The 175,003-nt window shown below is 67.8% G+C and carries 161 protein-coding genes, 2 tRNA genes and 1 pseudogene (1 of these 164 only partly in view); 84 read left to right on the forward strand and 80 right to left on the reverse strand.

Annotation, left to right across the window (positions count from 1 at the left end; translation table 11 throughout):
* The 5 genes from IT779_RS06370 to IT779_RS06390 form a co-directional block, all read right to left on the reverse strand.
* Positions 1-570: the 5' portion of a serine/threonine-protein kinase gene (locus tag IT779_RS06370; protein WP_196148213.1), read on the reverse strand. The gene continues 1,218 nt to the left of window position 1, outside the view; 570 of the gene's 1,788 nt are visible here — the first part of the coding sequence; it begins with the start codon at positions 568-570; its stop codon lies beyond the left edge, outside the window.
* A gap of 60 nt (positions 571-630) precedes the next feature.
* The gene (gene dapC, locus IT779_RS06375) at positions 631-1,740 is read right to left on the reverse strand and encodes a succinyldiaminopimelate transaminase (RefSeq protein WP_332838685.1); all 1,110 of its coding nucleotides are present in this window, start codon (positions 1,738-1,740) and stop codon (positions 631-633) included.
* 4 nt (positions 1,741-1,744) lie between these two features.
* Positions 1,745-2,065: a ferredoxin gene (gene fdxA, locus IT779_RS06380; RefSeq protein WP_196148215.1), complete on the reverse strand. Its 321-nt coding sequence runs from the start codon at positions 2,063-2,065 to the stop codon at positions 1,745-1,747.
* A gap of 239 nt (positions 2,066-2,304) precedes the next feature.
* Complete coding sequence (locus IT779_RS06385) at positions 2,305-2,922, reverse strand: Uma2 family endonuclease (protein WP_196148216.1); 618 nt, start codon at positions 2,920-2,922, stop codon at positions 2,305-2,307.
* A 35-nt stretch (positions 2,923-2,957) separates the two neighbouring features.
* The gene (locus IT779_RS06390) at positions 2,958-5,558 is read right to left on the reverse strand and encodes a bifunctional FO biosynthesis protein CofGH (RefSeq protein ID WP_196148217.1); all 2,601 of its coding nucleotides are present in this window, start codon (positions 5,556-5,558) and stop codon (positions 2,958-2,960) included.
* Positions 5,559-5,799: 241 nt separating this feature from the next.
* On the opposite strand from IT779_RS06390, the gene IT779_RS06395 reads away from it, so the two are divergent.
* The 3 genes from IT779_RS06395 to IT779_RS06410 all read left to right on the forward strand — a co-directional run bounded on the left by IT779_RS06395 (position 5,800) and on the right by IT779_RS06410 (position 9,900).
* The gene (locus IT779_RS06395) at positions 5,800-6,291 is read left to right on the forward strand and encodes a PH domain-containing protein (RefSeq protein WP_196148218.1); all 492 of its coding nucleotides are present in this window, start codon (positions 5,800-5,802) and stop codon (positions 6,289-6,291) included.
* Positions 6,292-6,338: 47 nt separating this feature from the next.
* Positions 6,339-7,997, forward strand: a complete 1,659-nt coding sequence (locus IT779_RS37505; protein WP_232541531.1) for a PH domain-containing protein — start codon at positions 6,339-6,341, stop codon at positions 7,995-7,997.
* A gap of 70 nt (positions 7,998-8,067) precedes the next feature.
* Positions 8,068-9,900, forward strand: coding sequence for an APC family permease (locus tag IT779_RS06410; protein ID WP_332838686.1), 1,833 nt, complete (start codon positions 8,068-8,070; stop codon positions 9,898-9,900).
* Positions 9,901-9,918: 18 nt separating this feature from the next.
* Here the strand turns inward: IT779_RS06410 and IT779_RS06415 are convergent, their stop codons facing one another.
* The 7 genes from IT779_RS06415 to typA all read right to left on the reverse strand — a co-directional run bounded on the left by IT779_RS06415 (position 9,919) and on the right by typA (position 16,688).
* Complete coding sequence (locus tag IT779_RS06415) at positions 9,919-10,401, reverse strand: hypothetical protein (protein WP_196148220.1); 483 nt, start codon at positions 10,399-10,401, stop codon at positions 9,919-9,921.
* A complete protein-coding gene (locus IT779_RS06420; RefSeq protein ID WP_196148221.1) occupies positions 10,398-10,556 on the reverse strand; it encodes a hypothetical protein in 159 nt (52 codons plus the stop codon). The genes IT779_RS06415 and IT779_RS06420 overlap by 4 nt, the downstream gene beginning before the upstream one ends.
* 136 nt (positions 10,557-10,692) lie before the next feature.
* On the reverse strand, positions 10,693-11,103 hold the full coding sequence (locus tag IT779_RS06425) for a type II toxin-antitoxin system VapC family toxin (RefSeq protein ID WP_196148222.1): 411 nt from the start codon (positions 11,101-11,103) through the stop codon (positions 10,693-10,695).
* Positions 11,090-11,308 carry a hypothetical protein gene (locus tag IT779_RS06430; protein WP_196148223.1) on the reverse strand — a complete coding sequence of 73 codons (219 nt, stop codon included), beginning with the start codon at positions 11,306-11,308 and terminating at the stop codon, positions 11,090-11,092. Before IT779_RS06430 ends, IT779_RS06425 begins: the two co-directional genes overlap by 14 nt.
* Positions 11,309-11,572: 264 nt before the next feature.
* Positions 11,573-12,445, reverse strand: a complete 873-nt coding sequence (mshB, locus tag IT779_RS06435; protein WP_196148224.1) for an N-acetyl-1-D-myo-inositol-2-amino-2-deoxy-alpha-D-glucopyranoside deacetylase — start codon at positions 12,443-12,445, stop codon at positions 11,573-11,575.
* Positions 12,446-12,894: 449 nt separating this feature from the next.
* Positions 12,895-14,676 (reverse strand): ABC transporter family substrate-binding protein, encoded by a 1,782-nt coding sequence (locus IT779_RS06440; RefSeq protein ID WP_456299685.1) that lies wholly within the window; start codon positions 14,674-14,676, stop codon positions 12,895-12,897.
* A gap of 113 nt (positions 14,677-14,789) precedes the next feature.
* Positions 14,790-16,688 (reverse strand): translational GTPase TypA, encoded by a 1,899-nt coding sequence (typA, locus tag IT779_RS06445; RefSeq protein ID WP_196148226.1) that lies wholly within the window; start codon positions 16,686-16,688, stop codon positions 14,790-14,792.
* 183 nt (positions 16,689-16,871) lie between these two features.
* On the opposite strand from typA, the gene IT779_RS06450 reads away from it, so the two are divergent.
* Positions 16,872-17,189 carry a 4a-hydroxytetrahydrobiopterin dehydratase gene (locus IT779_RS06450; protein ID WP_196148227.1) on the forward strand — a complete coding sequence of 106 codons (318 nt, stop codon included), beginning with the start codon at positions 16,872-16,874 and terminating at the stop codon, positions 17,187-17,189.
* Here IT779_RS06450 and IT779_RS06455 read toward each other — a convergent pair.
* Positions 17,107-18,366, reverse strand: a complete 1,260-nt coding sequence (locus tag IT779_RS06455) for a mannosyltransferase (protein WP_196148228.1) — start codon at positions 18,364-18,366, stop codon at positions 17,107-17,109. The two genes, IT779_RS06450 and IT779_RS06455, sit on opposite strands and share 83 nt — an antisense overlap.
* A 359-nt stretch (positions 18,367-18,725) precedes the next feature.
* Here IT779_RS06455 and IT779_RS06460 point away from each other — a divergent pair, with 359 nt between their 5' ends.
* Together IT779_RS06460 and IT779_RS06465 are read left to right on the forward strand one after the other, a co-directional pair.
* Entirely contained in the window at positions 18,726-19,505 is a 780-nt protein-coding gene (locus IT779_RS06460) for an Rv1157c family protein (RefSeq protein WP_196148229.1), read from the forward strand.
* A gap of 97 nt (positions 19,506-19,602) precedes the next feature.
* On the forward strand, positions 19,603-19,971 hold the full coding sequence (locus tag IT779_RS06465; protein ID WP_196148230.1) for a hypothetical protein: 369 nt from the start codon (positions 19,603-19,605) through the stop codon (positions 19,969-19,971).
* Between the two features lie 5 nt (positions 19,972-19,976).
* On the opposite strand, the gene IT779_RS06470 is transcribed toward IT779_RS06465, so the two are convergent.
* The 3 genes from IT779_RS06470 to IT779_RS06480 all read right to left on the reverse strand — a co-directional run bounded on the left by IT779_RS06470 (position 19,977) and on the right by IT779_RS06480 (position 24,229).
* Complete coding sequence (locus tag IT779_RS06470; protein WP_196148231.1) at positions 19,977-20,684, reverse strand: DUF1906 domain-containing protein; 708 nt, start codon at positions 20,682-20,684, stop codon at positions 19,977-19,979.
* 325 nt (positions 20,685-21,009) lie between these two features.
* Positions 21,010-22,176, reverse strand: coding sequence for a hypothetical protein (locus tag IT779_RS06475; RefSeq protein ID WP_196148232.1), 1,167 nt, complete (start codon positions 22,174-22,176; stop codon positions 21,010-21,012).
* Positions 22,177-22,762: 586 nt separating this feature from the next.
* Positions 22,763-24,229, reverse strand: coding sequence for an MFS transporter (locus IT779_RS06480; RefSeq protein WP_196148233.1), 1,467 nt, complete (start codon positions 24,227-24,229; stop codon positions 22,763-22,765).
* A 75-nt stretch (positions 24,230-24,304) separates the two neighbouring features.
* On the opposite strand from IT779_RS06480, the gene IT779_RS06485 reads away from it, so the two are divergent.
* The 5 genes from IT779_RS06485 (at position 24,305) to IT779_RS06505 (ending at position 28,880) form a co-directional block, all read left to right on the forward strand.
* Positions 24,305-24,796 carry a MarR family winged helix-turn-helix transcriptional regulator gene (locus IT779_RS06485; protein ID WP_196148234.1) on the forward strand — a complete coding sequence of 164 codons (492 nt, stop codon included), beginning with the start codon at positions 24,305-24,307 and terminating at the stop codon, positions 24,794-24,796.
* 79 nt (positions 24,797-24,875) lie between these two features.
* Entirely contained in the window at positions 24,876-25,211 is a 336-nt protein-coding gene (locus IT779_RS06490) for a hypothetical protein (RefSeq protein ID WP_196148235.1), read from the forward strand.
* Between the two features lie 121 nt (positions 25,212-25,332).
* The gene (locus IT779_RS06495; RefSeq protein WP_196148236.1) at positions 25,333-26,058 is read left to right on the forward strand and encodes a hypothetical protein; all 726 of its coding nucleotides are present in this window, start codon (positions 25,333-25,335) and stop codon (positions 26,056-26,058) included.
* A gap of 521 nt (positions 26,059-26,579) precedes the next feature.
* A complete protein-coding gene (locus IT779_RS06500; protein WP_196148237.1) occupies positions 26,580-27,020 on the forward strand; it encodes a hypothetical protein in 441 nt (146 codons plus the stop codon).
* Between the two features lie 99 nt (positions 27,021-27,119).
* Positions 27,120-28,880, forward strand: coding sequence for a serine/threonine-protein kinase (locus IT779_RS06505; RefSeq protein WP_198428212.1), 1,761 nt, complete (start codon positions 27,120-27,122; stop codon positions 28,878-28,880).
* Positions 28,881-28,900: 20 nt separating this feature from the next.
* On the opposite strand, the gene IT779_RS06510 is transcribed toward IT779_RS06505, so the two are convergent.
* The gene (locus IT779_RS06510; protein ID WP_196148238.1) at positions 28,901-29,341 is read right to left on the reverse strand and encodes a hypothetical protein; all 441 of its coding nucleotides are present in this window, start codon (positions 29,339-29,341) and stop codon (positions 28,901-28,903) included.
* 355 nt (positions 29,342-29,696) lie between these two features.
* Here IT779_RS06510 and IT779_RS06515 point away from each other — a divergent pair, with 355 nt between their 5' ends.
* The 4 genes from IT779_RS06515 to IT779_RS06530 all read left to right on the forward strand — a co-directional run bounded on the left by IT779_RS06515 (position 29,697) and on the right by IT779_RS06530 (position 35,360).
* The gene (locus IT779_RS06515; RefSeq protein ID WP_196148239.1) at positions 29,697-31,070 is read left to right on the forward strand and encodes a metallophosphoesterase family protein; all 1,374 of its coding nucleotides are present in this window, start codon (positions 29,697-29,699) and stop codon (positions 31,068-31,070) included.
* A gap of 47 nt (positions 31,071-31,117) precedes the next feature.
* Complete coding sequence (locus IT779_RS06520) at positions 31,118-31,762, forward strand: class I SAM-dependent methyltransferase (protein ID WP_196148240.1); 645 nt, start codon at positions 31,118-31,120, stop codon at positions 31,760-31,762.
* A gap of 202 nt (positions 31,763-31,964) precedes the next feature.
* Complete coding sequence (locus IT779_RS06525; RefSeq protein ID WP_196148241.1) at positions 31,965-33,575, forward strand: DUF4331 domain-containing protein; 1,611 nt, start codon at positions 31,965-31,967, stop codon at positions 33,573-33,575.
* Positions 33,576-34,043: 468 nt separating this feature from the next.
* Complete coding sequence (locus IT779_RS06530; RefSeq protein WP_196148242.1) at positions 34,044-35,360, forward strand: tetratricopeptide repeat protein; 1,317 nt, start codon at positions 34,044-34,046, stop codon at positions 35,358-35,360.
* Between the two features lie 200 nt (positions 35,361-35,560).
* Here IT779_RS06530 and IT779_RS39025 read toward each other — a convergent pair whose 3' ends face one another.
* A complete protein-coding gene (locus IT779_RS39025; RefSeq protein ID WP_196148243.1) occupies positions 35,561-35,731 on the reverse strand; it encodes a Cys-every-fifth RiPP peptide CefA in 171 nt (56 codons plus the stop codon).
* 51 nt (positions 35,732-35,782) lie between these two features.
* Between IT779_RS39025 and IT779_RS37510 the strand changes: the two genes are divergently transcribed.
* Entirely contained in the window at positions 35,783-37,381 is a 1,599-nt protein-coding gene (locus IT779_RS37510) for an HD domain-containing phosphohydrolase (RefSeq protein ID WP_196148244.1), read from the forward strand.
* Positions 37,382-37,503: 122 nt separating this feature from the next.
* On the opposite strand, the gene IT779_RS06545 is transcribed toward IT779_RS37510, so the two are convergent.
* The 9 genes and pseudogenes from IT779_RS06545 to IT779_RS06585 all read right to left on the reverse strand — a co-directional run bounded on the left by IT779_RS06545 (position 37,504) and on the right by IT779_RS06585 (position 47,527).
* Positions 37,504-38,097 carry a hypothetical protein gene (locus IT779_RS06545; protein ID WP_196148245.1) on the reverse strand — a complete coding sequence of 198 codons (594 nt, stop codon included), beginning with the start codon at positions 38,095-38,097 and terminating at the stop codon, positions 37,504-37,506.
* 23 nt (positions 38,098-38,120) lie between these two features.
* Positions 38,121-38,498, reverse strand: coding sequence for a very short patch repair endonuclease (locus IT779_RS06550; protein ID WP_196148548.1), 378 nt, complete (start codon positions 38,496-38,498; stop codon positions 38,121-38,123).
* Between the two features lie 359 nt (positions 38,499-38,857).
* Entirely contained in the window at positions 38,858-40,198 is a 1,341-nt protein-coding gene (locus IT779_RS06555) for a DNA cytosine methyltransferase (RefSeq protein ID WP_196148246.1), read from the reverse strand.
* 69 nt (positions 40,199-40,267) lie between these two features.
* Complete coding sequence (locus IT779_RS06560; protein WP_196148247.1) at positions 40,268-43,153, reverse strand: Z1 domain-containing protein; 2,886 nt, start codon at positions 43,151-43,153, stop codon at positions 40,268-40,270.
* Positions 43,154-43,155: 2 nt separating this feature from the next.
* A complete protein-coding gene (locus tag IT779_RS06565; RefSeq protein WP_196148248.1) occupies positions 43,156-44,151 on the reverse strand; it encodes a PD-(D/E)XK motif protein in 996 nt (331 codons plus the stop codon).
* Positions 44,148-45,653 (reverse strand): ATP-binding protein, encoded by a 1,506-nt coding sequence (locus tag IT779_RS06570; protein ID WP_196148249.1) that lies wholly within the window; start codon positions 45,651-45,653, stop codon positions 44,148-44,150. Before IT779_RS06570 ends, IT779_RS06565 begins: the two co-directional genes overlap by 4 nt.
* 274 nt (positions 45,654-45,927) lie before the next feature.
* A pseudogene (locus IT779_RS06575) lies at positions 45,928-46,199 on the reverse strand (IS1380 family transposase); the annotation flags it as partial.
* 307 nt (positions 46,200-46,506) lie between these two features.
* A complete protein-coding gene (locus tag IT779_RS06580; protein ID WP_232541475.1) occupies positions 46,507-46,773 on the reverse strand; it encodes a DUF2191 domain-containing protein in 267 nt (88 codons plus the stop codon).
* A 109-nt stretch (positions 46,774-46,882) separates the two neighbouring features.
* Entirely contained in the window at positions 46,883-47,527 is a 645-nt protein-coding gene (locus IT779_RS06585; RefSeq protein WP_196148250.1) for a dihydrofolate reductase family protein, read from the reverse strand.
* An 88-nt stretch (positions 47,528-47,615) separates the two neighbouring features.
* Here IT779_RS06585 and IT779_RS06590 point away from each other — a divergent pair, with 88 nt between their 5' ends.
* The 3 genes from IT779_RS06590 to IT779_RS06600 all read left to right on the forward strand — a co-directional run bounded on the left by IT779_RS06590 (position 47,616) and on the right by IT779_RS06600 (position 50,376).
* Positions 47,616-48,167, forward strand: a complete 552-nt coding sequence (locus tag IT779_RS06590; protein WP_196148251.1) for a winged helix-turn-helix transcriptional regulator — start codon at positions 47,616-47,618, stop codon at positions 48,165-48,167.
* A gap of 101 nt (positions 48,168-48,268) precedes the next feature.
* The gene (locus IT779_RS06595) at positions 48,269-49,606 is read left to right on the forward strand and encodes an AAA family ATPase (RefSeq protein ID WP_196148252.1); all 1,338 of its coding nucleotides are present in this window, start codon (positions 48,269-48,271) and stop codon (positions 49,604-49,606) included.
* A 2-nt stretch (positions 49,607-49,608) separates the two neighbouring features.
* Positions 49,609-50,376, forward strand: coding sequence for an RloB family protein (locus tag IT779_RS06600; protein ID WP_196148253.1), 768 nt, complete (start codon positions 49,609-49,611; stop codon positions 50,374-50,376).
* Here IT779_RS06600 and IT779_RS06605 read toward each other — a convergent pair.
* The 4 genes from IT779_RS06605 to vapB form a co-directional block, all read right to left on the reverse strand.
* Positions 50,316-50,729: a PIN domain-containing protein gene (locus tag IT779_RS06605; RefSeq protein ID WP_196148254.1), complete on the reverse strand. Its 414-nt coding sequence runs from the start codon at positions 50,727-50,729 to the stop codon at positions 50,316-50,318. The genes IT779_RS06600 and IT779_RS06605 overlap by 61 nt on opposite strands.
* Positions 50,726-50,944 (reverse strand): type II toxin-antitoxin system VapB family antitoxin, encoded by a 219-nt coding sequence (locus IT779_RS06610; protein ID WP_196148255.1) that lies wholly within the window; start codon positions 50,942-50,944, stop codon positions 50,726-50,728. Before IT779_RS06610 ends, IT779_RS06605 begins: the two co-directional genes overlap by 4 nt.
* 394 nt (positions 50,945-51,338) lie before the next feature.
* The gene (locus IT779_RS06615) at positions 51,339-51,758 is read right to left on the reverse strand and encodes a PIN domain nuclease (protein ID WP_196148256.1); all 420 of its coding nucleotides are present in this window, start codon (positions 51,756-51,758) and stop codon (positions 51,339-51,341) included.
* Positions 51,749-51,973 carry a type II toxin-antitoxin system VapB family antitoxin gene (gene vapB, locus IT779_RS06620; RefSeq protein WP_196148550.1) on the reverse strand — a complete coding sequence of 75 codons (225 nt, stop codon included), beginning with the start codon at positions 51,971-51,973 and terminating at the stop codon, positions 51,749-51,751. The genes IT779_RS06615 and vapB overlap by 10 nt, the downstream gene beginning before the upstream one ends.
* Before the next feature lie 153 nt (positions 51,974-52,126).
* Between vapB and IT779_RS39030 the strand changes: the two genes are divergently transcribed.
* Positions 52,127-52,348 carry a transposase gene (locus tag IT779_RS39030; protein WP_408637736.1) on the forward strand — a complete coding sequence of 74 codons (222 nt, stop codon included), beginning with the start codon at positions 52,127-52,129 and terminating at the stop codon, positions 52,346-52,348.
* A gap of 138 nt (positions 52,349-52,486) precedes the next feature.
* On the opposite strand, the gene ychF is transcribed toward IT779_RS39030, so the two are convergent.
* The 3 genes from ychF to IT779_RS06640 all read right to left on the reverse strand — a co-directional run bounded on the left by ychF (position 52,487) and on the right by IT779_RS06640 (position 59,515).
* Positions 52,487-53,566, reverse strand: coding sequence for a redox-regulated ATPase YchF (gene ychF, locus IT779_RS06630; RefSeq protein ID WP_196148258.1), 1,080 nt, complete (start codon positions 53,564-53,566; stop codon positions 52,487-52,489).
* A gap of 39 nt (positions 53,567-53,605) precedes the next feature.
* Positions 53,606-54,529, reverse strand: a complete 924-nt coding sequence (locus IT779_RS06635) for a quinone oxidoreductase family protein (protein WP_196148259.1) — start codon at positions 54,527-54,529, stop codon at positions 53,606-53,608.
* Positions 54,530-54,634: 105 nt separating this feature from the next.
* Positions 54,635-59,515, reverse strand: coding sequence for a CHAT domain-containing protein (locus IT779_RS06640; RefSeq protein ID WP_196148260.1), 4,881 nt, complete (start codon positions 59,513-59,515; stop codon positions 54,635-54,637).
* Positions 59,516-59,662: 147 nt separating this feature from the next.
* Between IT779_RS06640 and IT779_RS06645 the strand changes: the two genes are divergently transcribed.
* The 13 genes from IT779_RS06645 to IT779_RS06705 all read left to right on the forward strand — a co-directional run bounded on the left by IT779_RS06645 (position 59,663) and on the right by IT779_RS06705 (position 72,681).
* On the forward strand, positions 59,663-59,854 hold the full coding sequence (locus tag IT779_RS06645) for a hypothetical protein (protein ID WP_196148261.1): 192 nt from the start codon (positions 59,663-59,665) through the stop codon (positions 59,852-59,854).
* Positions 59,851-60,630 (forward strand): hypothetical protein, encoded by a 780-nt coding sequence (locus tag IT779_RS06650; protein WP_196148262.1) that lies wholly within the window; start codon positions 59,851-59,853, stop codon positions 60,628-60,630. Before IT779_RS06645 ends, IT779_RS06650 begins: the two co-directional genes overlap by 4 nt.
* A gap of 323 nt (positions 60,631-60,953) precedes the next feature.
* On the forward strand, positions 60,954-61,796 hold the full coding sequence (locus IT779_RS06655) for a hypothetical protein (RefSeq protein WP_196148263.1): 843 nt from the start codon (positions 60,954-60,956) through the stop codon (positions 61,794-61,796).
* 34 nt (positions 61,797-61,830) lie between these two features.
* A complete protein-coding gene (locus IT779_RS06660; protein ID WP_196148264.1) occupies positions 61,831-62,592 on the forward strand; it encodes a vWA domain-containing protein in 762 nt (253 codons plus the stop codon).
* A 17-nt stretch (positions 62,593-62,609) separates the two neighbouring features.
* Entirely contained in the window at positions 62,610-63,470 is an 861-nt protein-coding gene (locus IT779_RS06665; RefSeq protein ID WP_196148265.1) for a PP2C family serine/threonine-protein phosphatase, read from the forward strand.
* Positions 63,470-64,843, forward strand: coding sequence for a protein kinase domain-containing protein (locus IT779_RS06670; protein WP_196148266.1), 1,374 nt, complete (start codon positions 63,470-63,472; stop codon positions 64,841-64,843). Before IT779_RS06665 ends, IT779_RS06670 begins: the two co-directional genes overlap by 1 nt.
* Entirely contained in the window at positions 64,840-65,475 is a 636-nt protein-coding gene (locus IT779_RS06675; protein ID WP_196148267.1) for a 4Fe-4S single cluster domain-containing protein, read from the forward strand. Before IT779_RS06670 ends, IT779_RS06675 begins: the two co-directional genes overlap by 4 nt.
* Complete coding sequence (locus IT779_RS06680; RefSeq protein WP_196148268.1) at positions 65,472-66,719, forward strand: hypothetical protein; 1,248 nt, start codon at positions 65,472-65,474, stop codon at positions 66,717-66,719. Before IT779_RS06675 ends, IT779_RS06680 begins: the two co-directional genes overlap by 4 nt.
* The gene (locus IT779_RS38705; protein ID WP_196148269.1) at positions 66,716-68,779 is read left to right on the forward strand and encodes an AAA family ATPase; all 2,064 of its coding nucleotides are present in this window, start codon (positions 66,716-66,718) and stop codon (positions 68,777-68,779) included. The genes IT779_RS06680 and IT779_RS38705 overlap by 4 nt, the downstream gene beginning before the upstream one ends.
* A gap of 36 nt (positions 68,780-68,815) precedes the next feature.
* Positions 68,816-69,652, forward strand: coding sequence for a helix-turn-helix domain-containing protein (locus IT779_RS06690; protein ID WP_196148270.1), 837 nt, complete (start codon positions 68,816-68,818; stop codon positions 69,650-69,652).
* 11 nt (positions 69,653-69,663) lie between these two features.
* Positions 69,664-70,074 (forward strand): VOC family protein, encoded by a 411-nt coding sequence (locus IT779_RS06695; RefSeq protein WP_196148271.1) that lies wholly within the window; start codon positions 69,664-69,666, stop codon positions 70,072-70,074.
* Positions 70,075-70,204: 130 nt separating this feature from the next.
* Positions 70,205-72,469: a carbon starvation CstA family protein gene (locus IT779_RS06700; RefSeq protein WP_196148272.1), complete on the forward strand. Its 2,265-nt coding sequence runs from the start codon at positions 70,205-70,207 to the stop codon at positions 72,467-72,469.
* Positions 72,470-72,474: 5 nt separating this feature from the next.
* Positions 72,475-72,681, forward strand: coding sequence for a YbdD/YjiX family protein (locus tag IT779_RS06705; RefSeq protein WP_332838710.1), 207 nt, complete (start codon positions 72,475-72,477; stop codon positions 72,679-72,681).
* A 3-nt stretch (positions 72,682-72,684) separates the two neighbouring features.
* On the opposite strand, the gene IT779_RS06710 is transcribed toward IT779_RS06705, so the two are convergent.
* The gene (locus tag IT779_RS06710; RefSeq protein ID WP_196148273.1) at positions 72,685-72,900 is read right to left on the reverse strand and encodes a hypothetical protein; all 216 of its coding nucleotides are present in this window, start codon (positions 72,898-72,900) and stop codon (positions 72,685-72,687) included.
* A 178-nt stretch (positions 72,901-73,078) separates the two neighbouring features.
* On the opposite strand from IT779_RS06710, the gene IT779_RS06715 reads away from it, so the two are divergent.
* Both IT779_RS06715 and IT779_RS06720 read left to right on the forward strand, forming a co-directional pair.
* On the forward strand, positions 73,079-74,632 hold the full coding sequence (locus IT779_RS06715) for a DNA-3-methyladenine glycosylase 2 family protein (protein WP_196148274.1): 1,554 nt from the start codon (positions 73,079-73,081) through the stop codon (positions 74,630-74,632).
* Entirely contained in the window at positions 74,629-75,180 is a 552-nt protein-coding gene (locus tag IT779_RS06720) for a methylated-DNA--[protein]-cysteine S-methyltransferase (protein ID WP_196148275.1), read from the forward strand. The genes IT779_RS06715 and IT779_RS06720 overlap by 4 nt, the downstream gene beginning before the upstream one ends.
* Before the next feature lie 212 nt (positions 75,181-75,392).
* On the opposite strand, the gene IT779_RS06725 is transcribed toward IT779_RS06720, so the two are convergent.
* Genes IT779_RS06725 through IT779_RS06740 form a run of 4 tightly spaced genes read right to left on the reverse strand, consistent with a single transcriptional unit; the run spans position 75,393 to position 80,766 of the window.
* Positions 75,393-75,815, reverse strand: a complete 423-nt coding sequence (locus IT779_RS06725) for a PIN domain-containing protein (protein WP_196148276.1) — start codon at positions 75,813-75,815, stop codon at positions 75,393-75,395.
* Positions 75,806-76,012: a DUF2191 domain-containing protein gene (locus tag IT779_RS06730; protein WP_196148277.1), complete on the reverse strand. Its 207-nt coding sequence runs from the start codon at positions 76,010-76,012 to the stop codon at positions 75,806-75,808. Before IT779_RS06730 ends, IT779_RS06725 begins: the two co-directional genes overlap by 10 nt.
* Positions 76,013-76,064: 52 nt before the next feature.
* On the reverse strand, positions 76,065-79,538 hold the full coding sequence (locus IT779_RS06735) for an AAA family ATPase (RefSeq protein ID WP_196148278.1): 3,474 nt from the start codon (positions 79,536-79,538) through the stop codon (positions 76,065-76,067).
* A 46-nt stretch (positions 79,539-79,584) separates the two neighbouring features.
* Positions 79,585-80,766, reverse strand: coding sequence for an exonuclease SbcCD subunit D (locus tag IT779_RS06740; RefSeq protein WP_196148279.1), 1,182 nt, complete (start codon positions 80,764-80,766; stop codon positions 79,585-79,587).
* Between the two features lie 315 nt (positions 80,767-81,081).
* Between IT779_RS06740 and IT779_RS06745 the strand changes: the two genes are divergently transcribed.
* Both IT779_RS06745 and IT779_RS06750 read left to right on the forward strand, forming a co-directional pair.
* Positions 81,082-82,233 carry a DNA recombination protein RmuC gene (locus IT779_RS06745; protein ID WP_196148280.1) on the forward strand — a complete coding sequence of 384 codons (1,152 nt, stop codon included), beginning with the start codon at positions 81,082-81,084 and terminating at the stop codon, positions 82,231-82,233.
* A 146-nt stretch (positions 82,234-82,379) separates the two neighbouring features.
* Positions 82,380-83,459, forward strand: coding sequence for a DUF6542 domain-containing protein (locus IT779_RS06750; protein WP_196148281.1), 1,080 nt, complete (start codon positions 82,380-82,382; stop codon positions 83,457-83,459).
* On the opposite strand, the gene IT779_RS06755 is transcribed toward IT779_RS06750, so the two are convergent.
* Positions 83,456-84,463 (reverse strand): 4-hydroxy-3-methylbut-2-enyl diphosphate reductase, encoded by a 1,008-nt coding sequence (locus IT779_RS06755; RefSeq protein WP_196148282.1) that lies wholly within the window; start codon positions 84,461-84,463, stop codon positions 83,456-83,458. The genes IT779_RS06750 and IT779_RS06755 overlap by 4 nt on opposite strands.
* 111 nt (positions 84,464-84,574) lie before the next feature.
* Between IT779_RS06755 and IT779_RS06760 the strand changes: the two genes are divergently transcribed.
* From IT779_RS06760 to IT779_RS06775, 4 genes are all read left to right on the forward strand, one after another.
* On the forward strand, positions 84,575-85,207 hold the full coding sequence (locus IT779_RS06760) for a lipid droplet-associated protein (protein ID WP_196148283.1): 633 nt from the start codon (positions 84,575-84,577) through the stop codon (positions 85,205-85,207).
* Positions 85,208-85,290: 83 nt separating this feature from the next.
* On the forward strand, positions 85,291-86,598 hold the full coding sequence (gene xseA / locus IT779_RS06765) for an exodeoxyribonuclease VII large subunit (protein ID WP_196148284.1): 1,308 nt from the start codon (positions 85,291-85,293) through the stop codon (positions 86,596-86,598).
* 35 nt (positions 86,599-86,633) lie between these two features.
* Positions 86,634-86,882 carry an exodeoxyribonuclease VII small subunit gene (locus tag IT779_RS06770; protein WP_196148552.1) on the forward strand — a complete coding sequence of 83 codons (249 nt, stop codon included), beginning with the start codon at positions 86,634-86,636 and terminating at the stop codon, positions 86,880-86,882.
* 10 nt (positions 86,883-86,892) lie between these two features.
* Positions 86,893-87,243: a VOC family protein gene (locus IT779_RS06775; protein WP_196148285.1), complete on the forward strand. Its 351-nt coding sequence runs from the start codon at positions 86,893-86,895 to the stop codon at positions 87,241-87,243.
* 121 nt (positions 87,244-87,364) lie between these two features.
* Here IT779_RS06775 and IT779_RS06780 read toward each other — a convergent pair whose 3' ends face one another.
* A complete protein-coding gene (locus IT779_RS06780; RefSeq protein WP_196148286.1) occupies positions 87,365-87,931 on the reverse strand; it encodes a DUF4245 domain-containing protein in 567 nt (188 codons plus the stop codon).
* Positions 87,932-88,062: 131 nt separating this feature from the next.
* On the opposite strand from IT779_RS06780, the gene glpX reads away from it, so the two are divergent.
* Positions 88,063-89,106, forward strand: a complete 1,044-nt coding sequence (gene glpX, locus IT779_RS06785; protein WP_196148287.1) for a class II fructose-bisphosphatase — start codon at positions 88,063-88,065, stop codon at positions 89,104-89,106.
* Positions 89,107-89,454: 348 nt separating this feature from the next.
* Positions 89,455-90,858 carry a class II fumarate hydratase gene (locus IT779_RS06790; RefSeq protein WP_196148288.1) on the forward strand — a complete coding sequence of 468 codons (1,404 nt, stop codon included), beginning with the start codon at positions 89,455-89,457 and terminating at the stop codon, positions 90,856-90,858.
* A gap of 42 nt (positions 90,859-90,900) precedes the next feature.
* Here the strand turns inward: IT779_RS06790 and IT779_RS06795 are convergent, their stop codons facing one another.
* Both IT779_RS06795 and IT779_RS06800 read right to left on the reverse strand, forming a co-directional pair.
* Positions 90,901-91,758, reverse strand: coding sequence for an acyl-ACP desaturase (locus IT779_RS06795; RefSeq protein ID WP_196148289.1), 858 nt, complete (start codon positions 91,756-91,758; stop codon positions 90,901-90,903).
* Between the two features lie 215 nt (positions 91,759-91,973).
* Complete coding sequence (locus IT779_RS06800; RefSeq protein WP_196148290.1) at positions 91,974-93,341, reverse strand: PhoH family protein; 1,368 nt, start codon at positions 93,339-93,341, stop codon at positions 91,974-91,976.
* A gap of 302 nt (positions 93,342-93,643) precedes the next feature.
* Between IT779_RS06800 and IT779_RS06805 the strand changes: the two genes are divergently transcribed.
* Positions 93,644-93,916: a hypothetical protein gene (locus IT779_RS06805; protein ID WP_196148291.1), complete on the forward strand. Its 273-nt coding sequence runs from the start codon at positions 93,644-93,646 to the stop codon at positions 93,914-93,916.
* Here the strand turns inward: IT779_RS06805 and IT779_RS06810 are convergent, their stop codons facing one another.
* Both IT779_RS06810 and IT779_RS06815 read right to left on the reverse strand, forming a co-directional pair.
* On the reverse strand, positions 93,917-94,354 hold the full coding sequence (locus IT779_RS06810; protein ID WP_196148292.1) for a limonene-1,2-epoxide hydrolase family protein: 438 nt from the start codon (positions 94,352-94,354) through the stop codon (positions 93,917-93,919). It abuts the gene before it with no gap.
* Positions 94,351-95,094: a TetR/AcrR family transcriptional regulator gene (locus IT779_RS06815; RefSeq protein WP_196148293.1), complete on the reverse strand. Its 744-nt coding sequence runs from the start codon at positions 95,092-95,094 to the stop codon at positions 94,351-94,353. Before IT779_RS06815 ends, IT779_RS06810 begins: the two co-directional genes overlap by 4 nt.
* A 103-nt stretch (positions 95,095-95,197) precedes the next feature.
* Here IT779_RS06815 and IT779_RS06820 point away from each other — a divergent pair, with 103 nt between their 5' ends.
* The 3 genes from IT779_RS06820 (at position 95,198) to IT779_RS06830 (ending at position 98,675) form a co-directional block, all read left to right on the forward strand.
* Positions 95,198-96,412, forward strand: coding sequence for an FAD-dependent monooxygenase (locus IT779_RS06820; RefSeq protein ID WP_196148294.1), 1,215 nt, complete (start codon positions 95,198-95,200; stop codon positions 96,410-96,412).
* A gap of 230 nt (positions 96,413-96,642) precedes the next feature.
* Positions 96,643-97,941: a hypothetical protein gene (locus IT779_RS06825; RefSeq protein ID WP_196148295.1), complete on the forward strand. Its 1,299-nt coding sequence runs from the start codon at positions 96,643-96,645 to the stop codon at positions 97,939-97,941.
* Positions 97,941-98,675 (forward strand): ESX secretion-associated protein EspG, encoded by a 735-nt coding sequence (locus IT779_RS06830; protein WP_196148296.1) that lies wholly within the window; start codon positions 97,941-97,943, stop codon positions 98,673-98,675. Before IT779_RS06825 ends, IT779_RS06830 begins: the two co-directional genes overlap by 1 nt.
* Positions 98,676-98,761: 86 nt before the next feature.
* On the opposite strand, the gene glyA is transcribed toward IT779_RS06830, so the two are convergent.
* Entirely contained in the window at positions 98,762-100,057 is a 1,296-nt protein-coding gene (glyA, locus tag IT779_RS06835) for a serine hydroxymethyltransferase (RefSeq protein ID WP_196148297.1), read from the reverse strand.
* 67 nt (positions 100,058-100,124) lie between these two features.
* Entirely contained in the window at positions 100,125-100,721 is a 597-nt protein-coding gene (locus tag IT779_RS06840) for a TetR/AcrR family transcriptional regulator (protein WP_196148298.1), read from the reverse strand.
* Between the two features lie 118 nt (positions 100,722-100,839).
* Here IT779_RS06840 and IT779_RS06845 point away from each other — a divergent pair, with 118 nt between their 5' ends.
* Entirely contained in the window at positions 100,840-101,289 is a 450-nt protein-coding gene (locus IT779_RS06845) for a PaaI family thioesterase (protein WP_196148299.1), read from the forward strand.
* Positions 101,290-101,298: 9 nt separating this feature from the next.
* Positions 101,299-101,748, forward strand: coding sequence for a nitroreductase family deazaflavin-dependent oxidoreductase (locus IT779_RS06850; RefSeq protein WP_196148300.1), 450 nt, complete (start codon positions 101,299-101,301; stop codon positions 101,746-101,748).
* A gap of 554 nt (positions 101,749-102,302) precedes the next feature.
* On the opposite strand, the gene IT779_RS06855 is transcribed toward IT779_RS06850, so the two are convergent.
* The gene (locus tag IT779_RS06855; RefSeq protein ID WP_196148301.1) at positions 102,303-103,499 is read right to left on the reverse strand and encodes a DUF885 domain-containing protein; all 1,197 of its coding nucleotides are present in this window, start codon (positions 103,497-103,499) and stop codon (positions 102,303-102,305) included.
* 181 nt (positions 103,500-103,680) lie between these two features.
* Here IT779_RS06855 and coaA point away from each other — a divergent pair, with 181 nt between their 5' ends.
* On the forward strand, positions 103,681-104,613 hold the full coding sequence (gene coaA, locus IT779_RS06860; RefSeq protein WP_196148302.1) for a type I pantothenate kinase: 933 nt from the start codon (positions 103,681-103,683) through the stop codon (positions 104,611-104,613).
* Positions 104,614-104,651: 38 nt separating this feature from the next.
* Here coaA and IT779_RS06865 read toward each other — a convergent pair whose 3' ends face one another.
* A complete protein-coding gene (locus IT779_RS06865; protein ID WP_196148303.1) occupies positions 104,652-105,440 on the reverse strand; it encodes an isoprenyl transferase in 789 nt (262 codons plus the stop codon).
* Between the two features lie 113 nt (positions 105,441-105,553).
* Between IT779_RS06865 and trhA the strand changes: the two genes are divergently transcribed.
* Positions 105,554-106,261, forward strand: a complete 708-nt coding sequence (gene trhA / locus IT779_RS06870; RefSeq protein ID WP_332838689.1) for a PAQR family membrane homeostasis protein TrhA — start codon at positions 105,554-105,556, stop codon at positions 106,259-106,261.
* Between the two features lie 189 nt (positions 106,262-106,450).
* Positions 106,451-108,052, forward strand: a complete 1,602-nt coding sequence (locus IT779_RS06875) for an adenylate/guanylate cyclase domain-containing protein (RefSeq protein WP_332838690.1) — start codon at positions 106,451-106,453, stop codon at positions 108,050-108,052.
* Positions 108,053-108,066: 14 nt separating this feature from the next.
* Here IT779_RS06875 and IT779_RS06880 read toward each other — a convergent pair whose 3' ends face one another.
* Positions 108,067-110,106 carry a thioredoxin domain-containing protein gene (locus IT779_RS06880; protein WP_332838691.1) on the reverse strand — a complete coding sequence of 680 codons (2,040 nt, stop codon included), beginning with the start codon at positions 110,104-110,106 and terminating at the stop codon, positions 108,067-108,069.
* A 263-nt stretch (positions 110,107-110,369) separates the two neighbouring features.
* Between IT779_RS06880 and IT779_RS06885 the strand changes: the two genes are divergently transcribed.
* Complete coding sequence (locus IT779_RS06885) at positions 110,370-111,623, forward strand: SMI1/KNR4 family protein (RefSeq protein WP_196148305.1); 1,254 nt, start codon at positions 110,370-110,372, stop codon at positions 111,621-111,623.
* Positions 111,624-111,708: 85 nt separating this feature from the next.
* Here IT779_RS06885 and IT779_RS06890 read toward each other — a convergent pair whose 3' ends face one another.
* Positions 111,709-112,659: an ankyrin repeat domain-containing protein gene (locus tag IT779_RS06890; protein WP_196148306.1), complete on the reverse strand. Its 951-nt coding sequence runs from the start codon at positions 112,657-112,659 to the stop codon at positions 111,709-111,711.
* A gap of 243 nt (positions 112,660-112,902) precedes the next feature.
* Here IT779_RS06890 and IT779_RS06895 point away from each other — a divergent pair, with 243 nt between their 5' ends.
* The 3 genes from IT779_RS06895 (at position 112,903) to IT779_RS06905 (ending at position 114,824) form a co-directional block, all read left to right on the forward strand.
* The gene (locus IT779_RS06895; RefSeq protein WP_196148307.1) at positions 112,903-113,352 is read left to right on the forward strand and encodes a MerR family transcriptional regulator; all 450 of its coding nucleotides are present in this window, start codon (positions 112,903-112,905) and stop codon (positions 113,350-113,352) included.
* Positions 113,349-114,290, forward strand: coding sequence for an SDR family NAD(P)-dependent oxidoreductase (locus IT779_RS06900; RefSeq protein WP_196148308.1), 942 nt, complete (start codon positions 113,349-113,351; stop codon positions 114,288-114,290). Before IT779_RS06895 ends, IT779_RS06900 begins: the two co-directional genes overlap by 4 nt.
* Positions 114,291-114,413: 123 nt before the next feature.
* A complete protein-coding gene (locus tag IT779_RS06905; protein ID WP_196148309.1) occupies positions 114,414-114,824 on the forward strand; it encodes a DUF6924 domain-containing protein in 411 nt (136 codons plus the stop codon).
* Between the two features lie 177 nt (positions 114,825-115,001).
* On the opposite strand, the gene IT779_RS06910 is transcribed toward IT779_RS06905, so the two are convergent.
* Both IT779_RS06910 and IT779_RS06915 read right to left on the reverse strand, forming a co-directional pair.
* Positions 115,002-115,379 carry a DNA-binding protein gene (locus IT779_RS06910; RefSeq protein ID WP_196148555.1) on the reverse strand — a complete coding sequence of 126 codons (378 nt, stop codon included), beginning with the start codon at positions 115,377-115,379 and terminating at the stop codon, positions 115,002-115,004.
* Between the two features lie 14 nt (positions 115,380-115,393).
* Positions 115,394-115,705, reverse strand: coding sequence for a hypothetical protein (locus IT779_RS06915; protein ID WP_196148310.1), 312 nt, complete (start codon positions 115,703-115,705; stop codon positions 115,394-115,396).
* A gap of 132 nt (positions 115,706-115,837) precedes the next feature.
* Between IT779_RS06915 and IT779_RS06920 the strand changes: the two genes are divergently transcribed.
* Together IT779_RS06920 and IT779_RS06925 are read left to right on the forward strand one after the other, a co-directional pair.
* Positions 115,838-116,089, forward strand: coding sequence for a CopG family transcriptional regulator (locus IT779_RS06920; protein ID WP_196148311.1), 252 nt, complete (start codon positions 115,838-115,840; stop codon positions 116,087-116,089).
* Positions 116,086-116,496, forward strand: coding sequence for a PIN domain-containing protein (locus IT779_RS06925; protein ID WP_196148312.1), 411 nt, complete (start codon positions 116,086-116,088; stop codon positions 116,494-116,496). Before IT779_RS06920 ends, IT779_RS06925 begins: the two co-directional genes overlap by 4 nt.
* 28 nt (positions 116,497-116,524) lie before the next feature.
* On the opposite strand, the gene serS is transcribed toward IT779_RS06925, so the two are convergent.
* Complete coding sequence (gene serS / locus IT779_RS06930; RefSeq protein ID WP_196148313.1) at positions 116,525-117,817, reverse strand: serine--tRNA ligase; 1,293 nt, start codon at positions 117,815-117,817, stop codon at positions 116,525-116,527.
* Positions 117,818-118,175: 358 nt separating this feature from the next.
* On the opposite strand from serS, the gene IT779_RS06935 reads away from it, so the two are divergent.
* Together IT779_RS06935 and IT779_RS06940 are read left to right on the forward strand one after the other, a co-directional pair.
* Positions 118,176-118,829: a nitroreductase family protein gene (locus IT779_RS06935; RefSeq protein ID WP_196148314.1), complete on the forward strand. Its 654-nt coding sequence runs from the start codon at positions 118,176-118,178 to the stop codon at positions 118,827-118,829.
* Positions 118,830-119,020: 191 nt separating this feature from the next.
* Positions 119,021-120,817: an ABC transporter ATP-binding protein gene (locus IT779_RS06940; RefSeq protein WP_196148315.1), complete on the forward strand. Its 1,797-nt coding sequence runs from the start codon at positions 119,021-119,023 to the stop codon at positions 120,815-120,817.
* Positions 120,818-120,941: 124 nt separating this feature from the next.
* On the opposite strand, the gene IT779_RS06945 is transcribed toward IT779_RS06940, so the two are convergent.
* The 4 genes from IT779_RS06945 to IT779_RS06960 all read right to left on the reverse strand — a co-directional run bounded on the left by IT779_RS06945 (position 120,942) and on the right by IT779_RS06960 (position 124,246).
* Entirely contained in the window at positions 120,942-121,439 is a 498-nt protein-coding gene (locus IT779_RS06945; RefSeq protein ID WP_196148316.1) for a hypothetical protein, read from the reverse strand.
* The gene (locus IT779_RS06950) at positions 121,436-122,155 is read right to left on the reverse strand and encodes a hypothetical protein (RefSeq protein ID WP_196148317.1); all 720 of its coding nucleotides are present in this window, start codon (positions 122,153-122,155) and stop codon (positions 121,436-121,438) included. The genes IT779_RS06945 and IT779_RS06950 overlap by 4 nt, the downstream gene beginning before the upstream one ends.
* A gap of 66 nt (positions 122,156-122,221) precedes the next feature.
* The gene (locus IT779_RS06955; protein ID WP_196148318.1) at positions 122,222-122,875 is read right to left on the reverse strand and encodes a hypothetical protein; all 654 of its coding nucleotides are present in this window, start codon (positions 122,873-122,875) and stop codon (positions 122,222-122,224) included.
* A gap of 804 nt (positions 122,876-123,679) precedes the next feature.
* On the reverse strand, positions 123,680-124,246 hold the full coding sequence (locus IT779_RS06960) for a TIGR03086 family metal-binding protein (protein WP_196148319.1): 567 nt from the start codon (positions 124,244-124,246) through the stop codon (positions 123,680-123,682).
* Positions 124,247-124,551: 305 nt separating this feature from the next.
* Between IT779_RS06960 and IT779_RS06965 the strand changes: the two genes are divergently transcribed.
* Both IT779_RS06965 and IT779_RS06970 read left to right on the forward strand, forming a co-directional pair.
* Positions 124,552-124,620, forward strand: a tRNA-OTHER gene (locus tag IT779_RS06965).
* Between the two features lie 479 nt (positions 124,621-125,099).
* On the forward strand, positions 125,100-126,710 hold the full coding sequence (locus IT779_RS06970; protein ID WP_196148320.1) for a TROVE domain-containing protein: 1,611 nt from the start codon (positions 125,100-125,102) through the stop codon (positions 126,708-126,710).
* Positions 126,711-126,725: 15 nt separating this feature from the next.
* On the opposite strand, the gene IT779_RS06975 is transcribed toward IT779_RS06970, so the two are convergent.
* Together IT779_RS06975 and mca are read right to left on the reverse strand one after the other, a co-directional pair.
* Positions 126,726-127,013: a hypothetical protein gene (locus tag IT779_RS06975; protein WP_196148321.1), complete on the reverse strand. Its 288-nt coding sequence runs from the start codon at positions 127,011-127,013 to the stop codon at positions 126,726-126,728.
* Positions 127,010-127,894: a mycothiol conjugate amidase Mca gene (gene mca / locus IT779_RS06980; RefSeq protein ID WP_332838692.1), complete on the reverse strand. Its 885-nt coding sequence runs from the start codon at positions 127,892-127,894 to the stop codon at positions 127,010-127,012. The genes IT779_RS06975 and mca overlap by 4 nt, the downstream gene beginning before the upstream one ends.
* 122 nt (positions 127,895-128,016) lie before the next feature.
* On the opposite strand from mca, the gene IT779_RS06985 reads away from it, so the two are divergent.
* Entirely contained in the window at positions 128,017-128,490 is a 474-nt protein-coding gene (locus tag IT779_RS06985) for a DUF4307 domain-containing protein (RefSeq protein WP_196148322.1), read from the forward strand.
* Positions 128,491-128,826: 336 nt separating this feature from the next.
* Positions 128,827-129,321, forward strand: a complete 495-nt coding sequence (gene greA / locus IT779_RS06990; protein ID WP_196148323.1) for a transcription elongation factor GreA — start codon at positions 128,827-128,829, stop codon at positions 129,319-129,321.
* A gap of 60 nt (positions 129,322-129,381) precedes the next feature.
* On the opposite strand, the gene IT779_RS06995 is transcribed toward greA, so the two are convergent.
* Entirely contained in the window at positions 129,382-130,527 is a 1,146-nt protein-coding gene (locus IT779_RS06995; RefSeq protein WP_196148324.1) for a cystathionine gamma-synthase, read from the reverse strand.
* A 115-nt stretch (positions 130,528-130,642) separates the two neighbouring features.
* Between IT779_RS06995 and IT779_RS07000 the strand changes: the two genes are divergently transcribed.
* On the forward strand, positions 130,643-131,806 hold the full coding sequence (locus IT779_RS07000) for an acyl-CoA dehydrogenase family protein (protein WP_196148325.1): 1,164 nt from the start codon (positions 130,643-130,645) through the stop codon (positions 131,804-131,806).
* 321 nt (positions 131,807-132,127) lie between these two features.
* On the opposite strand, the gene IT779_RS07005 is transcribed toward IT779_RS07000, so the two are convergent.
* Positions 132,128-133,519, reverse strand: a complete 1,392-nt coding sequence (locus IT779_RS07005) for a cystathionine beta-synthase (RefSeq protein ID WP_196148326.1) — start codon at positions 133,517-133,519, stop codon at positions 132,128-132,130.
* A 95-nt stretch (positions 133,520-133,614) separates the two neighbouring features.
* Between IT779_RS07005 and IT779_RS07010 the strand changes: the two genes are divergently transcribed.
* The 3 genes from IT779_RS07010 to IT779_RS07020 are packed head-to-tail and all read left to right on the forward strand — an operon-like array spanning position 133,615 to position 136,331.
* Complete coding sequence (locus IT779_RS07010; RefSeq protein ID WP_196148327.1) at positions 133,615-134,076, forward strand: hypothetical protein; 462 nt, start codon at positions 133,615-133,617, stop codon at positions 134,074-134,076.
* 53 nt (positions 134,077-134,129) lie between these two features.
* Positions 134,130-135,083 (forward strand): SGNH/GDSL hydrolase family protein, encoded by a 954-nt coding sequence (locus IT779_RS07015; RefSeq protein ID WP_196148557.1) that lies wholly within the window; start codon positions 134,130-134,132, stop codon positions 135,081-135,083.
* A 24-nt stretch (positions 135,084-135,107) separates the two neighbouring features.
* Entirely contained in the window at positions 135,108-136,331 is a 1,224-nt protein-coding gene (locus tag IT779_RS07020; protein WP_196148328.1) for an acetyl-CoA C-acetyltransferase, read from the forward strand.
* 60 nt (positions 136,332-136,391) lie between these two features.
* Here the strand turns inward: IT779_RS07020 and IT779_RS07025 are convergent, their stop codons facing one another.
* Entirely contained in the window at positions 136,392-137,240 is an 849-nt protein-coding gene (locus IT779_RS07025; RefSeq protein WP_196148329.1) for a Bax inhibitor-1/YccA family protein, read from the reverse strand.
* Positions 137,241-137,405: 165 nt separating this feature from the next.
* Positions 137,406-138,557 carry a class I SAM-dependent methyltransferase gene (locus IT779_RS07030; RefSeq protein WP_196148330.1) on the reverse strand — a complete coding sequence of 384 codons (1,152 nt, stop codon included), beginning with the start codon at positions 138,555-138,557 and terminating at the stop codon, positions 137,406-137,408.
* Between the two features lie 677 nt (positions 138,558-139,234).
* Here IT779_RS07030 and IT779_RS07035 point away from each other — a divergent pair.
* Both IT779_RS07035 and IT779_RS07040 read left to right on the forward strand, forming a co-directional pair.
* Positions 139,235-139,828, forward strand: a complete 594-nt coding sequence (locus IT779_RS07035) for an AMIN-like domain-containing (lipo)protein (RefSeq protein ID WP_196148331.1) — start codon at positions 139,235-139,237, stop codon at positions 139,826-139,828.
* 160 nt (positions 139,829-139,988) lie between these two features.
* A complete protein-coding gene (locus IT779_RS07040; protein ID WP_196148332.1) occupies positions 139,989-140,522 on the forward strand; it encodes a hypothetical protein in 534 nt (177 codons plus the stop codon).
* Between the two features lie 66 nt (positions 140,523-140,588).
* Here IT779_RS07040 and IT779_RS07045 read toward each other — a convergent pair whose 3' ends face one another.
* Positions 140,589-141,869, reverse strand: coding sequence for a metallophosphoesterase family protein (locus IT779_RS07045; protein WP_196148333.1), 1,281 nt, complete (start codon positions 141,867-141,869; stop codon positions 140,589-140,591).
* Positions 141,870-142,031: 162 nt separating this feature from the next.
* On the opposite strand from IT779_RS07045, the gene IT779_RS07050 reads away from it, so the two are divergent.
* A complete protein-coding gene (locus tag IT779_RS07050) occupies positions 142,032-143,738 on the forward strand; it encodes an FAD-dependent oxidoreductase (RefSeq protein WP_196148334.1) in 1,707 nt (568 codons plus the stop codon).
* A 205-nt stretch (positions 143,739-143,943) separates the two neighbouring features.
* Positions 143,944-145,341 (forward strand): AIM24 family protein, encoded by a 1,398-nt coding sequence (locus IT779_RS07055; RefSeq protein ID WP_196148335.1) that lies wholly within the window; start codon positions 143,944-143,946, stop codon positions 145,339-145,341.
* 171 nt (positions 145,342-145,512) lie between these two features.
* On the opposite strand, the gene IT779_RS07060 is transcribed toward IT779_RS07055, so the two are convergent.
* On the reverse strand, positions 145,513-145,896 hold the full coding sequence (locus IT779_RS07060; protein WP_196148336.1) for a VOC family protein: 384 nt from the start codon (positions 145,894-145,896) through the stop codon (positions 145,513-145,515).
* Positions 145,897-145,950: 54 nt separating this feature from the next.
* On the opposite strand from IT779_RS07060, the gene IT779_RS07065 reads away from it, so the two are divergent.
* Positions 145,951-146,703 carry a helix-turn-helix domain-containing protein gene (locus tag IT779_RS07065; protein WP_196148337.1) on the forward strand — a complete coding sequence of 251 codons (753 nt, stop codon included), beginning with the start codon at positions 145,951-145,953 and terminating at the stop codon, positions 146,701-146,703.
* Positions 146,704-146,707: 4 nt separating this feature from the next.
* Here IT779_RS07065 and IT779_RS07070 read toward each other — a convergent pair whose 3' ends face one another.
* Together IT779_RS07070 and IT779_RS07075 are read right to left on the reverse strand one after the other, a co-directional pair.
* Positions 146,708-147,742, reverse strand: coding sequence for a DUF6745 domain-containing protein (locus IT779_RS07070; protein ID WP_332838693.1), 1,035 nt, complete (start codon positions 147,740-147,742; stop codon positions 146,708-146,710).
* A 21-nt stretch (positions 147,743-147,763) separates the two neighbouring features.
* Positions 147,764-148,090 (reverse strand): hypothetical protein, encoded by a 327-nt coding sequence (locus tag IT779_RS07075; protein WP_196148338.1) that lies wholly within the window; start codon positions 148,088-148,090, stop codon positions 147,764-147,766.
* Between the two features lie 153 nt (positions 148,091-148,243).
* Between IT779_RS07075 and IT779_RS07080 the strand changes: the two genes are divergently transcribed.
* Genes IT779_RS07080 through IT779_RS07100 form a run of 5 tightly spaced genes read left to right on the forward strand, consistent with a single transcriptional unit; the run spans position 148,244 to position 153,521 of the window.
* Positions 148,244-149,215 (forward strand): STM4015 family protein, encoded by a 972-nt coding sequence (locus IT779_RS07080; protein WP_196148339.1) that lies wholly within the window; start codon positions 148,244-148,246, stop codon positions 149,213-149,215.
* A gap of 3 nt (positions 149,216-149,218) precedes the next feature.
* Complete coding sequence (locus tag IT779_RS07085; RefSeq protein ID WP_332838694.1) at positions 149,219-150,367, forward strand: STM4014 family protein; 1,149 nt, start codon at positions 149,219-149,221, stop codon at positions 150,365-150,367.
* A 32-nt stretch (positions 150,368-150,399) separates the two neighbouring features.
* Positions 150,400-151,206 (forward strand): STM4013/SEN3800 family hydrolase, encoded by an 807-nt coding sequence (locus tag IT779_RS07090; RefSeq protein WP_196148340.1) that lies wholly within the window; start codon positions 150,400-150,402, stop codon positions 151,204-151,206.
* Positions 151,203-152,543, forward strand: coding sequence for an STM4012 family radical SAM protein (locus IT779_RS07095; RefSeq protein ID WP_196148341.1), 1,341 nt, complete (start codon positions 151,203-151,205; stop codon positions 152,541-152,543). Before IT779_RS07090 ends, IT779_RS07095 begins: the two co-directional genes overlap by 4 nt.
* Positions 152,544-152,549: 6 nt before the next feature.
* Positions 152,550-153,521, forward strand: a complete 972-nt coding sequence (locus IT779_RS07100; protein ID WP_196148342.1) for an STM4011 family radical SAM protein — start codon at positions 152,550-152,552, stop codon at positions 153,519-153,521.
* On the opposite strand, the gene IT779_RS07105 is transcribed toward IT779_RS07100, so the two are convergent.
* From IT779_RS07105 to IT779_RS07120, 4 genes are all read right to left on the reverse strand, one after another.
* Entirely contained in the window at positions 153,433-153,762 is a 330-nt protein-coding gene (locus IT779_RS07105) for a nucleoside triphosphate pyrophosphohydrolase (protein WP_198428215.1), read from the reverse strand. The two genes, IT779_RS07100 and IT779_RS07105, sit on opposite strands and share 89 nt — an antisense overlap.
* Positions 153,763-154,183: 421 nt before the next feature.
* Positions 154,184-154,260 (reverse strand) — tRNA-Leu (locus IT779_RS07110).
* Between the two features lie 384 nt (positions 154,261-154,644).
* Positions 154,645-156,156 carry an amino acid permease gene (locus IT779_RS07115; RefSeq protein ID WP_196148343.1) on the reverse strand — a complete coding sequence of 504 codons (1,512 nt, stop codon included), beginning with the start codon at positions 156,154-156,156 and terminating at the stop codon, positions 154,645-154,647.
* Positions 156,157-156,692: 536 nt separating this feature from the next.
* Positions 156,693-157,640 (reverse strand): esterase/lipase family protein, encoded by a 948-nt coding sequence (locus IT779_RS07120; protein ID WP_232541476.1) that lies wholly within the window; start codon positions 157,638-157,640, stop codon positions 156,693-156,695.
* 104 nt (positions 157,641-157,744) lie between these two features.
* Between IT779_RS07120 and IT779_RS07125 the strand changes: the two genes are divergently transcribed.
* A complete protein-coding gene (locus IT779_RS07125; RefSeq protein ID WP_196148344.1) occupies positions 157,745-158,290 on the forward strand; it encodes a TetR/AcrR family transcriptional regulator in 546 nt (181 codons plus the stop codon).
* A gap of 33 nt (positions 158,291-158,323) precedes the next feature.
* Here the strand turns inward: IT779_RS07125 and IT779_RS07130 are convergent, their stop codons facing one another.
* The 8 genes from IT779_RS07130 to IT779_RS07170 form a co-directional block, all read right to left on the reverse strand.
* Positions 158,324-159,289 carry a Ppx/GppA phosphatase family protein gene (locus IT779_RS07130; protein ID WP_196148345.1) on the reverse strand — a complete coding sequence of 322 codons (966 nt, stop codon included), beginning with the start codon at positions 159,287-159,289 and terminating at the stop codon, positions 158,324-158,326.
* Positions 159,286-159,807, reverse strand: coding sequence for a DUF501 domain-containing protein (locus IT779_RS07135; protein ID WP_196148346.1), 522 nt, complete (start codon positions 159,805-159,807; stop codon positions 159,286-159,288). The genes IT779_RS07130 and IT779_RS07135 overlap by 4 nt, the downstream gene beginning before the upstream one ends.
* The gene (locus IT779_RS07140; protein ID WP_196148347.1) at positions 159,804-160,442 is read right to left on the reverse strand and encodes an FtsB family cell division protein; all 639 of its coding nucleotides are present in this window, start codon (positions 160,440-160,442) and stop codon (positions 159,804-159,806) included. The genes IT779_RS07135 and IT779_RS07140 overlap by 4 nt, the downstream gene beginning before the upstream one ends.
* A gap of 85 nt (positions 160,443-160,527) precedes the next feature.
* Positions 160,528-161,814, reverse strand: coding sequence for a phosphopyruvate hydratase (gene eno / locus IT779_RS07145; protein ID WP_196148348.1), 1,287 nt, complete (start codon positions 161,812-161,814; stop codon positions 160,528-160,530).
* Between the two features lie 135 nt (positions 161,815-161,949).
* Complete coding sequence (locus IT779_RS07150) at positions 161,950-162,666, reverse strand: lytic transglycosylase domain-containing protein (RefSeq protein ID WP_196148349.1); 717 nt, start codon at positions 162,664-162,666, stop codon at positions 161,950-161,952.
* A gap of 228 nt (positions 162,667-162,894) precedes the next feature.
* The gene (locus tag IT779_RS37525; protein ID WP_332838695.1) at positions 162,895-165,564 is read right to left on the reverse strand and encodes an ATP-binding cassette domain-containing protein; all 2,670 of its coding nucleotides are present in this window, start codon (positions 165,562-165,564) and stop codon (positions 162,895-162,897) included.
* Between the two features lie 26 nt (positions 165,565-165,590).
* Complete coding sequence (locus tag IT779_RS07165) at positions 165,591-166,550, reverse strand: ABC transporter permease (protein WP_196148350.1); 960 nt, start codon at positions 166,548-166,550, stop codon at positions 165,591-165,593.
* On the reverse strand, positions 166,550-168,064 hold the full coding sequence (locus tag IT779_RS07170; RefSeq protein WP_196148351.1) for an ABC transporter substrate-binding protein: 1,515 nt from the start codon (positions 168,062-168,064) through the stop codon (positions 166,550-166,552). The genes IT779_RS07165 and IT779_RS07170 overlap by 1 nt, the downstream gene beginning before the upstream one ends.
* Before the next feature lie 387 nt (positions 168,065-168,451).
* Between IT779_RS07170 and IT779_RS07175 the strand changes: the two genes are divergently transcribed.
* The 5 genes from IT779_RS07175 to IT779_RS07195 all read left to right on the forward strand — a co-directional run bounded on the left by IT779_RS07175 (position 168,452) and on the right by IT779_RS07195 (position 174,932).
* Positions 168,452-169,594, forward strand: coding sequence for a TauD/TfdA family dioxygenase (locus tag IT779_RS07175; protein ID WP_198428216.1), 1,143 nt, complete (start codon positions 168,452-168,454; stop codon positions 169,592-169,594).
* Complete coding sequence (locus IT779_RS07180) at positions 169,566-170,576, forward strand: ornithine cyclodeaminase family protein (protein ID WP_196148352.1); 1,011 nt, start codon at positions 169,566-169,568, stop codon at positions 170,574-170,576. Before IT779_RS07175 ends, IT779_RS07180 begins: the two co-directional genes overlap by 29 nt.
* A gap of 269 nt (positions 170,577-170,845) precedes the next feature.
* On the forward strand, positions 170,846-172,165 hold the full coding sequence (locus IT779_RS07185) for a type III PLP-dependent enzyme domain-containing protein (RefSeq protein ID WP_408637737.1): 1,320 nt from the start codon (positions 170,846-170,848) through the stop codon (positions 172,163-172,165).
* A gap of 77 nt (positions 172,166-172,242) precedes the next feature.
* Positions 172,243-173,277: a PLP-dependent cysteine synthase family protein gene (locus IT779_RS07190; RefSeq protein WP_196148353.1), complete on the forward strand. Its 1,035-nt coding sequence runs from the start codon at positions 172,243-172,245 to the stop codon at positions 173,275-173,277.
* Between the two features lie 251 nt (positions 173,278-173,528).
* The gene (locus IT779_RS07195; protein ID WP_196148354.1) at positions 173,529-174,932 is read left to right on the forward strand and encodes an MATE family efflux transporter; all 1,404 of its coding nucleotides are present in this window, start codon (positions 173,529-173,531) and stop codon (positions 174,930-174,932) included.
* Positions 174,933-175,003 lie beyond the last annotated feature (71 nt).

Genomic DNA, 175,003 nt, shown 5'->3' on the forward strand with positions numbered 1-175,003 from the left:
GCCCGAAAGTTGTTCCGGGGACGCGTAGGCCAGGGTCGCGAGGAACTCGCCGGTTCTGGTCAACTGGTGCCGGTCGTCGCGCAGGCGCGCGATGCCGAAGTCGCCCAACAGGACTCGGTCGCCCTCGCGGCCCGCGGTGATGAGGATGTTGGCAGGCTTCACATCCCGGTGCAGCACCCCGCGTTCGTGCGCGTGATCGAGGGCGTCGGCGGTCTGGGTGACTATGCCGAGCGCACGCGCCGGATCGAGCGTGACACCGGCGAACGAGGACGCGTCGATGCCATCGACGTACTGCATGGAGATCCACAGCTGACCGTGCTCGGCGCCGCAGTCGAGCACCGAGACGATATGCGGATGGTCAAGGCGCGCCGCGACATCGGCCTCGCGTTCGAACCTGCGCCGCACCTCCTCGTCGGCGTACAGGTCCTTCGCGAGCAGCTTCAACGCGACCCGGCGCGGCAACCGAGGATGCGCGGCGAGATACACCGTGCCCATGCCGCCGCTGCCGAGTACGCCCTCGATCCGGTAGCCCGCGAACACCTCGCCGACCACGAGCCCCGCCCCTCGCATCAGAAAACCCTTCCCGCCGAACACTCGTCGCACAGTCTGCCATTCACGGCCTGCGACGGGTCAGGGTGTGGTGAGCCGTTCGGCCGCGGCGGCGATCCGCTCGTCGGTGGCGGTCAACGCGATCCGCACGTGTTCGGTACCGGTCGGGCCGTAGAAATCGCCGGGCGCCACCAGGATTCCGCGTTCGGCGAACCAGTCGAGGGTGACGCGGCAGTTCTCGCCGCGCGTCGACCACAGGTACAGGCCCGCCTCGGAGTGGTCGATGCGGAAACCCGCCGCGATCAGCGCGCCGCGCAGGATCTCCCGGCGCGCCCGATACCGTTCGCGCTGCCGCGCCTCGTGGGCGTCGTCGCCGAGCGCGGCCGTCATCGCCGACTGCACCGGGAACGGCACGATCATGCCCGAATGTTTGCGCACCTCGAGCAGTTCGGCGACCAGTTCGGGATCGCCCGCGACGAAGCCGGCGCGGTAACTGGCCAGATTGGAGGTCTTCGACAGCGAATGCACGGCGAGCAAGCCGGTATGGTCGCCGTCACACACCTCGGGGTCGAGCAGCGACAGCGCGCGGCCCTCCCAGCTCAAGCCGAGATAGCACTCGTCGGAGGCGACGATCGCGCCGCGTTCGCGGGCGAAGGCCACCACCTTGCGAAGGTGTTCGACGCCGAGCACCTTGCCCGTCGGATTGGACGGCGAGTTCACGTAGATCAGCGCGGGATCGCGCGGGCCGAGCCGGGTGAGCCCGTCGGCGCGCAGCAATTCCGTACCCGCGAGCAGCGCGCCCACCTCGTAGGTCGGGTAGGCGACCTCGGGAATGACCACGAGGTCGGCGGCGCCGAGACCGAGCAGCCTCGGCAGGCCCGCGATCAACTCCTTGGTGCCGATCACGGGCAGCACCGCGGCCGGATCGACGCCGGTGATGCCGTAGCGGCGCTTCAACGCGTCGACGGCGGCGGTGCGCAGTTCGACGGTGCCGTGCGTGGTCGGATAGCCGGGCACTTCCGCGACCGCGCTCAACGCCGTGCGAATCAGCGGATCCACCGGGTCGACGGGTGTGCCGACGGACAGGTCGACGATCCCACCCGGATGCGCCGCGGCCGCGGCTTTGGCTCCCGCGATGGTGTCCCACGGGAAATCGGGTAGCAGGCTGCTGACCCGCGCGCGTGCTGTCACGCGCTCACTCACCCATCGGGGGGAGTTCTTTGATGAACGGTGGGTCGTAATCCACCTTGCCGACCTTGGTGGCGCCGCCGGGCGAGCCGAGTTCGTCGAAGAAGTCGACATTGGCGTTCACGTAACCGCCCCACTGATCCGGGGTGTCGTCTTCGTAGAAGATGGCCTCCACCGGGCACACGGGCTCACATGCACCACAGTCAACGCACTCGTCGGGATGGATGTAGAGCATGCGGCCACCCTCGTAGATGCAGTCCACGGGGCATTCCTCGATGCATGCCTTGTCCTTCACGTCAACGCACGGTTCAGCGATGATGTACGGCACTGCCGCTCTCCTAGTCTGTCCTCACCTGCGGGAATGGTCCGCCTGCGAAACCCTATCCCGGCACCCCGCGCCACTACCGGTCAGCCTGCCCTAACTTTCCCAGCTCCGCCCCCGGTAGATCCAGCGCCGGACCGGTCCGCCGACTTCGCCGCGACCACCCCCGATCCTAGTGCCGCCCCACGCGATCCGCCCTCCCCGGTGCTCGCGCACCCCCACCGCACTGCCCTCGCACCCACGACTCAAACCGGCGGCGCGATCTCCAGCTCCGACCACAGCAGTTCGAGCGGGAACGGATCGGTGACCGTCACCGCCACCGATCCCATGTCGCGATGGGTGGTGCCGACGTGGGTGTACGGCCCCCGCCGGTCCGAGAGCGCGTACCGCTCGATGGTGAGCGCGCCGACCTTGTCGAAACTCACCAGCCAATAGTGCGGGATGCCCGCGTCCGCGTAATCGCTCATCTTGTGCACCCGGTCCCTGCGCTCGGACCACGTGGACAGCACCTCGACGACGATCACGCAGTGCTCGGCCGTCAACTGCTCGGTGTCGGGCAGACACCGGTGCAGTACCGCGTCGGGTTTGCGTGCGGTCGGCGGCACCTCCCAGAGCAACACGTCGACCTCGGTGTTGGTCTCGTAGCAGGACCCGCCGCCGCTGCCGCGCATTTCGGCCACCGCGACCCGCTCCAACGCCAACGACAGCCTGGTGCCGACCTTCTGATGGTCGCGACCGCGCTGCTCCCTCGGCACAACGAACCCGTCGACGATCTCGAGATCGCGCCGGATATCCGGCTCGATCTCGAGGAAGGTCGCCCAATCGATCGGCGTTGGTTGCGGCGCCTGCCAGCTGACGGTCACGACCAGATCGTAGCCGCGGGCGGGCAGGCGGTCGGTCAGCCCGCGGCGAGGGGGATGGGGTGGTTGGTGCGGTCGACTCGGCCGTAGACGGTGGTGCGTTCGCGGACCGGGCGGCCGATGCCTTCGGCGATGTCGTGGAGGTCGGCTACGGTCTTGGCGGAGCCGTGCTGGGAGCCCGCCATGCGGGAGATGGTCTCCTCCATCAGGGTGCCGCCGAGGTCGTTGGCGCCGCCCTGGAGCATGGTTCGGGTGCCCGCGGTGCCGAGTTTGACCCAGCTGGTCTGGATGTTGCCGATGCGGCCGTGCAGCATGATGCGGGACAGGGCGTGGGCGGCGCGGTTGTCGCGGATGGTCGGGCCGGGGCGCGCCGCGCCCGCCAGGTAGAGCGGGGCGCTCTGGTGCACGAAGGGCAGCAGCACGAATTCGGTGAAACCGCCTGTCCGGTCCTGGATTCCGCGGATCACCCGCAGGTGGCCGACCCAGTGTTTCGGACTGTCCACATGCCCGTACATCATGGTCGAACTCGACCGCAGGCCCACCTGGTGCGCGGTGGTGATGACCTCGATCCACGCCGATGCGGGCAACTTGCCCTTGGTGAGCACCCAGCGCACCTCGTCGTCGAGGATCTCGGCGGCGGTGCCGGGAATGGTGTCGAGACCGGCCTCCTTCAACGCGACCAGCCAGTCGCGGACGCTCTGCCCGCCGCGCGAGGCGCCGTTCACGATCTCCATCGGGCTGAACGCGTGCACGTGCATCGACGGCACCCGCCGCTTCACCGCGCGCACCAGGTCGGCGTAACCGGTGACCGGCAGATCCGGGTCGATGCCGCCCTGCATACAGACCTCGGTCGCCCCGTCGACGTGCGCCTCCCACGCCCGGTCCGCGACCTCCTCGGTGCTGAGGGTGAACGCGTCGGCGTCGCCCTTGCGCTGGGCGAACGCGCAGAACCGGCAGCCGGTGTAGCAGATGTTGGTGAAGTTGATATTGCGGTTCACCACGTAGGTGACCTCGTCGCCGGACACCTCGCGCCGCAACCGGTCGGCCAGCGCGACCACGGCCTCCAGATCGGTGCCGTCGGCGGTGGCCAACGCCAGGTACTCCGCGTCGGACAGCCCGGCCGGATCCTTCTCCGCCGAGCGCAGCGCGGCGAGCACGTCGGCGTCCAGCCGTTCGGGTGCCGCGCTGACCAGGTCGCGGGCCTGCTCGCGAATGGTGTCCCAGTCGCCGAACGCGCCGACCACTTCCTGCCCGAGACCCGAATCGCTGCGGCTCTCGGTATTGCGTCCGGTGATGTCGATGTCGGTGTTCAGGTCGACGCGTCCCGCCGACTCCCACGACTCGTCGGGCTCCTGCCAGGGCAGGCCGACCGGGATCGCGTCGGGATCCGCCAGCCCGGTCGCCGGATCGGTGAGCGCCGCGACGTGCGCGCCGATCCTCGGGTCGATCCACGGACTGCCTGCGCGCACATACTTCGGATGCGCCGAGGTCCGCTCGACCAGTTCGTAGCCCGCGGCTTCGGTGATCGTGCGCAAGGTGTCCAGATTCGGCCACGGCCGTTCGGGATTCACGTGATCGGGGGTCACCGGCGAGACACCGCCCCAGTCGTCGATACCGGCGTCGATCAGCGCGCGGCACTCCTGTTCGGACACCAGATTCGGCGGCGCCTGCACCGGCACGTCGGGGCCGAGCAGCAGCCTTGTCACCGCGATGGTCGCGCGGAATTCCTCGAGTCCGGCGTCGGGGACATCGCGCATGGCGGTGTCGTCCTTGGCCCGGAAATTCTGGATGATGACTTCCTGGATGTGTCCGAACGCCTTGTGCTGCTTGCGAATCGCCATGATGGAATCGGCGCGCTCGGCGACGGTCTCACCGATGCCGACCAGGATTCCGGTGGTGTAGGGCACCGAGAGCCGACCGGCGTCGGTGATGGCGCGCAGCCGCACCGCCGGATCCTTGTCGGGGCTGCCGAAATGGCATTCGCCCTTCTCGGTGAACAGCCGCGACGACGTGGTCTCGAGCATCATGCCCATCGACTGCGCGACCGGCTTGAGCCGCGAGATCTCCTCCCAGCTCATGACGCCCGGATTCAGGTGCGGGAGCAGGCCCGTCTCCTCGAGCACGAGGATCGAGACCGCGCGCAGGTAGTCGAGGGTGGAGTCGTAGCCGCGCTCGTCGAGCCAGCGCGCCGCCTCCGGCCAGCGGTCCTCGGGCCGGTCACCCAGCGTGAACAGCGCTTCCTTGCAGCCGAGGGCCGCGCCCGCGCGCGCGATCTCGAGCACCTCGTCGGGTTCGAGGAACATGCCCTTGCCCTCGGCGCGCAGCTTGCCAGGCACGGTGACGAACGTGCAGTAGTGACATTTGTCCCGGCACAGCCTGGTCAACGGGATGAAGACATTGCGGGAATAGCTGATGGTCCTCGGGCGGCCCGCGGACTCGAGTCCGGCGTCGCGCACCCTGGCGGCGCTGCGGCACAGGTCGAGCAGGTCCGCGCCGCGCGCGTGCAGCAGCACGGCGGCCTCGTCGGCGTTCAACGTGACACCGTCGCGCGCGCGACGCAAGGCACGGCGCATGGCCGACGGCGTTGGCGGTGCCGGAGGAACAGTCGGTGTCGCTAGCTCGGTCACGCTCTCGATCATGCGCTACCCATCCTCTGCTGTCTCCCTCCAGTACACCCGCACGGCCGCACGAGCGATCCGGCGGCGGCCACGACGACGCGCACCGTAGGACGGCCGCGCGCGAAGGCGCGGCCTCTGCGCACAACTTCGCGGCGGCACGGGGTTATTCCGCCGCCGCGAGACTTCCCTACCGACGGTGTCGCGCGAGCGTGTGCTCCGTCACAATCGTGGGCGCGGTCCGGTTCGTGCCACGATGACAGGCATGTCGCAACCGCGCACCATCCTGGCCGATCCGGCGTGGCGGCCGAGCCCGAGGGCGAAACTTCTCTGGGCCATGCGGGCGGGTCTGTTCTGGATGATCCCGATCGCGGTCGCGCTGGTCCTCACGATCGTCACCTCGGGCCGGTGGCAGCCGATCACCCTCGCGGTGCTCGTGGCCCTCGGCCTGTTCAACACCGTCGCGGTGCCGTTGTGGCGTTACGCCGTGCACCGCTGGGAGGTCACCGACGACGCGGTGTACACGCGGGTCGGGTGGCTGTCGCAGGCGGGGCGGGTGGCGCCGCTGTCGCGCGTACAGACCGTCGACACCGAACGCGGGCCGCTGGAACGCTGGCTGCGACTCGCGACCGTCACCGTCACCACGGCGTCATCGGCGGGCGCGGTGCGCATCGAAGGACTCGACCTCGCGGTCGCCGAACAGACCGTGACCCGGCTGACCGAGATCGCCGCACTGCACCGCGGGGACGCGACGTGAGCGCCACCGCGCCCGCCGAGGACCTGTGGCAGCGGCTGGACCGGCGAATGTTGTTGGTGCATCCGGTGACCGAGGTGATCAAGTTCATCCCGGTGCTGGTCGGCATGCTCATCCTCGGCAACAGTTTCGGCAACCACGTGTGGGGCCTGCTCCCGCTGGCGCTGATCGTCGCTTTCGCGCTCACCCGCTGGTTCACCACCACCTACCGGATCGGGCCGACCCACGTCGAATTGCGGACCGGCCTGCTCCAACGCCGGAAACTGTCGGTGCCGCGATCCCGAATCCGTTCCGTCGACGTCGAATCCGATCTGCTGCACCGGGTGCTCGGGCTCGCGGTGGTTGTGATCGGCACCGGTCAGCAGGCCGACTCCGGGGAGAAGTTCAAACTCGACTCACTCGATCTGCTGCTGGTCCCCGAACTGCGCGCCGAACTGCTCGCTCATCTGTCGGAAACACCGAAAGCCGTTGACACACCGAAGTTCACCGCCCCGGCCGCAACGCCGCCGGAACGCGAGATCGGGCACTGGCGGGCGAGCTGGGTCCGGTACGCGCCGCTGTCGCTGACCGGTTTCGCGGTGATCGCGCCCATCGCGGGCCTGGCCCTGCAATACGGACTCGGCGAGGTGGTCTTCAACTCCGACGCCGCGCACACCCTCGAGGAAGGCACCGCGGCCCTCATCGCGGTAACCGCCGTCGGGCTGCTCGCCACCATCGTCGCACTGGTCAGCCTCGCCGCATGCACCCGCTACCTCGCCACCTACTACGGCCTGCGCGTCCTGGACAACGGCCGCACCCTGCACCTGCGCTACGGCCTGTTCACCACCCGCCAACTCACCCTCGACCTCGCCCGCTTCCGCGGCGCGACCGTCAACGAACCGCTGCTGCTGCGCTTGGCGGGCGCCGCCGAACTCGAAGCCGTGATGGTCGGCGAGAACGCCCGCCAGAAACTGTTGCCCCAGGCGCCCCGAGCCGCCGTGGAACGCACCCTCACCGAACTACTCGCCTCCCGCGCGGCGATGCCGTTCGCCGACAGCCCGATTCGCGATGCGGGCACCGCGTCGTGGTCGGCCGCGCAGGTCGGCGCACCGAGCACCGCGCCCGACGACCCCTCGCTCCTCCCGCCGTCGACCGATGCCACCGACGACGACACCGCCGGTGAGCGCGGACCGAGCACCGCGTCCGCGGCCCCGGAAGCGGCGGTCGCCGAGAAGTCGCCGATCAGCGTGCAGGGTGCGGTCACGCTGATTCCGCACGGCCCGGCCGCGCGCCGCCGCCGCTATACGCGCGCGCTCACCATGCCGGGGATCGCCGCCTGCGTCCTGCTCGCGCTCCTCGCGTTCGACGTGCCGATCTCGCCGTGGTGGTTGCTCGTATCCGCTGTCGCCGCCCTGCTCGCGCTACCGCTCGCCGAGGATCGGTACCGGGGACTCGGGCACGCCGTCATCCCAGGTACGGCCACCACACCGGCGTGGCTCATCACCCGCTCGGGCTCGCTGGACCGGGACCGCGACTGCCTCGAGGGTCGCGGGATCATCGGCTGGACGGTGAGTCAGTCGTTCTGGCAACGCCGCGCGGGGATCGCGAGCGTGGTCGCCGCCACCGCCGCGGGCAAGAAGCGGTACCTGGTGACAGACCTGCCCCTCGCGGACGCCTACGCCCTCATAGAGGCCGTCACTCCCGGCCTGACCGGCACGCACGAGGCCTGAACTCGGCTCGTTTCGCGAGGACCGGTGTGGCGGACGGGCCTGCCGGGTGTCGCGACGTTGAATGGTCGGCGTGGGCGATACCCCGGAGCCGTCGAAGGTGCTGCCGATCGTCGATCGCCGGGTCCGGCGACTGACGCGCGGGGACAAATTCAGATTGACCGCCGTGGGCGGGCTCGCCGCGCTGTCACTGGACGCGCTGTCGAGCGTGGCCTACGGACCGGAGGCGATCGTGCTGGTCCTGGTCACGGCCGGGGCTTCGGCGATTTCGCTGACGCTGCCGATCGCGGCCGCGATCACCGCGCTGCTGCTGGTACTGGTGCTGTCCTACCGGCAGGTGATCGCCGTGCACCCGGACGGCGGCGGCGCGTACGCGGTGGCGAAACGGCAGCTCGGGCGCGGTGCGGCGCTGCTCGCGGCGGCCAGTCTCGTCGTCGACTACGTCCTGACGGTCGCGGTCAGCCTCTCGGCGGGCGCGGCGAGCCTGGCCAGCGCCTTCCCCGCGCTCGCGGGCGACCTGCTGCCGCTGACCCTCGTCGGACTCGCGGTGCTGACGGCGGTCAACCTGATCGGGGTCGCGGAATCGGCGAAAGTGCTGATGGGGCCTGCGGCGCTGTTCGTCGGGCTCGTCGTCGCCGTCATCGTCGTCGGCCTGACCCGCCCGCGTCCGGTCGCCGTGATCGGCGGCGAGCACACACCGTTCGACCCGGTCGTCGCCATCGGAATCATCCTTGTGCTCAAGGCGTTCGCCGCCGGATGTTCGGCGCTGACCGGTGTGGAGGCCATCGCCAACGCGGTGCCCGCCTTCCGCGAACCGCGCGCTCGACGCGCACAGCACACCGAAGTCGCGCTCGGCCTGCTGCTCGGCGCCCTGCTGCTCGGACTGTCCTGGCTCATCCGCGCGCACGGGGTGCTGCCGCGCGCCGACGTCACCATCCTCGCCCAGCTCAGCGCCGCCGCCTTCGGCACCGGCTGGCTGTTCTACCTCACCAATCTGGCGGTCACCGCAGTGCTCGTGCTGGCCGCGAACACCAGTTTCGGCGGGCTCCCCGTACTGCTGTCACTGCTGGCGAAGGATCGCCGCGTGCCGTCGCTGTTCGCGCTGCGCTCCGAACGACCGGTGTTCCGCTACGGCGTGACCGCGCTCGCCGTGGTCGCCGCGTTGGTGCTCATCGCGGTCGACGCCGAAACCCACCGGCTGCTGCCCGTCTACGCGGTCGGGGTGTTCATCGGATTCACGCTCTGCCAGACGGGGCTGGTCCGGCACTGGTGGCGCGATCGCGGCCCGCGCTGGGTGGCCCGCGCCGCGCTCAACGGTTTCGGCGCGGCGCTCACCGCCGTCGCGGCGCTGGTCCTGCTGATCGAGAAGTTCACCGAAGGCGCGTGGCTGCTCGTCATCATCGTGCCCGCGCTGATCCTGATGTTCGCGCACGTCGAGGACTACTACGGCCGGATCGCCTCGGAACTGCGCCTTGGTCACACGCCGCCGCGGCCCGAGGCGACGCCGGTCGGCCGCGAGCTGGTCGTGGTCCCCGTGGTCGCCATGAGCGAGGTCACCTACCGCGCGCTCACGGCCGCGCTGCGCATGCACGGGGATATCGTCGCGGTCGCCGCCGCCATCGACCCCGCCTCGATCAAACGCCTCAGCGCCCGCTGGAAGGACTGGGACCCTGGCATCCCGCTGGTCGTGCTCCCCTGCCCGCACCGCAGCCTGATCGCCACCCTCGTCGGCTACGTCCGCAAACAGACCGCCGAAGGTTACGCGGTGACCGTCCTGCTCGCCCACGTCGAACCCCGCCGCTGGTGGCACCGACCACTGCACAACCCGCGCGGCCCGGTCCTCACCGCCGCCCTGCGCGCGAGAACCGAAGCGGTCGTCGCCACCCTCGCGATCCGCGTGGACTGAGCGATCGTCCGGGAATCCTCAGGATGCGGACAGGGTGCGGGTGTAGGTGTAGAGCAAGGGTGGGGCGAGGCCGAAGATCAGGAGCAGCAGGGTCGGCCAGTCGCTCAGCAGCATGATGTCGCCGCCGGGGCCGCTGACCGAGCAGGCAAGGAAGCCGAGGGTCCAGGCCAGGACAGGCAGCAAGGCGATGCCGGGGCGGTCGGTGAAGATGCGCATGCCCGCGACCAGCAGGACGTTAACGACACCGGCCACCAGTACGGTCACCGGGAACGGCACGGCGCCGTCGGACGGGCTCGCGGCCAGCGGCGCGGCCAGCACCTCGGCGGGTGCGGGCGCCACAGTGCCACGCCCGAGGTAGACGGGCAGATACAGGACCTCGAAGGCCAGGGTGAACAGTCCGCTCAACACGAGCAGGCCCATCACCGCGACACCGGCGACACCACCGGGGCGTTCCGGCACGACATCGGAGTTCGCGGCGCGTTTGCCGACGGTGGCCGTCACGGCACGGGCGGATAGCCGAGGAGCGTGAGCAGGTGACTCTGCAAGTCGACGAAGGCGTACAGCGTCGACATGTACAGCTCGTGCTGAGCAGGCCAACTCGGTTTCAAACTGTCCACGAACGCCACGATCGCATCCTGGAGATGCCAGTTGTACATACCCGGAGTCTATTCGGGACCCGCCCACCACGGTTCCGGTCGGCACACACCGCGCGACCGAGAGCAGACGTCCTCGAAGCACCGCCACCCCACACAGGCGAACTTCAAGTCGAGCGAAGGTTTGTCGGGCGAAGGATCAAGGCAGCAGCGTGAACGCATTCACGTGCTTGGGCACGATCGCGTGGAAGTGCCGTCGGTCGAGTGTGACGACCTCGTGAGCGTCGAGCCGCTCGGCCACCGCAACCACCGATGAATCAGCAAGCCCGAGTGGGAATCCCCGGTATTGGCGCATGAGTTCGACGATCCGACTCAGATCCGTGTCCCTGATATCCACCTGCACCAGGTCGCCCTCCAGTATCGACTCCACCAGAATGGCTTCGGCTTCGGGGCCGACATACTTGGCGACCAAGTAGCAAGCTTCGGTTACCACGTACGGCGTGACGAGCAATTGATCATCACGTTGCTCGAAGAGTGTCGCGCAACGAACATGATCGGGATCGTTGGCGTTCAAATAGGCAACCAACGGCCCCGTATCAACTATCAGCATCGCCCTCGCCGATTTCGGCCCGCATCAGCTCACGCGCGCGTGCACCCAAATCAGTGGCTGGGCCATCTAACGGCCGGAGCACGCGAAAACGCCCACCACCACCCCGGATGAGGCGAAGCGCGTGCTCGCGCAACTCGTCAGCCTGCTCCGGACGCAGGCGGTCGACGAGCTTGTGGAGCTCGCTGTAGTCGTACGCCGCGGTCATAGCGGAGAGTCTACGGCAGCCGGGAAACGAAGGCGTCAACCAATCGAACCCCGACCTTCTCGCACAGCAGGTGCGAATCGCGCCCGGAACGGGACCGCCTGAACGCTCGCCTTCGAAAAGGGACCGCTACAGAATGCGAACAACTCCATTCACCCCGCAAGCGATCCAGCGAACCCACACCAACTGAAGACCCGACATATTGTCGCCACCGACACCACACACCGGCGAACGGACACCGTCGTCCGATAGCGGCGAGACGAGTCGCTACAGGCCCGCCAGAAGATCGTGTTCGCGCCCATCCGAACCGGAAGGTCCGCGCCGACCGCGCACGAGCACGTAGTGTTCCTCGGGCAGCACCGGTTGCACCACATTGTTCGAGAGCGCGAACTCCCGTCCGGACGGCGCCACGGTGACCTGGGTGGCGTGGGCGCGCAGTGCCGCGCGTTTGGCGGACAGCACGTCGGAGACTTCGATCGTCGTGGTCACCGAATGACTCGGGACGCTCGCGAGTTCGTTCGCCGCGGGTAGTCGCCAGCCTTTCGGTAGCGCGCCGGGCAGCCCGTCGACGGTGCGCCGCGCGAGCGCCTCGGTGTGCAGGCGCAGCATGTCGGCGTCGGTGACGGTCCAGTAGAGCTTGGGCGTATCCCAGCCCTGTTCGGCCGCTTCGGCCACCGCCGCGGTCGTGACCTCGTGCGCGCGAATGTGATCGGGATGTCCGTAACCGCCCTTCGGGTCGTACCCGATGACCACGTCGGGCCGTTTCTCGAGCAGGATCGCGGTGAGCGCAGCGACCGCTTCCGCTCCGGAGTGGATGAAGGCGCGCGGGTGCCGCGCGGCCGGAGTACCGGCCATCCCCGAGTCCCGCCAGCGCCCGGCGCCACCGAGGAACAGCGGCAGGTCCGCGTCCAGCGCCGCCAGCGCCCCGGTGAGCTCGAGCACGCGATAGCCGCCGAGTTGGTCGGCCCGATCCGAGGTCAGCCCAGCCCATTCGGCGCCGATGACCTCGCCCTCCTCACCGAGCGTGCAGGTGACCACGGTCACCTGAATGCCGCGTCGTCGGTACAGCGCGATCGTGCCACCCGTGGTGATCGACTCGTCGTCAGGATGAGCGTGGACCAGCAGAATCCCCCCGGTCACCGGATCACCGCCACCCGAACCACTCCGACCAGCGACCGCCCCGAACTCAGCGCGCACAGCTCCACGCCCGGCACCCTACCGCACCCTCACGCACTGGCGATCCACCCCGAAACACAGCCAGCGGAGCGGCTGCCACAAAGCCGCGTCACCCCGCCGAGAGCACGGGGCCAGTGAAGCCGACGCCACGAACCACGACACCCCGCTAGGGACGCCCGTTGGCACGAAGACCGCAACGCCCCAAGCCACGAACACCGCTGCGGAAACCCGCCGCCACAAAGCCGCGACACCCGAGAACACGACGCCAGGGAAGCCGCTGCCACAAAGCCGCGCCCCCACCACGAACACCGTTGGGGACGCCCGCCGCCACAAACGCCGCAACGCCCCAAGCCACGAACACCGCTAGGGACGCCCGCCGCCACAAAGCCGCATGACCTCGGCTACGAACACCGCTAAGGAAGCCGCTGCCACATAGCCGCGTCACCGAAGATGCTGACCTGGATCGCACCGCTCAAGGACGCTCCGTCCACCCTCGGGCCTGCGGCGGCGACCACGTTGTCCTGCACGATCGGCAGCACCGTGGACAACCCCCACAGCACCGGTTCGGCGTCGGCGAGCACCCGGCCCACATCGAGCCCGCGGATCGCTGCCTCGATCGACGGCTGCAATCCGGGATCGCACACCCCCGACAGGTTGCTCGGCGCGCGGCGCGCGATCTCGACCGCGCTGGACGAACCTTCCTCACCGTTACCCGATGCCACCGGCGGGCAACCGAAACGCGAGGCGAGTACGGTCGCCGGGTCCGCGCCCGCGACCTCCCATCCGACGACGGCGTCCACGCCACCACCGACCAACTCGGTGCCGTAGAGCTCGTCACGTGCGAGATTGCGCACACTCGCGTCGATGCCCGCGCTGCGCAACTGGTCGACCGCGGTATTGGCCACCGCGAGCGCCGTCGCGTCGCCGGTCACCGCGCCGATCCTGATCACCAGCGCCTTCCCGTTCTTCGCGATCAGGCGCGGCTGCTGGGCGGGCGAGGTCGGCGAGGCGACCGGCGGCTGCTCGGCCGCGCGCCGATAACCGGCCTCGGCGAGCAGCGCGAACGCCTCGTCGGCGGACGGACGCGGCGGCTGTGTCGGGGCGTAACCGGGATCGGAGGGGGTGAGGATCTGCGCGCGCACCGGTTCCACCCAGCCGCCTGTCTGCGCGCCGACCGTGGCGAGCAGCGCGGGATCGAGCAGCGCGAGCACGCCTTTGCGAATCCGCACGTCGGCTAGATCACCACCGCGCCCGTTGAGCACGAATTGCAGTTCCCGCGCCTGCGGCATGATCGCGGTGCGCACCGACGGAATCGCGGCGAGTTGCGCCTGGGTGGCGATACCGCCGTGCGTCAAGGCCATCTGCGCGTCGCCGGTGCGCAGCGAATCCGCGAGTTGGGCGGGAGTTCCACCGCGCCGCAACAGGATCTGGTCGGGCGCGGCCGGCGTGCCCCAGTACCGGTCGTTGCGCTCCAATTGGATCTCGTCGCGGCCGCGATCCACGTTCTTGATCGCGAACTGTCCGCCCGACACGCGGATCTGCGACCCCCAGCCCTCCTGGAATCCGCTGGGCGAATCCTTGATGAGGTGCGATGGCAGCAGATTCGCGAACAGCGACCGCCACGCCGGATACGGCGCGTTCATGACCACCCGCACGAGTTTGCCGCCGTCGGCGGAGTTCACGTCGGTGATCATCCGGTAGCCCGCGGCGTCGACCGTGCCGGGCTGGGTGATCATCTGCTGCCACAGGAATCGGAAGTCCTCGGCGGCGATCGGCGCGCCGTCGGACCAGTTCGCCTGGTTGCGCAGCGTGTAGGTGATGGTGAACGGCTCCTGCGAGGTCACCTCGGCCGACACGACCAGCGCGGTGTCGTGCACCCAGTCGGTGGCGCCGGGCACCGCCGGATTCGGCACCGGCCGGAACGGGCTCGGCAGCACCATCGAACTGACCGCCGCCGTGGCGGGCGACTGGTCGGCGCGCAGATGCGGATTGAATCCGATGCCGATGTCGTCGATCCCGACCACGACCGTGTGCTTACCCGGTTTGGCCTGGGTGGTCTTCGGACTGTCGGTGCTCTCGATGGGCGGCGGCGGGTTGGCGGCACAGCCTGCGAGGACCGCGGCCACCACCGCGACCGCGGCCAATATCGCCGGTCGTACGCGCCTCGTCGCGCGTCGTCTTGCCCCCGAGCTCACGCTGCGCACTCTATACGGGCCCGGCCGACGCGGGCCATGCGGAAGCAGGTCACGAATCGTCGCCCGAACCCGACGGCCGCGTGCCCCGCCGCCGCCGGCTGCACTGCCTCGCACTACAACGCGGCCCGGTCCCGAGCCTTCCGCCGGGACAGTTCCCGGCCGCGCTCGGTGGCGCCGAGAATCACCTTGCGAACTCTGACCACCTCGGGTGTGACCTCGACGCATTCGTCGGCGGCGCAGAACTCCATCGCGCCCTCCAGGTCGAGTTGCAGCGGCTTGGCGAGTGTCTCCATGACGTCGGCGGTCGAGCTGCGCATATTGGTCAGCTTCTTCTCCCGTGTGACGTTGATGTCGAGATCCTCGGCGCGCGGGTTGAGCCCGACCACGTGGCCTTCGTAGGTGTCGGCGCCGGGCTCGACGAAGAACTGGCCGCGATCGGAGAGCTGGATCATGGCGAACGGCGTCACCGAACCGGCACGGTCGGACACCAGCGACCCGGTGTGCCTGGCCCGGATCTCTCCCGCCCACGGCGCGTAACCGTGCGCGACGGCGTTGGCGATGCCGGTGCCCCTGGTCTCGGTGAGGAAGTCGGTGCGGAACCCGATGAGCCCGCGCGACGGCACGATGAACTCCATCCGCACCCAGCCGGCGGCGTGGTTGTTCATCTGCACCATCTTGCCCTTGCGGGCCGCGAGCAACTGGGTGATGGCACCGAGGTATTCCTCGGGGCAGTCGATGGTCAGTTCCTCGAACGGCTCGTGCACCTTGCCGTCGACCTGCTTGGTCACCACCTGCGGCTTGCCGACGGTGAGTTCGAAGCCTTCGCGGCGCATCTGCTCGACCAGGATGGCCAGCGCGAGTTCGCCTCGGCCCTGCACCTCCCAAGCGTCGGGACGGCCGATGTCGACCACCCGCAGCGAGACGTTGCCGACCAGTTCCTGGTCGAGGCGTGATTTCACCATGCGCGCGGTGAGTTTGTGGCCCTGCACCCGACCGACCAGCGGCGAGGTGTTGGTGCCGATGGTGACCGAGATCGCGGGCTCGTCGACGGTGATGCGGGGCAGCGCGACCGGGTTCTCGATGTCGGCGAGGGTGTCGCCGATCATGATGTCGGCGATGCCCGCGATGGCGACGATGTCACCGGCGACGGCGACCTCGCCCGGCTGGCGTTCCACGCCGACGGTCTGCAGCAGTTCGGTGATCTTGACCTGTTTGACGCCGTCGGCGTGCATCCAGGCGACGTTCTGGCCCTTGCGCAGTTCGCCGTTGTGCACACGAACCAGCGCGAGGCGGCCGAGGAAGGCCGAGGCGTCGAGGTTGGTGACGTGGGCTTGCAGCGGCGCGGTCGGATCGCCCTTCGGCGCGGGGATGCACTCCATGAGCACGTCGAACAGCGCGTCGAGGTTGGGCGCGTCGGGGGCGTTGCCGTTCTCGGGGCGCTCCTTGGACGCCTTGCCCTCGCGGCCCGAGGCGTAGAGCACCGGCAGGTCGAGGGCGAGTTCGGCGGCTTCGGCGGCGGCGTCGTCCAGGTCGGAGGCGAGGTCGAGGAGCAGGTCGTGGCTCTCTTCGACGACTTCCTCGATGCGGGCGTCGGGTCGGTCGGTCTTGTTGACGACCAGGATCACCGGCAGCGACGCGGCGAGCGCCTTGCGCAGCACGAACCTGGTCTGCGGCAGTGGCCCCTCGGAGGCGTCGACGAGCAGCACGACGCCGTCGACCATGGACAGGCCGCGTTCGACCTCACCGCCGAAATCGGCGTGACCGGGGGTGTCGATGACATTGATCACAGTCACCGAACCATCCCCGTGGTGGCGATGAACCGCGGTGTTCTTGGCGAGAATGGTGATGCCCTTCTCGCGCTCGAGATCGCCGGAATCCATCACCCGATCGACCAGCTCGGCGCGCTCGGCGAAAGCGCCCGATTGGCGGAGCATGGCGTCGACCAATGTCGTCTTACCGTGGTCTACGTGGGCCACGATGGCGACATTGCGAAAATCGCGTGCAGACGACACGCCTCAATCCTCCTGCTGTTGGGTATAGGTGCCGGCCGACCCCTGCAAACAGGTGGAGAAGCGAGACTCACCGGGCATCGCGGCCAGCTGCCCACCCTACCGGTACACGGCGAACGGCATCGCCCCGGCGGTGACTAGCGGGAAATGACGTGCAATTCTTCCGGCACGGGGTAGAACCGGGATATGAGCACTCCGCTGCTGACCGAATCCGAGATCGTCGACGCACTCGCCACGCTCCCGGCCTGGACCAGGTCCGGCGCGGCGCTGACCAGATCGATCGAGGCCGACTCGTTCCTCACCGGAATCGAGCTGGTCCGCGCGGTGGCCGAGGTCGCCGAGGCCACCGACCATCATCCCGATATCGATATCCGCTGGCGGAAGATCCTTTTCACACTGTCCACGCATTCCGCGGGCGGGCTCACCGAACTGGATCTGGCGCTGGCTCGGGAGATCGATCGGCTGGCTCCGAAGTACGCCGGAGCCGACGTCCCGAACGAATGACCCACCCGTAGAACAGCAGGACGCCCGCCACGTCGACCGCCCCGAGCCAAGCCAGCGGGCCGGGGCGGGAGATCTCCCAGATGGTCGGCTGGAAGAACGAAAGCAGCCACGGCACGCCTACCAGCGTGGTCACCAGCCAGTAGCCCGCGAACGCGCGCGCGAAGGGGGCGGTGCGCAACGGCCCGTAGCGCAGCCACAGCACCGTCGGCAGCAGCCAGACCCAGTGGTGTGACCAGGAGATGGGCGAGACCATCAGCCCGAACAACTGCACGACGACCAGGGTGCCGATCCGGTCGTCGGGTCCGAGCGCGCGCCACGCCAGCACCGCGAGCACCGCGACGACCAGCACCGCCGCGATCCACACCGGCCCCGATTCGACGTCGTGCCCGGCGATGCGGCTGAGCGCGCCGCGCAGTGACTGATTCCACACCGATCCGACCGGGCCGATCCGGTCGGCGTCGCCGAGCAGGGTGCCGAAGTACCGCGTTGCCTCGTGATGGTTGACCAGGTAGCTGACCCCGACGGTCGCCCCGAACACCACCGCCGACCACGCCACCGTCGCCCAGCGCCGCCGCGCCGCGAAGTACAGCCCGGTGATCGCGGGCGTCAGTTTGATGCCCGCGATGATGCCGACGAGTCCACCCGACAGCCACCACCGGGAACTGCGCACGGCGATCATGGCCCCGAGCACCAGGAACACATTGACCTGGCCGTAGTCCAGCGTGGTTCGCACCGGCTCGGTCCACAGCCCGACCACGGTCCACGCGACCGTGGCGACACGCATGCTCGGCTCGCGCAGCCGATCCGCGCCGACCAGCAGCTCCAGCGTTATCCACACCACCGCATACAGCGCGGCGACCGTGGCGAGCAGCCAGGCGATGGCGACCACGTTGAACGGCAGGAAGTGCAGCGGATAGAAGACGACCGCGGCGAAGGGCGGATAGGTGAACGGCAGCGGGAAGTCGGGGGTCTTCTCCGAATAGGTGTAGTCGTAGAGCCGGTCGGTCAGCAGATCCGCCGACCCGCCGACGTAGACGCGCAGGTCCACGAGATTGATGCCGTTGTCCGACAGCAGCATCCACAGCAGTCGGGCCAGGACGGACAGAGCCAGCGCCAGCACTGCCACCCGTAGGAAGACGGTCGGACGGGTGGATGTCCGAGCGCTGTCTCGGTTCAAATCCCTGACTTTCGAGTCGGTGCGGGTCGTCTTCGCGACCCGCCGAAATGTGTTCGGTGTGTTTCGGCAGCGCGAGCGCCAGGCTGGGACTACATTAACCGCAGCCGTGATCGGCGCCGGATCGACAGGTGCCGCGGACAGTCGTGTACACCGTCTGTTTCATCACTGATAACATTCGCATCACCTTCACCACAGGTAACACGGCAGCACGCTAGTTTCTGATCACACAGAAGGTTCACCGCGCACATGCCGGGACACAACGGCTGTACAACTCCGTGGCGTTGTCCCTAGAGTGACCCCCGAAACGATGGTATTTTGCATCGCTCCAGATGTACCCGAAGGTAAGGACGGCTAGACCAGTGCTTCGCACCCGAGGAACGCGGATCGCGTTATCCGCTCTCGCCCTGGCGGCGAGTGCTTCGCTTGCCGCGCCGACAGCGGTCGCCGCGCCCGCGCCGGCCCCCGCCGCGGCCCCCAGCAGCGTCCCCATGGTTCCCGAGGGTGTTCCGGTGGACGCGCTCGCCGCGCTCACCCCGGCCATCGTCGGTTCGATCGCGGGACCGGCCGATATCGCGAACGGCCCGCAGTCGGCCATCCTGGCCCAGGCCCGCGCGCTGCTGGCCACCCTGAACCTGCCGCCGCAGATCAAGTCGACGCTGGAACGGATCATCACCTTCCTCGACGGCAGCGGCGGCGGCGGTCCCGAGCTACCGCAGGACGGCCCGGCCATCGCGCAGTTCCTGTACCCGACCATCGGCAAGGGCTGCATCGGCGACGGCGCCGACTCCGTCGGCACCGCGCTCGCGGTCCCCGGCCCGGCCCAGCTGCCCCCGCCCGGACCCGCCGCCGGTCAGACCGGATTCGTCTTCACCGCCCTCGGCACCAAGGCGCCCACCGCGGTGCAGAACCCGCCGATCACCGTGCAGTGGCTGAATCTGGACACCCGCCAGAGCGGCGTCGTCCCGCTCACCGACGAGGCCAAGATCAACCCCGACGGCCCGGCCACCCTCTCGGCCATCGTGCCCACCGGATTCGGTCGCATCGTCGCCGTGGTCGGCGGATCGCTCACCACGCAGGCCGCCGATTCCGCGCCGCGCACCTGCTCCTTCCTTCCGACTCTCGGCTTCTTCACCGTCTGAGTCGCACGCATCGGGCTCCCTCGCACACGTCGCGAGGGAGCCCGACACGTTTCCGGCAGCACCGGCATGTGTCGTCGCGCTGTGGTAGACCGAAGTCATGGCGACTGTCGAGGCACCCGCACGACCCGTCCCCACTCGCGACCACGTGATCCGCAGCAGACGATCACGCCGGTCGATCCTGTCCTTCCGATCCGAGGGCTCGATCCTGTCGATCGGATCGGCGTATTCGGTGCTGTCCATCGGCAGCGTCGGATCGGTGCTGTCGATCGGATCGGTCGGCTCGTTCGGGTCGGCGTTCTCGTCGGGATCCTTCGCGAGCCTCGGCTCGGCCTTCTCGGGACTCTCGCGCTGGTCGCTGTTCTCCTGGCAGGGCGATCACGACGCGCCCGATTCCCGGCCCGACCTGCGAGTGGTGCCCGACGAACCCGATCTGCGCGCCGACCCGTCCTGCCACTGCCAAACCTGAGCCGCCTACCACTGGCCGTATTGCGGGCGCAGCACGGCATTGAGGTCGACGCCGACGCCGTCCACCGCGCGTTCGTCGATCTCGAACTGGTGCAGATGCGCCGCCGGGTGGACGTAGCCCTTGGGGGTGCCCCAGTTGTGCTGCCAGTACCAGGAACCGACTCCGGCCACCCGCGCCAGGTCGATGGTCGACGAATTCGCGTAGACGCCGACCTTGCCCTTGCCGAGCACCGACTCCCAGCCCGCGAGGTAGGGGGCGATCATGGTGGCGAATTCGACCGGGCCGGGATTGTCGTCGATCGAGGCGTAGATCGGCGCCTCGTCGGGTCCGCCCGCGGCGCGGTGCAGCTCGAGACCGCGCTGCGCGTGGCGCTTGCCCGCCTCGAGTCCACCGCGCCAGTCCGCGGTGGCGCCCTTGCCGTACTGGTAGTTGGAGACGATGGCAAGGCCCGCCGCGCGCAGGTCGTCCACCTCGCTCGCGAGCAGCGGTTTGCCCGCCATCCATTCGGCGCCGGGGCGGCGGTCGGACACGTACCGGATGACGCCGATGTGGCCCGCTTCCCGGATGGCGCGGGCGGAGGGGACGCCGCCCGCGTAGTCGAGCAGGGTGCCGAGTCCGCCTGCCGCGGATGCCTCGGACGCGGTCACGGCGGTGGCGACGGCGGCAGCGGCGGTCAGGGCGAACAGTTCACGACGGGACAGATCCGAACGCATCGCAGACTCCTTCGCGAGTCCCGAGACGGCATCGTTCCGGACGACGAAGGTCTCCGAAATCTCGACGGGTTTCCCGAGAAGGGAAACCATCCGCAAGCGTGGGAGCGGACAGCGTACCCGGCGCGCCTTCCCCAGTCGCGCCGGGAGCCTCGAACGTATTCATATTTCACCACAATCACATGCGAACCGCTAGACCCATTGTGCTCTCTTACATCTTTTGCCTCAGCAGTAACTAGCGCTCTCTTACATCTCTTGCCTCAGCGGTAACCCTCAGGGTTGAACCTCCAGCAGCAGCCCCTCAGCGGTAAACCTCCAGCAGCAACCCTCAGCCCAAAGCATCGAGACGTGCCGCCACATCGATGACCCGCTCCGCCCCGCTCTCCAACTGGTCACGCACCACCCCGGCCACCCGCCCGACGATCTGCTTCTTGATCTTGGCCAGCACCCCGAGCGTCGCCGCCCGCATCCCGTGCGCCTTGAATTCGAGGCGGATATCACGCGCGTCCGGCGGCGGCACATCGATGACCACCAGCAGCGGATCGGCCGCGCGCGCGGTCAGCGACAGCGGTATCTCCACGTCGGCGCGATAGCGATTCGCCTTCAACACGTCGACGGTGATGTCGAGGCCGACCGGCACCGTCACGTCGAACGACACCGGCCCGTCCTTCGCCGCCTCCGAATCCGCCGCCTCGGGACGCGCGCGCACCCTCGGCACCCGGATCGCACCGCGCACCGTCACCGTGGCGCGCCTGCCCGGTCCGGTGCGCAGCGGGCCGATCTCGATCGGGCGGCCCGTCATCCGCTCCAGCACCCCGCCGACCCGCTCGGCCGTCACGACCCGGTCGAAGAACCGGCGCCCGAACTCGCCGTAGTCGATCCAGTCGAAATCGTCGCGGCCGCGATGCGCGGAGTCGACGCCGTCGAGGATGGCCTCGATGTCGAAGATCCGGCCGCGCCGAGCCTGCGGTTCGGCGAGCAGCGCGTTGACCCGGTTGGCGACCTCGCGCTGCACGACGCCCGCGATCGGGTCGAGCAGGAACTCCCACTCGGCTTCCAGAGCGCGGGCCCGCAGCGCGATGCGCACGTCGCTCGCCTGGACCGGGGGTATGTCGATGACGATGAGCAGCGGATCGGCGGTGCGAGCGTGCAGGGTGAGGCCGATGTCGACCACCGTGGACAGGCGCATTTTGCGACCGCCGAGCAGGAGTTTCACGGTCAGCGAGATCGGCACGGTGAGTTGGAAGATCACGTGCGGGTCGTGCCGGACGATGGAGGGTCGGCCCATCTTGCCCTCGGCTACGAAGCCCGCGAGTCCGGCGGGGCCGACGGAGAACGGGCCGATCCGCACCCCGCGACCGGCGATGCCCGCGACCGCGGACTCGATCCTTCGTTCGGTCACCGCGTGCGTGACGAAGCGTTCGCCGAATTCGGCGTAGTCGATCCAGACCGGATCACCGCTCGTCTCGTCGATCGCCTGTGTCGTCGGCTCCATCGGATTTTTCCGGACCCCTCACCTGCGGACAGGACATCGAACACGCTACGCCAGTTCCGAGCACCCCAGACGACCACCGGTTCGCGGCCGTCTCGCGTCCCAGCGGTCGAGACAAAGCGACGAAGGAGCAAGTATCGACCGCTGGACTCCCAGGGCCGCGAACCCGCGGCGCCGCAGGCAACGCCGAAAGGTAGAGCCCTGTCCTGCTGATGAGGGGGTAGCAGGACAGGGCCCCGGTGACAGCGCTGCCGGGCGCTGTCTACTCCATGGTAAGTCTTCGAGCCGAACTAACCGAACCGGTACGGTCCGACCATTTAGGCTGAGCGGCAATAACACTCGAATCGCCCACGCACACCCCCTCGACCCGGTCGGCGCACTTCGTCTCGGCGCGGTGAACCGGAGGTTACAGACGATCGCCGACACCTCGTTCACGATCGAATTCGGCCCCCGAACGCACCGGACGGCACGGCCACGGCCCGCCTTCGCTGACCGGTCGGCACCTGTCCGCGCGGCAGGTCGTGGCGTTCCGTGCCCCGAATCGCCCCGGTTCCACGCTCACAGGCGGCGGAGCGACCCCCGGCCCCGACTAGCCGTCGGTGCCGGGCACGGCCGCCGAGGCGGGCACGGCCTTGTTACTCATCGGAATGCAGGCCGCGAGCACCATCGCCGCCACCGCCGCGGCCATCGCGATGAAGAAGGTGGTGTGGAAGCCCTCGCGCGACGGCAGTTCGTGACCGGCGTAGGACATGGTCATGTGGGCGAGCACGACGCTCATCACGGCCGAGGAGGTCGAGGTGCCGATCGAGCGCATGAGCGAGTTCAGGCCGTTGGCGGCCGCGGTCTCGGTGATCGGCACCGCGCCCATGATGAGGGCGGGCATCGCCGCGTAAGCCAGTCCGACGCCCGCCGCGACCACGATCGCGGCGATCATGATCTCCCACACGCTCTCCATGAGTATCACTCCGCTCAGGTAGCCCACCGCGATCACCGTCGAGCCGAGGATCAGGGTGACCTTCGGTCCGCGGGCCGCGGACAGCCGGGCCGAGACCGGGGAGAGCAGCATCATGACCAGGCCGGTCGGCGCGAGGATCAGGCCCGCGTTGACCATGGAGAGCCCGAATCCGTAGCCGGTGCCCTCCGGGGCCATGAGCAGCTGCGGGAAGCTCAGCGACATGCCGAACAGCGCGAATCCGACCGCGATCGAGGCCAGGTTGGTGAACAGCACGCGCGGGCGCGCCGAGACCCTGAGGTCGACCAGGGGCGCCTTCTGCCGCAGTTCGAACCAGCCCCACGCGAGGAAGACCACCGCGGAGACCGCGAACAGGGTCAGGATGGTCGGGCTGCCCCAGCCCCAGTCGGCGCCCTTGGTGATGGAGATCAGCAGGGCGAGCAGAGCTATGGACAATCCGATCGCGCCGCCGACGTCGAACCGTGACGGCGTGCGCACCGGCGATTCCGGCACGAAGACGAACACCAGGATCGCGCACAGCACACCGATGCCCGCCGCGGTCCAGAACAGGACGTGCCAGTCCGCGTTCTGCGCGATGAGCGCGGCGGCGGGCAGTCCGATCGCGCCGCCGACGCCGAGGGTCGCGCTCATGATGGCCATGGCCGAGCCGACCCGCTCCGGTGCGAGTTCGTCGCGCATGATGCTGATTCCGAGCGGGATCGCGCCGACGGCGGCGCCCTGCAGCGAGCGTCCGATGATCGCGGGCAGCAGGGCGGAGAACATGGCGCAGATGACCGATCCGAGGATCATCGAGAGCAGGTTCGCGAACAGCACCCGCCGCTTGCCGAACATGTCGCCGAGGCGTCCGCTGATGGGCGTGGCGACGGCGCCCGCGAGCAGCGCGGCGGTGATCACCCAGGACGCGTTGGAGGCCGAGGTGCTCAGCAGCGAGGGCAGCAGCGGAATGATCGGGATGACCAGCGTCTGCATGAGCGACACCACGATGCCGACCATGCCGAGTGTCGCGATGAGGATCGCGGGTGCGGGAGGCCGTTTCGCGCCGGCATTCGGAACGGTCGCGGCCGCATCGGCAGTCAGGGACATGTATGTGTACGCTACACATCTTGTGTATGGTGCACAATTTGCTCAGAACATGTGGCGAACGACATAGTGGGTGCCATGTCGGATCAGCCCACCGTCGACGCACCCGCGCTACGACGGCTCGTCTTCGAACTGACCCTGCTGTCCCGGCACTATCCGGCGTCGATGTTGCGGCGCCCCGGATTCCAGCTCGACCGCTCCGCCTACGTCATCCTGACGCGCCTGGAGATGGACTCGCCGCTGAGCCTGCGCGAACTCTCCGACGCCTTCCAACTCGACATCTCCACCATCAACCGCCAGATCGGCGCGATGCTCAAACTGGAACTCGTGGAACGGGTCCCCGACCCGGACGGCGGCATCGCCCGCAAGATCCGCGCCAGCGCCAAGGGATTGACACTGCTCGCCGAAGACCGCGCGCGCAGCCAGGAAGGCATCGGCGCGGTGGTTTCGCACTGGTCCGATGACGATATCGCCCGATTCGGGGCCATGATCGCGCGATTCAACGAGTCCATCGAACAGCTCGAGGACAACCGGTGGCCGCGCCCACCACACTGCGACGAGCAGAGCTAGTCCGCCACCTTTCGGCAATCGGCCGGATTCGCGGGAAATCGCCACGTGCCGACCGGCATCGGGACTAGGCTGCGCACCCGTGGGACACCAGCATCGAAGCACCTCGCGCACGACCTGGCTCTCCTGGGACAACTACCTGATCGGCGTCGCCGGACTCGGTGTCGCGGCCGCACTCGGCACCGTCGCCGCGACCGTCGCGCTGTCCGGGCACCATACGGCGGCCATCGCCGTCGCGGCTCTCGCGCTCGGCTTCGCGCTCCCCGCGCTCGTCCAGTTGGTCGGCGAGCTCTTGGGCATCCTGCTACTGCTCGGCACACTGGTCGTATTCGTCGTCGCCGCACCCGCTTTACTGTGCAGCGCGAGGTTGCGCGCGCGGGCGGTTCGGCACTGGTCGAACCTGTGGGGCCTGCCGTAGCGGTCGGGTTCGGTTGCCACACCCTCGATTCGATCTCCACCGTCGGATTCGCGACATTCACCGGGTTTGAGAACCGCGATCGGAGGCACACCGGGACAAAGGCTCGTCGAAGGAGAATCCCGTGTCGCCCGGAATCTTGGCAGTCGTGATCGTCGTAATACTCGTGGCACTCGGCGCGGCGGTGGTCCTGCTGCGGCCCGTCGTGCGCAGCAGGCGACTACGCGCCAGATTCGGACCCGAATACGACCGGATCGTGGCCGAAGTCGACAACCGCCGCGCCGCCGAACGCGAACTCACCGAACGCGAACGCAGGCACGCCGCACTGGAATTGCGCGAACTGAGCCCCGAACGCCGGGACTACTTCACCCGCGCCTGGGCCACGGTGCAGGAACGTTTCGTCGATCAGCCCGCCGACTCCGTGGGCGCCGCCGACGCCCTGCTCACCGCCCTCATGTCCGAACGCGGTTACCCCACAGAGGGTTTCGACCAACAGGTGGCCGATCTGTCCGTCGAACACGGCGCAACCCTCGGACGCTACCGCACGGCCCACGACATCGCGGTCGCCCACGGCGAAGGCAAGACCACCACCGAGGACCTGCGCACCGCGATCGTGTACTACCGCGCCCTGTTCCTCGAACTCGTCGACGGCACAGCCAAGCCCGCCACCGGCACGGACCGCGACGCCATCGCGCACGAACAGGTGTCGACCTCCGATATCGACCGCGCCGGTGTCGACGCGCACCCGCCGAAAAGTGATCCCGCGAAAGCCACCGCGGGGCAGCAGGAATCCACGAAGAATGACGCGGCACACGAGGGCGCCGCGCGGAAGAAGGACGCCGTAGCATGAGCGCCGACCGAGATACCGCAGCCGTCACAGACATACGTAATTCGACCGCGGGACAAGAGAACAAGGAATCGACAGCGGTCAACCACAGATCCGCGCACTCGGATCGAGTATTCGCCGCGGGGGCGGGCACGGTATCCGCACCCGGCGCGACGAATTCGACGGTATCCGCCGGACAGCCCGTCGGATCGACCACCGCGCGCGCACCCGGGGATGAAACAGCGGCACGCGACGACGAATCCTCGGGCGCCCACACCGCATGGGACGCTGCCACGCGAGCGGAGGGAGGCACGCGGACCGACCACGCCGAGACGCACAGTGGTGGCGGGGAATCAGTGGGCGGTTCCGATGCGGGGCGTACCTCGGGAACAGACCGGAAAGCCGACCTCGCGAGCGAGCCCGCGGACGTGGCAAGGCCGGATCAGGGCAGTGCACAGCGGACGGATCAGAGCGCGGCACGCACACCGCAGGCGAGCGTCACGAGCAAGCCGAATACGGGCACGGCACATGGGCCGGAGAAGGGCGTGACGCACGAATCGGAGCCGAGCGCGCCATCGGACGCGATCCACCGGACGGAGGCAGATGCGGTGCGCACCCCGGTCGCGGGCGCGTCTGCCGCGAAAGACCTACCGGCGACCGGTGCAGCGCATACCGAGCTGATTCCGGCGCTGCGGCAGCCGGTCGAGGAGGTCACCACACTGCCGCTGTTCGACGAACCGACCCTCGACCTGCTGCGCACGCGGTGGCGGGAACTGCAGGGTTCGTTCGTGGACAGTCCGCGTGACGCGGTGACCCGTGCCGACGACCTGGTCGCGGAGTTGATCCATCAACTCACCGCCGCCTACGCCGAACGCAAGGACGCGCTGGTGGAGGGGTGGCCCGAGGGTTCCGACACGGAGGCGTTGCGGCACGCGCTGCGCAGCTACCGGGCCTTCTTCAACCAGTTGCTCTCCCCCACCGGCTGAGCGCAGGACCCGCGCGCCCACGCCGCATCGGTGGCGTGGGGCGCGCTGCGTGGGGACCGCGCTCTCGCGCCGGTGCGTCGAGGCACATAGGCTGGCGCGGTGAATTCCGAGCGGACGGTGGTCGACGGGCGTTTCGAGTTGCTCGAGCCGCTCGGCAGCGGCGGCATGGGCACGGTGTGGCGGGCTTATGACCTGGCCCTGCATCGCGAGGTCGCGTTGAAGGAGGTCAGGCCCGCCGATCCGGAGAGTTCCGGCGGCGCGCCGGGCGTGCAGCGCGAGCGGGTGCTGCGGGAGGCGCGCGCCCTGGCCAGGATCGGCCATCCGAACGTGGTGGCCGTCCATCACATCGTGGATTCCCCGCCGCCCGCGCATCCGTGGATCGTCATGGAGTTGGTGCGCGGCGGTTCGCTGTCGGGTCGCCTGGCGGAGGGGCCGATCCCGCCCGCGGAGGCCGCGCGCATCGGTCGCGGCATTCTGGCCGGGCTGCGCGCCGCACATCAGGTCGGGGTGTTGCACCGCGACATCAAGCCTGCGAACGTGCTGTTGCGTGAGGACGGTTCGCCGGTCGTCACCGATTTCGGCATCGCCGCGCTCAACGACGCGACCGGGCTCACCGGCACCGGCAATCTGGTCGGTTCGCTGGATTACGTGGCGCCGGAGCGGCTGTCCGGGCAGGAGGGCAATCCGGCTTCGGATCTGTGGTCGCTCGGGTTGCTGCTGTTCGTGGCGGTCGAGGGTTATCACCCGATGCGCCGCGATACGACCGTGGCGACCTTGGCCGCCGTGCTCCAAGGCACCGTCCCGAATCCGCAGCGTGCGGGCGCGCTGACGCACGTGCTCCAGTCGATCCTGGTCGCCGATCCGAATCACCGGCCGTCGATGGATCAGGTCGACCAACTGCTGTCGCAGGTCGATACCGGCGCGTCGGCGCCCTATACGCCCGCCCAGTCCATTCCGTACGTGCAGCAAGGGTTCTCCAACACGCCCTCCGCGCCGTACGGCAACACCCCGGTCACGCCGTACGCCAGTTCCCCGGCGACACCGTACGGCGGCACCCCGGCCACCCCGTACGCCGCCGCGCCGTACCCGGCCGCCCCGTACACGCCGTCCGGGGGCGGGCAGTCCGGGCCGTATTCCACCGGCCCTCGTATGCAGGCGGCGCACGCGGGTCCCGACCACCACACCCGGCGCGCACCGAACAACGGCCTGTCGACCGGCGCGAAACTGGGTCTGGCCGCGGCCGCGATCGTGACGATCGCCGCCGTCACCGCCGCCGTGCTGGCACTTCGCCCGTCCTCCTCGGACGACGGTCCGAGCACAGGCGGCAATCCCGGCACGGTACTGGCCTCGGGCACGGTCCCCGCGACGGGCATCCGTATCGTCGACACCCCCACCGACACCGCGTCCGGCACCGACCTGCTGACCCCCGCCGCCATGCGCGCCGCCGTCACTGCCCTCGAAAAGGTCTCCGGTGGAACGGAATTCACCGAGGCGACGTTCTACCAGAATTTCGTCAACGCCGAAGCGCCGGTGCGCAACCAGCCGAGCGTCTACGACGAGTACACCTATCGCAACGGAACGGCGACGCGCAAGGGCGCGGGCGGCGAACTGGAGCAGGGCACCGCGACCATCCGGTTGAACTCGATCAACTGGGACCTGATCCCCGGCCTGTTCGCCACCGCCGACCAGAAACTCGGCATCGCGAAGCCGACGATGCGCTACGTGATCGTCAACCCCGCGTGGACCTTCAACGACGAACGCCCGACCCTGCTGATCTACCTCACCGACGACTACGGCGGCGCCTACCTCGCCGCCAACCTCGACGGGTCGATCGTCACCATGTACCCGCGCGGACGCTAGGCCAGAACTTCCGCATTCGATCAGCCGCCTCGGCCCTCGCGGATACCGTCGAGCGACGGTGCGGGCGCATCCGGCGTCACGGCGGTCTCGTGTAGTGCCCGCAGCCGGTACCCGAGTTCGGTGTGCACCACCGTCGCGGTCGCCAGCCGAGGTATCCGCACCTCGCCGAGTCGGTTCTCGGCGACGAACCGCACCACCGTGAGGTTGCCCACACGCGCCAGTTCCTCGATGTCGGTGATCTCGACCTCGACGCCGGGCACCTGGTTGCGCACCGCCCACACACCCGCGAGCAAGGTGTCGCGATCAACGACCCGACCGGCCGTAGTCACCGCCGTGAACTCGGGCTGGAAGAGGTCGGAGAACCGGTCGAACACCTTCGGCGGCGCATCGGACCCCATCCAGTCGGCGAGGTCGAAGTGCATGCCGATGATCATCTCGGCCAGATCGGAACGTGCGGGCATAGCGACAATTCTCGCCGCCCGCCGCGATAACCCGCGCGCGCGACCCGAACAACGCGCCGGATCGATCACGACCCTCGAGCGCCCTTCGCGGGACAATCTCCGACGGCCCGGCACGCGCCGGTTCTCGCCTGCACCGCGAGTCGCTGTCACGCAATTCACGCCCGCACCTCGACATACCTCGCTCTGGGCTGTCCCGACCGCACGCCCGCTTCGCGGCAAACGGCGGGCAACCGACCCCGGAACAGGTCCGGTGCGCCGACACCGAACGCTCCCGCAGCGGCAGTCCATGCGTCACCAGCGGGATTCGGAACGTTCAACCGACGGCCCTACCGTCGGCCGAGGGAGGAGGAAGACCATGCTCAACCCCCGGCTTCGCACACTGTGGCTCGCGAATGTGGTGGTCGGCACGGCGGCGGTCGCCGTGCGCGCCCAGCGACCGGTCGCCGCTGTCGCGACCGCGCGGCATCCGGTGCTGGCCGCCGATCTGGAAGTGGTCACCGTCACCGACACCACCGTGATCCTGACCTGGACCACCCGCACCCGCGACGACACCGGACGGCTGCGCCCTGTGGCCGCCGACACCGAAGTGCGCCTCGCGCCCTCCGATGGTCGCGGCCCGGCGCGCCCGCACTACGTCGACACCGCGCCGACCGCCTACCACTACGCCGAGATCACCGGACTCGAACCGGGACGCTCGTACTCCTTCGAGGCGTATTCGGCCGGACGCCGCGCGGTCCCGTCCCGCACGCACGTCACCCGGCGCGCGGGCACCCCCGAGGCGACCGGCGTATTCACCACGCTCACACCGCCGCCAGGACGCCTGCTGCGCACCGTCGCACTCGCCAACGACCTGCACTACGGCGAACGCGGCAGCGGCCCACTGGTTCCCGAACTCGTCACCCGCCATCGCGAAGACACCGGCGAATACCCGGAGTTCATGTTCGGCGCGATCCTGGAAGACCTGCGCCTGCCCGACCGCGCGGCCGACAACCTCGTCGTCGCGGGGGATCTCACCGACTCCGGCACCGCCGAGCAGTCACGCTCGGTGCGCGAACACCTCGACGCGTGGGGCGAACTCGGCCGCGACTACTTCGTCTGCCGAGGCAATCACGATGTCGCGCAAGGAACTTCCGAAGACGCGTGGGGCGCGCACTTCCATCCCTGGCGACAGCTCGTCGTCGACGAGGTCGGCGGGCTGCGGCTCGTCGGACTCGACACCACCGCCCCGCGCGGCTCCGGCGGCGCCATCGGCGGAACGCAACTCGACGAACTCGGCGAGATCCTGCGCGCCGATCCGGACCGCCCCACCCTGGTCTACGGACATCACCCCGTCACCCGACAGGCCGCGGTGAGCAATCCCGGCGGCCCAGGATTCGTACTCGCCCGCGCCGACGCCGAAGCGCTGCACAACCTCTACCGGCACGCACCCGGCGTCTTCCTGCACCACAGCGGCCACACCCACCGCACCCGCCGCACCAGGCCGGACTCCGGCATCGACGTCGAATTCCTCGAAATCGCCGCCGCCAAGGAGTATCCCGGCGGCTACATGATGCTGCGCGTCTACGAGGGCGGCTACATGGTGAACTTCTACAAGACCCGCGCCGAACCCGCCCGCCGCTGGAGCACCCGCACCCGCCGCCAATACCTCGGACTGCACCCCGACCACGCCCTCGGCAGCTGCGCGGACCGCAACCACGTCGTACTGAGAGATTTCCGAGGTCTGCGCTGAGAGGACCCTCGCCGTCACGGTGTATCGGTGGCAGGATCGAGGTGACCATGTCGACACCATCAACGCCCGACCCGTTCCGGGGACGCCGACCGACCAGCCACGAGCGGCTGGCTGGTGTCCCGTGGGACGACTCCTACCGTGACGGCCCCGCCCCGTGGGAGATCGACGGACCGCAACCCGCGGTCGTGCGCGCCGCCGCCGCGGGCGAGTTCACCGGGTCGGTCCTCGACGCGGGCTGCGGATCCGGCGACAACGCGCTGCGTCTGGCGGAGCTCGGGCTGTCGGTCGTCGGCGTCGATGTCGCCGAGACGGCGTTGGCGGCGGCCAGGGACAAAGCCGATGCGCTGGGGCTCACGGTCGAATTCGCGGCGGTCGACGCACTCCACCTCGAACAACTCGGCCGCACCTTCGACACCGTCCTGGACTGTGGGCTGTTCCACACCTTCGACGGCGCGGAACGCCGTGACTACGTGACGAGCCTGGCCGCGGTCACCGCGCGCGGCGGCATCGCGCACATCCTGTGCTTCGGCGACGAAGGCGACGACCTCGGACCGCATCCGGTAAGCCGCGCCGACCTGATCGCGGCCTTCGACACCGGCTGGACCGTCCGCCGGATCGCGCTCGAGCGCGTCATGACCCGATTCCACCCGGACGGCGCGTCCGCCTGGTTCGCGACGATGGTCCGTGCCTGAATTCTTGCCGGAATCGCCCGGATAGGTCGATCGACCGATGTGCGTACCGCGCGCGACGACCACCATGGAGCGCACGGTCTCCATAACGCACACCCGAAGGTTCGACGACGCGGCCGACGCGCCGACAGCCTTGCCTGCCAACACTTCTCGAAGACCGGTACGCCGCAGACGCGCGAATCAGCGCTCTTCCCGAAGGATATCCATGTCAGCACAGCACCGACGCGGCACAAGAGCCCGCGTCGTCCTCCTCGTCGGCGCGCTCACCCTCGGCGCGATCGGCGGTCTCACGCCGCAATTCGCCGAAGCGTCCAGTCACCGCGAAGCCCCGCTCATCGCCGCGGACCCCGCGGTCGACAACACCGACGTGTACGCGTTCGTGAGTCCGGACAAGCCCGACACGGTGACGATCGTCGCCAACTGGTTCGGACTCCAGGAGCCCGACGGCGGCCCGAACTTCTACCCGTGGGCCACCGACGCCAACTACGACATCAACATCGACAACGACGGCAACGGGAAACCCGACATCAGCTACCGGGTCACCTTCAGCAACGAAGACCGTCGCGCGGGCGGCACCTTCCTCTACGACAACGGTCCGGTCACCTCGCTCGACGACGAGAATCTGCTGTTCCGGCAGAAATACACGGTGTCGGTGAGCCAGGGCGTGAACGACTGGCGCCCCATCGCGCACGGGCAGGCCGCGCCGTCCTACACCGGCGCCGCGTCCATGCCCGACTACGCCGCGCTGCGCCAACAAGCCACGACCGCGCTGCCCAACGGTGGATCGGCCTACGTCGGCGCGGCCGAGGACCCGTTCTTCCTCGACCTGCGCGTATTCGACCTGCTCTACGGCGGCAACCTGTCCGAGGTCGGCACCGACACGCTCGCGGGCTACAACGTCAACACCGTCGTCCTGCAGATCCCGCAGCGTGACCTTGCCCTGCGCAACGACCCGGGCCGCAACCCGGTGATCGGCGTGTGGAGCGACACCGAACGCCGTTCGTTGCAGCTCACGCCGGGCGCAGCCACCCCGATGGGCGACTTCGTGCAGGTATCGCGACTGGGCAATCCGCTCGTGAACGAAGTGGTGGTGCCGGTCGCGCTCAAGGACGCGTTCAACGGGCTCGCGCCGAGCAAGGACGCCACCATCCCGGAAGTGGTGCGGCGCGTCACCGAACCCGAACTCCCGCAACTCATCCAGTCCATCTACAAGGTGCCCGCACCGGCCACCCCGCGCAACGACCTGGTGGAGATCTTCCTCACCGGAATCGCCGAGAAGGCGCCGACTCTGGACGGCAGCGCGCCACCCATCAAGGCGAACCTCAACTCGCAGATCCTCAACGCCGACGCCCAACCCACCGCCTTCCAACCGTCGGAGATGTTGCGCCTCAACATGTCCGTGCCGGTAACGGCGAAACCGAACCGCCTCGGCGTCCTCGCGGGCGACCTGCAAGGGTTCCCGAACGGCCGCCGCCTCGGTGACGACGTGGTCGATATCGCCCTCCAGGCGATGGTCGGCGCGGCCCAGACCGGCAAACTGGTCGACGCACTCGCGGCCGGTGACAAGGTCGACGCCAACGACGCCTCCTTCTCGACCGCCTTCCCCTACGTCGCGCTGCCCTCGCGGGGCGCCGGGGCGGCAGGAGCGTCGAACGCGCCGACGAACACCGCCATCGCCGCACCGCTCACCGACCACGACGACTCCCCCGCGGCGCTGCTGGTCGCGGTCGGTGTCGGAGTGGGCATGCTGGTGGCGCTGCTCGTCGGCGGCGGATGGTTGCTGATCCGCCGCCGGTCGCAGTCGCGCGACGCCTGATCCGCACGCGGGCGGCAGGTTGTCGATCCCCGATCGCATCCCGACCTGCCGCCCGCACGGCGAATCCCCCGGAGCCCGCACGGCGAATCCCCCGGAGCCCGCACGGCGAATCCCCCGGAGCCCGCACGGCGAATCCCCCGGAGCCCGCACGGCGAATCCCCCGGAGCCCGCACGGCGAATCCCCCGGAGCCCGCGGCGGTCCGCGCGGGCTCCGGGGTCGGATAACTACCAGGTGAGCGCGTCGACCTTCCGAATCCGGATCGCCGTCAGCCTTATACGGCAGTGCTCCGAGCACCGGTCTCACAGTCGCGGGCCATCACCGCACCTTCGGTGAGCACCTACAGCCGGTCTCCCGTATCGAATGGCGAGCGCGAAGCGTCCACGCGTCCAGCGACCCGGGGCCGTCACCACGCCTCGATCCGATTCACCCGGACTACCACACATTTCGCACTATATCGAGGACTTCCGATGTCCCCCAATCGTTTCCGCATACTCCGCACAAAACCAGCGCTCGTCGCGACCCTCGCATGCCTCATCGCCGCCGTCGTCACCGTGACCGTGGCACTGCCGGGGGATCCGCCCGCCACACCGCAGGCGAGCACGTCATCGGCTGAACCCCTCGCCGCCGAAATCGACCGCTCCAGAGCACGATTGGACCGCGTCCCGAACGACCCCGCCGGATGGGCCGCGCTCGGCGCCGCCTACGTCGAACTCGCCCGCATCACCGGCGATCCGGAGAACTACGGCCACGCACAGCGCGCGCTCGACCGATCACTCGAACTGCGTCCCGATGGCAATGCCGAGGCGCTGCTCGGACACGGCCTGCTGTCGAACGCGTTGCACGACTTCACCGCCGCGCGCCGCTATGCCGAACAGGCACTTGCGCTGCGCCCGAACAGCGCCGACGTCTACGGCGTACTGGTCGACGCCCGCACCCAACTCGGCGACATCGAAGGCGCGACCGCCGCCGTGCAACGCATGCTCGACCTGCGCCCTAGCGTCGCCTCCTTCACCCGCGCCGCCTACGACCTGGAACTGCACGGCCGCGTCGCCGACGCCCGCGCCGCACTGGACATGGCATTGGGGGCAGCGACCACCGCCGACCAGATCGCGTTCTGCCGATACCACCTCGGCGAACTCGCCTTCGACGCAGGGGATCTCGACGGAGCCGAAACTCACTACAGTGCAGGCCTTCTCGCGGCACCCCAACATGCGGCACTGCACCAAGGTATGGCGAAGGTAGTCGCGGCCCGAGGCGATTTCGACGGCGCGAGCTCACGCTTCGCCGAGTTGACCCAACGCACACCACTGCCCGAGTACCTCATCGAATGGGGTGAACTACTCGAGGCCGCGGGCCGCCCCGAGGAGGCCGCCGCGAAGTACCGTGAGGTGTCGGCCCGTTTCGCCGAACTCGAAGCTCGAGGCGCCATAGAGTCCGTGGACGCCGCCCGACTCGCCGCCGAACACGGCGACCCCGCCGAGGCTGTCCGTCTGGCCCGCCTGGAATTCGACCGCAGGCAAAGCGTATTCACCGCCGACGCACTGGCCTGGTCCCTGCACAAGGCAGGTCGCGACACCGAAGCGATCGTATTCGCCGACCGCGCCGCCACCCTCGGCTGGCGCAACGCCACCCACGCCTACCATCGCGGCATGATCCTCACCGCCCTCGGTCGCCCCGACCAGGCCGCGGCGGCCCTGTCCGATGCCCTGACGATCAACCCTCATTTCTCCCCCCTGCACGCCCCCCGAGCCCGCCGCACCCTGGACACACTCACCACCCGATAGCCACCACCGCAAAGCACAACCCCGACACTCACCACCCAGCAGATCACCACCCAACGCGACCATCACGACCACAAAGACATCCCCGACCGGCGCACTGCCTGCACAGCCCACCGCGAGCGTGATCACCACCAGCGCTTCCGGACAACCCGACACCGCCAGCGCAACGCCCGTGCGCACGACTACGACCACCTCAGCACAACTCACCACAGGCACGCCTCGAGCCGGCACGAATCCCGCCGGCACGAATCCCGCCGGCACGAATCCCGCCGGCACGAATCCCGCCGGCACGAATCCCGCCGGCACGAATCCCGCCGGCACGAATCCCGCCGGCACGAATCCCGCCGGCACGAATCCCGCTGATCGCCGACCACGGTGGCGATCAGCGGGATTCACGTGACATCACACCCATATACGGTAGGAGGGTGACCGGCACCGCACCGCGTATCGACGCCGGCGACGAGCCTCGGAGATCGGCTCGGCCGGGTGGCGTCCCACCGGCCGCGATCCGAGTCACCGAGGTTCTCGCCGCCCTGTCGCTGACCACCGACCTGGCGACCGGGGCCCCCTTCGAGAAGGGCCTCTCGACCTGCCTCGTCGCGACCGCGCTAGCTCAAAGCGCCGGTCTCGACGAAGCCGACCGGCGCGTGGTGTTCAACGCCGCACTGCTCGGCGCGGTCGGATGCACGAGCCGCGCCTCGGAGAACGCGGCAGCCTTCGCCGACGACATCGCTTTCCAGCAGATCTACCACGTGATCGATCCGGGCGACCCGTCCGTGCTCGCGGCGCAGTTGCGTCAGTTCGGCGCGTGGACACCCGAGCACCGCGACACACTGCGCGACCGTTTCGCGAGCACCACCCCCCAACAGGCGTCGGCCGCGGTCCGTTCGGTCTGCGAGGTGAGCCGCGCGCTCGGCCCGCGCCTCGGCCTGCCCGACGCCGCCGTGCTCGCACTCACCGAGGTCAAGGAACGCTGGGACGGCCTCGGCGCCCCCGATCACCTTCGCGGCGAGGATATTTCACTGCCCGGTCGAATCGTGCACGTCGCCGAACAAGCCGTGCTGGCCGCCGCGGGCCTCGGACGCCGTGCGGCACTGACCGAATTGCGCCGCCGCGCAGGAGGTCACCTCGATCCCGCACTGGTCGACCTGTTCGCCGACTCCGACGTCTGGGATTCCCTCGACGTCCCCGACGTCCTCGCGGCGGCCATGGACGCCGAACCCGGCGTCCCCCTCTACGTGCGCCCCGCCGAACGACTCGACCTGTGTCACGCCCTCGCGACCGTCGTAGACCTGAAAGGCCGCTGGCTGCTGGGTCATTCAGGTCACACGGCCGACCTCGCGCACGGCGCGGCAACCCTCTCCGGCGCGGACCCCACCGAAATCGACACCCTGCGCGCCGCCGCCCTCCTGCACGACATCGGCCGCGCCGCAGTGTCTTCAGCGATCTGGGACCGCCCGGGCCCCCTCAGCGCGGGCGACTGGGAACGTGTCCGCCTGCACACCTACTGGACCGACCGCGTCCTCCAACGCTGCCCCGGCCTGGCCGACCTCCGCGACATCGCCGCGGGCCACCACGAACGCCTCGACGGCACCGGCTACCACCGCGGCGTCCGCGGCCACGACCTCTCCCGCCCCGCCCGAATCCTCGCCGCCGCAGACGTTTTCGCCGCACTCACCGAATCCCGCCCGCACCGCCCCGCCTTCACCCCCGACGCTGCCGCCGCCACCCTCATGTCCGCCGCAACCACCGGCCACCTCGACACCACCGCCTGCGCCGCCGTCATCGAAGCCGCGGGCCTGCGCAAACCCCGCACCGAATACCCCTGCGGCCTCACCGAACGCGAAGTGGAAGTCCTCCGCCTGGCCGCCCGAGGCCTCTCCAACCGCCTGATAGCCGCCCAACTAACCCTCTCCGAACGCACCATAGGCCACCACCTCACCCACATCTACGACAAAACCGGCCGCCGCACCCGAGCCGGCGCCGCCGTCTTCGCCATGGAACACGGACTCATGTCCGAATGAACCAGCCTCATAACAGTCGCAGCAAACGCTGTGTTACACAACTTGTCCGATGTTCGAGGTGACCTTATCCCGGGTCGATAGAGCCATGAGGGGCGTCGACGCAGCCCCAGTGCTGAGCACGGTCATTCCATCAACTGACGGCGGACGTAGGCGAGGTCGATGCCGCAGTGTTGGGCGATCCGTTCGTGCCGCGCCTTGAGTTTGTCGTCGACCGGTTGGGATCCGGTGACGAACACGACGATCAGCGGTCGACTTCCGCCGGTGACCGCCTGATTAACGGAGGCCCACAGCAGGTCTCGAAACGTTCGAGGACGTCCCCAGCAGATGTACCGTCGCGTCGCACTCGATTCCACCCGGCAATGCATCGGCTTCTCACCGAGACTGCCGGGCACCGTGGTCCAAGAGTCACCGAGAACCTCGCGGATGAACTCACTGGGTGGTGATAGTCGCCGAGTGGCATACCCCGCGAATGGACCGACATTCTCCAATGCGCGGGCGTATTCCTTCAGCGGGCCATCCTTGATCCACACGCGCATTCCTTCGGCGGTGTAGTAGTCGGCCAGCTCGCCACCGATCAGAGGATCTTCCACCCACTGCGTGTAGTACTTGGTCTTGTCGCGTGACGGCAATTCTTCCCAGTCGAGCATGCCGACCTGACGATACAGTTCTCGAAGGACGGCGTCGCGAACCTCAGATGGAACGCTGATCTCGGGCACGGCACCTCTCTCTCATCAGTCCGTCAGGAAGTAGATTTGTCGAGCGCATCGATCACGCGTCCGGCGGAGACTTCGGCATCTTCGTGCTCCCAGCAACGGATGACAGTCCATCCCGCTTCTGCCAGTGCACGATTGGTGTCTTCATCACGGATTCGATTGGAGGAGATCTTCGTTGCCCAGAATTCCGAGTTCTTTGTCGATGGGCGATAGTGCTCGGGGCAGCCGTGCCAATAGCATCCGTCGACGAATACAGCCACACGAGCGCGCGGAAAGACGATGTCCGCGGTGCGCCGGAGCCCCGAGATCGGCTGCATGGAGACGCGATACCGAAGACCGTGTTCGAAAAGAAGCGCACGGAGTTGGAGCTCTGGGGTGGTGTCGCGGCTTCGATTCGCTCGCATCACCGCTTGCGCTGAAGGCGACGAGGCCCACGATTCCGCAGCAGGCACCTCATCTCGCACGCGCCCTGCCGCACGCGCCAGCTCCCACCCCTCGATCAAGTTCTCGAACCGAGACGACGAGTTACTTACTGTTCCTAAGGATCTGGAAACGGTACGTCCATCGGACCGCCATCTGAGATAGGCACGAACGCTGTGGCCCGCAGCGACCGGCTTCAACACGACGGACCCCTTCGCCGTGCGACCATTGTCGAGCGGTACAGCACGCCGATGAGCGCCACCGGCACTGCGATTCTGCTCGCTGTCCACCGCCGTTCTGGAACGACCAGGTCGCGGCTTCCAGGCCCGAGCGGGCAGCACTGTCACGCGCGCTTCTCGACATCCTCCAGGACCTCGAAGACGGCCCTGGCGAAGACCTCCCCCAACAACGGCGGAACCGCGTTGCCCAACTGCCGCATCTTCTCACCACGCGGACCACTCAGGATCCAGTTGTCAGGGAAGGTCATCACGCGAGCCGCCTCGCGAACTGTCATGTACCGATGGCGATAGCGTCGACGAGCACCTCTGGACCCGGGTGCCAGATCATCTGTCAGCAGGACTGATTCGCCTCCGGGAACCCCATGCACGCCGGCCTTCACCGTTTTCGCGGGGCGGTCGAGGACGTTGGGGGTGTGGCCGTTGTATATGCGCGCGTCCGGCCACCCGACGTGATCTGTCGGCATGTCCGAATATTGCACGCGGTCGAGCCGGTTCCAGCGAATCTTGGGCAGTCGTGGCAACGGCCCCTCGTGCGGGGAGATCGCGTCGCGAAGCGTACGCCACGGCAAAAGTTTCAGTTCATCGAAATCGAGTGATGACTGCGCGGGAAGTTCCGCGATGACCCGCTCCTGAACGTGTTCCGGCACTCCTGGATGATTTTCCCAATACTGACCATTCGCTATGGATTGATACAATGCGGCTTCCGAGTGAGTCTTCTTCACCTTTTCGAGAAGAATCGACTCATCAATCTTGAGGTCGCTGCGAAATGCCAGGATTATGACACGATTTCTGATCTGCGGGACTCCGTAGTCGGCGGCGTTGACTTCGAATTTGTACACTTGATAACGCTCGGTTGCATCTCCCGAGGAAATCTTCTGCCGCCCTTGCAGGGTAGCATTGTGCTCCGTCCAGGGAACGGAATCTTCTCGCTCCACAAACGGGAACTCAAGTTCGCGGAGGATGTACTCGAAATACGGCCTGAACGATGGCCGAAGGAGGCCACGGACATTCTCGCAGATAACAGCTTTCGGCTGAATCTCCCGAATCGCGCGAAACATCTCCGGGAACATATTTCGCTTGTCCTCGTCACCTTTGGCTATACCGCCCAGGCTGAACGGCTGGCACGGAGGCCCGCCGGCCAGGAGATCAACCTTGTTGTGCAGGTAATGCATATCGAGAGCGGTGACGTCACCGCGAACCAGTAGACCATTGCCGCGCTCGGGTACCCGTTCATCCTCGCCTCTCGGCTCAGCACCGTTGGCTTCCAGTGTGTCGCACGCGTGTTTGACGAACTCGTTGAGGAGGAGGGGACGAAACCCCGCACGATGGACAGCCAAGGCCAGACCTCCTCCGCCGGCGAACAATTCGACCGAGGTCTTCGGTGTCGATGCTGGCGGGCTCGGCACAGGTGTGATCCTTACATGTCGGCGGTGGATGTTGATCATCCCGGGACACACTCGGTTCGGTCAAGCGAACGCGGTGGGTCGATGGCGTGTATGTCGACCCGCGCCGTCCTAGTCCGTGTCGACGATCGCGTACTTCGGCATCGCGTGATTCTTGACTCGGTACACCAAGGGGTTGCGATCCTTGGGTGCGGCCGCGCGCGGCAGTCGGAGACTCAACGCCATGACCACGCCCTGGGGGTAGCCGTCGTCCGCTATCTCTTCCGCTGTTGTCGTCTTGTCGATAACAGGGTAGAGAAGCGCAAATCCGGTATTTTCGGTCGATGCCACCTGTTGATCGCATGCCGTGCGGTGCGAGCTGTCCGCGTTGCCTCGGATATGCCCACTCGGATCGACCACTCGGCCATGAATAGAGAATTTTCCGACCCCGCGAATATCGACCTTTGTACGGTTCTTCTGTTGCGGCATCACGATCTTCCATTCACGTACTACCTCATTCGGGAGTGTGGCGATCCACGCCAGATCCGCTGTGAAGTGCTTCGGTTCCTTCCAGGTCAGCTTCTTCAATACCTCCACCATCTGTTCGTGGGTGACCAGGCCGGTCAGTGCATCGAATGGCCGACCAGTCGTCGGAAACTGGACGCTCTTGTCGGCCGCAAGGAGGAGTGGGATACAGGCATCGATATTGGCGTCCAAGAGCGCCTGATTGTTTATCGCGGGGTAACCGGAGCTGGGCTCTTTGGACAGCGTTCTGCGCTCGACGAGCTCAGCGTTTCGCATCTTGTTCGGCGCCGTAGGCCGAAGTCCGTGCCGTGACACCAAGGGCTGGACATCCTCCGGCGTCACGGTCGGACGGCCATCCACCATCGCCGCGTATTGCCGCAGCTCCGCGCGGAAGTCCTCTTCGTCCCAGCACGCGGCTTCGAGGGCGTTTCGCACCGTTGCGGTGATGAACAGTCGCACGAGGTCTCGGTACCCCGGCCGGAAACCGAACCAGCGACCCATCTGCATGAGAGCCTCGGCGTGCCCGGCGTTGCGGGAGTAGTAGGTGACGGTCAATCCTTCGACGGTGAAGCCGCGGGCCAGTTTGTTACCGCCGACCAGGATCCGCCATACCGGCCGCTTGTCGAAGTCGAGTTCCTCCTGCTCGATATCCTTTTCGCTGTTGACAATCAGCACAGGGGCACCGTTCGGTGCGATCCGACGTGCGGCCCGGCTGATGTGCGGGGCGAGCTCATCGAAAGAGTCCGGCATCGGATCGCCGAACTTCAACGCGTCGGTGACGGGGGCGAAGTCCTCGGTGTACAAGGTGCGCAGTCTGCTGAGTGCGCTACCGGTGAGATATCCACCGGTACGCCACTTGTCGCGGATCGCGTCCGCGCGGCTCCGGTGTCCGGCCTTACGCATCGTCTCGTGGACCAGCATGGTGTGGTGCCGGAACGACCGGCTGTACTTCTCGGGGTCGAGCTCCTGTCGGAACAGCTTGATGGCTCCCGTCAGGACGAACGAGTCGAGCGCGTTCTGGAGTTGGCGTTCATCCTCAGCATCCTTGTCGGCGTTCCGTTCATCCGGGATCCTCAGATGGGCTTTCTCCGCCGAATTGGCAAAGGTCTTCTCGTTGTCCGGAATGGATGAGTCCATGTCATGGAAGTCCGAGGCTCCCATGTACCCTGAGGGCCGCTCCAGTGCGATCAGATAGTCCTTCGGAAAGATGTCTTCCGCATCACGCGGATCGACGAAGACATTGGCGAACGGCGTCGCCGTGTAGCCCACGTACTGCGCTCGCGGAAGCATGCTGAGCAGGTTGGATATGTGCCTGTTGATCGCGGTGCGCTTCTTGTTCTCCGCTGTCCAGGTCTTCGGATCGGTCGTATTGATGGAGGCCTGGTCCGACTCGTCATCGATGATCAGTGTTGGGATGTCGGAGAGCCGATCCCCGGTCGTCTTGAGGTCCTTGACCATGTTGTTCAGGACGGCGCTGTTCTTCTTGACGATGATCAGCCGAGCATCACTGGTATGCAGGTTCTCCGGATGCCATAGCGGCTTGGTTCGATCGCGCCGCTCGAATTCGAGTGCGGGCAGGCCTTGTTGGAGCTTTCGGTAATCGAAGTCCCGGGTGGTCATCCGGTGAATATCGGGACGACCCACCTCTGAGGGCCGGACACCGTGACTGACGAACCTCCCTTTCGCCCAATCCTCATCATCGAGATAGTCGACGCGTTGGCGGGCGGTCTCATCGGACTCATCTGCCCCCCGCAGCACGTTCTCCCGGCCGACCAACTCCATGTCCAGCCTGCGTTGCGTCTGTTCACGCAGCATGTTGGTCGTTCCGGTCATGACGATGATCAACCGGTACCCGGCATCGACAGCCTTGGCGATGACCCCGGTGAAGTTCGCTGTCTTGCCGCTCTGCACGTAACCCACGACCAAACCTTTGGTCTGGCCCGGCTTCGGTCGTGCGGGATCGATGAGGCGCTCAACGACATGGTTCGTCGCACGGTCGAGATCATGAATCGAGCCTTCACGCCAGCCGCGGCCCTCCCGAAGGTAGTTCTCGTAGTGCGTCCAATAGAACGCTCGATCACGCCGGATCTCGTCGCTATACCACGGATCCCATGGGGAGGCGATGACTGTCGGACCGCTCTGATGGCTGATCGGGAAGTGCTGAGCGAACTCCTTGGCCGTGAGTTCGGAAAGACCCAGTGCGGCCATGATCGTCGCGCGACGTTCCTCCGAATTGGCTGGTGTCTGGTTGGTCCAGGGGTTGCCGTTTTCCGGCGCGTTATCCCACCTCGCGATATTGAGGTGCAGCGCCCTACGCAGCGGGTCATTCGTCGCGGCCGCCGCTACGTACTCCCGCATCCGATCTTCGGACGCGTCGAGGGACGGATCGAGGTCCTCGGCCTCGACCAATGCCCGACGGACCAGAGCCCTGGGCGCGTTGTTCGCCATGCCACGAATTGCGGTGCTGTATGCCTCGGCAAGTGCGTTGGTCATAGTCATCCTTCGAATTCGGCGGCCCGGGAAACGATGTCGGGGACCGGCTGAGTGGTTTCGAGTCCGTCCAGGTTGATCCGGTACTTCACATCGGGGATCCGCCCCATCGGCACCCAGTCCGTCCGGATGGCGTCCGGCGTCAGACGTGGGAAGTCGCCCGTCACGGCGTGCGGGACGCTCGGGGTCCGCCTGGTCCAAACGGTCGAGAGCCGGTCCCTGGCAGATTCATACCAGCCGGATCCGACAAGTTCGGTCTCGAACCTGTCGCGAAGCGCATCGTCGGACATCTGACTCCGCACGAGGTCCACGAGCTCGGGAAGCGTCCTACCCGCTCCAGCCCCTGCTGGAGTGATCTGGTGCGAGACAACCCACAGGGGTCGGACGCCAGTCGGCACCAATTGGGTGAGCGACTCGATCCAGTGCGTACGCCGCTCACTCGAGGTCGTCTTGACCTCGATATCGAGCTCGGGCAACCCGAAGTCGTGCTCTTGGGCATCCCCGCCACGCCACGCCTGCAGCGCGTCTCGCGCGCCGAGAGTACCGAAGAGCCCACCGAGCACCAGTAGCTCGCCGAACAGTCCGACTTCACGTTCCCTGGAAAGTGTCGCTGAGGACAGGAGCAGCGACGAAAGTTTCGCCAACGTCGCACGCAATGCGACCGCCGGTTTCATTCCATCGAGCTGAACGCGATCGATCATCGCGCACAAGACCGGATACGCGTCTCGGAACAGCGCTCCGTTGGTCACGACGACTTCCAGATACCAGTGACCATCGAAAGTGGTAACCCGCGTCGTGACGTTGCTTAGACCCGTTTCCGGTGCCGCGCTGACAGAGGGGATCTCGATACGGAGACCGAGTTCAGGCGTGACCGGATTGATGAAGACGCTGGCTGCTGGAGCGCCGGGGACCGGCAGAGTCATCGGCACCCGATTGTCGACGTACTGGTCGAAACCCTCTGCGGACAGGTGGCGTCCGTCGACTGAACTACTCTCGGTCACTGTCGCTCCGCTTGCGCCGCCGTGGTGAGGATGGACTGCCACATCTCTATGTTGTCCTTGTCCTTCTTGCCGAGGTACTCGCCCTCGAAGACGTTCGCGACCAAGAGGTACAGCAGGGACTTGACTAGTGGGACATCGTTGAGGCCGCCGTGTTTACCGCCGAGCAGCATCTTGCGGTAACGCTTGTTCAACCAAAGGGTCTGTGCGTCCCGGTCGATTCGGAAGAACGCGTCATCGATGAAGTTATCCCAGCGTATCGCGATGGGATCCACACTACGGACCGCCGGAATCTCGTTCTGGATGGTGGCGCGCACGCGGGGCGGCAGTCCTTGCCCGGGATGGATCATTGCGGTCCGCCTCGACACCCGCGCCTGCGACCTCCGAAAAAGCCTTTCCGCGACCTCGAAATATCCGCTCAGCTTGGTCCCGTCGTGCGCGCGGGCGGTCGCAGCCAAGCGTGCGAACTCGTGGCCGGTTTGCACCCGAGACTTCTCCGGGTTCATCTGGAACAAGCCGCCCATGTCACCGTCGATATCGACTTCGACGCGAGCCAACTTCAGCCGCCGATCCGCAGCGTGGACTCCGTACCATCCCCCCGACTGCAGCAGACGATCGCGGCGGTAGAAGTAGAGGCCCTGATGGTCACCCGAGCGATCGAGGAGGCGAAATTGGGGAAGGTTGGAAGGTTTGGGCCAGAGGTGGCAACGGAATTCGACTCGATGCCCATCCATCTCGGCGATCAATGTTTTCGGATAGTCGTCCAATCCCGACTGCGGATAACCGAAGGGATCCAGTGCGTCGACCGGGACCTTCGCGCCTGGGAGAGCATTCTCGACGTCCAACACCTCGATATCGATCCGGAGGCGGCCGTCAGCGAGGAACCTGTGGAAGGTCAACCCCAGGTGTTGGCAGGTCAGGGTTATCGTGTGGTCCAGATACGCCTCGATCTGCATAGTGTCGGTAGTCGCGGGGAACGCAGAGACATCGTCCCAGCGGATCAGCGTGCCGCTGCTCGCTGAGTCGAACGGCCAGTTCCTGTCGAACTCTGCGGCGACGAACGACGACGTAACCACATCGCAACGAAAGTCACTGCGGGACACGACACCCGGCCGCCACCGTCGCCCGACCGGCTGCTGACCAGCAAGGCGTGACATCACGATCAAGCTCCTCGCCTGGCTGAAGGAGGCAGCCTTCAGTCCAAGACCGAAATGACCGAGATCGCTGCCGCCGTACTCGCGCCTGCCCCCGATCGTCATCGCCGTATCGATGGTCTCCTCCGCCATCCCACATCCGTTGTCGAGGACATACAGGGCGACGAGCCCCCGTTGAGTGCGGATGAAGCGGATCACGACCCGATTTGCCTGTGCGTCGACAGCATTATCGACGAGATCCGCGAGTGCGGTCTCCAACGAGTGGTTGCGACCGATGGAATCCAGCACCCGCGGATCGGGAGGCAGCATGACGCTGCGCTCCGTAGGCACTTCCTGAGTCCATTCGACCACTTGCATTCCCCTCGCTCGACCGAAGTTCGCACAGCCACCAGTGCATGTCGGGGCCCACCCTCACGTTCGCACCCACCGAAGCAGCTCTGCGGAAACATTTCGCTACGAAGTTTAGCCTCCGTCCACTGACGAAGGTCGTGGGTGATCCGCGCCCGTGGCGCGTGGATCACCGGATTTCAGGACGTGAGGTAGCCGCTGGTCTGCCCAACATTCCCATTTCGATGCCGGTTCGAGGCCGGGCCGAGGCGGTCAGGCGGTGTCGGGTATTGCGGTGTCAGATAGCGCTGTGCCACAAAAGGATCCATGCACAAGTGCGGGGCCAGCGGCGAGGCAGGTAAGGTTTGGCGAGCGGCGGGTACGTTCACAATCTTGCGGCGAACGGCGGCGACGCGGGCTCAGCGGTGATTGGTGCCAGCAAGAGCACGGCGCAGCGCGGAGTAGGCCGTGGGCGATAGCGGCGCACAGGGCCAAGCGAAGTTCGCGCCGAAACGTCCTGAGGGAAAGGTGGGCGAGGGGTCCGTCGATCAGGTCAGCGAACACGAGCTCCGTTGCGCTGATCCTCAAAGTTCTTGCGCCACCTGCGAGAATACTAGCTACCCGGCCTTGCGGGAACATCAGAAAGCCTTGTCACGAAGTCGTGTGCATTCGCCCTAGCAATACCTCACATCCGCCCGGGGAACCCCACTCGAGAACCCGCCACCTCCAATCTGGTTCCGATGCACAAGATCCAGACTCGGAGATCACCGACAACGCGGGACCGGCTGTCCGAGCCCCGAGAAACCTTCTCCACTGAGCAGACGCTTGTCACTGATGGTCCGTTCGGCACCCGATCGACAAGAGAAGTTGTCGCTTATCAGGACTGGGATTCGCTGGAAATCACCGGTGCACCGAGCCCGTACTCGAGGTCGGTCAGCCGTGCGATGCCGTCGATCAGCGCGCCCTTCTTTCTCGAGGCGATGAGCCTGCGCAATGCCGGGTCGAGAACCGCTCGGTTCGATCGCTCCGCCGTGTCCGGGCCGGCACGTCCGAGCTGCGGCAGGTCTGGGTCGATGATAGCGATTTCCTCGGAACAGACGTTGAAGCGAATTCGACGGCATTCCGCACAAGGCAACCTCGGCATCCGCTACGTGGGGTTATCTCAGAGCCAGCGTCTCAATCCTAGATGTGCGCGGTGTGCCGGCCTGTATCAGCACCACACCAAAAGCCATCGGCATTGAATCACCACGCTCTCACTCGTCGCGGTTCCTGTTCCACAGCTGATGTGTCAGACCGCTGGATGTACTGACGGACTCGACGCTGAATCGATCTTCCAGGCCGGTGAGGTGATCCCAGATCCGAACACCGGTACCGAGCACGATCGGAACTATCGATATGTGCAGGAAATCGATGAGATCGGCCTGGAGGAATTCGCTCACGGTGGACGGCCCGCCGCCGATCCGGACGTCCAGTCCGCCTGCCGCGTCTTGTGCCAAGCGAAGCGCCTCCTGCGGCGAGGCGTCCACGAAGTGGAAACTGGTGCCGTTGTCGAATTCGAGCGCTTCACGCGGATAGTGAGTCAGGATGAAGACCGGAGTGTGGAAGGGCGGCGCGTCTCCCCACCATCCTTTCCAGCCGTCGTCCTGCCATTCGCCCGTCTGCGGACCGAATTTTCGGCGACCCATGATCTCGGCCCCGACACCCTGACCCCACATGCTGAACAGGGCGCGGTCGACGGTCACCGGTTCGTCGATTCCGTGAATGCCGTGGATGACTCGTCCGTCGAACTTTCCGAACAACGCCCCCGCTCCGCCGATCGGCGCTTCGAACGTCACATGATCGCCTGCGGCGTACCCGTCCGAAGAAACGAACAGGTTATGGACTCGCGTACGGGACACAATGACTCCAATACCAGTGGTTGCAAATTAAAATCACTCGCATCGTAGCGTAGAGTGATCTCTATCTGCAATCACTTTGGAGGGTCGGATGGCGAGAGAACAGCCCCGATCAGGATGTGCGATCAATGCGGCGGTCGAAGTGCTGGGCGACGCCTGGAGCCTCATCGTGCTTCGCGACATCGTTTTCGGCGGTCGTCGGCACTTCCGTGAGCTCCTGACGCGCAGCGAAGAAGGCATCGCGTCGAACATCCTCGCCAACCGCCTCCGAAATCTGGTCGAGCAAGGACTGCTTTCCCGTGACCATGTGATGCGGGGACAGCGGGCGGCATATTCGCTCACCGAGGCCGGGATTCAGACCGTTCCGGTGATGGTGGCGCTAGGGACCTGGGGCATGCGTCATCGACCCACGTCACACGCGCTGAGTGTGCGCGCTCGGATCCTGGCCGAGGCCCCCGAACTCGTCGACGACTTCATCGATGAACTCCGCGAGGTTCACCTCGGCATTCCGCGAAGCCACCCCGAACGCCCACTTGCGTCCGAACGACTGCGGCACGCCTTCGAGTCCGCCACGGAAGGAGCGGGGACATGGTGCGGTGGCGGCGCCGCGCCCGAATCAGCAAGCTCGAACACCGATGTCTGAACGTTCTACCACAGATAGATAGGTCGAAATATTGGCTCGTTAAAGCCCAAAATACTCGAAAAACGTAAGAATCAATGCGTTCCGACTGCTAGAATCGCCAGATGAGCCTGCTCAGCTTCACGGTTCGCAACCACAAGAGCATCAGGAATGAGGTCACGGTCGATCTCGCACGCCCGTCGTTGCGGACTCTTCAGCCACGGGACGGCGACTGGGGTGCTGCGACATACCCGATTGCGGGGATCTTCGGCGGTAACGCGACCGGGAAGTCCGCTGTGCTGGATGGGCTCCGGTACACGTTCTCAGCGATCAGTCTTTCCGCCACGGCTTGGCAGGCATCGAAGTCGATGCGCCGGGCGCCGTTCCGGCTCGACGGGACGGCTCGGACCTCATCGAGCACCTACGAGCTCGATTTCGTCCACGATGGACGTCGTCATCTGTACGGCTTCGAGGTGGACCATGACGGGATCAAACGCGAGTGGCTGCGCGACGTACCCAACTCGCGATGGCGCACGCTGATGGATCGCGACCGGGAAGCCGACACGTTGACATTCCACCAGAGCCTGCACACGAAGATCGAGGTGACAGGGCGCGAGCTGGTGCTCAGCCGGGCATTGTTGCTGCACGACTCACCCCTGTACCCCATGGCTGATGATCTGGTCTCAGGCTTCGACTGCGTGCTGGTGAAGGACTCCCATCGCGAGGCGCGCCTGTCGAAGATCGCGGACTCGCTGGCAGAGGGGACCATCACCTTTGCCGACCTCGAGGCGCTGCTCCAGGTCGCCGACATCGGCGTCGTGAAGGTCAGCATCGAGGAGACCAAAATCCCCGATCACATACGCCGCGTATTCAGCAGAATCTGGCTCGAGCTGCGCGAAGAGGACGACACGCCCGGCGACGCTGCCGTCGACAACAACGACGAAGAGCTCAGCGAACTGGACGACGACCAACTCGCTCAGGTGGTGCGGCATCTGACCTTCACCCACCGCGGCACTGACGACGAATGCCCAGAGTTCTCCATCCAAGACGAAAGCGACGGGACGATCGCCTGGCTCGCCATCGCGGTGCCTGCGCTGGAGGCGCTGCGAAAGGGCGGGCTGCTCCTCGTCGACGAGATCGACGCGAGCCTGCATCCCCATCTCCTCGAGGTCTTGTTGGGGGCGTTCGCGGATCCCCTGGTCAACAATCGGCAGGCGCAGCTCGTCTTCACGAGCCACGAGTCCTACGTCCTCTCACCGCTGAGTGAGGTGAAGTTGGAGCCCGAGCAGGTCTGGCTTACGGACAAGACCTATGAGGGCGTCACCGAGCTGACCTGTCTGGCCGACTTCCCCAAGCATCCCGACGCGAATGTGGCGCGGCGATACCTCACCGGCCGGTACGGCGGGACCCCGCGGCTCTCGCCGAGCACACTGACAGCGCTCGTCGGCTCACAGGCACGCTGAGGATGAAGGCACGCAAGGAGGGCGGGCGTACCGGCAGGCCCAAGAGACAACCCGCCCGGCGCATCCTCGTGGTTACCGAGGGAACACGGACGGAACCCCAATATGTCGAAGGCTTGAATCGCTACCTGCGCAGCAGAGGTACGACCGCTGTCGTGAAATCAGTCCCCGTCGGCAAGGACCCGATTAAGGTGGTCCTGAAGGGCATCGAGATTCGCGACAAGGCGGCGAGCGATAGTAAGGACTACGACGTCTGTGTCTGCCTGGTCGATGTCGACCAGCACGAGGGGCTGCCAGCTGCCTGCCGGCTTGCCGCGCGCGAATCGATCCTTCTGCTCGTCTCGAATCTCAAGTTCGAGGCTTGGCTGCGATGGCACGCCGAGGACAAGCACTCTGCGCTGAGCACCTCGCAGCTCGACGACCTCACTGCCAAGCTCGGACTGATCACGAAGAAGATGCTCGCACCGACTTTTCCGTTCCATGCCGTACACGGGGCATGTGAGATCGCTCGCCGAGTGGACCCCGATTTGGAGGCCGGGAGAAGTGGATCTCATGCTCGGGCGATGAGACCGGTGAGACGGGACTACTGCACGTTGAGGCGGAACTCGACCACGGGTCGAACCCTGCCGGACCCTCTTGGCGCACCGACTACCTGGTTCGTCGTCAAGTTGTCCGACTACGGCACACCTCCGCGTTGTGGCACGACACAACGTCACGACGAAGGCGCGATGTACTCACACCGCAGGTCTGACACCTTTGCGATGTGCTCGTAATCGCGGTCTGCGGCGAGCACCGTCGCGTCGTTCACGATGGCGTAGCCCGCGATGAGGATATCGAGGGATCCGGCCGCACAGACGAGCCCCGCGTTCCACAGCGCCGCCTGAATATCGAGCACTAGCGATTCGTCAGGTGCATGCTCGAGCGGGAACCCGAGGGAGATCTGCTCTCGGTAGTGCGTGTGCTCCTCGGGCGTCCGGGCACTGTGGCAGAACTCGAGCACCTGCGGCGTACAGGTAACGAACAGATCGGACGGCGCCCGCTCGATACGACGCAGCCGCGCGGTGATACCCGGATCTCCAGTGGCCAGCCTCGCCCAGACCGAGTTGTCGACAAGGTAGTCGGTCACGCGGACCGGGACTCGTCCGGAGAGTCCACCGGCGCGCCGAGCTCGTTCTCGAGGTCGGTCAGGCCCGCGATCCCGTCGATCATCGCACCCTTCTGCTTCGAGGCGATGAGTCGGCGCAACGCGAGATCGAGGACGGCGCGGTTCGACCGCTCGCCCGTGAGCGCCCTGGCACGCTCGATCAACCGCGGATCCAGGTCGACACTGGTGACTGCCATGATGGCCCCCTCTCGCAGGTTATATGACTGATTATATACCGCGCGGCTTAGTGGAGACTATCCCAGCCATACCGAGAGTCCCCCTCAAGCATGGGAACCAGATCAAGGTCGGCGACGATGCGCCCGTTTCGATGACCCTCGATATAGGCCTCAACGCGTCCTCGAACTGTTCGATAGCGGCGATCAGTGCGTCCTGCGTCAAGTCCTCGAGCGCCACGTCGGCACAGTAAGCGACCACACCGATAGCACGGATGTCGGCACAGCCTTCGCCCTATCAGCCACCCGCGCAAGGACCTGTCTGCAATGGACAGCTCTGCGACTACCCTGAACCACAGTCGGTTTCAGACTTCCGACGAAGAAGGTGGCGCCAAGTGAATGCGGTTCTGACAAGTGATTATCTCAGAGCCAGCGTCTCCACCGGCTGACCAGTGATCTCAGCGATGAGATCGAAATCTTTGTCGATGGCGAGCACCGTAAGCCCGGCCTTCTCCGCGGTGGCCGCGATAAGGAGGTCCGGAATGGAAGGTGCACGATGTTGCCCCCGGTCCGCCAGTAACATCTGCACCTCGAATGCGCGGTCCTCCATCGCAGGCGTCAGGTGCTCGATGGGCATGAGCGACAAAGGCGGCAGGTCGAATGCCTCACGTCCAGCGCTACCCGAGCGCGCGGAGAAGCCGAGTTCGAGCCGCGTCACCGCCGACAGTCGTACCAACCCGCGGGTGATTCGCGCGTTCCAATGCTCAATGCGCGCGGCTTGACCGGCCTGCATCCGGACGTATGCCGACTTGTCGACCAGCCAGTGGGTCACCGCCACGCGTCATCCATCACCGATGGGTCCGCCAAGTCCACGAACGCCGCGGCCGAACGGCCCCAATCGTCAGCCGTAAGCGTCACATCGGAGCTCACGCCCGCCTCGCGTTCGAGCTTCCGACGCAGGAATTCATTGCGCGACAATCCGAGCGCGTCTGCCTCGGCGTCGATCCTTTCGACCGCCGCGTCACTCAGTCCACGAATTAGTACGTTTGTCATGAACACCACCTCCGGCCGGATGATATCATGTTATCACACTCCAACTAGGAGGTCTCTCGCCCAACCTGCGCCTGCGTTCGAGCGAAGTTCGGTCCCGTCGATGTCGTCGAGGAATCCAGCACGCTGCTTCCACGGCTGAACCGAGAATTCACACTGTCGGCGGCTAACGTCAACGATCACCTGATGATGCCCGAGTCACTTGACGGCGTCCGACCCTTGCCCGGGCGACCGGAGCGACCTCGCCATCAGATCACCACCCTGATCGCAGACAACGGCTACGACTACCCGCGCGTGTACGACGATCTACGCCAACGGGGATCACCGGCGATATCCCGCGCCGCGCGGCACCTGAGACAAGGTCCCACCAGACGCTAAATCGTGAATAGGCCTTGGCTCTGCTCCACCAACACCGCCTCGCTATCCGCCAGGAATGCCGCACCGACATCCATCAAGAATCCCTACTAGCCGAAGTCGTTCACTTCCCCTACAGCCCGATCTAATTCTTCGCAACACCTATACGTTGAAGCGGAATTCGACTACGTCGCCGTCGGACATTATGTAGTCCTTGCCTTCCATGCGGACCTTGCCCGCGGCTTTGGCGGCCGCCATGGAACCGGCTTCCACGAGGTCGGTGTAGGCGACGATTTCGGCTTTGATGAAACCGCGTTCGAAGTCGGTGTGGATCACGCCTGCGGCTTTGGGGGCGGTGTCGCCCTGGTGGATGGTCCAGGCTCGGGCTTCTTTGGGGCCCGCGGTGAGGTAGGTCTGGAGGCCGAGGGTGTGGAAGCCCGCGCGGGCGAGGGCGTGCAGGCCCGGTTCGGTCTGGCCGATGGATTCGAGGAGTTCGAGGGCGGATTCGTCGTCGAGTTCGAGGAGTTCGGCTTCTACCTTGGCGTCGAGGAAGACGGCGTCGGCGGGGGCTACGGCGGCGCGGAGTTCGGCGACTTTCGCTTCGTCGGTGAGGATCGATTCGTCGGCGTTGAAGACGTAGAGGAAAGGCTTGGTGGTCAGCAGGGAGAGTTCTTTGAGGAGTTCGGTGTCCACCTTGGCGCCTGCCGAGAACAGGGTTTTGCCCGAGTCGAGGATTTCCTGCGCGGTTTTGGCGGCGTCGGCGATCGGTTTACGGTCCTTCTTGATCTTGGCTTCTTTCTCGAAGCGCGGGACCGCTTTCTCCAGGGTTTGCAGGTCGGCGAGGATCAGTTCGGTTTCGATGACCTCGATGTCGGCGGTCGGGTCGACCTTGCCGTCGACGTGCACCACGTCGTCGTCGGCGAAGACGCGAACGACCTGGCAGATGGCGTCGGCTTCGCGGATGTTGGCGAGGAATTTGTTGCCGAGTCCCGCGCCTTCGGAGGCGCCTTTCACGATGCCCGCGATGTCGACGAAGGACACGACGGCGGGCACGATGCGTTCGGAACCGAAGATCTCGGCGAGCTTGCCGAGGCGGGGGTCGGGCAGTGGGACCACCCCGACGTTCGGCTCGATCGTCGCGAACGGGTAGTTCGCGGCCAGCACGTCGTTCTTGGTCAGCGCGTTGAACAGCGTCGACTTTCCGACGTTGGGCAGGCCGACAATTCCGAGGGTGAGACTCACGAGGTAGAGAGTCTACGCGGCGGGAACGGCCGGGTGGCGTCAGGGGATCAGGACCACTTTGCCCCGGTTGGCGCGGGCTTCGATGACCTCATGGGCGCGGGCGGCGTCCTCCAGCGCGAACTGTTCGTGCACGGCGGCACGCAGCTGGCCCGCGGCGAAGTACTGCCACAGGTCCTGGCGCCAGTGGTCGTAGACGTCGGGGGTTTCGTGGGCGATGCGCGCGATCTGGAATCCGGTCACCGTTTTCGCGCCGAGCAGCAGGTCGTGGGCCGCGACGAGTCCGCCGCCGGAGCCGAACGCGACCAGGCGGCCACCGGGGGCGACGGCGGCGAGGGCCGGACCGAGGAGGTCGCCGCCGACGGCTTCGAGCGCGTAGTCGACCGGTTCGCCCCACGAAGCGTCGCCGTAGGTGATCACCTCGTCTACGCCGAGTTCGAACAGGAAGTCGGCCTTGGCGAGGTCGGAGACAGCGGCGACGACGCGTTTCGCGCCGCGCACGCGCGCCAACTGGACCGCGAGATGACCGACACCGCTGGCCGCGGCGGTGACGAGGACCGATTCGCCGGATTTCGGGTTCGCGGCGTCGAGGGCTCCGAGCGCGACCAGTCCGCCGCGCACCAACGCCACGGCGTCGACGGCGGACGCGCCGTCGGGGATGGTCGAGGCCATCGACGCCTTCAATAAGGCGTATTCGCCGTAGGCGTGCCCGAAGCACAGGCCGACGACCCGATAGCCGGGCATCCAGTCGGCCACCGCGTCGCCCACCGAGATCACCTCACCGGCGACCTCACCGCCCAGCGGACTCGGTTCGGCCGCCTCACGCGTCTTGCGCACCACCGGCAGCGTCACTCCGATCGCGTGCACGCGAATGAGCAGTTCGCCGGGGCCCGGTGTCGGGATCTCGGCCGACATCACCTCGAGCACCTCGGGCCCACCGTTGCGCTCGTAACCGACCCGACGCATCACTACCTCCATTGCTAGCCAGGAGGCGTAACGGTAACCGGAGGGCGGGGTGATCTCACCTATCCGTGTGCCCGGTTGTGCGCGATCTCACCGACCGCGTCCCGATCAAATCGGGCGGTTCCCACGCTCCCACCACGGAGTCACGGTCTCGCTCATGATCCGTTCGCAAGTGGCGTCATCGACAGTACGGCGCAGGATTTCGAGGAACTCGTCGTCGGGCAGCATGGCGCGCACACCGCTCAGTACGCCCATATCGTCTTCCTCATCACCCTGGACTCCCTCGGCCTGGATCGCCACGATTTCGGGATACCGTTCCTGACGTAGCAACAGCCTGGCCAGGATGCCCCGCACGAAGCGTCGTTCGTGAAGGTGTTGCGGCAACGAGCCGGTATTCAGTATCAGCGCCCGGCGCAGCCAGCGTTCGGCGGCTTCGTCCTCGCGCTCCGGTCGCTCGACCGCGTCGCCTCCGAGTTTCCGGTAGCAGACCGCCTTCTCGAAGGGCACCTCGCATTCCTCCGTCGCGCGCACCAACCCTTCGCTCCACGAACGGGATTCATCATCCTCGGCGAAGCGGGCGCACATCTCGGCGAGCCCGTCGACCAAGCGGAGCGTCATGGTGTAGTTGTCGCGTCGGGAGTTGACGACGAACGCACGCACCCCGGCGTCGACGGCAAGGTCGGGTTGTCCGGCCTCGGCGGCCAGATCCGCCAGGCCACCCGCGGTTTCGACGGCATCCCCCCAGTGCTCGGCGGCGACAGCCTCCTCGTGCGCGTGCACGAAGTGGTCCCACGCCTCCGACAGGTCACCTTCGGCATACAGTACCCGGCCCGCCAAGATGTCGATCCGCCACGCCGCGCTCACCTTTCGCGGACGACGGCTGCGCAGGTCGTCGAACAGGGCGCGCGCGTCGGCGATCCGATCCTCGTCGAGGGCCCGCACGATCTCGTAGGTCACCGCATCGACCACGGAGTCACCCTGACCGATCACCCTGGCCAGATTCTGCATGTGTTGTGCGCGTTCCGTGGTCTCCGAACTGGTCAGCTCGAATTCCTCGGACATCGTCAGGGTCGCTTCGGCCACCATGGCGGCCATTCCGTGCGACTGGAGACTCTCGAACATCCCGCGTGCCTCGTCCAACTGCGCCTTGACCCGCGCGAGATCGTCCGGCGTCTCGGCCGCGTCGCCCATTTCGAGCGCGGTGAGGAAGAGCAGCATCGCGCGAGAGGAGCGGTTGCCAGTTCGGTCGACAATATCCGCGAGCGCCTCCAGCGTGGACCGGAACGCGGCGCGATCGTTGCCTTCGAGCGCGTTCAACGCCGTGAATCGGAGGATGTCGCCCTCGAACGTGGGATTCCCGCCCGTCGAGGCGAGGAGGTCCAGCGCGGCCTGTAGATACCTCGCGGCCTCGAAGGTGTCGCCGCGCAGGTTGAGGTCGATCGCCGTCACATACGACTTGACCGCACGCACCGCAGGATGATCGACGCTGTCGCCGTAGCCTTCTGCGCGCGCGATCCAATCCCGAACGGGCACATCCCCGACATCGCCCAGCGACAGCAGCCCCAGCATCAAACAGGTGATCGCGCACAGATTGTCGTTGCCCGCCGCCTCCGCGGAGCCCAGCGCACGGTGATACCACACGGCCGCACCGCCGAGATCGCCGCGCACTTGCGACAGATCGCCCAGCACCATCGAGCTGCGAGCCTCGTTGAGGCGGTCACCATAGGTCGCGGCCTGCGTTCGGGCTCGACGCAGCGTCGCATCGGCGAGTTCGATGTTTCCGCTGGTCAACTCGATGCTGCCGAGCAGATGAGTCGCCGCGGCCACGTACATCGGCGTCTGGAAGTCGGCCGCGAGTTTCGCGGCCCGCTGGGCGGCGCGCCGCGCCTCGGCTATCTCCGCACGCACCAGGTGCACACTGGCGAGCTGGATAGTCGCGATGATCTCGGCTTCCGCTCCGATGAGGTCGAGCACACTGGCGAAACCCGAGCCCGAGGACTGTTGGACCGATTGGGGACCGTAGGCCACCACACCGGCGATCTCCTGCACCCGCCGCAGTCCCGATTCCGAACGCCGCGAGGCGTTGCCGAGCGCGACCAGTTCCAAGGCTTCCTCGGCCAGTCGTCTCGCCTCATCGAAATCGCCGCTTTCGCTGGCGAGCGTGCCTGCCAGCGCGTTGCCGAGAGCCCGTAGAACCGGGTCCAGTTCGCCTCCGTGTGCGAGAGATTCCTCGAGCAGCGCCACCGCGGCCGCGAACTCTCCCGCCCGTTGCAGGGCGAAGGCGACGGTCAGGGAGCAGATCGATTCGAGCAACGGCTCACCGCTGCCGCGCACCTCGACAATCGCGCGCCGCCCCTCGGCGACCGCGTCATCGAGCCTGCCGAGCATGCAGTACGCGCTGACGACGGCCAGTCTCGCTGAGCCGCGCTCCACATCGGAGGTCTCCGGCCTGCGGATCAGGTCCCTGGTCAGCAGGATCACTTTCTCCGCGGCCGCAGGCGTGCCGATGCTGAACAACGAAAGGACGAGTTCGTCGGTGATCTTCGCGGCCGCGTCCGTGCCCGCACCTGCCATCAGGTGGTAGTGCACTTCGTCCACGCAGGTGGTGTCCGTGAATTCGAAGTCGCCGCTGTCGACCAGCCGATCTTCGCGCCACCGCCAGTAATTGGCCGCGCGCAGGTGCGCACGCCGCATATCCCGCCCGCTCGAATCCTCGAGGAACGCCTTGACCGCGTTGGGCACCGAGTAGGTCTGGCCGTGGGCGTCGGGATCGAAGCCGTGGTAGACCAGGCCCCAGGTCATGGCGATGCGCATGGCGCGCTCGCGATTCATTTCGAGCGGGGTCCTCCGTGCGAGTCGACCCGAGCTCGCTTGCGTCACCGTGACGGCGTAGTCGTCCGGTCGGTCGGGATTCAGCACATCATCGACGGCTTCCGGAGCCTGTTCCGCCAGTTGCCAATTCACGCCGATGGTGTCCACCGGCATCCGATAGACGGTGAGACCGCGCACCATTCGACCGACCGGATCGTTGGGCGTCCACTGCGCGGCGATGCGATCGAGTTCACTGTCCACACCCACGCGACGCAACGCCTGATCCACCGCTTCGTCCACCGCGACATCGGATTTCGTGAGGAGTTCATCGATACGCCGCAGCGCTCCCGGATGTCCGCCCACCCAGTCGATGGATGCGCGATTTCTCGGATTCCGAGCGATCACGTCGGTCACCGAGGGCAGGGCGAGGATCAGTTTGGCGGTTTCGGCGCCGGAGAGCGGGCCGAGGAATCTTTGCCGCGCCCGGACCGACGATTCGCTCGCCTGCGCGAACGCCTTGCGACTGGTGATGATCAAGCCCGCGTTGCTTCCGCAGGTCATCCACTGTTCGAGGAACTCCGAAGTCTCGGCATCCAGCTGGAAACCGGTGCCCGCGTCCTCCAGGTTCGCGTCGATCCCGTCGAGTACCAGCGTGATCCGCTGCCGGGACAGCACTTTCGACTGCACGTGTCGCAGCCGCTTGCGCCAACCGTCGGTCGGATCATCGCCGCGCGCCCACGCCAAGAAGGACTCGCGATGTCGCCCGCGACACAGTTGATTCCAGACGGAGTCGAGAATCCGGCCGGGGGTGTGGCGATCGGCGACCCATACCGGGTGCCCCGCGTCGGCGCCCAGCAGGCGGACCAACTCGCGCGCGAGCGCCGATTTACCGATGCCGCTCAGCCCGGACAGCACCACCCATGGGGACGGCGATGTCGCGATGCGCACCAAGCCGCGCAATTCCTCGCGACGGCCGACGAACGCGAGCGGGGCCACCGCTCCGTCGAGCTTGGTCGTCGCGGCCTCGGTCCCGGACAGGGTGCGGCGCGGGCGGTGGATGTCGTATGGCGCGAAGACGGTGGGAATCACCCATTCGGCGGCCAACCGGGCCCGCGCGGGGTCGGCCGCGAATTGTTGCGCCAGGTCGCGGCGGGCACGACAGAATGTGGTCACCGGGTCGGCCGAGGGGTCGGCCGCGATGCCGCGATAGAACTGGTGTGCCAACACGGTGGCGAACTGGTCGGACACCTCGTCGGTCATCGCCACCGCGCCCGGTGCGCCGTGGGCGAGCAAGGTCGCAGCCAACGCGGTCGACGCCTCCGAACCGTCGGCGGCATCACGGCTCGCGGCGCGACCGGTGTGGCACGCCGACAGCACCAGGAACGGCATCGCCCGCCCCTGCGGGAGCAGCCTCGACATGACGCCGTCGGCGTCGATGAGGTCGTCGTCACCGGTCGCGGTTTCCAGGCACAGGTACCCGGGGATGCCGTGCGAGGAGATGTGCAGGATGTCGGTGGGACGGGCGGTCAAGGCCGCACGGATCGCGTCGGCGGTGCCCCAGTTGAGGATGTCGACGTCGATGGCGCCGGAATCGATCGCGGGCGCCAGCGCCGACAGTACGTGGTCCAGTTCGACCTCGTAGTTCAGTAGCGATCCGCGCCCGTTCTCCGGTGAGGCGATCGCCACCACGATGCGAAAGCGCGTCGGCGGCTCCTGGACGACCGGCGGCCGCGACGACGGCGCCGCACCCGCGCCGCGGCACACGAAGACGTTGGGCAGCAACCCGAGTGGCTCGCGCGGGACCTCCCGCGCGCCGCCCACCGGCACGATGATGCTCTCCCACGGCAGCGACGCCAGCCGAGCCGACGCGGTCTCTACCGATAGTTGGAGGTCGTGGCCGCGCGCGGCCGCGTCGGCGAGTGCGTCGGCCAGCGCTACCCCGGCCTGTCCGTCGAGAAACGATTCACCGAGGGCGATGCCGACCGCGTTGATCATGCTGGAGGTCGCGGCATGTCGGATGCGCAGCTCGGCCAGTTCCGCCACCAGCGATGTGGCCTCGACCGTGAGGCCGCCGACGCTGTGCCGGTAGCTCGTGGTACCGAGATCCATTTCGACGTGAGTGTCGGTGACCCGCAGCACAGCCGCGACCCGCGTGTTCGAATTCGCCCCGACCGTCATCCCGCCGCCCCTCCCTGAATGAATTGCGACCGAACGGTATACATCGGACCGCACGCCGATTCCGTGCCATCCATCGTGCCACGCGCGACGAATGTTTCGTCCGCACATGGCCGCTCACGAATGCCGTCGCCGTGTCACAATCTCCGCATGTCCCAAGATCCCGCAGACAATGCCGCCCCGGTGAGAATTATTCGCGGCCAAGTCTTTTACCTGCCCGAAGGTGCGGATGGTTCGCTGGACGCGAACTGGATTCCGTACGGCCAGGTTCCCGACCTCGGTCCGGTCGAGGTGACGAAGTCCATCGACGACGGCCGCGGACCGTCCGAAACTTCCAGATGACCAGCGCGAGCGAGGGTGCGGGCGCGGAATCGTCACCGTCGCCACTCGATGCGATCGCCGATATGCGCGCGGTCGCCCGGTGGACGGTAGGTGCGGCGGCAGCTACTGGTGCGCTACTCATCGGCACCGCACCACTGGCCGCGCTGGGAAAACTGCACGGCGCGTGGCACATCGCTGTCGCGGTGGCCGGACTCACGGTGGCGCTGCTCGCGGTGTGCTGGGCGATCTGGGTGACCAGTGACGCGCTGACACCGCCGGTCAGCACGCTGATGGACCTCGAGGATCCCTCGATGAAGCACATGGCCGGACTGATTCGGCTCACCTCGCGTTCGCCGGAGAACTTCTTCGGCCCCGGCGGAACCCGCGTCGCCGACCTCCAGGCGCAGGGCGAGCTGCATCAACGCGCCGCAGGCGCGATCGCGCGCGCTCTGGCCGTCGAAGACAGGGCACCCGAACGCGCCCTGCTCGACCTCGCGCTGCGCGACGCCGAAGCCAATATCGCCTACTACCGCAGGCTGCGGGCCAGACTCCTGGCTCTGATCCACACCTGGCACGTGCGACACCTGTTGCGCAGGGCACGCATTCACACCCTCGCCGCCGTCCTGGTGGCGGGGATCGGCGCGTGCGCGTTCTTGGTCGCGACCGTCGACAGCAAACCGCCGGAGCAGCCGAAGCCGCGCGCGCTACAGCATTCGTGCGGCGACATCGCGTCGCACGAATGCGCCACCATGTCGCCCGACAGTGCACACATCACATACGGACCGGACGGTTGGTAAAATAATTACGACAGGCCTGCGTTCCCTCGGAAGAATCCGGCCCGAGCGGCACGGACCGGCGACGAGATGTCAGATCGCGGTATTTGCCGCAATTGTGCCCAGCTGATGTATGATTGGATCGCGCAGCTCGCACAGGCGGGGGAAGCGCGGTCTTTCGGGGAGATCTTACTTCACATCGTCCGGGATTTTTCTCGGCTTATTCGGGCTGCACTCGGCACGTATCGGGTGCGGCTACATGGTGACGGAACTTGATGCAGCGAACTCCGGAATCGCGTTTCGCCCGTACCACACGCGGCCGAAACGACCTTCTGATAGTCGTAATCGTGGTCTTCGTATTATCGGCGCCATTGTTCGTCGGATGGCTCGCCGCCACCGAAGAGACCTCGACCGTCATGGTCGTGGGCCTACGCAACGAAGGCGAGCAGGCGACGATCACGGACGAAGTCCATCGATCGCTGGACTTCGACGGCCCAACCCTGGTCGTGGTCAACCCGATATGCGTCCCGCTGCCGCAATGCGTGCCCGCTCGGTACGAGGAACTCGGCCGGTGGACGGCGGATGGCGATGTCACGATCACACGCCACGGCAACGACCTCTACCAGGTGCAAGTCACTCGCGAGAACTTCGGGTACGGACCCGCGCTGACCACCGCTGTCGGCCTGCCCCTCGGCTTGGCGCTGCTGTATGCCGCCGCCGAAAGGTTGCGGATACGACGGAGAGACAGGGAGCAGGCGATCCAGCGGTCGGTCGGGTCCGGAGCGGACATCGAACACGACCCGCCGCACTCCGGCGTCCAGCACCGGGCACAAGCGATTCGACCGCAGGCACCGCCCCGGCCGGAACCGCCGCAGCGACCGGCACAGCCACGTCTCCGCACCGAACCCGAGATCGAAACGCACATCGCGCCGCCACCTCCCGCACCACCACCCGCGCGGTCCCGTGCCCCGATTCCGGTGCGCATCGACGCGACGGGTCTGCCCGCTGCGCCCGAATTCTTCGCGAGGGTGGGCGCCGAGGGGATCGCACGCACCCATATCGACGCCGACGGCGGCTACGCCGATTTCGATGACGTGACCCTATGGGTCGAGATCGCGCACGCGGGTTCTACCGTCGGCCTGCCCGGTGACCGGGTTCGGATCATCGCCCCCGCCTCGAATCAACCCTAGTACCGAATTTCTTCCGAAACCGAGGTTCATCGCCATGACCCAATCCCCCGGCTACGACGCGTTGCCGGTACAGTCCGCGAAAAGCAGAATTCTCATCACTCTGGTCGTCGACACATCGTCTTCGATGGCCCATGAGAACCGCATCGGTGAATTGAACGACGCACTGGCGACTTGGCGGACGGAACTGCTCAAGGACAACACCGTCCGGCAACAAGGGGAGATCGCACTGGTCACCTTCGGGGCGGGCGGAGTCCGCGCCATCGATCCGAGCGGCCGTACCACGGGCGTGGTCGACCAGCCGTATGTACCGGTCACCCAATTCAGTCCGCAACGGCTCGAGGCCGGTGGCGTCACCCCCATGGTGGAGGCGCTGCACTACGCGTTCCAACTGATGGCCGACCGTAAACAGACGCTTCGACGCAGCGGCCATCCGTTGAAGGCAAGACCGCTGGTCTACATGATCACCGACGGTGTGCCCACCGACGACGCCGGGAACCCTTCCCAACAGTGGCGCGACCTCGCACCCGCCATCCGGCAGCAAGAAGACGGCAAACATCTGCTGTTCTTCGCTTTCGGGGTGGCGGGCGCGGACCACGAAGTGCTGGCGGGTCTCGCGCCGAAATCATGGTGGTATGTCTCCGACGTCAACTTCAAAGCCATCCTCAAATTCGTCTCGACGAGCATCAAAGCCGCGCAAGCGACACAGTCGGAAACCGCCGCTGCCACATATACCCGAGCCAACGAGCAGGTCACCAAGAGTTCCTTGATCGACCAGTGGATCAGTAGTCAGGGCTGACCGTGCGCGAAGAAGGAATGACAGGCAAAGACACGGTCTGGACAACCGTATCCGCGAGTGTGCGGGGTCCGAGTCACGTTCAGGACAATCTGCGCAACCAGGATAATTGCCTGGTCCGTCCGATCACCGCACAATGCACGTTCTTCGCGGTAGCGGACGGCGCGGGTTCGTACAGCCGTGCGGAAGAGGGCTCGAAATTCGCCGTCACGACGGCATACCAGGCGGCCGAGCAGGTCTTCAAGGACCGGATGCCGCAAAATCCTTCGGAGTGGTCCGTGGCGACCAAGGAATTCGCGAACGCGTGTTTGCACCGTTTCGACGACCGCGTCGCGGATTTCGCTACCCAGCAGCTTGCCCATTTTCCCGCGGAGTCGGTGCAGGATATTCGGGAGTCGCTGTCGACGACCCTGCTCGCGGTGGTCGCGCGACCTCCGTTCTTCGTGTATTTCAGCATCGGCGACTGCTTCCTCGTCCTCGATCGCGATCGCGGCGGCCCACGCCTGGCCGTCACCGCACGGGATCGCGAAAACAACGGCGTGGCAACGTTTCTGACCTCGCCGGAGCGAGATGCCGACTTGCAGAGCGGGTACCTCGTCGATCGTCGGGTCACCGGGCTCGCCCTGTGTTCCGATGGACTGATCGATGCGTTGCTCACGGTGGGGGCCACCGCCGACGGAGAACTGCATTACCAGGCGCCCGCCGAATTCCGGCGCTACTTCGAATATTTCGGACGCACGGCGATACCGGAGAGTCAATTGGCGAACATGCTCGATTCGCCCACGTTCGCCGAGACCTCGTCCGACGACAAGACCATCGCGCTGGCGGTTCGACTGCCGAAGCACACCCAGGACGGTCCGTACGAGACACAGGTGCGCTGATGGGCGTCTTCCTACCGAATGGCGCCAAGGTCGCGCTGCACAAGGACCCTTTCGGAAGCGGGGCAGAGGGTTTGGTGTATCGGCTCGTCGACACGCCGCATCTGTGCGCCAAGATCTACCTCGAACGCACGGACCCGCGCCGGAAGAGCAGGCTCGCCGCTCTCCGCCGCGCCACCCGCGCGAGTTGGCCGGAGGGCGACGCCCCCGACCACATGCACGCCGCATGGCCTCGCGAAGTGCTGCTCGACGACTCCGGCGAAGTCGTGGGCGTCCTGATGCCGATGGTCGAGAGCACGGCGATGATCAATCTGTTCGATCCGGGCGAACGCATCGAGTTGCTCGACGAACCCACCTGGCGAACATTGATCTCGGTGGCCAATCGCACCGCGCGGCTGTTCGCGATGCTCCACGAGGCGGGGATCGTGATCGGCGATATCAGCCCGTCCAATATCTTCGTGTCCAGCGCCGGACATGTGACCCTGATCGATTGCGACGCGGTACAGTTCATCGACCCGCGGCGCGGCACCTTGTTCCTCAGCACCAACGTGACCAGAGAGTACACGCCCCCGGAAGCGACGAACGGAACGGAGCTCCAGCCGAGTCACGACAATTTCGGTCTCGCCGTGCTGATCTGTCAATTGCTGATGGAAGGTGACCACCCCTTCGAAGGCGTGCTCGTCGGCCCTGACTCTCCCGAATTCGTCGCGGAAGACAACATTCGACACCAGAACAACCGCATCCTGTTCCCCGAACGCTTCATAACGTTGCCGGGGGCCGTGCCCGCGAGCGTGCTGCCGCCGGATGTGCGCGCCCTGGCGGTGCAATGCTTCGGTGACGGACACCGGACTCCGTCGGCACGGCCGACCGCGCAGGCATGGGCGGACGCGCTGCATCGCGCGGGTTACGGAGTCATGGGGTGCCGCGTCAATCCGCGACACGCGTACCACTACTCGTCGACCGAATGCGTGTGGTGCAAGCTGAACCGGGAGGGCTTCGGCGAACGCTATCCCGCGCCGAAAGAGGTGGAACCGGACGCCACATCGACGGCCTCCGGCACCACGCAGCCACCTTGGTCGACCACCGAGCCGACGCCTCCGACCGAGACCGAACCAACCGAGCCGAAGGTGACCACGGCGGCACAGGTCACCGCGCCGACGGCGAACACGACCGCGCCGTGGAACACACGAGTGACCAATCCGAATCCGAGACGGGCGGCCGGGTCCCGCGCGAGTACGACAGGACCTACCGTCCCGCCGCCGATTTCACGAAAACCGCCGCCACCGAGTCCGGCACCGATGGGCACGGCCGCGAAGGTGACGCTCGTATTTATCGCGTTCGCCATGCTCGTCCTACTGATCATGTCGCTTCGATGAGCGCGGACGATTCTGTCGTGGTGGCCGACACCCATCCCGCCTGTCGAACGCTCGGCCCTGGCACGCGATTCGCGATCTGGGTGCAGGGATGTCCGCTGACCTGCGCGGGGTGTGTCAGTCCGCAATGGCTGCCATTCGATGGCGGCGAACGCAGGACCGTGGCCGAACTCGCCGCCGAGATCCTCGCCACAGACACGAACGGATTGACGCTGTCGGGCGGAGAGCCGTTCGCCCAGGCCGCAGGCCTGGCCGCCCTCGTCCGCACGGTGCGCCGTGAAAGGGATTTGTCGGTCATGTGTTTCACGGGATTCACGTTGCCGCGCCTGCGCAGACTCGACGATGCGGGTGTCGCGGCGCTGCTGGGTGAAGTCGATCTCCTGGTCGACGGGCCGTATGTGGCGAGCAAACACGGCGATCTGCGCTGGCGCGGTTCCTCGAACCAACGCATCCATCAACTCACGACCCGGCACGCCGCCGATCTGGACGGCCCCGACCACAGTGCGGGGCTCCAGATCGAAGTGCTGCCGGACGGAACCGTCCACTGGTTGGGGGTACCCGCCGTCGCGGACTTCCGCAGCCGATTCGAACAAGCATTGAATATCGTGTCCACGCGGGAAGAAGGATGCCGGTGAGCAAGTCACCGAAATACAGCACAGTCAGGGCAGATGCCGAGCGGGCCCGCCGATTGGAACGGGAACGGGCCGAACGTGAACGCGCGCGCGAAGCCGAGCGGGCGCGAAAGGCGAAGGAAGCGTTGGACGCGGCGCGCGCGGCGACAGCGCGGCGGCTCACCGCCCTCGACAGTGCCTGTGTCGCTCTGGCCACGCAGCCCGGCGCGCGGTCGTCCGACGTCGACCCGGTGCGAGCCGCGCTGGCGGCGGCACGCACGCGTCTGGAGGCGGCCACCACGGTCAAGCAGGTCGGCAAAGCCGACCGTGCGGTCACCGCCGCCGAGGTGCTGCGGACCTCCACCTCCGTCGAGATCGCGCGACGCGGTCGGCGGACCGGCGCCGAACAGTTGGCCGCGATGCGAGAGATGCTGGCGAAGAACGACATCCACCTGCGTCAGCGATTCGACGCGGACGGTGCGACACGATGCGAGGCCGTACTGGCCGAGTTGAGTGGATATCTGGAACGCGATGATCTCGGGTCGTTCCTCGGCGCCGTCGACTCCGCCGCCGCCACGGTGCGCGCCCACTACACGACGGTCACCGAACGTGCGGCCGAGCACGCCGAACAGGTCAGAACCGCAAACGCCATGCAAGAGCAACTGGCCGCGCGCGTGAGCACCCTCGCCGGTGACGCCGCCACCGCCAACGTCTCGCTGTCCGACATCGGTATGGCCGAGGTAGCGTTGGCCGAGGTCAAGGCGCTGGTGGCGCGCGAAGAACCGGTCATGGCCACCGAACTCGCCGAGCGGGTGGCGCAACGGCTGCTGTCGGTGGAGCGTGACCTCGACGCCGCGATCGAACGATTCACCGAACGCCGCGAGATGCTCGGAATGATCCTGGAGGCGTTGCCCGGACTCGGATTCGCCGTCGATTCGTCGTCGGTGGAATCGGCTCCCGACGGGAGTGTCGCATTGCGGGCCGTGCCACGGCGCGGCGCCCCCCTGCTCGTCGTCCTGCACGACGACGAGGAGCAGGAACATCGTGTCGACTACATCATGGAGGGCGCCGACGAGACGGTCGCGCTGGACGGCCACGCCTGCGGCAGCCTGCTCGATCTCGCGGAAGCCCTCAATTCGTCGTTGCGGACCAACGGATTCGACCCCGGCGCGGTCTCTTGGGACGACGGCGGATCGCCCCGCATACCCGGCGGCGCGCGGCGGGCGGCGGCCACCGAGAGCACGCGGCGGGCGGACGGATCGCGGTGAGCGTGCCGATACGGCAGCCGGTCGCGAACTGGTTCGCCCGGCTCAATCACGAGGTCTGCCGGGGCCGCCACTTGGTCCTGCACGGCAATATCGATGATCTCGTGCTGTGGGACGACGAATTCGCGCGGTTCGACACGGCCTTCCCCCGGTTCCTGGCATGGGCGGGTTATGCCGTGACCACCTGCTACGACATGGTCGACGGCCTGACCTATCCGGATGACGGCAGCAGGAGTTTCGTCGATGCGCGGCTGGACAACGGCGCCGCGTCACTCCCCGCGCCGACGGCCGCCGAGGCGAATGCCGATACCGCGCGCGGTCGCCGACTCAGCGCGGCCGAACAACGCTTGCGGGAACGGGCGAATTCCACCACGCCGCCCGCCGTGCGAACTCCCGCCGACCTGCTCGCCGTCACCAGATCGCTACTGGTGCAGGGTGATCGAGCCTGTGCGGTGATCATCGACCAGGCGGACCTCATCTTCGGACGCGAAGCCGCGACGGAAGAGGGTTACCAACTGAATCTGGCGTGGTTGCGCAAGGTGCTCGCCGAGGAGCATTACGCGCCCGGCACCAGGAATACGCTCATGCGCAATATCCTGATTCTGCTGAGCAAGCGCGTCGGTACGCTGCCGGACTGGGTGCATCTCGGCCACCCGCACGTCGCGGCGTTCGAGATTCCATTGCCGAACCCGGCTGAACGCAGGATCTTTCTGCGCGGGGCGATCGATGGCTACTATCACGAAGGTCCGCTCGACCCGAGTCGACACCGGGCCGCGGTTGAATCCCTGACCAGTTTGACCGACGGAATGACGGTGCGCGATATCGCGGCGCTCGGCGCGACATCGCATTTGGCGAGGATCACGCCTACCGCCGCGCGCCGTCTGGTGATGCGCCACCGCCTCGGCGTGCGCGAGGATCCGTGGGAACAGCTCGACCGGAACAAGATCCTGAACGCCGAAACCATACTACGAGAACGGGTCATGGGCCAGGACGCCGCCGTGCGCGCGGTGGCGGACATGTTGGTCGACGCCCGCGTCGGCATCGATTTCGTCTCCGATCCCGACGGCCCCGGCTCACGCCCGAAGGGTGTCTTCTTCTTCGTCGGCCCGACCGGCGTCGGCAAGACCGAGTTGGCGAAAGCTATCGCGCAGTTGGTCTTCGACGACGAGACGGCAATGCGGCGATTCGATATGAGCGAATTCAGCCAGGATCATTCCAGTGAGCGCCTCACCGGCGCGCCGCCCGGTTACATCGGGCACGAGAACGGCGGCGCACTGACCAACTGGATCATCGAAAGACCGTTCAGCGTGGTACTTTTCGATGAGATCGAGAAGGCGAACCCGCGGATCTTCGACAAGTTCCTACAGATCATCGATGACGGGAGGCTCACCGACGGCCAGGGCCGCACGGCGCATTTCTCGCAGTCGGTGGTGATCTTCACGTCCAATCTCGGCGCCGATACGCTGCATCGCCCGGTCCCGGTGGTGACCGCGCCGCCGGTCGCACGGAGCCTGCCCGGGCAGGGTTCGCTGGTGCGTGGCGCCCTCGCGGGCCGCCCGCCCGCCCGGTCCACCGACGAGCAGGTGACCGTGGAGAGTCCGACCCGCGAATCCGCGGGTTCGGTGTCGCGGCTGTCCTACGACGAGGTCCGCCGACATTTCGAGCGCGCCGTCGCCGATTACATGTCCACTCAACTCGGCCGCCCCGAATTGCTCGGCAGGCTCGGCGGCGGAATCGTGGTCTTCGACATTCTGCGCGTCGAGGTGATCGGTTCGATCGTCGCGAAATTCCTGAGCCAGCTCGCCGCGTCCGCCGCCCGCCGCGGTTATCGGGTGACCTTCGATCAGAAGTCGATCACCGAGGCCGTGACAGCCGAGCTCACCCGCGACGGGACCGGCCTCGGGGCGAGGCAGATCAAGAATCCGCTGCTCGAGCAGTGGCTTCGCCATCCGCTCAACCGGTGGATCATCGAGCACAGCCCGGCGCCGGAGACCCGGATCAGGGTCGGTAACGGCAGCGCGGGGCCGCCGTTCGTCATCGAGGTGCTTCCGGATGTGAGCTGATCGGCCCGGTCGCCGCGGTGGGCGTACCGTGGCCTCATGGCGCCGACCAGCGAGGTGGTGACGGCACGGCCCGCGCCCGCGCTGGCCACGTTCATCGACCACTACCTCGGGTATCGAATGACGGGGTATCCGCCGGGACTGCATCGCGGGCTCCCGTCGCACCATCTCACATTCATCGTGGCGATCGGGCCCGCCATCGACGTGATCGAACAGACCGATCCGAACCAGCGACCCGACGCCTACCGGTGTGTTTTGAGCGGGTTGCAGGCGAGTTCGGCGTCGATCGCGCACAGCGGCGATCAGGAAGGCGTGACGATCGCGTTGACGCCCATGGGCTGTCGAACACTGTTCGGTCTGCCTGCGGGCGAGCTGTGGAATACCTCGCTGGAGTGCGCGAATGTCGCGGGCCCGGCCGGTGACGAGCTGTGGGAGCGGCTGCAGGGGCCCGCGCCGTGGTCGCGCCGTTTCGCGGTGTGCGACGAGATCCTCGGCCGTCTGGCGAACCCGGATCGGCTGGTGACGCCGGAGTTGTCGTTGGCGTGGCGCAGTCTCGTCGACAGCGGCGGCGCGGCGTCGATCGGTCCGCTGGCCGAACGGATCGGCTGGAGCCGCCAGCATCTGACGCGGCGCTTCAACGCCGAATTCGGGGTGAGTCCGAAACTGGCCGGGCGGATCACCCGTTTCGAGCGGGCGCGGCGGATGATCGAGCGCACGCCATCGCACATCACGCTCGCGCAGGTCGCGGCCGCCTGCGGTTACTACGACCAGGCGCACTTGAACCGCGATTTCGCGGATCTGGCCGGATGCAGTCCGACGCTGTGGCTGGCGCAGGAGGTTACATCCGTCCAAGACGCGCCGGGGTCCGCGGACTGATGCTCTTACTCATGACGAACAACACAGCACCCGCCGCCGCCGTCTGGCCCTGCCTGGCCTTGCGCGACGCCCTCGGGACCGCGGATTTCCTGGTGAAGGCATTCGGATTCGAACTGACGGCGGTCTACGCCCGCGAAGACGACCCGTCGATCGTCGAGCACGGCGAACTGCGGTGGCCGCTCGGCGGCGGCGTCATGTTCGGCACGGCGGGCAAGGACGAGACGCCGTTCGGCCGCCGCGAACCCGGCGGTGAATCGATCTACGTCGTGTGCGAGGAGCCCGACGCGCTGCTCGAACGCGCCACCGCCGCGGGCGCGGAATTGGTGCGCGGCATCCGCGACGAGGATTACGGTTCGCGCGGCTTCTCGGCTCGCGACCCGGAAGGCAACATCTGGAGTTTCGGAACCTACGCGGGCGAGTGAGCGCACGCATCCACCGCGGATCACGAGGATTTCGACCGTTCACCGTCCGCCCATCGGATACGTTGTCCAGTGTTTCGGCGAAGTCACGCAGTGGTTGCGGGAGCGCAGCGGCTTACAGGAGAGTTGTCGGATGGCGGCTATCGAATATCTACGGACCGATCCCGATCTGCCACCCGTCGGCGTCGTCGACCGAAGTCCGATAACGCCCGCCAAGAAGGCGATATTCGCGGGCATCGGCGTCCTCGGCGCCATCGCCTGGGCGATACTCGCCCTGGCGCGCGGCGAGAACGTCAACGCCGTGTGGATCGTGATCGCGGCGGTGTGCACCTACGTCATCGCCTATCGGTTCTACGCCAGATACATCGAATGGAAGATCACCAAGCCGCGCGACGACCTGGCGACGCCCGCCGAAATCCTGGAGAACGGCAAGGATTACATGCCGATGGACCGCAGGGTCCTCTACGGCCACCATTTCGCCGCCATCGCGGGCGCCGGACCGCTGGTCGGCCCGGTGCTCGCGGCGCAGATGGGATACCTGCCCGGCACCATCTGGATCGTGGTCGGCGTCGTGTTCGCGGGCGCCGTGCAGGACTACCTGGTGCTGTGGGCATCGACCAAGCGGCGCGGCCGCAGCCTCGGGCAGATGGCGCGCGACGAACTCGGCGTGGTCGGCGGCGTGGCCGCCATCATCGCGATCCTGGTGATCATGATGATCCTGCTCGCGGTGCTCGCGCTGGTGGTGGTCAACGCGCTCGGTGCGAGCCCGTGGGGTGTGTTCTCCATCGGCATGACCATTCCGATCGCCCTGTTCATGGGTGTCTACCTGCGGTATCTGCGACCCGGCAAGGTCGGCGAGGTGTCGGTGATCGGGAACGCGCTGCTGCTGCTCGCCATCGTCGGCGGCGGGTGGGTCTCGGAGACCGGCTGGGGTGAGAGCTGGTTCACACTGTCCACGACCACCATCGCCTGGCTGCTCATCGCCTACGGATTCGTGGCCTCGGTGCTGCCGGTCTGGCTGCTGCTCGCGCCGCGCGACTACCTGTCGACCTTCATGAAGATCGGCACCATCGGCTTGCTCGCCATCGGCATCCTCGTCACCATGCCGGTGCTGGAAGCGCCCGCCGTCTCCTCGTTCGCGACCGCGGGAAACGGACCGGCCTTCGCGGGCAGCCTTTTCCCTTTCCTGTTCATCACCATCGCCTGCGGCGCGCTGTCGGGTTTCCATTCGCTGGTCTCCTCCGGGACCACGCCGAAACTGCTGGAGAAGGAATCTCACGCCCGCATGATCGGCTACGGCGGGATGTTGATGGAGTCCTTCGTCGCCGTCATGGCGATCATCACCGCCTCCATCATCGACCAGCACCTCTACTTCGGCATGAACGCGCCGGGCAGCCTCACCGGTAATTCGGCGGAAACCGCTGCCGCCTATACGAATTCGCTCGGAATATCCGGTCCGCCCGCCACCGCGGCCGACTTCGCGCAGGTGGCCTCCGACGTCGGGGAGAAATCGATCGTCTCGCGCACCGGCGGCGCGCCGACCCTCGCGGTCGGAATTTCGCAGGTGTTCTCGGAATTCCTCGGTGGCGCGTCGATGAAATCGTTCTGGTACCACTTCGCGATCATGTTCGAGGCGCTGTTCATCCTCACCACCATCGACGCGGGTACCAGGGTCGCGCGGTTCCTGGTCTCCGACGCACTCGGCAACTTCGGCGGCCCGATGCGGAAATTCAAGGATCCGTCGTGGCGGGTCGGCGCGTGGCTGTGTTCGCTGCTCGTGGTCGCGGCGTGGGGTTCGATCCTGCTGATGGGCGTCGGCGACCCGTTCGGCGGAATCAACGCGCTCTACCCGCTGTTCGGCATCGCAAATCAGCTGCTCGCCGCCGTCGCGCTCACCGTGATCCTGGTCATCCTGGTGAAGAAGGGATTGACGAAATACGCTTGGATACCGGGGATTCCGCTGGTCTGGGATCTCGTGGTCACCATGACGGCCTCGTGGCAGAAGATCTTCTCCGCCGACCCCAAACTCGGCTACTGGAAACAGCACAGCCTGTGCCAGGCCGCCGCAGACGCCGGAAAGGGCTGTCTGACAGCGAAACCCGATCAGGTGGAGACCGCCATCCGCAACACCTTCATCCAGGGCACGTTGTCGATCGTGTTCGCGGTGCTGGTGCTGATCGTGGCGGTGGTCGGCGCGGTCGTCTGGGTGCGCGCGCTGCGGGTGGGCGGATCGGAGACCACCGAATCGCCGGAGGAGCCGTCGAAGATCTTCGCGCCCAGCGGATTCGTCGCCACCGCGGCCGAGCGGGAGGTCCAGAAACAGTGGGACGAACTGATCGCGGCGGGCACGGTGCGGGCGCCAGGCGCGGCGCGGGTCGGCGCGGAGCGGTCGTCGTGAATCCGCTGGTGTCGAGCACCGCGCGGCGGCTGCGCGACGGGACGCGTACGGTCGCTTGGTGGTTCGGCGCGATAGTCGGCGCCCAGGACTATCCGCGCTATGTCGAACACCTGCGGCGCACGCATCCCGACCGGGCGATTCCGACCGAACGCGAATACTGGCGCGACCGCTACGCCGACGCCGACCGGAATCCCCGGCAACGCTGCTGCTGAGCGTCAGGGCTGTCCCGAACCGCTGTTCGCGGACAGGCTCGGCAGGAACCAGCGCAGGAACTGATCGAACGGCACGCACATGGCCGCGCTGCCCTGGGCCGGCCAACAGTCGCCGCCCGCGACCGCGCGCGGATCTTCGGAGTTCGCGGCGTTGGCGCCCTGGGCGGCGGCGAGTGGGACGGCGACCGCGCAGACGGCGATGGCGAGAACACGTTTCATGGCAAATACTCTCCGGCTGTTGCTGTTTCGCACCGGCGGTGCGTGTTGGGGCGACTGTACGGAGCGGAGGACGTCGGGCCACAGACCCCGGTTGCACCGCCCCGAATTCCTCGGGGCGGCGACATCAGCACGCTGCATGTCCGATTCCCGCTAGCATGCGACGGCGGTAGCTGACATTGTGGAATGCGTGACGATCACGGCGTTGGATTTCGAGCGGTGCTATCGGGCAGTGTCGACGCGAGACTCGCGGTTCGACGGACAGTTCTTCACGGCGGTGCGAACCACCGGGATCTATTGCCGCCCTTCATGCCCGGCCATCACCCCCAAACGCACCAACGTCACCTTCTTACCCACCGCGGCGGCCGCCCAACACGCGGGATACCGCGCCTGCCGTCGCTGCCTGCCCGACGCGGCGCCCGGATCGCCGCACTGGAACACCAGAGCCGACCTGGCCGCGCGGGCCATGCGACTCATCGGCGACGGCGTCGTCGAACGCGGCGGGGTGCCCGCGCTCGCCGCCACCCTCGGCTACTCGCAGCGACAACTCACCCGCGTACTCACCACCGAACTCGGCGCCGGGCCGCTGGCACTGGCCCGCGCGCACCGCGCCCACACCGCGCGGCTGCTCATCCAGACCACGGCCATGCCCATGTCCGACATCGCGTTCGCCGCCGGATTCGCCAGCATCCGGCAGTTCAACGACACCGTGCGCGAAGTGTTCGCGGTCAGCCCGACCACCATGCGCACCGAAGCGCAACGCGCGCGCAAGGACGCCGCCATCCTTCCCACCACGAACGGTTCGCTGACGCTGCGCCTGCCCTACCGGGAACCACTCGACCGCGGCTGGCTCGAATGGTTCCTCTCGGCGCACGTCGCCCACGGCGTCGAACTGTGGGAAGACCACACCTACACCCGCACCCTGCGCACCCCGCACGGGCACGCCACCACCCGGCTGAGCTTCCAACGCGACCACGTGCGCGCCGAACTCGCCCTGCACGACATGCGCGACCTCGCACCCACCGTGGCGCGCCTGCGGCACCTGCTCGACCTCGACGCCGACCCGATCGGGATCGACGAAGTACTCGGCGTACTGCCCAGACACACCGACACCGAACCCCTCGACGGCGAACAACTCCCCGACGCGGGCACCGCGCCCGCCACCGACGACCCGCCGCGCACCCCCGGCGCGCGACGCCCGCTGTTCAGCCCGGGCATTCGGGTGCCCGGCTGTCTGGACGGTCAAGAACTGTTGCTGCGCACCATGATCGGACAGCAGATCTCGGTCTCGGCGGCGGCGACGCACACCGCGCGACTCGTCGAAGCGCTCGGCGAACCGGTCGAAGGGCCGGTGCCGCGCCTGTTCCCGACGGCCGCGGTCATCGCCGAACGCGGCATGGAAGTACTCACCGGGCCGAGCAGGCGCGTGCGCTCCATCGTCGGCGTGGCCGCGGCGCTGGCCTCGGGCGAGCTGCAGTTGCATCAAGGACGCACCGCGGTCGACCTGCGGCGCGACCTGCTCGCCCTGGACGGCGTCGGGCCGTGGACCGCCGACTACGTGACCATGCGCCTGCTCGCCGACCCCGACATCCTGCTCGGCACCGACCTCGTGGTCCGGCAGGGCGCCGCGCACCTCGGCGTCGACCTCGGCGACACCGCGCGCTGGGCGCCGTGGCGGTCCTACCTGTCCATGCACCTGTGGAAGGCCGCGCTGGCCGGGCGCGCCGCACAATGACCCCATCCTGCGCTACGAAAGCGAGCACATCCGTGAGCACCGCGACACGCACGGCGGACTTCACCATCCTCGACACCCCCGCCGGACCGTTCACCACCATCGCCGATTCCGACGGCGCGGTCCTCGCCGCGGGCTGGACGGCCGACGCCGAGAACCTGCGCGGCCTGATCCATCCCCGACTGCGCCCCACCGACCTGCGTGAACGACCCGACCTCGGCGCGATCAGCATCGCCGTCACCGACTACCACCGCGGCGACCTCACCGCCATCGACCCGATCCCGGTCAGTCAGCACTCCGGCGAGTTCCTCCTGCACGCCTGGAATATCCTGCGCAAAGTCCCTGCGGGCGATCCCGTCACCTACACCGAATTCGCGGCCATCGCGGGCCGCCCCGCCGCCACTCGCGCCGCCGCCAACGCCTGCGCCCGCAACGCCGCCGCCCTCTTCGTCCCCTGCCACCGCGTCCTGCGCATCGGCGGCGCGCTCGGCGGTTTCCGCTGGGGGCTGCCGGTCAAACGCTGGCTCCTCGACCACGAAGCCCGCTCCTGACCGGATCCGCCGGGCTGCCCGAGATCTCACAACACGAACTCCGCGACACGTCGACCGCGTACTGCGGGAAGTCGGAGCCGGTCAGTCTTCACCGTCACGGTGGACAGCACACCGGTCGCCGATCCGATCCCGCATCACCGTGTCGGACGAAGGAGCGCGGTTGGGCTGGAAGAGGTCATCGCGGCGTTCGCCGGACTGTCAGCGGACAGTGCCTAAAGGGTGCCGCGCGGGACCACCCAGCGGTGGTTGAGGTCGATGATCGAGGCAACCGTCTCGAAGTCGGCGTCGTAATGGACGAGTACCAGGCGGTGCTCGGCGGCCAGGACGGACGTGAGGAGGTCGGCGATGCCTACTTCTCGGTGCCGTGCACGGCGGGCGAGTTCGCGTTGGATCGTGAAAGCTCGCTGCCAGTGCTCGTCGTCGGTCGCCAGGTATTCGAAGCCGAGCCTGCGCTGGGAGCGGACGTTCTCGTATTCGACGGGATCGCGCGCGCTGTAGAGCGCTTCGGCGTCCAACGTCGCGCAGGTGGCCGCGAGTCCACTTTCGATCAACGGAGCGAGCCGCTCGCCGACCGAGGGATGGTGCATGCGGGCGACCGCGCTGGTATCGATGAGAAAGCGCGCGGTCAGCGCCATACGCGGGACCGCTGTTCGGGATCGGCCATATCCTTCATTCCCCCTTCGATGAGCCATTCCGCGTGCCGAGCTCGCGCCGCCGCTGCCACCGCCGCGCGCAAGGCGGTGCGCACCGTGTCCGAGACGCCGGTGGTCCCCAACTCCTGTTTCGCTGCGTCGAGCAGTTCGTCATCCAGATCGACCAGACGCTTCGTCATGAGCCACCTCCGCGTATATATCAATCACGTCGTCAACATATACTACCCCGCGTCAGGCGACCGTGGTTCGGACGTGGGAGCCGGATCGGCCGCGGATCACGTGTAGGCGGCTCGGGATGCGTTGGCGCATCTCGTCGACGTGGCTGACGATGCCTACCACGCGGCCGCCCGCGCGGAGTTCGTCGAGGACGCCCATGACGGCGTCGAGGGTGTCGGCGTCGAGACCGCCGAAACCCTCGTCGATGAACAGGGTGTCCAGGACCATGCCGCCGGATTCGGCGGCGACGGTGTCGGCCAGGCCGAGCGCCAATGACAGCGAGGCCATGAAGGTTTCGCCGCCGGAGAGGGTCTTCGCGGGGCGGATGGCGCCGGTGTAGTCGTCGCGGATGTCGAGGCCGAGGCCGCCGCGGCGACCGTGGGTGCCCGCGCGGTCGGTGTGCACGAATTCGTAGCGGCCGCCGGACATCCGGCGCAACCGTACCGAACCCGCGATCGCCACCTCCTCGAGGCGGGCCGCCAGCACGTAGGAGCGCAGCGACATGCGGCGGTTGTTCTCGCCGCGTCCCGCGACGACCTCCGCCAGTGCGGCGAGCTCGGCGTGCGCTTTGTGCAGTGGGGCGATGTGGTCGAGTGCGGCCCACAGCTGTCCGCCCAGCTGCTCGAGCAGGTTCACGCGTCGGGTGGCCTCGGCGTGGGCGGCGACGGCGGCATTGAGCGCGGCCCGCGCCTCCTGCACCCGGCGTTCCACCTCCGTGAGGTCCTCGGCCGCGACGGCGGCGGCCGCGCGGGTCTCCGGTTCGGCGAGTACGGCTTCCGCGCGCACCCTGGCGTGATCGGCCTCGCGCAGCTCGGTCTCGATCTCCTCCCGACGACTCGCGGTGCGCGCGGCCGCGGCCACGACACGCGCGTAGGCGGTCAGCAGCGCCACCGCGTCACGTGCGGGCTCGGGACGCGCACCGGCGGTGGCAGAGTCGACACGCGCGGAGCCGGGGTGCGCGTGGTCGAATTCGGCGGGAATCAATCCGGCCGCGCGGGCCGAGCTCTCGACGCGCGTTGCCACCACCTCGACCTGCTCCGCTGCCGCCGCCGCCTCGGCGCAGGCATCGCGGTATGCGGTGGCGTGGGTGATGAGTGCGTCGATGCGGCGGCGGCGAGCCTCGATATCGGTGTCGGCGCCCGCGGCCGCGCGCAATCGCTCGGTGAGTTCGCCCAGCCTGGTTCTGGCGGCGGCGATGCGCGTGGTGACGGTGCCGCGCTGTGTTTCCGCTTCGCGGAGGTCGTCTTGCACGCGGGTTTGCTCGGTGCGCAGCCGTGCTGTCTCGTCGGTGAATTCACCTACCAGTTCGGCGATTTCGAGTGTGTCGGCGTGCCGGTCGGCGGCGGCGCGGCGAGTGGCGGCGAGTTCGACCGGGTCGGCGTCGCCGCCTGCGGCGCGGAAGGTCTCGATCTCGCGTTCGAGGGTGACTATCCCGTCGCGGATCCGGTCGCGCGCCTGTTCGGCGGTCCGTTCCGCCGCGACGGCCTTGCTCTCGGCCTTTTCGGAGACCGCGTGTGCGGTTGGTTGCGCGGGCGAGGGATGGTCGGCGGAACCGCATACCGCGCACGGGGCGCCGTCCTCGAGTCCCGCGGCTAGTTCGGCCGCCATTCCGGTGAGCCGCCGTTCGCGCAGGTCGAGCACCAGTGCCCTGGCGTCGTTGTGCGTGGCGCGCGCGGATTCGAATTCCACGTGCGCCCGGTCGAGCGTTCGGCGATGCCGCGCGAGTGCGGCGGCCGCGCTCGTGGCCTTCTCAAGCCGCTCGAGTTCGGTGGTGAGCGCGGGCAGGATGGCCGCGGCTGCGGTGGCTTCGCGCAATCGCGTCTCGGCGGCGGCAATGGTCGCGGGCAGCTGATCGCGGCGTCGGATCAGCTCCGCTACCCGGATCTCGAGCCGCTGTGCTTCGGCGCCGAGCCGAGTGGTCTGCTCGGTCAGTTCATCGGCCGCCGCGGCGGTACCCCGTACTTCGTCCAAGGCGCCGATACGGCGGCCCCACCGCACGATCGCGGCGTCGATATCGGCGTCAGGACGCAACTCGGCATCGGCGAACGAGCGCCGTACAGCGCCCGCGTCCAGATCGGCACCGGCGTACGGGCGCAGTCCGGCATCGACATCCGAGCGTCGTACGGCATCCGGATCGGTATCGTCGACCGGACGCGACTCGGCATCGGCGCCTCGTACGGAGCCCGCGCCCAGATCGGCACCGGCGTACGGACGCAGTACCGCATCGACATCCGAGCGTTGTACGGCATCCGGATCGGCACCGGCGACCGGACGCGACTCGGCATCAGCATCGGCGCCTCGTACGGAGCCCGCGTCCAGATCGGCACCGGAGTGCGGGCGCGACTCGGCATCGGCGACCGGGGACGGTTCGGCATCAGCATCCGCCCGCCGTTCGGCGGCGGAGATCATCAGCTCGGCGACATCGAGATCCGCCGCTTCAGGAGCGCGCAAGGCATGCGTCAATCGCATTGCGGCCTGCTGCTTTTCGGAATCACGTGCGCGACTCGCCATGACCGCGGCCCTGGCTTCGTCGATCGCCTCGGAGACCGGTTCGGCCCGGCGCGCCGACTCGAGTTCGGCGTGCAGCGCGGCGCGATGGTCGGCCCCCGTGGCATACGCATCGAGTGCGGCGCGAGCCTGCGCCACTCGTGCGCGCGCCTCGTGCGCGCGGCGTTGCTGCTCGGCATGGGTGTGGACGTCGGTGGATTCCTGCTGGCGTACTTCTGATTCCGCGGTGGCCGTGCGCAGTTCGGATTTCGCGGTGGCCAGCAGATTCTGCGACCACGCCACCGCGTCGTCGGGTTCGACGGCATCGGTGACGTGGCGCCCCGCCGCCATCGCCACATTGTCGATGAGTCGCTGAATGGACTCGGTTCGCACCTTCATATCGGCCTCGGAGGCGCGGCGCTTGTCCGCGAGCCACTGTTCGGCCGATCCGAAACGCTGTGTGTCGAAGAGCTTTTCGAGCAGCTTCTCGCGCTCCTCGTTGTCCGCGCGCAGGAATCGCGCGAAATCGCCCTGCGGCAGCAACACCACTTGGAAGAACTGGTCGGCGCTCATGCCGAGCAGCCGGATCACCTCGTCGCCGATATCGGTGAGCCGTGACAGGTTCACCCCGCGCCCGTCCAGCCACTCCAGTGTCGCGGCCGGATTCTCCTTGACCCAACCGCTTTTGGCCCGCTTGCTCGGCCGCTGGAATTCCGGTGTGCGGATCAGGCGCAGGTGTCTGCTACCGAGGGTCGCCTCCAATGAGACCCGCGGTGGCGTGCGCGCGTCGGCGTGGTCGGAGTGCAACCGCTTGCTCTCGCCGCGCGCGCCGGGCACGCTGCCGTACAGCGCGAAGGCGATGGCGTCGAGGACCGTCGTCTTGCCCGCACCGGTCTGTCCGTGCAGCAGGAACAAGCCGTCGGCGCCGAGTTGGTCGAAATCGATCACGGTGGTTTCGGCGAACGGACCGAAGGCCGTCATCTCGAGCCGGTGCAGCCTCATGCGGCGACACCGAGGACCGGGCGCGCGGCACCGCTGTGCTCGCGCTTCATGCGCTGACGTCCTCGGCGAGTGCGGGACCGGTATCGCCCGCGCGCTCGGTGACCGCGACCGCCGCCGCGAGCGCTTTGTCCAGCCAGGCGATTTCGCCCGTGCTCGGCGTTCCCCGCACATCGGCGATGAAGCTCCGCGCCACCTCGATATCACGTCTACCGTGCACGCGTTCACGGTAGCGCAATTCCGGATTCCCTTCCGGGCGTGACCATTCCACGTGCACGATATGCGGGAACCGGTCGCGCAGGGTGCGCAGCGCGTCGACGGGACGGGCCTTGTCGGTGAGGGTCGCGGATACGTAGTGCTCCTCGGCGGCGGAATGCGCCGGGTCACCGAGCAATTCCTCCACCGTGCCCGTGAGCCTGCTGAGCCCGCGCACCGCAGGTAGATCCCGTCGGTGCACCGCGCGCAGACCGGACTCGTCCAGATCGACGATCCATACCGCCTTGCGGTGCGAGTTCTCCGCGAACGAGTAGGCCAGCGGCGATCCCGAATACCGAACCGACTCCGAGAGGGTCTGCGGGGAGTGCAGATGCCCGAGCGCCACATAGTCGATGCCGTCGAAGGCCGAACGCGGCACCGTCTCCACTCCGCCGACCGAGATGGACCGCTCCGAACCCGTCGACTCCCCGCCGACCACGAAGGCGTGGGCGAGCACCACCGTGCGGGTCCCGGCGCGGCGTTCGATGTCGACCCGGATCCGTCCCATCGCCGCGTCGAGGATCTCGGCGTGCGAACGCGCCTGCGGCACACCGAGTTCGGCGCGGGTGATCTCGGGTTCCAGGTAGGGGATGCCGTAGAAGGCGACCTCGCCGTGCTCGTCGCGCAACAGCACCGGATCCTCGGCGCCCGCGACGGTGGTGCGCAGATGCAGGCCGCCCGCCGCGGCGAACCGGGCGCCCGCGCCGAGCCTGGTCGGCGAGTCGTGATTGCCCGAGGTGGCCACGATCACCGCGCCGGCGGCCCTGATCGCCTCGAATCCCCGGTTGCACACCGCGATAGCGTCGGCGCTGGGAATGGACCGGTCGTAGATGTCGCCCGGAATGACGACGACGTCGACCGACTCCGCGCGCACCAGTTCGGCGATGGCGCGCAGTGCGCTGTCCTGGTCGGCCAGCAGGTCGACGCCGTGAAAAGTACGCCCGATGTGCCAATCCGAGGTGTGCAGCATCCGCATGGGCCGAAACCGTAGGCGCACCCACCGACAGAATTCAATCGTCCGACCGCCCGTGTCGGATTCGCCACGTTTGTCCCGGCGTGTTCGTCGGTGTTTCGTCGCGCTCCGATCACCGTGCGACCGACCGGAATCCGCACGTCGACGGTGTGCGCGCCCGGTCCGTGCGGCACGCGACCGCAGTCCTGTTTGCCGGAATCGACGGCGCAGGCCGAATGCTCGGCCATTCGAGCACTTCAAGGCCGTGGCGACGACTCGATGCCCTCCGATAGCCGGTCGGGTCGGAACTTGTCGGTGCCGTGGTGCACTATCGGCGTCATGACCGCACCGATGCTCGTCGCACTGATGCTGGTGTTCATCGCGGGAATGGGAATCGGCTGGCTCGGGCACACCGCGCGGGCCGGTCAGCGGACGGCCGCGGCGGAGGCGCGGCTTTCGGTGTCCGCCGACAACGAACGGCTGCTGCGCCAATCCCTCGGCGCGGCGAACGAGGATGCGGCGCGCAGGCATGCACTCGCGGTCGGCGCGCTGGTCGAACCGCTGCGCGAGGCGCTCGGCGCGCTCAACCAGCACATCCAGCGCGTGGAGCATCAGCGCGTCGACGCCTATTCCGGGCTGCGCGAACAGGTCGCGGGCATGCAGCGCACCTCCCATCAACTGTCGAGCCAGACGGGCCAACTCGTGTCCGCGTTGCGGGCGCCGCAGGTGCGCGGGCGCTGGGGCGAGATACAGCTCGAGCGCGTTGTGGAACTCGCGGGCATGACGCGGCACTGCGACTTCGACACCCAGGTGAGCCGGGCCGGGCGCGGCGACGGCGAGCGGATCGGGCTCGTCCGCCCCGATCTCGTGGTCCGGCTCGCGGGCGGCCGACAGGTCGTGGTCGACGCGAAGGTGCCGTTCACCGCCTATCTCGACGCGGCCGCCGCCGATGATCCCGACGTCCGCGCCGACCTGTTGCGCCGCCACGCCAAACACCTGCGGACCCATATCGATCAGCTCGCCGACAAGGCGTACTGGGCGGCCTTCGATCCCAGCCCGGAGTTCGTGGTCCTCTTCGTGCCCGGCGATCCGTTCCTGGACGCCGCCCTCACCACCGATTCCGGGCTGTTGGAGTACGCATTCGGCCGCAATGTGATCCTGGCCACCCCGACGACGCTGATCGCGCTGCTGCGCACGGTCGCCTTCGGCTGGCGCCAGGAGGCCGTCTCCCGCGATATGGCAACGATCCAGCAATTGGGAAGGGAGCTCTACGCACGCCTCGGTCTGACCGGCAAGCACCTCGACCGGCTCGGCGCACAACTCGGCAAGACCGTCGACGCCTTCAACCAGACCGTCGCCTCGGTGGAGTCGCGGGTCCTGGTCACCGCGCGCAAACTGCACGATCTCGAGATCGCCGAACAGGACGTACCGGCGGTGCGGCGGGTCGACTCGTGGCCGAGGGCGGTCGGTTTCGCCGACTCCGAGGACTGAACCGGAGCACCGACATGGACCGATGACCGGAACGGCCCCCGCATATCCCCGGTGACCTCGCGCGCAACCATCCGGTGCACCGCGCGGAACCGGCCTGTGGCCGTGCCGTAACGCCTGCCGTCGCGGCGGCGGTTAGTGTTCAATGCGTGGCTGCTTCCCAACGTGTGCGTTCCCGTACGCCCGCGCCGCAACGTTCGATCCTGCCTTCGGTGCCGGGAATACCGGCCGGGGCTGCGGTCCTCATTGCGGTTGCCAGCACGTTTCTCGGGTTTCTCATCGACGCCAAGAGCGAGGGCGGAGACCTGACCGGTACCTTCGCCGCGCTGTACGTGGCGGGGTGTGTGGCGGCGGTCTCCGCCGTGCGATATCGCGGCCTTTTCACCACCATGGTGCTGCCGCCGCTGCTGTTGTTCATCGCGGTCCCGCTGGCGTATCAGCAGCTCACCGGCCGGGCGTCGACCAGCGGCAAGGACATCCTGCTGAATCTGGCGATCCCGCTGGTCGACCGCTTCCCGACGATGATGCTCGCCACCGCGCTGGTTCTCGTGATCGGCGGACTGCGCATTCACCTGCATCGCCGTGCGGAGGCGCAGGAGCGCGGCGACGAAGCCAAGCGGGGAACGAGTTGGGGCCGCGACTCCTCGGCCGACCGGCCGCGCAAGGGCTCGGTCAAGAGCAAGAGCAAAGGCAAGCCCGCCAAAGCCACGCGCTCCCCGGACGCGCCGCTCAAGCGCCGGCCTCGGCAGCCGAAGCCGACACCGGAACCGGTCGTCGACATCAGCGATCAGAAGACCGACAAGTACGAACCGCCGCGTCCCGGCGGCAGGCGTCCGAGCGACGAGGTGGCCGACAAACCGCCGAGGGTGGCGGCCAAGGGCAGACCGCGGGAAGGACGTCCGGCCGCACGCAACGGCCGACCGCCCGCCGCCGCGGCACGCGGCCAGAACAATGCGGCGCCGAGCGCGCAGAACGACGCCGCACCACGCGGCCAGAACGCCGCGGCGCCACGCGGCCAGAGCAAAGCCGCGCCGAGCGCGCAGAACAACACCGCGCCGCGCGGCCAGAACAACGCCACCGCTCGTGCCCAGAACAAACCCGTGCCGCGCGCGGAGAACGAGCCGCAGCGTGGTGGGCGCGGACGCGGCGAGGCACCGCCGCATCCGCGACCCAATGTGCGCTATCGCGACCCGCAGCGCGCCGAGCGTCGCAAGCCGGAGAAGCGTTAGCCGCGCGCGGCGCGCAACTCGCGAGGCAGGGCGAAGACCAGGGTCTCGTTGGCCGTGGTCACCGGCTGCACATCCGCGAATCCGTATTCCTCGAGCATGTCGAGCACGCCGCGCACCAGGATCTCCGGCACCGAGGCGCCGGAGGTGATGCCGACGGTGCGCACGCCGTCGAGCCAGGCCGGATCGACCTCGCGGGCGTAGTCGACCAGGTAGGCGGCGTTCGCGCCCGCGCCGAGGGCGACCTCGACCAAACGCACCGAGTTGGAGGAGTTGCGCGAGCCGACCACGATCACCAGATCGCATTCGGGCGCCATCGCCTTCACCGCGACCTGGCGGTTCTGCGTGGCGTAGCAGATGTCGTCGCTCGGCGGATCCTGCAACAGCGGGAACCGCTCGCGCAGCCGCTGCACCGTCTCCATGGTCTCGTCCACGCTGAGGGTGGTCTGGGAGAGCCAGATCACCTTGTTCTCGTCGCGCACGGTGACCTTGTCGACCGCGCCGGGCCCGTCGACCAGTTGCACGTGCTCGGGCGCCTCACCGGCGGTGCCCTCGACCTCCTCGTGGCCTTCGTGGCCGATGAGCAGGATGTCGAAGTCGTCGCGGGCGAAGCGCTTGGCCTCCTGGTGCACCTTGGTGACCAGCGGACATGTCGCGTCGATGGTGTGCAGGTTCCTGGTGGCGGCCGTGGCGTGCACCGCGGGCGACACGCCGTGCGCCGAGAAGACCACGACCTGGCCTTCCGGTACCTCGTCGGTCTCGTCGACGAAGATCACGCCGCGTTCGCGCAGCGTCTCGACGACGTGGCGGTTGTGCACGATCTCCTTGCGGACGTAGATGGGGGCGCCGTGTTTCTCCAGCGCCTTCTCCACGGTTTCCACCGCGCGGTCGACGCCGGCGCAGTAGCCGCGCGGCTCGGCTAGCAGGACGCGTTTGGCATCGGCACCGGCGGTTCCTGAGCCCGCCGAGCGGGTGATTCCGACGTTCAAGGGGATGGCCGAAGACATGCGCCCCAGCTTACTTGCGTACCGCGCCCGCTAACCGGGCGGAGGTGCGGGGAGAATCCGTCCGTGACACATTGCCTTTGCATAACCCGACGCATCGGGCAGGCTAGGACCATGTTCCGACCCCCGTACCTGGCCCGTGTCGCAGCAGGCGCGGCCGTCTACGCCCTCGAGGAGACACGCCGGCTACCGACGGCGGCGATGAACTTCCCGATCACGGCGATCAGTCAGCTTCTCCAGACCTCCATGCACGTCCAGCAGTTCGTGACCAGCCTCGCACTGAAGGGCGACGCGGTTTTCGACCGTCTCGGCAGCACCCGCGAAGAGCAGCCCGATTGGGCCACCTTCGACGAGGATCTCGATTCCGAGCAAACCTTCGGCGCGCCCCCGAACACGGCCGGTAGGTCCAGTCGCTTCGACCTGTTCGAAGGCGAGGAACCCGACGCGGCAACCGATACGAACGGCCATTCCGTCACCGTGCTAGACGGCTCGGAGATCGACCTCACAGCGGCGAGCCCGATCACACCGGCCGCCGAAACGCCGGAAAACGACGCTCCGGCCGCGGAACCGGAGGTCGCCACGCGATACGACTACGCGAACATGACCCTTGCCCAGTTGCGCGCCCGCCTGCGGATGCTGACGGTCGAGGATCTCGGCGCGCTGCTCGACTACGAACAGCGCACCCGCGACCGCGCGCCGTTCGTCACGATGCTCACCAACCGGATCGCCACCGTCCGCGCGCAGTGACCGCCGAACGCGAATAAGCGGCCGGTGCGGACACGGACCGACCCGCCGCGCACTTGTCGGACCGTGCGCGTATATCTGGCGGTATGACTCAGGACGGTACGGCCCCCGCCAACTCCGCCGACCATCCGTGGCCGGTGCGCACCGTCGCCGTCAAGGTCGCGCAATGGATCGACAGGCTCGGCAGCGTGTGGGTCGAGGGGCAGATCACCCAGATGAGTCCACGACCGGGCGCGCGCACCGCGTTCCTCGTGCTGCGCGACCCTTCGGCCGACATGTCGCTGTCGGTGACCTGCGATCCCGAGCTGCTGCGCCGCTCCCCCGTGCCCCTTCAGGAGGGCAGCCGTGTCGTCGTGTACGGCAAGCTGTCGTTCTTCGTCGGGCGCGGCACGATCTCGTTGCGGGCCATCGAGATTCGTCCGGTCGGCGTCGGTGAGCTGTTGGCCAGGATCGAACGCCTCAAGGCGCTGCTCGATGCCGAGGGCCTGTTCGATCCGCGCCGCAAACGGCCGATCCCGTTCCTGCCCGCCACCGTCGGGTTGATCACCGGGCGCGGCAGCGCGGCCGAACACGATGTCGTGACGGTGGCCCGAAACCGTTGGCCCGCCGTGCGTTTCGAGATCCGCAACACCGCGGTCCAGGGGCCGACCGCGGTGCCGCAGATCGTGCGCGCCCTCGCCGAACTCGACGGTGACGGCGCCGTCGAGGTGATCGTGCTCGCGCGCGGCGGCGGCAGCGTGGAAGATCTACTGCCCTTCTCCGACGAGGCCCTGTGCCGGGCGATCTCGGCCGCGGGCACGCCGATCGTCAGCGCCATCGGCCACGAACCCGACACCCCGATCAGCGATCTGGTCGCCGACCTGCGCGCGGCCACTCCCACCGACGCCGCCAAGCGCATCGTGCCCGACGCCGCCGCCGAACTCGCCGGGGTACACGACATGCGAGTGCGGGCCGCGGCGGCGCTGCGCGGTTGGGTCGAGCGGGAGACGAGGGCGCTGGCCCAGTTGCGCTCGCGACCGGCGCTGGCCGACCCGCTGCGCGATATCGAGCGGCGCGCCGAGGACGTCGAACGATTGCGCACCACCGCGAGACGTTGCGCCGAACGCCTGGTCGACGGCGAGGCCACCGCGACGCGACATCTGCGCGAGAAGCTCGTCGCCGTCGGCCCCGCCGCCACCCTCGCCCGTGGCTACGCTGTGGTGCAGCGCGTCGCGGGCAAGGAACGGCATGTGGTGCGCACCGTCGGGGACGCGCCCGCGGGCAGCCAATTGCGGGTCAGGGTCGCCGACGGCGCGGTCACCGCGGCCGCACTCGGCGCCGAATCACTCGGGAAAAGTGTTGTGGCACAGGCGCTTCCCGACAACCAGAAGCAGACCGGAAGGAACCGACGGTGACCGATGCAGGCAGAGCCGCCGCGAGCGACACCGACCTGGCCGACGCCGAGTCGGCAGATACCGCCGAACTGGTGGAGATCCGCGGATTCGGCTACGAACGCGCCCGCGACGAACTGGTCAACGTCGTGAAGATGCTCGAGCAGGGCGGTATGGACCTGGACGAGTCGCTGGCCCTGTGGGAGCGCGGCGAGGCATTGGCGGCCCGCTGCGAACAGCATCTGGCGGGCGCGCGCCGACGCGTCGAGGACGCGATATCCCGATCCGACGCCGAGGAGCAGGTCTAGGAGCAAAGGCATGGGCATTCGCCGCGCCACCCCCGATATCCGCACCGACGACATGGAACGCAGCCGCGAGTTCTACCGGCTGCTCGGCTTCGAGGAAGCCATGGACCTGGGCTGGGTGGTCACCATGGCCTCCCCCACCAACCCCACCGCCCAGGTACTGCTGCTCGGCCCCGGCGCCGAACGACTCCAACCGGACATGAGCGTCGAGGTCGACGACGTGGACGACGTGCACGCCGGACTGGTCGCCGCGGGCGCCGAGATCGTCTACGCACTGCGCGACGAACCGTGGGGCGTACGACGCTTCTTCGTCCGCGACCCGTCGGGAACGATCGTCAATATCGTCGGCCACCGCCGAACGTGAGCCGCGACCGACCGGGCAAACCTGTCGCCTCGGGAGCACCGGCGCGCCGATCGACTTCGCGCACCGACCCGAACCACGCGAGACACCGAACCGGATGCACCGCCGTCCGAACCGACGGCGTTCAGCGCGCGAGCGGCGGCGCGTCCCCGACCGCGCGGGCGAGGATCGTGAAGTCGTCCTTGTCGCCCGCGCCCTTGATGAGCACCCTGGTTTGGCCGAGGTCGGCGATCCACGCTGTTTCCTCGGTCGGCTCGGCGAAGACGGTCCATTTGCGGTCGCCGACCTGTTCGATTCCGCTGGCATAGCGGGAGCCGAGGATGTGGCGAGCCAGGGTTTCGTCGGTGGCGTTGCTCTGGGTGAGTTGCATGTACGCGCCGGAGTCGGTGATGTAGCCGACCGTGCTGATCTGGCCGCCGCCGGGGCCGGTGGCGGTGTCGCGGCGTCCCGAGTTGGGTGTCCAGGTCGCGGGGACGGCGGGGTCGCGGATCGCGAACGACAGGGTGCGGGCGTCGGATGTCAACGCCGTGTGCACGTCGAATGTCGGGATCTTGCCCTCGGTCGGGCCGGTGCCGGAGAAGCTGCACTGGCTCGCCAGACCGGCGAATACCACCGCGATCAGCACCAATGGGATCAGCGAGAAGAACAGATCCCGGTAGTCGTGCAGGATGCGTGGCTTTTGGTAGGACACGCCTTCAGTATCCACTCACCGTGCGACGCGCTCACCGCAGGACCCGACCGACAGCGCCATCTGGTGCGCGGGCGCGAAATCCGGAAATGAGACAATCGTACGGAACGAACCAACCGAGGGAGGCACCCGCCATGACGGCAACTTCGCCAGCACCCAGCCGCCGCGAGGCCCCGGACCGCAACCTTGCGCTCGAACTGGTCAGGGTGACCGAGGCGGGCGCCATGGCGGCGGGCCGCTGGGTCGGCCGCGGCGACAAGGAGGGTGGCGACGGCGCCGCCGTCGATGCCATGCGCGAACTGGTCAACTCGGTCTCCATGCGCGGCACCGTCGTGATCGGCGAGGGCGAGAAGGACGAGGCGCCCATGCTCTACAACGGCGAGGCGGTGGGCGACGGCACCGGTCCCGAGGTGGACTTCGCGGTCGACCCGATCGACGGCACCACGCTCATGTCCAAGGGTTCACCCGGCGCGATCTCGGTGCTCGCCGTCGCCGAGCGCGACGCGATGTTCGACCCGTCCGCAGTGTTCTACATGCACAAGATCGCCGTCGGCCCCGAAGCCGCCGATGTGATCGATATCTCCGCCCCGATCGCGGAGAACATCGCGCGGGTCGCCAAGGCGAAGAACCTGTCGAAGTCGGACCTCACCGTCTGCATCCTCGACCGGCCGCGGCACGCCGAGCTGATCCAGCAGGTGCGCGATGCGGGCGCCCGCATCCGGCTGATCTCCGACGGAGACGTGGCGGGCGCGATCGCCGCAGCCCGCCCCGATTCCGGCACCGACATCCTGGTCGGCATCGGCGGCACGCCCGAGGGCATCATCGCCGCCGCCGCGATACGCTGTATGGGCGGCGCGTTGCAGGGCATGCTCGCCCCGAAGGACGACGACGAGCGCCAGAAGGCGATCGACGCGGGTCACGACCTGGACCGGGTGCTGATCACCGAGGATCTGGTGTCGGGCGACAATATCTTCTTCTGCGCCACCGGCGTCACCGGCGGTGATCTACTACGCGGGGTGCGCTACTACGGCGGCGGCGCGTCCACGCAATCGATCGTGATGCGTTCCAAGTCGGGCACCGTCCGCATGATCGACGCGTACCACCGCCTCACCAAGTTGCGCGAGTACTCCTCGGTCGACTTCATCGGCGACGAGGACGCCGTACCCCCGCTGCCCTGACCGGGGCTGCCCTCCGAATCCGAAGACGCGTACGCCGCAGGCTGCGCGTCTTTTTCGTCGCCGCACCCGCATCGACTGCCGCGCACCGGAGCGTCCGTCGCCGAATTCGATGGAGGCTCCCGTCGAGATTCACGCACGAACACCCACCGATGTCAGGCCCCGGCGCTCAGTTATCCGCGACTCGATATCGTCTTCTTGCGCGGCGCGCGAACGCGAATCAATCGCGCCGGACGACGAGCGCGCATCGCCGGCGCTGTCGAGACGACTCGACCTCGAGCACGACGGATACGGCACGTCGCTCATGCATGGCAGCCCCACCGGGAACGAGCGCGACATAGGGTCGGAACCATGACCGACGAGACGCAATACCGAGTCGAGCGTGACACCATGGGCGAAGTTCGGGTACCGGTGCACGCCCTGTGGCGCGCGCAGACCCAGCGGGCCGTGGAGAACTTCCCGATCAGCGGACGCGGTCTGGAACGCGCGCAGATCCGCGCGCTCGGACTGTTGAAGGCCGCGTGCGCGAAGGTGAACCGGGATCTGGGGTTGCTGGCCGCCGACAAGGCCGACGCCGTGATCGCCGCGGCGAACGAGATCGCCGACGGCCGCCACGACGACCAGTTCCCCATCGACGTCTTCCAGACCGGTTCGGGCACCAGCTCGAATATGAACGCCAACGAGGTGATCGCGTCGATCGCGAAGGCCAACGGCGTCGACGTGCATCCCAACGACCACGTGAACATGTCGCAGTCCTCCAACGACACGTTCCCGACCGCGACGCATCTGGCCGCCACCGAGGCCGTCATCAAGGATCTGGTGCCCGCGCTGGAACATCTGCGATTGGCGTTACTGGACAAGGCGAGCGCGTGGCGCACGGTCGTGAAGTCCGGCCGCACCCATCTCATGGACGCCGTTCCGGTCACCCTCGGGCAGGAGTTCGGCGGCTATACCCGGCAGGTCGCCGCCGGTATCGAGCGCGCGATGGCGACCCTGCCCCGGCTCGGTGAACTGCCCATCGGCGGCACCGCGGTCGGCACCGGACTCAACGCGCCCGACGGTTTCGGCGCCGCGGTGGTGGCGGAATTGCGCCGTTCCACCGGTATCGACGCGCTCACCGAGGCCGAGGACCATTTCGAGGCGCAGGCCGCGCGTGACGGCCTGGTCGAGGCGTCGGGCGCGCTGCGCGTCATCGCGGTGAGTCTGACCAAGATCGCCAACGACATCCGCTGGATGGGCTCGGGTCCGCTGACCGGTCTCGGTGAACTCCAACTCCCCGACCTGCAGCCCGGCAGCTCGATCATGCCGGGCAAGGTGAATCCGGTACTGCCGGAGGCGGTTACGCAGGTCGCCGCGCAGGTCATCGGCAACGACGCGACCGTCGCCTTCGGCGGCGCGAACGGCGCGTTCGAGTTGAACGTCTACATTCCGGTCATGGCGCGCAACCTGCTGGAGTCGATTCGGTTGCTGACCAACGTATCTCGCCTGTTCGCCGACAAGTGCGTGCACGGGCTCGCGGCCAACGAGAAGCATCTGCGCACCCTCGCCGAATCCTCGCCTTCGATCGTGACGCCGCTCAATTCCGCGATCGGCTACGAGGAGGCCGCGGCGGTGGCGAAGGAGGCGTTGAAGGAGAAGAAGACGATCCGGCAGACGGTGATCGATCGCGGTCTCATCGGCGACGCGCTCAGCCTCGAGGAACTCGACCGGCGCCTGGATGTGCTGTCCATGGCGAAGGTCGACAAGGGCGAGTAGGCCGCGACATCCGGTCGGCTCCGAAGAGCCGACCGGAGACGGTCAGGCGCGCAGGTGCGCGAGTTCGGCGCGGGCGCGTTCTCCGTCCTCGCCGAGATCGGTGCGGGCGAAGACATTCCACCGCTCGAGCAGCGGCGCGAAGACCAGTTCGTGCTCGCGCGCCGGATCGTAGATTCCGGCTTCGGCCAGCACCTGGTCGCTGCTGCGGCCGTCGGGCAGGGTGATCTCGGGGACACGGAAGGCGGCGACGCTGTCGGCGATCGCGCGCACGGTCTGGTCGGGGGCGATCTGGAATCCGGCGGCGACCAGGTCGGCGAAGAATTCCGCCTGGAGTTCGTCGTCGGCGGCGATTCGCTCGGCCATGGCGGTGACCAACGGATTCTCTTGCAGAGCAGCGGTGTTGCGGTGCCGGATCGCGGCGGCGGTCTCCTCGAAGGCACAGGTGACCAGTACCGAGAGCAGGTGCTGGGGCGGGCGGCGGAAGCCCTTGGTCATGTGGTCCATCCGCAACCGTTCCAGCTCCACCGGATCGACCGAGCGGGTGACCATGAGGTAGTTGCGGATCATGATCTCGTGCCGGTTCTCCTCGGCCGTCCACCGGCCGACCCAGCGCCACCACGCGCCGGTGCGCAGGTACTTGCCGACCTCGCGGTGGTAGGAGGGCAGGTTGTCGGCCACGAGCACGCTGACCGTCAACGCCAGTTTGGCGACCTCGCCGAGTTCGGATTGTTCCGGCGCCCAATCGGTTCCGCCGAGGAACCCGAAGTTGCGACCGTTGTCCCACGGCACGTAGTCGTGGGGCTGCCACCCGTCGGCGATCTGTGTGTGCCGACGGAGGTTCAGTTCCACTTCGTCCGCGAGTGATTCGAGCAGCTCACGATCGGTCAACAAGTTCTGCACCACCACAACCTAGCTGCTCGGCCCGCGACGCGGGGATGGAAGTTCGCCGGACGGTGTCCGGGACCGGGCCATGATCTCACACCGTCCCGACAGCCACGCGCCTGTTCCGCGATGGCCTGGCGGATCACCGGGATTCGCCAGGCCATCGCCTCTACCCGCTATCGCGCGGGCGACACTCGGTCAGATGTGTCGAACACATGCCGAGAAGTTGCCACTCAGGCGTTGGGGCCGTATTCCTCCAGCATCTCGGTGACCAACGCGGCGATCGGCGACCGTTCGCTGCGGGTCAGGGTGATGTGTGCGAACAGCGGATGGCCCTTCAACTTCTCGATCACCGCCGCGACGCCGTCGTGCCTGCCGACGCGCAGGTTGTCGCGCTGCGCGACATCGTGGGTGAGCACCACCCGCGACCCGCTGCCCAGCCTGCTGAGCACCGTGAGCAGCACATTGCGCTCCAGCGACTGCGCCTCGTCCACGATCACGAAGGAGTCGTGCAGCGACCGGCCGCGAATATGGGTCAGCGGCAGCACTTCGAGCATGTCGCGGCTGAGGACCTCCTCCATGACCTCCGCCGAGGCGAGCCCGTCGAGAGTGTCGAAGACGGCCTGAGCCCACGGGCCCATCTTCTCGCTCTCACTGCCGGGCAGGTAGCCGAGATCCTGGCCGCCGACCGCGTACAGCGGGCGGAACACCACGACCTTGCGCTGGGTGCGACGCTCGAGCACCGCTTCGAGTCCAGCGGTCAGCGCCAGCGCGGATTTGCCGGTACCCGCCTTGCCGCCGAGCGAAACGATGCCGATGCTCTCGTCGAGCAGCAGATCGAGGGCGATGCGCTGTTCGGCGGAACGGCCGTGCAGGCCGAACGCCTCGCGTTCGCGCACCAACTGCACCCGTTTGTCGGCCGTGACCCGGCCCAGCGCGCTGGAACTCGGGCCGAGCAGCCGGACGCCGGTGTGGCAGGGCAGTTCCCGCGCCTCGTCGAGTTCGATGACGGACTCGGCGTAGATCTGGTCGACCCGCGCGGTCGCGACATCGAGTTCGACCATGCCGGACCAGCCGGAGATGACCACGTCCTGGGCGTGGTACTCGTCGGCGCGCAGACCGACGGCGCCCGCCTTGACGCGCAGCGGAATATCTTTCGACACCAGTACGACTTCGCGGCCCTCCGCCGCGAGATTGAGCGCACAGGCCAGGATGCGAGAGTCGTTGGTGTCGGTGCGGAAACCGACCGGGAGTACCGCGGGATCGGTGTGGTTGAGTTCCACCTGCATCGTGCCGCCCTCGGCGCCGATCGGCACCTGCTGATCGAGCCTGCCGTAGGTCAGGCGCAGATCATCGAGGTTGCGCAGGGCCTCCCGCGCGAACCAACCCAATTCGTGATGGTGCCTCTTGGCCTCGAGTTCGCTGATGACCACCAGCGGCAGCACCACGTCGTGTTCGCCGAACCGGGTGAAAGCCCAGGGATCGGAGAGTAGGACCGAGGTGTCGATGACGTAGGTCTTGGCGCCATGGGAACAGGCTGTGGAATTCCCGGAATCGCGGGTACTCACCGAGGGAGCGGAAACGGAGCGTGCAGCAGTCACGGTGGGCTCCTTTGTGTCCGTGCGGCACCCGCGCGGACGATCTCGCTGGACCGGTCCGTCCTGATGGATCCGACTTGGTCAGATGCCACGAGGGCCGGGTGCCGGCCCCCTCGCACTGAGTAGCTCAGTCACGGTCAGGACCTCCCGTGCGAACCACAACGACGCGGTCCGCAGCATCGACGCTACCTTCGATTGCCCGGTCCGCGCTCGGGGACGGCGAGGCGTGTCGGTGAAGTTCCCGTTAACGACCACGGGTTCGCCGGTCGTCGCCGCAGGTCACCCCCGCCGGTTAGAGTCGGTTCATGGCCGGAAACGAGGATCTGGAGAAGCTGTCGTCCAAGGAGCTGCACGACCGGGCGGTGAAGTTCGCGGTGCGCCACGGCGACGTGCGATTCCTGTGGCGGCTGCTCACCTCGATTCCCGCCGCCGAAGCGGCGGCGGGCAATGTGGGCGAGAGCGAAGCCGACATCAAATGGGTGCTGCCCATGCTCGACGACTACGTGCACGCGGGCGACGGCGCGGTCGCCGAGGTGCTGCGCCCGATCTACCTGGAGTATCTGACCGAGCACTCCTGATCAGAGTCGCTGTGCGCCCGAGCGGTCGAACACCGCTCGGAACAGACCGACCAGTGTGCCTCGGAAGAAGTTCTCGAACGAGAAGTGATCGTGCCAGAGCACGATCCGCCCTTCCCGCAGCCGGAAGGTCCCGGTCACCCAGAACGCGATGCGCACCGGTCCGAACCGCAGGTAGTCGGTGCGGTCGGTGAGCACGATCTCGCCGCCGTCCTCGGCGGCGATGTGGTGGATGTCCACCGCGAAGCCGACGCTGTCGCGGGACAGTCCGCGCAGCAGGCCCGCGACCCGCCGCACCCCGCGCACATCGGGCAACGAGGTGTTCTTCCAGACGATCTCGGGATCGAGCAATTCCACGGCTTCGTCCAGCGCGCCCAATTCCATGGCGGACAGGAATTCCCGGACCGTGGTTATCGAGGTCTGCGTGAGTTCTTCGGTCATGATCCGACGATAGGCGGTGCCGCGGCGCGGCGGCGCGCGATATGGGCGCCGAGTCCGTCCAGGATCCGATCGATGCCGAAGCGCAGCGCCCCGTCACCCCCGGCCGCCGCGCCCGCCTCGGCGAATGCCGCGATCGCGGCGGGGAAGCGCAGCGCCGCGGCGTCGGTCAGTTCGGCGAACTGGGCCGCCACTTGCTCCTGGAGCGCGTCGGCGTCGCCCGCGGACACCGGATGTACGAGGCCGCGCGCGTGACCGGTCAGCAGGACGATGGTGTCGAGTCGCTCGGCGGTGGTGAGGCCGGTGTCGGCGAGCGCGCGCAGTGCCGCTTCCATCCAGGCCATCTCGTTCGGCCCGATCGGCCGCACCCCGATCACCAGTTCCAGGCTCCACGGGTGCGCACGGAACCGCTCGTGGATCGTTTCGCACCAGACGCGCAGCGCCTCGCGCCACGGTTCGGCGGCCGCGGGGTCGACGGGGGGCAGATCGGGTGGCGCGCCGAGTCCGGCGTCGAGCATCAGCGCGGTCAGTTCGGCTTTGCCCGGCACGTACCGGTACAGCGACATCTTGGTGAAGCCGAGGCGTTCGGCCAGGCGCTGCATGGACAGGTTGGCCAGCCCTTCCGCGTCCGCGAGCGCGATGGCCGCGGCGACGATGCTCTCCAGCGTGAGCGCCGGTTTCGGGCCGCGTTTCGGACGTTGCCTGGTACCCCACAGCAGTTCGACGGTGGTCGGAGGCGGCATCGGAGAAACCTTACCCGGCGTCTTGACTTCGAAACTGTGTCCACCATACTCTAATCTGCGTCCAATGGATACAGATTACGCCGGACGCAGAATCGGAGAGTCGATGAGCAGCAAGAAAGTCCTGATCAGCGGCGCGAGCATCGCGGGCCCCGCCCTCGCCTACTGGCTCGATCACTACGGATACGACGTCACCGTCGTCGAAAAGGCGCCGTGCCTGCGGACCGGCGGTCAGGCCGTCGACTTCAAAGGAGTGACGCAGCGCACCGTGCTCGAGCGAATGGACATCGCCGAACAGGTGCACGCCATGCGCACCGGCGCCACGGACACGGTCTTCGTGGACGAGACCGGCGGGCGGCTGGCCTTCATGTCCGGCGAATTCACCGGCGGCGACGTGGAGATCCTGCGCGGCGACCTGGCCGGAATCATGTACGAACGCACCGCCGCGCGCTGCGAATACGTCTTCGGCGACACGGTGTGCGCCCTCACCGAGAACAACGTGGGCGTGCACGTCGAATTCGAACACGGCGCGCCGCGCACCTTCGACCTCGTCCTCGGCGCCGACGGCATCCACTCGCGCGTCCGGGAACTGACCTTCGGACCCGAGGACAGGTTCGTCACCCACCTCGGCTACCACTACTGCATCGCAGGCGCGAGTCCGTGGCGCGACCGCGACGGCGCGCCCGCGCGGCGCGCGAGCGCCACCGCCTACAACGCGCCGGGCAGGCTCGCGATGAGCGGCGGTCCCAAAGCACAGCAGTTCTACCTGTTCGCCGCGCCCGCGGGCGGCTACGCCCGCGACGACGTCGCCGCACAGCGGGCGCTGCTCGCCCGCACCTTCGCCGGACTCGGCTGGGAAGTGCCGCGCATGCTCGACGAGATGCGCGAAGTCGACGAATTCCACCTCGACTCGATCAGCAGGGTCGACATGTCGAAGACGGGATTCACCAGGGGCAGAGTCGCCCTCGTCGGCGATTCCGCGTACGGGAACACCCTCGGCGGGTTCGGCACCGGACTCGCGGTGGTCGGTGCGTACGTGCTCGCCGGTGAACTCGCCCGTCACGACGGGGAATACGGCGCCGCCTTCGCCGAGTACGAGCGGATCATGCGTCGGTACAGCAGGATGGCCGGGCGCGGCAACGCGGGTCGTTTCCTCGCTCCGAAGACCGCGCGGGGCATCGCGTTGCGCAACCGACTGCTCGGATCGCGGCTGTGGTCACTGATGCTGAAGTACTCCGACACTGCGAGCGAGGACATCGCACTGCGCGACTATCCGATGCAGGCGGGGTGCGAGTACCCGGCGCGGACCGGGCGCGACTAGGCGGCGCAGACCCAGCGCGAGTATCCGCCGCGGGCCAGGAGTATCCAGTGCAGGCCGAGCACAAGAATCCGGCACCCGCCGGCGGCGACCGTTCGACGCCGGTCGGGTGAGTGGATTCGGGGGCGGCGGCGGATCGGCTGTGTTTCGATGGAACCGGTTCGGGCGGGAATGCGTCTATATGGTCAGACGGCACTGACGGAAGGGGCCACTGCCATGGAGCGGCGACTGTCATGAGACCGACCGATGGCCGGGTCATCACGAATCCCGAGAACGCACAGAGTTTTTCGCACGCGGAGATCAAACAGGCCGCCGACCAGATGAATCCGAACGCGCTGTCCGGCGCGGTCGACGCGTGGGCCGCCATCGCCACCGCAGTCACCGACGCGGGCAAGCGGTTCGAATCGGCGATCCAGAGCGCGATCACCGAACACTGGGAAGGTGTGGCGGCCGATGCCGCGGTGCGCGGCATCCGCGAGTTCGCCGCGAAGGTAGGTGAACTCGGCGAGGCACTGGGCAGACAGTCGGCGCCGATCGCCGCGGCGGGCAACGCCGCGTCCCAGTTCCAGGCGGCGATTCCGGCGGTGCCCGACAGCTCGAGTTCGTCGGCCACCCCCGAGGTGCGCAATTCGGTGGAGGAGCAGGCGCGCGACGATATGGTCACGTACTACATCCGGCCCTACGCAACGACCGCGCCCGAGATCCCGACGTTGCCCGCACCGGCGCACCCGGCCGTGACGGCGCCCGGCGGCACGGGAACGTCACCGCTGATCTCGACTCCCGGCGCTTCCGGCGCGGCCGCAACGAGTCCCATCACCCAGCCCCCGGTCGAATCCGGCGCGTCCGCCACGGGGCAAGCGACCCAACCGGTTTCCCCCGTTCCCGCAGGCGCCACGCCCGCCACCACACCGGAGGCCACGACGCCGCAACCCGGGACCGGCGCGGCGGGAACCCCGCCGCAGTCCACCGACCCGGCCGCGACGAATCCGCAGACCACCGCGTCACCGAACGGCGTGCCGCAAACCGCGGGCAGCACGGCTTCCACAATCCCTGCCTCAGCTTCCACGATCCCCGCCTCGGCATCCACGGTCCCGGCTTCGGCATCCACCCTCGCTTCGCTGCTCGGCGCCTCGACATCCCGTGCGTCGACTCCACAGCCGATCCAGCAGGGCACAAGCCCCGCCGCCGCGGCCCCCGCGCCGAGCCAGGGCGGCACCGGTCCGGTGCGCTCGGATGTTCCGGCGAGCAGCCAGGCGCCTGCGCAGAATTCGGGTCAGGCTCCGAGGCCGGGCGCCTCGGTGCCCGCCCAGCCCGCGGCACAGTCGGCACCGGCCCAACCCGCGGCCGCCCCGGCGCGGCCCGCCGTCGCGGGCTCGTCCGGCTACGCGGGCATGGGCCCCGCAGGCGCGCGCGGCAGGGGCGAGGGTGACGGCGAACACCGTTCGCCGCGCTACCTGCGCACCGAGGAACACGCGGCGGAACTGCTCGGCGAACCGGAACGCACGGTGCCGCCGGTCCTCGGAGCCGACTGATGGCGCAGTGGACACTGACCGCCGAACAGTTCGCCGCGGCGTGGTTCGGCACCGGACTCGACCGGATGCCATTCCCGTTCCGGTTCACCAGCCGCTTCCCCGGCATGCACGAATATCATGCCTACCAGCGGCAATTCCGCGCCGAACTGGACAACCCCGACAACGATCCCTTGCGCCGCGCGCTCGCGGTGCTGAGCAGGCCCGAATGGCGGATCGAACTGCTCGGCATCGACCATCGACGCGGCGGCGCCGAGATGCGTGCCATCGGCTGCGCGATCCGGGGCGGCGCGGGTGTTGTCGCACTTCAGAATCCGGATGTCGACGGCGGCCGGGTCCGGTTGCGGCGCTGTCGCGGTGAACAATTGGCCACCGAACTGATTCGCCTGCTGCCCGATCCGCCACCGGGCGACGGTTCGGAGAAGACCTACCTGCTCGCCGATCTGGCCACCGACCGCCCCGACCCTTTCGAGAACGATCCAGCCCGCGCGATCCAGGATCGCTACCGCCGCTTCTGGAATCGCCCGTGCACCACCCGCGGCGCGGTCAGCGTCTTCCTCGGCCCGCGCAACAGCGACGCACTGCGCACCGGGCGACTACGTTGGATCGACGCCGAAGACGGCCGCTACTGCGAGATCCCCGCCAACCGCGCCCTCATGATCCGCCCCGCCACCAGCGTCGACATCACCCGCTACCTCGACGAGGCGATCATCAGAGCCAAGGCGCGAATGAACTGAACCGCCGCGGCCTCGGCGCGACAGTGCCCGCGCGAGAAGATGCCCGCGCGAGAACTCGCACGCGGGCGTCGCGAACCGTTCAGCGCTCAGCCGAGCAGACGCCAGTCCTCGAGGCCGTCGTAGAGGGGAACCGACTTGGCCAGGGCCGAGACCCGACCGCGCAGGGTCTCCACATCCGAACCGCCCGCCAGCGCGGTGCCGATGATGTCGGCGACCTCGGTGAACTCGGTGTCGCCGAAACCGCGGGTGGCCAGCGCGGCGGTACCGATCCGCAAGCCGGAGGTGACCATCGGGGGGCGCGGGTCGAAGGGCACCGCGTTGCGGTTCACGGTGATCCCGATCTCGTGCAGCAGATCCTCGCCCTGCTGACCGTCGAGCTGGGAGTTGCGCAGATCGACCAGCACCAGGTGCACGTCGGTGCCGCCGGTCAGCACGCTGACGCCCTTGTCCGCCACGTCGGCGGCGGTGAGCCGCTCGGCGAGCAGGCGCGCGCCCGAGAGCGTGCGCGCCTGCCGGTCGGCGAACTCCGCGCCCGCCGCGATCTTGAACGCCACGGCCTTGGCCGCGATCGCGTGCATGAGCGGACCGCCCTGCTGACCGGGGAACACCGCGCTGTTGAGCTTCTTGGCGAAATCCTGCTTGGCCAGGATCAGACCCGAGCGAGGACCGCCGAGGGTCTTGTGCACCGTGGAGGACACCACATCGGCGTACGGCACCGGCGAGGGATGCAGACCCGCCGCGACGAGCCCGGCGAAGTGCGCCATGTCGACCCACAGGTAGGCCCCGACCTCGTCGGCGATCTCACGGAACGCCGCGAAATCCTGGTGCCGGGGATAGGCCGACCAGCCCGCAACGATCACCTTGGGGCGCGAGGCGCGCGCGATGTCGGCGACCTCGTCCATGTCGATGCGGTGGTCTTCCTTGCTGACCCCGTACGAATGCACCTCGTACAACTTGCCGGAGAAGTTCAGCCGCATGCCGTGGGTCAGGTGACCGCCGTGCGCCAGATCCAGACCGAGCAGTTTGTCGCCCGGATCCATCAGCGCCATCAGCACCGCGGCGTTGGCCTGCGCGCCCGAATGCGGCTGCACGTTGGCGAAGTCGGCGCCGAACAGCGCCTTGGCCCGATCCCGCGCCAACGTCTCGACGACGTCGACGTCCTCGCAGCCACCGTAGTATCGACGACCGGGATACCCCTCGGCGTACTTGTTGGTGAGCACGCTGCCCTGGGCCTGCAAGACCGCCCGCGGTACGAAGTTCTCCGAGGCGATCATCTCGAGCGTGTCCCGCTCGCGGGCGAGCTCACCCGCCATCGCGGCGGCCAGCTCGGGATCGAGCTCACCGAGGGATTGGGTATTGACAGAGGCGGTCGTCTGCGTCACGGGCTCAGTGTATTGGCAGCAGGCGCGCCGATCGGCAGCGGGTTGGGCGCCACGTCAGCCGCACAGACTAACCGTCGCTTCTCGATCCCGCAGGATGTTCGCGTCGGTTCGACTCGCGCAGCAGCGGCGCGAGCGTGGTCTCGAGGTCGTCGAGCGGCCGGGTGGATTTCAGCGCGCGGGATTGGATGATCGCGCCTTCGAGGGCGCTGACCACGAATCCGGCCAGCGATTCGGCCCGCTCGACAGGCATCCCGGTACCGGCCAGCGCATGCGCGAGTCGTCGTGTCCAGTCGGCGAAGGCGGCGGCCGCGGCGGCCTGCACGGCGGGTTCGGATTCGGCGAGCGCGGCGCCGACGATCGGGCAGCCCGCGCGGTAGCCGCTGGCTTCGAGGCCGATGCGCCACCATCCGGTCAGCGCCGACAGCCACTGCGCGGGTTCGCCGGTCGCGGTGACCTTGGCGATCACCGCGGACATGCGTTCACCCGCGACCACGGTCGCGGCTTCGACCAGTTCGCCCTTGCCGAAGGGGAAGTGCTGGTAGAGCGAGTTGCGCGAGGCCCGGCTGCGGTCGAGCAGGGCCGCGAGGCCCGCGCCGTGCACACCGTGTTCGCGTACCAGGTCGATCGCGCCGTCGATCAGGCGTTCGCGCGGCCCAGCGGTCATATCTCCTCCACTCCGGCGCACGTCGTCGGGATCGGGACGGACATCTTGCATGAACCGATCGGTCCATGCTCCAATCATGACAGATGTGGACCGATCGGTTCATCGAAAGGACGGATTCATGACCACCACCGAAGCCGACTTCGGCGCGATGTCCGGACTCGAACTGCTGCGGGCCGCCATGACGAGGCAGGACCGCCCGCCGTTCATCGGCGACCTGCTCGGCATGGAGGTGGACGAACTCGAATACGGCCGCGCGGTATTCGCACTGCGCACCCGCCCCGACTTCGCCAATCCGCTCGGCACCACGCACGGCGGCATCTGCGCGACCCTGCTCGACTCGGTGATGGGCTGCGCCGTGCACACCACCCTCGACCCCGGCGTCGGCTACACCACCCTGGAACTGAAGATCAACTACATCCGCTCCGCCCCCACCGACGGACGCAGGCTCACCGCCACCGGAAGCACCATCCACGTCGGTCGCACCACCGCCACCGCCGAAGGCCGCGTCGTAGACGAACAGGACCGCCTCGTCGCGCACGGCACAACCACCTGTGTCCTGTTCCGCTGAGGAGTGACGATGAACGACACCGCAACCGCCGCGAGCAGGCGCAAATTCCGCCGCGAACGCTTCGTCGGCCGCTACCTGGCCAATCCGGCCGTTCGCCTGTTCGACCGCCTCGGCATCCGCTCCGCGCTGATCGTGGAGTTGGAGACCACCGGCGCGAAATCGGGACTGCCGCGCCGCGTCCCGGTCACCGCCTCGATCGACGGCGAGGGCGCCTGGCTGATCTGCCAGCACGGGATGCGCGCGGGCTGGGCCCGCAATATCGCCGCCGATCCGGCGGTCCGGGTGCGCCACGGCGCCCGCTGGTACACGGGCACGGCGGCTTTCGTCGCCGACGACGACGTGGCGGCCCGCGCCCGCACCTTCGCCGAGGGCCGCATCGCCCGCGCCGCGACGGCATGGGCGGTCAAAGCGCTGGAAACCGCGCCGATTTCGGTGCGCATCACCTTCGCACCCGCCTGAGGCCCCGAAAAATGGGGCACGACGAGGGGTAACGGCGCGGCGGCCGAAACCGGTCAGGTCGATGTCACCGTCCGGCGCGAGCCCGCGAGGAGTCCTCATGATCAGCCCCGTCTCCGTACCCAGCAATCCCGTGGAAGCGCTGCTGCGCAGCCTGTCGCTGCTGCTGTGCACCCTTTCCTCGGGCGGAGGATGCGCCGTCGTCCTGTAGCGCATCACATCAGCGACCTTCCCGGACTGTGCGGCAGCGAATTTCAAGACTCCGCGACCGGGGTATCGACAGCGTGTGACAGTATGGCCGGCAGATGGACGGCACAGGTCCACGTTCGACACAAGGGAATCGTTATGCTGTTGCTCAACTTCATCGCAGGTAATTCTTTCGACGCGCTGCTCAAGGCTCTGCTGCAATCCTCGTGCTCGCTGTCCTCCGGTGGGGCGGCCTGCTCCAACTGGTGAGTTCATCCGAACTTCGAACCGGCCCCGTCGCGATCGACGGGGCCGGTTTCGTTTCGACGTGCCCTCCGGCACGCCGCATCACATCCGGAACTCCTGCGGTTTCACATCGCGCGCACCGCACCCGGAGTGAGCGGTTCATCGAGCAGACGCCCGAACCGCTCCGCGCGCTCGCCCGCGTCGGCGGCGCGGTCCAGATACGCGCCGAGCAGGCGGTACCCCTCGACGTAGGTGCTGATGTAGGCGCGCCACAGCGGTGAGGACAGGAATCGCAGCGACTGCCGCGCGCGCTCCGGAGTGGTCAGATTCCAGCGCTGCAGGAATTCGGCGACCTCGGTCTCGTCGCGACGGTTGTCGTGCAGCAGCAGCGCCGCGTCCTGGCGCACACCGAGCAGGTCGCTCGACGCGGCCGACAGCCGTTGCGCGCGCTCGCCGTCGAAGCGCAACCCGAGATCGGCGTAGATCTCCTGCGCCCACCGGCCCCAATCGGGCCCGACGATCGAATGCAGGGCCAGATCCGCGAGCCCTTCGGCCATCAGGCACTGCGGTGTGTTCACCAGGAACAGCGTCTGCTCGGCCTGACCGGCCGCGACCAGACCCGCTTCCTTGCGGCAGTGCTCGGTGTGGTGTCCGGGATAGGCCTCGTGCGCGATCAGGTGCGGCAGATTGGCCATGTGCTGTTTGAGGTCGGAGTTGATGGCGACCTTGGAGTGGTAGTCGCCGAGGTAGTAGTTGAACCCCGACCACGGCTTGTCGCCGACCACCTCGTAGGTGACGTGTTCGTGGTCGGGCAGCGGATACCGCTCCCGCACCAGTTCGCGCAGCGCGCCGGAGAACGCCTCGACACACACCCGCAGCCGCTCGGGCGGGATCTCGTCGGCCTTGCGGTGCGCCGCCATCCGTTCGGCGAGCGGCCCGTCGCCCGCGAGCACCTCGTCCATCCGCCGGTGTGCTTCCCGGTAGTCCGCCTCGTCACCGGGCGCGATCTCGACGTCGAAGTAGGCGTGCACCTCGTCGACGAAACCGATGTCGTCCCCGGCGAACTTGCGGCCCGAGCATTCCAGCGCGCGCAGGTGGACGTCGAGGAATTCGGCGCGTTCCGGGGCCAAGCCCGCCTGCGGGAGTTCCGCGCGCAGGTGGGCGGCGCGTCGGGCCAGGTCGCGGGGCTGCGGGGCGGGCGCGTCGAGCACCTCGCGGCGTAGCGCCGGGTCACCGGTGTACGCGTCGACGAAACCCTCTTCCAGCCTGTCGAAGGCCAAGCCGAGTCGCAGGTACTCGGTCACCAGCGGATGCGATTCCATATCCCTCACGTTAGTGCGGACAACGGCCGGTATCGACCCGGTTACCAGCGGGTAGCGATACCCCGTGTGTTCCACTACATGGGCGCGGAGGACAATTCGCCACATGCGGCGAGAGCTGGACCGGATCGCACAGCGCCAACGCGGGTTGTGTAGGTGTTTGCCGAAATGGAGCGTCGGATAAGTGGGACGAATGAGCGAGCCGAGCCCCTACGTGGAATTCGATCGAAAGCAGTGGCGAACACTACGCAAATCGACTCCGCTGGTGCTCACCGAGGAAGAACTGCTCGGGCTGCGCGGTTTGGGCGAACAGATAGATCTCGAGGAGGTCGCCGAGGTCTACCTGCCGCTCGCTCGGCTCATCCACCTCCAGGTGGCGGCCCGTCAGCGGCTTTTCGCGGCCACCGCGACCTTCCTCGGTGAAAAGCATCCCGATAAGCAGGTGCCGTTCGTAATCGGTGTCGCGGGCAGTGTCGCGGTCGGGAAATCGACCACAGCGCGCGTGCTCCAGGCTTTGCTGGCGCGCTGGGATCATCATCCGCGTGTGGATTTGGTCACAACCGACGGATTCCTTTATCCCACGGCCGAACTCACCCGCCGCGGGATTATGCACCGCAAGGGATTCCCGGAAAGCTACGACCGCCGGAAACTGCTGCGTTTCGTCACCGAGGTGAAATCCGGTGCGGCCGAGGTGTGCGCGCCGGTGTATTCGCATATCTCCTATGACATCGTGCCGGACCGGCTGCACTGCGTCCGCCAGCCCGACATCCTCATCGTCGAGGGGCTCAACGTCCTGCAAACCGGTCCACGCCTGATGGTCTCGGACCTGTTCGACTTCTCCATCTACGTCGACGCGCGCATCGAGGACATCGAGAAGTGGTACGTGCAAAGATTTCTCGCCCTGCGCGCCACCGCGTTCGCCGAGCCGGGCGCGCACTTCCACCACTACGCCGCGCTCGCCGACGAGCAGGCCACCGTTGCGGCGCAGGACATCTGGAATTCGACCAACCGCCCCAACCTGGTGGAGAACATCCTGCCGACCCGCCCGCGCGCCACCCTCGTGCTGCGCAAGGACGCCGATCACAGCATCAACAGGCTGCGGCTGCGCAAACTGTAAACCGTTCGGGGCCGGGCGGATCCGACGTCGGCGCGGACTCAGACGCCGAACCGGCGGTGCCGCGCGGCGTAATCGCGCAGCGCGCGCAGGAAATCCACGCGCCGGAACTCCGGCCAGTACGCCTCGGTGAACCAGATCTCGGAATAGGCGCTCTGCCACAACAGGAATCCGGACAGCCGCTGCTCGCCGGAAGTGCGGATCACCAGATCGGGATCGGGCTGTCCCGAGGTGTAGAGGTGCTGGCCGATGGCGTTGACGGTGATGGACTGGACCAGATCCTCGCCGGTCTCGCCCGCCGCGATCTCCTGGCGCACCAGACTGCGCACCGCGTCCGCGATCTCCTGGCGGCCGCCGTAGCCGACCGCGACGTTCACGTGCACGCCGTCGCGGCCGTCGGTGCGCTCGGCCGCGGTGCGCAGGCGTTTGGCGATCAGCTCCGGGAATCCGTCGAGGGTGCCGACGATGCGCACACTCCAGTTCTGTTCCGGCGCGGACAGTTCCTCGACGACGTCGGTGATGACCTCGAACAGGGTTTCCAGTTCTTCGGGGTCGCGGCGCAGGTTCTCGGTGGAGAGCAGGTAGACGGTGACCATCTCGATGCCCTCGTCGGCGCACCAGCCGACGAGTTCGGCGATCTTCAGCGCGCCGACCCGGTGCCCGTGGCTCACGTCGGTGAACCCGTTCTCCCTGGCCCAGCGGCGATTGCCGTCGCACATGACCGCGACGTGCCGGGGATGTTGTTTACCGGCCAGCTGCTTGGACAGCCGCGCCTCGTAGATGCGGTAAGGCAGACCACGGACCGGACTCGGAACCTCCACGGCGTCCAACAGTACGCCCCGAGACCGAGATCACGGCATCGACCACGAATCGCGGCGCGCGGCGCATCGCGCAATAAGTTACGGTACCGTAGGTTACTCACGAGTCAATCAGGAGGTACTTCGTGTCCGAAACAGTCGGCGACGCCGCGGCGGCGCCGGTTCGGCTCCCACCCGGCGACACCGTCGCCGCACTCGTCAAACCGAGCATGCGCGGCTGGATCCACACCTGGGCCGTCGGCATCGCGGCCGTCGCCGTCATCGCGCTCGTCGCCGTCGCCTCCACCGTCTCCGCGACCGCGGGCTGGTCGACCCTGCTCTACGGACTCACCGTCTGCGGACTCTTCGGCATCAGCGCCGTCTACCACCGGGTGACCTGGAGCTCACCGCGCACCCGCATCAGGATGAAACGCGCCGACCACTCGATGATCTTCGTCTTCATCGCGGGCAGCTACACCCCGTTCGCCCTGCTCGGACTCCCCGGAAGCACCGGACGCACCCTCCTCGCGGTGGTGTGGGCGGGCGCGCTGGGCGGCGTCGCGCTCAAACTGCTGTGGCCCACCGCGCCGCGCTGGGTCGGAGTGCCGCTGTACCTACTGCTCGGCTGGGCCGTGGTGCCGGTCGCCGGACAACTACACGCCCAAGTCGGCCTCACCCCGCTGATCCTGCTCGCCGTCGGCGGACTCGTCTACAGCGGTGGCGCCATCCTCTACGCCACCAAATGGCCAAACCCGTGGCCCGACACCTTCGGCCACCACGAGTTCTTCCACGCGGCGACCGTACTCGCGGCGCTCAGCCACTACATCGCGATCTGGCTCGTCGTGCTGCGATGAACCGCACGCGCGCGGCGGCCAGAGGCGAACGACACCGCCGAACGACCGCGCCGAACGACGAAGGTCACCTCATCGACCGTAATTCCCCTTTCTACGCGCACGGGTTCTATGCTGCTGCTTCGAGCATCAGACGCCCCGGTTCCGCGCACCGGATCGCGGCGGCCACGTTGGAGGGGATGTAGGCGGACCGTGATCGGCACACTCACGCTCTGGGCGCTGCGAGCCCGCTGGGGTCTGGCCGTCATCGTGATCACGGCCAATCTCAGCGGCCTCGGCGTGATCGTCACCGAACTGCTGCTCAGCGGCTTCTTCGGCAGACTCGGCGACGGCTGGGGGCACACCCTGTTCCAGGTCGGCATCTACCCGACCGTCGGATTCCTGATCGGCATCGCGCTCGCCCTTCGCGACCGCAGCGCCTACTTCGACTGGCTCGACCAGCGCCGCCGACCGACACCCGACGAGGCGCGACGCGTCCTTCGCCTGCCCGTCGCCATCACCCTGCGCGTGCTCGCCCTGTGGATACCCGGCGTGATCGTGGCGGCGTGGTTGTTCTCACACATGACCGAACACAACGACAAAGCCGTCACCGCTTCCATCTTCACCCTCGGCGCGTTCCAGTCGGCGGCGGTCACCTTCCTCATCGTCGACCGCATGATCTGGCCAACCATCCCCGAGGTGTCCGGCATACTCGGCGCGACCACGCACTGGAGTTCGTCGGTGCTGGTGCGCGTGATAGTCACCTGGGGTGTATCCGGCGCTCTTCCGCTGGCCATGCTGATCGTGGTGCTCGCCGACCCGGCCTCGGCGGAACCCGACCGCATTCGCACCGCGGTGTACCTGTCCGCGGTCGGCATCGGGGTCGGTGCGCTGGCGACCACCTTCCTCGCTCGATCGGTCGCCATACCGCTGCGTACGTTGCGGGTGGCGGTGAATCAGATCACCGATGGGGACGCCGAGGTGCGGGTCGCGGTAGGTAGCACCAGTGAGATCGGGCTGCTGGAACATTCGGTCAACGAGTTGTCGGTGACCTTGCGTGAGCGCGAACGGATGCGTGACCTTTTCGGTCGACACGTCGGCATCGACGTCGCCGAACGCGCGTTGACCCGAGGGATGGATCTCACCGGGGACGTCAGGATGGTGTCCGCGCTGTTCGTCGATGTCACCGGGTCGGTGGCGTTGTCCACCGGGCTGGCGCCGCAGGAGTTCGTCGCCAAATTGAATCGGCTGCTCGCGATCGTGGTCGCCGCTACCGAGGACAACAACGGGCTGGTCAACAAGTTCGAAGGGGACGCTGCGCTTTGTATCTTCGGCGCGCCGATCGCACTCGGGGACAATGCGACTCCCGCGTTGCGAGCCGCGCGGCGTATTCGTGACGAAGTTGTCGCGGGGGGTGAGCTCGATATCGGGATCGGGGTTGCTCGTGGGCGGGTCTTCGCGGGGGATGTCGGTACCGATACTCGGCTGGAGTTCACCGTTATCGGTGACGCTGTGAACGAGGCCGCTCGGCTCACTACCGAAGCCAAGGGGGTTCCTCGTCGAATTCTGGTGAGCGGGGACGTTATCGATGCCGCTACGCCCGGGGAGCGGGCGGGGTGGGGGCTCTATGAGCGCATTCAGTTGCGCGGTCGGCCGGAACCTACCGCGTGTTGGACTGATATCGACGCCACTGATGTGGCGCTGGGGCTTTCACCGTCGGCGCACGGGGGCAGTGCGTCGGGCGGCGATAAAGAGACCAGTCCGATCACCGAGGTTCATTCGGCTACAACGGATTCCGTGGGGGGCGGGGATTGATGCGCGGTCGAAGTTCATCTTGTCAAGGCCGCGTCCAGGTCGGCTGGGGAGCTTACCGGGAGGTCGCAGACTGTGCCGCGGCAGACGTAGGCGGCGGCCGTATTCCCCAGGGGTGGGCGTTGGGACAGTAGTGGGACGGTGTCGGAAGGGGCCGCTATCACCAAGGATCCGCCGGGGGCGTGTGTGCGGGCGGTGTTCACCAGGTCGCTTGTCGCTGAGGATGATTGCCAATCGGCGGGTAGGGCGATGGCGACCTGGAGTGGGCCGCGTAGCGCGGCTTCGGCGACGGTGAGCCACTGGCCTGCCGAGCGTGGGGCGCGGGCCAGCACGATCGCGCCGCGACGCAAGGTCTGTTCGGCCAACAGGCGGTAGCGTTCCGATTCGGCCGGAGCGCTGGCCGCCGCCGCCGTGATCATGGCCTCCGCGAGGACCGAGGCGCCCGCCGGGGTCGCGCCGTCGATGGGGTCGCGGGGGCGGGCGACCAGGGTCTCGGCGTCGTCGGCCGTGTCGTACCAGCTACCGGGCACATCGGGATCGGCGAATCGTGCGATCGCCGTATCAAGCACGCGCTGAGCGTGTTCCAGCCACTCGAGTTCGCCGACGGCTTGGTGCAGGGCGAGCAGGCCGACCGCGAGCCACGCGTAGTCCTCCAGAATCCCCAGCGCCGCACCGACCGTGCCGTCGAGGGAAGTGCGCCGCACCCTGCCGTCCACTACGTGCTCGTCGAGCAGGAACCTCGCGCAGCGGACCGCGGCGTCGACCCAATCCGGTTGCCGCAGAGCTGATCCCGCTTCGGCCAGGGCGGTGATGGCCATTCCGTTCCAGGCGGTCACCACTTTGTCGTCGCGGGCGGGCTGCGGTCTTGTGTCGCGCGCAGCGCGCAATGCCGCACGTATGCGCTCCGTACGCGCCTCGTCGTCGGGATCGGTGTAGCGGGTGAGCACCGAGGCGCCCTGTTCGAAATTGCCCGCCGTGCCGACACCGAAAACCTCAGCGGCCCAAGCGCCGTCGATCGGACCGAGTTCGCCGACGAGTTCGGCGGGCGTCCACACGTAGGTCGCTCCTTCCACCCCGGGACCGTCCGGTTCGAGGTGTGTGTCGGCATCCAACGCGGACGCGAATCCGCCCTCGGCGGTGCTCAGATCCGCGAGCAGGAACTCCACGGTCTCCACCGTCACCCGACGCGCGAGCGGCGACACCTCGCGCCGAGCCATATGGGCGTAGCAGCGCAACAGTTGAGCGTTGTCGTACAGCATCTTCTCGAAATGCGGCACCACCCAGGCAGCGTCTACCGAATAGCGCGCGAACCCACCGCGCAACTGGTCGTAGATCCCGCCGCGCGCCATCGCCTCCGCGGCCCGCCGCACCACGGCCGCCACCTCGGGATCACCGGTGCGCTCCCACCCTCGCAACAACCCCTCCAGCAGCGCCGACGGCGGAAACTTCGGCGCTCCTCCGAACCCGCCGCGTTCCCGGTCCTCGTCACCGACCACCGCCGCGATCGCCCGATCGAGCAGTTCCGCGTCCACCGTGAAATCCCCATCCGGCAACCCCGCGGCCTGCGCCCGCAACGCCCCCGCCACCTGCGCCGACGCCTCGTTCACCTCGTCACGCCGCGACCGCCACGTCTCCGCCACCGCCGTCAACACCTGCGTGAACGACGGCATCCCCCCGCGCGGCACCTTCGGGTAGTAGGTCCCGCAATAGAACGGCTCACCCTCGGGCGTGAGAAAACACGTCATCGGCCAGCCACCCTGCCCCGTCATGGCCACGGTGGCACTCATGTACACCGAATCCAGATCGGGCCGCTCCTCCCGATCCACCTTCACACACACGTAGTTCTCGTTCATCAACGCGGCCGTCCCCGCGTCCTCGAACGACTCGTGCGCCATCACATGACACCAGTGGCAGGACGCGTACCCCACCGACAGCAAAATCGGCACATCCCTCGCCGCCGCTTCCGCCAACGCCTGAGCGTCCCACTGCCGCCAGTCGACCGGATTATCCGCATGCTGACGCAGGTAAGGAGAAGTCGCACTTGCCAATTGGTTCACGCCGGCCAACCTTCCGTTTCGAGCGGGGTCCACAACGCACCGCACCACGTCATCAACGACGGGCAAATCCAGATTTGCCAGAACAGCAAACCCTGGCTCGCCACCGCCCTGCCGACCAGTGCGCCATCAGATGAACAGTAGTGCGCCATCACCTCGAACACCCGGCCGGATGCCCACCACCTGGGGGCCCGATCGGTTCCGACCAGACACGACGCACCTCGACCACTCACCGAACCCTCATCCGATATGCGGCATTCGCGGATATGTCGAAGAAGGGCCAGTATCTCACCACGATCTCGGCCTGCACCCAGCCGAACTTGTCGGCGGCTGGTCGTAGCGTTCATGGAATGAACTGGAGACCGTGGTTGGAGCTGTGGAGCGAGGAATGGATCGCCGGCCGAGATCCCGATGAGTCGGATCCCGAAGTGGTGCGGCAGCGCTGGCTCGGATACGCCCCGGCCACCGAGGCCGACATCGCCGCGGTCGAGCAGCGCCTCGGCCTGCGATTGCCACCCTCCTATCGCAGCTTCCTGCTGACCACCGATGGATGGCGCCATGCCGGGGAATTCGTGCAGAAGATGCGCGACACCACCAATCTGGGATGGCTACGTGACCTCGAACCAGCCTGGGAGTCCTGGGCCGACCTGATCACCGAGCCACCAGTCGACGCGCCGGGTAACCCGTTCGGTCGCGGACTACTGATCTCGCTGCACGCCGACGTCGGAGTCCTGTTCCTCGACCCGGCCGACCGCGACGAGAACGGCGAATGGGCCGCCTACAGCGTGTTTTCCTGGGGGTCGTTCCCGCGGCGGTATCCCTCGTTCACCGCCCTCATGGAATCGGAGTACCAAAGCCTTCATCGAATACGTCAGCCTGCGGGCAAAACCCGCGACAACTGGGATCTGGTGGCAGAACAGGCACGATGCGACGCCCTTTCCGGGGACGTCGACACAGCCATGGCGGCCCTGGAGAAAGCCCAGCATTTCGGCCGGCCACGCGCCACGGTCCTACAAACCCAACTCCAGATGTTCCTGAGCACCTCTTCCCCCTACGATGCCTCCCGGATCCTTTCGCGCGTGCTACCGCTGGCACCCGTTCCGGAGGGGTTCTTCACCGGTCCACTGTTCACCGACGAGTTCGTGCCATGCATGTTCCTGCAGCACGCGCACAAAGAACCCTGGTATGCCTCCGCGCTCGACCGTGCCCAGATGGTCGACGACCCCGGGGGCGAGATCAAACGTGCCATCGACGGGCACCGAGCCCGGGTAGAGCGGCCCGGCTACCAGCTCTCCTACGGCAACCGAGCATTCGACGCCGCGGTACGAAAGGCGCTCGCGCAATACCACTCCGACCCGGCGGCGCTGTGGCATGCGCTCGAGGCCGCGATGGCGCATTGGCAGCCCCGTACGCCAGATCACATCGCCCCGGTCGCATTGCTCGCCGACCCGGTGCCGGCGTACAGCCTCACCCCGGAACGCGGGCGCGCGCTGTTGAGCCAACCACGCAGCGGCCGCTGACCCGGCGAGGCCGACCGAATCGGTTCCTTCATCGGTTGCGACGGCTGGGAACACCCCGCGGCCACCGGTTCGGTCATCCGAGCGGTCAGGGTCGGTACCGATAGTCGCCGTCGGGCACACGTAGCCACATGTCCGGTGGGCCGACGAAGGCGCGCGCGTCGCGCGGGCGCAACCCGGCCCACGCGCAGCAGTAGGCGAGGACGTCGTGCTGATACAGGTACGAGGTGAGGATGTCCTCGGCGGAATCATCGTCGGACGGGTCGAGGGCGGGACTGATATCCGAGCTGGTGAGCGCGCCGTCGAGACTGGTGCTGCCCTGGCAGCCGCTCTTCGGGTTGAAGTACATCCCATAGCATTTCGTGCCGGGAGACAGACGGGTGGAGATGGCGGGCACCGAGGCGATGTAGGACCAGGGTTGGACGATCGCACAGCCGCCGGGCACGTCGGTCGCCCACATCGTCAACTCGGTGTCAGCGGACATGGGCCAGCTCGCCATGTCGTCCGGAGTCACCGATCCCGCAGGCACCACCTCGGCGTCCAACCGGCGGACTGCCTCGGCCGCGTCGATACCCGCGACACAGACCAGGCTCATCCCGTCGACCCATGGTGTGCCCAGTGCCGTGGCCAGCCTGCGTCTTTCCTCGACCGAGGCCTGTTCGGAGGCCGACAACGCGCCGGTGACCAGCGGATGCCGCCCAGCCAGGCTCAGCCTTGCCGGGGACCAGCCCGCCATCATCGGTCGCGCCGGATCAGCGCCCGCGGCCAGCAACGCGCGGGCGTTGTCGTGACGGTCGGCATACACCGCACGCCACAACGCGGTACGGCCCCACGCCATCGCGTCGACATCACCCACCCGCGACGCCAGCTCCGCCACCACCTCCGCAGACCCGTGCTCGGCGGCCATGTCCAACGGTCTCCGCCGGCCACGCAGTAGGACATCGGGGTCGGCACCCGCGTCCAGACGTGCGCGTATCTGCCCTGGATCGGTCCATGCGGCCCAGCCGAGGCCGGCCCAGCCACCCTGCTCATCACGCATGACTACAGTGTGCAGTCTCGAACATGCGTTCGGCAAACAGCTGCGCCAGTCACGACCCTACTACCACATGGAACCGAAATATCCAGCGCGGCAGGGCTTTTGGCCGACACCGGCGATTCACCGGCCAACCGCCGTTCCCCCACGAGGACCGGACCGCCGTGATCGGCGCACGCTTGCGTCCGAAGAACGTTCCCGCTGATCGAGGCTTGACTTGAAGCGGTTCAGGTCCTCGATACTCGGACCGTGAGCGAGCAACAGTGGACGATCGCGCAGGCATCGGCGCTGACCGGCCTCCCGGAGAGCACGCTGAGGTACTGGGAACGGATAGGACTTGTCCGTTCCGTCGAACGCGACCCTGCCAGCGGTCATCGCCGTTACGGCGAGGACGACATCGAGACTCTGGACACACTCGGCAACCTCCGCGCGGTCGGCATGTCGGTCGCCGATATGCGCCGCTACCTCGCCGACAGACGCCGCGGCGACCACGCAGCAGGAGAACAGAAAGCGCTGTTCCAGGCCCACGCGCAACGCTTGGCCGAGGAGATTCACACACTGGAGGCGCGCCGACGCTACCTCGAACTCAAAGTCCGCTACTGGGCCGCCCGCGAGCACGGCGATCTCGAACAAGCATCCAGGATCGCCGATCTGATCCGACCGCTGATCGACCGCGTCAACCCGAAGGAAACCACGTGAACACCACACCGGCAACGTCCCGATTCGACTGGCACACAACCGCGGCCGACGCCATCGGCGGCATCGATCTCACCGGTCGGCGAGCACTGATCACCGGCGCCGCGAGCGGCATCGGCGTCGAAACCGCCCGCGCGCTGGCCTCCGCCAACGCCGAGATCATCCTCGCCGCCCGCGACCTCGCCACAGCCGCCGCCGTCGCGGACGACATACGCGCAGGCACCGGCAACGAGAACGTCCACGTCGCCCACCTCGACCGCGCCTCGATCGACGCGCTCGCGGCCGCCGCTGTGCGCGAACCGCTGCACATCCTCGTCAACAACGCGGGCGTCATGGCCATCCCCGAGTTGCGACGCAGCCCCGAAGGCCACGAGGCGCAGTTCGCCACCAACCACCTGGGACATTTCCGTCTCACCACCGCGCTGCTGCCCGCACTGCGCGCGGCGAACGGAGCCCGCGTGGTCTCGCTCAGCTCCAGGGCACACCTCAACTCGACCGTGGACTTCGACGATATCGATTTCCGCGTGCGGGACTACGAGCCCGCACTGGCCTACGCCCAGTCCAAGACGGCGAATGTGCTGTTCGCTGTCGAAGCAGCGCGTCGCTGGGCGGTGTACGGCATCGAAGCCAACGCCGTACACCCCGGCGCCATCCTCGACTCGAATCTCGTCCGCCACTACGACCGGACCACAGTGGACCAGCTGCGAAACTCGGACCGATACACCTACAAGACCGTCGCCCAGGGGGCGGCCACCAGCGTCTATGTCGCGACCTCACCCGAACTCGACGGGATCGTCGGCCGCTACTTCGAGAACTGTCGCGAAGCCGACCCCGACAACCCCGGCGCGGCGGGCATCGATGCCGCGGGTGTCGCCGCGTACGCCCTCGACCCCGACGACGCACGCCGCCTGTGGGACCTTTCGGAACAGATGAACAGCTGATTCCGTCGGCACAGGATCGACCCCACACCGGCCCGTTGCGCGAGCGAGGAAGAGATACGCTGTGCCACAGACGGGTTCGCCCGACGTGTTCCTGCTCGTCCGATGCATCGAGGGAACTGGACCATGCTCAGTACAACCTACGAGGACACTCCTGTCATCCGCACCGACTATTCGAATCCAGCGCGATGGGACGAGATGTGCCGTGTGGCCACGACACCGAACGAGGAAGAGTGCGCCGCCTACGTCGAATTCCTCGAAGACCGCGCTTACCGGGATCTGACACTCGAACAGGTCCTCGACCTGATTCCGGAAGGCTTCCGACATCGAATGCTCATCGTGGCCGACGGAATCACGATGAACTCCGCCGAATTTCCTCTGCTGTGTATCGATCTGGAAACCGACACCTTTGGGCGCGTACTCCGGGTGATCGCCGCGGAGTTGCATTCGATCGAGAACAACATCTCGATAGTCAACATGTTCTTCGGCGAATTCATCGATGCCGCCGACAACGACGGAGTATTCCGAGGATTCTGACTCGACAGCGAAACCGGCACCCGGTGCCGTCAGTAGGCGAGTACGTGCCCCGCCTGCACACCGAACCCGCCGCCGGGCTCTACGACGTCGAGATCCGACCTCATGACGAGCCATGCGAGCGAGCCCCATCAATGCGACACATCTGCGTGAAGATTCGGGGTGGACGGATCTCTCGACCTATATCTTCACGACACGAACTTCTTTGCCACACAGTTTGGTCATATCGTCCACGTCGGAAGTCGCGATAACGACAGGTCGCACCGCACGCAACGCGGTCGCGGCCACCACCGCATCCACCGCATATTCATGACCGTGCAGGCCGGCTGCACGGAGGAGATCGATCGCGTCGAATGCGATCTCGTCGGTCACAGGCTCGATCCGCAGACGGGAAAGGTGCCAGCGAAAACGGTCGTTCTTGATACGCATGTCGTATGCCTCGATCGGGGTCAGGGCACTGGCGATCACACGAAAATCATTGTCCTGAGCTTCACGAACGTATGCGGTGACCTGCAGATCCGCCGCGCACCACTTCGACAGTCCCTCGCTGTCGAGCACAAACGTCCCGGCAGTCAATCGGCTTCGCGTACGTGCCACTCACTATCCCCCTGCAACTCGGGCGCGGACCTCACCTCTCGGAAGAGCGCAGCCGCCTCGTCTTTGATCTCGCGCGGAATCACGCCTGCTTGCTTCTCGTTCGCAAGCAACGCCTCTTCCAAGAGGTCTCGCTCTATCTGACGCTCAACGGCGGCATCGACGTAGGCGGAGAAGCCTCGCGAGCCCACCCTTTCCTTGACGGCCCGGATATTGCCCGTCCTCAGCGACACACTGACCTTCGCCGCCGGGCCGTGCCCCGGCGGAAATTCTCCATGCGGTGCAGCCATGAGGCTATTTTACTACTCGAAGTAGCAATTTTGCCAACGCACCTTAGACCGCCCTGCGGGATGACGAGACCTCCAAAGCGTCCTCATCGATGGAGCCGACACCATGGGAGCATAAGCGGTAGGATAGGTGGCATGAGTGAGCGTACCGCGAAGTATTCGATCACAATGCCGCGTGACCTCGCCGAGGCAGCCCGCGAGCGTGGCGGCCCCTCCGGCCTGTCCGCGTACGTCACCGCTGCCGTGGCGCGTCAGATCGAACGAGACAACCTCGACGAACTCATCAAGGTGGCCGAAGCGGAGCACGGCCCAATCGGTGACGAAGAGATCCAGGCCCTGCGCGATCAGCTACTCAACGCCCGACGTGGGAAAGATACCGCTGCGTGAGCGGACACGCTTCCCCCGGCGGCACCCTGGTTCTCGACAGCGAAGGACTCGCCAAGGCCGTGCTACGCGACCGGGCGGTCACCGGATGGCTCGCGCTGGCCCGCGCCGACGACATGCGCGTTGTCACTTCCGCCGCCATATTGGTCGAGGTCATCCATCCCAGGATCAAACGCCCAGCATTGGAATGGACACTTTCCCGCCTCGTGATCGAACCCGTCACCGAGCTCATCGCGCGCCACGCCGCCACCCTGCTGACCGAGGCGAACCTGCACGGTCACAAATACGCCATCGACGCCATGCTCGCCGCCACCGCGCTCTCCGCCACCGGCCCGGTCACCGTGCTCACCTCGGATCCCGACGACCTGATCACACTCTGCGGCGATCACGCGACCATCATGAAAATCTGATCTCGGCGTACCGCGAGTAACTCTGAAACTACGGTGTGGTGGCGCCGTCGGGGGCGATCTTGCCGAAGCCGGTGTACGGGCGGAGTGCCTCGGGGATCACCACGGAGCCGTCCTGTTGTTGGAACTGTTCGAGGACGGCGGCCATGGTGCGGCCGATCGGGAGGGCCGAGCCGTTGAGGGTGGCCGCGTAGCCGCGAGCGCCGTCCGCGGACTTCGTTCTGATGCCCGCGCGGCGGGCCTGGAAGGTGCCGGTGTCCGAGCAGGAGCTGATTTCCCGGTAGGTGTTCTGGCTCGGCAACCACACTTCGATGTCGTAGGTGAATGCGGCGGAGAAACCGAGATCGCCTGCCGCGAGGGCGACGACGCGGTAGGCGAGGCCGAGTTCCTTCAGACAGGTCTCGGCGTGGCCGACCATGAGATCCAGTTCGGCGCGCGAGTTCTCGGGGGCGACGATGCGGACCAGTTCGACCTTCGAGAACTGGTGCAGGCGCAGGATGCCTCGGGTGTCGCGGCCGTAGGATCCGGCTTCGGAGCGGAAGCACGGGGTCCACGGCGTGTAGGCGTAGGGCAGGTCCTCGGTGGCGAGGATCTCCTCGGCGTGCAGGTTCGTCAGCGGCACCTCCGCGGTGGGCACCAGGAACAGTTCCCGGTCGGCGAGTGCGGTGGCGAACAGATCGTCCTCGAATTTCGGGAGTTGGCCGGTTCCCGTCATCGTGGCCCGGTTCACCAGATACGGCACCGAGACTTCCTGATATCCGTGGCGAGCGGTGTGTGTATTCAAGAAGAAGGTGGCGAGGGCGCGTTCGAGTACCGCTCCCGGTCCACGGGAAATCGAGAAGCGCGAGCCGGACAACTTCGCCGCCCGCGGGAAGTCGAATATCCCCATCGCCTCGCCCAGCGTGACGTGGTCCTTCGGCGTGAACGAGAAGGCCTGCGGGCTCCCATGCTTTCTGAGCTCGACATCGAATTCCGCACTGTCACCGTCGGGGGCGTCGTCCGAGGGAAAATTCGGAATTGTCAACAGCAGATCGCGGAGTTGGCTCGCGCTTTGCTCCTGCTCCGCCTCGAGCGTGCGGATGGCCTCCTTGAGGGCGCGGGCGCGTTCCTTCAGTTCGGCGGTGTCGGCGCCCGCTCTGCCGAGCCTGCCGACCTCGGCGGCCACCTTCTTCGATTCCGCCCGCAGGTCGTCGGTCGCCTTGATCGCGGCATTGCGCTGGGACAACGACTTCTCGACGGCATCCGGGGCGAATGGATAGCCCCGCCGCGCCAACCGGCGAACGCTCTCGGGGCCGAGTTCGACCAAGGTCCGAGCATCATGCATCGAAGGTTTCCTTCGCAGAATCGAGTTGTCCCGGTGAGGTGCCAACCCTAGCAAGGCGCTGCCTCACGACACCGGAGGCGGTGGGCGTCCGCGGTCCTCGCGGAATATCGACGACGGCAAATGCGAAGCAACGGGATTCGCGAAACGATATTTCGACTTTATGGTGTACTGCGGCTATCGGGACTCGACCACGGTAGTTCGTCCGGCAAACCTTCGCGGACTATCCTCGTCGCCGTCGAACCCCGCGCTGAGCCGGTTCTCGAAATATCACGCGCGGGTTCGGTGTTGGGCAGATTGGTTCGCGGTACTCGGAATCCAGGGCGTCGGCCGGACGGCAGCGCCCGAGAGAGGATACGTAATGACAGTCGGGAATGTACTGAACCTGTCCGCCGATGACGTCCTGTCCACCACGCGGTCGGTGCGCAAGCGGCTCGACCTCGAGCGTCCGGTGCCGCGCGAGGTGCTGCTCGAGTGCCTGGAACTGGCGCTGCAGGCGCCGACCGGTTCGAATTCCCAAGGTTGGCAGTGGGTGTTCGTCGAGGATGCCGAGCGGAAGCAAGGGCTGGCCGACATCTACCGAACCTACGCCACCCCGTACCTGGACGCACCGAAACCCGAGTTCGGCGACGACCGCGATCTGCGCAGGCCCCGCATATTCGACTCGGCCAAGTACCTCAACGAGCACCTCCACGAAGTCCCGGTCCTGCTGATCCCGTGCCTCGAGGGCCGCGCCGAGGACACCCCCGGCGTGTCGAGCGCCGGTTTCTGGGGCTCGCTGCTGCCCGCGGTATGGAGTTTCATGCTGGCTCTGCGCTCGCGCGGACTCGGCTCGGCGTGGACGACACTGCACCTCGTCGGCGACGGCGAGAAGCGCGCCGCCGACCTGCTCGGCATCCCGTTCGACAAGTACAGCCAGGGCGGTCTGTTCCCTATCGCCTACACCCAGGGCACCGACTTCCGCCCGGCGAAACGCCTGCCCGCCGAGCAACTCACCCACTGGAACAGCTGGTAACCCACAGCCGTGCGCCGAAAAGCCGCGTCCGTTGTCCGGTGACAACGGAGCGGCTCGGCGTGGCCATCGAACCACTCCGCCCGAACGACCCCGAACACATCGTGGCCGGAAAATCGGTGGCGGTGGGTGGCTCGACGCGGGATCATGGCTCACCTGCATCGCTCGCTGGTTCGAGACGAGAAGGGGGATTCATGGGTTCACGGGTGTCGGCGATCAAATTGGTTCTGCGGCTCTACGGTCGGGAGGTGACCGCGCGGAAAGGGTTGGCGATTCCGGCGTTGCTCGGGCCCGCGCTCGGCAATATCTTCAACCTGTATGTCGCGCCGTTGATCGTGGCGATGATGGTCGGCCGGGTCGCGGTGACCGGGGATACGGGTTTCGGGGCGCTGACTTGGTTCATCGTCGCCTTCGGCGGGGCACTGTTGGTGGCGGAACTGTTGTGGCGCATCGGTGTTCACTGTTTGAATCGGATCGACGCGTACGGTATCGAACACCTGTATGTGGTGGCGATGGACGAGTTGCTCGCCAAGGACGCGGCGTTCTTCCACAACAACTTCGCCGGATCGCTGACGAAGCGTTCGCTCAGTTTCGCGACCCGGTTCGAACAGTTCGTGGACACCCTCGCCTTCGAGATCATGGCGGCGCTGGTGCCGCTGGCGTTCGCGTCGGTGGTGCTGTGGCGCTACAACCCGTGGCTGGTGGTGGTGCTGATGGGGATGATCGCGGTGACGGCGCTGGTCATCCTGCCCTTGATCCGGCGCCGCCAGATACTCGTCGACGAGCGGGAGGCGGCGATCGCGGAGGTCTCCGGGCATGTGGCGGACAGCTTGGCCAATATGCAGGTGGTGCGCGCCTTCGCCGCCGAACCGCAGGAGGCGGCCGAACATCGGCGGCGGGTCGCCTCGGCGCAGCGAAAATCGTTGCGCTCCTGGGATTACGCGAACCTTCAGATCGACACGTTGGTGACGCCGCTGCTGGTGATCACCAATGTGGCCGGTCTGGCGATCGCGCTCGGCCTCGCGGGCCGTGACGTCGGGGTGGAAGCCATCGTGGTGGCGTTCACCTACTACTTCAACGCCACCGGGATCATGTTCCGGTTCAACCAGATCTATCGGCGGTTGGAGACCGTGCTCACCGAGGCGGCGCAGTTCACCGAACTGCTGCTCGACGAGCCGAAGGTACGCGACGCCGAAATCACGGAACCGCTGCGCCCGCGCGGCTACGACGTGCGGTTCGAGACGGTGCACTTCACGCACGAAGGCGCGCGGCAGCTGTTCCGCGGGTTGGATCTGCATGTGCCGAGCGGCGCCAAGGTGGGGTTGGTCGGGCGCTCCGGCGGCGGCAAGACCACCATCACCCAGCTGGTGCTACGGATGATGGATATCCAGTCCGGCGCCATCCGGATCGGCGGTCAGGACATCACGACGCTGCGGCAGGCGGACCTGCGCGGCATGATCGCCTATGTGCCACAGGATCCGGCCATGTTCCACCGCTCGCTGCGCGAGAACATCCGGTTCGCGCGCCCCGACGCAACGGACGCGGAGATCCGACGGGCAGCGGAAGCCGCGCACGTCACCGAATTCGCGGACGCGCTGCCGCACGGCATGGACACCCTCATCGGCGAGCGCGGCGTGAAACTGTCCGGCGGGCAGCGGCAGCGGGTCGCGCTGGCCCGCGCCATCCTGCGCGACGCGCCCATCCTGCTGCTGGACGAGGCCACCAGCGCCCTCGACTCGGAGAGCGAAGTGCTTGTGCAGCAGGCACTCTGGGAGTCGATGCGCGGGCGCACGGCACTGGTGGTCGCGCACCGGCTGAGCACCGTGGCAGGCATGGACCAGTTGGTCGTGCTCGACCGAGGACGAGTGATCGAGCAGGGAACGCACGAGCAGCTGCTCGCCGCGAACGCGACCTATGCTCAGCTGTGGCGGCACCAATCGGGCGGGTTCCTCGGCGAGGAGATGGCCGCGGTTCCGCAATACGGACACTGAACGCATCCGGGAATTCATCGCGGGAAGAGCCGTGCCGTGTGGCCGTACTCGAATCAGCCGCGGGCATCGGCTCGGTGCAGGTGCGACCGAGACAGGCCCGTGATCCGCAGCGGAGGATCGCGATCTACTGTCCGCGGAACTCGATGTGCACTATCCGCAGATCTACGGTGCGCTCGTCCACGTAGACATCGCGGATCATGGATTTCCCCACGCGGGACACGTGAAGATCCTGGGCGCGCAGCACACGCGGTGAGGTGTCGAGCGGAGGTCCGGCGATCGGTTGGAACACCATCGGCCGCGTTTCGGAGAATTCGGCGCGGTAGCCGGAACCCTCCAGCATCGACGTCAACCCCGCGGGCGAGGTTTCGACCACCAGGTTGTATTCGACATCGTCGGGATTCTCCCGTTTGACCATCAGCACCTTGCCATCGGCGGGAAGCACCCAGTCACCGAAATCGACCGCTTCCTGCACGAGCTCGGCACTGTCCGACTGCGCTGTCGGCTCGGCGCCGCGTTCGACAGGACTCGAACATCCGGGTAGCGCCGCCAGGGTGAACCCGATCACGGCGGGCAGCAGGAGACGATGAACCAGCCCGGGCAGGCGGTACGCGGATCCCCTCACCGCGTCGGATCCGTACGCGAACCGCCTCGACCACCGTCCGGCGACGGCAGATCGATACTCCCGTACGCGGGCAGCATCCCCTCGAAGTGTTTCGTCGACGACGTGCCGAACTGATTGAATTCCTTCGCCAATCCCGCGGTATGCAATCCACCCATCCTCTGGTCGGTAATTTTCACCCCCAGAATGACAACGAACTTCTTGCCGTCCCAGTTGTATCGGTCGAAGAAATGGACTTGATAATCCATCGCAATGTGGGACTGTCCCCCACCCGCCGCGGGCGAGATAGTGACCACTCCGGTGGCACAGACCTCTACCGAACCCATGGCCAGGAACCAATCCTGGTTCTCCGACTGGCCGACGGAAGTACCGTGCCACGGCGTCGTGAACGCGACAGTCTTGTTGTGGTTGGACGGATCACGGGCCAAGTCTCCGATTCTCTCGGAGATGACCAGGTCGGCATGCGATTTCAAGTTCGCCACGTCGGTCATCGCCGCGTCGGGCTCGATCGTGAAGTCACTGCCCGAGTTGTCCAGATAATGGCGCATACCGGCTGCCGCGTGCGTGAGACCCGCGGCATCGGCCAATGCCTGCGCCTTGGACGCGGCATAGAAGAACGCGAGGTCGTCGGCACGGCTGTAGATCGGCTGCGAACCGTGCCCACCCGCGCCCGCGTCGGGCTTCGGCGGCGTCGGCATGCCGGGAATTTGTGGCGACATCAGAGCGCTCCCGGCGCGGTCGCGAAGTTTTGCACCCGACGAATCGAGCCACCACCCGTCGCGCGTTCAGACCCGGTCTTCCGCACCCTGCCCCTCCTGCCACCATACGGTACCGCCGATTCCGTAACGCTTGACGCCCGGATCCGAGACCACCCTCTCCGGCAGTTCGAAATCGGCGGCGTTATAGGACGCAACATTCTGTCCGGGAACGTAATTCAGCGCCCCCGATATCTTTGCGAGAGCCGCGACGATCGCGTCGTTGCGCGCCTCGGCCGCTCGCTTCAACCCATCGACCCCGGTAGCGATACTCGATTTCAATTGCCCCGGAACAGGATCGTTCGCCAGGTCTGCCCAAGCCCCGAGCGGGAAGGACATTCCGTTGTACTCCACAGTTGCGAGTATTCTCCGGCCGAGATCCGATACCTGATCGGCGACCAACCGCTCGAGGTAGATCCCACCCTGCTCCACGATCTTCGATACGTTCTCCAGATCGGCACTGCGCGCACCCATGGTCCGTCCCAGATTCCCGGCACTCGCCGCGAACGACTGCGCCGCGGCGCCGGACCATCCCGAATTCACCCACGCGGCGCCGTTCACAATGTTCTGGGATCCGACATAGTCGTTGATACCGAGCAGGCCGATACGCCTACCGACGACCTCGATCGATTCCCAATCCCCCAGCAGCGGCGTGAGGTATTCAGCGGTCGGCTCGACGCCCAACGCGATACTCATCGGCTCGTCGTAGGGCGAGAGTCGCGCGACGGCCGAGGAAACCATCTGCCGTATGGCGTATGCGTCGTCCGCGACAGCGGGAAGGCTGGGTAGCTGCAACCCGCCGAAGCGACTGACACCCGCCCCGCTCCAATTGTTCGCCGCGACACCGGTGCCCGTGGCGATCGCGTTCGCGTTCGCTTGATCTGTCGTCCGGTACGCATTCGCCGCGGTGGACAGATTCGTCGCCAGATCACCCATCGCGGCGATATCGGACCGGAGGACGGCGGAGTGCGCGGACCGAAACTGCTCGAGGGGCGCCGCGAGGCTCCCGATCAGGCCCGAAGCACCGGCGGGGAGGGCAATTCCGGAATCTTGGCGAGCGGCGTTCGACGTCGAATTCGTCGCCAGATCCTGGAGATCCAGTTTGAAGCCCTCGAGGCGGCCCACATCCACATCGAGATCAGCCACGGCAGCCTCGAGCCTGGCCAACCGGCACCTCGGCGCAAGTCGTCATTGCCTGCCCGCTGTCCGAGGCGATCCCGGAATGTCGACATACGAGAACATATCCCCCCCCCAATCTGTCTTCGTGTCACACTATCCCACCGCTGAGGCACTTACCGATGGCGTCTTCGACCGGTGGCACGACGTCCGGCCCGGCCGGTGGGCACGGCTCCGCACCACCGGGTGTTGTCTGGAAACCGCCTGCTGGTAGGCGCTCGTTCGCCCGGTTGTCGGGATCCGGTCAGCGGAGGGCGTGGTCGCGAAGAAGATCGGTGCCGCGAACCGGTGGTACCCGAGCGGGGCGTCGGTTCAGTGCCAGGTGCGGCCGAGGTAGGCCAGGAGTCTGCGGTGGGCGGGTTCGTCGGCGGCTATGGGGAGTTCGGGCTCGAACAGGCCGGGGCGGCGGAACGGTTCGACGCCGCGGGTTTCGAGCATGTCCTCGAGCAGTTCGGCGCTGAGTTCGTCGTCGGCGAGGTCGGGGCGGCCGAGGGCGAGTGCGATGTCGATGCCGTGCACGACCACCTCGGTGAGGTGCACCTTGGCGGCCTCCGGCGCGGCGACCGCGCCGAAGCGCAGGCGCACCGTGGCGTCGGGCACGTCGAGGCGATGCCATGCGGCGCGGTCGATTTCGGCGGCCGCGGCGTAGGCGGCCTGTGGGTCGGAGCCGAGCCAGTCGGCGTCGTGCGCGCCGACGGGTTCGGTGCCCGCGAGTTCGGCGGCGTAGAGACGCATGCCGCCGACCATGTGGTTGAGCACCGTGCGGACGTCCCACTCGGCACACGGCGTCGCCGCCGACAATCGTTCCGTCTCGACCGCGTCGACGATCTTGCCTGTCATATCGAGGGCGCGGTCGATCCGGCCGATCACAGTCTGCATGGGAGTCCTTCACTGGAGGGGGTACTGCATTCGTAGCACGCGAGACCGACATCCTCATGCCTACGCTACCCACGAGTACCCTTTGTCACCATCGCCGAAAACGCTTGCGCGAAGGTCACTTGTGCGGATATCGTCCGACCCCGCGTCCGGTGCGACGGCGACGGATACTTCGGGTTCAACTCCTGTCGGATTCGTCCGATTGCTCGGATTTCGGCGAGCAGACCCGTCGCCACGAGAACTCGGACGCACCCGCCGAAAAATACGATGCGCGCGCGCACGCGGGCCGCTACATTCTCAGTCAGCACCCGGTGCGCAGGAGACGGTTACTTCCGCTTCAGACGGAGAGGTTGCGGGTTCGAGTCCCGTCCGGACCACGAGGTCCGGTAGCTCAACTGGCCAGAGCGCTTACGACCGTCACCGCCTTCGACCTCGGGTGCGCCGCCCCGGGCAGTGAAACGTTTCCACGCCCCACCGAGAAACAGGATGCGACAGTGACACTCAAAGACAAATCACCAAAGCATCCCGAACGCGGGTAAAGCAAAACGGTTCGCGGCCGTCTCGCGTCCCAGCGGTCGATACGATGCGACAAAGGAGCAAGTATCGACCGCTGGGACGCGAGACCCAAAGGGCCGCGAACCCGCAGCGACGAAGTCGCCGCAAATAGACACAGCCCGGTGCGCAGGCGACGGCTACTTCCAACCCGCCGATCCTCGGATCGTTCCGGTTCGAATCCGGATCACCCAGCCAGTGGGTGATGGTGAAAATGGCAGACACAGCGGGCATTACCCCGTCGTCGATTTCGATCTCGGGCCGTGCACACGAAATCATCCCGCAATTCCTCGGGGGAATTCACATGAGCAAGTTCAATCTCGCGCGCGTTCGTCGCGCCGCGACCTCACCCGTCACCACGGAGGCCACGCCGTCCGGGCGCACGCACGAGGGCGGCCCCGGCTACGCGCGCTCGGTCCGCGCCGAGCTGTTCCTGCTCGCCGTGTCGAACATGGTGGGCGAGGACACCTTCTACGAGTCCGCGAACACCCGCGACAACCGGTACGCGACCCTGGTCCGCGCGGCGACGCTGGCCGACCCGGACTGGACGGCACGGCTGCTGCGCTGGCTGCGCTCCACCGCGAACATGCGCAGCGCCGCACTCGTCGGCGCGGCCGAGTTCGCCAAGGCGCGGCTGGACGCGGGCGAGCCAGGCATGTCGCGGCAGGTGATCGACGCGGTGCTGCAGCGCGCCGACGAGCCGGGTGAACTGCTCGCCTACTGGACCGCGACCTACGGCCGCGCCGTGCCGAAGCCGGTCAAGCGCGGTATCGCCGACGCGGTGCGCCGCCTCTACGACGAGCGGTCACTGTTGAAGTGGGACGGCGCCGCGCGCGGCTTCCGCTTCGCCGACGTCATCGAACTCACTCATCCGACCGCCGCGGCCGACAAGCCTTGGCAGGGTGCGGTGTTCGAGCACGCGCTGGACCGCAGGCACGGCAACCGGACGGTCGACCTGCCCGCCGAGCTGACGGTGCTGCGCGCCCGCGCGGAGCTGGCCGCGATGCCGGTCGAACAGCGTCGGGCCCTCTGCACCGACGTCGAGCGCGCCCGCACCGTGCTACGGGAGGCCGGGATGACGTGGGAGTCGGTCGCGGGCTGGCTGCAGGGTCCGCTGGACGCGGCGGTGTGGGAGGCGCTGATCCCGTCCATGGGCTACATGGCGAAGTTGCGCAACCTGCGCAACTTCGACGAGGCCGGGGTCGGCGACGCGGTCGCGGCCGAGGTCGCGGCGGAGCTGGCCGACCCGCGGCTGGTGGCGCGGTCGCGGCAGCTGCCGATGCGTTTCCTGTCGGCCTATCGCGCCGCGCCGTCGCTGCGCTGGGGTCACGCGCTGGAGCGGGCGCTGAACCATTCGCTGGCGAACGTGCCCGCCCTCGCGGGCCGCACGCTGGTACTGGTCGACACGTCGAGCTCCATGGCCGCGACCTTCTCGCGCGACGGCACGCTGAAGCGCTGGGACGCCGCGGTGGTCTTCGGACTCGCGCTGGCGACCCGGTGCGCGCACGCCGACGTGATCTCCTACTCCAGCGGCGGCGAGTACCACGGCCGGACCTATCCGGCGAGCGTGGCGTTCGAGCCGCGCGCGCACGAGCCGGTGCTGCGCGCGGTGCGGCGCTGGCAGGACGACGGCTACTTCATCGGCTGGGGAACCGACACCGCAGGCGCGGTGCGCACGCACTACGCGCGCCACGACCGGGTGGTGATCCTCACCGACGAGCAGGCGAGCGACGGCGACGTCGGCAAGGCGCTGCCCGCCACGGTTCCGCTGTACACGTGGAACCTCGCGGGCTACCGCTACGGACACGCCCGAAGCGGCACGCCGTACCGGCACGCCTTCGGCGGGCTGACCGACGCGGGCTTCCAGATGATCCCGCTGCTGGAATCCGGTCGCGACGCCCGCTGGCCGTTCTGAACCCGACCGGCGAGTTCAGCCTCCGTTCGCGGAATCGCCCGGCCCCGCATCGGTGCGCCGGGTGATTCCGTGTTCGGTGCCCTCGTCGGCCTCCTGGTCCGGCTCGGGATGTTCGGGTTCGAAGGTGGGCGGCAGATTCTTCAGGTGCCGGTTCATCGAACGGACCAGCAGGATGGTGCCGACCAGCAGGAGCAGGATGATGGCCAGGCCGAGCGGCGAGGCCTTGCCGAACTCGGGCCCCGTCGGGGTGCCGGGGGTTTGCGCGAGGAGTGCGGGGGCTTGCGCAAGGAGTGCGCCGATCACCGGTGCTCGTCCTCGATCCCGGCGAACAGGTCGTTCTCCGGCAGCGCGGTGGTGACGCGGGTCTTGGCCAATTCGAACTCCTCGGTCGGCCACAGCCGCTGCTGGACTTCGATCGGAATCGCGAAGAACGCGCCGTTCGGGTCGATCTGGGTGGCGTGCGCGCGCAGGGCGTCGTCGCGCTGCGGGAAGTACTTGCCGCATTCGATCTGGGTGGTGACCCTGACCATCTTGTCGGCGCGGTTGTCGGAGTACTCGCGCATCCGGTCCAGCCACTCCTGGAGCGGGAACGGCTCGCCGAGGCGCTCGTACTCGGCGGAGAACGCCTCGAGCCGCTTCATGCTGAACCCGTGGTCGTAGTAGAGCTTGAGCGGGGTCCACGGCTCGCCCGCGTCGGGGAACCGCTGCGGATCGCCCGCCGCCTCGAACGCGGCCATCGACACCTCGTGGCAGCGGATGTGGTCGGGATGCGGATATCCGCCGTTCTCGTCGTAGGTGGTGATCACGTGCGGCCGGAATTCGCGCACCACCCGAACCAGCGCTTCGGTGGACACCTCGAGCGGCACCAGCGCGAAGCAGTCCTCCGGCAGCGGCGGGGGCGGATCCCCCTCGGGCAGCCCGGAATCCACGAATCCGAGCCAGGTCTGGCGCACGCCGAGAGCACGGGCGGCGGCGGCCATCTCCTCGCGGCGCACCTCGACGATGCGGTCGAGGATGCCGGGGGTGTCCATGGCGGGATTGAGGATGCTGCCGCGTTCGCCGCCGGTCAGCGTCACGACGAGGACCTGGTGGCCTTCGTCGGCGTACCGGGCGGTGGTGGCCGCCCCCTTGCTCGATTCGTCGTCGGGGTGGGCGTGCACCGCCATGAGGCGAAGGCCACTCACGTCTCGTTCACCATCGCTCTCGGTCGCGGGTGTCTCGGGGTCGTTCCCTATAGTTCCATTCGACCCGCTTTTGTTCCGACTTACCCCCCGGAGTGTGCCGCGTCCATGAAAACGCCGCGTCGATGAACCAGCCTGCCCCCGAGCACACCGCACTTTCCGCCGCCGAGGCGCAGGCGCGGCGCGCCGATCGCTACGGCTTCGACAGCGGCGGGTCGGGGCGGGTGCGGCGGCGGTGGATTCCGGTGGCGATCGGCGTGTTCGTGCTGGTCGCGGGCCTTGGCGTCGCGTACCTGGGATTCCAGAAGTACGGTCCGCGCGATATCGAGGCCGAACAGCTCGGCTACACCGTGGTCGACGATTCGACGCTGTCGGTCCACCTCAAGGTCACTCGCGCGGACCCGACGCGCCCGGCGGTGTGTTTCGTTCGCGCGATGGACCGCGACGGCGCCGAGGTCGGTCGCCGCGAGATCCTGCTCACCGCGTCCGAGAGCGGGACCGTCGAACTCACCACCGTCGTCCGATCCTCCACCCGGCCCTCAGCGGGCAATGTCTACGGATGCAGCGATCGGGTACCCGAATATCTGCGGGCCGGTTAGCCTGCGCGGTCACGGTCGGACACCAGCGCGGGCGAAAGAACTCAAAGTTACGAATCGACGCGAGTCCGCCGGCAAAATTAACTCCGACCTGCATGTTTGTGAATCATGCTAAAATGGCGTGATACACGGTTCCGGGGCTCGGAGCCGTGTTTGCTGCATTGGCGGCCAGCGCTGTGAGTTATGGGTTTTCGGGTTTGCCCGTAACCACCTGTCGGGGTTCGACGAACTTCCCAGGATCGCTCTAGCCGTCGGCTGGTGCGCGCCCGCCTCCGGGTGGCGCGCACCGGTATCAGGGAATCCCGGTCCGCCGGGAACAACTACTAGGGAGTGATCGAGATGACCGAGACGCAAGTGACCTGGCTGACCCCGGAGTCGCACGACAGGCTCAAGGGCGAACTCGACGCGCTCATTGCCAACCGTCCCGTCATCGCCGCCGAGATCAACGAACGCCGGGAAGAGGGCGACCTCAAGGAGAACGGTGGCTACCACGCCGCGCGCGAGGAGCAGGGCCAGCAGGAGGCGCGCATCCGCCAACTCCAGGAGCTGCTGAACAACGCGAAGGTCGGCGTCGCTCCCACCAAGTCCGGTGTCGCGCTTCCGGGTTCGGTTGTGAAGGTCTATTACGACGGCGACGAGTCCGACACCGAGACCTTCCTGATCGCGACCCGTGAGGAAGGTCTCAGCGACTCCAAGCTGGAAACCTACTCGCCGAACTCCCCGCTCGGCGGTGCGCTGATCGACGCCAAGGTCGGTGAGACCCGCGAGTACACGCTGCCGAACGGCAACACCATGAAGGTCACGCTGATCAGCGCGGAGCCCTATCACAGCTGATCCCTGCGCCACGAAACCCGAATCGAGCGGCCGCCCAGCTGGGCGGCCGCTCGCTCGTGTTCAGCTTCCCAAAGCCTTCTCGACATCGGCCAGCAGATCGCTGACGTCCTCGATGCCGACCGAGAGCCGCACCAGGTCCGCCGGCACCTCGAGCACCGACCCCTCGGTGGAGGCGTGCGTCATGGCGCCGGGATGCTCGATCAGCGACTCCACCCCGCCGAGCGATTCGGCGAGGGTGAAGATCTTTGTGCGCGAGCAGAATTCGTGCGCCGCCTCGCGACCGCCGTGCAGGCGGACCGAGATCATGCCGCCGAAGCGCCGCATCTGCTTGTCGGCGACCACATGCCCGGGATGTTCGGGTAGGCCGGGGTAGATGACCTGCGAGACGGCCGGATGCCTGGTGAGGTAGTCGGCGATGGTCTCGGCATTGTCGCAGTGGCGTTCCATGCGCAGTGCGAGCGTCTTGGTGCCGCGCACGGTGAGGTAGGCGTCGAAGGGGCCTGGCACCGCGCCCGCGCCGTTCTGGAGGAAGCCGAACGCCGCGTCCAGGTCGGCGTCGTCGGTGATGAGGGCGCCGCCGACGACATCGGAATGCCCGCCGAGGTACTTGGTGGTCGAATGGGTGACGATATCCGCGCCGAGCAGCAGCGGTTGCTGCAGGTACGGGGTGGCGAAGGTGTTGTCCACCACGAGTTTCGCGCCCGCGGCGTGCGCGATGTCGGCGAGCGCGGGGATGTCGCCGATGCTCAGCAGCGGGTTGGTCGGCGTCTCGATCCAGAGCAGTTTGGTGTTCGGGCGGATGGCGGCGCGCATCGCGTCGACATCGAAGACGTGGGCCGGGGAGTGTTCGACGCCCCACTGGCTGAAGACCTTGTCGATCAGCCGGAAGGTGCCGCCGTAGGCATCGTCGGGGATGACGACGTGGTCGCCGGGGCGCAGGATCGCGCGCAGCGCGCAGTCGGTGGCGGCCATGCCGGAGGCGAAGGCGCGACAGTGACGACCCGATTCGAGCGCCGCGAGATTCGCTTCGAGCACCGAACGGGTCGGATTGCCGGTGCGGCCGTATTCGTAGCCGTCCCGTAATCCGCCGACGCCGTCCTGGGCGAAGGTGGAACTCGCGTAGATGGGCACGTTCACCGCGCCGGTGCGCGGATCCGGTTCGAATCCCGCGTGCACGGCCCGTGTGGAGAATCCCAGCTCGGTCATTGCCCCAGACTAGATGCCGCCGATCCGCGATGATCGCGCACCCGTGCCGAACGCGCCGGTCTTCGGCGGCTATGAGACGAAGATCACCGCTGGGTCACGCCTCTAGGCTGAGGGCATGCTGACCGTAGAGGAACTGTTCGGGATCGATGACCTGCTCTCCACCGAGGAACGCGAGATCAGGGACACCGTCGCCGCGTTCGGGGCGCGACGGCTGCGCCCGCACATCGCGGAGTGGTTCGAGGCGGGAACCTTCCCGGCCAGGGAGTTGGCGCCCGAACTCGGCGCGCTCGGCCTGCTCGGCATGCACCTCGACGGCTACGGCTGCGCGGGCATGTCCGCGACCAGCTACGGACTGGCCTGCCAGGAATTGGAGGCCGTCGACTCCGGGGTGCGCAGCATGGTCTCGGTGCAGGGTTCGCTGGCCATGACCGCGATCCACCTGTTCGGCTCCGAGGAGCAGAAACAGCACTGGCTACCCGAGATGGCGGCGGGCCGGGTGATCGGCTGTTTCGGGTTGACCGAACCCGACTTCGGTTCCAACCCCGGCGGTATGCGCACCCGTGCCGAGCGCGACGGCGGCGACTGGGTGCTCAACGGGTCGAAGATGTGGATCACCAACGGATCGGTCGCCGATGTCGCGGTGATCTGGGCGCGCGCCGACGACCGGATCCGCGGCTTCCTCGTGCCCGCCGACACCCCCGGCTTCCGCGCGCGGGAAATGGGCCGCAAACTCTCGTTGCGCGCCTCGATCACCGCCGAACTGGACCTCGACGACGTGCGCCTGCCCGCTGACGCGCTCCTGCCGGAGTCAGCCGGTCTGAGCGCACCGCTGGCCTGCCTGAGCGAAGCGCGTTTCGGCATCGTCTTCGGCGCGCTCGGCGCGGCGCGCGACTGCCTGCGCGCCACCATCGAGTACGCGCGCACCCGCGAGGTCTTCGACAAATCGCTAGCGTCCTATCAACTCACCCAGGCCAAACTCGCCGATATGGCGCTCGAGCTGGGCAAAGGGCAGCTGCTCGCGTTGCGCGTCGCCCGGCTGAAGGACCGGCACGAGGTGCGGCCCGAGCAGATCAGCGCGGGCAAGCTGAACAGCACCCGCGAGGCCATCGCCATCGCGCGCGAATGCCGCACGATCCTCGGGGCCAACGGGATCACCCTGGACTATCCGGTGCTGCGCCACGCCAACAACCTGGAATCGGTGCTCACCTACGAAGGCACCGCCGAGGTGCACCAACTGGTCCTCGGCCGCGCGCTCACCGACGCGAACGCCTTCCGCTGACCGGGCGGCCGCGCTCCAGGATCGCAGGACGTGAGCGCGATCGCGTACAACCCGGCCGTACCCCGGACGCACGAAGACTCCGATCGCGTGACCGGAGCTCCGAGCACGTCGACTGCTGCGGTTCCGCCTGCCGCCGCAACCCCCGGACGAGTGGGTATCCGCGATGGCCGAACCGCGCGGCGTCGTCCTTCGACGCGCTCGGATCGCACGTCGACTTCGGCCGATACCGCACCGCGTTCCGTCGGCACATCCAGGCGCACGAAGCGAGCACCGGGCGACGACGACGCGCCCTCGATCCCGATGCTCGCCGCGATCAGCGGCTCAGCGGCCGATCGATCCGGTGCTGAGGAATCCGAGCAGGTCGTGGCGGGTGATCACGCCGACCGGCTTGCCGTCGTCGACGACCATCAGCGCGTCGGTGTCCGAGAGCGCCTTGGTGGCCGCCGAGATCGGTTCGCCCGCGCCGATGAGCGGGAACGACGGGCTCATGTGGGTGCCCACCGAATCGGTGAGCTGGGCGCGCCCCTCGAAGACCGCCGACAGCAGATCGCGCTCGGTGACGCTGCCCGCGACCTCGCCCGCCATGACCGGCGGCTCGGCGCCGACGACCGGCATCTGCGACACGCCGTATTCGCGCAGGATCTCGATGGCGTCGCGCAGCGTCTCCGACGGGTGGGTGTGCACCAGATCCGGGAGCGCGCCCGACTTGCCGCGCAACACGTCGCCGACCAGCGGTTCGTGGATGGTGCCGTCGAGCCGGGTGCGCAGGAAGCCGTAAGAGCTCATCCACTGGTCGTTGAAGATCTTCGACAGGTAGCCGCGGCCGCCGTCGGGCAGCAGGACCACGACGACGGCGTCCGGGTCGCGGCGCGCCACCTCGATCGCGGCGACCACGGCCATGCCGCAGGAACCGCCGACCAGCAGGCCCTCCTCGCGGGCAAGGCGCCTTGTCATGTCGAAGGAGTCGGCGTCGGAGACCGCGATGATCTCGTCGGGGACGCTCGGGTCGTAGGCGGTCGGCCAGAAGTCCTCGCCGACGCCCTCGACCAGGTACGGCCTTCCGGTGCCGCCCGAGTACACCGAGCCCTCGGGGTCGGCGCCGATGACCCGCACCGCGCCCCCGGAGACCTCCTTGAGGTAGCGGCCCGCGCCGGTGATGGTGCCGCCGGTGCCGACTCCGGCGACGAAATGGGTGATCTTGCCCTCGGTGTCACGCCAGATCTCGGGGCCGGTGGTCTCGTAGTGGCTGTCGGGTCCGCCGGGATTGGAGTACTGGTCGGGCTTCCACGCACCGTCGATCTCCCTGACCAGCCGGTCGGAGACGCTGTAGTAACTGTCGGGATGTTCCGGCGGCACCGCGGTCGGGCAGACCACGACCTCCGCGCCGTAGGCCCGCAGCACGTTGCGCTTGTCCTCGGAGACCTTGTCCGGGCAGACGAACACGCATTTGTAGCCGCGCTGCTGGGCCACAAGCGCGAGCCCGACGCCGGTATTGCCCGAGGTCGGTTCGACGATCGTGCCGCCCGCCCGCAGCTGCCCCGACTTCTCGGCGGCGTCGATCATCTTCACGGCGATCCGGTCCTTGGAACTGCCGCCCGGGTTGAGGTACTCGATCTTGGCCGCGACCAATCCGGCGTTCGAGCCGACCACCGAATTCAATCGGACCAGGGGTGTGTTGCCGATGAGGTCCACGACATGATCCGCGATACGCATGGCCCCATCGTTGCAGAAGCCCGCGCGGCGGTCGCGCCGACCGGCCGGGCCGGACACACCCCGAACCCGGGCGCGCCCGCCTAGTATCGGCAATCATGAAGCAGCCCAACATCGCCCGCGTGGCGACCGTGCTCGCGGGCGCGGCGGCCGCCGCCGCGTTCGCCGCGGGCGCGCAGGCCGACGCGGCCACCGTCTACTTCCCGCAGGTACCGACGCTGGCGCACGGCGGCGCCTGCTGGACCAACATCCAGACCTGGGCGGATACGAGTCAGGAATGGCCCGGACGCGCCATCCTCAACGTGCGCGCCACCTCCGTACAGGGCGTCGGCCCCGGCGACTACCCGTTCGCGCCGCTGTGCGAGGTGCGCACGGTGATCGCCTGGCGGAACATGAACACCGGCGCCGTCGGGACCTACGAGAACAATGTGGTCACCGGCATCTACGGGAGCATCCAGTATTCCCTGTTCCAGGACACCGGGCCCGGACGCATCGAGGTCGTCGTCAGCACTGATACAGCCAACGTGCCCGCGCGCGGCAGCTTCGACGTCCCGGCCTGAGCTCTCCGCACATCGCATCCGAGCCCGTACTATTGACAGCCGTGGCACCTCGCATGAGCAGGCGAACCGCGGCGGCGACAGGGCTGGCCACCGTGCTGGCGGGTTCCGGCGCGGGCACGGCGTCGTGGGCCGCGTACCGGATCCTGATGGCGCAGGCAGGCGTGGCGCGCGGCGCGATCGGGCGCGACACCTCCAAACCGCCCGAAGCCGACGGCATCTACACCCCGGGCTGCGACCGTCCGCAGCCGTGGCGACCGAATCACCCGGTCGACATACACCTGATGGTGTTCGGTGATTCGACCGCGGCCGGACTCGGCTGTACCTCGTGCGAGGAAGTGCCGGGCGTGCGCATCGCCCGAGGTCTGGCCGAGGCGACGGGCCTGCGCATCCGACTGAGCACCAAGGCCATCTCCGGCGCCACGTCGAAGGGACTGGCCGGGCAGGTCGACGCCATGTTCGTGGCAGGTCCGCCGCCGGACGCGGCGGTCATCTTCATCGGCGCCAACGACATCACGAAGAAGCATTCGATCTCGGCCTCCGCGCACCGGCTCGGCGCCGCGGTGGCACGGCTGCGCGGCGCGGGCAGCGTCGTCGTCGTCGGCACCTGCCCGGATCTGGGCACCGTCACCGCGATACCGCAGCCGTTACGCACGATCGTGCACAACTGGAGCGCCCGATTGGCCAAGGCTCAGTTCAGCGTCACGCTGGCGGCGGGCGGCCGTCCGGTGTCCATGCGCGATCTCGGACCGGAATTCCTCACCGCACCAGACCGGCTGTTCGCCGAGGACGGATTCCACCCCTCCGCCGACGGGTACGCACTGGCCGCCGCGCACGTGCTCCCGGTGCTGGCGGCGGGGTTGGCGCAGCGCGGGGCCGAGTCGGCGCAGGCCCGTTCCGCCCAGCGTCGCGGCGTCACCGCCCGCCTGCGCGGACTCGTGGAATCGCCGGGGTGGCGGCTGCGCCGATCGGGGGATTCGGTACACATAGAGGTGCCAGTACAAAACTGAGCACGGAGTACACAAGGAGCCTTCATGCCCGAGGCAGTTATCGTTTCCACCGCTCGCTCCCCGATAGGCCGGGCCGCCAAGGGTTCGCTGGTCGACCTCCGGCCCGATGATCTGGCCGTCCAGATCGTCCGTGCGGCGCTCGACAAGGTTCCGGCGCTCGACCCCACTCAGATCAACGACCTGATCCTCGGCTGCGGTTCGCCCGCGGGCGAACAGGGTTTCAACCTGGCCCGCGTCGTCGCGGTCGAACTCGGCTACGACCTCGTGCCCGGCACCACCGTGCACCGCTACTGCGCGTCCTCCCTACAGTCCACCCGCATGGCCTTCCACGCCATCAAGGCCGGTGAAGGCGATGTCTTCCTATCGGTAGGCGTGGAGACGGTCTCGCGATACAAGAACGGCTCGGCCGACAGCTGGCCCGACACCAAGAACGCCGCGGTGTTCGGCGAAGCCGAGGCGAGGACCAAAGCCACCGCGGAAGGCGGCAAGGGCATCTGGCACGACCCGCGCGAGGACGGCCTGATCCCCGACATCTACATCGCGATGGGTCAGACCGCCGAGAACGTGGCCACCTCTGCGGGCATCAGCCGCGAGGACCAGGACCACTGGGGCGTGCGCTCGCAGAACCGCGCGGAGGCCGCCATCAACGCGGGCTTCTTCGAACGCGAGATCACCCCGGTCACCCTGCCCGACGGCACCGTGATCAGCAAGGACGACGGCCCGCGCGCGGGCGTCACCTACGAGAAGATCAGCCAGCTCAAGCCGGTGTTCCGCCCCGACGGCACGGTCACCGCGGGCAACTGCTGCCCGCTCAACGACGGCGCGGCGGCGCTGGTGATCATGAGCGACACCAAGGCGAAGGAACTCGGCCTGACCCCACTTGCCCGCATCGTCTCCACCGGCGTGTCGGGTCTGTCGCCGGAGATCATGGGCCTCGGCCCGATCGAGGCGATCAAGCGCGCGCTCGCGCTGGCGGGCAAGACGGTCGACGACATCGACCTGTTCGAGATCAACGAGGCGTTCGCGGTGCAGGTGCTCGGCTCGGCCCGCGAGCTGAAGATCGACGAGGACAAGCTGAACGTCTCCGGCGGCGCCATCGCGCTGGGTCACCCGTTCGGCATGACCGGTGCGCGCATCGCCACCACGCTCATCAACAACCTCCAGACCCATGACAAGCAGTTCGGCGTCGAGTCCATGTGCGTCGGCGGCGGTCAGGGCATGGCGATGGTCATCGAGCGCCTGAGCTGATCGATTCGAGCACGACGAAGGGCGGCCGCCGTAGCGACCGCCCTTCGTTCGTTTCGGTGATCAGTCGTTGTTGAAGTAGCTCAACAGACGCAGGATCTCGACGTAGAGCCACACCAGGGTGACCGTGAGGCCGAGCGCGACGCCCCAGGCCGCCTTCTCCGGCGCCTGCGCGCGGATCAGCTGATCGGCGGCGTCGAAGTCGAGCAGGAAGCTGAAGGCCGCGATCGCGATGCAGACCAGGCTGAAGACGATCGCCAGGGCGCCGCCGTCACGCAGGCCGAGGCCGCCGGAGATGAAGAAACTCGCGATCAGGTTGCCGAGCGCGAGCACCGCGACGCCGATCAGCGCGCCGAGGATCATGCGGGTGAAACGCGGGGTTACCCGCACCGCGCCCGTCTTGTAGACCACGAGCATGCCCGCGAATACACCGAAGGTGCCGAGGACCGCCTGCGCGATCAGCGCGCTGCCGCCGACGCCGCCGAATTCGACATCGGTGAACATGAACGACAGCGCACCGAGGAACAGACCTTCGGCGACCGCGTAGGACAGCACGATGGCCGGGTTGTCCATCTTGTTGGCGAAGGTGGCGATGAGCACGAGCACCAGGCCGACGAGACCGCCGACGATCACGAACAGCGGCGCGAGCGAGGTGTTGGCGTTGGTGAGGCCGTAGGAGATGATCGCCGACAGGGTGAGCACACCGAGGGTGATGCCGGTCTTGGTCACCACGTCATCGATGGTCATGGCGCGAGTGGCCGGGGCGGGCTGGTACGGCTGCTGCTGAGGCTGCTGCCCATACTGGTTGCCGAACTGACCGGCGCCAGTCACCCCGGACCCGAAGTTGGCGTAGCCGCCTACGCCCTCTTGCCGTGGCAAGTTTCTGAAGACCGGATTGCTGGAGCTCCGCAAAGCACGCCTCCTGTTCGAGTGCCGATGCAAGGGATGCTACCGGCAAAGTTCGTCCTGGTCAGTCTCGGCGCTGACCGTTATGCACTGTTCAACGTACGGAGGTCGACCGTTGGTTCCGCGCGCGGACCGTGAGTTACAGCTTCCGTGCGCGGGCCGCGAGTTACGTCACCTCGGTTGGGGGTCGTGTAGGCCGCGCACCGAGCGGGTCACCGTGAACTTCCGATTGCGGCCTACGACATCGGTCTGGCCGACCATCCGCTCCACCACACCGTGGTAGTTCAGGTGGGAGTTGTAGACCGTCCACAGTTCGCCGCCGGGCCGCAACACCCGACCGGTCTCGGAGAACATCTTGATCGCCGAGCCGGTGTGCACGGCGGCGCCCACGTGGAAGGGCGGATTGCACAGCACAAGGTCGGCGCTGTTGTCCGCGGCCGAGGACATGGCGTCGTCGCGGACCACGCGCACCCGGTCACCGACCGCGTTCACCTCGGCCGTGGCCCGTGCCGAGGCCACGGCGGCGGCGGACTGGTCGGTGCCGACCACCCGGATGGCAGGTCTGGCCTTGGCGAGGGCGACGCCGAGGATTCCGGTGCCGCAGCCGAGGTCGATGGCGTCGCGGGCGTCCGGTTTCATCCACTTCAGATGTTGGAGCAGGAATCTGGTGCCGATGTCGAGGCGTGGTCCGGAGAAGGCGGCGCCGTGTGCGACGACGTCGAGATCGAGGTCGTCCAGCCGGTCCCGCATCGGGAAGCGCGGGTCGCCCACCGGTTTCGGGCCCGCCACGAGCAGGGTGCGCGACTTCTGTCTGCCCCGGCTGGCACGCACCTCCGAAAAGGACTGGGCCAGGGTGTCGTTCATCGACTTGGTCAGGTACTTGTCGCGCCCGCCCGCGATGACCGTGACATTCGGGTCGGCGTGGCGCGCGATCGCCTCGGCGATCTCGGCGAGGCAGGCCAGTGCGCGCGGCAGCCGGAGCAGGACCACTTCGACACCGTCCAGCAATTCTTCGGTGAGGCCGTGCGGAGTGTAGCGATCGGAGAGTCCGAGGGCCCGCGCGTTGTTCGCCAGGGCTAGTTCGCCGGTCAGAAGGTCCTGGTGGACGCGAATATCGCGCAGATCGTGCGCGACGACGAGCCCGAGGGTCAGCGCGCCGTACGCATCCCCGATAACAGCAATCTTTCCGCTACCAGACGCGGCGACCGCATCACCCGCGACGTCGAGGATCAGCCGATCGGCGGCATCGACGGCATAGAGGTTCAGCGCCTCCACATCCGGATACCGCCGCAACCGGGCTAATACGTCCTCGACATGTCCCACAAGGTCAAGTGTGCTAGATCGTTGCCCATTGGTCGCGACCGACCCGCGTTTCGCGCGGACAACCTTCGACCCGCCCTCGTGAAGCGCACGGGCGCAGCGGCTTTCACGATCGTCCCGAAACGCCTCGCACGGCGCCGTGGCATCGAACCGCCACGGCGCACGCGCGGACACCCGCGGGTGTCGCCCCACTCCGTCGCCACGACTTGATCTGCGCCACCGACACGTTGAGCATCCGGGCCGCCCGCACAGCCGAGCGGCCCGTCCATACCGACTGGTGAGATCGGATATTCGCGGATGCGAGGACCGTCGAGTCGATGCCGCAGGGCTATCACCGGTCGCCCCCTCGAAGGGGCCTCTTTCCAGATGACGCTGGTCGAATCCTTCTGGCCGAGAGCCGGATAGCCCGACACGGTGAGCGAAGGCACATCCACGCCGCTCGCGACGACATGGTCCGTCATCGACCCCACCCCGACATCCGACCGAACAACGGCTCCGAGATGCCCTATCGCACCGGGGCATCGGTATGGATCGGCCCCGGATACCCCGCACAGGCACACTTTCAGCAAATATGCGCATCCGACTATGAGCGCCGCGCATCCGCCGAGCGCGTACGGCCGAATCACCGCATGACCGCCGAATCACCGGTTCCACAGCGTGACATCAGTAACATCGGCCACATGCGTAACAGGACCGTGCTGACGCTCGCCGCCTGCGCGGCGTTGATCGCAGGCTGCGACAACGCCGACCACGGCGACCACACCGAAGCCACGCCCGCCCCCGCCACCACGGAGGTCACGGGCACCTTCACCGAATCGCCGCCCGCCCGCGTGCCGACCGACGCGCTCCCCAAACGCGGTGCGCCCTCGAACGGCGCGGCCGTCACGGTGACGGATATCCGGCTCGGTGCACAGCCCGGATTCGACCGGATCGTCTACGACCTCGGCGGCACCGGCACACCGGGCTGGATCGTGCAGTACGCCGATCGCGCGATCCAGGACGGCAGCGGCAAGGTCGTGGAAGTCGCGGGGCAATCGATCCTCGAGGTCCAGATCACCGGATCGGCCTACCCGTTCGACAGCGGCGTGACGCCGTACGCGGGCCCCGATCCCGTCACCGATCCGTCCGTCCCCGCCGTCGCCGGGGTGTATCGCACACTGGTCTTCGAAGGCACGACCCAATCCTTCATCGGCGTCGCGGCCGATCGCCCCGCCTTCTCGGTGAGCGCCACGAGCGATCCGACGCGCTTGGTGATCGACATCGCCCGCCCCTGACCCGGACACGCCCGACACCCGCACCCGGACTCGCCACCGGATTGGTATCGATCTGGGCACGCTGGGCTGACCTCGACCGGGTAGACGAAGTACGGTCGATAGGTCCGGTTTTCACCGGTGTCACGAACCGGACGCGATCGCGGGGAGAAAGGCGAACCATATGCGACGACTGGAACGGGTGGGCCTGACCGCCGCCACCGCCGCCACCGCCATCGGAGTCCTCTTCGTCGGCGCGTGCTCCACGCAGGTCGAGGGCACCGCCGAGGTCAACCGGACGGATCTGGCCGCCTACCAATCCGATGTCACCGCGTCCTCGATCGCGGCGTCCTCCTCGCGCGCCGCGGCCGCGCAGGCCGCCACCGAGAGCGCATGCGACGCGTTCTTCGCGGCCAACGAGAGTTCGGTGGGCACCTTCAACGCCTACATCGAGGCGAGCAACAACAACGCGCCCGACACCAACCCCAAGGCCGACGCGGCGGTGACCACCCTGCGCGCGGGCGCCCAGTCGGTCGATCGCGCGCTGACCACGCAGGTCGAGTCCGATGTCGCGCAGAAACTGCGCGCCTACCGCGACGACACCAACGCGCTCGCGGGCACCCTCGAGCGGCGCGCCGACACCGACACGCTGAACGCCGCGATCGACAAGTTCAACAACACCAAGAACGCCGCACGCGACTCCTGCCGCGCCTACTGATCCCGCGCCGGTTCACGCGGGGTTCGGTCTGCGGGCAGGCTCGGAGATGCGCGGGTTGGAGCTCGATCAGCAGGCAACCTCGGTAACAGGCGTCGCGCTCGTGTACGGCAAGCGCAGTGCGTACCAGGAATCGGCGCCGCGATAGTCGGGCAGTTGGGATGCCTCGGGATCGGCGCCGAGCCCTTCGACCGTCGTGCGGTGGCCGTCGGTGTGCGCGAGGGTGTCGGTGTAGCGGTAGTGCAGGTGTCCGTGTAGGAGCAGGCTCGGCCGCAGCGTTGTCACGATCCGCTGTACGCGATCCTGATTCGGCAGGCACTCCGGCAGATCCTTGCGGTTCCACGCGGGCGCGGAGTCGCGCGGCTTGTCGTGGGTCAGCAGGACGTCCACCGGCGTGTCGTCGAGCAGCAGTTCGTCACATTCGGCGTCGGTCATCTGCTCCTCCGGGAACCACAGCGTCTCCGTGGTGACCGGGATGCGGGACGCGCCGAACTGTCCGCGTCGCACGGCCTTGCGCCGCTTCAACGCCTCCTGCGCGAGGCGCCACTGCTTGTCCACCGAATAGGCGCCGCCGAAGGCCGCGAACCTGGTGCCCTCCCAGGTCCAGCGCAGTCCGCGCGGCGCGTACCTGACGCGCTCGCGGCACACCAGGAAACCCTCGTCGTCCGGTTCGGCTCCGTACATGCGGTGCACCAGCGAGGATTTGTCGTGATTGCCGTCGAGGAAATACACCACGACGCGATTGCGGCGCGCCGAACGGTCGACGACGTCGAAGTAGTGCCGTCCGTCGGCGGTGTGCTCCCACGCGCCGAAATCCCCGAGCACGAACAACCGATCACAATCCTCGCGCACCGCTGCCCGCACCGACGCCAGCGCGTGGCCGGTATTTCCGTGCAGATCACCCGTCATCAGTACGCTCCCCATTTCTCCATGCTGGCAGCGGTCGGCGCGTTCGGCATCCGCATTTCTACCCGGTCCACGCGCGTAATTCCCGCCCTGCGCGACGTTCCCGCCCTGCGCGGCACCCTCGGCCAGCACGACATCCCCGCCCTGCACGGCACCGCAGATCAGCACGGCACCCCCGGCCAGCACCGCACCCCCGGCCAACACGACATCCCCAGCCAGCACGGCAACCCCAGCCAGCACGGCAACCCCGCCCTGCACGGCACCGCCGATCAGCACGGCACCCCCGCCCTGCACGGCACCGCCGATCAGCACGGCACCCCCGCCCTGCACGGCACCGCCGATCAGCACGGCACCACCGGCCAGCACGACATCCCCGGCCAGCACGACATCCCCAGCCAGCACCGCACCCCCCGGCCAGCACGGCACCACCGGCCAGCACGACATCCCCGGCCAATACGGCACCACCGGCCAGCACGGCATTCTCGATCAGTGCGGCATTCTCGATCGGATTGGCCGAAAATCTCGATCCGATGTCCGCGCATCTCTCCCCGGCCCGCCGCGGACTCCGCGAAGCTGGGATACGGACCACTTCGGCGAAGGACGGATATGAGCGGGAAGTCCCAGCACTACGACGTACTGGTGATCGGCTCCGGATTCGGCGGCAGCGTCACCGCGCTGCGCCTGACCGAGAAGGGCTACCGGGTGGGGGTATTGGAAACGGGCAGGCGGTTCGCCGACCACGAGTTCGCGAAGAACTCCTGGCACCTGCGCGAATATCTGTGGGCCCCGAAACTCGGCTGCTTCGGCATCCAGCGCATGACCCTGCTGAAGGACACCTTCATCATGAGCGGCTCCGGTGTCGGCGGCGGCTCCCTCGTCTACGCCAACACCCTCTACGAACCCCCGGAGACCTTCTACCGTGACAAGCAGTGGGCCCACATCACCGACTGGCGCGCGGAACTGGCGCCGCACTACGACCAGGCCACCCGCATGCTCGGGGTGACAACCAATCCGGCCACCACTCCCTCGGACCGCGTGCTGCTCGAAGTCGCCGAAGAACTCGGCATCGGCCACACCTATCGCCGCACCCCGGTGGGCGTGCTGTTCGCCGACAAGGACGCAAGGCCGGGCGGCGCCGTCGCCGACCCGTATTTCGGCGGCGCGGGCCCCGAACGCGCCACCTGCACCCACTGCGGCGAATGCATGACCGGATGCCGCCACGGCGCGAAGAACACCCTGGTCAAGAACTATCTCTACCTGGCCGAACGCGCGGGAGCGACCGTGCATCCGCTGACCACCGCGGTCGCCGTACGACCGCGGCCCGGCGGCGGCTACGCGGTCGACACCGTGCGCACCGGACGCTGGATTCGCAAGGGGCGCAGCACCTTCACCGCCGGTCAGGTGGTGTTCTCGGCCGCCGCGCTCGGCACCCAGAAACTGCTGCACAACCTCAAGGACGACGGCGTGCTGCCGAATATCTCCGACCGGCTGGGAGAGTTGTCGCGCACCAATTCCGAGGCCGTGCTCGCCGCCAAGGCGCGCGGCAGGGACACCGATTTCACCCGAGGCGTCGCCATCACCTCCTCCATCCACCCGGATCCCAGCACCCACGTCGAACCGGTGCGCTACGGCAAGGGCAGCAACGCGCTGAGCCTGCTCACCACGGTGCTGGTCGACGGCGCGGACGGCAAGCGACGGTGGGTGCTCGGCCTGCGCGAGCTGTGGCGGCAGCGCCGTGATCTGGTGACCATCCACGATCCGCGGCGCTGGTCGGAGCGGATGATCGGGCTGCTGGTGATGCAGAACGTCGACAACTCGATCGTCACCTACAACAAGCGCGGACCATTCGGTCGCCGCATGACCACCCGCCACGGCGCGGGCGTCGCGCCGCCCGCCTGGATTCCGGCGGGCAACGACGTCACGCGGCGCGTCGCCGCCAAGATCGACGGAATCCCGCAGGGCAGTTGGACCGAGATGGTGAACATCCCGATCACCGGGCATTTCATCGGCGGCTGCCCCATCGGCGACTCCCCCGAGACCGGTGTCGTCGACCCGTACCAACGGCTGTACGGCTACGCGGGACTGCACGTGGTCGACGGTTCGACGATCTCGGCGAACCTCGGCGTCAACCCGTCGCTCACCATCACCGCGCAGGCCGAGCGCGCGATGTCGCTGTGGCCGAACAAGGGCGAGGCCGATCCTCGGCCCGCGCTCGGCTCGCCGTACCGTCGCGTCGCGGCCGTCGCTCCCAAGAATCCGGCGGTTCCCGAGGCCGCTCCCGCCGCGCTGCGCTTGCCCATCACGCCGGTGTGACGGGCGTCGTGGATACGGCCCTCTCCGGTACGGACAGTCGACTGTCGCTCGTCTCGGTCGGCGGAAGTCCCGACTGCCGCGCGCCGCGCCGCGCAACGGGTGTGTCGCGATCGGGGTGACCGCGGACAGTGGCGCGCGGACCGAAATCGCGACACACTCGACGCCATGAGCCGTCTGCCGTTCGGATCTCTCGGGGAGGTGTGCGATGACCGAGTTGTCGCGCGGTGAGAACCGGCCCGCACCCGGCGACCGGATGACGGTCACCGTGCGGTGTTCCGCGCCCGTCGACGTGTCAGCGCTGCTGCTCGGGGCGAGCGGGAAGGTCCGTTCGGACGCCGATTTCGTGTTCTTCAACCAGCCTGCGGGTCCCGGCGTCACCTACCGGCACGGGCAGGGCGCGGGTGACGCGGTCGAGGTGCTCACCGGGGCGCTGCCGCCCGATGTGGAGCGGGTCGTGGTCACCGCGAGCCTGGACGGCAACGGGCCGCGCAACTTCGCGGGCGTCGGATCGCTGCTCGCGACGATCGGATCGCCCTCGGGCACACTGACTTTCCCGGTGACCGGGTTGAGCACCGAGACGGCGGTGGTCTGCGTCGAGATCTACCGTCGGTCGGGTGCGTGGAAGGTGCGCGCGGTCGGGCAGGGCTACGACAACGGACTCGCGGGCATCGCGACCGCCTTCGGTGTCGACATCGACGCCGAGCCGCCACCGCCGCCGCCCGCCCCGACCGGATTCGCACCGCCGCCCGCCCACCAGAGCGCACCGCCCGCCTATCCGAACCCACCGGCCTATTCGCCGCCTCCACCGGCTTATCCGCCTTCGTACCCGCCGTCATCAGCACCGCAGCAAGGAGCACCGCCGATGCAGAGCGATCTGTTCAACCCGAACTTCGCCGAAACCAACGGAGTCGGCATCCAGAAGCAGGGCGGCAAGATGATCAAGGTCGCCGTCAACGGCGAGACCATGGCTCGGGCCGGCGCCATGGTCGCCTACCAGGGCGACCTGCATTTCCAGGCACTCGGGTCGGGCGGTATCGGCCGCGCCATCCAGCAGCGCCTCACCGGCGAGGGCGTGCCGCTGATGAAGGTGTCGGGCCGCGGCGACCTTTTCCTCGCCAACAATGCCTCGGACGTGCACACCATCGACCTCGACGGCAGCGACGGACTCACCATCAACGGCTCGAACGTGCTCGCCTTCGACCCGACGCTGCGCTACGACATCCGCCGGGTGCAGGGCGCGGCAGGCTACGCGAGCAACGCCGGACTGTTCAACTGCGTGTTCACCGGACACGGCCGCATCGCGATCACCACGCACGGCACCCCGGTCGTCCTCCAGGTCGACCAGCCCACCTACGCCGATCCGCAGGCCGCGGTCGCCTGGTCGTCCAGCCTGCAAACCGGGATCAAGCGCAACGACTCCTTCGGACTCGGACGGCTGATGGGCCGCAGCACCGGAGAAGGTGTGACGCTGGCCTTCTCCGGGCGCGGATTCGTCATCGTGCAGCCCTCGGAGCTGCCGTCCGGCGGTCTGATCGCGGGCACCGGCGGAGGCCAGCAAGCCGGACAGAGCGGTGGCGGCGTATTCGGCGGCATCCTCGGCTGAACGCACCGCACGGTTCACCCGCGTCGGGGTTCAGGCCGACGCCCAGATCGGACGAAGGCGAAGTGCACGCCGGGTCGTCCGTCGCGTCGGAGTCCAGGCGCCGACCCGGAAGTCCGCGCCGCCCCGGACTCGCAACGGGGCGCGGGCGGCGGGGGCTACGGCGGCCGGATATCAGGCCGCGCCCGGGTCGTACTGCATCGCGCCGATCGGGTTGCCCGACGGGTCGGCGAAGAAGATCAGGTGACCGACGCCCGCGATGGTGAAGCGCTCCATGAGCAGGGTGCCGCCCGCCGCGATGACCGCGCGGGCGGTCGCGTCCACGTCGTCGACGGCGAAGGTGCATTCCAGTCCGAGGGTCGGCTGTCCATCGATCAGGGCGCGACGCTGCTGTAGCGCGCCGCCGATACCGGGTTCGGCTTCGGTGCCGGTCTCGATCTCGAAGAATCCGGGCGGCCCCCACGGGCTGAAACGCCAGCCGAGGACCTGCTCGTAGAAGGTCTTGCTGGCGTAGACGTCGTCGGCGTTGATGGCGAAATGCGAGAGATTCGTTGGCATGCGGCCATCGTCGCATCGCAGGCGGACCGCGTTCCACGTAATCTTTGCCGAGAAATGTCGAAAACACGACACCGCACCGAGCCGCTGGTCCGCGGCTACGCGGTGACCCATCCACCCGGCCGCGCGGCCCTCGCGGACCAAGCGGGCTGGGATCACCTGATCTACACCGCCACCGGCACGCTGACGGTGCATGCGGGCGACCACGTGTGGACCGTGCCGCCGCACCGCGCGCTCTGGCTGCCCGACGGCGCCGCGGCCGAGACGCGCAACCACTATCGCGCCGCAGTGCGCACCCTCTATTTCGCCGCGCATCTGCGCGCCGCGCCCGCAACAGCCACGGTCGTCACCCTGTCGGGCTTCCCGCGCGAACTGCTGCTGTACGTCGTGCGGGTCTGCCCGCTCACCGACACCGACGACAGCCAACGCGCTCTGCTGACCGTCCTGCTCGATCAGCTACGCGACCTACCCGCCGCGCGCCTCGCCCTACCCGTCCCGCACGATCCCGCCACTCGCCGCGCGGCCGAGATCCTGCGCACCGACCCCGACGCCGAACTGGGCGAGATCGCGCGCGGCATCGGCATGAGCAGGCGCACCCTCGAACGCCGGTTCGCCGCGGAGACCGGTATCGCCCTCGGCGCGTGGCGTCGCCGAGCCAGACTGCTCGGCGCACTCGAACCCCTGGCCGCGGGCGTGCCCGTGGCGCGGGTCGGCGTCGAATCCGGCTATTCCACCGCCTCGGCGTTCGTCACCGCCTTCACGACCGAATTCGGCGAATCACCCCGAAACTTCCTGCGCGGCAAAGCATGAAGCGTCAGGTCTGGCGGAGCGGTTCGTATTCGTCGGCGCCGAGGCCGAATGTCCACGCGACGCCCGCGCGGGCCGTGCTCGTGTCCGGTGGGACCCGGAGCCAGTAGGTGCGGCTGGTGCCGTCGGGTTCGGGCGTCGAATTCACCACCTCGACCATCACCACGTCCTCGTCGCCGTCGAGTTCGATGCGCCACAGCACCCCGGTCTCGTCGCGGTGGATCGGTCGTGCGCCGGATTCGTCCAGGTAGCGGTCGTAGCCGTAGAACTCGAGCATGACGCGGCGCAGTTCGGCGTTCTCCTCGGTGCGGATGCGCTCGGCGGTGAGGGTGCGCAGGTCTTCGAGGAATTCGGCGGGCACGGGCATACCGCGCCAGGCGTGCAGGGCGAAACCGTCGGCGTAGGCGAGCGCGGGACCCGCGCCGCTGTCGAGGCGACCGGCTTCGTCGCGGTGCAGTTCGGTGGGACGCTCGCTGAGGACCGCGACCTTCTCGTAGGGCCACCACCAGCCCGTCTCGCCCGCGATCACGGCCGCTTCATGCAACGGCTCGCCGGGGTCGGTGCCGAAGGCCGACAGCCACGCGGCATCGTGCTGGCCGAGTATCGCGTCGAGCAGCAGCAGCCGGATCGCGTTCTGCTCCTTGCGATTTCCGCCTGCCGCCTCGATCACACCCGCCCTGATCCGGTCGACCACCGACTCGGTGAGTTCCCACAGGTCGGCGCCGGTGGCGCGCCAGTGTTCGCTGAATCCGGCCGGTCCGAGTCCACCGTGCACGCGCGCGCGTTCGGCCGCCAGCGGCGCGTTGCGCAGCGCTTCCCGCACGCAGGCGCCGGTCGCGGGCGCGGATTCCGCGCGCAGCAGGCGCACCGCCTCGAGCGGCGAGCGCGCCCAGACCACGGATTCGGGCTCGGCAAGACCGGCCCGGCGATAGGAAGCGCGCACGGCGGCCTCGGCGATCACCCTGTCACCGGGACCGGTCGCCGTCGAGATCGACCGCCATCGCTGCTGTTTCGTCATACTGTCGCTCAATTCCTCACTCACCCAGACTCTTTCGTAGCAGACTCAGTCCGCGACGATACGGACCGAACCGGGGACGTACTCGCGCTGCCGCACCACCCGATACCACCCCTTCGGCAGACCGATCGCCGCGTGCTCCTCGTGCACCACCCGCCCGCCCTCCGGCAGGTGCAGCAACATCGGACCGGTGGCACCGGACTCGCGGATCAGCCTGCCCGGACCCTGCACCGCGTGCGCGTGACCGGTGACCTCGCCGAGCGCGAGCACCAGCCGCCCGCGCGGATCGCGCGCCACCGACGGCGCGTCTACCAGCGCTTTCGGCACGGCGGCCGCGGCCACCGGCACGATAAGGACATCGCCTTGCCGATACATGACATTTCCTCCCGTCGCGGCGCGGATCCGCCGCTGTTGCCCGAGACCGTAGCGCCGGGCACCGACAGAACCGCCCGAGTCGCCGGATGTCGGTGGGGCTTGGTAGAAAGTCGTGACGATCACGGGCACTGCCGGAAGGGGCGGGCACATCACATGACCATCGGCGACCATCTCGAGGAGTTCGGCGGGCTGCCCGCGTACACCTTCCCCGACGCCACCACCGACGAGTCGAAGGAGGTGGTTCTCCCCTCGGCGGAATCGGTCGCGTGGCGCCTGAGCGCGGAGAGCTACGACGCCAAGGAGACCTGGGGCGAATGCTTCACCCGGTTCCTCTACGCCGTCGACACCGCGAAGGTGACGGCGATCATCGTCGGCACCTGGCAGGACGTCTACGACAACGGGCCGACCGAGGTGATCGAGGGCCTACGCGCGGCCGCGGACCGGTTGCCCGCGCTGCGCGCGCTGTTCCTCGGCGACATCGTCATGGAGGAATGCGAGATCTCCTGGATCAACCAGGGTTTGGTCACCCCCATCCTCGAGATCTTCCCCGACCTGGAGGTCCTCGGGGTGCGCGGCGGCCAGGGCCTGGAATTCGACGCCGTCCGGCACGAGAAACTGCGCACACTCACCGTGGAGACCGGCGGCCTGCCCGCCGAGGTCGTGCGCGGCATCGCGGCGAGCGATTTCCCGGCGCTCACCCATCTCGACTTGTGGTTGGGCACTTCGGAATACGGCGGTGACAGCGAGGTCGAGGATCTGGCGGGCATCCTTTCGGGCGCCCGGCTGCCCGCCCTCGAACATCTCGCCTTGCGCAACAGCGAGAATCAGGACGCGGTGTGCGCGGCCCTGGCCTCGGCGCCGGTGGTGGCCCGGCTGAAGAGTCTCGACGTGTCCATGGGCGTACTCACCGACGAGGGCGCGGCGGCGCTGCTCTCGGGTCAGCCGCTCGGCCATCTCGACTCGCTCGACCTGCACTACAACTACCTGTCCGACGCGATGCGCGCGAAGTTCCGCGAGGTGCTCGAACCCGCGGGCGTGCGGCTGGATCTCGACTCCGACGACGCGGAAGAGGACAGCGACGACGAGGACGGCACCGTCTGGCGTTTCGTCTCCGTCGGAGAGTGACCGGTGTTCTCATCGGAGCCGCCGCCGCACCCGCCGCGCTGGGTGATCGTCGGCAACGGGGACAACCGCAGGGTCGCCATGTTCACCGAGGCGGCCCGTGCCGCGGGCGTCACGCACATCCGCCTGCTCGAATGGCGTGACGTGCTGCACGGCCGCGGGTGCGAATTCGATGACGACGAGATCGTCCGCCTGGATTCCCCCGGTGAGAACAACGAGGTCGACCGCCTGCTCCGCGACGCGCCCGAACCCACCCGCGTGGAGGGTTCGGGTCGCTGGTACCGGCGGTTCCTCGCGGCGGTGCGTACCCTGCGCGGCGGGTTCCGCCTCGACGATACCGAGGATCTCGCCGCGCTGTTCGACAAGCGGCGCAGTCACGCGCGGCTGGCGAAGGCCGGTGTGCCGGTGCCACATTCGCCGACTTCGGAGGGGCAGCCGCCGGTGCGCGGCTGGGTCGATGTCCGCGAGCGGCTGCGCGAGATGCCGCGCGTCTTCGTGAAACCGGCGCACGGGTCTTCCGCGTCGGGTGTGCTCGCGCTCGAATCCACCAGGGGCGGCCGGTTGCGGGCCACCACTTCGGTGGAGATCGCCCCCGACGGCGCGCTGCACAACTCCCTGCGCGTGCGCCGCTACACCGGCGAACGCGAGATCGCGGCCGTGATCGACCGCCTCGCTCCCGACGGACTGCACCTCGAACAGTGGATTCCGAAGGTCTCGCAGGCGGGCCGCTCCGCCGATCTGCGCGTGGTGGTGATCGGCGGACGCGCCACCCACGTGGTGGTCAGGACCAGTCGCGCCCCCTTGACGAATCTGCATCTCGGCGGCGCGCGCGGTGATCTGGAGGTCTTCCGCGCGGCCGTCGGCGAGCGCTGGTCGCGGGCGCTGTCGATCTGCGAGGAGGCCGCAGCGTGCTTCCCGTCGACATTGTGCGTCGGGGTCGACCTACTGCCCGCGGTCGGGTGGCGGCATTTCTTCGTCGGCGAGGTCAACGCGTTCGGGGATCTGCTGCCCCGGCTCACCGGCCTGCCCGAAGGCCCCGCCGCCGGACTCGACACCTACACCGCCCAGGTGATCGCCGCGACCAGCCGTTATCACAACGCGCGGCAATCGTTCTCGCGAGATCTCGTCGGCGCGCTGCGCGGAGCGCCGCTGTGACGGCCGCGGAGCCCGCGCTATCGGAACCGGATATGAACGCGGTCGTCGGGCGCGACGACCTGCTGCTGCTCACCCTCGACACGCTGCGCTACGACGTGGCGCGGGAGTCGGCGGCGGCGGGTCTGCTGCCGCATCTGACGGCCCGCCTACCCGGCGGCGTCTGGGAGAAACGCCACGCCCCCGGCAATTTCACCTACGCCTCCCACCACGCGATGTTCGCGGGCTTCCTGCCGACGCCCGCCGCGCCCGGTCCGCATCCGCGCCTGTTCGCGGCGCGTTTCGCGGGCAGTGAGAGCACCGCCGAACGCACCTTCGTCTTCGACGAGCCCGATCTGGTGACGGCGCTGGCCGCACGCGGCTACCACACCGCATGCATCGGCGGCGTCGGCTTCTTCAACAAGCGGGGCGCGCTGGGGAATGTGCTGCCCGGCCTTTTCGCCGAAAGTCATTGGGAGCCTGAATTCTCCGTGGCATCGCCGACCTCGTTCGAAGCGCAGGTCGCGTGCGCGGAACGAGTCGTGGCCGCCCTCGACGCCGACCGTCCGTTGTTCCTGTTCGTCAACGCCTCCGCGCTGCATCAACCCAACTGGTTCCACCTGCCCGGCGCGACCCGCGAAGCGGGCGACACCCGAACCACCCACGCCGCCGCGCTGGCCTACATCGATCGGCACGTCGGTCGCCTGTTCGACGTGATGCGTTCACGGCGGCGCTGTTTCGCCGTAGTCTGTTCCGATCACGGCACCGCGTACGGCGACGACGGCTACACCGGCCACCGACTCGGCCACGAATCCGTGTGGACGGTTCCCTACGGCCATTTCTTCCTGGAGCCGCCCGCATGACCCACACGATCACCGCGCCGCGCCCGTATCAGAACTACGTCTACGCCTACCCGCACAAGACGGCGTACCGCCCGTTCACGCCGCGCCCGCTGCTCGCCGACCTGTGGGCGGGCGAATCGCGCCGTGCGCTCTCGCTGTACCTGCACATTCCGTTCTGCGAGGTCAGATGCGGTTTCTGTAATCTGTTCACGCGCGTCGGCGCACCGGACGGGCTCACCGGCCGCTACCTGGACGCGCTGACCCGCCAGGCCGAGGCGGTGCGCGCCGCCCTCGGCGACGCGCGACCGCCGCATTTCGCCACCGCCGCGTTCGGCGGCGGCACCCCGACCTTCCTCGAAGCCGGTGAACTGTCCCGGCTCTGCGATATCGCCGAACGCGTGATGGGCGCCGACCTGCGCGCCATCCCCCTGTCGGTGGAGGCATCGCCGAGCACCGCCACCGCCGACCGTCTCCGCGTCCTGGCCGAGCGCGGCGCAACCAGGCTGAGCCTCGGCGTGCAGAGCTTCCTGGACCGAGAGGCGCGCGCAGCCGTGCGCCCGCAACGCCGCGCCGACGTCGAAGCCGCGCTCGGCCGTGTTCGCGACGCGGGCATTCCGGTCCTGAACATCGACCTCATCTACGGCATCAACGACCAGACCGCCGCGACCTGGCGGCAATCCCTGGACGCCGCGCTGGCCTGGAAACCCGAGGAGATCTACCTCTACCCGCTCTACGTTCGACCACTGACCGGACTCGACCGCAACACCGACCCCATCGCGGCCGAACGCGAATGGGACGGACAACGGCTGCGCCGCTACGCCGAGGGCCGCGATCACCTGCTCGCGGCGGGCTACGAGCAGGTATCCATGCGCATGTTCCGCCGCCTCGACGCGCCGCCGCAGGGTCCCGACGACTACGCCTGCCAAACCGACGGCATGATCGGCCTCGGCTGCGGCGCCCGTTCCTACACCTCGGGCGCGCACTACTCCTTCGACTACGCCGTCGCCCCGCGCGAAGTCCGCACGATCATCGACACTTACACGGCTACAACAGATTTCACCCGCGCTGTCTGCGGACGAGTGATCGACGGCGACGAGGCCGAACGCCGCTACCTCCTGCAATCCCTGCTGCAAGCCGAGGGTTTCGCGATCGCCGACTACCAGCTGCGTTTCGGCCGCCAACCGCGCGACGCGTTCCCCGCCGAACTCGACGCACTCGCCGAACGCGGCTGGCTCACCGACCCGGATTCACACCAATTGCGTTTGAGCCCCGAAGGTTTGGCGTATTCGGATGCCATCGGCCCCGAATTCTTCTCCCCCGACGTCCGCGCCGCCATGGCCGCCTACGAACATCGCTGAGCCGCCGTGGATCTCACCATTCTCTACCGCGGCCCCCTCGCCTCCTGCGACTACGACTGCCCGTACTGCCCGTTCGCGAAACGCCGCGACTCCACCGCCCAATTGCGTACCGACCGCGCCGCCCTCGAACGATTCACCGCGTGGGCTGCCGCGCAGACCGACGACCGCCTATCGATCCTGTTCACCCCGTGGGGCGAAGGCCTGGTGCGCTCCTGGTATCGCCGCGCCCTCGTCGAGTTGTCGCACCATCCGCACGTCGACCGCGTCGCCATCCAAACCAACCTGAGCTGCCGCACCGACTGGCTCACCACCGCCGACCTCGACACCGTCGCCCTCTGGTGCACCTACCACCCCGACCAGACCCCCTATGACCGTTTCCTCACCAAAACCGCCGACCTCGCCGCGAAAGGCGTCCGCTTCAGCGTCGGAATAGTGGGCCTACCAAATCATCTCGACCACGCCCGCCGCCTGCGCGCTGATCTCCCCGCCCATGTCTACCTGTGGGTCAACGCCGCCGAAGGCCACACCTACACCGACGCCTCCGCAGCCGACTGGACCGCCATCGACCCCCTGTTCCCGTACAGCCGCCACCCCCACCCCTCGGCAGGACTCCCCTGCCGCACCGGTTCCTCGGTGATCTCGGTGGACGGCGAAGGCACCGTCCGCCGCTGCCATTTCGTACCGACCCCCCTCGGCAACCTCTACGACAACTCCTACCGCCGCGCCCTGACCTCCCGCCCCTGCCCCCTCACCACCTGCGACTGCCACATAGGCTACGTCCACCTCGAATCTCTCCCCCTCTACGATGTCTTCGCGGGCGGCGTCCTCGAACGCATCCCCCGAACCACCGAGCCCGCCATCCGAAAGCGCAAGCCACACGCATTGCCGCTCAGTGCATCTCCAACCACAACCGCCCCGCGAACGCACCGCGCTCCGCCGCCTTCACCGCGGCCGCATCCCGAACGTCCTCGAGCGTGAACCCATAATACGAAGCAACCGCCGTCAACACCTCGAGCACATCCGCCGCTTCCTCGAGCCGCTCCTCCCGAGTGCAGGCCGCCCGCAACTCCTCTACCTCCTCCACCATCTTCTCGTGCAAGGCCACCTCGTATTCGTCCGCATCCAGAACCCGCACCCCGGGAGTCCCACCACTCGCCCGAATAATCCCCGGAATCCCATCCCTGACAAGTTTTCCCACCACACCGCTGTCGCGCTCCATACCCCGATCATGCCGAACCGCATGATCGGCCGCGTTGGGATGCCTCGGTCTGTTCCGGACAAGATGGTCGCTGATCATGGTTCACGGAAGACCTTTCACCCGCGCTTCGACAACCCGCTGCCCGGCACGGAACACGGCGAGGTCGAGTACGAACTACACCGAACAGCATGGATGACGTCGGAGTCATCGCAAGTCCTCCCCTGAGGACCGACCGCTGCCTGCGCCGGTCGTGGCGCCGGCAATCTTCTGGCCCGAACGCATTCCACCCGAGCGCGGGGTCGAGGCGATACGGCAGCGAATCGAGGTCGAGGATGACCCTTGTCCGCGCTCTAGCTGCGCACAGGGGCCGCGGCGATGCCGGGGCGGGTGGGCGTCGACACCCCTGATTTGCCCTTGAAATACCGATTTACCTGCGGTTTTGTGGTGCCCCCAGTCGGATTCGAACCGACACTTGGCGGATTTTAAGTCCGCTGCCTCTGCCAATTGGGCTATAGGGGCGTGCCGGTCAGCCTACCGACTCGTACGGCTGTACCGGAATCCCGATAGGCACCGGCGGGTCGAAACGGCGGCTCGGGTCAATCGTCGGTTCCGGTGGATCTTCGGAGGTCAACGCGGACAAAGGGTTCGAACGGGGCGCCGGAGCGGGGCCGGGTGGGCGGCCGGTCGGGAGGGGCCGCCAGGGGAGGTGACAGGGAGGGCCGCATGCGGGAGGGCTCGGAGCGGGCGGGGCGGATGTTCGTGGCGATTCACACGGAGGCGGGCAGGACCGCGCCACGCCCGGGGGCGGCCGAAGCCGGAAAGGACACTTCCGCTACCCGAGAAGTGGATAGTTTCGGCTACTATCTAGCAACCATTGTGATCGGTGGTTGGATCCGGTGCGGGTCACGGCAGCGGAGGGGACTGCCGTGACCCGGACCGCGCGTCCTGGGACTTGCCGAGCACGGAATGCCTGCGGCTGTAGGTGAAATACACCGCGAAGCCGAGCACCATCCACACCAGGAAACGCAGCCACGTCTCCACCGAGAGATTGAGCATCAACCACAGGCAGGCGAGGACGCCGAGGATCGGGATCAGCGGGACGAGCGGAACGCGGAAACCGCGGGGCAGGTCGGGGCGGGTACGGCGCAGAATGATCACGCCGATGGAAACCAGTACGAAGGCGAACAGCGTGCCGATGTTGACCATTTCCTCGAGGGTGCCGAAGTCCACGAATCCGGCCAGTAGCGCGCAGCACACGCCTACGAACACCGTGAGACGGACCGGCGTGCCCTTGGCGCCGGTGCGGGCGAGGCCGCGCGGCAGCAGCCCGTCGCGCGCCATCGCGAACAGGACGCGGGTCTGGCCTAGGTAGAGCACCATCACCACCGTGGTCAGGCCGGCCAGCGCGCCGATGGAGATGATGTTCTTCGCCCAGTCCGCGCCGTTCAGGGCGAAGGCGGTCGCCAGGGTCGCGTCCTCGCCCGCGAGTTCGGTGTAGGGCACCATGCCGGTGAGCACCAGCGAGACCGCCACGTAGAGGACCGTCACAATGAGCAGTGATCCGATGATGCCGCGCGGCACATTGCGCTGCGGATCCTTCGTCTCCTCCGCGGTGGTCGCGACCACGTCGAATCCGATGAACGCGAAGAACACCAGGCTGGCTGCGGCGAGCAGGCCGTACCAGCCGAAGGTGCTGTGCCCGGCGCCGGTCAGGAAGGAGAACAGGGACTGGTGGATGCCCTCGTCGGCGGCGCCCTCCTGCGACGGCGGCACATACGGGCTCAGATTCGCGCTGTCGAAATACTTCAGCCCGACCACGAGGACGACCGCGATCACGGCGAGTTTGATGGCGACCGCGATGGCCGAGACCCGCGAGGAGATCTTGGTGCCGATGGCGAGCAGCACACCGAGCACGGTCAACAGCAGGACCGCGCCCCAGTCGAAGGTGACGCCGCCGATGTCGACCACGGCCGCGCCGCGTCCCATCACATCGCCCAGATACTGCGACCAGCCCTTCGCCACGACCGAGGCCGCGAGCGCGAATTCCAGGATCAGGTCCCAGCCGATGATCCAGGCCGCGAGCTCGCCGAAGGTCGCGTAGGAGTAGGTGTAGGCGCTACCCGCGACGGGGACGGTCGAGGCGAACTCCGCGTAGCACAGCGCGGTCAGGCCGCAGGCGATGGCGGCGAAGACGAAGGCCAGCGACACCGAAGGACCGGCGACATTGCCCGCGGTGCGCGCAGTGAGAGTGAAGATGCCCGCGCCGACGACGACGGCGACGCCGAAGATCGTCAGATCCCAGGCGGTCAAATCCTTGCGGAGTTTGGAATCCGGATCGTCGGTATCGCGAATGGACTGTTCCACCGATTTCGTGCGGAACAATCCGCGTCGGCCGAACGAGTTCGAGATCGCCACGTTCCACTCCTTCGCTCTCCGGATTCCGCCACCGGGACCACTCGGTGGATTCCCGCCGTGAACCGACTTACCCACAGCGCGGGTCCCGGAACAATCGCATCGGCACCGATCACCGCGAGCCCTCGGCGCGCCGGGCAGGCGCCACGAAACGACGGCGCCCGCCACGACACCGACATACGGGGCCGACCGCTCGGCGCGACGGGAATTCCCGGCATCTCGCGACCGCGCGTGTCCCGATCTCGAGCAGCCGACCGGTTGTCCACCCGGCCCCGCTCCTGTCGCCGACGCGATTCAGCCTGCCAATCAATGCGACCGGCGTACTCCCGCTCGAGGCCGAAGTCCACCATCGGTAATCGTCCTGATACAGGACGTCGAAGAAGGGCCGCTCGGCGGAACTCCACCTCGGACAGATTCGCCGACCCGATCGAATGACCGAACAGTGCCCGCCCGGCTATCGGACCGTCGGTGACCGCCTCGTTGGACATCCCCCGACAGTGACACAGAGAGCAATCTGTCGGCGAACAACCCGCCGGGAGTCAGCGACCGATCGGCCCGATGAACGGCAGCACCACGGCGCAGGTCGGCGCGCCCGCGCGCGCGGGATCGAGGGTGTCGAGCACCGCGCGCACGGCGACCGGGTCCGCGGTCAGTTCGTAGTGCTCGGTGTAGTCGGTCGAGCACAGGTCCTGCAGGACGATATTGCGCACATTCGGACCCTCGAGCATGCCGGTGGTGTACGGGGTGGCGATTTCGTCGTAGCGGCTGACGACGGTGGTGAAGCGGATGGCGGGGGCGATGGCCGGATCGGGGTTCAGGGTGCGCAGGAACGGCGAGCCCCAGGACATCTGGCAGGGGCCGCAGGTGCTGTTGAGCAGGGCTTCGAGGTCCGAGCCCGCCACCAGTCCGGCGAACATGGATTGCAGGCCGCTGAGTGTGGTGCCGTGCAGCGGGGCGGCCATCGCGACGTAGTCGTCGATCTTCGGGATGCCGCCGAGATGGTTCAGGTAGTAGAACGGCACCGCGCCGCCCATGGAGTGGCCGACGATGTCCACCTTGGCCGCACCGGTGGCGGCGAGCACCCGGTCGATGAACGCGCCGATCTGGGCCGCGCTTTCCTCGACGGGGGTGATCGCGCCGATGGGGCCGAGCGGGCCGGTGCCGTACGTGGCGGTGAAGACGCAGAATCCGGCCGCGTTCAGCACCGGCGCGAGAGTGTTCCAGGTGATGGTGTCGTTGCTCAGTCCGTGCAGCAGCACCACCGGTTCCGGATGCGCGGCGCTCGGGCGGCATGACCAGTCGTTGGCGCCGGGCGGCGGGGTGCTCGGCGCCGTCAACTGGGCGGCGACGCCGCCGAAGTAGCTGTAGGACGGCGGCGGGGCGGGGGGATCGGCGACGGCGACCCCGGTCGGGAGCCCGACCGAAAGGGCGAGGGCGGCACAGAGTCCGACCAGACGCTTCGACCAGCGCGGCATGATTCTCCTCATCGGATGTCCGTGGGCCGGCGCTCTCGACGAAAGCTATGACCGACCGGCCGGTCACAGCGTAGCCTCGGTGTGCCGCTACGCCAAGTGATCGGGGAAGATGAACCATGCCCAAACCCGCCGAACCCGGCCGAAACGCCCTCATGACCGCAGGCGCCCGCGTCGCCGAGGACCGGGGCTTACGCGGCCTGTCGATCAACGCGGTGGTCGAGGCCGCGGGCATGGCAAAGGGCACCTTCTACCACCATTTCCCGGACCGGCGCAGCTACGTGATCGCGCTGCACCGCCGCTACCACGACACCCTCGCCGACACCATCGGCGCGCGGATCGCCGACCTCCCGCCCGGCGCGGGGCGCGTGGAAGTCGGCGTCACCGCCTACCTCGACGCCTGCCTCGCCACCCGAGGCACCAAAGCCTTTCTCGCGCAATCACGCACCGACACCGACCTGCTCGACGAAGTGCACGCTCGCAATCGACAGACCGCGAGCGTCATCGAACCCGACCTGGCCGCGATGGGGTGGAGCGATCCGCAGGCTGTCGCGCATCTGCTGGTCGCGATGGTCGCCGAGATCGCGCTCACCGAACTGTACGGCGAAGGACCGCGCGCCGACCTGCGCGCCGCCGTCACCGCGCTGATCGAACGCGCGCACTGACCAGTGCCGGCGCTCGGCCGCCGGTGCGTCGACTCAGGCTATCGATAGGGCGATGCCGTCGAGGATGTCGTGCTCGCTCACGATCAGCGCCGAAATCCCCGCGCGCTGGGACAATTCGTAGGCGAGCACCTCGGCGATGACGGCGCCGCCGCCGATCACGTCGACCCGCCCCGGATGCACCGGGCCGAGCGCCGCGCGCTGATCGTGGTCCATCGCGAGCAGCTTGTCGCCGACCTCGCGCACCTGGTCGAGGGTCAGGCTCGTCAGATGCACACGCTCGGAATCGTATTCGGGCAGATCAAGGGCGACCGCCGCGAGCGTCGTCATGGTGCCCGCGACGCCGACCCAGGTGTGCGCGCCCTCCACGGGAACCTTCGCGAACGCCTCCGTCAGTCGTTCGGTGGCGAATTCCCGTGCGGCCGCGATCTGTTCGGCGGTCGGCGGGTTGCCCGGCATACAGCGCTCGGTGATGCGCACGCAGCCGATGTCGGCGGAATAGGCGGCGCGGACGCCGTCGGCATCGCCGAAGACCAATTCGGTGGAGCCGCCGCCGAGGTCGACCACGACGAAAGGACCCGCCGCACTGTCCAATTCACCGATGGCGCCGGTGAACGACAGGCGGGCCTCCTCGTCGCCGGTGATCACTTCCGCCTCCGCGCCCGGCACGACGGCGCCGAGCTCCGCGCGGGCCATTCCGAAGAAATCCGCGCGGTTGGCGGCATCGCGGGTGGCGGAGGTGGCGACCATGCGCACCTTGTCGACCCCCGCCTCGCGCATCAGCACCGCGTAATCGGCGAGCGCGACGCGGGTGCGTTCGATCGCCTCCGGCGCGAGCGACCCGGTGGCGTCGACGCCCTGGCCGAGACGGACGATCCGCATCTCGCGGTGCACATCGACGAGGGTGCCGTCGGGCTTGACATCCGCGATCAGCAGTCGAATCGAATTGGTACCGCAGTCGACCGCCGCGACCCGGTGCCCGGTGTCCGCCGATTCGCTCATGAGTGTTCCTTCGTCCGTTCGTAGGTCGGCCAGTCCGCCGGAATCGCGGTGCCGCGCAGTCCGTGCTCGGCGGCGAGCGCCACCGACTCGTCACCGAACGGGTTGACGCCGGGGCCCTTCGCGAGGGCGTGCGCGATCAACACGTGCAGGCACTTCACCCGCTCCGGCATGCCGCCGCCGGTGAATTCGGTACCGAGGGACTCGATCTCGTCGCGTTCGGCGAGATAGCTCTCGTGCGCGGCGCGATAGGACGCCGCCAGCTCGGCATCGGCGGAAAGGCGTTCGGTCATCTCGCGCATGACACCCGCCGACTCCTGACGGCTCGCCTCCGCGGTCAGTCGCGGGTCGGTCAGGTAGTACAGGGTCGGGAAGGGGGTGCCGTCCGGTAACCGCGGCGCCGTCTTCACCACCGCGGGCAGCCCGTCCGGAGTCCGGTAGGCCACCGCGAGCACACCGCGCGGGGCGCGGCCGAGCTGCTCGGCGATGATCTCGAGGTCGCGGTCGTTCGGTGCGGTCACCTGGGTCCTTCCCGGGCGGGCGCGGGCGTCGGTTCGGCCTGCGCGGTTGGCTGGGGTTGGGAGATCGTCTCCCACAATTCGGTGTACCAGGGATCGGGCGGCTTGGACTGGGTCGGCGCGGCCGGGCGCGGCGGCGCCTCGATTCCGGGAACCTGCACGATATACGGCGTCTCGCCCGGCATCACGAGCCGCAGTCGATCGCGGGCCTCCGCGCGGATGAACGCCGGATCCTGCTGCTGCGCACGCCGATCGCGCAACCGCGCGACATCGGATTCCAACTCGCGGCGCTGCTGGGCCAGTTCCGCGGCCTCGGCGCGCTGGGCGAAATAGGTGCGCATCGGAACCGCGAGGGTCAACGCCAACGCGCACACCACAACCGCGAGAATGACCGCCTTGCCGGTGGACAGCCCGAGGATCGTCTTGTCGTAGCGGTCACCGGATCGGCGCGCCGGGATCTTGCGTGGCGCGGCAACCCGGTCGCCCTCGCCGCGGCGGCGCGCGGCCCGCTTGGCCGCCGCCGGTCTGGCAGCGGTCTCGGTATCGGCGCCCGCTCGCGGACGCGACCCCGCGAAGCGCGTGGTGCGCCGCTCGCCGCGTCCGGTCGGGCCGGCGCCACGCGCGCGACGCTCCGTCATGGCGCCCCCCGGAACTCGGTGCGCGCGGAGCAGGCACGGCGGCTGAGGCCGCCGCGAATCCGGTTGTCCGCGCGCACCGTCTGTCTCACCCCTCGAACGCGAAACGCGGGAACGCGACGTCCCCGGCATACCGGGCGGAATCGCCCAGCGCGTCCTCGATGCGCAGCAGCTGGTTGTACTTGGCGACGCGCTCGCTGCGTGCGGGCGCACCCGTCTTGATCTGACCGCTGCCGACCGCGACGGCGAGATCGGCGATGGTGGTGTCCTCGGTCTCGCCGGAGCGGTGCGACATCATCGTCTTGTAGCCGTTGCGATGCGCGAGTTCGACCGCGTCCAAGGTCTCGGTGAGCGTGCCGATCTGGTTCACCTTCACCAGCAACGCATTGGCCGCGCCCTTGGCGATGCCCTCCTCGAGACGCTCGGGGTTGGTGACGAACAGGTCGTCGCCGACGAGCTGGACCTTGTCGCCGATCTGGTCGGTGAGCGCGACCCAGCCGTCCCAATCGTCCTCCGACAGCGGATCCTCGATGGACACCAGCGGGTACGCGGCGATCAAGTCGGCGTAGAACTGGGCCATCTCGGCGGCCGTGCGGTCGCTGCCCTCGAATTTGTAACCGCTTCCCGCCGAATAGAATTCGGTGGCCGCGACATCCAGCGCCAGTGCGACGTCGGTGCCGAGTTTCAGACCGGTCTTGTCGATGGCGACGCTGATCAGATCCAGCGCCTCCTTGGTGCCCGCCACGTCGGGGGCGAAACCGCCCTCGTCGCCGAGGCCGGTGGCGAGGCCCTTGGACTTCAGCACCGACTTCAGGGAGTGGTAGACCTCCGCGCCCCAGCGCAGCGACTCCTTGAACGTCGGGGCGCCGATCGGCGCGACCATGAATTCCTGCACGTCGACGCCGGTGTCGGCGTGCGCGCCGCCGTTGAGGATGTTCATCATCGGCACCGGGAGCACATGGGCGTTCGGACCGCCGAGGTAGCGGAACAGTTCGAGTCCCGAGGACTCGGCCGCCGCCCGCGCCACCGCGAGCGAGACGCCGAGCAGGGCGTTCGCGCCGAGGCGGGACTTGTCGGGGGTGCCGTCCAGATCCAGCAGGACCTGGTCGACGGTGCGCTGCTCGACGGCGTCGAGTCCGATGACGGCGGGCGCGATCTCGTCGAGGACGCCCTCGACGGCCTTCTGCACACCTTTACCCAGGTAGCGGTCGCCGCCGTCGCGGAGTTCCACGGCCTCGTGCTCACCGGTGGAGGCACCGGAGGGCACGGCCGCCCTGGTCAAGGTGCCGTCGTCGAGGGCGATCTCGACCTCGACAGTGGGGTTGCCGCGAGAATCCAGGATCTCGCGAGCTCCGACCTGCTCGATGATGGCCACGAAAACGACACTCCTTCGCTGCTGGCACGGTGGGTCTCACGGGCATGGGCCGTGCGCTGCCGAGCCTATCGCAGGACAGCGCGGCTCTCAGGGTCCGGCACGGTGGGCTCGGCCCGAGCGCGGTACGCACGCCGATCACACTCGGCGGCCGACGCTGTAGGCGGCCGCGCGGTCGCGGACGGTCAGCAGATAGACCGTCGACTGGTTGTAGGTCAGCAGCGCCTTCTGCCATCCGCGTTCTGAGGTGAGGTCGCCGCCGCTCGCGCACAGGTATCTGGCCGCCGTCAGCGCCGCGTCGTCGATGTTCTGCGGGTCGGCCACGCCGTCACCGTTGGCGTCGACGCCCCAGCGTTTCCAGGTCTCGGGGATGAATTGCAGCGGGCCGACGGCGCGGTCGTATACGGGGTCGCCGTCGAGTACGCCGCGATCGGTGTCGCGGATCAGCGCGACACCCGGTGCGCCGTCGAGCGGGATGCCGATGATCGGCGGGCGGACGAATCCGTCGTCGCCCAGATCGGAATCGCCGTGGGTACCGTGCCTGCTCTCGACGCTGGCGATCCCGGCGATGGTGGTCCAGGCGATTCCGCACCCCGGCACGGATCGCCCCATGATCGCCGCCGCGTAGCCGTAGGCCTCCAGCGCCACCGAGGAGATGCCGGTACTCGACTGCTCGCCCGCCCAGCCGCGCAACTGCACCGAAGTGCGCCCGGGACCGTCGAGATCGATGGCGGGCAAGGCCGCGCCGGGCCCGGGCGGGATGCCCTCCGGGATCGGCGGCAGCGGCGGACCGCTACCGCACGCCGCCACGAGCACCGCGCTCACCAGGGCGGCGGCAAGGGCGACGCGCTTCATCCACAACACAACTCCATCATCCGGATTCGGCGCGGTACCCGCCGGGCGAGCGCGCGCCGACACCGGGTGGCCCGCCCGCGGCCCGCGCACGCGAGCACGACGTGACAACACGCGTGATGCCATGGTGTTCCCCCCTGGTCGGCGGCTCCGTCGGCCGTGACACCGACTCTAGATGGTGTCGAAGGGGTCGCCGTGAGTTGTCCACAGGCCGAGAAGTTGTCCACAGAGCTAACGGAGCATCTTGCGGGTCGCCGCGTGACCAGGATCGGCGAGGATGGCGGCGGTCGCGCCAGATTCGACCACCCGGCCGCCGTCCAGCACGAGCACCTCCGCACAGTGCTCGGCGACCACACCCATGTCGTGCGAGATCACCAACAGCGCGAGACCGCGCTCGGCTCGCAGCCCGTCGAGCAGAGCCATGATCGACGCGGCGGTCGCGCGATCGAGCGCGGAGGTGATCTCATCGCAGACGAGCACGGCGGGATCGGCCGCCAACGCCCTTGCCAGCGCCACCCGCTGCCGCTGCCCGCCGGAAAGTTGCTGCGGATAACGTTCGGCCAGCACCGAACTCAACTCGACCGCGTCGAGCAGTTCGCCGACCCGCCGCGCCACCTGCCCACGCGAAATGCCGCCGACCCGCCGCAACGGCCGCGCCAAGGTCTGCGCCACGGTGCGCCGAGGATTCAGAGCGGACAGCGGATTCTGTGTGACGAGCCGAATACCGCCACCGCCGTGACCGTTCCGGTGCACCGCCCCGACCGGCAACGCCACGCCGCGCAAACGCAGACTGCCCGAAGCCGCGCGGTGCAGCCCGGCGACCACCCGCGCCAACGTGGTCTTACCGGCCCCCGACACCCCGACCACCGCCAACGCCGACCCCGCACGCACATCGAGGTCGACACCATCGAGCACGGCGCTCCCACCGACCGACGCGCGAATCCCACGCGCCACGAGCGCCATGTCCGCCGTCACCGCCTCCGACCGCCCCCGAGTCGAGACCAGCGCGAATTTCGCCCCGACACCCGCGATGGCACCGCCGCCGATCACCGGCACCGCCTCGGCGCCCGCGGTCTCCACCCCCGCCCCACGCGCACCGCAATGCGACGCCCCGGCCGACTCGGGAGCGGACGTGCGGGCCGTCACCGCCGATTCACGGGCACCCACCGAGGCCGTACCGCCCGTGACACGCGCCGAGTCCGGCCTGGCGGACGCGAATTCGGCCACCGACGACGGCGCGCTCGCACCGCTACCCACCGCCGACCTTGCTTCCGAACACCGGACCGGGAGCCGCGCGTGCCCCCCACACAACTCGACCGCCGATATCGTATTCGCCTCGTGCCGTGCGGATTCGGGCTTGAGGTCGATCACCCGGTCCGCGATGGCGTGGATGGCGCCGGTGTCGTGACCGGACAGGAGTACCGCGATATCGCGCCGCATGGCGATATCGCGGAGTAGTTGGGCGATCTCGGTGCGTAGCGCGCCGTGCAGGCCCGCCAGCGGCTCGTCGAGTACCAGGACCTCGGTGTGTCGCAGCAGGGCGCGTGCCAGGGCGACTCGGCGCTGCTGTCCGCCCGACAGTTGCGCGGGGCGGCGGTCGAGTATTTCATCGGAAAGTCCAACCAGGTCGAGTGTTTCGCGCAGCGCGGAGGCGGATCGGTCGCGCGCGAGTTCGGCGAGTACGGTGCGGACTCGCATCGTTGGCGGCAAGGTCGAACCCGGATCTTGCGGGAGATAGGCGATCCGGTCGCGGCGCAACCGCCGCAGGGTTCGTTGGTCCAGGGCGAAGACGTTGTCACCGGCGACCTGAACGCATCCGTCGGACCGGATCGCTCCTTCGGGCAGATGCCCGAGTAGCGCGCGCATGAGGGTCGTCTTCCCGGATCCGGACGGACCGGTCAGCGCGGTCACGGTGCCGGTCCGCATGGTGAAAGTGACCGGTCCCAGCAGTTTTCGCGCCCCGGGTCCCCGCACCACGAGTCCCGAGACCACCACGGCAGCGGACTCGTCGCGTCGCGTCGGATCAGCCGTGTGACGCGAATCCGGCAGGCGCCCGACGCTGTTCCCGACCGGAACGACGACATCATCGAGACCGACGGAATCGGCTCGCCCGGTATCCACCGACGCGGGAAGGTCGGCGCGCACCCGACCCAGCCGCGTCGCCGCCAGATTCACGCTGACGGCGACCACGGCGATAGCGAGCCCCGGCGCCACCACCGAACACGGGTTCAGCAGGATCCCGGAGGAGTTCTCCCGCACCATGACCGCCCAGTTCGTGTCGCCGATCCCGGCGGGCAGCGCCAGGAAGGACGCGGTCGCGGCCAGATAGATCCCGACCACGAACCGCAGTCCGAGTTGCGCGGCGATGATCTCGCGCAGATTCGGCAGCACCTCCCGCAGAACCAGATACGGCAGCCCTTCACCGCTCGCACGGGCGCATTCGACATAGCCACTGGCCGCGACACCAGCGGCAGAGGCAGCGAAAACTTTTGCGCAATAGGGTGTCCCGAAGACCAGAGCCACGAGGATCAGCCCGTACACCCCGCCGCTCGGCCACCCGGTGAGTATCAGCAGCACACCGAGCACGACGGGCACGAGAATCACGAAATCGCCTGCGGTCTCGATGATCGCGCCGACACGGGGCCGCAGCGCCGCCGTCGCGCCGAGCACCGCGGACACAGTGGTGACGAGGACGGCGACCACCGCCGCCAGAAGCAGCAGTCCCCCACCGCCGCAGAGCAATCCGCTGAGCACATCGCGACCGAGGCGGTCGGTGCCGAGCCAACTGTCCGCATGCGGCCGCGCGAAAGGCATACCCACCGGACGCTCCACGGAATACGGCGCGACCCACGGACCGATGACGGCGAAGAGGATCACCGCCGCCGCGGGCAGTGCGGTCACGGTCGATCCGAGCGCGCGCCGCGTCTTCATCCCTGTCCCCGCAAGGAATACGCGCGAGCGGCATCGGATACCGCGAGCACCAGCATGACCACGATGCCGCTCAGCGCGACCACCGCGGCGACCACGGAGGTGTCGCGATCGGCGACCGATCCAGCGAGCAACGCGCCGAGTCCCCGGAAATTGAACAGGGTTTCGACCACAACGGAACCGCCGAGCACCATGCCGACGGTGGTGGCGAAGCTGGCCACGATGGTCGGCAGCGCGGAGGGCAGCACGTGGCGCACGAGCACCGAACGGGTCGCGATCCCCTCCAGCACCGCGTTCTCCACGTGCGGCGCCCTTGCGGCGTCGGCGAGGGCGGCGCGCACCACCCTGGTGTTCCACCCGATGTGCGGGAGGGCAAGGGCGAGCACCGGCAGCACGAACATGTCGGGGCGGACGGGAAATCCGGAGCGGCCGGTCACGGTCACGGCGGGCAGCAGTCCGAGCGCGAGCGCGAAGATCGCGACGAGCAGGGTCGCGACCACGAATTCCGGGACGGCAGCGGCGGTCGTGGTCGCGGGTTCCAGGATCCGGGTGAGCACGCCGCGCCCGCGAGGCCGCCGCGCGCCGACCGAAGCAGCGGAAGCCGCCCACCATGCGCCGAGGATCAGCGAGGCGAACACGGTGAGGGCCAGCGCGATACCGCCGAGCAGCAGGGTCGGCGGGAAGGTCTCGGCCAGCAGTTCGTTGATCGAGCGACCGCGCGCGGTGCTGCCGAAATCACCGGTGACCACGCCGCCGATCCAGTCGAGGAAGCGCTGCGCCAGTGGCCGATCCAGGCCGAGCCGGTGCTCCTCGGCCGCGATGCGCTCCGGGGTCGCATCGCGTCCGAGCACGGCTTCGGCGGTGCTGCCCGGCAGCAGGTCGACGGCGACGAACACCGTCGCCAGGAGTGCGACCAGCAGCAGCACTCGGCGTGCGAACAGGCGAAGGAAGGCGAGCACTACGACAACCAGGCCCGTTCCAACTGGACCCGCGCGAAGCCGCCGAGCGTCGGCAGGCCGTTCACCCGGGATGAGGCGACATCGACCCCGTCGGCCATCCCCCACACCAGGTAGCCGCCACGTTCGTACTGGATGCGCTGCACGTCCGCGGTGGCGGCGCGGTAGGCGGCGTCGTCTCCCGCCGCGAGTGCCCGTGCCGTCGCCGCGTCGAATTCCGGGTCGGCGAACGCTGTTTCGTTGCGGTTGGAGCCCGAGGACATGAGTTTCTCGGCGAAGAACAACGTGGAATCGTTGGTGCCCCATGACACCGTGTAGAACGGTGCGCGCAACCAGGTCTGGTCGTAGAAGGCGTTGGCGTCCTGCGCCGCGACTTCCACCTTCAGCCCGATGTCGGCGAGCTGGGTCGCGATGACCTTCGCCGACTCCACCTCGCCCGGCGCCTCGGCCTTGGTGTGCAGCTGGTAGCCGCGCGCGGTGTCGAATCCGGCTTCGCGCAGCAGGGTTCGCGCGCGATCGGGGTCGCGGGTGCGCTGGGCGAGCGCGGTGTCGTAGCCGGGGTCGGCGGTGCCGAGGATGTCGTTGGCGACCGTGCCGTAGCCCGAGTGCACCTGATTCACCAGCGCGTTCCGGTCGACGCCGAGCCGAACCGCGGTGCGCACCCTCGGATCGGCGAAAGGGCCGTCGGCGGTGCGCATGGCGACGCCGAGCATGGTGTCGTCGCCGCGCCGCACGACTCGCAGGTCGGGGCGGCCCTCGGCGGTGCGCCCGCCGATCGCGCCGACATTGGAGGCCAGGTCGATCTGGCCGCCGAGGATCGCGTTCCCCAGTGCGGTAACGCTTTCGAACAGGCTGACCTCGATGGCGTCCAGATGCGGTGCGCCGCCGTGCCAGCGGTCGTTGCGCACCAGGGTGGCGTTGCCGCCACGATAGGACTCCAGGCGGAAGGGGCCGGTGCCGATGCCCGCGGTGAAGTCGGTGGTGTCCTTCGGGACCGTGAAGCTCATCAGCCGGACCGACAGCGGCAGCTGGGTATTGGGCGCGGACGTCGTGAGCACCACGCGGTCGGGACCGTCGGACGTGATATCCGACTCAGCGACAGGCATTTTGGACACACCGCCGACCGAGCGCAACCTGCGCAGCGACCAGACGACATCCTCCGAGGTCACAGGCGCTCCGGTGTGGAACGCGGCGCCTTCGGCGATGGTGAAACTCCAGCGTCGGCGGGTACTGTCGGACTCCCATTTGCCGGCGAGTCGCGGTACGACGTTCGGATCGGCGCCCGGCACCGTGAGCGCATCGTAGACGAGTGCGGTGATGAGGAAGTCGCTGTCGTTGCTCAGGTTCGCGTGCGGGTCCCGCTGGGTGCGTGCCGCACTGCCGAGCGCACCGACCCGCAATGTACCGCCCGCGCGCGGTGACCCACCGGTGTCCGCGGAGTCCGAACACGCCGCTACCAGCGCTAGCGCACCAATTCCGAGTCCGCCGCGCAAGAACTGACGCCGGTCATATGTCATGGTGCCGCCCTCCTCGAAACACCCGTACCACCTCGACGAACCCGCCCGACAAGGTGAGGACAGGCTAGCCTGATTCCTTATCCGCCACGGCAAACCGACGGAATCGACCCCGACGCGCAGGTCCGAGGGCGGAACGCGCCTGCGTGGCGCGCCGCTCGGAATTCGGGCCGCGATACGGTATGCCATTGGTTAGCTATCGCCGGAGAACGCGACACGGGAACCACCTGGACGCACTCTCGAGGGTTTGACGACTCGCTTAGGTAAGCCTTGCTTAAGATGACAGGAAACGCTAACTTCGCAGATCGGATCGTCACCCACTTCTCGACCGATGCGAAGAAGGGATTCCTGGTGAAAAGCGTTCTCTCCGAACGTAAAACGCTTCACCCGATGGATATCGAGCGACGCGAACTGCCGCCCCGACTCGGGCAAGCGGTGCGTGCGCTCGCGCGCGAAATCTGCCGCGACCTGGATGCCGCAGCCGCGGACCCGGCGCGGCGCGCGCGCACCCTGACAGATCCCGCGCTCGTCGCGCACCTCGACGCGCGCGTCGACGAACTCCCGGCCGAGTTATCCCATCTGCTGCGCGCGCCATCGGGTTCGGCGGGCGCGGCCATCCTCAGCCGACTTCCGGTGACCGACACGGAATTCGGGCCGACACCGGCAACCTGGGGCGAGGCCGCGGCATGGGCGGGCGACCGGGAACTGCGCGCCGCGTCCTTCGAATTCGACATCGTCATGATGCTGCTCGGACGCTGCGCCGGTGAGCCTTTCGGCTGGCAAGGTCAACAGGGCGGCAGGCTGGTCAACAACATCCTGCCCTCCCACGGACACGAGGACGAACAATCCGGCGCGAGCAGCAAGACCCTGCTCGCCCCGCACAGCGAGGACGCGTTCCATCCGGCCCGTTCCCATCTGCTCATGCTGGCCTGCCTGCGCAATCCGGACCGCGTCGGCACCACCGTCTCCTCGGTGCGCCGCGTCGAACTCACCGGCGCGCAACTGCGGGTGCTCGGCGTTCCGACGCTGCCGATCCTGCCCGACGTGTCCTACGGCAGCGGCTACCAGCGCCACGACGCGCCGCCCGTTCCGACCGTGTGGAGCGAGAGCAGCTACGGCACAGCGGATCTGACCATTCGGTACGATCCGGCCTACACCCCGCTCGACGACGCCGATCCCGAATTCCGGTTCGCCTACGCCCGACTCGGCGCCGAATTGGAACGTGTTTGCGTCACAGCGGCGCTGGATCCCGGTGAGATCCTGCTGGTCGACAACGATGTGGCCGTGCACGGCCGCGTTCCCTTCACCGCTCGCTACGACGGCACCGACCGCTGGTTGAAACGAGTCAATATCCGACTGCCCGAACGCCGCCGCCGAGCGGCCGAAGCCGACGAGAATGGATACGGGCAACAAATCGTTGCTCCGTTCCGAGTCGGAACGGATCGGCAGGCGACCGGGGTGCACGCGACCCCGGCGGCGGGAGCAGGGCGGGACGGCACGACATATGAACGAGGATCCGTTGAACGCCCGTGACCGAGCCACGCCGCTGCGCGTGCTGAGCCGAAGCGACCTGGCCGACGTGCCCATCTCCCCCGCGGATGTGGTGCGCGCGGTGGAGGACGCCTACCTCGCCTTCGCGGCGGGGGAATCCGACAATCCGCGAAAACTCAGCGTCGCCAACCCGGACGGCTGGTCGGTGGCCTACGCGATGCTCGGCCGCGACGGCCGCAGGCGCGTGGTCGCCATGAAGACCTCCTACAAATTCGATCCGGGTCACGACCGCATCACCAAGCGCTACTACACCACCATCACCCTCTACGACGACACCACGGGCGCACCCATCGCGATGATGGACTGCGCCCGCGTCGGCGCGCTGCGCACACCGGCGGTCTCGGCGCTGCTGGTGCGCGAGACCATACGCCGCGGCGCGGAGAGCGTCCTGCTGATCGGCACCGGCACCCAGGGCAGGAACGCGCTGCCGCATCTGCTCGCCGCGAATCCGCAACTGCGCAAACTGATGGTGTACGGCACCCACCCCGAGGGCCTGGACGCGGTGCACCGCATCTTCGCCGAGCACTACCCGCACGCCATCCTCGAAACCGTGCCCGATCCGCGCGCGGCGGCCGCGACCGCCGACGTGGTGCTCGCGACCGCGGGGCCAGGCACCGAGGTCGCGCTCGAATCCGAGGATCTCGCACCGGGATCGGTCGCGGTGCTGGTCGGCTACGGGCTCGCGCCGTCCGCCCTTGTCGACGCCGACCGGGTCATCGCGACCAGCGCCGAGCAGATGCAGCTGACCGGCACCGACATGGCGGGGCCGGACGGCAAGCTGCGCGAGGTCGACGCCGAACTGCCGCAGATCCTGAGCCGCCGCGCGACCGGTCGCCGGTCGGAGGAGGAACGGATCTTCGTCTACAACAGCGGATTGGTACTCACCGATGTCGCGGTCGCGCACGCGTTGGCCGAACGGGCCATCGCCGAAGGGCGCGGCACGGAGGTCCCGCTGTGGGACTGACGGGTCCCGACCCCGTTCGGACCCGGTCGGATGTTTCGGGCGCACCGGGTTCCGCGGCGCCCGAACACATCTCCGAAGCCCATCCCGTGCGCGGCCCCGACGCCACACCGGCCCGCGCCCCGGACTCTTCGACCGACCGCGGGATCGCCGAGGCGCCGGGTCCGCTCTCCGACCCGGCATCCACACGCGCGGCAGCTGAGCGCGCCGCGAACACCGAATCCCAGTACGGTGCGAGGACCGCACCGGAGGGCGCCGTCGGCCGAGGGCGGATCAGCGCGACACCTTTGCCCGCCCATCGGGATTCGTGGGAACGTCGACTGCTAGACCATCCGGATCTGTTGGGCGATATCGCGTTCGCCATCGGCGGCCCTTTCCACCTCATGTACCCCGCGCGCGTCGAACGCAATATCCATGCCTTCCGCGCGGTCATGCGTGAGGCGGGGATCGCCGGTGTCGTCTACTACGGCAAGAAGGCGAACAAGTCGCCGTGCGTGACGCGGGCGTGCGCGAACGCGGGTGCCGGCGTCGACGTGTCGAGCACCGGGGAATTGACGGCCGCGCTCGCGCACGGCATCCGAGGCGCCGACCTGATGGTGACCGGCCCGGCCAAGTCCGACGAATTGCTCTGGCTCGCACTGCGGCACGGCGCGCTGATCGCGATGGACAGTGTGCAGGAACTGGATCGAGTCACCGCGCTCGCGGCCGCAACCGGTCCCGCTCGGGCGCTGCTACGGGTGCTGCCCACCGGTTCGACCAGCCGATTCGGCATGACCGCCGACGAACTCGCGGTGGCGGTCGCGCTGATCGACCGCGAGGGCGGGCCGGTCGGTCTGGCCGGCTTCAGTTTTCACCTGTCCGGCTACGATCCGGTGGCGCGCGCCGAGCAGGCATGCGAGTTGATCGACCGCTGTATCGAGGCGAGAGCGCTCGGCCACGACGCCTCGACGATCTCCATCGGCGGCGGCTTCGCGGTCGACTACCTGCCCGAGCGGGCATGGCGCGAATTCACCGACGGCGTCGACGGCGAGTGGTTCCACAGCGGGAAGCGTTTCGACTCGTTCTACCCGTATCACCATCCCGCGCCGGGCCCGGCGATGCTGTCGACCATTCTCGAACACGGCGACCTGGCGGCGCGGCTGCGCGGCAACGGCATCCGGCTCGCCATCGAGCCCGGGCGCGCCCTGCTCGACCGGGCGGGCTCGACGGTGTTCCGGGTGCAGGGGGTCAAGACCAGATCCGCGCACGGCGAGCCCTATCGGCTGCTCACCGTCGACGGCACCAGCCTGAGCCTGTCCGAACAGTGGTTCGACAGCGAGTATCTGCCCGATCCGGTGTTGTGGCCGCGACGCTCCGGTGATCCGACCCCGACCTGTGTCGGCGCGGCGACCTGCCTGGAATCGGACATGCTGAGCTGGCGCCGCATCCCGCTGCCGCGCGCTGCGACGACCGGCGACCTGCTGGTTTACCCGAATACCGCAGGCTATCAAATGGATTCCAACGAGTCCGCGTTTCACGAGCTGCCGATACCGCCGAAGGTCGTCATCGATGACGCCGAGGGCGACCGGCTGCGCTGGAGACTCGACGCCTGACCACGGGCGCCGCAACCGACCGCATCCGCGACCAGCCCTCGCACGCGGTCGGACCGTTCACGATCGAGGAGATACCCATGCCACTCGTCACGCGCGTCACGGACCTGATCGGCCGCACGCCCCTGTTCGAATTGGCGACCACCGCCACCGGTACCCGGCTGCTGCTCAAACTCGAGCAGTTCAATCCGACGGGCGCGGCCAAGATCCGCATGGCAAGGGAGATGGTGCTCGACGCGGAACGGCGCGGATTGCTGCGCGATGGCGGACATATCATCGAATCCACATCCGGCAATACCGGTCTCGGGTTGGCGGTAGTTGCCGCCGAACGTGGGTATCGCTTCACCGCGGTGGTCGATCATCACGCGAGTAAGGACAAGTTACGGGCGATGCGAGCGATGGGAGCCGAACTCGTCTTCGTCGCCGACGACGGTGACGACGAGCTGGCCACCTCGGCACGGGAGGACCTGGCCGAGGCGATGGCCGCCGAGCGCCCCGACGCGTATTTCACCGAACAGCACAACAACGACGCGAACGCGGTGGGCTATTATTCGGTAGCCGATGAGTTGCTGGAAGATGTGGAGCGGGTCGATATCCTGCTCTCGTCGGTCGGAACCGGCGGCTCGTTGTTCGGCACGGCGACCAGGCTGCGCCAACTGGGGTGCATACCGCGGGTGATCGGCGTGGAACCGGTCGGATCCATCGCCTTCGGCGGACCCGGCGGCCCGTACTGGCAGTCCGGGACCGGCACCCCGCCGGGCGCGACCATCGGCACCGCGGTCGACTACTCACTACTCGACGAAGGGGTCAAGGTTTCCGATATCGACGCCTTCGCGGCGGCCCGCACGGTCGCCGCCCGCAACGGGCTCATGCTTGGTGGCTCCGCGGGCGGTTCGGTATTCGTCGGACTCGCGCGCCTCGAGGAGTTCCCGCCCGGTTCGACGGTGGTCACCATCGTGTGCGACGGCGGCGAGAAATATCTGGACACCGTCTTCGACGACACCTGGATGGCGGAGCGCGACCTGCTCGCCCCCGAGGTCGAAGCGCGGGTCGCCGAACTGCTGGCGCGCTACGCCCCCGTGACCCGCCGACCGGGATTGGTCGACGCACGATGATTTCCCCGGCGCGGCCGCTCATGACGCGAAAGACCGAGCCGTCATGAAAAGCCGCGCCGTCACGAAAGGCTGTGCTGTCACGAAAGGCTGTGCCGCATATCACCGTTGCGTCGCACGCACGGTGATTGAGAACATCGAGTACTTAGGTCTGCCTTACCCGAAAACTCCGAGTGGAGAGGCGCGATGAAGCCCCTGACGATCCGCGACGCGACGCACCGCGAAGCCCGCCGCGCGAAGGAGCGGGACCGGTGATGCTGTCCGAGTTCCGCGCCGACGGGCGGCGGCTCACCGCCCTCGCCGCGCCGATCGCGCTGACCCAACTGGCTCAGATCGCCGTATCCACCACCAATATCGCCCTCATGGGCACCCTCGGCGTACGCCAGGTCGCCGCGGGCGGCTTGGCCATCGTGCTGTTCAACCAGATCCGTACCATGTGCGTCGGCCTCATCACCGGCACCGGAAACCAGATCGCGGGCGCCGTCAGCGCTGCGGGCAAACGCGGCGACAGCGCCGACGACGAGATCCGCGACACAGTGCGCGCGAGTTTCCTCATCGCCACCATCGCCGGGCTACTCGGCGGACTCGTCCTGATCGGCCTCGGCTGGTCGCTGCAATACCTCGGCCAGGACGCCGGGGTGCTCGCCGACGCGCGCCCGCTCATGCTCGCCCTCGCACCCGGACTGCTGCCGTGCCTGTGGTTCCAGGTGCTGCGCCAGTACACGGTCGGCATGCAGCGCCCGCAGGCACTGCTCATGGTCACCCTCGGCACGGTCGCGCTCAACCTCGTGCTCGCCCTCGCGTTCATGCACGGCTGGACGATCCTGCCCGCGCTCGGACTCACCGGCATCGGCGTGGCGACCGCGCTGGTCTTCCTGATCAGCTTCGCCGCCTTCTACGCCATGGTGCGCCGCGACGCCGAACTCGGCCGCACCCTGTCGCTGCGCCCGTGGCCGTCCGACCGCTCGACGGTGGTGGCCGAACTGCGACTCGGCACCCCGATCGCGCTGACCTACGGGTCCGAAGCGGGCATGTTCTCGGTACTGGCCCTGGTGATGGGCAGTTTCGGCGCCGCGGCGCTGGCCGCGCACAATGTCGTCTACCAGATCATCTACATCGTCTTCCAGGTCGCCATCGGCATCTCGCACGGTGCGTCGATCCTGGTCAGCCACGCCGCGGCCCGCGACGAATTCGACCACGCGCGTGCGCTGGCCTGGCTCGCGCTGCGCCACGCCGCGATCGTCGCCGCGGTCACCGGAGCGGTGTACGTGGTCGCGCCGAATGTGGTCCTGCGCCCGTTCCTCGATCCCGCCGACACCGCGACCATCGAGATCGCCCGGAACCTGCTGCTCATCGGGATCGTGCTGCAACTGTTCGACGCGGCCCAGAACATCGGCACCGGACTGCTGCGCGGACTCAAGGAGACCAAGGCCGGGTTCCGGCTGTCGCTGGTCGGCTACTGGATCGTCGGACTGCCTTCGGCGCTGCTGCTCGCCTTCCCGCTCGACCTCGGCGCCGCGGGCGTGTGGTGGGGGCTGACCGCGGGACTCGCGGCCACCGCGGTCCTGATGCTGCGCCGCTACTTCGCGCTGCTCGACACCGCGCGACGGCAACTGCCCGAACTCACACCGGGCAAGCCCGTCACCACCCACGGGTGAAACGCGAACACCGCGCCGGGGGGGGCGCGCGGTGGGGGGGGGGCGGGGCGGCGGCGGGGGGGGGGAGGGCG

The sequence above is a fragment of the Nocardia bovistercoris genome, from assembly GCF_015674855.1.
Classification (GTDB): domain Bacteria; phylum Actinomycetota; class Actinomycetes; order Mycobacteriales; family Mycobacteriaceae; genus Nocardia; species Nocardia bovistercoris.

Excerpts from the sequence above, each read along its gene's own strand:
- IT779_RS07035 (WP_196148331.1), top strand. The coding sequence starts at position 139,235 with ATGCGTAACAGGACCGTGCTGACGCTCGCCGCCTGCGCGGCGTTGATC.
- IT779_RS06580 (WP_232541475.1), bottom strand. The coding sequence starts at position 46,773 with ATGCCGAGGTTGCCTTGTGCGGAATGCCGTCGAATTCGCTTCAACGTC.
- IT779_RS06560 (WP_196148247.1), bottom strand. The coding sequence starts at position 43,153 with ATGACCAACGCACTTGCCGAGGCATACAGCACCGCAATTCGTGGCATG.
- IT779_RS07130 (WP_196148345.1), bottom strand. The coding sequence starts at position 159,289 with ATGAGCGAATCGGCGGACACCGGGCACCGGGTCGCGGCGGTCGACTGC.
- IT779_RS06660 (WP_196148264.1), top strand. The coding sequence starts at position 61,831 with ATGACCCAATCCCCCGGCTACGACGCGTTGCCGGTACAGTCCGCGAAA.
- IT779_RS06700 (WP_196148272.1), top strand. The coding sequence starts at position 70,205 with ATGGCGGCTATCGAATATCTACGGACCGATCCCGATCTGCCACCCGTC.
- IT779_RS06885 (WP_196148305.1), top strand. The coding sequence starts at position 110,370 with ATGTCGAAGAAGGGCCAGTATCTCACCACGATCTCGGCCTGCACCCAG.
- IT779_RS07010 (WP_196148327.1), top strand. The coding sequence starts at position 133,615 with ATGAAGCAGCCCAACATCGCCCGCGTGGCGACCGTGCTCGCGGGCGCG.
- IT779_RS06985 (WP_196148322.1), top strand. The coding sequence starts at position 128,017 with ATGAACCAGCCTGCCCCCGAGCACACCGCACTTTCCGCCGCCGAGGCG.
- IT779_RS06450 (WP_196148227.1), top strand. The coding sequence starts at position 16,872 with ATGAGCACTCCGCTGCTGACCGAATCCGAGATCGTCGACGCACTCGCC.
- IT779_RS06940 (WP_196148315.1), top strand. The coding sequence starts at position 119,021 with ATGGGTTCACGGGTGTCGGCGATCAAATTGGTTCTGCGGCTCTACGGT.
- IT779_RS06810 (WP_196148292.1), bottom strand. The coding sequence starts at position 94,354 with ATGACCGAAGAACTCACGCAGACCTCGATAACCACGGTCCGGGAATTC.
- IT779_RS06830 (WP_196148296.1), top strand. The coding sequence starts at position 97,941 with ATGGCGCAGTGGACACTGACCGCCGAACAGTTCGCCGCGGCGTGGTTC.
- IT779_RS06935 (WP_196148314.1), top strand. The coding sequence starts at position 118,176 with ATGACAGTCGGGAATGTACTGAACCTGTCCGCCGATGACGTCCTGTCC.
- IT779_RS07120 (WP_232541476.1), bottom strand. The coding sequence starts at position 157,640 with ATGAGGAGAATCATGCCGCGCTGGTCGAAGCGTCTGGTCGGACTCTGT.
- IT779_RS06595 (WP_196148252.1), top strand. The coding sequence starts at position 48,269 with ATGAGCCTGCTCAGCTTCACGGTTCGCAACCACAAGAGCATCAGGAAT.
- IT779_RS07045 (WP_196148333.1), bottom strand. The coding sequence starts at position 141,869 with ATGTCGTGCTGGCCGGTGGTGCCGTGCTGGCCGGGGGGTGCGGTGCTG.
- IT779_RS06970 (WP_196148320.1), top strand. The coding sequence starts at position 125,100 with ATGAGCAAGTTCAATCTCGCGCGCGTTCGTCGCGCCGCGACCTCACCC.
- IT779_RS06735 (WP_196148278.1), bottom strand. The coding sequence starts at position 79,538 with ATGAGGCTGCACCGGCTCGAGATGACGGCCTTCGGTCCGTTCGCCGAA.
- IT779_RS06710 (WP_196148273.1), bottom strand. The coding sequence starts at position 72,900 with ATGAAACGTGTTCTCGCCATCGCCGTCTGCGCGGTCGCCGTCCCACTC.
- IT779_RS06645 (WP_196148261.1), top strand. The coding sequence starts at position 59,663 with ATGTCCCAAGATCCCGCAGACAATGCCGCCCCGGTGAGAATTATTCGC.
- IT779_RS07095 (WP_196148341.1), top strand. The coding sequence starts at position 151,203 with ATGACCCACACGATCACCGCGCCGCGCCCGTATCAGAACTACGTCTAC.
- IT779_RS07075 (WP_196148338.1), bottom strand. The coding sequence starts at position 148,090 with ATGTATCGGCAAGGCGATGTCCTTATCGTGCCGGTGGCCGCGGCCGCC.
- IT779_RS06815 (WP_196148293.1), bottom strand. The coding sequence starts at position 95,094 with ATGCCGCCTCCGACCACCGTCGAACTGCTGTGGGGTACCAGGCAACGT.
- IT779_RS06920 (WP_196148311.1), top strand. The coding sequence starts at position 115,838 with ATGAGTGAGCGTACCGCGAAGTATTCGATCACAATGCCGCGTGACCTC.
- IT779_RS07090 (WP_196148340.1), top strand. The coding sequence starts at position 150,400 with ATGAACGCGGTCGTCGGGCGCGACGACCTGCTGCTGCTCACCCTCGAC.
- IT779_RS07195 (WP_196148354.1), top strand. The coding sequence starts at position 173,529 with ATGCTGTCCGAGTTCCGCGCCGACGGGCGGCGGCTCACCGCCCTCGCC.
- IT779_RS06430 (WP_196148223.1), bottom strand. The coding sequence starts at position 11,308 with ATGACCGCGGCGTACGACTACAGCGAGCTCCACAAGCTCGTCGACCGC.
- IT779_RS06915 (WP_196148310.1), bottom strand. The coding sequence starts at position 115,705 with ATGGCTGCACCGCATGGAGAATTTCCGCCGGGGCACGGCCCGGCGGCG.
- IT779_RS06690 (WP_196148270.1), top strand. The coding sequence starts at position 68,816 with ATGGCGCCGACCAGCGAGGTGGTGACGGCACGGCCCGCGCCCGCGCTG.
- IT779_RS06420 (WP_196148221.1), bottom strand. The coding sequence starts at position 10,556 with ATGTACAACTGGCATCTCCAGGATGCGATCGTGGCGTTCGTGGACAGT.
- IT779_RS06590 (WP_196148251.1), top strand. The coding sequence starts at position 47,616 with ATGGCGAGAGAACAGCCCCGATCAGGATGTGCGATCAATGCGGCGGTC.
- IT779_RS07180 (WP_196148352.1), top strand. The coding sequence starts at position 169,566 with ATGAACGAGGATCCGTTGAACGCCCGTGACCGAGCCACGCCGCTGCGC.
- IT779_RS07005 (WP_196148326.1), bottom strand. The coding sequence starts at position 133,519 with ATGCGTATCGCGGATCATGTCGTGGACCTCATCGGCAACACACCCCTG.
- IT779_RS07060 (WP_196148336.1), bottom strand. The coding sequence starts at position 145,896 with ATGCCAACGAATCTCTCGCATTTCGCCATCAACGCCGACGACGTCTAC.
- IT779_RS06465 (WP_196148230.1), top strand. The coding sequence starts at position 19,603 with ATGGCGACTGTCGAGGCACCCGCACGACCCGTCCCCACTCGCGACCAC.
- IT779_RS37505 (WP_232541531.1), top strand. The coding sequence starts at position 6,339 with ATGTTGTTGGTGCATCCGGTGACCGAGGTGATCAAGTTCATCCCGGTG.
- IT779_RS07105 (WP_198428215.1), bottom strand. The coding sequence starts at position 153,762 with ATGGAGCGCGACAGCGGTGTGGTGGGAAAACTTGTCAGGGATGGGATT.
- IT779_RS06485 (WP_196148234.1), top strand. The coding sequence starts at position 24,305 with ATGTCGGATCAGCCCACCGTCGACGCACCCGCGCTACGACGGCTCGTC.
- IT779_RS06550 (WP_196148548.1), bottom strand. The coding sequence starts at position 38,498 with ATGCGAGCGAATCGAAGCCGCGACACCACCCCAGAGCTCCAACTCCGT.
- IT779_RS07000 (WP_196148325.1), top strand. The coding sequence starts at position 130,643 with ATGCTGACCGTAGAGGAACTGTTCGGGATCGATGACCTGCTCTCCACC.
- IT779_RS06845 (WP_196148299.1), top strand. The coding sequence starts at position 100,840 with ATGACCACCACCGAAGCCGACTTCGGCGCGATGTCCGGACTCGAACTG.
- IT779_RS07080 (WP_196148339.1), top strand. The coding sequence starts at position 148,244 with ATGACCATCGGCGACCATCTCGAGGAGTTCGGCGGGCTGCCCGCGTAC.
- IT779_RS06525 (WP_196148241.1), top strand. The coding sequence starts at position 31,965 with ATGTCAGCACAGCACCGACGCGGCACAAGAGCCCGCGTCGTCCTCCTC.
- glpX (WP_196148287.1), top strand. The coding sequence starts at position 88,063 with ATGACGGCAACTTCGCCAGCACCCAGCCGCCGCGAGGCCCCGGACCGC.
- IT779_RS06475 (WP_196148232.1), bottom strand. The coding sequence starts at position 22,176 with ATGGAGCCGACGACACAGGCGATCGACGAGACGAGCGGTGATCCGGTC.
- IT779_RS07170 (WP_196148351.1), bottom strand. The coding sequence starts at position 168,064 with ATGACATATGACCGGCGTCAGTTCTTGCGCGGCGGACTCGGAATTGGT.
- IT779_RS07020 (WP_196148328.1), top strand. The coding sequence starts at position 135,108 with ATGCCCGAGGCAGTTATCGTTTCCACCGCTCGCTCCCCGATAGGCCGG.
- IT779_RS06840 (WP_196148298.1), bottom strand. The coding sequence starts at position 100,721 with ATGACCGCTGGGCCGCGCGAACGCCTGATCGACGGCGCGATCGACCTG.
- IT779_RS07150 (WP_196148349.1), bottom strand. The coding sequence starts at position 162,666 with ATGAAGCGCGTCGCCCTTGCCGCCGCCCTGGTGAGCGCGGTGCTCGTG.
- IT779_RS06510 (WP_196148238.1), bottom strand. The coding sequence starts at position 29,341 with ATGCCCGCACGTTCCGATCTGGCCGAGATGATCATCGGCATGCACTTC.
- IT779_RS06760 (WP_196148283.1), top strand. The coding sequence starts at position 84,575 with ATGTTCCGACCCCCGTACCTGGCCCGTGTCGCAGCAGGCGCGGCCGTC.
- IT779_RS06390 (WP_196148217.1), bottom strand. The coding sequence starts at position 5,558 with ATGATCGAGAGCGTGACCGAGCTAGCGACACCGACTGTTCCTCCGGCA.
- IT779_RS06675 (WP_196148267.1), top strand. The coding sequence starts at position 64,840 with ATGAGCGCGGACGATTCTGTCGTGGTGGCCGACACCCATCCCGCCTGT.
- IT779_RS06960 (WP_196148319.1), bottom strand. The coding sequence starts at position 124,246 with ATGCAGACTGTGATCGGCCGGATCGACCGCGCCCTCGATATGACAGGC.
- IT779_RS06820 (WP_196148294.1), top strand. The coding sequence starts at position 95,198 with ATGAGCAGCAAGAAAGTCCTGATCAGCGGCGCGAGCATCGCGGGCCCC.
- IT779_RS06635 (WP_196148259.1), bottom strand. The coding sequence starts at position 54,529 with ATGCGTCGGGTCGGTTACGAGCGCAACGGTGGGCCCGAGGTGCTCGAG.
- IT779_RS07015 (WP_196148557.1), top strand. The coding sequence starts at position 134,130 with ATGAGCAGGCGAACCGCGGCGGCGACAGGGCTGGCCACCGTGCTGGCG.
- IT779_RS06425 (WP_196148222.1), bottom strand. The coding sequence starts at position 11,103 with ATGCTGATAGTTGATACGGGGCCGTTGGTTGCCTATTTGAACGCCAAC.
- IT779_RS06520 (WP_196148240.1), top strand. The coding sequence starts at position 31,118 with ATGTCGACACCATCAACGCCCGACCCGTTCCGGGGACGCCGACCGACC.
- IT779_RS07190 (WP_196148353.1), top strand. The coding sequence starts at position 172,243 with ATGCCACTCGTCACGCGCGTCACGGACCTGATCGGCCGCACGCCCCTG.
- serS (WP_196148313.1), bottom strand. The coding sequence starts at position 117,817 with ATGCATGATGCTCGGACCTTGGTCGAACTCGGCCCCGAGAGCGTTCGC.
- IT779_RS06805 (WP_196148291.1), top strand. The coding sequence starts at position 93,644 with ATGGCCGGAAACGAGGATCTGGAGAAGCTGTCGTCCAAGGAGCTGCAC.
- IT779_RS06695 (WP_196148271.1), top strand. The coding sequence starts at position 69,664 with ATGACGAACAACACAGCACCCGCCGCCGCCGTCTGGCCCTGCCTGGCC.
- IT779_RS06670 (WP_196148266.1), top strand. The coding sequence starts at position 63,470 with ATGGGCGTCTTCCTACCGAATGGCGCCAAGGTCGCGCTGCACAAGGAC.
- greA (WP_196148323.1), top strand. The coding sequence starts at position 128,827 with ATGACCGAGACGCAAGTGACCTGGCTGACCCCGGAGTCGCACGACAGG.
- IT779_RS06530 (WP_196148242.1), top strand. The coding sequence starts at position 34,044 with ATGTCCCCCAATCGTTTCCGCATACTCCGCACAAAACCAGCGCTCGTC.
- IT779_RS06470 (WP_196148231.1), bottom strand. The coding sequence starts at position 20,684 with ATGCGTTCGGATCTGTCCCGTCGTGAACTGTTCGCCCTGACCGCCGCT.
- IT779_RS07040 (WP_196148332.1), top strand. The coding sequence starts at position 139,989 with ATGCGACGACTGGAACGGGTGGGCCTGACCGCCGCCACCGCCGCCACC.
- IT779_RS06740 (WP_196148279.1), bottom strand. The coding sequence starts at position 80,766 with ATGCGGATGCTGCACACCTCGGATTGGCACATCGGGCGTACTTTTCAC.
- IT779_RS06890 (WP_196148306.1), bottom strand. The coding sequence starts at position 112,659 with ATGCGTGATGAGCAGGGTGGCTGGGCCGGCCTCGGCTGGGCCGCATGG.
- IT779_RS06775 (WP_196148285.1), top strand. The coding sequence starts at position 86,893 with ATGGGCATTCGCCGCGCCACCCCCGATATCCGCACCGACGACATGGAA.
- vapB (WP_196148550.1), bottom strand. The coding sequence starts at position 51,973 with ATGACAAACGTACTAATTCGTGGACTGAGTGACGCGGCGGTCGAAAGG.
- IT779_RS06395 (WP_196148218.1), top strand. The coding sequence starts at position 5,800 with ATGTCGCAACCGCGCACCATCCTGGCCGATCCGGCGTGGCGGCCGAGC.
- IT779_RS06825 (WP_196148295.1), top strand. The coding sequence starts at position 96,643 with ATGAGACCGACCGATGGCCGGGTCATCACGAATCCCGAGAACGCACAG.
- IT779_RS07140 (WP_196148347.1), bottom strand. The coding sequence starts at position 160,442 with ATGACGGAGCGTCGCGCGCGTGGCGCCGGCCCGACCGGACGCGGCGAG.
- IT779_RS06640 (WP_196148260.1), bottom strand. The coding sequence starts at position 59,515 with ATGACGGTCGGGGCGAATTCGAACACGCGGGTCGCGGCTGTGCTGCGG.
- IT779_RS06515 (WP_196148239.1), top strand. The coding sequence starts at position 29,697 with ATGCTCAACCCCCGGCTTCGCACACTGTGGCTCGCGAATGTGGTGGTC.
- IT779_RS06480 (WP_196148233.1), bottom strand. The coding sequence starts at position 24,229 with ATGTCCCTGACTGCCGATGCGGCCGCGACCGTTCCGAATGCCGGCGCG.
- xseA (WP_196148284.1), top strand. The coding sequence starts at position 85,291 with ATGACTCAGGACGGTACGGCCCCCGCCAACTCCGCCGACCATCCGTGG.
- IT779_RS06600 (WP_196148253.1), top strand. The coding sequence starts at position 49,609 with ATGAAGGCACGCAAGGAGGGCGGGCGTACCGGCAGGCCCAAGAGACAA.
- IT779_RS06730 (WP_196148277.1), bottom strand. The coding sequence starts at position 76,012 with ATGACGAAGCGTCTGGTCGATCTGGATGACGAACTGCTCGACGCAGCG.
- IT779_RS06905 (WP_196148309.1), top strand. The coding sequence starts at position 114,414 with ATGCTCAGTACAACCTACGAGGACACTCCTGTCATCCGCACCGACTAT.
- IT779_RS06745 (WP_196148280.1), top strand. The coding sequence starts at position 81,082 with ATGACCGCACCGATGCTCGTCGCACTGATGCTGGTGTTCATCGCGGGA.
- IT779_RS06555 (WP_196148246.1), bottom strand. The coding sequence starts at position 40,198 with ATGATCAACATCCACCGCCGACATGTAAGGATCACACCTGTGCCGAGC.
- IT779_RS07125 (WP_196148344.1), top strand. The coding sequence starts at position 157,745 with ATGCCCAAACCCGCCGAACCCGGCCGAAACGCCCTCATGACCGCAGGC.
- IT779_RS07050 (WP_196148334.1), top strand. The coding sequence starts at position 142,032 with ATGAGCGGGAAGTCCCAGCACTACGACGTACTGGTGATCGGCTCCGGA.
- IT779_RS06855 (WP_196148301.1), bottom strand. The coding sequence starts at position 103,499 with ATGGAATCGCATCCGCTGGTGACCGAGTACCTGCGACTCGGCTTGGCC.
- IT779_RS07175 (WP_198428216.1), top strand. The coding sequence starts at position 168,452 with ATGGATATCGAGCGACGCGAACTGCCGCCCCGACTCGGGCAAGCGGTG.
- IT779_RS06650 (WP_196148262.1), top strand. The coding sequence starts at position 59,851 with ATGACCAGCGCGAGCGAGGGTGCGGGCGCGGAATCGTCACCGTCGCCA.
- IT779_RS06725 (WP_196148276.1), bottom strand. The coding sequence starts at position 75,815 with ATGGCGCTGACCGCGCGCTTTCTCATCGATACCAGCGCGGTCGCCCGC.
- IT779_RS07055 (WP_196148335.1), top strand. The coding sequence starts at position 143,944 with ATGACCGAGTTGTCGCGCGGTGAGAACCGGCCCGCACCCGGCGACCGG.
- IT779_RS06950 (WP_196148317.1), bottom strand. The coding sequence starts at position 122,155 with ATGTCGCCACAAATTCCCGGCATGCCGACGCCGCCGAAGCCCGACGCG.
- IT779_RS06755 (WP_196148282.1), bottom strand. The coding sequence starts at position 84,463 with ATGTCTTCGGCCATCCCCTTGAACGTCGGAATCACCCGCTCGGCGGGC.
- IT779_RS06790 (WP_196148288.1), top strand. The coding sequence starts at position 89,455 with ATGACCGACGAGACGCAATACCGAGTCGAGCGTGACACCATGGGCGAA.
- IT779_RS06850 (WP_196148300.1), top strand. The coding sequence starts at position 101,299 with ATGAACGACACCGCAACCGCCGCGAGCAGGCGCAAATTCCGCCGCGAA.
- IT779_RS07065 (WP_196148337.1), top strand. The coding sequence starts at position 145,951 with ATGTCGAAAACACGACACCGCACCGAGCCGCTGGTCCGCGGCTACGCG.
- IT779_RS06610 (WP_196148255.1), bottom strand. The coding sequence starts at position 50,944 with ATGGCAGTCACCAGTGTCGACCTGGATCCGCGGTTGATCGAGCGTGCC.
- IT779_RS06665 (WP_196148265.1), top strand. The coding sequence starts at position 62,610 with ATGACAGGCAAAGACACGGTCTGGACAACCGTATCCGCGAGTGTGCGG.
- IT779_RS06995 (WP_196148324.1), bottom strand. The coding sequence starts at position 130,527 with ATGACCGAGCTGGGATTCTCCACACGGGCCGTGCACGCGGGATTCGAA.
- IT779_RS06720 (WP_196148275.1), top strand. The coding sequence starts at position 74,629 with ATGACCCCATCCTGCGCTACGAAAGCGAGCACATCCGTGAGCACCGCG.